Raw genomic sequence first — 162,726 nt, 5'->3', positions numbered from 1 at the left:
GCCTCACCCGCACATCCCGATCTTGCCTCTCCAGGCTCAGCAGCGCGCTCAGCCCCTGGCGTAACGGGAGTGCCTACTCAGAAAGGTAGGGCGGCGTGAACAGGTGGGGCAGCGCGCTCGTCCGGTTCGGCGACTTCACCAGGCCGCAGGACCTGCTCGGGGCGATGGCGCTGGAAGCCGTCTACACCCCGGCGGAACGGGTCAGGTCGGGCGCCGGCCGGACGCTGCAGCACTGGGCAGGGCGGCTCGCGGGCAAGTACGCGGTCCTGCGGCTGCTGGACCTGCCGCCGACCGCCGAGCTCCTGGGCTCGGTCGAGGTACTGCCCCGGCCCACGCCCGTGTGCGAGCAGTCGGCGGCCTGCCTGGACGGGCATCCGCCGGCCGTACAGCTGAGCGGGGAGTTGACCGCGCGGGCGAGGTCGGGGGAGCGGATCCGCATCTCGCTCAGCCACACCGACGGCCACGCGCTCGCAGTCGCGGTCGCGGCCGCGCGGCTTCCGGAGGACGACTGAGATGGACGCGAGGAAGATCGCCGAGGAGCACCTGGACGCGTGGCGGCGCGAGGACGCGGCCATGGTGGCCGGTTGCGTCACCCGCTACGAGGACCCCGATTCCGGCGGACCGCTGAGCGGCGAGGAACTGGCCGCGCACGCCGCCGCCCTGATGGAGAGCTTCAAGGGACTGCGCTTCGAGGTCGGTCGGGTGACCGGCGACGAGGACGGCGTGACCGTCTCCTGGACGCTCACCGCCGACCACCGCGCCGCCTACCTGGGCATGCCAGCGACCGGCGGCGCCGCCCGCGTGTCCGGCACCGACCTGGTGACGGCCGACGGGGAGGTGCGGCGGATCTTCGACCGGCTGGCGCTGGCCGAGGCGCTCGGCTACTCGGCGCGGTTCGTGCCGGAGGCCGATGACGTGCGCGAGTTCGGGGTGAGCGCACGGGCGTCGAGCGGGCGTACCGACCGGCCCGGCGCCTTCTCCCTGACCTGGCTGGAGATCCGCGACGCCGCGGAGGCGGCCGACGTGGACCTGCTCAGCGTCGAGATCGTCAAGTCGCTGCGCGCCTCACGCGGGTTCCTCGGCGTGACCACCGTCGACGTCGGCAACCGCAAGTACACGCTGAGCGCCTTCGACCGGCCGGAATCGGTACGCGCCGTGCACGCCAGGCCGCACCAGCGGGCCATGCGCCGCTTCTTCAAGAGCGGTCTGTGCACCCGCGTCCACACGAGCATCTGGGTCCCCGCCAAGTCGCGGGAGTACGCACGCTGCCCGAGCTGCGAGTCGGTCGTACCGGTCGGCACCGGTACGGCCTGCGGCTGCGGATGGATCCCCGACGACGCCTCCCTGCTGTGAACCCCCCTCTGTGAACCCTTTCTGTGAACGGAGCCCCGATGACCGACTTCACGACCGAGCACCGGTTGGACGGCGGGTCCAGGCCGGCCGTCGTCTTCATGTCCGCGTTGTTCGCCGGCGGCTGGATCTGGGAGCACCCCTACCGCCGCCTGGAAGAGCAGGGCTGGCCGGTGCTCCGTACCCACGAGGCCATCTGCGCGCTGGACCGCCGGGTGGCGGGCTCGATCGAGCGGCTCGGCGACTCCTTCCTGGCGGCCTGTGACGAGGCGGGCGCCGGCGAGGTGATCGTCTGCGCCAACTCGCTCGGCGGGCTGGTCGCCATCGACCTGGCCGGACGCCACCCCGAGCGGGTACGCGGCATCGTGGTCAGCGGCGCCCCCGGCCTGACCCCCGACCCGGACGTCGGCCTCAGCTTCGACCGGCGCGGCAGCGTGCAGCCCTTCGGCCAGGAGTTCGGCGACCGTATGCTGGCAGCGCTCTTCCACGACCGCTCGCGGGCCTTCTCCGACGAGCGCAAGGACGAGGTCGGCGAGATGCTGCGCCGGCCCGAGTCGATGGTCAGCATGGCCCGCAGTCTCAAGGCCACCCGTACCTACCAGGTCAAGCCCGCCCTCGACCGGGTGGCCTGCCCGTCGATCTACATCTGGGGCCGCCACGACCGCATGACGCCGGTCGACCCGTGGCTGGACGTGCTGGCGGACTACCCGGTCGAGATCGTGGTCGTCGAGGACAGCGGCCACATCCCGATGATCGAGCGCGGCGACGAGTACACCGCGGCTCTGGAAGGCTTCGCCGGGCGCTGCGCGGGGGCGCTGGCATGAGCATGCCCGCCGTCCTCCTTGGGGTCGACATCGTCGCCGCCGACCGGCTCGCCACGGCCGCCCGGCGCGGCGGCGAGACGTTCGACCGCGTCATGGGCGGCGGCGGGCCGACCTTCTCGGTCAAGGAGAGCTTCATCAAGGCCGTGGGCGGGCGTCCGCCCGGTTTCAGCTGGCACGACTTCCAGGAGACCGGCGAGCGGCCGTCCGGCTGGGCCGGCCGCCTGCTCGACGAGGCCGCCGCGGAGCTGATCGCCTCCACCGGTCTCGACCTGCCCGGACGCGCGGTCTTCACCGTCGGCGGCGCCAGCGAGAAGGCCGCCCTCGTACGGCTCCCGCCCCACGCGGGCCGCGTCACCGGCGCCGCCCGCTGGGGCCACGGCTCCGGCCTGTTCGTCTCCCTCGCGATCGTTTACGTCCGTCGGAAGGGAACCCACTGATGCACGTGGTCAAGCCGGGCGAGTCCATCCAGCGCGCGCTCGACGAGTCGGGCCCCGGCGCCGAGATCCTCCTGGAGGAAGGCGTCTACGAGGAGACCGTCTGGATCAGGCACGACGACGTCACGCTGCGCGGCGCCGGTATGGGCAGGACGGTCCTGGTCCCGGGCGGCGACGTGCTGCCCGACATCCCCAAGCTGCACGACGCCGACGCGAGCGTGCTGAGCGGCATCAGCGCCAACGGCGTCGCCCGCGTGAAGATCTCCGGCCTGACCGTGCGCGGCTTCACCGGCGCGGGCGTCTACGCCCACACGGTCGCCGGCGTCGCGGTGCGCGAGGTGGAGGCCGCCGACAACGCCGTGTGGGGCGTCTACCTGCGCGAGTCGAGCGGGTGCGAGGTCGTGGCGTGCCGCGCCTACGGCACCCAGTACGGCGGCATCGCGCTGAGCTTCTGCCCGGACGCCGGCGGCGAGGTCACCGGCAACGAGGTCGTCCGCAACGCGTTCGGCATCTTCGTCGACAACTCCTCGCGCACGCGGGTGCTGCGCAACTCCTGCCACGAGAACGCGATCGGCATCATGCTCCTCAACCAGATCTACGAGGGCGAGCCCGAGGGCGGCGTCCGCGACTGCCTGGTGGCGGGCAACGAGCTGTTCGGCAACAACCTGGCGGCCGGCATCCAGCCCGACGGGCTCGGTGCGGCCGGGCCGCCGATCTCCGGCGTGGGCCTGGCGCTGATCGGCACCCACCGGGTGAGCGTGGTGGACAACCGCGTCCACGGCAACCACCCGAGCGGGGAGTCGGTCATGGGCGCCGCCTTCACCGTCGGCTCCTCCAAGGACTGGGGCGGCGACGACGCCCTGGACAACCACATCCTGTGGAACCGCGTCAGCGGCAACAGCCCGCTCGACTACCAGCTCGGCTGCGATCTCGACCGGCAGACCATCTGGGGCAACCGCGCCGACAAGGGCGAGCCCGTGGACGCTAAGGGGTGGAACCCGTGAGCGCGACCCTGTCCTGCCACGGCCTGAGCAAGCGATACGGCGACGTCGTCGCCGTACGGGACGTCGGCTTCTCCATCGCGCCCGGCCAGGCGTACGGGCTGCTCGGCCCCAACGGCGCGGGCAAGACCACGACCATCTCCATGCTGGTCGGCCTGCTGCGCCCCGACTCCGGGAGCGTCACGGTCGGCGGCGTCGACCTGGGCGCGGAGCCGCTGCGGGCCAAGGCCAAGATCGGCTACGTGCCACAGGAGATCGCCCTCTACCCCGAGCTGACCGGCCGGGAGAACCTGCGCTTCTTCGGCCGCCTGTTCGGCCTGCCGCGCAAGCGGCTGGCCGGGCGCGTGAACGAGGTGCTGGAACTGGTCGGCCTCACCGACCGCGCCGACGGCAAGCTCGACACCTACTCCGGCGGGATGAAGCGGCGCATCAACATCGGCGCCGCCCTCCTGCACCGCCCCGAGATCCTCATACTCGACGAGCCCACCGTCGGCGTCGACCCGCAGAGCCGCAAGGCCATCCTGGACGGCGTCGAGCACCTGGTCGCCGAGGGCATGGCGCTGCTCTACACCTCCCACTACATGGAGGAGGTCGAGCGGGTCTGCGACCGCGTGGCCATCATCGACCACGGCCAGATCGTCGCCGAAGGCACCCGGCAGGAGCTCGTGGCCATGGTCGGCAGCGCCGACAAGATCGAGCTGGTGCTCGACGGCGACGTGGACGCCGCGTTCGCGAAGCTCCGCACCGTCGAGGGCGTGCAGGAGGCGGCCAGGACCGGCGACAGCTCGGTGCGGCTGCTGGCCGAGGGCGGCAGGTACCTGCTTCCCGCGCTCATCACCGCGGTGGAGGGCTACGCCACCGTCACCGCCACCGAGGTCATCGAACCCGACCTGGAGGCGACCTTCCTCCACCTGACCGGCAGCACGCTCAGGGACTGAGGATGATGCGACCCCTGCTGACAGTGAGCGCCCTGGAGCTGCGTACGCGGCTGCGGGACGGCACCGCGCTGATCATCGCGGTCATCGTGCCGGTGGCGCTGGCCACGTTGTTCGGACTGGCGCTCGGCGGCGACGACCCGCCGCTGCGCGCGACCGTCGGCGTCGTGGACCTCGACGGCGGCCGGCTGCCCGCCGACGTGCGGCGCGAGATCGCGGCGGCGGAGCAGTTCAAGGGCGTGCTCACGCTGCGCGACCTGCCGAGCGAGCAGGCGGCGCGGCGGGCCGTGGATGACGGCGGCGTCGGCGCGGCGATCGTGTTCGGCCGCGACTTCAGCCGCACGGTCGGCGCGGGCGGCTCGGGACAGGTCTCCGTGCTCACCACGCCCGAGTCGCCGCTGGCCGGAGTGGTGGCAAGGTCGCTGGTGGAGCGGATCGCGGTGATGGTGGAGTCCCGGGCGCTGACGGAGCGGTTCGCCGCGGGCCCGGCGGAACCGCTCAGCGTGGTGAGCGACCCCCTCGCCGGCGGCAAGGTGGACCTTTCCGTCTACTACGGCGCCGGCATGGCCGCGCTGTTCGCCTTCTTCGTGGTGGGCGCCTCCTTCCGCAGCCTGCTCACCGAGCGCAAGCTGGGCACGCTCAACCGGATGCGCGCCGGGCCGCTGGCCCCCTGGGTGCCGGTCGCCGGCAAGGCGATCGTGGGCTTCGGGCTCGCTCTCTTCGGCGTCTGCGTGACCTGGGCCTCCTCGACACTGATCTTCGGCACCACCTGGGGCGACCCGGTGGCCGTCTTCGCGGTCCTGTGCGCGCACGTGCTGGCCGCCGCCGCGATCACCATGCTGGTCGCCAGCCGGGTCAAGACCGACGCGCAGGCCGACGGTGTGATCATGGCGGTCTCGTTCGTGGCCGCGTTCTTCGGCGGCAGCCTGGTGCCGATCCCCAACCTGCCCGACGCCCTGCGGGTCGTCGCCCTGTTCACGCCCAACGGCTGGACCTCGCACGCGCTGGTCGGCCTGGCCGGCTCCGGTGACGGGCTGGCCAGTGTGGCGCTGCCGATCGGCGTCCTGTGCGCGATCGCGCTGACCGCGGGCGGCCTGGCCGCCGTGGGACTCAAGAAGGGACTACTGGGATGAGGCCCCGTCCCGTGCTGGCGCTCGTGCTGGCCAACCTGCGCCGACACACCCGCGACAGGACCGGCCTGTTCTTCATGGCGGTCATGCCGTTCGTCTCGATCATCTTCGTCGGCATGGCGCTGGGCGGCGGCACCGTGGGCGAGCGGCTGCCCGTCGGCGTCGTCGCGCCCGGCGGCGACGCCGTAACCGCCGCGGTGCTGGCCGAGCTGCGCCGCCACCCCGACCTGGAGATCACGCCCGTGGCCGCCAAGTCCGAGCTGGAGTCGGGCGTGCGCGAGGGCTCGCTGGCCGCCGGTCTGGTGGTCACCCCCGGTTCGTCCCGCCTCGACCTCGTCGCGACCGAGAACAACGGCAGCGGCGTGGCCGCGCGCGCCGCCGTCGAGGTCGCCGTCGGCCGCGTCTCGGGTGTCCTCGCCGCCTCGGCCGCCGCCGAGCGCGCGGGCGCCACACCCCAAGAAGCCGCCCTCCTGGTACGGCAGGCGCAGTCGCAGACCGGCCGCGTCACCGTCGTCGACACCGAGTCGCCCGGCGGCGAACCCCGCGGCTTCGCCTACACCGCCCCCGCCAACCTGCTCCTGTTCACGTTCATCAACTCCATGGCCGTGGCCGCCGCCATGGTCGAGAGCCGCCGCCTCGGCATGCTCCAGCGGGCGCTGACCGCCCCGGTGCGGCGCGGAGCCGTACTCATGGGCGAGGCGCTGAGCCGCTTCGCGGTCGCGATCGCGCAGGCCGTGCTCATCGTGGTGGTCAGCTCGCTGGCCTTCGGCGTGCGGTGGGGCGACCCGCTGGGCGTGGCCGCGGTCGTGGGCGTGTTCGCGCTGGTGGCGACGGCGGCGGCGATCCTGGTCGGCACACTGCTGAACAACCCCGACCAGGCCCCGGCCATCGGCCCGTCGCTCGGTGTCGTGCTCGGCATGCTGGGCGGCTGCCTGTGGCCGCGCGAGGCGGCGGGCGAGACGCTCAACACGATCGGCCACGTCTTCCCGCACGCGTGGGGCATGGACGCGCTGCTCGCGCTGTCGCGGCCGGGCACCGGCCTGCTCGCGGTGCTCCCCGAACTGGCGGTGCTGGCCGCGATGGCCGCGCTGCTGCTGGGCGCCGCGCTCATTCTCTTCAGCCGGCGGACGAGAGCGGGGACCTGATCGCCATGCGCATCCTCGTCACCGGCGCGGCCGGCTTCATCGGATCCGCGTACGTCAGGCACCTGCTCGGCCGTCCGGCCGGGCGGGTCACCGTGCTGGACAAGCTCACCTACGCCGGTGACCCGGCCAACGTGCCGGCCGGCCCGAGGGTGCGCTTCGTCAAGGGCGACGTGTGCGACACCGGGCTGCTGGCCGAGCTGGTCCCGGGCCACGACATGGTGGTGAACTTCGCCGCCGAGACCCACGTGGACCGCTCGATCGCGGGCGCGGCGGAGTTCGTCAGGACCAACGTGGCAGGCACCGACGCGTTGCTGCGGGCCGCACTGGACGCCGGGGTAGGCCGATTTATCCAGATATCTACGGACGAGGTGTACGGCTCCATCGACACCGGCTCCTGGGACGAGACCTGCCCCCTGAAGCCCAACTCGCCCTACGCCGCCGCCAAGGCCGCCGCCGACCTCATAGCCCTGGCCTACCACCGCACCCACGGCCTGGACGTACGCATCACCCGCTGCGGCAACAACTACGGCCCACGCCAGTACCCCGAAAAGCTCATCCCGCTCTTCGTCACCAACCTCCTGGCCGGCAAGAAGGTCCCCCTGTACGGCGACGGCCGCAACGTACGCGACTGGGTCCACGTGGACGACCACTGCAGAGGCATCCTCCTCGTCGCAGAGAACGGCGCGCCCGGCGAGGTCTACAACATCGGCGGCGGCACCGAGCTGACCAACCGCGAGCTCACCCACCTGCTCCTGCGGGCCTGCGGCGCGGGCCCCGACATGATCGACCACGTCGCCGACCGGCCCGGCCACGACCGGCGCTACTCGCTCGACGACTCCAAGATCCGCGGTCTGGGCTACCGGCCCGAGGTGCCCTTCGCCGAAGGGCTGGCCGCGACCGTCCAGTGGTACCGAGCGAAAGGCGGACCACGATGAAGGGGATTCTCCTCGCCGGCGGGCGCGGCACGAGGCTGCTGCCGACCACGCTGGCCGTCTCCAAACAACTCCTGCCGGTCAACGACAAGCCGCTCGTCTACTTCCCGCTGTCGGTGCTCATGCTGGCCGGCATCCGGGAGATCCTGGTCATCTCCACTCCGGAGGACCTGCCGCAGATCCGCCGGCTGCTGGGCGACGGCTCCCAGTTCGGCCTGCGGCTCGACTACACCGAACAGCCCGAGCCCAACGGCATCGCCGAGGCGTTCGTGCTCGGCGCCGAGCACATCGGCGACGACAGCGTGGCCCTGATCCTGGGCGACAACGTCTTCCACGGCTACGACTTCCAGGGCGTGCTGCGCCAGGAGTGCCGCGACGTGGACGGCTGCGTGCTGTTCGGCTACCCGGTCAGCGACCCCCAGCGGTACGGCATCGCCGAGACCGCCCCCGACGGCCGCCTGCTCTCCCTGGAGGAGAAGCCGGCCGTACCCAAGTCCAATCGCGCGGTCGTGGGCCTGTACCTCTACGACAACGACGTCGTCGACATCGCCAAGAACCTCGCCCCGTCCGCGCGCGGCGAGCTGGAGATCACCGACGTCAACCGCGACTACCTGCGGCGCGGCAAGGCCACGCTGGTCGACCTCGGCCGCGGCTTCGCCTGGCTGGACGCCGGGACACCCGAGTCCCTGCTCCAGGCCGGGCAGTACGTGCAGCTTCTGGAACAGCGCCAGGGCGTGCGGATCGCCTGTCTCGAGGAGATCGCCCTGCGCATGGGATACATCGACGCCGAGGCCTGCCACCGGCTCGGCGTCGCACTGGAGAAGTCCGCGTACGGCCAGTACGTGATCTCGGTGGCCGAGCAGTTCGCAGAACAGGGGAGGTAGATCATGACGACGAGTGCGTTCTTCACGGGACGGGCGCCGGTCGAGGGGGACCACGTGTCGGCGGTATACCGATATGCGGCGCGAAAGGGGGCGATAGAGGCCGTCGAGGTGGCCGCGGCTGACCTGGGCATCGGCATCCATGAGATGCGGGAGGCGGTGGACCAGCTCGTCGGCAGCCGCCTGCTGCGACCCGGCGACGGGCGCGGGCAGCGGTTCCTGCCCGTCGACCCCGAGGTGGCCGCCGCCTCTCTCGTGTCCTACGTGGAGCGGGAGATCTACCAGCGGCGGGAGCTGATCGACCAGATCAGGGAGCGGATCGACGTCTTCCGCCAGGACTACGCCGGCGACGGCGCCACGCCCGGCGGCTCGATCGACTACCTGGTGGGCAGCATGGAGGTGCGCGGCTTCCTGAAGATGGCCGGTGACGCCTGCCGCGACGAGGTCCTGGTGCTGCAGTCCAGCGGGATCGACGGGGACGAGCTCGCCCAGACGTACCTGACGCTGCTCGGGCGCGGCATCTCCGTCCGGATCATCTGCCAGCACCGCAACCGGGCCGACCTCGCCACCCGGATGAAGATGAAGCGGCTGACCGAGGCGGGGGCCACGGTCTACACCGTCAGCCACATCCCGCGCTCGGCGATCGTCTTCGACCGTTCGCTCGTCGTGCTCTTCGGCGTGGCCGACGGCGAGGCGAACGTGGCGCGGGTGCACAACCAGGGGGTGGCCCAGTTCTTCCTGGACCTGTTCAACCACCTCTGGGAGACGGCCACGCCGCTGGAGGGCATCGAGGCCGGGTACGCCGACGTCGCCGACGACCTGCAGCAGTCCATCGCCGCCCTGATGGCCAAGGGGTACACCGATGAGGTGGTGGCCCGCAAGCTCGGCATGTCCGTGCGCAGTTGCCGCCGGCACATCGCCACGCTCATGCGGGACCTGGACGCCACCAGCCGCTTCCAGGCCGGCGTCCAGGCCGCCCGCAAGTTCCTCCCCAACGGCCACTGACCCACCTCCTTTCCGGCCCGACGACCCTCACCGGCCGTCGGGCCCTTCCCATTCCGGCACCCCTGGCACCTCCGGGCCGTCCCTTCCGGGTCGCAACCCCAAGACCCGCATTTGCCGCGCGTGCCGCCCCGCCGGGTTGCCCTCGCCGGGTGCTCCCCGTTGGGTTGTCCCTTGGGGGTGCAACCCCCAAGCCCGCACTCCTGCGCGTGCCGCACTCCCGGGGTGCCGCCCTCCGGGTCGTCCCTTCGGGGTGCCGTCCCTTCGGGGTGCCGTCCCTTCGGATCGTCCCTTCGGGACGTAGCCCCGAGGCCTGCGCCTCTGCTTGTGCCGCCCTCCGGAGGGTTGCCCCTTTTAGGGGGTGTTGTCCTCCGGGGGTGTTGCCTTTCGGGTGTTTCCTGGTGGGGGTCAGCGGTAGTGGGTGGAGGCGCCGGTGACGACCTCGGCGAGGCCTCTGGCGCGTTCGCAGACGAGTTCCAACCCCGTGACCAGGTCCTCCTCGGAAAGCTGGGGAGAAAGGCAGATACGGACAGAGCTGTTGGCGTCGTCGGCCGTGACGCCGATCGCGGTGAGGACGTAGGACGGCTCCTGCGAGTCGGAGTTGCACGCCGACCCGGTCGACAACGCCACCCGGTGCAACCCGGCCACCAGGCTCTCGCCCCGCACCCCCGGCAGCACCACGTTCAGCACGTGGGGCACCGAGATGTTGGGGTCGCCGTTGAAGCGGAATCCCGGCACCCGGTCCGACAGCACCTTCAGCGCCACCTCACGAAGACGCGTGATGGCCGACCAGTTGTCGTTCAGGCGCCGCTGGGCCAGCCGGCAGGCCGCGCCCAGGCCGACGACCAGATGGGTGGGGATGGTGCCGCTGCGGAGTTCGTGCTGGCCGCCGCCGTACATGACGGGGCGCAGTCTGCGGCGGACCTCGCGGCGCGCGTACAGCGCGCCCACACCCTTCGGGCCATGCACCTTGTGGGCGGACAGCGACAGGGTGTCGATGCCCTCCGCGTTCACGTCGATCGGGATACGGCCGGCCGCCTGCGCGCCGTCCACGTGCAGCAGCGCGCCGGCCTCGTGGCAGAGTGCGGCCATCTGGGCGATCGGCTGGATGGTGCCGATCTCGCTGTTGACCCAGGCCGCGGTGGCCACCCGGGTGTGGGCGTCGAGCTTGGCGCGCAGGTCGGCCAGGTCGGCCTGGCCGTCCTCGCGCACCGCCATCGTCCTGGTCTCCACGCCGCGGGCGGCCAGTGCGCCGCCGATCGACAGCGAGGACTTGTGGTCGGTCGGGCAGAAGACCGCGTTGACCGGCGCCCGGTCGTCGTGCTCGAACAGGCCGAGCAGGGCGACGTTGTTGCTCTCCGTCGCGCCCGAGGTGAAGACGATCGTGCTCGGGTCGGCGCCGAGCAGCTCGCCCACCGACGCGGCGGCCAGGTCGACCGCGCGGCGGGCGCGCTTGCCCAGGACGTGCGGGGAAGACGGGTTGCCGAAGTCCTCGCGCAGGTAGGGCAGCATCGCGTCGAGGACTTCCTCGTCCACGCGCGTGGTGGCGCAGTTGTCCAGGTAGATGATGTTCACGGAATCAGCTCCTGATGGTGCACACCGTGACGAGTCCACCGAAGATCTCGTCGGCCGACATTTCCCCGCTGCCGCCCGGGTCGGTGATGATGACGGTCATGCCGGGCAGGCCGTACAGGCTGAGGGCGATGTCGACGCCGGTCTCGACCGGGTTCAGGCACTCGCCGGGGGCGTAGACGAGCAGCGTGCGGTAGCCGGCGTTGTAGACCTCGGCCACCATCTCGGTCATCTCGCCGGCGCAGCCGGTGATGCCGCAGCTCATCAGCGTGCGGTAGTTGCCGTTGTCGTCGAGGAAGGAGACCTCGGGCTTGCTCTCGCCCGACTCCAGGTAGCGCTTCTCCAGGCGGCCCTGCTTGACGAGCTTGGCGGCGGTCTTCTGGAAGCGGTACTTCAGCCAGGTCTCGGGGAAGGCCAGCGGGTGCTTCCTGCTGGGCAGCATGCTGTCGGGGGACAGGCCGGCACTGCGCAGCTCCTTCTCGTAGGAGGAGGGGAGCTGGTTGAATCCCTCGTAGTACTCGGCGCGCAACTCACTGGCCGGCCGGCCGTTCTGGGGGACGTACTGCCAGTCGTTGATGAGCAGCAACAGGCGGGCCTCGGGGTGGTCGCGCAACAGGTCCACCGACATCCGCCAGGTGTAGCCGGGGAAGATGCCGACACGGCCGGCGATGCGGCGCCTCATCACCTCGGAGTCCTGCTCCTCGATGATGCCCGAGACCAGGTTGCCCTCCTCGTTCTCGAAGAGCATGAAGTGGCCACCCATGATGACCAGGTCGGAGCCGGTGCCGGTGCCGGCCAGCTCGCGGTTGACGACGTCGCGGAGCTCCTGCTCGGACGCCACCAGCTCGTGGTGCTTGGAAACGCTCATGATGTGACCACTCCGAGTCTGTTCCGATCTTGCGTGGAAAGGGGGACGAGCCGTCGGGCCAGCGCCCGGAGCGGCGTGGGGCCGGCGAGCCGGCAGACGTCGAGTCCGGTCCAGCCCTGGGCGTCCAGTTCTGCCAGCACGCGCGGGATCCGCAGGGCGCGGCCGCCGGCGAGCGTGTAGCTGCGCGTGAGGTCCGTCTTCGGCAGGCCGTTCACCTGCCGGACGATCTCCGCGAGATCCTGCTCGGCCGCCGGGTCGGCGTCCGAGGTCGCGAGGTACGGCCGCGCGCCCCCACACGCCGGCGTTTCACTTTCCGGAGGGGTGAAGCCCGTGAGCCGGGCCGCTTCCGAGAGCCGGAGGCCGTCGTCGCGGGCGGCCAGCAGCACGGCCTCGAAGCCGCGCAGGAACCGCTCCACCGCGTCGCCGTCCATGACCGTGGAGGCCGCGTGCAGCGAGACCGCCACCGCGTCCTTCCACTCGTCCACCCGCACGTAGGTGTCGGTGCCGGTGTGCGCCCACGCCTCGGGCACCGGGTTCGAGGTGAACGCGGTCCGCGTGCCCTTGTACTCGCGGGAGGCCTGCTTGATGAAGTTGAACTCCGAGGCCAGCCGTACCGGATGGGCGCGGCGCGAGCTCTCGCGGGACAGCAGCTCGACCACCTCGTCATAGGGCAGGTACGCGTGCTCGCGGGCGAGCGTGAACGCGGCGGAGACGCGCGCCAGCAGCTCGCCGAACGTGGGGTCGCCCGAGCAGTCCACCCGCACGAGCGTCGGCGAGAACATGCAGGTGAGCACGTCGCCGAAGGGGTGGGAGTCGCGGTTGCCGACGAACGACAGGTGCCCGACGGTGTCGCTGCCGGTGTAGGCGGCCATGGTCGCGGTGTAGGCGGTCAGGTGGATGAGGGACGGCCACACCCGGTGCGCGGCGGCCAGTTCGCGGGAGGCGGGCAGGAGGGCGGGGGAGATGAGCGTCGCGTGGCGGGCCGGCGGGCCCTCCGGGCGGGTGCGCCGGGCGGCGAACAGGTCGTAGGGAAGCTGGGCGATCTCGTTCTCCCAGTGGGCGACCGCGCCGGCGGCGGTGACGGCCGCCTCCGCCGAAGCCTCGTAGCGCGCCAGGTCGACCGGCTGGTGCCGGACCGGCTGGATCGCGGCGGGGCGGCGGGTGGCGAAGCCGGCGCGCTGCATGCGCAGCTCGCGCTTGAGCTCGCCGATCGTCCAGACGTCGACGGCCAGGTGGTTGAGCACCACGACCATCTGCTTGGGCACGCCGCCGCTGGTGATCACGCAGGCGCGGATCGGCCACTCCGACTCCAGGTCGAAGGGGCGGCTCGACAGGTCCTCGACCACCTCGGCGGGCGACGGGGTGCCGTCCCGTTCGGTGCTCACCTCGACCGCCCGGACCGGTCCAGGGGGGTTGACCTTCTGATAGGGGTCGCCGTCGCCGTCGAGGTGGAAGGTCGTGCGCAGCGCCTCGTGCCGGCGGGCCAGGTACGTGAGCGTGGCCCGGCAGTTGGCCAGCGTGATGCCCTCGTGCACGCCCAGCCTGAGCACGACGTGCGTCTCGTGGCGGTGAGCAGGGGGTAGCTGGTGGAATCGCAGCCACATGTAGCGCTGACCCCAGCACAGCTTCGCAGTCTTCACGCTTTCAGAATTAGGTTTCTCTGGGGTTACCACAATGGGTGCGCGGTGGCCGCTAGGGGATAGCGAGAAGCTGCCACTAGCGGTCCCCCTTATGAATAGGGGACGGTTAGTGGTAGGCAGATTTATTGCGAGGTGGCATATGTTGGAAATACCTGCTGACTTTCAGCGTCTCCTGCGTCCGCACCTGCCGTACGCCGATTCTGGCGCGTTCTCGGCCCGCGACGAGCTGGCCGGGCTCGGGCTCGACTCGATGGGCGTGGTGCAGCTGCTCGTCGACATCGAGAACGGCTACGCGGTCGCGCTGCCGGACGACATCCTGGACGAGGAGACGTTCGCCACGGTCGGCTCGCTATGGGAGGCGCTGGCCGTACATATCGGCTAGGGCGCGCCGGTCGACCTTCCCGTTGCCGTTCAGCGGCAGCTCGTCGAGCACGGTCACCGCGCGCGGCACCATGTAGCGCGGCAGGACCTGCGCGACGCCCCTGAGCAGGGTGGCGGTGTCGACGCCCGCGCCCGTGCAGGCGGCCTCCAGGACCAGCTCGCCGTCGGCGCCGGGCAGGGCCAGCACGACGGCCTCGCTCACGCCCGGCTGCCGGCGCAGCGCCGCCTCGATCTCGCCGAGCTCCACGCGGTGTCCCGCGATCTTGACCTGCTGGTCCAGCCGCCCGTGGTGCACCAGCAGCCCGTCCTCCCAGGCCACCCGGTCGCCCGTGCGGTACCACTCGCCGGCGAAGCGGCCTTCGTCGTCGGCCGGGTCGAGGTAGCCGGGGAAGCGCTGCACGCCCTTCAGGCACAGCTCGCCGTCCACGACCGTGTGCTCCACGTGCGGGTACGGCACGCCGATCGGCACCGTCCCGTTGGCCGGCTCCGGCCAGTCGGCCCGCTCGGCGGGCAGGCGGTACTGGGTGCAGCTGATGGTCAGCTCGGTGGGCCCGTACAGGTTCTCCAGGACGCTGAACGGCGCGGCCGCCCGCCACGCGTCGGCCTGCTGCAGCGTCAGCGGCTCCCCGCAGAACAGGCTCCAGCGCAGCGACGGCATCGCGTCGGTCCCCAGCCGGCGCAGCCGCGCCGCCACCGAGACCACCGACGGCACCGAGAACCAGTGCGTCAGTTCGTGCCTGGTCACGAACGTCACCGGCTTGAGCAGGTCGTACTTGAGCGGCACGACCAGCGTCGCCCCGCTGCCCCACGTGGCGAACATGTCGAAGACCGACAGGTCGAAGGTCAGGTCGAAGGTCTGCGACACGCGGCAGCCGGGCCCCAGCTCGTAGCGCGGGATCACGTACGACAGGTAGGCGTCCAGGCTGCTGTGGCGCAGCGGCACGCCCTTGGGCACGCCGGTGGAGCCTGAGGTGAACAGGATGTAGGCGAGGCCGTCCGGATCCTGGGCGCCCGCGGGCGCGGCCCGTTCGGCGGGCGCGGGCGTGGCGAGCACGAGGCCGGCGGAGCGCGCGATGGTCTCGTTGCGTGCCCGCGGCGCGGCCGGGTTCAGCGGCACGACCGTGCGCCCGAGCCGCTGGATCGCCAGGTAACCGGCATAGGCGAGCACCGTGCGGTCGGCGCGCAGCCCGACCCGGGGGGCGTCGCCGCGGATGCCGGCGGCGATCCGCCCGGCCAGCTCGTCGAGCTCGGCGTAGGTGAGCCGGTCGCCGGCCACCTCCAGCGCCACGGCGTCACCGTGGCGGGCGACGCTGTCGGCGAACCACTGGTACAGGGTCCGTGCCACGGCATAACTCCCGGAAGTGGCTTAGCGCGGCGGGCCGTCGGCCTCGCGCGGGAACAGGGACGGGTCGAGCTCCTTGCCGCTCCACAGCTCCTTGAGCCCGGTCTCCGGCTCGCTCGCGGCCAGCCGGACCCCGTGGCCCACGCCGCGCAGGATGTCGAGCATGCCGTCGGCGGGGACGACGTCCGGGTCGGCGAGCATGAGCAGCGAAGTTCTGCCGCGCTGCACCTGTACGCGGACGCGGAACGGCTGGCCGTACTGCTGGGCCAGCGGCGTCCACACCAGCTCGGCGGGGCTGTCGTCGGCCGGGTCGGCGATCCTGTCGTCGATCTGCAGGTAGTTGAACCAGCAGCGCAGCAGGTGGTTGAACCAGCAGCCGTGCTCGGGCCGGCCGTACTCGGCGGCCACCTCGGCCATGCGGTCGATGTCGTAGCTGCCGTGCCGGTAGGCCTTGGTTGCGGCCCAGTGCAGGCCGCGTACGTGCTCGGCGAGGGTGGCGCCCTGGTCGACGGGCAGGACGACCGGGACGAGCTGGTTGAGCGTGCCGACCGCGCGCTGGTTGCCGGCGGAGAACCGGTTGGACGCCATCAGGCTCATCGTGACCCGGTCGGCGCCGGTCTGCCGGGCGACGCCCGCCGCGACCAGCGCCATCACGACGGCGGGCGCGGTGACGCCGAGGCGCTTGGCGGCCGCGTGGGCCAGCCCGCCGATGCGCCGCGAGTGGAGCGTCGCCTCCAGGCGGTTGCGGTAGGCCCGCGAGGGCAGCGTGGGCAGCTCGTCCATGAGCCCGTCCTCCAGCACGCCGCGCCAGTGGCGCTCTGCGCCCGTCCGGCGGGCCGCCCATTCCTGCCCGCGCTGGCTCAGCGCCAGCGTGCGCGGGATCGGGCCCGGCTCGGCGGTGGCGCCCGGGTCCTCGATCAGCGCGCGGAACTGCGTCCGCAGGTGCTGCACCGACCAGGCGTCGAGGATCAGGTGGGAGATCGACAGCGCGAGGAACTTCGGCTCGCCCTTCACGCTGACCAGCAGGCCGCGCCAGTTGAGGTTCCCCTCCATGGGGAAGGGCCGCCCGATCAGCTCGGCCGCGGTGCGCTCCGCCTCCTGCTGGTCGCCGCCGTCGCGCTCGACGAACTCGATCGGCAGCGCCACCGTCTCGTGCACTCTCTGGTACGGCACGCCGTCGCGCACGTGGTAGGTGGTGCGCAGCGCCTCGTGCCGTTGGACCAGGGCGCGCAGCGCGCACGTCACCCGGTCGAGTGTCAGCCCGCGCAGGTCCCACATCGCCGGCAGGTTCGCCTCGTGGATCCAGTCGTGCGGGTGCCGCTCGATATCGCGCCAGCTGAACAACTGGCCGAAACTGAGTGCAGCTTCTACGGGCATGTTGCCATTCATTGCCCAGCCGTGCCCACACCGTCAACTGTGGCTGGGCGGCCAACAGTTGCGGTAACTACGTGCCACCGTCGCTCCATGTGCCTCAGCAAAGTCCGCGATTAGGGTCTTAATTACTGGCCAATAGTCGCGAATATTCAATACCCCGGCTTGAGGTGGCGCATTGATGGTTGGTGAGTCGAATCAGCTGGCTGGGATCGCCGTCGTCGGCATGTCCTGCAGGCTCCCTCAGGCTGCCGACCCGGCCCGGTTCTGGCACCTGCTGCGTGACGGAGTGGACGCGGTCACCCCGGCCCCCGAGGACCGGTGGCCGAACGCCGCCGGTTACCGCTTCGGCGGATTCCTGGAGGACGTCGAGGGTTTCGACGCCGCGTTCTTCGGGATCTCCCCGAACGAGGCCGCGGCCATGGACCCGCACCAGCGCCTTGTGCTGGAGCTGGCCTGGGAGGCCCTGGAGAACGCGCGGGTGCTGCCCGCGGAGCTGCGCGGCAGCGCGGCGGGCGTGTTCCTGGGCGCGATCTCCAACGACTTCGCGTCCCTGGGGGCCGGTGGCCGGCACGGCTACACCGGCGCCAACCGGGCGATGATCGCCAACCGGGTCTCCTACCTGCTCGGCCTGCGCGGCCCGAGCCTCACCCTGGACGCCGGCCAGTCCTCCTCGCTCGTGGCCGTCCAGATGGCGTGCGAGAGCCTGCGCCGCGGCGAGATCGGCCTGGCCGTCGCCGGCGGCGTCAACCTCAACCTCCTGGGCGAGACCACCAACGCCATCGGCGAGTTCGGCGCGCTGTCACCCGACGGCCGCTGCCACACCTTCGACGCGCGGGCCAACGGCTACGTACGCGGCGAGGGCGGCGGGCTCGTCGTGCTCAAGCCCCTCGCCGCGGCCATAACCGACCGGGACGTCATCCACGCGGTGATCCTGGGCGGCGCGGTCAACAACGACGGCGGCGGCGAGGGTTTGACCGTCCCCAGCAGCCGGGCGCAGGCCGAGGTCATCGAGTCGGCCTGCGCTCAGGCGGGGGTCGCGCCCGGTGCCGTGCAGTACGTGGAGCTCCACGGCACCGGGACCAAGGTCGGCGACCCGATCGAGGCCACCGCCCTCGGTTCCGTGTACGGCAAGGCCCGCCCGGCCACCGAGCCCCTGCTCGTCGGCTCGGTGAAGACCAACATCGGCCACCTGGAGGGCGCGGCGGGCATCGCCGGGCTGCTCAAGGTCGTGCTGAGCCTGAAGCACCGCGAGCTGCCCGCCAGCCTCCACTGCGAGACGCCCAACCCGGAGATCCCCTTCGACTCGCTGCGCCTGCGCGTCGTCCCCGAGACCCTCCCGTGGTCCGCGCGCCGCCTGGTCGCCGGCGTGAGCTCGTTCGGCATGGGCGGCACCAACTGCCACCTGCTCGTCACCGAGCCGCCGCGCCTCAGCATCGGCGGCTCCCGGCGCCCGCCCGTCCGCAAGGAGCCCGACGGCGGCGCCCCCTGGGTGTTGTCCGCCCGGTCCCCGGGCGCGCTGAAGAAGCTGGCCGAGCAGCTCGCCGAGGTCGAGGCCGACCCGGCGGACGTGGCGTGGAGCCTGGTGCGCAGCCGCGCCGCCTTCGAGCACCGCGCGGTGGTGCTCGGCACCGCCAAGCGGGAAGCGCTGCGGGCGCTGGCCGGCGGCCTGCCGCACGACGCGGCCGTCACCGGCTCCGGCGCCGGGCGCACCGCCTTCGTCTTCCCCGGCCAGGGCGCCCAGTGGCCGAGCATGGCCCGCGAGCTGCTGTCCAGCTCGCCCGCCTTCGCCGAGCGGGTCGCCGAGTGCGCGCTCGCGCTCGCCCCCTTCACCGACTACGACCTCATGGACGTGCTGCGCGAGAAGCCCGGCGCGCCCGGCCTCGACCGGGTGGACGTGGTCCAGCCCGCGCTGTGGGCCGTCATGACCGGCCTGGCCGCGCTCTGGCAGTCGTACGGCCTGCGTCCCGACCTGGTCATCGGACACTCCCAGGGCGAGATCGCCGCCGCCACCGCCGTCGGCGCCCTGTCCGCCCAGGACGGCGCCCGCGTCGTCGGGCTGCGCAGCAAGGCCATCGCCGGGATCGCCGGCAAGGGCGGCATGATGTCGCTGGCCGCGCCGCTCGGCGTGATCGAGAGCACGATGGCGCGCATCTCCCGCCACCTGGCCGTCGCCGCCGTCAACGGGCCCACGTCCTTCGTCGTCTCCGGCCCGCACGAGGCGCTCGCCGAGCTGAAGTCCCGGCTGCCCGAGTACCGCAGCCGGATCATCCCGGTCAACTACGCCTCCCACTCCGCCGAGGTCGAGCAGGTCCGCGACGAGGTCCTCGCCGCCCTCTCCCCGGTACGGCCCGCGTCCACGTGCACCACCTTCGTCTCCACGCTCACCGGCCGCCCCATCGACACCGCCGAGCTGGACGCCTCCTACTGGTACGCCAGCCTGCGACGGCCCGTCCGCTTCGGGCAGGCGGTCAGGGTCGCGCTGGAGCACGACGCCGGGGTGTTCGTGGAGTGCAGCCCGCACCCGGTGCTGGTGTCGGGGGTGAGCGAGACCGCCGAGGCCGCCGGGCGCGAGGTGGCCGCCGTCGGCACCCTGCGCCGCGACGACGGCGGGGCTGAGCGGGTCATGCGCTCGCTGGCCGAGGCCTACGCCGGGGGAGCCGAGGTCGACTGGGCCGGTCCCTGCGGGGGCGGGCGGCTGGTGGACCTGCCGACCTACCCGTTCCAGCGGCGTCGTCACCGGCTGGCCGTACCGGCGGGAGGAGCCACGGCCGGACGGGCGGCGCTCAACGGCGGGACGTCTCCGCACACATCGGGCGACGCGAACGGCGCTCACCACGCGAACGGCGCTCACTCCGCGGACGGTGCTCCTCACGCAGACGGTGCTCCTCACGCAGACGGCGCTTTCCACGCGGACGGTGCCGGGGCTGCGGGCTTTACCGGGGATGTCCGGGAGCTGGTGCTGACCACGCTGGCCGGGCTGCTCGGGCACGAGGACGCCGCCGGGATCGAGCCCGCCAGGACGTTCAAGAACCTCGGCGTCGAGTCCGCCACCGCGCTGGACCTGCGCAACCGGCTGCGCGCGGCCACCGGGCTGCGGCTGCCGACAAGCCTGCTGTTCGACCACCCGACCCCGCAGAAGCTGATCGACCACCTGCGCGCGCTGCTGGCGCGGGAGGCGCCGCGGGCGGCCGTTCAGGAGCGGGCGCGCCTCAACGACGACCCGGTCGTGGTGGTCGGGATGGGCTGCCGGTATCCCGGTGGCGTGGCCTCGCCCGCCGACCTGTGGAAGCTGGTCAGCGACGGGACCGACGCGATCACCGAGTTCCCGGCGAACCGGGGCTGGGACATGGCGGCGCTGTTCGCCACCGGCCAGGACCGTTCGGGCACCAGCGACACCGGCCACGGCGGCTTCCTGCACGACGCCGACCGCTTCGACGCCGCCTTCTTCGGCATCAGCCCGCGCGAGGCCGCCGCCATGGACCCGCAGCAGCGGCTCCTGCTGGAGATCAGCTGGGAGGCGGTCGAGCGGGCCGGGATCGACCCGGCCGAGTTGCGTGACACGGCGACCGGGGTGTTCGTGGGCGCGATGGCGCCCGACTACGGTCCCCGGCTGCACCTGTCCGGCGGCGTCGCCGACGGCCACCTGCTCACCGGCACCGCGCTCAGCGTGGTCTCGGGGCGGATCGCGTACACGCTCGGCCTGCGCGGCCCGGCGCTCACCACGGACACGGCCTGCTCGTCGTCGCTGGTCTCGATCGTGCTCGCCACGCAGGCGCTGCGCCGCGGCGAGTGCACGATGGCGCTGGCCGGCGGGGTGACCGTGATGTCCACGCCCGGCATGTTCGTGGAGTTCAGCCGCCAGGGCGGGCTGGCCCGCGACGGCCGCTGCAAGGCCTTCTCCGCCGCCGCCGACGGTACCGGCTGGGCGGAGGGCGCCGGGATGCTCCTGCTGGAGCGCCTGTCCGACGCCCGCCGCAACGGCCACCCCGTGCTCGCCGTCATCAGAGGCGGCGCGGTCAACCAGGACGGCGCCAGCAACGGCCTCACCGCGCCCAGCGGGCTGGCCCAGCAGGCGGTCATGCGCCAGGCGCTGGCCGACGCCCGCCTCACCTCCGCCGACGTGGACGTCGTGGAGGCCCACGGCACCGGCACCACGCTCGGCGACCCGATCGAGGCCGAGTCCGTCATGTCGGTCTACGACGACGTGTGGCTCGGCTCGCTCAAGTCGAACCTCGGCCACACGCAGGCCGCCGCGGGAGTCGGCGGCGTCATCAAGATGGTGCAGGCGCTGGAGCACCGCGTGCTGCCGCGCACCCTGCACGCCGACGAGCCCAGCCCGCACGTGGACTGGTCGGCCGGGAACGTCAGGCTGCTGACCTCGCCCGTGGACCTGCCCGAGGGCCGCACGCTGCGGGCCGCGGTCTCCAGCTTCGGCATCAGCGGCACCAACGCCCACCTGATCATCGAACAGGCCCCACCCACCGCCCCAGAGCACGCGGCCATCGCCCCAGAGCCCGCGTCGGAACACGCTCAGGAGCAGCACGCTCCGGAGGTCGCGTCGCCGTCCGGGCAGGAGTTTCTGGCCTGGGTGGTGTCGGCCAGGTCCGAGAGCGCGCTGCGTGCCCAGGCGCTCCGGCTGCGCGAGGTCGCCGCCGAGGCGTCCGACCTGGCCGCCGCCGGACGGGCGCTGGCCAGGAAGTCCGGGTTCGCCTACCGCGCCGTCGTGGTCGCCCGCGAGCGCGGCGAACTGCTCGCCGCCCTGGACGCGCTGGCGGAAGGCGCCCCGCACGCCGCGCTCGTGACCGGTGTCGCGGACAGGGACGTCCAGCCGGTCTTCGTCTTCCCCGGCCAGGGCTCGCAGTGGGCCGGAATGGCCGTCGAACTGCTGGACTCCGACGAGGTCTTCCGCACCGAGCTGCGCCGCTGCGACGCGGCGCTCAGGGCGCACACCGGCTGGTCCGTCGAGGACGCGCTGCGCGCCGAGGGCAAGCTGGAGGGCTCCGACGTCATCCAGCCGGTGCTGTTCGCGGTGATGGTGGCGCTGGCGAAGGTCTGGCGTTCGCTGGGCGTCGAGCCGTCGGCGGTCGTCGGGCACTCGCAGGGCGAGATCATCGCCGCCTGTGTGGCCGGCGCCCTGTCGCTGGAGGACGCGGCCAAGGTCGTGGTCCTGCGCAGCCGGGCACTGATGCGGCTCGGGGACCGTGGCGGCATGATCGCCCTGCCGGTCCCGGCCGAGCGGGGGCGCGAGCTGATCGAGCCGTGGGCGGGTCGGCTTTGGCCGGCCGTACACAGTGGGCCGGAGAGTTGTGTGATCGGCGGGGACGCCGACGCGCTGGAGGAGTTCACCGCCGCGCACGGCGAGAGCCTGAACGCCCGGCGGGTCGCGATCGGCTACGCCGCCCACACCCCGCACATCGAGGCGCTGCGCGAGGAGATCCTCTCCGCGCTCGACGGCATCAGGCCGCGCGTCGGCGAGGTCGCCTTCTGCTCCTCCTACGCGGGCGGCCTGATGGATCACGCCGAGCTGACCGCCGAGTACTGGTACACGAGCCTGCGCAACCCCGTCCGTTTCCAGGAGGCGGTGGAGTCGTTCGCGGGGACGCCGCTGTTCGTCGAGACCAGCCCGCACCCGGTGCTGACCGGCCACGTCCAGGACACGCTGACCGCCGCGGGCCGCCCCGGCGGCGCCACCGGCACGCTGCGGCGCGGCGACGGCGGGCGCGCCCGCCTGCTCACCGCGCTGGCCCAGGCCCACGTCCTCGGCGCCTCCGTCGACTGGCCCGCCGCCCTGGGCGCCGGCCCCCTCGCCGAGCTGCCCACCTATCCCTTCGAGCGGCAGCGCTACTGGCTCGACGGTACGGCCGGCGGCACCGACGTCTCCGCCACCGGCCTGGACGCCGCCCGCCACCCGCTGCTCGGCGCGGCCGTCCCGCTGGCCGCCGGCGACGGGCACCTGCTGACCGGCAGGCTCTCGCTCGCCGCCACCCCGTGGCTGGCCGACCACGCCGTGGACGGCACGGTCCTGCTGCCCGGCACCGCGTTCGTGGAGCTGGCCCTGGAGGCCGCCACCACCGTGGGCGCCGTGACCGTCGAGGACCTGACGCTGGAGGCTCCGCTGCGCCTGGCCGCCACGGAGGCGGTCCAGATCCAGCTGACCGTCGGTGCCTCCGACGAGGGCGGCCACCGCGACCTGTCCGTCCACGCCCGCCCGGCGGGCGACCCCGACGCCCCGTGGACCCGCCACGCGACCGGCACACTCTCGGGCAGCGCACCCGCCACAGCCGCCACGCCCCTCGCGGGCGAGCCGCTGACCGTCTGGCCGCCGGCCGACGCCACGGGCGTGGACCTGGGCGACGCCTACGAGCGCCTGGCCGAGCGCGGCTACGGCTACGGCCCCGCCTTCCAGGGCCTTCGCGCCGCCTGGCGCGCGGGCGCGGACGCCTACGTCGAGGTGGACCTGCCCGAGCACGCCGGCGAGGGCGCCGACCGGTTCACCCTGCACCCCGCTCTGCTCGACGCCGCGCTCCACCTGCTGGTGCTCGACGCCGCGGGCGAGCCGGGCACGCTGCTGCTGCCGTTCGCGTGGAGCGGCGTGCACGCGAGCACCGGCGGCACGCGCACCCTCCGCGTACGGCTGGCACCCCAAGGCCAGGACCGCCACGCCCTGACCGTGTACGACGTGTCCGGCGCCCCGATCGCCACAGCAGAGCTGACTCTGCGCGCGGTCCCGCGCACCGGCGCCGCCCCGTCCGCCGAGACCTACGGCGTCGACTGGGCAGAACTGCCCGAGCCCGAGCGCGGCGACGCCACCTGGGCCACGGTCGGCTACGACGCCTTCGCCGACGAGGCCGGCGGGCAGCGTTACTACGACCTGGCCTCGCTGGCCGACATGAGCGTGGACGCGCCGCGGGTGGTGCTGGTCCCGTTCGAGCCGGACGCCGATGACCTGCCCTACTCCGTGCACGACGCCCTCTACCAGGCCCTCGACCTCGTGCAGGGCTGGGTGGGCGACGAGCGGTTCTGGCAGTCCCGGATGGTCTTCGTGACCAGGGGACCCGCGGTCGTCACCGGCCCCCTGTGGGGACTGGTGCGCTCCGCCCAGGCCGAGCACCCCGGCCGCTTCGCGCTGGCCGACGTGGACGCGGGCTTCACCGACTGGGAACTGCTGGCCGCCACCGACGAGCCCCAGTTGCGGGCCCGCGGCGGCAGCCTTCAGATTCCCCGCCTGACCCGACGGACCGGGGGTCCGGCGGGCGCGACGCCGGCGAGCCCGAGCACGGCGGACCCGGGCTCGCCGGCCCCCGCTCCCGATCTGGTTCTCGCGAGCACCCTGGCCGGAGGGACCGTGCTGGTCACCGGCGGTACCGGGGCGCTGGGCGGGCTGGTGGCCGAGCGGCTGGCCGCGCGGCACGGCGTGCGTGACCTGGTGCTCGTCTCCAGGAGCGGCGCGAGCGCGCCCGGCGCGGCCGAGCTGACCGGGCGGCTGGAGTCGCTGGGCGCCCGCGTCACGATCGCCGCGTGCGACGTCTCCGACCGGGACGCCCTGGGCAGGCTGGTCGCCGGGATTCCCGAGCTGGCCGGGGTCGTGCACACGGCCGCGGTCCTGGACGACGCGACGGTCACCGGACTGTCGGCCACGCAGCTCGACACCGTGCTGGCGCCCAAGGCGGACGCCGCGTGGCGGCTGCATGAGCTGGCCGGGGACCGTCCGCTGGTCCTGTTCTCCTCGGTGGCCGGTGTGATCGGCACCGCGGGGCAGGCCGGCTACGCCGCCGCCAACGCCTTCCTCGACGCCCTCGCCGAGCACCGCCACGCCCTGGGACTGCCCGCGGTGTCGGTGGCCTGGGGCGCGTGGGAGACCGGGATGGCCGGTGAGCTGTCCGGCGCCGACGTCGCGCGGATGTCGCGCACCGGTGTCGCCACCCTCACCGCCGAGCAGGGCCTCGACCTCTTCGACGCCGTCCTGACCGCGCCGGCCGCCGAGGCCGTGGTCGTGGCGGCCCGGTGGGACGCCGCGGCGCTGCGGCAGCGGGCCGAGGCGGGGGAGCTCGCCTCGATCCTGCGCGGGCTGGTGCGCGCGCCCCGCCGTACCGCGGAGAAGGGAAGTTCCGCGAGGAACGGCACGGCGCCCGCGGCCGGGCCGGTGGCGCTGGTCGAACGGCTGGCCGTCATGGCCGAGCCGGACGCGCGCAACCACCTGACCGGCCTGGTCCGCTCGCACGTGGCGGCGGTGCTCGGGCACGGCGGCGCCGACCGCGTCGGCGTGGACAAGTCGTTCAACGAACTGGGCTTCGACTCGCTCACCGCGGTCGAGCTGCGCAACCGGCTCAACGCCGACACCGGGCTGCGGCTGCCGGCGACGCTCGTCTTCGATCACCCGACGGTCAGCGCGCTGGCCGAGCACCTGTTCCAGTCCCTGGCTCCGCAGACGCCCTCGCCCGAGGACACGCTGCGCGGCGCGGTGGAGAAGGTCGAGTCGATGCTGCTGGCGGCCAACGGGGAGGGCGAGGGGATCAAGGGACGGCTGGTGGCCATCCTGCGGAGCGCCCTCACCCGGTTCGGCAGCAGTGGCACCGCGGCGAACGGCGCCGCCGAGAAGATCGTTTCGGCCTCCGACGAGGAGATCTTCGCCTTGATCGACAACCGGAGCATGGCGGAAGGACCCGATCATGGCAACTGAGGAAAAGCTCCGCGATTACCTTAAGCGGGCCACGGTCGAACTCGCCGAGACCAGGCAGCGCCTGGCGGACGCGCAGGCGCGCAGCCACGAGCCGATAGCGATCGTGGGCATGGCCTGCCGCTATCCGGGCGGGGTGTCCAGCCCGGAGGAACTGTGGGAGCTGGTCAGGTCCGGTGTGGACGCGATCAGCGAGTTCCCCGCCGACCGGGGCTGGGACGAGGACGTCTACGACCCGGACCCGGAGGCTCCCGGCAAGTCGTACACCAGGCACGGCGGCTTCGTGCACGACGTGGCGAGCTTCGACGCCGGCTTCTTCGGGATCAGCCCGCGCAACGCGCTGGCCACGGACCCGCAGCAGCGGTTGTTCCTGGAGGCGTCGTGGGAGGCGTTCGAGCGGGCCGGGATCGACCCGGCGACGCTGCGCGGCAGCCGTACCGGGGTTTACGCGGGGTGCATGTACAACGACTACTCGGTCAGGTTCACCCACGGCGCGATCCCGCAGTCGGTCGAGGGCCTGCTGCTGACCTCCAGCACGCCGAGCGTGCTGTCGGGGCGGGTGTCCTACACGTTCGGGCTTGAGGGCCCGTCGATCTCGGTGGACACCGCCTGCTCCTCCTCGCTGGTGGCCGTCCACCTCGCGGTACGCGCGCTGCGCGACGGCGAGTGCGGGTTGGCGCTGGCCGGTGGCGTGACGGTGCTGGTGCCGCCGGACACGTTCGTGGAGTTCTCGAAGCAGCGGGGGCTGTCGCCCGACGGGCGGTGCAAGTCGTTCTCCTCGACCGCCGACGGGGTGGCGTGGGGCGAGGGTGCCGGGGTGCTGCTGCTGGAGCGCCTGTCGGACGCGCGCCGCAACGGCCGGCCGATCCTCGCGGTCATCCGCGGCACGGCGGTCAACCAGGACGGCGCCAGCAACGGCATGACCGCCCCGAGCGGGCCCGCCCAGGAACGCGTGATCGCGCAGGCGTTGTCCGACGCCAGGCTGACGACGGCGGACGTGGACGTGGTCGAGGCGCACGGGACCGGCACCAAGCTGGGCGACCCGATCGAAGCACAGGCCATTTTGTCCACATATGGACGTAATCGTGCGGCGGATCAGCCTCTGTGGCTCGGCTCCGTGAAGTCGAACATCGGACACGCCCAGGCCGCCGCCGGAGTCGCCGGCGTGATCAAGGCCGTGATGGCGCTGCGCAACCGCGTCATGCCGCCCACCCTGCACGTGGCCGAGCCGACCCCGCACGTGGACTGGTCGGCGGGCGCGGTCAACCTGCTCACCGAGGCCCGCGAGTGGGCGCCGCACGACAAGCGGCCCCGCCGCGCGGGCGTCTCGGCCTTCGGCATCAGCGGCACGAACGCCCACGCCGTCCTGGAGGAGTACGACCAGGAGCCCGTCCCCGCCACCGGCCAGACCGGTCAGGGCCCGATGGTCTGGGCGCTCAGCGCGCAGACGGCCACGTCGCTGCGCGGGCAGGCCGCCCGGCTGCGTGACTTCGTGCTCGACCGGCCGGAGACCGGCGCCCGGGACGTGGCCCACTCGCTGGTCACGCGCCGCGCCGCCTTCACGCACCGCGTCGCCGTACTCGGGAATGACCGTGAGGCGCTGCTGGCCGGGCTCGGCGGGCACCTGCGCGGCGAGGCCCCGGCCGAGGTCGTGGAGGGGCAGGCCAAGGAGCACCTCAAGCTGGCCTACCTGTTCACCGGCCAGGGCGGCCAGCGGCACGGGATGGGCCGCGAGCTGTACGCCGCCTTCCCCGCCTTCGCCAAGGCGCTCGACGAGGTCTGCGCCGAGCTGGACCGCCACCTCGACCGCCCGCTGCGCGAGGTGATGTGGGCCGAGCCCGGCACCCCCGAGGCCAAGCTGCTCAACGAGACCTCCTACACGCAGCCCGCGCTGTTCGCCTTCGAGGTGGCCGCCTTCCGGCTGCTGGAGTCGCTCGGCGTGCACCCCGGCATCGTCGCCGGTCACTCGGTGGGCGAGTTCGCCGCCGCCTACGCAGCGGGCGTCTGGTCGCTGCCCGACGCCGCCCGCCTGATCACCGCCCGTGGCCGCCTCATGCAGGCACTCGACGCCCCGGGCGCGATGGTCGCGATCGAGGCCACCGCCAAGGAGATCGCCTCGTCGCTGGCCGGGCAGGAGCACCTGATCGGCGTCGCCGCCGTCAACGGGCCCAAGAGCGTGGTCGTCTCCGGCGAGGTCGCGGCCTGCCTCGCGGTCGCCGAGCACTGGGCGGACCTGGGCCGGCGCATCCACCGCCTCGCCGTCAGCCACGCCTTCCACTCGCCGCTCATGGAGCCGATGCTGGGCCCCTTCGCCGCCGTGCTGGAGGACGTCGAGTTCGCCGAGCCGAAGCTGGAGTTCGCCACCAACCTCAACGGCGGCTCGTGGGCCGACCGCGAGTACTGGCTGGCCCAGATCCGCCGCGCGGTCCAGTTCCAGGCCATGATCGAGCGGCTGGACTCGCTCGGCGCCGACGCCTACCTGGAGATCGGCCCGCAGGCCGTGCTCGCCGGGATGGCCCACGACTGCCTGGACGGCCGCGAGGCCGCCGTCCTGACGTTCAGCCGCCGCAAGCGCCCGGAGGCCGACGCCCTCGTCACCTGCCTCGCGCAGGCCTGGGTGATCGGCGCCCGCGTCGAGTGGCCCGCGCTGACCGGCTCCGGCGTCCCGGTCGACCTGCCCACCTACGCCTTCGACCGCGAGCGCTTCTGGCTCGACCCGCCCGCCCGCGTCGCCGACCTGTCCGCGACCGGCCTGCGCGAGGTCACCCACCCGCTGCTGAGCGCCGCGCTCGACGTGGCCGGCGACGGCGTGAGCGTGCTCACCGGCCGCCTCTCGCTGTCCGGCTCGCCCTGGCTGGCCGACCACGCCGTCAACGGCGCCGCCGTACTGCCCGGCGCGGCCTTCGCCGACCTGCTGCTGGAAGCCGGCGGCCAGATCGAGGAGCTGGTCTTCGAGGCGCCGCTCGTGCTCACCGAGCGCGGCGGCGTGACCGTCCAGGTCGTCGCCGACGCCCCAGACGACCAGGGTGTACGGCAGGCCCGCGTCCACTCCCGCCCCGCGGCCGACCCCGATGCCACCTGGACCCGCCACGTCCGCGCCACCCTGTCACCGGAGCCCGCGGCACCCGCCGCCTGCGACTGGGCGGCGACCTGGCCCCCACCGGGCGCCGAGCCGGTCGAGGTGGCCTACGGCCCGCTGGCCGACGCCGGTTACGAGTACGGGCCCGCCTTCCAGGGCGTGCGCGCGCTGTGGCGCTCGGGCGAGGAACTGTTCGCCGACGTGGCCGTGGGCGAACTCGACGTGACCGGCCACTGGATTCACCCGGCGCTGTTCGACGCGATGTTCCACGTGCTGCTGATCGGCGCGCCCTCGGCGGAGCTGCGGCTGCCGTTCGAGTTCCGCGGCGTACGGCTGGTGAGCCCGGGAGCGACGGCGCTGCGGGTGCGGCTGCTGCGCGACGGCCAGGACGGCTGCTCGATCGAGGCGGCCGACGCCGCCGGCCGGCGGGTGTTCGTGCTGGAGTCCGCGCGCGTCCGCGCGGTGGCCGCGGGCGCGCTCGGCGGCCACTCGGCCGGTCCCGCGCCCTACGGCCTGGACTGGGTGGAGGTCGCGCCGGCGGGCGAGCCGGTCGGCGCGTTCACGGTGGTGCCGCTGGCCGAGGGCACGCCGCGCGAGCTGACCACCCGGGCGCTGGCCGCGATGGCCGGGGAAGAGCGCCTGGTGGTCTTCGCGCCGCGCGGCCTGGACGCCGCGGTGGTCCGGGGCCTGGTGCGGACGGCGCAGACCGAGCAACTGGGCCGGTTCGTCCTGGCCGACGTGCCGGACGGCTTCACGGACTGGGAGCGGGTGCTGGCGACCGGCGAGCCGCAGGTGCGGGTGTCGGACGGCAAGGTGCTGGCCCCCCGCCTGGCGCGCAGGACCGTCGAAGGGCCGGTCACGCTCGCCTCCGGCACGGTCCTGGTCACCGGCGGGACCGGTGACCTGGGCGGGCTGATCTCCCGTCATCTGGTCGAGCGGTACGGGGTGCGCGACCTGGTGCTCCTGTCGCGGCGCGGTCCCGCCGCACCGGGGGCGGCGGAACTGCGGACGGCGCTCGAAGAGCTGGGCGCCAAGGTCGAGGTGCTCGCCTGCGACGTGGCCGACCGGCGGGCGCTGGCCGCGGTGGTGGACGGGATCGCGGATCTGACCGGTGTCGTGCACACGGCCGGGGTTCTCGACGACGCCACGATCGAGGGGCTGACGCCGGAGCGGATCGACCGGGTCTTCGCCCCCAAGCTGGACGCGGCCTGGCACCTGCACGAGCTGACCAAGGACCGCGACCTCAAGGCCTTCGTGCTCTTCTCCTCCCTGGCCGGCATCCTCGGCAACGCCGGACAGGGCAACTACGCCGCCGCCAACACCTACCTCGACGCGCTGGCCGAGCAGCGCACCGCCGAAGGACTGCGCGCCGTCTCCATCGCCTGGGGGCTCTGGGACGGCGGCATGGGCGGCGAGCTCACCGACCTGGAGATCGCCAGGCTCGCCCGCGCCGGTGTCGCCCCGCTCGGGGTCGAGCACGGGCTGGCCCTGTTCGACGCCGCACTGGCCGGGGACGAGCCGGTGGTCGTGGCGGCCCGCTGGGACATGGTCGGGCTGCGCGCCAGGGCCGAGGACGGCAGCCTGCCGCCCCTGTTCAGGGGGATGGTGCGGGCGCCGCGCCGTACCTCGTCGCAGAAGAAGGGGACCGGGCGGCTCACCGAGCGGCTCGCGGCGCTGACGGAGTCCGAGGCCATGCGGCTGCTCACCACGACGGTCCGCGGCCACGTGGCCGCGGTGCTCGCCCACGCCAGCGCCGACCACATCGACGTGGACAGCGCCTTCAACCAGCTCGGGTTCGACTCGCTCACCGCGGTCGAGCTGCAGAACCGGCTCAACGCCGAGACCGGCCTGCGGCTGCCCGCGACGCTCGTCTTCGACCACCCGACGGTCTCGGCGCTGGCCAAGTACCTGCACGAGAGCCTGGCACCCGCCACGCCGTCGCCCGAGGACCTGCTGCGCGGGGTCCTGGAACGGGTCGGCTCCATGATCACCACCGCCAAGGACAACGGCGAGGACATCCGCGGCCGCCTGGTCGCCGTGCTGCAGAGCGGCCTGACCAGGTTCGGGGGCACCGCGAGCAATGACGACGAGGGCGTCGACATCGACACCGCCTCCGATGAGGAGATCTTCGCACTCATCGACAAGGAACTGTGAACCATGACAGGAAAGGCCCGAGCGATGGGTACCGAGGACAAGCTCCGCGACTATCTCAAGCGCGCCACCGTCGAACTGGCGGAGACCCGCAGGCGCCTGACCGAGGACGAGAGCCGTCGCCACGAGCCCATCGCCATCGTGGGCATGGCCTGCCACTTCCCCGGCGGCGTCAGCAGCCCCGAGGAACTGTGGGAGCTCGTGCGCTCCGGCCGCGACGCCATCGGGGACTTCCCCGACGACCGCGGCTGGAACCTCGATGACCTGTACGACCCCGACCCCGACGCGATCGGCAAGAGCTACACGCGCAACGGCGGCTTCATCCCCGACGCGTTCGACTTCGACGCCGCGTTCTTCGGCATCAGCCCGCGCCACGCGCTCGGCACCGACCCGCAGCACCGGCTGTTCCTCCAGGCCACCTGGGAGGCGTTCGAGGCGGCCGGGATCGACCCGGGGACGCTGCGCGGCAGCCGTACCGGCGTGTACGCGGGCGTGATGTACGAGCACTACTCCAACCGCTTCCTCGACGGCTCGCCCGAGGCGATCGAGGGCACGCTGTTCACCTCGTCCGTGGCCAGCGTGCTGTCCGGCCGCGTCTCCTACGTCTACGGCCTGGAGGGCCCGTCGATCTCGATCGACACCGCCTGCTCCTCCTCGCTGGTCGCCATCCACCTCGCCACCCAGGCGCTGCGCCGGGGCGAGTGCACGCTGGCCCTGGCCGGCGGCGTGACGTTGATGCCGTCGCCGGTGCCGTTCGTGGAGTTCTCCCGCCAGCGGGCACTGTCGCCCGACGGGCGCTGCAAGGCGTTCTCCTCCACGGCCGACGGGGTGGCCTGGGCGGAGGGCGCCGGAGTGCTGCTGCTTGAGCGCCTGTCGGACGCGCGCCGCAACGGCCGCCGCATCCTCGCCGTCGTCCGCGGCAGCGCGGTCAACCAGGACGGCGCCAGCAACGGCATGACCGCTCCCAGCGGGCCCGCCCAGGAGCGCGTGATCGAGCAGGCGCTCGCCGACGCCCGCCTCGACCTCCACGACGTCGACGCCGTGGAGGCGCACGGCACCGGCACCACCCTCGGCGACCCGATCGAGGCGCACGCCCTGCTGGCCACCTACGGACGCAGGCGGCCCGCCGACCGGCCGCTCTGGCTGGGCTCGCTCAAGTCGAACCTCGGGCACGCCCAGGCGGCGGCCGGGGTCGGCGGCGTGATCAAGATGGTGAAGGCGCTGGAGCACCGGGTGCTGCCGCGCACGCTGCACGTGGCCGAGCCGACCCCGCACGTGGACTGGTCGCTGGGCGGCGTACGGGTGCTGACCGGCGAGGTCGAGCTGCCCGAAGGCGAGCGCCCGCCGCGCGCCGGCGTCTCCAGCTTCGGCGTGAGCGGCACCAACGCGCACCTGATCCTGGAGCGCGGCCCCGACGAGGAGCCCGCCCCCGAGACCGCCGCGCCGCTGGTGTGGGTCGTGTCGGCCAAGACCGGGAGCGCGCTGCGCGCCCAGGCCGCCAGGCTGCGCGGGCGGGCCGCGACCGCGTCGCTCACCGACCTGGCCGCCGCGGGCCCGGTGCTCGCGCGCCGGGCCAGGTTCGCCCACCGCGCCGTCGTGATCGCCGCCGACCGCCTCGAACTGCTGGCCGGCCTCGACGCGCTCGCGGACGGCGCCCCGCACCCCGCCCTCCTGGAGGGCGTCGCCGCCGCGGCCCGCACCATCTTCCTGTTCCCCGGCCAGGGCTCGCAGTGGCCGGGAATGGCCGTCGAGCTTCTCGAGGCCAGCGAGGTCTTCCGCGAGCGGCTGCGCGCGTGCGACGAGGCGCTCAAGCCGCACACCGGCTGGTCGGTGGAGGACGTGCTGCGCTCGGGCGAGAAGCTGACCGGCTCCGACGTCATCCAGCCCGTGCTGTTCGCGGTGATGGTCGCGCTGGCCGAGCTCTGGCGCTCGCTCGGCGTCGAGCCCGCCGCGGTCGTCGGCCACTCGCAGGGCGAGATCGCCGCGGCCTGCGTCGCCGGAGTCCTCTCGGTGGAGGACGCCGCCCGGATCGTCGCGCTGCGCAGCCGGGTCATCGGCGAGCGGCTCGGCGGCACCGGCGGCATGCTCTCCGCCGCGCTGCCGTCCGAGCGGGTGCGCGAGCTGCTCGCGCCGTACGAGGGGCGGCTGTGGATCGCCGTGGACAGCGGGCCGGGCGGGTGCGTCGTCGCCGGTGACGTGGACGCGCTCGACGAGGTGGCCGCCGCCTGGGAGGAGCCCTACCGGGCGCGCAGGATCGCGGTGGACTACGCCTCGCACACGCCGCACATCGAGGTCCTGCGCGACGAGCTGCCCGCGCTTCTGGGCGAGGTACGGCCGGGCCGTACCGACATCGAGTTCTGCTCCTCGATGGCCGGGGACTTCATCGACACCGACCGGCTGACGGCCGGCTACTGGTTCGACAACGTGCGCAACCCGGTCCTGTTCCGGCAGGCGATCGGCTCGGTCACCGGAGCGCCGCTGTTCGTCGAGGTGAGCCCGCACCCGGTGCTCCAGGCGGACGTGGCCGAGATGAACGAGTCCGCGGGCATCTGCGGCACCCTGCGCAGGGGCTCGGGCGACTGGCGGCGCTTCCTGACCGCGCTCGCCCAGGCGTTCGTGCTGGGCGCCGAGGTCGACTGGGCCGCCGCGCTCGCCGCCATCCCCTTCCGGCACGTGGACCTGCCTACCTACGCCTTCGACCGGCAGCGCTACTGGCTGGACGCCGGCGCGCGGGCAGGGCGCGTCCCCGGCGTGGACGGCTCCGAGCACCCGCTGCTGAACGCGGTCGTGCCGGTGGCCGACGGCGGGCTCGTGCTCAGCGGCCAGCTGTCCACCAAGATCGCGCCCTGGCTGGCCGACCACGCGGTCGAGGGCGGCGTCCTGCTGCCCGGCGCCGCCTTCGCCGAACTGGCGCTCGAAGCGGCCGCCGCCGCCGGCTGCGAGCTGGTCGAGGAACTCATCATCGAGGCGCCGCTGATCCTCACCGGAACCGCACGCCTCCAGGTCGTCGTCTCCGCCGAGACCGACGGGCGGCGCGGCATCACGATCTTCTCCGAGACCGGCGACGCCTGGGTCCGTCACGCCTCCGGCGCCCTGGCCGTCACCGGAACCGCCTCTCCCGGCTGGGCGGCCACCTGGCCTCCCGACGGCGCCCAGCCGGTGGAGGTGGCCTACGAGCAACTGGCCGCCCAGGGCTACGAGTACGGGCCCGCCTTCCAAGGCGTGAGCGCGATGTGGCGCGCGGGCGAGGAACTGTTCGCCGAGGTCAGCGCCCCCGACGGGGTGGACGTGACCGGGTTCGGCATCCACCCCGCGCTGCTGGACGCCTCCTTCCACCCGCTCGTGCTGGCGGCCGAGGGGGGCGCGCTGCGGCTGCCGTTCGCCTTCCGTGGCGTGCGTCTGTCGGCCGCGCAGGCCTCCCTCCTGCGCGTACGGCTGACGCCGCGCGGCGCCGACGACGCCGGGATCGAGGCGGTCGACGCCGCCGGTCACCCGGTCTTCTCGATCGACTCCCTCCGCGTACGGCAGGCCGCCCCCCGACCGGCCGCCGCCCAGGTGGCCCCGCACGGCCTGGACTGGGTGGAGATCGCGCCCACGGCCGATCCGGCGGGCTCGTTCACGGTGGTACCGCTGGCCGAGGGCACGCCGCGCGAGCTGGCCGCCCGCGTCCTGGCGGCGGTGGCAGGCGAGGACCACCAGGTGGTGTTCGCGCCCAGCGGCCTGGACGCCGCAGTGGTCCGGGGCCTGGTGCGGACGGCGCAGACCGAGCAGCCGGGCCGGTTCGTCCTGGCCGACGTGCCGGACGGCTTCGCCGACTGGGAGCGGGTGCTGGCGACCGGCGAGCCGGAGGTGCGGGTGCGCGACGGCAAGCTGTTCGCCCCGCGCGTGGCCCGCAGAACCGCCGGGGAACCCGAGCCCATCGGCTCCGGCACGGTCCTGGTGACCGGCGGGACCGGCGGTCTGGGCGGGCTGATCTCTCGTCATCTGGTCGAGCGGTACGGGGTGCGCGACCTGGTGCTCCTGTCGCGGCGCGGTGCCGGCGCACCGGGAGCGGGAGAGCTGCGCGCGGAGCTCGAAGAGCTGGGCGCGCGAGTCGAGGTGCTCGCGTGTGATGTGGCCGACCGGCGGGCGCTGGCCGCGGTGGTGGACGGGATCGCGGATCTGACCGGTGTCGTGCACACGGCCGGGGTTCTCGACGACGCCACGATCGAGGGGCTGACGCCGGAGCGGATCGACCGGGTCTTCGCCCCCAAGCTGGACGCGGCCTGGCACCTGCACGAGCTGACCAAGGACCGCGACCTCAAGGCCTTCGTGCTCTTCTCCTCCCTGGCCGGCATCCTCGGCAACGCCGGACAGGGCAACTACGCCGCCGCCAACACCTACCTCGACGCGCTGGCCGAACTGCGCAGGGACGAGGGGCTGCCGGCCGTCTCCATCGCCTGGGGGCTCTGGGACACCTCCACCGACCTGACCGGCGGGCTCAGCGCCGCCGACCGGGGCAGGCTGGCCCGCTCCGGCGTCGCCCCGCTCGACTCCGCTCAGGGGCTGGAGTTGCTGGACGCGGCGCTGGCCACCGACGAGGCCGTGGTCGTGGCGGTGCGCTGGGACACCGCCGGGCTGCGGGCCAGGGCGGAGAACGACGACCTTCCCGCCATGCTGCGCGGGCTGGTGCGCGGGCCCCGCCGTACCGCGTCGAACGTGACGGTCGCGGGCGGGCTGGCCGAGCGGCTGGCGGCGCTCCCGCACACCGAGAGCCTGCGCCTGCTGACCGCCACCGTCCGCGCGCACGTCGCGGCCGTGCTCGCCCACGCCAGCCCCGACCAGATCGACGTCGGCACCGCCTTCAGCCAGCTCGGGTTCGACTCGCTCACCGCGGTCGAGCTGCGCAACCGGCTCAACGCCGAGACCGGCCTGCGGCTGCCCGCGACGCTCGTCTTCGACCACCCGACCGTGACCTCCCTGGCCGACTACCTGTTCCGCACGCTCGCGCCCAAGACGCCCTCGCCCGAGGACGTGCTGGAAAGCGCCCTGGAGCGCGTCGAGGCCATGCTCACCAGCGCCAACGGGGAGGGCGAGGCCATCCGCGGCCGGCTCGTCCCGATCCTGCAGACCGCCCTCGCCCGGTACGGCGCGGGCCAGAACGACGCCGACGGCATGGTCGAGAAGATCGACGCCGCCTCCGATGAGGAGATCTTCGCGCTCATCGACAACGAACTGTGAACCCATGACTCCCGTTACCGGAAAGGTTCGCCCGATGGGGACCGAGGAAAAGCTGCGCGCCTACCTCAAGCGTGTGACCGTCGAACTGGCCCAAGCGCGCCGGAACCTCACCGAGGCCGAGGACCGCCGCCACGAGCCCATCGCCGTCGTCGGCATGGCCTGCCGCTACCCCGGCGGCGGCGACACGATCGAGGGCCTGTGGGAACTGCTGCGCGAAGGCAGGAGCGCCGTCGGCGAGGTGCCGCCCGCGCGCTGGGACATCGACGACTACTACGACCCCGACCCGCAGAAGCCGGGCGGCATGTACACGCGCTACGGCTGCTTCCTCGACGACGTGACCGGCTGGGACGCGGAGTTCTTCGGCATCTCGCCGCGCGAGGCGCTGCGCATGGACCCGCAGCAGCGGTTGCTGCTGGAGCTGGCGTGGGAAGGCTTGGAGAACGCGGGCCTGGCCCCCGACCGGATGGCCGGCAGCAGGACCGGCGTGATGGTCGGCTACATGGACACCCTCCAGTACGGCCGGCTCCAGATGGAGCTCCAGGGCCGGGACGCGGTCGCCGACCCGTACCTGGGCCAGGGCGCCATCTCCAGCGTGGCGGCCGGCCGTATCGCCTATCAGCTCGACCTGACCGGCCCCACGATGAGCGTGGACACCGCCTGCTCCTCCTCGCTGATCGCCGTGCACCTGGCCGTCGAGAGCCTGCGCAGGGGCGAGTGCGACCTGGCTTTGGCCGCGGGATGTTCGCTCACGCTGCACCCGTCGATGTTCATCCAGGCGTGCGCGGGCATGATGATGTGCTCCGACGGCCGGTGCAAGACCTTCGACGAGGGCGCCGACGGCTACGTCATGGGCGAGGGCGGCGGCCTGGTGGTGCTGGAGCCGCTGTCGAAGGCGCTGGCCAACGGGCGGCGTATCCGGGCGGTCATCAAGGGTTCGGCGGTCAACCAGGACGGGCGCAGCAACGGGCTCACCGCGCCCAGCAGGAGCGCCCAGGTTGACGTGATCACCCGCGCGCACGCCGCCGCCCGCGTCCGGGCCGACGAGGTCGATTACGTGGAGGCGCACGGCTCGGGCACCCAGCTCGGCGACGCGATCGAGCTGTCGGCCCTGCACGACGTGTTCGGCGAGCGCCCGGCCGAGCGGCCGCTGCGGGTGGGCGCCATCAAGACCAACATCGGCCACACGCAGGCCGCCGCCGGGGTCGCCGGGCTGATCAAGACCGTGCTCGTGCTGGAGAACGGCCTGGTGCCGCCCAACCTCAACCTGGACCGTCCCGCGACGGCCATCCCCGGGGACGGCACCGTGCAGCCGGTCAACGAGGTGCTGGAGCTGGCGCCGAGGCTGGCGGGCGTCAGCTCGTTCGGACTGTCGGGCTCGAACGCCCACGTGGTCCTGGAAGCGGCCCCTGAGGTCGCGGCGTCGCCGGTCGTCGCCCCCGTCCACGCCCTCCCCGTCTCGGCGGGCAGCGAGACGGCGCTGCGCGAGCAGGCGGGACGGCTGGCGCTCCGCCTGGCCGGGCAGCCGGATCTGCGCGCCGCCGACGTGGCCCGCACGCTGCAGAGCGGCCGGGCCCACCTGGACCACCGCCGCCTGCTGGTCGTGGCGGACCTGCGCGAGGCCGTCACCCGCCTGCGTTCCCTGGCGGAGGCCCCCGCGATCTCCCGGGCCAAGGACAACCCGAGGATCGCCTTCCTGCTCCCCGGCGTCGGCGACCAGTACGCCGGTCTGGGCAAGGAGCTGTACGCGAGCGAGCCCGTCTACGCACAGGCTGTGGACGAGTGCGTCGCACAGGTGCTGGCGCACGCCGACCTGGACCTGCGCCCCTTCTTCGAGGCCGAGGCCGCCCCGAGGCAGGACGACCTGGCCGCGCTGCTCGGCCGCGACACCGGAGAGCGCGCCGACGACCCGCTCGACCACGCCCCGATCGCCCACCCCTTCCAGTTCACCGTCGAGTACGCGCTGGCCAAGCTGCTCGCGCACTGGGGCGTCACCCCCGACATGCTCATCGGTTACAGCCTCGGCGAGTACGTGGCCGCGTGCCTGGCCGGCGTCTTCACCCTTGAGGACGCCCTGCACGTGGTGATCGAGCGGGCCCACCTGATCAACGCGGTCCCCGCGGGCCGCATGGTCGCCGTGGCCGCCTCGGAGGAGAGCATCCGCGAGGCGCTGCCCGACCTGGAGGTCGACGTGGCCGCGCTCAACGGCCCGTCGATGACGGTCCTGAGCGGCCTGCCCGCCCAGATCGAACAGGCCACCGCCGTCCTGATGGCCGCCGGGCTGGCCTGCCGGCCGATGCGCTCGGCGCACGCCTTCCACAGCTCGCTGCTGCAGCCGGCCCGCGACAAGCTGCTGGCCCTGCTGGAGACCGTGCCGCGAAAGCCGCCGGCCACCACGATCGTCGCGAACCTCACCGGCGCCGCCCTCACCCCCGAACAGGCCGTCAGCGCCACCTACTGGGCCGACCAGCTCGTCAGCCCGGTCCGCTTCGCCGACGGGGTACGCCACTGCGTGGACCACGACATCGACGTCTTCATCGAGCTGGGCGCCGGGCAGACACTCGGCGGGCTGGTCCGCCAGAACCTCGCCGGCGCGGGGCCCGCCGCCGTCCTCGGCACGCTGCCCGCGCTGTGGACGACCGGCGAGCGCCGCGACGCCAGGACCGAGCTGCTGGAGAGCGCGGGCCGGCTGTGGGAGCTGGGCGCCACGATCCGCTGGGACCTGACCGGCCCGTCCGGCGCGGGCGTGACCACCCTGCCGGGCTACCCGTTCCAGCGCACCCGCTTCTGGCCCGAGCCGGGCCAGGACGTCGCCCCCGCCACCGTCATCAGGGCCGCCGCCCCCGCCGGTTCGAGCGACCCGGCCGACTTCCGGTTCGTGCCCGCGTGGCAGCGGGCCGCCGCACGCCCCGCCCTCCCGGCCTTCCTCTCCCTGCCCGGCCCGCTCGTGATCTTCTCCGACGGCCTCGCCGGTACGGCTCTCGCCGACCTGGCCGAAGCCGGCGGCACCACGGTCATCGAAGTCCTCCCCGGCATCGGCCCTCACCGCGAGGGGCGCCGCCTGACCATCGACCCCGCTGACCCGGCCCAGTATGGCGAGGTGTTCGGCGACCTGCCCGGCGGTCCCGTGCACGTGGCGCACCTGTGGAGCCTGCTGTCCGACCGTACCGACCTGGTGGCGGCCATCGGCCACGGCTTCGACAGCCTGCTGCTGGCCACCCAGGCCATGAACGTCGTCCCCGGCTCCCGGCTGCTCACCGTCACCCGGGGCGCCACCGAGGTCCTCGGCGGGGACGCGCTCGCGCCCCAGCAGGCCATGGCACACGGGTTCGGGCGGGCGGTACAGCACGAGTTCAAGGACCTGAGCTGGACCGGCGTCGACCTCGACCCCGACGCCCCGGCCGACGCCCCGGCCGACGCTCCGGAGGCCGGGCAACTGGCGGCCGGGCAACTGGCCGCAGAACTGATCGCCGAGGTCGGCGGCAGCGACGCCCTGGCCGCCTGGCGCCGCACCCACCGCTGGCTCCGCGCCTGGTCAGAAGTGCCGTCCGCGCCCCCCGGCGAGGGCTCTCCTTGGCGGGCCGACGGGGTCTACCTGATCACGGGTGGCACCCGGGGGCTGGGGATGGGGCTGGCCAGGCATCTGGTGCGGAGCGGGGTCAGGAAGCTGGCGCTGCTGAGCCGTACCCCACTCGACAGGGAGGCGACGCCGGAGCCCGGCAGCCGGGCGGAGCGCACGCTCCAGGACGTCGCGGCGCTGGAGGCGGCAGGTGCGCAGGTGCTGCTGGTGGCCGCGGACACCGGGAACGCGGAGCGGTTCGGGCGGGCCATCGAGGACGTGCGCGGCCACTACGGCGCCCTGCACGGCGTGATCCACTCGGCCGGTCTGCCCGCCGGCGGGCTGATGCAGCGCAGGACCGTCACCGAGGCCCGCGCGGTGCTCGCGCCCAAGGTCCTGGCCATGGGCCCGCTGGCCGAACTGGTCGGCGCGCGGACCCCGGAACACCAGCGGCCGGAGCTGCTCGTCCTGTACTCCTCGGCGGTCACCGCGTTCGGCGGTATCGGCGAGGGCGACTACTGCGCGGCCAACAGCGTCCTCGACGCCTACGGCGAGGCGCTGGCCGCCACCGCCCCTTCCACCAGGGTCGTCTCCATCTCCTGGGGCCCCTGGCTGCACGACGACTGGCAGGCCGAGAACTTCAAGGGCACCGGCGGCCTGGCCGAGCGGGTGCGCGCCTACCGCGAGAGGTACGGCTTCGCCGAGGAGGCCGGCAACGAGCTCCTCGACACGATCATCCAGGGCGGCCACGGCTACGTCCTGGCAGCCAGGCAGCCGCTCGGGGAGGTGGTCAGGGAGTGGACGGCGATGCTCGACATCGACAACCTCATCGGCGCCGCCTCCGCGGTCCCGCGCGGCGAGCGCTTCCCCCGCCCGCAACTGCGCACCGACTACGCGCGGCCGCGTAACGAGCGGGAGACGCTGATCGCCGAGATGTGGGGCGCCTACCTCGGCATCGACCAGGTGGGCGTGCACGACCCGTTCTTCGACCTCGGCGGCAACTCCCTGGTCGGGATGGCCATGGTGCTCGCCATCGAGAAGGAGCTCGGCGTCCCGATCGCCCCGGCCGTGCTGTTCGAGCACCCGACCGTGGCCGCGTTCGCCGCGGCCGTCGACGGCGGCGAGTCGGCCACGCAGGAAGTACTGACCAGCAGCTCGGCGAGGGGTCAGCGGCGGCGCCGCGCCCGGTCCGCAAGCGGAAGGCCCAGCACCGGAAGGGACAAGAACCGTGAGTGACGAGAGCGCCGGCACCGACATCGCGATCGTCGGGATGTCCGGGAGGTTCCCGGGCGCGCCCGGCGTCGCCGAGTTGTGGTCCGCCATCAGGGCGGGCAGATCGGGGATCACCCGCTTCACCGACGAGGAACTGCGCGCCGAGGGTGTCACCGAGGAGCAGCTCCAGGACCCGAGCTACGTGAAGGCCAACCCGGTCATCGAGGGCATCGACCTGTTCGACGCCTCGTTCTTCGGGCTGGGCGCCAAGGAGGCGCAGATCCTCGACCCGCAGCACCGGTTGTTCATGGAGCACAGCTGGGCGGCGCTGGAGGACGCGGGCTGCGACCCGACCCGCTTCGACGGCTCCATCGGTGTCTTCGGCGGCTGCGCCCACAGCTCCTACATGCAGAACAACCTGCTGCCCGGCGGCATCGGCGAGGTCATGGGCCATCTGGCGCTCGGCCTGGCCAACGACAAGGACTCGCTGACCACCCGCGTCGCGCACACGCTGGGCCTGACCGGACCCAGCTACGGCGTGCAGAGCTACTGTTCGACCTCGCTGGTCGCGATCTGCGCGGCGGCCACGAGCCTGGCCGGGTTCGAATGCGACATGGCGCTGGCCGGCGGCGTCGCCGTCAACGTCCCCCACCGGGTCGGCTACATCTACCAGCCCGGCGGGATCGCCCCGCCCGACGGCGAGTGCCGCGCCTTCGACGCGGCGGGACTCGGCAGCCCGCTCGGCAGCGGCGTCGGCGTGATCGTGCTGCGCCGCCTTGAGGACGCGCTCGACGCCGGCGACCAGATCTACGCGGTCATCCGCGGCTGGGCGGTCAACAACGACGGCGGCAAGAAGGTCGGCTTCACCGCGCCCGGCGTGCAGGGACAGGCCTCGGTCATGGCCGAGGCGCTGGCCGCCGCCGACCTGGCGCCCTCCGACATCGACTACGTGGAGGCGCACGGCACCGGCACCGCACTCGGCGACGCCGCCGAGCTCGCCGCGATCCAGCAGGTCTTCCGCGGCGAGTCGCTGCTCGTCGGCTCCGTGAAGACGAACCTGGGCCACCTCGACCGGGCGGCAGGGGTGACCAGCCTCATCAAGGCGGCGCTGGCGCTGCGCAACGACGAGATCCCGCCCACGCTCAACCTGGTCACGCCCAACCAGCAGCTCAGCAGCGGCGACGCCGAGATCGAGGTCGTCACCGAGCTGCGCTCCTGGCCGCGGGCGGCGGGCCGTACCAGGAGGGCGGGGGTCAGCGCCTTCGGCATCGGCGGCACGAACGCCCACGTGGTCCTGGAGGAGGCGCCGCCGGTCCCGAGGCCGGAGACGGAGCCGAGGGCCGAGCTGCTGGTCTGGTCGGCGCGCACCGCCGAGGCGGCGGACGCGATGACGGACCGGCTGGCCGCCTGCTTGGAGGCCGAGGACGGCGTACGGCTGGCCGACGTGGCGCACACGCTGCAGTCGGGCCGCCAGTTGTTCGGGCACCGCAGGATCCTGGTCGCGGGCGACGCGGCCGAGGCCGTGGCCGGGCTGCGCGAGCCGGCCGTGCTCACCCGCTCCGACACCCGTGACGACCGGCCCGTGGCCTTCCTGCTGGCCGGCACCGGCGAGCAGTACGCGGGCATGGCCGCCGACCTCTACGAGACCGAGCCGGTCTTCGCCCAGACGCTCGACCGGTGCCGTACGGCGCTGCGCGGGCTCATGGACGGCGCCGACCCGCTGGCCGCCATGCTCCGCCCCCGCGTGACGGGCGAGGCGGGCGCGCTGGCCAGGATGCTGGGCCGCGCCGAGGCCTCGGACGCCACCTCGACCGACCTGCACCAGCCCGCGTTGTTCGCGGTGGAGTACGCCTTGGCGCGGCTGGTGCGCTCCTGGGGCGTCGAGCCGTCGATCCTGGCCGGCTACAGCCTCGGCGAGTACGTGGCCGCGACCCTGGCCGGGGTCCTCTCGCTGGACGACGCGCTCGCGCTGGTCGCCCACCGGGCCAAGCTGATCAACCAGCTGCCCGCCGGCGGCATGAGCGCCGTCCCGCTGGCCGAGGCCGAGGTGCGGGCGCGCATCGCCGCCGTCCCCGGCGTGGACGTGGCCGCCGTCAGCGGTCCCGAGCTGACCGTGATCTCCGGCGAGCCGGAGGGCCTGGCGGCCGTGCGGGCGCTGCTGGAGGCCGAGTCGATCCCGTGCCGCCCGCTGGCCACCACCCACGCCTTCCACTCGCGCATGATGGAGCCGATCCGCGGCGAACTCACCGCGTGGATCGCCGCCACCATCACGCTCAACCCGCCCCGCGTCCCCTACGTCTCCAACGTGACCGGCGCCCTCGCCACCGCCGAACAGGTGACCGACCCCGGCTACTGGGCCGAGCACATGTGCGCGCCCGTGCAGTTCGACAAGGTCATCGGCACGCTGCTCGGGCACGACGACTCCGCGCTGCTGGAGATCGGCCCCGGGCCGTCGCTTGGCGCGATGGTCCGCGGGCACCGCGACTGCCCGCGCGACCGGTGGCCGCTCATCGTGCAGGCGCTGCCCGCCGAGAGCGACCAGCGGCCCGCCGGGAAGGTGCTCGCCGAGGCGGTCGGCAGGCTGTGGCTGGCCGGGGTGCCGGTGGACTGGGCCGGCTACCAGCAGGACCGGCCTGTGGCCAAGGTGTCGCTGCCGCCGTACCCGTTCCAGCGCACCCGCTACTGGGTGGACGCGCCCGCCGCCACGGCGACGGCCGTCGCGCCGATCGACATCCCGGCACCGGCCGCCGCGCCGGAACCGCACGTGCGGGTGATGGCCGCGAAGTGGACCGCCGCGGAGACCGCCGGGGCGTCCGCGCCGGTCGGCCGGGCAGTGCTGGTCGCCGACCGCGGCGGCGTGGCCGAGGCCCTGGCCGGGGTACTGCGCGCCACGGGCACCGACGTCGAGATCGTCGCCGGTCCCGGATCCGTCGGCGGTCCCGGATCCGTCGGCGGAGGGATCGACGCCGGCCCCGGATCGGCCGACGTGGTGGTCGACCTGCGCATGCTCGACCACACCGACGACGGCGGCGACGGCCGGGAGGCCCTGCTGCCCGTGTCCGCGCTCCTGGACGCCTGGGCCGAGAGCGGCGACAACACCCGGATCATCGTGGTCACCTCCGGCGGCCAGGCCGTGCTTCCCGGCGAGAGCCCGTCGCCCGCCCAGGCGGCCGTGGCGACGCTGCCGCTGGTGGCCAACCAGGAGTACCTGAACCTCGACTGCCGCGCCGTCGACCTGCCGCCCGGCCTGGCCGCCGGGGAGGCCGCCGCGCTGCTGGCCGCCGAACTCGCCGCGCCGCAGGGCGAGGTCCTGGCCGCCTACCGCGACGGCCGCCGCCTCCTGCGCGACTTCGAGCCGGTACGCCCCGCCGACACCCGAGTGAGCAACAGGCCCGGCGACACCCAACAGGGCACCGGCGCGCGCGAGGGCGTCAAGAAAGGTGGTGCCTATCTGGTCACCGGCGGCCTGGGCCCGGTGGGTCTCCTGCTGGCCGATCACCTGGCCGGCGCCGGAGCCGGCCGTCTCGTCCTGACCAGCCGCAACGGCCTGCGCAGCCCCAACGGGCAGGCCGCCGACCCGCGCCACGCGGCGGTGGAGCGGCTCAGGGCGCGCGGCGTCGAGGTGCTGACCCCCGCCGTGGACGTCACCGACCCGGACGCCATGCGCGCCGCCCTCGACGGCGTGGACGGCGTGATCCACCTGGCCGCCGAGAGCAACCCCGACACCTTCGTCTCCCTGCGCGACCTGGACGAGACCGCCGTGGACAGGCACTTCTCCGCCAAGGTGGCCGGCGCCAAGGTCCTGGAGCGGGTCTTCGACGAGATGGAGCGGCCGCCGGCGTTCTGCGTGCTGTTCTCCTCCACCTCCTCGATCCTCGGCGGCATCACGTTCGGCAGCTACGCCGCCGCCAACGCCGCCCTGACCGCGCTGGCCCACCGCGTCCACGCCCGCCGTACCCCGACCACGTGGGTGGCGGCGGGCTGGGACACCTGGGCGGTCTCGCTGGAGCGCCTGGGCGGCGGGCTCGGCGCCGCGATGGTGGCGCACTCGATGAGCACCGAAGAGGGCATGGCCGCCTTCGACCGGCTGCTGGCCGCGCCCGCGCCGGGCCTGGTGGTGGCGGCGGGCGGGCTGGACGACCGGCTGCCGCGCGCCGCCGCGAGCACGCCGGTGACGGCCAAGGGGGACCGGTTTCCCCGGCCTGAGCTGCCGCAGCCGTACAGCCCGCCGCTCACGGACGCCGAGCGCGGCCTGGCCGAGCTCTGGTCCGAGGTGCTGGGCGTCGAGCCGGTCGGCACCCGGGACAACTTCTTCGACCTGGGCGGCAACTCGCTGGTCGCGCTGCAGATGCTCCGGCTGGTGAAGGAGCGGTTCGGCGTGGCCGTACCGACGGTGATGCTGTTCGAGGCGCCGACGGTGAACCGGCTGGCGGCGATCCTCGACGAGCGCGGCGCGGCCCTGCCCGCCGCGCCCGCGAACGCGAGGGTCGTCGAGCGGGCGAAGCCCAGCGAGGACGACGACGACCGGCGGATCGCCATCGTCGGCATGGCCGGGCGCTTCCCCGGCGCCTCCGACGTCGGCGCCTTCTGGCGCAACCTGCGCGACGGCGTCGAGTCCATCACGTTCTTCTCCGAGGAGGAGCTGGTGGCCGCGGGCGTGGACCCCGAGCTGGTGCGCGACCCGGCCTACGTGCCGGCGCGCCCGGTGCTGGACGAGGTGGCCGAGTTCGACGCGGCCTTCTTCGGGATGAGCCCGCGCATGGCCGCGATCACCGACCCGCAGCAGCGGGCCTTCCTGGAGGTCTGCTGGGAGGCCCTGGAGCAGGGCGGGTACGCCGCCCCCGAGAACCGGGGCCGGGTCGGCGTGTTCGGCGGCGCCAACATCAGCACCTACCTGCTGCGCATGAGCGACCACCTGCTCGGCGCCGACAGCGACGACTTCAGCGACTTCGAAGTCATCATGGGCAACGACAAGGACGCCCTGACCACGGTCGTGTCCTACCTGTTCGACCTGTACGGGCCGAGCGTGGCGGTGCAGACGTTCTGCTCCACCTCGCTGGTGGCCGCGCACATGGCGGTGCAGAGCCTGCGGGCGGGCGAGTGCGAGCTGGCGCTGGCCGGCGGCGTCTCGATCCGGGTGCCGGACCGGGTGGGACACAAGTTCGGGCCGGGCGGGCAGGAGTCGCCCGACGGGCACGTGCGCACGTTCGACGCGCAGGCGCGGGGCAGCATGTTCGGCGACGGGGCCGCGGCCGTACTGCTGAAGCGACTGCCGGACGCGATCCGCGACGGCGACCACGTCTGGGCGGTCATCCGCGGCGCGGCCATGAACAACGACGGCGCGCTCAAGGTCGGCTACACCGCGCCCAGCGTGGTCGGCCAGGCCAGGGTCATCTCCGACGCGATGGCCGACGCCGGCGTGAGCGGCGACGACATCAGCTACATCGAGGCCCACGGCACCGCGACCGAGCTCGGCGACCCGATCGAGGTGGCCGCGCTGACCCGGGCCTTCGGCCGGACCAGCGACAAGAAGTACTGCCCCATCGGCTCGGTGAAGACCAACGTCGGCCACCTCGACCGCGCGGCCGGCGCCAGCGGCCTGATCAAGACGGCGCTCGCGCTGGACAGCGGCCTGATCCCGCCGAGCCTGCACTACACCAGCCCCAACCCCGAGATCGACTTCGACGACAGCCCGTTCTACGTCAACACCGAGCTGGCCGAGTGGCGCACCCGCGACGGCCGCCCGCGCATCGCCGGCCTCAACTCGCTCGGCATGGGCGGCACGAACGTGCACCTCGTCGTCGAACAGGCGCCTGCCAGGGACACCGCCCCCGAGTCCCCGCGCAGGTACCAGGTGCTCCCGCTGTCCGCGCGCAATGCCACGGCGGCGGACCAGGCGTGCCAACGCCTCGGCGAGCACCTGAGAGAGGCGACCGGGGCCCGGCTCGCCGACGTCGCGTACACCCTTCAGGTGGGACGCAAGACGTTCGAGCACCGCCGGGCCCTGGTCGCCGCCACCGTCGGGGAAGCCGCGGAGGAACTGACCGGCACCGGGGTCCTGAACCGGGTCGACACCGTGCAGGGACGACAGGTCGCGTTCCTGCTGGGCGGCGTCGGCGAGCAGTACCCGGGCCTGGCCGCCGGGCTCTACGCGCACGAGCCGGTCTTCAAGGCCCACCTCGACACCTGCCTTGAGCGGCTGCGGGAGCCGGACCTGACGGACCTGGCGGACCTGCTGACCGGCGAGCGCGGCGGCGCCCCCGGCCTGGCCGCGCTGCTCGGCCGCGGCGGCGACGCCGACGAGCGCGCCGCCCGGCTGGAGCGCACGGAGGTGGTCCAGCCCGCGCTGTTCGCCGTCGAGTACGCGCTGGCCCGCACGCTCATGGACTGGGGCCTCCAGCCGCGGATCATGCTCGGCTACAGCCTCGGCGAGTACGTGGCCGCCACCCTGGCCGGAGTCCTGTCCCTGGAGGACGCGCTCAAGCTGGTCGCTCACCGGGCCCGGCTCATCGCCGGACTGCCCGGCGGCTCCATGCTCGCGATCTCCATGCCCGAGGACGGCCTGCGCCGCCGCTTCCCGCTCGACGGGCTGGACGTGGCCGCCGTCAACGGGCCGCAGGTGACGGTCGTCGCCGGGCCGGGCGAGGCGGTGGACGCCCTGGCCGAGCGGCTGCGGGCGGCCGAGGTGCCGTGCCGGCCGCTGCAGACCACGCACGCCTTCCACTCCAGGATGCTGGAGCCGATCGCGGCCGAGCTCACCGACTGGGTGAAGAAGAACGTCCGGCTCAACGCCCCGGCGCTGCCGTACGTGTCGAACCTGACCGGCGAGGTGGCCGGCGACGAGGTGCGCGACCCCGGCTACTGGGCCAGGCACATGTGCGAGACCGTGCGCTTCGCCGCCGGGCTCGAAAGCCTGCTGGCCGACCCGGAGCTGGCGATCGTGGAGATCGGGCCGGGCCAGTCGCTCGGCGCGCTGGTGCGCGGCGCGGGCTGCCCGCCGCAGCGCTGGCCGCTCATCTCCCACGTACTGCCGGCCGCCGGGGACAACCGGCCCGACGACGAGGTGTTCGCCGGTTGCCTGGCCCGCCTCTGGCTGGGCGGCGCCACCCTCGACTGGGACGCCTACCACGGCCGCGTCGAGGGCGCCGACCCCGCGGGGCTGCCCGGCCGCGTGCCGCTGCCCACCTACCCGTTCCAGCGGCTGCGCTACTGGATCGACCCGCCCGCGAGCAAGGGCAGGAAGAGGACGGTCGAGGACGCGATCGCCGAGGGCTCGCTGTTCGACGCGATCACGAGCCTGGGCAAACTGCCCGAGGACCAGTGGCTCTACCAGCCCGTCTGGCGTCAGGTCACCGCCTCGCCGAGGGCCGAGCCCGCCACCTGGCTGGTCTACTCCCGCGACGGGCTGGCCGAGCGCGTGCTGGCCGAGCTCCGCCGTACCACGGACAAGCCCATCTCCGTCGTACGGCCCGGCGACGCCTACACCACCTCCCCGGACGGCTACACGATCAGGCCCGGCAACGTGGCCGACACCGCGGCCCTGCTCAGAGACCTGCGTGGCGCGGGCCGTCCCCTCGACCGGGTCGTCCACCTCTGGGGGCTGGACGCGACGGCGCAGGGCCCCCACACGCTGGTCGCGCTGGCCAGGGCGGCGGGCGAGTCGGGCGTGGACGGCTGGTCGCTGGACGTGGCGGTCACCGGCACCCAGCAGGTACTCGGCGAGGACGTCACGAACCCGGACAGCGCGCAGCTGATCGGCCCGAGCCTGGTGATCCCGCTGGAGTACCCGAACGTCCGCACCCGCTTCATCGACGCCGAGCAGGACGGCCCCGCCGACCTGGTGGCCGAGCTGCTGCGCGAGCAGTCCGCCAGGACGGTGGCACTGCGGCGCGGCAGACGCTGGGTGCCCGGCTACGACCGCATGCCGCTGCCGGAGGCCGAGCCGCTGCGCGACGGCGGCGTCTACCTGATCACCGGCGGCCTGGGCGGCATCGCGCTCGGCCTGGCCGAGCAGCTGGCCAAGGAGTCGCAGGCCAAGCTGGTGCTGCTGGCCAGGAACGGCCTGCCGGAGCGCTCCCGCTGGGCCGCGATTCTGGGCGGCGCCGAGCAGGCCGGCGAGACGATCCGCCACCGCGTCGAGCGGGTGCTGGCGATCGAGGCGGCCGGCGGCGAGGTCGAGGTGGTCGTCGGCGACGTGGCGAGCGCGGACGACGTCGCCCGCGCGGTCGGGCGGGCCCGCGAGCGGTTCGGCACGCTGCACGGCGTGCTGCACGCGGCGGGCGTGCCCGGCATGGGGCTCATGCAGTTCAAGCGGCCGGAAGAGCTCGACGAGGTCATGGCCCCCAAGATCGCCGGGATGCGGGCGCTGGCCGAGGCGCTGCGCCTGGGCGAGCCGGACGAGGCCGAGCTGGACTTCCTCGTCCTGTTCTCCTCGATCACCTCCGCCACCGGCGGCGGCCCCGGCCAGGTGGACTACTGCGCCGCCAACGCCTACCTCGACGCCTGCGCCCACCGGCCGGCCGCCTCCCGCACCCGCGTGGTGTCGGTCGACTGGGGCGAGTGGACCTGGAACGCCTGGGAGGCCGGCCTGGCCGGCTACGACGAGGGGCTCCAGGACTTCTTCCGCAAGAACCGGGTGCGCATCGGCATCGGGTTCGAGGACGGCTGGCGCTCGCTGCTGCGGGTGCTGGCCAGCGGCGAGCCCCGCGTCGTGGTCTCCACCCAGGACTTCCCGACGCTGGTCGAGGGCAGCTCGATGTTCACCCTGGAGGCGGTCACCGCCGCCGAGGCGAGCGGCGAGCGTCACCCCCGTCCCGAACTGGTCACCTCCTACCAGGAGCCCACCGGCCCCGCGGAGGAGAAGATCGCCGGGATCTGGTGCGACCTGCTCAAGCTGGAGCGGGTCGGCGTCCTGGACAACTTCTTCGAACTCGGCGGCAACTCGCTGCTCGGCGTCACCATCGTGGCCGCGGTCCGCCGCGCGTTCGAGCTGGCCGAACTGCCGCCGCACATCCTCTACGAGGCGCCCACGGTGGCCGCGCTGGCCCAGACCGTGGAGGCGATGGCCTCGGGAGAGGCGCAGACCGACGGCGGCACCGAAGGCGGCAGCCAGGTGCGCGCCCAGCTCCGCAGATCAGGACTCGAAGCCTCGGCCGCCCGCAGGCGTGGCCGGTAACGAAGGGAATGTCATGGCTTTGATCGGCGTAATCGGCGCAGGCGTCATGGGCGTCGGCGTCGCCCAGAACCTCGCGCAGACCGGGCACGACGTGGTCCTGGTCGACAAGGACGAGCAGATTCTCAAGGAGGCGCTCGAAACCATCTCGCGCAACGCGCGGATGAGCCGGCTCATGGGCGGACCGGCGCTGGACGCCGACGAGATCCTGTCCAGGATCACCACGTCGGTGGGTGTCGGCGGCGCGGCCAAGGCCGAGGTCGTCATCGAGAACGTCACCGAGAACTGGGAGGTCAAGCGGGCCGTCCACGAGGAGCTCGACGAGGTCTGCGGGCCCGACACGGTCTTCGTGGTCAACACCTCGGCGATCCCGATCACCAAGATGGCCTCGATCACCCGGCGTCCCGACAAGGTCGTCGGGGTCCACTTCATGAACCCGGTGCCGGCCAAGCCCGCGTGCGAGCTGATCCCCGGCTTCCACACCTCCACCGAGACCGTCGAGCGTACGCGCGACCTGCTCAAGGCCATGGGCAAGAAGGCCATCGACGTCAAGGACGCCTGCGGGTTCGTCTCCAACCGGGTGCTCATGCTCACCGTCAACGAGGCGGCGTACCTGGTCCACGAGGGCGTCGCCACCGCCGAGTCCGTCGACGAGGTCTTCCGCAGCTGCTTCGGCCACCCGATGGGCCCGCTGGAGACCGCCGACCTGATCGGCGTCGACACCATCCTCTACTCCGTCGAGGTGCTCTACGAGCACTACGCGGACAGCAAGTACCGGCCGTGCCCCCTGCTCAAGCAGATGACGGACGCCGGGCTGCACGGCCGCAAGTCCGGCCGCGGTTTCTACACCTACAACTGAGAAGGGTTCACCACCATGTCCAACACCGCTCAGGGCCAGATTCTCGACTTCGTCCGTGGCCGCTTCCCGCAGGCCGAGCTCGACGCCGCGCAGGACATCTTCGCCCTCGGCTTCGTCAACTCGCTGTTCGCGATGGAGCTGGTGATGTTCGTCGAGAAGACCTTCACCGTCACCATCCCCAACGACGAGCTGCGCATCGACAACTTCCGCACCGCCGACTCGATGGCCGAGCTGGTCGACAGGCTGGCGAGAGTGGCGGCGTGACCACGAGCAGGGTCACCGACCGGCGCTCGGCCCGCGAGTTCGTCGACGCGCACATCGTCCCCCACGCCGACGCCTGGGACCTCGACGGCCGCGTGCCCGAGGACCTGATCCGCAAGGCGAGCGAAGCGGGCCTGTGGGCCCCCTTCCTGCCCGAGCGGTACGGCGGCGCCGGCATGGACATGGTGACGCTGGGCGAGGTGCACGAGGAAGTGGGCCGGGGCTGCTCCTCGGTCCGCAGCCTGCTCACCGTGCACACGATGCTGTCGTGGACCGTGCAGCGCTGGGCCACCCCGGCCCAGCGCGAGCAGTGGGGCCCGGCACTGGCGAGCGGAGCGGCGCTGGGCGCCTTCTGCCTGTCGGAGCCGGGCGCCGGCAGCGACACCTCCGGCATCACCACCACCGCCACGGAGACCGACCGCGGCTGGGTGATCAACGGCACCAAGAAGTGGACGACCGGCGGCCAGCGGGCGGACGTGTTCCTCGTCTTCGCCCGCACCGCCTCCAGCATCGGCGCCTTCCTGGTGCCGAAGGACACCCCGGGCGTCCGGGTACGCCCGATCGAGGAGATCCTGGGCACCCGGGCGTCCATGCTGGCCGAGATCACCTTCGCGGACGTGGAGGTCGAGCGCGAGGCGTTGCTCGGCCCGAGCGGCTTCACCGCGGGGATGGTCCTCACCGGCACCCTCGACCTGGGCCGCTACAGCGTGGCGGCCGGGTCGGTCGGCATCGTCCAGGGCTGCCTGGAGGCGAGCGCGGCGTACGCCGCCAAGCGTGAGGTCGGCGGCAAGCCGCTGCGCGACCTCCCGCTCATCCAGGCGAAGCTCTCCGACATGGTCACCGACGCGCGGGCGGCCCGCCTGCTGCTGGCCGAGGCCGGCCGGCTGAAGGACGCGGGCGACTCGGCCACGCTCATGGCCACCTGGATCGCCAAGTACTTCGCCTCCACCGCGGCGGCGAAGCACGCCTCCGAGGCGGTCCAGATCCACGGCGCCAACGGGTTCACCCCCGACTACCCGGTGGCGCGCTTCTACAGGGACGCCAAGGTGATGGAGATCATCGAAGGCAGCAACGAGATCCAGCGCATGACCATCGCTGGTCAGGCAGATCGGGAGAAGCCATGACCGTGCAAGAGTCCGTCGCCCTCCTGCCCGAGAAACCCGTACAGGGGCGGATCAAGTGCATCGTCTGGGACCTCGACCACACGCTGTGGGACGGGGTCCTGCTGGAGGACGAGGAGGTGCACGTCCGCGAGAGCGTGGTGGAGGCGATACTCGAACTCGACCGCAAGGGCGTGCTCCACTCGGTCGCCAGCAAGAACGACCGGGACACCGCGCTGGAGAAGCTGCGCGTGCTCGGCCTGGACAAGATGTTCCTGTTCCCGCAGATCGGCTGGAACGCCAAGTCGGAGTCCATCCGCCGGATCGCCAAGGCGCTCAACCTGGGCCTGGACGCCTTCGCGTTCGTCGACGACCAGCCGTTCGAGCTGGGCGAGGTGGCCCACGCGGTGCCCGAGGTGACCTGCGTGGACATCCTGGAGCTGCACGACGCGCTGGAGCGGCCGGAGTTCCAGCCCCGCTTCGTCACCGACGAGTCGGCGCTGCGCCGCGAGATGTACCAGGGCCAGATCGCCCGCGACGAGCTGGAGAGCGAGTTCGTCGGCACCAACGAGGAGTTCCTCGCCAGCCTGGAGATGTCGTTCACGATCGCGCCCGCGCTCCGCGACGACCTGCAGCGGGCCGAGGAGCTCACGGTCCGCACCAACCAGCTCAACTCCACCGGCCGCACCTACTCCTACGAGGAGCTCGACACGCTGCGCGAGTCGCCCGACCACCTGGTCCTGGTCGCCTCGCTCACCGACAAGTTCGGCAGCTACGGCAAGATCGGGCTGGCCCTGGTGGAGAAGCAGGAGGAGGTCTGGCGGCTCAACATGATGCTCATGTCGTGCCGGGTGATGTCACGCGGCGTCGGCATGGTCCTGCTGAACCACATCATGCGCCTGGCCGCCGAGGCCGGGGCCGCGGTCCGCGCCGACTTCGTCGAGACGGGCCGCAACCGCATGATGCAGGTCACCTACGCGTTCGCCGGGTTCCGGGAGGTGAGCAGGGACGGAGCGCACGTGGTTCTGGAGGCCGACCTGAGCGTGGTCCAGCCGCCGCCGTCGTACGTACAGCTTGAGATCGTGGAATGAGGCGCCCCCCATGACCGTCAACGACGTGATGAGCACGGACGCGCTCAACCGTTGGCTGCCCTTCCGCACGCAGACCGGCGCCGAACCCGGCGCGCTCCCGCTGTACTGCCTGCCCCACGCGGGCGGCGCGGCCTCGGCCTTCCGCCTCTGGCAGCGCAAGCTGCCGGGGGTGGCGGTCCAGCCGGTGCAGCCGCCCGGCCGGGAGGCCAGGCACAAGGAGCCGGCCTACGAGCGGATGGGGGCCCTGGTCTCCGATCTGGCGGACGTCGTCCTGGCCGACGTGGAGCTGAACGCCGCCGGGCGGCGCTATGCGCTCTACGGGCACAGCCTCGGCGCGCTCGTGGCGTTCGAGCTGGTCAGGGAGATCCGGCGGCGCGGCGGGCCGGAGCCGGTGCACCTGTTCGTCTCCGGCTGCGACGCGCCGCAGGTCACCTACGAGGACGGCCAGCCGGTACGCACGATGACCAGGCCGCAGCTGGTGTCGTTCCTTCGCGGGCTCGGCGGCACGCCGGAGTGGCTGCTCGGCGACGAGGGCGCCATGGCGATGATCCTGCCGGCCATCCAGGCCGACTTCACGATCAAGGAGACCTACACGTACGCGCAGGAGCCGCCCCTGGACCTGCCGATCACCGCGCTGCCGAGCACCAGGGACCCGCGCATCGCCGAGTCCAAGGTGATCGGCTGGCGGGACCAGACCGCGGCGGCGTTCGTGCTGCGGCCCTTCGACGGCGGCCACTTCGCCGTCTTCGAGCAGGCCATGCTCACGCACCGCATCCTCGCGGAGGCGCTGCGGCCGTGGGTGTGAAGGTGTGGAAGGTGCACCTCGACCGGCCGGGCATGCCCGGCTGGTCGGCCCTTTCCGAGGCCGAGTGCGAGCGGGCGCTGCGCTTCGCCGACCCGCTGGAGCGCCGCCGCTGGGTGGTGGCGCGCTCGACGCTCAAGCGGATTCTGGGCGAGCTGTGCGGCATCCCCGCCGCCCGGCTCGCCTTCAGCACGGAAGCCGGCGGCCGCCCCCGCCTCGCCGTCCACACCGAAGCACTCCACACGCAAGGGCACGGAGGCCGCCTTGGTCTCGCCCCCGCCGTGGACGGGTCCGACCGCCCCGGCCCCGGCCCCGGCACCGGCGACGGGTCCGACCGTCCGCTGGATGGGTCCGGCCGTCTGCCGGATGGGTGCGACCGTTCCCAGGGTCTGGACTTCAACCTGTCGCATTCGGGGGAGTGGGCGCTGATCGCCGTAGCTCCCGAGGGCCGGCGGGTGGGTGTCGACGTCGAGCGCATCAGCTCCGACGTCGACATCCTGGAGCTGGCCGCGCGCATGTACCAACCGGAGGAAGTCGAGCGCGTCCGCGCCGCGGGCGCGCCCGAGTTCTTCCGGCTGTGGACCGCCAAGGAGGCCTACATCAAGGCCACCGGCGTCGGCCTGGCCGGACTGCGCGACACCCGGGTCACCCCGGCACACGAAGGGAGCGCGGCCCTGGTGGGCTCGCGCTCCCTTGACGGCGAGTGGCCGGTGCGCTGGCTGGACGTGGCGCCCGGCTACGCGGCGGCCGTCGTCACGACCGCTTCGACACCGGAACCACGTACCGGCTGAAGACCAGGTCGCGCAGGACGTCGTCGCCGCCCTCCACGATCGAGACGTAGCGCATGTCGCGCGTCAGCTTGCCGATGACCGACTCGTGCGTGTAGCCGAGCCCGCCGAACATCTCCGACGCCGCCGAGGCGATCTGCCAGCCGGTCTGGCCGCAGAACATCTTCGTGGTCAGCGCCTGCTTGAGCGTGCCGACGCGCAGGAACTCCTCGCCGGCGTCCGGCCTGGCCGCCACCTCGTCGTACGCCCGCGCCGCCGCCAGGCACTGGTTGGCCATGACCTCGATCTGCATCTCGAACTGGCCGAGCCGGGCGGCGAAGACCGCGTTGCCGGCCAGCGGGGCGCCCTTGACCTGCTTGGCCTTGCCGTACTCCATGCAGACGTCGCGGATGCGGCGGGCGATGCCCAGCGCCGTGGTGGCGATGAGGATACGGCTGGCGTTCAGGCCGATCTCCAGCAGGCGCAGGCCGTTGCCGCGCAGCACGTTGGCCGCGGGCACGCGCACGCCCGACAGGGAGACCTGGTAGGTGGCCGAGGAGCGCAGGCCGATGACGTCCCAGCGCTTGTCGATCTTGACGCCGGGGGTCTCGCGGGGGACCAGGACGGCGAGGTAGCCCGCCGGGTCGTCCTGGGCGCGCGCGACCACCACGAGGAAGTTCGCGAAGCCGGTGTTGGTGGAGAACGCCTTCTCGCCGTCGAGCACGATCTGGTCGCCTTCGCGGCGGGCCGTGGTGGTGATCCTGGCCAGCTCGCTGCCGGCGGCGTGCTCGCTGCCCAGGGTCGCCGCGTAGCCGCCGTTGACCAGCGGCTTCAGGTGACGCTCCTTGAGTTCGGCGCTGCCGTACCAGGAGACCATGCTTGTCGTCAGGACGGGGATGAAGAGCGTGAAGGCCACCCCCGCGTCGGCGTAGGCCAGCTCGGCGGTGATCCGCACGCTCTCTTCGAGGCCGAGGCCCAGCCCGCCGCTCTCCTCCGGCAGCCACCAGTTCGCCAGGCCGGTCTCCGCGAACCGCTCGTAGAGCGGCAGCGGAGCCTCGGCCAGCGAGTCGAGGTAGGCGTCCTTGCCCAGGAGTTCGCGGCGGGCGAAGGCCTGTACCGTGCGCAGGTACTCAGGCTGCTTCATCCTCGTCCCTCGCGTCGAGAAGAGCGGCGAGCTGGCGGACCGTCGGGCACTCCAGCAGTCCCGTCACCGGGATCGAGGCGCTCACGGCCCGGCGGATGCGGGTCGTCAGCTCGATCGCCAGCAGCGAGTGGCCGCCGAGCTCGAAGAAGTTGTCCAGCGCGCCGATCGGCTCGATGCCGAGCACCCGTGACCAGATGTCGGCCAGCGTGGTCTCGGTGCCGGGGGCGGGCTCGACGTAGGCGTTGTTCAGCTCGGGCCGTGGGTGGCGCTCCTGCTCGTCGAAGTCGCCGTCGGTGTCGTGGATGTCGCCGGTGACCCACTGCGCGATCCGCGTCTCCAGCCAGCCCGTCGAGATGACGAAGTGACCGGCGCGGTCGGCCGCGGACAGCGTGCGCTCGAAGACGTCCACGCCCTCGGCGGGCGCCATCGCGTAGCCGACCACGGCCTCGCTGTGGCCCTCGACCCGGTCGGGGTCGATCGCCCAGGTGTCCCAGTCGACGGTGACCCACCGGCCTTCGCCCGCGGTCCTGGCCTGCCTGACGTAGGCGTCCAGGGCGGCGTTGGCCGCCGCGTACGGCGCCAGCGTCATCCCGCCCAGCACCGAGGCGATGGACGACAGCGTGATCCGGCGCTCCGGGCAGCGGTCGCCCAGGACCTTCTGCAGCACGTGGAACCCGGTGACCTTGGCGGCCAGGTGGGCGTCGCACTGCTGACGGTCCATGAGGTGGGCGAAGTTGAAGTACGCCCCGTCCTGCACCCCGGCGCCGTGGACCACGACGTCGATGGTGCCGAACCGGCCGACCGCCGCCTTGACCACGGCCGCCATCTGTTCCTCGTTCGCCACGTCCGCCGACAGCGGGAGCACGGTGGCGCCCCTCGCCTCCAGGTCGCGGATGTTGCGGATGTGCCGAGAGGTACGGTCCCCGTCGTGCCCGTCCAGGTAGGCGTCCCATTCCTCGCGCGGCGGCAGCGGGGAGCGGGCGGTCAGCACGAGGCGGCAGCCGTACGTGCTGGCCAGGTGGCGGGAGAGCACCAGGCCCACGTCGCCGAGACCGCCGGTGATGAGCACGGTGTCGCCGTCGCGGATCGGCCGCGCCTCGCCCTCGGGCTCGGCGATGGGGTGCTGGTCGTAGGCGCGCACGAACGTCTCGCCGGCGCGTACCGCCATCGGCCCCTCGTATGGGGCGACGGAGGCGGCCAGGATCTGGGCGGCCAGCAGGTGCAGGGCGTCCTCGGCCACCTCGTCGGCGTCGATGTGCCGCGCGCGCAGCCGGGGGTTCTCCTGGGCCAGGCTCGGGGCGAGGGCAGCGAGCGTGGAGTGCTCGGGGTGGCGCAGGTCGGCGCCGGCCACGCCCACCGCCTGCGAGGTCAGCAGCACCAGCTCCGCGCGCGGGGCCGAGCCGGTGTTGTCCACCAGTTCCCTGGCCAGCGCGAGTACGGAGTAGAAGCCGCGGTTCTGCTCGGCGGTGAAGTGCTCGACCGGGTCGCCGGAAGCCTCCGGGCTGGCCAGGCTGAAGCCGTGCACGATGGCGCGGGGGCCGGCCACGAGCGAGTAGATCAGCTCGGCCACGTCGTCGGACTTGTCCGCCCGGATGGTGAAGTCGCCGGCGTCGTCCTGCTCGAAGCGTTCGCCGGGCCGTACCGCGGTCACCTCGGCGCCGGCCTGGTTCAGCCGCCCGACGAGCGCCTCGCCGCGCGCGTCGGCGGTGAACACCAGCCACGGTCCCGCCAGCCTGAGCTGCTCGTCCAGGTCGGTGGTGGACAGCGGACGCTGCTTCCACGTGGGCAGGTACGTCCACTGGGAGCGGTCGAAGTTCTTGCCCTCGGCGACCGGCGCCTGCGCCTGGCCGGGCAGCGGCTTGACCCAGAACCTGCGCTTCTGGAACGGGTAGGTCGGCAGCAGCACGCGCCGCCCCTCGCCCTTGTGCAGCGCGGGCCAGTCGACGGTGACGCCGCCCTGCCACAGCTTGGCCAGCGCGGCCAGCACCCACTCGGCCGCCGGCTGCTCGCCGTCGGGCTCGACCACGAGCTCCTCGACGCCGTTGGCCTGGTCCTTGCCGTCGCGCAGGGTGCGGATGCCGAGCGCCGTCAGGCTGTAGGCGAACGCGGTGAGCGCCGCCTCACGGCCGCTCGGGTCGTCCTCACCCGCCGTCTCATCCGGTACGGCCCGCAGCTTGGCGGCCGCCTCCCCGGTGGCCAGCTCGGCGGCGGCGGCCCGCAGGCCGGCCCACCAGCTGTCCGGGACCTCGCCGGCCGGCCGGATCAGCTTGACCTTGGCGTGGCGGCGCTGCGTCTTGCCGTCGATCCAGCGCGACGGGTCGGACAGCGCGGCGATGGCGTCGTCGCGGTCGCGGACCACGACCGCCCGGCGCTTGGCGAAGCCGCCGCGCGAGACCTGGAGCGTGTAGGCCACGTCGGCCAGGTCCACGCCGTCCTCGTCCTCCAGGTAGCGGCGCAGCTGGGTGGTCACGTCCGTGAGGGCCTGGTCGTCGCCGCCCGAGTACACCAGCAGGTGCGGGCCGGGACGCGCCGGCCGTTCCTCGCGGGGCGGCGCCTGCTCCAGGACGACGTGCGCGTTCGTGCCGCCGAGCCCGAACGAGCTGACGCCGGCCCGCCGCGGGTGCGGGCCCTCCGGCCACGCCTGGTGCTCGGTCAGGACGGTGAACCGGTCCTGCGCCGAGGCCAGCGCCGGGTTGGGCGTCTGGTAGTTGGGGGTGCCGGGCAGCAGCTCGTTCTTCAGGTTCATGGCCGCCCGCATCAGGCCGGTCACGCCCGACGCGCGGTCGAGGTGGCCCAGGCTCGGCTTGACCGAGCCCAGCACGCACGGCGTGTCACGGCCGGTGCGGAAGACGCGGTTCATGGCCGCCAGCTCGATCGAGTCGCCCAGCATGGTGCCGGTCGCGTGGCACTCGACGTAGCCGACCGTCTCGGGCTTGACCCCGGCCACGCCCAGCGCGGACTCGATCACCTCGGCCTGGCCCTCCACGCCCGGCGCGGTGTAGCCGGCCCGCATGCGGCCGTCGTTGTTGGCGGCAGAGCCCAGGATGACCGCGTGGATCACGTCGCCGTCGGCCAGCGCCTCTGACATGCGCTTGAGCGCGACCACGCCGGCGCCGCTGCCCATGACGGTGCCGCCGGCCTCGGCGTCGAAGCTGCGCACGATCCCGTCGGGCGACATGATGCCGCCCTGCTCGTACAGGTAGCCGGAGGGCTGGGGCAGCGGGGTGAAGGCGCCGCCGGCCAGCGCGATGTCGCACTCGTAGGTCAGCAGGCTCTGGCAGGCCAGGTGGACGGAGACCAGCGAGGTCGAGCAGAACGTCTGGACGGAGATCGCCGGGCCGCGCAGGCCCAGCTTGTAGGCGACCAGCGAGGCGAGGGAGTCGCGCTCGTTGCCGACCGCCATGAGCAGCGCGCCGCCGGGCTGGTAGATGAGGTGGTTGATGTTCTTGACGATGTAGTCGGGGAAGCCGCAGCCGCCGAACACGCCCACCTGTCCCGGCACGTCCGTCGGGCAGTAGCCGGCGCTCTCCAGCGCCTCCCACGAGCACTCCAGGAAGAGCCGGTGCTGCGGGTCCATGGACTCCGCCTCACGCGGGTTGATCCCGAAGACCGAGGCGTCGAACATCGCCAGGTTGTCCACCGGCCCGCCGACGCGGACGTAACGGGGGTCGGCCAGCGTGCCGGGCTCGGCGCCCGACTCCGTCAGCTCCTCCTCGGTGATCTTCCGCAGGCCCTTGACGCCGGCCAGCAGGTTGCTCCACAGCTCATCGACGTTGCTCGCCCCGGGGAACCGCCCGGACATCCCGATCAGCGCGATGGCTGAGTCATAGTCGGTGGTCTCCGTCATACGTTGTTCCTCCCACTCCTGAGCATGTTGCGGCGCTGCGCGATCCTGGAGCGCTGCTGGTCCCTGGCGTCGTCCTGCTCGTCGTCGTCGCCGCTGTCCTGCGCGGTGGCGGCCTCGGCCAGGGAGGCCACCGTGGGCGCCTGGTAGAGGATGTGCGGCGGCAGGTACGACAGCTCCAGGGCCTTCCTGACGTCGGCGATGATCTCCATGCCGAGCAGCGAGTTGCCGCCGAGCTCGAAGAAGTTGTCATGGATGCCGACCTGCTCCAGGCCGAGCGCTTCCTCCCAGACCTCGACGATCTTGGTCTCGGTCTCGCTCTGCGGCTCGACGTAGGCCGTCGACAGGTCCGGCCGCGGGTGCCTGCCGAACGCGTCGCGGATCTTCTTCACCGTCGCCTGGTGGCTCTCGATGGACGAGCGGCGGCTCATCGCCACCAGCGGGGCGAACTCCTGCGTGGAGGCCACCACGTGCCGCTGGCCGCTGGCCAGCACCCGCTGCAGCGTCTTCCAGCCGTCGTCGAACGACAGGCCGAACTCGCCGCGGTACCACTCGAAGTACTGCTTGGAGCCCTCGTCGTAGTTCTCCAGGCCGTCGGTCCAGCCGTTCCACTCCCACTCGCACCAGTCGATCGAGGCCAGCGCCACGCCGGGCAGCGCGTCGCTGAAGGCGAAGGAGTCCAGGAACGCGTTGGCCGCGCAGTAGTCCACCTGGCCGGCGCCGCCGCCGGTCGCCGAGGTGGTCGAGGAGAACAGCGCCAGGAAGTCCACCGGCACGTCCTTCAGCACCTCGGCCAGGGCCAGCGTCCCCGCCACCTTCGGGGCCAGCACGCGGTCCATGTCGGCGCCGGTCTTGAACTGCATCAGGCCCACCGCGGGCACACCGGCCGCGTGCAGCACGCCGTTCAGCTCGCCGAAGCGGTCCAGGGTCTCGCGTACGGCCCGCCGTACGTCATCCAGTTTGGAGACGTCGGCGGCGACCGTGAGCACCTCGATGCCCGCCGACTGCAGGCGGCGCAGGCCCTCGATGCGCCGGCGCACCTCGCTCGCGGTGCTGTCGGCGGCCAGGATCTGGTTCCACTGGTCCTGCGGCGGCACCGGGGTGCGGCCGAGCAGGACGAGGCGGGCCTGGTAGTCCTCGGCCAGGCGCTCGGCCATGGCCAGGCCGATGCCGCCGAGACCGCCGGTCACCATGTAGACGCCGCCCTTGCGGACCGTCGCCGCGGGCGGGGCCGCCTCGATGTAGGCGGCGTCGAGCGACTCGTAGTCGGGGATCCAGCGCCTGCCGCCGCGCAGTGCGACGACCTGGTCGGTCGGCTCGGTGAGCAACTCGGACACGACCTCGCGGGCGCTGACCTCGTCGATGTCGATGAGGCGGGTCTTCACCCTCGGGTACTCGACCGGGATGAGCCGGGCCGGGCCGAGCAGCGTGCCGCGCTCCGGCGTCATGCGGTCGCCGGGCAGCACGTGGTGGCTGCCGCTGGTGACGATGTCCAGCCACCAGCCCGGCAGGCCCAGGTCGCCGGCGGCGCGGGCGAAGGCCACGACGCTGTGCAGGCCGCGCTGCAGGCAGGTGTCGATCGGCTCGCTGCCGTGCTCGGCGTTCCACATGTGCACGATGCGCTCGGGCAGCCAGTCCCGGCCGTTGAGCTCGCGCAGCGCGGACACGGCGTCCTCGGGGGAGCCGGGCCGGACGGTCAGCACGTCGCCGTCGCTGGTGAAGCGGTCGCCTGGCCGTACCTGAACGATCTCGCGGCCCTCGGCGCGCAGCCGCGCGGCGAGCGAGTCGGCGAGGCCGTCGTCGGTGTAGACGAGCCAGCGGGTGGCCTCGTCGGCGCGGGCGGGGCGGTGCGCGGTCTGCTTCCACACCGGCGTGTGGATCCACTCCGTGTCCGGCAGGCGCGGGAAGGCCTTGGCGATGCTCGTCGGGTCGCTCTCGTCGAAGAGCGCCGCGCCGCTGCCGCCGCCCATCATGGACGAGTTCAGGTCGATGTCGAGCCAGTAGTCCTGCCGCTCGAACGGGTAGGTCGGCAGCGGTACGCGGCCGGGCCGCCAGCCCTCGTCGTCGTGGAGCACCTCCCAGTCGACCGGCACGCCGGTCAGCCAGAGGCGGCCCAGCGCGGCGGCGACGGCGGCGTTGGCGTCCTGGCGGTCGCCGGCGGCGGGCAGCGTGGTGACGATCAGCGGCCACTGGTCGCGGTCACAGGCGGCGTGGCCGCGGGTCAGCGCGCCCAGCGACTGGCCGGGGCCGATCTCGGCGAGTGCCAGCTCGGGAACGCTCAGCACGTGCTCGAGACCGGCGCCGAACTCCACCGTCTCGCACATGTGGCGGGCCCAGTAGCCGGGGTCGGTGACGACCTCGGCGGTGGCGAGCTTGCCGGTGACGTTGCTGACGTAGGGGATCTCCGGGGCGTTGAGCGTGATGTTGTCGCTGATCCAGGTGGTGAGCTCGTCGGCGACGGGGGCCAGCATCCGGGAGTGGAAGGCGTGGGTGGTCTCCAGGCGCCGGTGGCCGATCTTGACCTCCAGCAGCTTCTCCATGGCCGACTCGACCGCCTCGACCGGTCCGGCCAGCACGACCTGCGAACCGGTCCTGACGGCCACGTCCAGCTCGTCGGAGAACAGTGAGCCGAGAACCGTCTTCAGCCGCCGCTCGTCGGCGGCGACGGCGAGCATCGCGCCGTCGGGCTGCGAGGTGATCAGCTTGGCCCGGTAGGCGACCAGCTTCAGCGCGTCCTCCAGCGACAGCACGCCCGACAGGCACGCGGCCACGTACTCGCCGAGGCTGTAGCCGACCATGACCTCGGGCCGCACGCCCCAGCGGATGAACTGGCGGGCCAGCGCGTACTCGGCGACGAAGACGGCCGGCTGGACCAGGTGCGCCTCGGTGGCGGAGGCGGGCGCCGGCGCGCTGCGGCCCAGCAGCCTGGCCAGGTCGCCGGCGGTGTCCTCGCTCTCGCCCGAGGGGGTCACGAAGATGTCCGAGAGCTGGCCGGGCTCGGTCAGGCCGAGCACCGTCAGGCACTCGTTGACGTCGGCGCGGTAGGCGGGCTCCTCGGCGTACAGCTCGGCGACCATGCCCGGGTACTGCTCGCCGACCCCGGCGATGAGGAACCCGGCCTTGCGGCCGACCGTCGCGTCGTTACGGCCCAGCGAACCGGCCGGGTCGGCCAGCCGGGAGGCGGCCTCGCCGGTCGAGTCGGCGATGACGATCTTGCGGTGGTTGAAGACGCGCCGGCCCAGTTGCAGCGTGTAGGCCACGTCGCCGAGGTCCACGTCGTTGTCGCGCAGCCGTTCCGCCAGCCTGGCGCAGGAGTTCTCCGCGGCGGCGGCCGACTTGGCCGAGACCGGCAGGATCTGCCAGCGGCGGGCGCGCTGCTTGCGCGGCGCGGGCACCGGCGCCTCGGTGAGGATGACGTGCGCGTTGGTCCCGCCCATGCCCAGTGAGCTGATGCCGGCGATGCGCGCGCGCTCGGCTTCCCGCGGCCAGGGGGTGTTCTCCGCCGTCACGCGGAACGGGCTGCTGTCGAAGTCGATCTCCGGGTTGGGGGAGGTGTAGTGCAGCGTCCCCGGGATGAGCTCGTGGCGCAGCGACTGGATCACCTTGATCAGGCCGGTGACGCCGGAGGCGCGGTCGAGGTGGCCGACGTTCGGCTTGATCGAGCCGAGCACGCAGTACTGCTTCTTCTTCGTCTGGCCGAAGGCCCGCGTGAGCGCGGCGGCCTCCATCGGGTCGCCGACCTCGGTGGCGGTGCCGTGCGCCTCGACGTAGGAGATGTCGTTGGGGTCCACGCCCGCCCGCTTCAGGGCGGCGGACACGCAGCGGCGCTGGCCGTCGATGCTCGGGGCCAGGTAGCTGAACTTGATCGCGCCGTCGTTGTTGATCGCCGAGCCGCGGATCACCGCGAGCACGGTGTCGCGGTCGCGCACGGCGTCGTCCAGCCGCTTCAGCGCGACCACCGCCGCGCCGTCGCCGAACATGCTGCCGCGGCCCTGCGCGTCGAAGGTGCGCACGTGCCCGTCGGGCGACTCCTGGCCGCCCTCCTCCCACAGGTAGCCCATGCGGTCGGGGATGCGCACCGAGACGCCGCCGGCGATGGCCATGTCGCACTCGCCGCGGCGCAGGCTCTCCCCGGCCAGGTGGACGGCCACCAGAGAGGTCGAGCAGAACGTCTGCACCGACAGGCTCGGGCCGTTCAGGTCCAGGCGGAAGGAGACGTTCGTGGCCAGGGAGTCCTTGTCGTTGCCGATCATCAGGGCGGAGGTGTCGATGCCCATGTTGAAGGCGCCGAGCCGGGTGAGGAGGTAGCCGCTGATGTTCATGCCGGCGAACACGCCGACGCTGCCGCGGCCGTCGGTGGGGGCGTACCCGGCCGACTCCAGCACTTCCCAGACGCACTCGAGGAAGATGCGCTGCTGCGGGTCGGCCAGCGTCGCCTCGCGCGGGTTGTAGCCGAAGAACGCGGCGTCGAAGCCCTTGATCCCCTCCAGGATCGGCCGGATGCGCACGTAGTTCGGCTGCTGGAAGGTCGCGGGGCTGACGCCGGACTCGATCAGTTCCTCGTCGGTGAACGTCGTGAACGACTCGGCGCCCGAGCTGATGTTGCGCCAGAACGTCCCCACGTCGGAGGCCCCTGGGAACCGGCCGGCCATGCCGATGATCGCGACATCGGATTCGCCCGGTGAGTGGTGCTGGTCCATCAACATGCCCCTCTTCACGGAATTGGCTTGTGCTTCTGGTCGGGCCCTTACATCAACTTGCCGCGGCTCCAGCCGCGGGCCAGCCGCCGGGCGGCGAAGGCGCCGGCCAGCAGGCCGATCGCGAGCAGGACGGAGGCGGGCAGCAGCATCGCCGACTCGTTGCCGGCGACCGCGGCCTGCAGCATCGTGAGCGCCCAGTACCCGGGCGAGGCGTGACCGGCGATCTGCGCCCATTCCGGCATGATGCTGAGCGGCACCAGCGCGCCGCCGAGCGAGCTGAGCGTCAGCGCGCCCACGTCGGAGATCACGCTGAGCTCGCCGTGGCTGCGCACCAGCGTGGCCAGCGCGGCCCCGATCGCCAGCAGCGCGAAGGCCCAGATGAGGATGGCCAGCGCCACCCACCAGGGTTCGGCGGGCAACGGCAGGCCGATGGCGATCACGCCGTAGATCACCAGGATGGTCTGCTGCAGGACCATGACCAGGAAGATCGGGAACGTCTTGCCGACGAGCAGTTCGACCGCCGGGGCCCGGCTGACCCGCAGCCGGTCCCAGGTACGCCAGGTGCGCTCCGACAGGATGGAGTTGCCGGCCAGCCCGATCGCGAAGACCGAGAACATCACCATCAGGCCGGTGGCCACCTGGGTGGAGCCGGCGTCCAGCGCCCTGACGTACAGGGGCTTGAGCACCAGCATGAGCACCATCGGCATGGCGATGTAGCTGATGATCTGGCCGGGGTCGCGCAGGCGGACGATCCAGTTGTGCCGCGCGATGGCGGCGATCCGGTAGAACATGCCCCCCGCCCGGGGAGCGGCGTCAAGAAGCATCGCGGGCCGCCAGCGAGTGGTAGAGGTCGTCCAGGGACGGGTTGCGCAGGTCGACCGCGCTGACCGGGCGCTCGGCCCGGTTGAGCAGGTCGATGAGCGTGGCCGTGGGCTCCGTGGTGGAGACGCTGATCTCCTCCTCGTTGTCCAGCGTGAGGCGTACCTCGCCGGGCAGGCCCTCGATCAGCTCGTCGTAGGTGCCCCGGGCGATCACGCGGCCGTCGCGGGCGACCGCGATCGTGGCCTGGAGCTCGGTGATCTCCGGGAGGTAGTGGGTGGTGTACACGACCGCGGCGCCCTCGCCGGCGCGCTGCTTGACGACGTCGAGGATCGCCTGCCTGGTCTCCAGGTCGGCGCCCGCCGTCGGCTCGTCCAGCAGCATCAGCCGCGGGCGGTGGATGAGCGCGGTCGCGGCCTGGATACGGCGCTGCTGCCCGCCGGAAAGCCGGCCGGTGCGCCGGTCCATCAGATCGGTGAGGCGGAGCAGTACGGCGAGGTCGTCGATGGCGGAGTCCAAGGCGGCGCGGCGCAGCCCGCCGAGCCGGCCGAACAACACCAGGTGTTCGCGGACCGTCACGGTGGGATAGAGCGCGATGTGCTGGGGCGCCACACCGACCTGGCCGCGCACGTCGGCCGGCGGCTTGCCGTCGATGGTCACGTGGCCGCTGTCCTGGCGCAGCAGGTTGGAGACGATCTCCACGAAGGTCGTCTTCCCCGCACCGTTGTGCCCGACGAGTCCGACGATCTCGCCGGACGCGACGCTCAGGGTGAAACCGTCCAATGCCGTGACCGGGCCATAACGCTTGACAAGATCGACTACTTCCAGCAACGCGCACCTCCTCAGGTGCCTTATTGAATGCAGCCCAATAATTCGATTTAAATCGGCTGTCGTCGCCACCATAGCCCCATATGCATTAGGCGGCTTATGGCAGGAAGTTCTCTGCGAATACCGGACATCAGGCCAGGTAGGCGATGTCACTGACCACTAGTTACCGCAATTTCTGGCCAGTGCGGCTTTTGTCGATCCGTGCTTAGGATTAATGGCATGCATGCGGGAAACCTGATCGCTTCCGGCCGTGACTGCCACATCCTGGCCTCCGGCTCCGGCAAGGTCATCCGGCGCGCCCGCGACGGCCGCAGCCTTGAGCGCGAGGCGTCGATCATGCGGCACGCGCGGCGGCACGGCTTCCCCGCTCCCGAGGTGTACGACGCCGACGGCCCCGACATCCTCATGGAGCACCTCGACGGGGTGAGCGTGGCCGACGACGCCCGCGCTCACCCGAACCACCTGCCCGGCCACGGCCGCCTGCTCGCCGGCCTGCTCACCAGGCTCGGCGCGATCCGCGCCCCCGGCTGGCTGCCGGCCGCCGACGGCTGCCCCGGCAACCGCCTGCTCCACCTGGACCTCCATCCGGCCAACGTGCTCCTGACCGCCGACGGCCCCATCGTCATCGACTGGGCCGACGCGGCCAGGGGCGCCGCCGCCGCGGACGTGGCCTCGACGTGGATCGTGCTGGCCTCGGCTCCGCTGGACCCGGCGCTGGAGGAACTGCGCCCCGACCTGCTGGCCGCCTTCCTCGACCACGTCGACACCGACGCGGCCCGCCGCTACCTCCCGGTTCTGGGAACGCGCCGCAGGGACCACGAACACACGGACGCGGCGGAAGGCGCCAGGATCACCGCCCTCCTCACCCTCTAGCCTGGGGTGCATGCGTACCTGGGTGACCGAGCGGTTCGGACGGGAGGTGCCCCTGGTCGGGGCACCGATGGCCGGTGCGGGCGGGGGACGGCTGGCGGCGGCCGTGTCCGGAGCCGGGGCTCTGGGGATGTTCGGGGTGGGCCCGTCGGACCCGCCGGAGTGGATCGCGGAGCAGGCGGCGCTCGCCGCCGGCCTGCCGTTCGGGATCGGGCTCATGGCGTGGACGCTCCCGCGGAACCCGGCGCAGGTGGAGGCGGTGATCGCGGCGCGGCCCAGCCTGGTATCGGTGAGTTTCGGGGACTACGCGCCGTACGTGGAGCCCTTGCGGTCGGCGGGCATCGTCGTGGTGACCCAGGCCGGGACCACGCGGGAGGCCGTTGAGGCCGAGCGCGCCGGGGTGGACGCCGTCGTGGCGCGTGGCGGCGAAGGCGGCGGGCACGGCAGGGACACGGTGGCCACGTTGCCGCTGCTGCAGAGCGTGCTGGACACGGTGAGCGTGCCCGTGCTGGCCGCCGGCGGCATCGCGGGCCCGCGGGGACTGGCCGCCGTCCTGGCCGCGGGCGCCGAGGGCGCCTGGGTGGGAACGGCGTTCCTGGCCTGTACGGAGGCGCGGGGGTCCGCCCCGGCCAAGCGGCGGATTCTCGAAGCGGGTGAGGAGGACACCGCCTACGGGCGGGTGTTCGACGTGGCCCAGCGGCTCGCCTGGCCCTGGGAGTACGGCGGCCGCGCCCTCCGCAACCGGTTCTTCGACACCTGGCACGGCCGCGAGGACGAACTGGCCGAAGACGAGCAGGCGGCGGCCGAGCTCAGGACGGCCCGCGCCGCCGGCGACTACGACACCGCCTGCGTCTACGCCGGCCAGGCGGCCGGCATGGTGCGCGAGGAGCGCCCGGCCGCCGCGGTCGTCGCCGGCTTCGCCGAGGCGGAGGCGCTCCTGCGCCGCTGGTCATGACCGGCAGACGGCCCCGGGCGGAGGCAGCTTCAGCCAGGTGAGATACCTGTTGACGTGCCCGATCGTGCAGGGCTCCGCACTGAGGTAGAGGCCGTGACCGTGGCCGTCGAAGCGAATCGTCGCCGAGCCCGGCACCTGCCGCACCAGATCGTCCACGTCGGGTTCCGTCCAGCTCGCGGCGCCGAGCAGGGGCGGCAGGCCGGTGGACGGCAGCGGCCGGGGCGGGTTCCCCGGCGGCTCGGGCCAGCCGGGGCAGGCGAGCCCGTGCCAGAGCTCGTGCCGCGGGTAGCTGGGCGCCAGCCGTTCGTTGCGGCTCCTGGCCTCGGTGAAGTCGGCGTACTCGCGGAAGCCGACGCCGTCGAGGCAGTGGGTCATGTTCATGCCGACCGGCGACGGCGGTTTCAGGCTGCCGGTGCCCGCCTTGACGTAGTCGGCGAAGCCGGACGCGTCGCCGGACCTGGCCAGCACGATCGCCTTGGCCAGCTCCTTCCAGCGGAAGTGGTCGGTACCGGGGGAGATGAAGTGCGGCCCGGCGGCGATCTGGACGTCGAAGCCGTCGTAGGAGACCTCCCGGCCCTTGACCGGGATGCGCTCGGCCGAGGCCACCTCCCGCCAGGCCTTGGCCACGTCCTGGCCGTTCAGCACGCACTCGGTGGTGCCCGCGCACCACGCGGCGAACTTGACGAGTTGCCCTTCCATCACCTGGTGGCGCAGGCGCCGCTCGTTCAGCAGGTTGACCGCGCCGTCGAGGACCATGGCGCGGACCCTTGAGGGGAAGAGGCGGGCGTAGTTCGTGGCGGTGACGCCGCCGTAGGAGGTGCCGAGGAGGCTGAGCCGTTCCTCGCCCAGCGCGATCCTGATCGCCTCGACGTCCCTGGCCACGGAGGCCGAACTGAGGTTGCCGAAAAGCTCGGGGTCCTGGGCGCGGCACTTCTCGGCCGCCGCCCGGTTGACCGCGGCCTGGCGATCGAACTCCGCCTCGTTGGACGGCAGCCGGATCCAGGGGCCGCCCAGCAGGCAGTCCTTGGACAGGACGCCCAGGTCGAGGCCGTTGCGCGGGGTGAAGCTGACCACGTCGAACCGCTGGCGGAGCTGGGCGAAGACCGCGCCCTTCTTCTCCAGGTCCTCGATGCCGGAACCGCCGGGGCCGCCGGGCAGGGCGAAGAGGGTGCCGATCCGGCGGTGGGATCCGGTGGCGGGCAGCCGTACCAGGGGGAGGGTGATCTTTCGCCCTTGCGGTTTGTTCCAGTCCACGGGCACCTGTACGGCCCCGCACTCCATGTCCTTCTTGCAGGGCTTCCAGGCGAAGTCCGAGGCCTGCGCCGGCCGTACCACGACGACCATGGCCAGCAGGACGCCGGTGGCGGCGAGCCCGGCGATCATCGGGTGCGTCCTTCTGCCCCGGAGCGCGATCGCGACCGCACCCGCGCTCAGCGCCGCGACCGGGTAGGCCAGCAGCAGCGCCAGCGCCGCGACCGGCGGCAGCAGCCCGTCGCCCACGAGACGGTCGAGCATGACCGAGCCGGCCCGCGCCTGCCACGGCTGCGGCAGCGTGGCCGCGGCGGTCGGCAGCACGAGCACGATCATGATCAGGACCACCAGCGTCGCGGCCGTGGAGCGCACCACGGCCCCGATGCCCAGTCCGACCAGCGTCACCAGCCCGATGGCCACGCCCGACAGCAGCACGCCGCCCAGCACGCCGGGCTCCGACAGCGGCGTGCCCAGCGTGCGCCCGTCCATGAGCACCTGCCCGGCGTGCCCGCCCAGCACCGCCATCGCGCCGTAGTGCATGGAGAACGCCAGCACCTGCCCGGCCACCAGCCCCACCCCGAGCAGCACCGGAACCTTGGCCAGCAACAGCACCTGCCGCTTCGGCACCGCCGTCAGGCTCGTCCGGATCTGCCCGGTGGAGTATTCGGCGGTCACCGCCAGCGCGCCCAGCACGCCCATGACGAAGAGCGCCACCTGCAACCCCGGCCCGAGCCCGTCGCCGATGCTGGTGAACCGCATCCGATCCGCCGCATCCTGCCCGGCGAAGCCGCGTACCACCATGGCCGCCAGCCCGACGCTGATCAGCACCGACAGCAGCGAGGCCGCCAGCAGCCAGTGGTTCGAGCGCAGCGTGCGGAACTTCATCCATTCCGCCGCGATCGCGTCCCCGATCATGCCCGTCCCCCCGCCGCGAACTCCACGCTCGCCTCCGTCAGCTCCATGTACGCGTCCTCCAGCGACCCGAACCGCCCGACCAGCGCGGCCATCGAGGTGTCCTCGATCAGCCGCCCCCGCCCGATGAGCACCACGTGCGCGGCCGTCTTCTCCATCTCGCCCATCAGATGGCTGGACACCAGCACCGTGCGGCCCTCCCCGGCCAGCGTGCGCAGCAGCCCGCGGATCCACCGGATCCCCTCCGGATCAAGCCCGTTGACCGGCTCGTCGAACATCAGCACCCCCGGATCGCCCAGCAGCGCCACCGCGATGCCGAGCCGCTGCCGCATGCCGAGCGAGAACCCGCCCACCCGCCGCCCCGCGACCCCGGCCAGGCCCACCAGCTCCAGCACCTCGTCCACCCGCCGGGCGCCGATGCCGTTGCTGCGCGCCACACACGCCACGTGCGCGCGCGCCGTGCGCCCGCCGTGCGCGGCGGACGCGTCCAGCAACGCGCCGACCTGCTCGAGCGGCCTGCCGATCATCCCGTACGGCCGGCCGTCCACCAGCGCGACGCCCGCGTGCGGCGCCTCCAGGCCGACCACCGCGCGCATCGTGGACGACTTCCCCGCGCCGTTGGGTCCCAGGAAGCCGGTGACCTGGCCGGGTTTCACGGCGAAGGTCAGGTCGTCCACGGCGACGGCGGCGCCGTACTTGATGGTGAGCCCGTGTATCTCGATCACCGCTCCAGGCTCGCGCGCCGCGTACGCGCAGGCCATGGGCGCACTCCCACTCCGGGGGTAGGCCTAGGCCTACCGACGCACCGCCGGGGAGAGGGCAGACTGCAGGAGTGGAGAGGATCGGACGGGGCTGGGCGGTGCGCGCCGCGCGCAACGTGCTCACGGGGGTGGCGGCGCTGGCGCTGCTGCTCGCGCTGCCGTTCGCGCCGCGCCCGATCCTGCGCGCCGCCCGCACCCTGGGCCGGGTACGCGAGCCGGACCCCGGCGACCTGCGCGTCATCGCCTGGCTGGCGGCTCACGGGGTGCTCGGGCCCGGCACCGCCCTGGCGATCGGCAGCATGCTCTCGATGATCGGGGTCATCTGGAGGGTCTACACCCCTTACCCGTCGAAGAACCTGACGATCGCGTTCACGCTGTCGATCATCGCGATCACCCTGCTCAGCGCGCTGACCGCCTACACCTCCCTGCGCGTCCAGGACTACCTGGCGCTGGTGCTGCTCGGCGAGACGCCCGAGGCGCGGCGCATCAGGGAGCTGACCGCCTCCCGCGCCGCCGCCGTCGACGCGCAGGCCGCGGAACTGCGCAGGATCGAACGCGACCTGCACGACGGCGCCCAGGCCAGGCTCATCGCCATGCGCATGAACCTCGGCCTGGCCAGGAAGAGCACCGACCCGGCCCAGACCCGCGAACTCGTCGAGGAGGCCTGGCGCTCGGCCGCCCAAGCGCTGGACGACCTGCGCGGCCTCGTGCGCGGCATCCACCCGCCGGTGCTCGCCGACCGCGGCCTCACCGGCGCCATCCGGGCCGCCGCGATGCTCTGCCCGGTGCCGGTCGAACTCGACCTCGACCTGCCCGGCCGTCCCGAGGCGCCGGTGGAGTCCGCGCTGTACTTCGCCGCCGCCGAGGCCCTCTCCAACGTGGCCGCCCACAGCCAGGCCACCCGCGCCTGGGTACGGCTGCGCTACCCCGGCGACCGGATCAGGCTCACCGTCCGCGACGACGGCCGGGGCGGCGCGCGACCCTCCGCCGGGACGGGCCTGCTCGGCATCGAACGCCGCCTGTCCGCCTTCGACGGCACCCTCACCGTGGCCAGCCCCGCCGGCGGGCCGACCGAACTGACCATGGAGTTGCCGTGCGTGTTGTCATCGCGGAAGATCTCGCACTCCTCCGGGACGGCCTGATCCGCCTGCTGTCCACGCACGGCTTCGACGTGGTCGAGGCGGTCGACAACGGCCCGATGCTGCTCGCCGCCCTGCTCAAGCACCGCCCCGACGTGGCCGTCGTCGACGTACGGCTCCCGCCCACCCAGACCGACGAGGGCCTGCGCATCGCCCTGGAGGCCCGCCGCCGGGTGCCGGGGCTGCCGGTGCTGATCCTGTCGCAGTACGTGGAGCAGCTCTACGCCCACGAGCTTCTGTCCGACCGATCCGGTGGCGTGGGCTACCTGCTGAAGGACCGGGTCGGGGACGTCGAGCAGTTCGTCGACTCGGTCCGTACGGTCGCCGCCGGCGGCACCGCCATGGACGCCGAGGTCATCGCCCAGCTCCTCACCCGGCGCGGGCGGGACGAGCCGCTGGCCGCCCTGACGCCGCGGGAGCGGGAGGTGCTGGGGCTGATGGCAGAAGGGTTGTCCAACCACGCCATCGCCGCCCGGCTGGTGGTCACCGAGAAGGCGATCGGCAAGCACACGTCCAGCATCTTCGCCAAGCTCGGGCTGCCGCCCAGCGACGACCAGAACCGCCGGGTGCTGGCGGTTCTGGCCTACCTGGAGTCCTGACGTACTCAGACCAGGGCCCTGCGGTTGAGTGCGGTCAGTCCCGCGGCGGTGAGCGCGGCCGTGAGCGCGGTCATGATCAGAAGAGGAACGGCGCTGAACGCCTCGCCCGACAGGACCATCGGCAGGTTGGGGAAGGGGACGAAGTACTTGGCGATCCAGTAGTCGATCCCGATGATCGGGCCGAGCACCTCGCCGAAGAGGTTGACGAACAGGAACGCCGTCCAGCTGATCGCGGCGGCCGCCCTGGGCAGCGCCCCGAAGGCCAGCACGCCCACCCCGGCCAGCACCCAGACGGCCGGAACCTGCACCAGCGTGCCGGGCAGCACCGACAGCGGATCGCCGACGGCCACGCCCATCGCCAGGCCCGCGAGGACCAGGATGACGACCGGCCCGGCCAGCGCGAACACCAGGTGGCTCCACGCCCAGCGCAGGCGGCCGACGGGGTGGGCCAGCAGGAGTTCGGCGCGGCCGGTGGCCTCCTCGGCGCGCAGCCGTAGCAGGGTGAGCAGGGGGTAGAGGGCGGCGACGTAGCCGAGCGAGAGGCTGATCAGCCACAGGTACGCGTCGGTCATGCCGGCCTCGGGGGAGCCGGTGTAGCGGCGCAGGAACTCCTCGACAGCGGCGCCCTGCCGGGAGACTTCGGGGATGGACAGGGCCAGGGCGCCGAGCACCAGGCCGGCGACGGCGTAGCCGATGCTCCAGCCGGTCAGCAGGCCCTTGTGCAGGCGCCAGGCCAGGGACAGTGCGGAGGACAGGTGGCGCGCGTGCGCCGGGCCGGGACGCTGGGCGAGGATGCCGTGGCCGAGGTCGCGGCGGGCGTTGAGCCGGTAGGCGGCGGCCATCGTGGCCAGCGTGAGGGCCAGGCTGGGCAGGAGCGCGGCCAGGTTGTTGGCGGCGTACGGCTGGACCAGGTGCGACCAGCCCTGCGGTGAGGCCCACTTCATCGCGGTCCCCGCGCCGCCGTCGGCGACGAAGCGCAGCAGGTACGACAGGCCGAGGCCCATGGCCGCCAGGCCGATCGCGGTCCTGGCGCCCTCGGTGAGCTGGGCGGCCAGCGCGCCTACGCCGGTGAAGACGAGTCCGACGCCGGTGATGGCGGCGCCGAAGGCGAGCGAGCCGGTGACGTCGAAGCCGAGCATGATCATGGAGAACGCGGTGACGAACCCCGCCAGCAGCATGGAGGTGGCGGCCACGGCGAGCGCCGCGGTCAGCGGGGCCAGGCGGCCGATCACACCGGCGCCGACCAGTTCGGCGCGGCCGGACTCCTCCTCGCCCCTGGTGTGTCTGATCACGGTGAGGATCGCGATCAGGGCGAGGATCGTGTAGATGGGGTCGGCGTTCTTCCAGACGGCCATGCCGGCGATCGTGGGGGAGTAGACCTCGCCGGCGAAGGCGGTCAGCGCCTTGTTGACGGTCATCTCGCGGGCGAAGTCGGCTATGGACTGGGGGGTGGAGAAGGTCTGGGCGTACCTGTTGGCCTGGCCGGCGGCGACGATCGCCAGCAGGAGGATCCAGGCGGGGGTGATGAGGCGTTCGCGGCGGATGACGAGCTTGATGAGGGTCCAGGTGCCGTGCATGATCAGTTGCCCTTCCCGGCCGCGGAGTGGCTGCTTCTCTCGGTCACGGAGTGGCTGGGCTTCTCGGCCGCGTAGTGGCGCATGAAGAGGTCTTCGAGGGAGGGCGGGGTGCTGGTCAGGCTGACGATGCCGGACTGGGCGAGGGTCAGCATGGTCGTGTCGAGGTCCTGGTCGTCGACCTGGAAGCTGATCTTCCGGCCGTTGGTGGTGAGGTTGCGGGCGGTGGGGAGCGCCGGGATTTTCCCCGAAATTTCGGCGGAAATCTGGGTCATGGTGAGATGGCGAAGTTCGGACAGAGTGCCCGATTCGACCGTGTGGCCCGCGCGGATGATGCTCACCCGGTCGCACAGCGCCTCCACCTCCGACAGGATGTGCGACGACAGCAGCACCGTGCGGCCCAGCGCCTTCTGCTCGGCCACGCACTGCTGGAAGACCGCCTCCATCAGCGGGTCCAGGCCCGAGGTGGGCTCGTCCAGGATGAGCAGCTCGGCGTCGGAGGCGAACGCGGCCACCAGGGCCACCTTCTGCCGGTTGCCCTTGGAGTACGTCCTGGCCTTCTTGCGCGGGTCGAGCTCGAAGCGTTCCAGCAGCTCCGCGCGCCGCGTCCGGTCCTGGCCGCCCCGGATCCGGCCCAGCAGGTCGATCACCTCGCCGCCGGTCAGCGACGGCCACAGGCTCACGTCGCCCGGCACGTACGCCAGCCGCCGGTGCAGCTCGGCCGCGTCCTTCCAGGGGTCGCCGCCCAGCAGGCGTACGGAGCCGGAGTCGGCCCGCATCAGCCCGAGCAGGATCCGGATCGTCGTCGACTTTCCCGAGCCGTTCGGGCCAAGGAAGCCGTGCACCTCGCCGGTGTGGACGGTCAGGTCGAGCGCGTTCAGCGCGGGCGCCTTGCCGAAGCTCTTGTGAAGCCCTTGGACGGCTATCGCGGTGTTCATGTCGCTCCTCGAAGCGGGAATTCTTGCAGGTCAAAACGCTAGATTTCCCGGGCTTCCGGCGGTATCGGGCATCCGCCCTAACTGTCAGCGGCCTGCAAGTCCGGAGCAATGGGACGGGCGCACAGTCCGACCATGAGACCAGCCAGCACGTTAGCCATGGCCGCCACAGCGGCCCTCCTAGTAGCGCTCGGCGCCACGCCCGCGTACGCCGTAGACGCCTTCGCCCGAGTAATGTCCGGCGAACTCGAGTACAAGGCCGCGCCCGGCCAGGTCAACCACGTGACCTTCACCGCACCGGACGCCGACACCTACCTCGTGGACGACATCGTCCCCATCACTCCGCTGAACGGCTGCGCCCACCCCGACCCGGCCGACCTGACACTCGTCGAATGCACGGCCGCCGCCACGTTCAGCGGCCAGCTCATCATCGACGTCGGCGACCTGGACGACATCGTCAACCCGACCGGCCCCAACCACGCCCTGATCGGCCTCGGAGCCGGAAACGACATAGCGTACGGCTACCCGGGAAGCATCGGCTCCCTGGTGAGCGGCGGCACCGGCAACGACGTCATCCATTCCGGGCCAGGCCGTCACACCATCGACGGCGGCACCGGCACCGACACCGTCAGCTACGCCTCCCGTACGGCCGCCGTGACGGTGAAGCTGACAGCGTGCCCATGCGGCGAACCAGGAGAGAACGACGGCCTGCCCGGCATCGAGAACGTCACAGGCGGCTCCGGCAACGATCACCTGGAGGGTACGGCCGCCGCCAACGTCTTGAGCGGTGGCGCAGGCGAAGACACCATCATGGGCTGGGACGGCAACGACAGCGTCTACGGCGGTGTAGGCAACGACTTCGTCAGCGGCGTCAAGGGCAACGACACAGTCTCCGGAGGCTCCGGCGACGACGAGGTGTTCGGCGACTGGGACAACGACATCCTGTACGGCGACGCCGGCCAGGACACGGTCTACGGCGGCCCAGGAGCGAACACGCTGACCGGCGGCAGCGGCAACGACACCCTGTACGGCGGCCCACTGACAGACACCCTCAACGGCGGAACAGGCAACGACACCATGGAAGCCGGAGCAGGCAACGACACGCTACGCGGCAGCTACGGCACCGACCACCTGGACGGCGGCACCGGAACAGCCGACGACTGCGACGGCGGCCCCGACCCAGACACCGAAACCAACTGCGAAATCTGAAAAGGAGCTCCGCTCCGCCCGTTCTGATCACGCTGTCGCCCAGCTCGATGGCCAGGGCCGTGAGGCTCCGCACCAGTACACACAGCAGAACCGGACCAGGCGGCCGCCCTCACCGTGGCCGCCTGGTCCGGCGTCATCGGTCAGTCGAGCGCCATGAAGCTGCCGACGTTGTCCACCCGGACTTCGCCGGGCTCGACCGGGTTGAAGATCCTGGTCCGGCACGCGGAGTCAGGGAAGATCAGGATGGTGCCCTCGGTGGCATTGCGTACGAGAGAGCCGGGCCCGGTGCCCACGTGGCACTCTTGAGGCTGAGGGTTCTCGACGGTCTTCTGCACGCCGCTCGGCGAGTGGAGGAACACGACGCCTGGTGCGGCGAAGGCGGGGCCGGTGCCGACGAACGCGAGCGTCGCGGCGGCGGCTGCCAGCATGAGGGGGATCGGGCGCATGAGGTTTCCCTTCTGTCGTTGGGATGGACTTCACCAGCCTTCACCCCTCGCATTCAATTCGCTACTTTCCGTAGTGCCATGCTGAGCTGGCCAAACGGTGCGTATGCCGCTACTGGTCGAGGTCCGCGAGGGTTAGGTCGCAGGCGAGGCCGTAGTGGTCGGAGGGCCAGATGTTGTCTTTCGGAGTGGTGAAGGTCAGCCAGGTTCGGGCCGGGTGGGCGCTGGTGAAGATGTAGTCCAGGCGTCTCGTGGGTTCGTCGTCGTACTGGCTGACGAAGGCGTTGTCGCGGGAGAACGTGTCACCGGGGGTGCCGTCGCCGGTGCTGGTCCAGGCGTCGGTGAAATGGCTGCTCAGGTATTGGATTTCGGGGGAGTCCGGGGTGGCGTTGAAGTCGCCCAGCAGGACCGCGGGGGAACCGGTCATGTGGGCGGTGATGAAGCGGGCCTGTTCCTGGCGGATGGCGCTGTGGTCGGGTTGCCAGTTCAGGTGGGTGACGTAGACGGGGAGGTCGCCGGCCTGGACGTAGAGGAGGGCTCTTGGCTCGTGGCCTCCTACGGGGAGGGGGACGTGGTGCTGGTCGCGGATGGGGAGGCGGGTCAGGATGGCGTTGCCCTGGATGCGGCCGTCATCGGCGGTGAAGGCGGGGGCGTAGGCGATTTCGTAGCCCAGGTCGCCGGCTATTTCCTCCGCCTGGCAGCGGCCCTTGTGGCGCCAGACCTCTTGGAGGCCAATGACGTCCGGGCTGAGGTCGGTGAGTTCCTGGCGGATCAGGGCCAGGCGGGACGGCCAGGGGCCCTGCCTGCCCCAGACGTTCAGGGTGGCGACGCGGATCATGGCTTTGACCTCTCGATCCGGGGTGGGAATTCACGGTCTATTCAAGCGGTCTTGCTCTTGTTGTGGGTGAACGCGAGACTTCTTCCGTGGCGACCATCGGGGTCCGCAACGCCCCGGCCGGTTCGCCGCGGAAGGGAACCCGTTGTGGAAGCGGTGTTCGAGACCGCGTATCGCGGACTGCCGCCCGACGCGGCGCGCCTTTACCGGCTGCTGGGGCTGCTGCCTGGGAGCGATTTCACCGCTGCTCTGGCCGGCGCGCTCGCGGGTGGTGAGGTGCGGCCGTTGATCGGGGCGCTTCTGGAGACGTACCTGGTGGTGGAGGCGCTGCCCGAGCGGTACCGGCTGCATGAGCTGGTCCGGGGGCACGCGGCGCACGCCGCCGAAGGGGAGCCCGCGGCCGAGCGGGACCAGGCTTTGCGGCGGGCGGTGGCCTGGTATTCGCGCATGGTCACCGCCGCTCACTGCCTGGTCCTGGATCGTCCTGGGGAGCCGGGGGTGTTCGACGGTCCTGGCGAGGCGCTGGACTGGCTGGAGAGTGAGCGGGGGAATCTGCTGGCGTTGCTGCGGCAGGCCTCCACCGCGGGGTGGGATGAGCTGGTACGGCGGAGCGCCGAGGCCATGTGGGCGCTCTATGCCAACCGCAAACACTACGCCGACTGGCTGGAGACCAGCAGGCTCGGGACCCTGTCCGCGCACCGGCTGGGTGACTGGGCGGCTGAGGCGCGGATGCGTGATCAGACGGCCAGGGCGTTGATCGAGCTGTCGGACTTCTCGGCGGCCGCGACCGAACTGGACAAGGCCGCCGCCGAGGTGGACCGGGCAGCCGACCTGGCCAAGGCACCAGAGCCCACGGGCACCGAAAGCTCCGGGAACAAAAACCCAGAAAACGCCACAACCACCGGGAGCACCGGGAGCACCGGGAGCACCGGGAGCACCGGGAGCACCGGGAGCGCTGGGAGCGCTGAGGGCGCCGGGGGCGCTGGGAGCGCCGGGGCCGCAGGGGGCGCCGGGGGCGCGGGGAGTGCTGAGGGCGCCGGGAGTGCTGAGGGCGCTGGGGGCACCGGGAGCGCCAGTGGCGCGGGGGTCGTGGGGAGTGGGGGTGCTGAGGGTGGGGCTGTTGCGCGGAAGGTGGCTGAGGTGCGGGCGGTGATGGTCGAGACGCGGGGGCTGCTCGAACTGGCCCGGGGCAATCCCGACGCCGCGGCTGAACGTTTTGACGAGGGCGTTCGGGCCTATGAGGTGCTGGGGGACGCCCAGGGCAAAGCTCTGCTGACCTACCAGCGAGGACGGGCGCTGGCCGCCGCCGGGCGGAACCAGGAGGCGGCCCACGTGCTGGAGGCGGCCGCCGGCCTGGCGCACGATGACGAGCTCACCCGGGGCAGGATCGCCATCGTGCTCGGGCAGGTCTATCGGCGGCTGGGCCGTACCGAAGAAGGGGAGGGGTGGCGGAGAGAGGGCGCGGAGATCATGCGGGTGCGGCGGATTCCGGTCAAGGAGTGAGTCCCGCCATGCCGGGCCGGTCGGTGATGATGCCGTCGACGCCTTGGGAGGCCAGGCGGCGCCACTCGGCGCGGTCGTTGACGGTCCAGGTGAAGACCTTCATGCCCAGCCTGTGGATGCGGTTGACGTACGCCCGGGTGACGTACTGGTAGGGCGGGTTGATCTGGGTGGCGTAGCGGGACAGGGTGCGGAGCTGGCTCACCGCGGGGGTGCCGAGGAGGCCTACCGGGATGCGCGGCATCCTGTGGTGGAAGGTACGCATCGAGCGCCAGTCGAAGGACTGGACGACCAGGCGGCCGGGCTGCAGCCACCAGGAGTTCCTGCGGAGTTCGGCGGCTACGCGACGCTCGATGCCGGGGTACTGGTCCGGGTCCTTGATCTCCAGGAGCAGGCCCATGCCGCGGCCCTTCATGGTGCGCAGGGTCTCGCCGAGGGTCGGGACACGTTCGCCGGAGTGACCGGAACCGAACCATGAGCCCGCGTCGAGCCTGCGGATCTCATCCAGGGTGAAGGCGCTCAGCGGCCACGGCGCGCGGTCGGGGAAGACGTTCTCGACGTTGGTGGTCCTGGTCAGCGTGGGGTCGTGCAGGAGGATGAGCTGATGGTCCTTGGTCTCGCGGACGTCGAGCTCGAACATGTCGGCGCCCTGCCGGCCGGCGAGCCTGAAGGCGGCGAGGGTGTTTTCCGGGGCGTCGGCCGAGGCGCCCCGATGGGCGACGTTGGTGGGGTCGGCGGCGGCGGAGACCGCCGGCGTGAGGGTCGTCAGGGTCGTCAACGCGGTCACGATGATGAAGCCCAGTCGTCGCATGCGACCGAGCTTGACAGGCTAACGTGACTCCGAGTTAAGCGCAGAGTGACGCGTCGCTTACAAATCAGGTCAAGCGTCCCACATGTGCTAGTGCCTGCTTGAGCAGGACGCCCTGCCCGCCGGCCATCTCCTGCTGCACCATCGGGGACGACGCCTCCTCGGGAGTGAACCAGACGAGGTCGAGCGCGTCCTGCCGCGGGCGGCAGTCACCGGACACCGGGACGATGTAGGCCAGCGAGACCGCGTGCTGTCTCGGGTCGTGGTACGGCGTGACGCCCGGCGTCGGGAAGTACTCCGCGACCGTGAACGGCTGTGGCGAGATCGGGATGTTCGGCAGCGCCACCGGCCCGAGATCCTTTTCCAGGTGCCGCATCAGCGCGTCGCGGACCCGTTCGTGGTGCCGGACCCGGCCGGAGACCAGCGCCCGGCTGACCTCGCCGTCGGAGCTGATGCGCAGCAGGAGGCCGACGTGGGTCACGACACCGGTCTCGTCGACTCGCACGGGGACGGCGTCGATGTAGAGGATCGGCATGCGTCCGCGAATCGACTCCAGCTCTTCGGGAGCGAGCCAGCCAGGTACGGTTTCGGTCTTTTCGGTCACCCGCTGATCGTACGTCCTCCCCGGCCGCGAGGCTGGCAGCCGGGGTCAACGTCGGTCCTGGTCGCGGGGCAGCGAGGGCAAGGAGGCGAGGCGGCGCAGGCGCTCAGGACTGGCGAGGATGTCCATGGCCACGATCTTTCCGCCGGAGACGGTGACCGCGGCGACGATCTTGGGCTTGCCGTTCGGTGCGGACATCATGCCCACGGCCCCGTTGACCAGCACCGGCACGTAGCGGTCCGCCATCGCGCGGAACGACATCGCCTGGCCGGCCACCTCGGCGGCCCCGCGGATCACCCGCAGCGTGCCGATCGGCACGTCGGCGCCCTCGACGCGCAGCACCACGTCCGGGTCGAGTACGGAGACCAGCGCCCCGAAGTCGCCGTCCCGGGCGGCGGACAGGAACGCGGCGACGACCTCGCGCTGCCGGGCCAGGTCGGGGTCGGGAGCGACGCGGGCGCCCTGGATCCGGCGGCGGGCCCGGCTGGCGAGTTGCCTGGTGGTGGCGGGGGAGCGTTCGACGATTGTCGCGACCTCCTCGAACGGCACGCTGAACATGTCGTGCAGCACGAACGCCAGCCGCTCGGCGGGCGCCAGCGTGTCGAGCACCACGAGCAGCGCCAGCCCGACCGAATCGGCCAGCAGGGCCTCGTGCTCCGGGTCGACGTGGTCGCCAACGCTCACGATCGGGTCGGGCAGCCGTTCACCGATGGGGTCCTCGCGCCGGGACTCGCGTGAGCGCAGCATGTCGAGGCAGACCCGCCCGGTGACGGTGGTGAGCCAGCCGGCGAGGTTCTCGACGTCGCTCACGTCGGTCCTGCTGAGCCGGAACCACGCCTCCTGGACGGCGTCCTCGGCCTCGCTGAGCGAGCCCAGCATGCGGTAGGCCACGGCCCGCAGGTGCCCGCGATGCGACTCGAACCGGGCCGCGAGCAGGTCGTTGTCGTTCATCGGTCACTCTTTCGCGGTCCGTCGTCAAGGGCGACGTCCAATGTACGGGGCAAAAAACGCCATCAGGGCTAAGGGGTGGGCCGGCCGGCGATCGCGTCCTGAACCGTGTGTTTGAACCGTTCGATCGGCTCGCGGATCCTGTGCTCGCGCCACTCGGCCCGCCGCAGCTTGCGCGACCCCTCCCGGTACCGCCAGCGCGCCCACGGCGAGCCCGGCCTGGCCAGCCGGATGGCGCCGACCAGCGCGAGCGGGGTGAGGTAGACCCCGATCAGCCCGGTCCAGATCTTCCCCTTGCTCAGACTGAGCACCGCGAACAGGATGTTCGCCGTGACGACGAGCCCGCCGTTGATCAGGTCCTGGCCGGTGAACAACTCGTCGACCTCCAGCGGGCTGATCCCGAGCAGTCCGAGCCCGCACAACGCCAGCGCCATGAACACCGTGTCCACCGACAGCCGCCCCCGCTCGGTCCAGTAGACGTCCTGCAGATGCAGGACCAGCGCGAACTCGTCGAGCACGAGCGCCGCCCCCACGCCGAACACCGCCGCGGTCACCCCCGCGGGCGGAGAGCTTCCATCCTGTACGGCCAGCCCGCCGATCCCGCCCAGGCACATGAACACCAGCCCGAACACCACGTGGTGGATGTGCATCCCGCCCGGGGTGACATTCCCCGGCCACCACCGCACCCGCTTCCTGATCATCCGGACGCTGAACCTGATGAACAGGAACGTGAGCAGGAACAGCACGAAGAAGCAGAACAGCCGGAGCTTCCCCGCGTCGACGATCTCCCGGGCGAACCAGTGCCCCATCTACCCCCCAACGACCGGCCGGGGGGTAGTGCTAGGTGTACCCGGAATACTCGCCTCTGTGCCAATGTGCCCGCTGACCTGCGCCGATTGAATGATCGGCATGACGCGGACACACTCTCTCCCCGGCCCGTGGGTCGAGGCGGCCGGGCTGCTGCTCGGCCCGCTCCTGCTCCTCGCCGGGGTACTGACCCGGATCGGCCAGGACGACTTCTTCCCCGGCCAGCTCGCCGCCTATGCCCGGCAGCCCGGCACGATGACCCTGTCCTACAGCCTGTTCGCCGCCGGGCTCGTGCTTCTGTGGCCGGCCGCGGTCGCGCTGGCCCGGCGGATCTCCGCCACGCACCCCGGCTGGGCGCGGTGGGGCGTGACGCTGGTGGTGCTCGGGTTGTTCGGCCGGGTCTTCCACGCCGGGGCCGGCCACCTGGCGTTCCAGATGGTCGACGCGCTCGGGCTTGAGGCCGCGCAGAGGGCCGTGGCCGGCACCTACGGCGCCTTCCACGTCTTCAAGGCGGTCAACGTCGTCATCATGGCGGGCTGGATCGTGCTGGCGGTCGGCGCCTTCCGCGCGAAGGCGTTCGGTCCCGGCGCGGCCGGGGTGGCCCGTTGCGTCGCGCTCGCGCTGGCCACCGGGCTGCCGCTCGGCGTGCTCAAGGGCAGCACCGACCTGCCGTCCCTGCTCGCCGTCGCCGGTCTGGTCGTGGCCATGGCGCCGCTCGGGGTGAGCGTGCTGAGGCAGGCGGGGCCGGCGCCGCGGTGGTGGGTGGTGGCGCTCACCGTCGCGGCCGTCCCGGCGGCGTTCCTACTCGGGCTCAGCGGGTGAGCCCCAGACCTTGGGGTTCTCGTCCGGCTCGGGGAGCTTGGACAGGAGGTCGGCGATGCTGTCCCAGTTGGCGACCCGGACGAGGTCGCCCATGAGGCGCAGGCGCTCGGCGAGCTGCTCGTGGGCCTCGTCCAGATGGACCAGGCCCTTGGCGATCTGGTCGGTGTGGGCCTCGTAGCCGCGGGCGCCGCCGTCGCCCTTGAAGAACGTGACGCCCTCCTGGGTGCCGCCCCAGAAGGCGCCGATGGCGGTCAGTTCCGCGGCGGCCCGCCGTACGTGGTCGGCCAGGTCGCGGCGCTCGGTGTCGTAAGCCTCGGCGACGGCGCGCAGCCGGGCGCGGTCGATTTCCATCCTGCTCACCCCGCGGGTTTGTGGGCCATCGTGAAGTAGAGGAGCATCCGGCCCAGCGTTTCCTTCCAGGTCGGGATCAGGTCCTCGCCGCCCTGGCCGTTCATGGCGTCGTAGCTGGGGCCGTAGCCGACGGAGCCGCCGGCCATGCGGCCGACGAAGTACTGCAGGTCGAGGTTCTTGGTCATCGCCCTGGCCGCGGGCATGGCCGCGTCGAAGGCGCCGTAGAAGGCCACCGAGGCGGCGAACTCCTTGAGCGCCTGCCGGGCGTTGTCGCCCAGAGAGCCCGGGTCCTCGCCGCGCGCCGCCTTGACCCCGGCGACCACGCCCACGTCGCCGATGGCGAAGAAGGCGCTGCCGATCGAGTACTCGGTCAGCTTGGCCAGCACGACCCGCGCGACCGCGTGCTCCAGGAGCTTCGACAGCAGTTTCGCCTGCGCCCTGCGCATGAGGAACTGCGTGATCTGGTACGCCGCCCCCGCCTGCCACGGGAACGTGGTGATGAAGATGAAGCTGGCGAGGTTGGCCAGTGCCATGGTCCAGTAGGCGTGCCGTACGGTCTCGACGATCTCCGCGAAGTCGTCGCAGGCCTCGGCGTTCGCGCGGCAGGCGGCGGCCAGCTTGCCGGGGTAGCCGAGGGCCGGCGGCATCGGGTACAGGCCCTCGGTGACGGTCCGCTTGAACGCGTCCACCCCTTCGCCGCTGTTGCGCCGCCAGACCGACTCGGCGGCGGGGTAGGTGTTGCCCGAGCTCTTCTCCACGCGTTCGGCCAGCCGTAGCCAGGTGTCGCGGGCCTGGCGGGCGCGGTCGGGGTCGCCTTCCGGGTAGTCGACCGCGAGCATCTGGAAGACGAAGGCGGTGATGCCGAGGGCACCGAAGCCGTAGATGGAGGCGCGGGTGGGGTTGATCTTCATCGCAGCACGTCGGGGGTGAACGGCTCGGCCAGCGCCCTGGCCTGGTCACCGGCATCGCGGGCGGCAGCGGCGGCGGCCTGGAGGACGGCGGCGGCCAGCTCGTCGGAGCCGAGCCGCATGGCGCGGGGGTCGATGGTGAGCCCGGCCAGGGCGCCGGTCATGGTGGCCTCGGCGACGACCCGGCCCTCGGCGGCCTCACCGCGGCCGCGTACCCGCTCGATCTCTTGCTGGAGTCCCTGGAGTCGGGCGATCTCCCCGTGGAACTCGGCGAACATCCGGTCCAGCTCGTCTGTCATTCGGCCCAACGTAGATCGTGACACCGGCAATGGCAACTGAACTAGTAGGTAAAGCGCTTCACCTCACATTCAACAGAATCCGGCCTCCGTGCGTCTGGGATGTGATGGACCGAGGAAGGGTGAGGCCAGGGTGGACGACTTCGCGGCGTTCGTCGCCGAGCGCGCCGACGCGCTCCTGCGCTATGGATACGTGCTCAGCGGCAACCCGCACGACGCGGCCGACCTGACCCAGGAGGCGCTGATCAGGTTGCATCGGGCCTGGTCGCGGGTGCGCGGCAAACGCGCGCGGGCGAGATCTGGGTGCGGTGCGGCGTACTCACCTGCGTCGGCCACAGGCCGGACCGGACCGTTTTCATGCGCCTGCGCGACGGCACACAGGAGCGGGACCTGCCCGAGGCCCCTGTGATCGGACTCGCCGCGGACCGGTTCATGACGGTGCGGCTCGACTCGGCCGGCGGCGGTCAGGCGCTGCTCGACCTGGCCACGGGCCGCTCCGGAGACCTCGGCACCCGGCCCGGTGACGATGGCGGGATGCAGATCGTTCAACCGGGCGTCGGCGACGGCCGGCTCGTTCACTATCCGCTCGGGGGCAAAACCGTGATCATCGACCTTTCGAAGATCACGTGACTGTTGACGAGAACCGGAGGAAAGGATACGTTCCGGTAGATTTCACGGCTGTCAGGGGAAATCCGGTGAGATGCCGGTGCGGACGCGCCACTGTATCCGGGACGTAGATCCCGGGAGCCAGGTCACCTAACGGCCGTGACCTCACCTGTTGGGACGCGTCATCCCTGAGGAGGCCTTGATGAGTGGTGGGACCACTTCGACGTCCGTGCCCTTTCCCCGTTTGCGGCCCTGGTTGCTGAGCGTGCCGTTGTTCCTGTTGATCGCGTACCTGGTTCTGATGGACAACGGCGCGGTCTCGCAGACCGGTACCTTCCTGCACGAGCTGATGCACGACGGGCGTCACCTGCTCGGCGTGCCCTGCCACTAGGGGCCGGGCACGATGGTGCGCACCCTTGTGGTCAGAGGTCTGCTCCTGGGCCTGCTGGCCGGACTGTTCGCGGGCGCCTTCGCCTTCCTGGCGGGGGAGCCCCACGTGGACAGCGCGATCGCCTTGGAAGAAGCCGCGGCGGCGGCCGCGCCGGCCGCGCCGGCCGACGATCATCATGGTGAGGAGGCCGAGGTCAGCCGGCCGGTGCAGAAGGCCGGGCTGTTCCTCGCGACGGGCCTTTACGGCCTCGCCGTCGGCGGCATCTTCGGCCTGGTCGTGGCCGGGCTGCGCGGCCGGGTCGGCCCCAGGTCGGACCCCGCGCTCGCGTTCGCCGCGGCGGGCACGGCCTTTCTGGCGATCGTCCTGCTGCCGTTCCTGAAATATCCCGCCAATCCGCCCGCCGTCGGCGACCCCCACACGATCGGCAGCCGGACCCTGCTCTACGTGGTCATGGTGCTGGTGGGCCTGGCCGCCGTCGCCATCGCGGTCGCGAGCGGGCGCCGGGTCACCGGCGGTCCGTGGGCGCGCTGGAGCGTCACCGTGGTGACCTTCCTCGTGCCGGTGGTCGCCGCGCTGGCGCTGCTGCCGCGGGTCGACGAGGTGCCCGCGGGCTTTCCCGCCACGTTGCTGTGGGAGTTCCGGCTCGCGTCGCTGGGGACGCAGCTGGTGTTCTGGGCGGCGTTCGGGGCGCTGTTCGCCTGGGCGGGCGAGCGCGCCGCCCGCCGGACCACCGCCGCCGTCCCGGCCGCCGCACCGAGCTGAGCGGAGTGCTTTTCGTACGGCATGCCAGCACACCAGGCATGCGCACAGCCTGCTTCCCCGCACCGGAGCAGGCCGATCGCGCCAGCCTGGCGAAGGCCGCCCTTCTGGCCGGGACCGCCGACCTGGCCAGGACGGCGTCATACGCGGGACCCGGCACCCGGCCCGACCGGGACGAGCCCCGTGAAGCGGAGCTTGGGGAGATGCTGACGGCCGGGCAGGCGGGGGCGGCGTTCGTCGCGCCGTCGGTGGCCGCGTTGCAGACCGCCTCGGCCATGGGGCTCGCGCCCATCGTGGTCGACGCCCTGGCCGAGGCCGATCACGGCCGGTGGGGCGGCCTGCCGTACACGAGGGTCGCCCAGGACGAGCCGGACGCGCTCGCGAGCTGGCTCGCCGACCCCGGCGCGGCGCCCCACGGCGGCGAGAGCCTCGACCAGATGACGGCGCGCGTCACGGGGTGGCTCGACGAGACGCGGGCCAGGTTCGACGGCCGGCGCGGGCGGCCGTTCCTGGTCATCTGCGACTCGGGAGCCATCCGCGCCGCGCTCGGGCACGCGCTCGGCCTGCCCCCGCTGCACGCCGCCCGTTTCGACCTCGCGCCACTGTCCACCACCGAACTGGCCGTCACCCGCGGCGGCTGGCGGGTCGCCCACGTCAACCGGGACGCCCTCGAACACCGGAAGGTCACCTCTTGATCGCCACCTACCCGTTCAGCGCGGTCGTCGGGCTCGACGACCTGAAGCTGGCGCTGGTGCTCAACGCCGTCTCGCCCCGGGTGGGCGGCGTGCTCGTCCGCGGGGAGAAGGGCACCGCCAAGTCGACGATCGTCCGCGCGCTGGCCGCCCAGCTACCGTCGGTGGACGTGGTGGCCGGTTGCCGGTTCGCCTGCGACCCGGCCGCGCCGGACCCGGACTGCCCCGACGGGCCGCACGACCCCGGCGAACAACGCCACCGGAGGCCCGCCTCCCTGGTCGAACTGCCGGTCGGCGCCTCCGAGGACCGGCTCGTCGGCTCGCTCGACGTCGAACGCGCGCTGACCGAAGGCGTGAAGGCGTTCGAGCCGGGACTGCTGGCGGGCGCGCACCGCGGCGTGCTGTACGTCGACGAGGTCAACCTCCTGCACGACCACCTCGTGGACCTCCTGCTCGACGCCGCCGCGCTCGGCACCTGCTACGTCGAGCGCGAAGGCGTGTCGGTACGGCACGCCGCCCGCTTCCTCCTGGTCGGCACCATGAACCCGGAGGAAGGCGAGCTGCGCCCCCAGCTCCTCGACCGGTTCGGACTGACCGTCGAGGTGAAGGCGTCGCGGGACCCGGACGAACGGGCCGAGGTGGTACGGCGGCGCATGGCCTACGACGCTTCACCCGAGGCGTTCGTGGCGCGATGGACCGCCCAGGAGTCCGCGCTCGGCGAGCGGATCCTGCGGGCCAGGGCGCTGCTGAGCGGCGGGGTCGTCCTTCCCGACGCCCGGCTGCTGCAGATCGCGGCGGTGTGCGCGGGGTTCGAGGTGGACGGCCTGCGCGCCGACCTGGTCACGGCGAACGCGGCCATGGCGCACGCGGCCTGGCAGGGGCGGGACCGGGTGACGGAGGAGGACGTGCGGGTGGCGGCCCGGCTGTCCCTGCCGCACCGGCGGCGCCGGGACCCGTTCGACGCGCCGGGGCTGGACGAGGACCTGCTGGAGGAACTCCTGGACCGCCACCGGGGCGACGACGACCCGGACGGCGGCGACACCCCGGACACCCCGCCCGACCCCGACGGCCCCGGCCACCAGGGCGACCCCGACCCCGGGCACAACTCCCAGCCTGACCAGGGGGAGGCGCCGGGCCGGGGGGAGGCCGGGCACAACTCCCAGCCTGACCAGGGGGAGGCCGGGCACAACTCCCAGGCCGGCCAGAGGGACGAGCCAGGAGCCGAGCCGGGGCCCGACGCGCGGGATGAGGCTGGGGCCGGGGTTGTGGCGGTGGCTGGGGTGGGGGCGCCCTATCGGGTGCCGGTGTTGAAGGTGCCAGGGCTCGGGGCGGGTGCTTCGGGGCGGAGGTCGCGGGCGCGTACGCCGCGTGGCAGGGCGACCGGGGCGCGGGTGCCGCACGGCAAGGTGAAGGATCTGCACCTGCCGGCGACGCTGCTGGCGGCGGCGCCGTACCAGAAGGAGCGGGGCCGGACCGGAGCCGGGCTGCTGCTGCGCGGCGGCGATCTGCGCGAGGTCGTGCGGGAGGGCAGGGAGAGCAACCTCGTGCTGTTCGTGGTCGACGCGAGCGGCTCGATGGCCGCGCGCAGGCGGATGACCGCGGTGAAGACGGCGGTGCTCAGCCTGCTGCTCGACGCCTACCAGCGCAGGGACAAGGTGGGGCTGGTGACGTTCCGGGGGAGGGGCGCGGAGGTGGCGTTGCCGCCGACGTCGTCGGTGGAGGCGGGGGCGGCGCGGTTGCGGTCGTTGCCGACCGGCGGGCGTACGCCGCTGGCCGAGGGGCTGGCCAGGGCGGCGGAGGTGCTGCGGGTCGAGCGGATGCGCGATCCCGACCGGCGTCCGCTGGTCGTGGTGGTGACCGACGGGCGGGCGACGGCGGGCGGTGACGTGGACGCGGCGGCCGGGCTGCTCAGGGGCGTGGCGTGCGTGGTCGTCGACTGCGAGAGCGGTCCGGTCCGGCTGGGCCTCGCCGTACGGCTGGCGGCCCGGCTGGCCGCCGAGGTGGTCACGCTGGACGATCTGGGAACGGTGGTCCGCGAGCACAGGAAGGCGAGCTGAGATGCCGCAGGGCAAGCCGGACGTCGTGCCGGATGACGGGCTGACCACGCGCCAGCGGCGTACCCGGCCGTTGCTGATGGTGCACACGGGCCCGGGGAAGGGCAAGTCCACGGCGGCGTTCGGGATGGCGTTGCGGGCGTGGAACCAGGGCTGGCCGATCGGGGTGTTCCAGTTCGTGAAGTCGGCGAAGTGGCGCATCGGCGAGGAGCGGGCGCTGCTGGTGCTGGGCGAGTCGGGCGAGGGCGGCTCGGTGAGCTGGCACAAGATGGGCGAGGGCTGGTCGTGGATCCAGCGTCCCGGTACCGAGGAGGATCACGCGGCCGACGCCCGCGAGGGCTGGGAGCAGATCAAGCGCGACCTGGCCGCCGAGACCTACCGTTTCTACGTGCTGGACGAGTTCACGTACCCGCTGAAGTGGGGCTGGCTGGATCTGGACGACGTGCTCGCCACGCTGGCGGGGCGGCCGGGCAACCAGCACGTGGTGATCACCGGCAGGGACGCGCCGGAGCGGCTGCTGGAGGTGTCCGACCTGGTCACGGAGATGGGCAAGGTACGCCATCCCATGGACGCCGGGCAGAAGGGGCAGAAAGGCATCGAGTGGTGATCCCGCGGCTGGTCGTCGCGGCGCCGTCGTCGGGCAGCGGGAAGACGACGGTGGCCACGGGGCTCATGGCGGCGCTGCGGGCGCGCGGGCTCCGGGTCTCGCCGCACAAGGTCGGCCCCGACTACATCGACCCCGGCTACCACGCCCTGGCCACCGGCCGCCCCGGGCGCAACCTCGACCCGTGGCTGGCCGGGGAGGAGCGGGTGGCGCCGCTGTTCCTGCACGGCGCGGCGGGGTGCGACGTGGCGGTGGTCGAGGGCGTGATGGGGCTGTTCGACGGCAAGGGGGAGACGGACTTCGCCTCCACCGCGCACGTCGCCAGGCTGCTGGACGCGCCGGTCGTGCTGGTGGTGGACGCGGCCAGGCAGAGCCGTTCCGTGGCCGCGGTGGTGCACGGCTTCGCCACGTTCGACCCGCGCGTACGCGTCGGCGGCGTGGTGCTCAACCGCGTCGGTTCCGACCGGCACGAGGAGCTGTGCCGCGCCGCCCTGGACGCGGCCGGCGTCCCGGTCCTGGGCGCCATCCGCCGCGACGACGCCGTGGCCACCCCCTCCCGCCACCTGGGCCTGATCCCGGCCGCCGAACGCGAGGCGGAAGCGGTCTCCTCGGTGGCGCGCCTGGGCGAGCTCGTGTCCCGCTCCTGCGACCTCGACGCTCTGGTACGGCTCGCCGCCACCGCCCCCGCCCTCCCCGGCACCCCCTGGAACCCGGCGGCCGCCGGCACCGCGCGGCCGGATCCGAAGATCGTGGCGGTCGCGGGCGGAGCGGCGTTCACCTTCGGCTACACCGAGCACGTCGAGCTGCTGCGCGCGGCCGGAGCCGAGATCGCCGTCTTCGACCCTTTGCACGACGAGAAGCTCCCGGAAGGCACCGGCGCGGTGATCATCGGGGGCGGCTTCCCCGAGGTCTACGCCGCCGAGCTGGCCGCCAACGAGCCGTTGCGCGCCCAGGTCGCCGCGTTCGACGGGCCGATCGCCGCCGAGTGCGCCGGGCTCCTGTACCTGTGCGAGGAACTCGACGGCCGGCGCATGTGCGGCAGGGTCCCCGGCAAGGCCCGGATGACGGGCAGGCTGACGCTCGGCTACCGGGAGGCCACGGCGGTCAGCCGGTCGCTGCTCACCCGGCCGGGCGAGCGGTTCAGGGGCCACGAGTTCCACCGGACCACCGCCGACCTGGGCGGCTGGGCGCTGTACCGGTGGGAGGGCGGCGCCGACGGCTACGGCGACGCCCTGCTCACCGCCTCCTACCTGCACCTGCACTGGGCGGGCAGCCCGGTGCTCGCTCAGCGGCTGGTGTCGTCCTCCAGGTCGCCCTCCGTCTTGAGGTAGACCTCCTGCACACCCCGCAGGATCTCCGGGTCCGGGTGCTCCCACATGTCCCGCTCGGCCGCCTCCAGCAGCCGTTCGGCGATGCCGTGCAGCGCCCACGGGTTGGACTTGGCCATGAACGCCTGGTTCTCGGGATCCAGCACGTACGCGGCGGCGAGCTTGTCGTACATCCAGTCGGCCATGACGCCGGTGGTGGCGTCGTAGCCGAACAGGTAGTCGACGGTCGCGGCCAGTTCGAACGCGCCCTTGTAGCCGTGCCTGCGCATCGCGGCCAGCCAGTTCGGGTTGACGACGCGGGCGCGGAAGATCCGGGACGTCTCCTCTGACAGGGTGCGGGTGCGGACGGCGTCCGGGCGGGTGCTGTCGCCGACGTAGGCGGCCGGGGCCTTGCCGGTCAGCGCGCGGACGGTGGCGACCATGCCGCCGTGGTACTGGAAGTAGTCGTCGGAGTCGGCGATGTCGTGCTCGCGGGTGTCGACGTTCTTGGCGGCGACGGCGATCCGGCGGTAGGCGCTCTCCATGTCGGCGCGCGCGGGCACGCCCTCCAGGTCGCGGCCGTAGGCGTAGCCGCCCCACACCGCGTACACCTCGGCCAGGTCGGCGTCGTCGCGCCAGTTGCGGCTGTCGATGAGCGGCAGGATGCCCGCCCCGTAGGCGCCGGGGGCCGAGCCGAAGATGCGCATCGTGGCCCGGCGCTCGTCGCCGTGCGTTTCCTCCTTGACGTGGGCGCGGACGTAGTTGTCCTCGTCGTCCTCGTCCAGGCCGGCGGCGAGCCGTACCGCGTCGTCGAGCATCGCCACGACGTGCGGGAAGGCGTCGCGGAAGAAGCCGCTGATGCGGACGGTCACGTCGATGCGGGGGCGGCCGAGCTCCTCCAGCGGGATCGGCGCGAGGCCCGCCACACGGCGGGAGGCCTCATCCCATTCCGGGCGGATGCCCAGCAGCGCCAGGACCTCGGCCACGTCGTCGCCCGCGGTCCGCATCGCGCTGGTGCCCCAGACCGACAGGCCCACCGAGCGCGGCCAGTCGCCGGTGTCGGTGCGGTAGCGCTCCAGGAGCGAGTCGGCCATGGCCTGCCCGGTCTCCCACGCCAGCCGGCTCGGGACCGCCCTGGGGTCGACCGAGTAGAAGTTGCGGCCGGTCGGCAGCACGTTGACCAGGCCGCGCAGCGGCGAACCGCTGGGGCCGGCGGGGACGTAGCCGCCGTTCAGGGCGTGCAGGACGTGGTCGATCTCGTCGGTGGTACGCGCCAGCCTGGGCACGACCTCGGTGGCGGCGAAGCGGAGGACGCTCTCCACCTCGGGGCCGGGCGCCACGGCCGCGGCGGCCTCCACCGTCCAGCCGCGTTCCTCCATCGCCTCCACCAGCGCGCGGGCGGTGGCCTCGACCCGGTCCACGTCCTTCAGCGACGCGGTGCCGTCCTCGGTCAGCCCGAGCGCCTGGCGCAGGCCCGGCAGTGCTTCCTTGCCCGCCCACATCTGCCTGGCCTGCAGGATCGCCAGCACCAGCCCCACCCGGGCCGGCCCCTCCGGCGCCTGGCCGAGCACGTGCAGGCCGTCGCGGATCTGCGCGTCCTTCACCTCGCACAGCCAGCCGTCCACGTGCAGGATGAAGTCGTCGAACTCGGTGTCGTGCGGCCGGTCGGCCATCCCCAGGTCGTGGTCGAGCCGGGCGGCCTGGATCAGCGTCCAGATCTGCGCCCTGATCGCGGGCAGCTTGGCCGGGTCCATGGCGGCGATGGAGGCGTGCTCGTCCAGGAGTTGTTCCAGGCGGGCGATGTCGCCGTAGGACTCGGCCCTGGCCATCGGCGGCACCATGTGGTCCACCAGCACCGCGTGCGCCCGCCGCTTGGCCTGCGTACCCTCGCCCGGGTCGTTGACCAGGAACGGGTAGATGAGCGGCAGGTCGCCGATCGCGGCGTCGGTGCCGCAGGAGGCCGACATCCCGGCCGACTTGCCGGGCAGCCACTCCAGGTTGCCGTGCTTGCCCACGTGCACCATCGCGTGCGCGCCGAAGTCCGCCGAGAGCCAGCGGTAGGCGGCCAGGTAGTGGTGGCTGGGCGGCAGGTCGGGGTCGTGGTAGATGGCGATCGGGTTCTCGCCGAAGCCGCGCGGCGGCTGGACCATGACCACCACGTTGCCCGCGCGCAGGGCCGCCAGCACGATGTCGCCCTCGTGGACGAACAGCTCGCCGGGCGGCGTACCCCAGTGCCGCTCCATGCCGGCGCGCAGGTCCGCGGGCAGCGTGCGGTACCAGCGCTCGTAGTCGGCGGCGGGGATGCGCACCGGGTTCCCCGCCAGGTGCTCCTCGGTCAGCCAGTCCTGGTCTTGACCGCCGGCGGCGATCAGCGCGTGGATGAGCGCGTCGCCGTCCTGCTCGGCGACCCCGGGGAAGCCTTCGCCGAGGTCGTAGCCGGCCTCGGCCAGCCTGGCCAGCAGCCGGACCGTGCTCGCGGGGGTGTCCAGGCCGACCGCGTTGCCGACCCGGGAGTGCTTGGTCGGGTACGCCGACAGCATGACCACGAGCCGCCGCTCGGCCGGCGGCGTGTGCCTGAGCAGGCCGTGGCGCACCGCGATCCCGGCCACGCGGCGGGCCCGCTCCGGGTCGGCCGTGTAGACGGTCAGGCCGTCCTCGTCGATCTCCTTGAACGAGAACGGCACCGTGATGATCCGGCCGTCGAACTCGGGGATGGCCACCTGCGAGGCGGCGTCGAGCGGGGACAGGCCGTCGTCGTTGTCCTCCCACTCCTTCTTGCCGCTGGTCAGGCAGAGTCCTTGTAGGATCGGGACGTCCAGGGTGGCCAGCGCGCCGACGTCCCACGCCTCGTCGTCGCCGCCCGCGCCCGCGGTGGCCGGACGGGAGCCGCCCGCCGCCAGGACGGTCACGACCAGGGCGTCGGCGGTGCGCAGGACATCCAGAAGCGCGGGCTCCGCTGTTCTGAGCGAGGAGCAGTACACCGGCAGCGGCCGGCCGCCGGTCTCCTCGATCGCCTGGCACAGGGACTCCACGAACGCGGTGTTGCCGGCCACGTGGTGGGCCCGGTAGTACAGGACGCCGATCACGGGGCCCTCGGTGGCCTTGGAGTCGCGCTCCAGCGGGCCCCAGGAGGGCATGGGGGCCGGCGGGGCGAAGCCGTACCCGGTCAGGAGGACCGTGTCGGACAGGAAGCCGTGCAGCTCGGCGAGGTTGGCGGGGCCGCCGTGCGCGAGGTAGGCGTGCGCTTCGGCGACGACGCCCGCGCTCACCGTGGACAGCTCCATCAGCTCGGCGTCGGGGGCCTGCTCGCCGCCGAGCACGACGACCGGGCGTGGACCGGCGAGCAGCGCGTCGAGGCCTTCCTCCCACGCGCGGCGGCCGCCGAGCAGCCGGACCACGATCAGGTCGACGCCGTCCACGAGCGCGGGCAGGTCGTCGGTGAGCAACCTGGCGGGGTTGCCCAGGCGGTAGTCCGCGCCGCTGGCGCGCGCGCTCAGCAGGTCGGTGTCGGATGTAGAGAGCAGCAGAACGCCAGGCACGCCGCAGTCCTCCCTCGGGGTCCTCGCCCCGTTCGCAGGTGTCGCGACGGCAGGAGTCTCCTGGCTCCCGGATCGATGCTCACCCCGGCCTTCCCGCCCATCGCTGGACAGTGGCCTGTGGTGGGGTTCGCTTCCCGGTCACAGTGGCGGGACCGCGCCGGTTTCTCACCGGCTTCCTCCCATTGCCGTCGCCTAAGGGTGAGCCTACTGGCGTTACCATCCTCATCGTGTCCATAGCCGACTTTTCCGGACGTCTCCGCCCAGATGCCTGTCCGGGAGCGCTACAGACGCACGCCGCCGCGGACGGCCCGCTGGCCAGGATCCGCCTGCCCGGCGGTGCCATCACCCCAGCTCAGCTCCGTGAACTGGCCGCCTTCTGCACGAGCGGGATCGAGCTGACCTCGCGCGCCAACGTCCAGGTGCGCGCAGTGGAATCTCCGGCGATCTTCGCCGATCGGATGGCCGCGGTGGGCCTGCTGCCCTCGCCGACGCACGAGCGGGTGCGCAACATCGTCGCCTCGCCGCTCGGCGGGCGGCTGACCGGCTTCGCCACCCACCCCCTCGTCGAGGCCCTGGACCGCGCCCTGTGCGCCGACCCCGCCCTGGCCGAGCTGCCGGGCCGCTTCCTGTTCGCCCTGGACGACGGCGGCGGTGACGTCACCTCGCTGGGCGCCGACGTCACCCTGGTCGAGGACGGCATCCTGCTGGCCGGTACGCCCTTCGCGATCCCCGGCGCCGGGGTGGACACCCTCCTGGCCGCCGCGCGAGCCTTCCTGGCCGAGCGCGCGGACAGCGGCGCCTGGCGCATCGCCGAACTCCCCGACGGGCCCGCCCGCATCGCCACCCACCTCACCGCCACCCACCTCACCGCAGCGCGCCTCACCGCCACGCGCCTCACCGCCACGCGCGTCCAGGCCGGCACCGCCGCGAGCGCGTCCCCGGTGCGGGCGCGCGGGGCCGGGGTGATCGCGCTGCCGGACGGCCGGGTGGCGGTCGAGGCCGTGGTCCCGCTCGGGCGGCTCACCGCGGCCCAGGCGCGCCTGCTCGCCACCCTCGATGTCCCGGTACGGCTCACGCCGTGGCGTACCGTCGTGCTCCTCGACCTCGCCGAAGCGCCCGACCTGACCGGATCCGGCCTGGTCACCGACCCGGACTCGCCCTGGACAGGGGTGAGCGCGTGCACCGGCAGCCCCGGCTGCGCCAAGTCCCTGGCCGACGTCCAGCACGACGCCGCCCAGTGGGTGGCCGCCCGTGAGCGCCGCCCGGAACTGCCCGTCCACTGGGCGGGCTGCGAGCGCCGCTGCGGCCTGCCCAAGGGCCGGGTCATCGAGATGGTCGCGACCGGCGACGGATACCAAGAAAGGCAGAAGTGAGCGACTACATACGCGACGGCGCCGAGATCTACCGGCGGTCGTTCGCCACCATCCGCGCCGAGACGGACCTGTCCGGGCTCCCGGCCGACGTGGCCCAGGTGGCGGTGCGGATGATCCACTCGTGCGGGATGACCGACCTGGTCGGCGACCTCGGCTGGTCGCCGAACGTGGTCGGGGACGCGCGTACGGCGCTCGGGGCCGGGGCGCCGATCCTGTGCGACGCCATGATGGTGGCCTCCGGCGTGACCAGGAGCAGGCTGCCCGCCGGCAACGAGGTGATCTGCACCCTCGGCGCGCCCGGCGTGGCCGAGCTGGCCGAGAAGCTGGGCACCACGCGCAGCGCGGCGGCGCTGGAGTACTGGCTCGACCGGCTGGACGGTGCCGTCGTGGCGATCGGCAACGCGCCCACGGCACTGTTCCGGCTGCTGGAGATCGTCGCGGAGGGCGGGCCGAGACCGGCGGCGGTGCTGGGGATTCCCGTGGGGTTCATCGGCGCGGCCGAGTCCAAGCAGGCGCTGGCCGAGAGCGGGCTCGAGCACCTCGTGGTGCGCGGCAGGCGCGGCGGCAGCGCGATGACGGCGGCGGCGGTCAACGCCATCGCGAGCGAGGTGGAGTGATGGAACACAACGAGCGCGCGGCGGGCAGGGATCTGGCCGGGGACGGCGAGCGGGTGGCGGGTGCCGGGCGGCTTTTCGGGGTGGGGCTCGGACCCGGGGATCCGGAGCTGATCACGGTGAAGGCGGCCAGGCTGATCGGCGAGGCCGACGTCATCGCCTACCACGCCGCCCGGCACGGACGCAGCATCGCCCGCTCGATCGCCCTGCCGTACCTGCGGGAAGGGCAGATCGAAGAGCTGCTGCTCTACCCGCTGACCACGGAGACCACCGACCATCCGGGCGGCTACCAGGGCGCGCTGGACGACTTCTACGTCGAGTGCGCCGCCAGGCTCGCCGCACATCTCGACGCGGGGCGTACGGTCGTGGTGCTGAGCGAGGGCGACCCGCTCTTCTACGGCTCCTACATGCACATGCACAAGCGCCTGGCCCACCGCTACCCGACCGAGGTGGTGCCGGGCGTCACCTCGATCAGCGGGGCGTCGGCGGTGCTCGGCCGTCCGCTGGTCGAGCGGGACGAGACGCTGACCGTGCTGCCCGGCACCCTGCCCGGCGAGGTGCTGGCCGAGAAGCTGCGCGCCACCGACTCGGCGGCGGTGCTGAAGCTGGGCCGTACCTTCGAGAAGGTACGCGACGCGCTGGCCGAGGCAGGACGGCTGGACGACGCCTGGTACGTGGAACGCGCCACCATGGACGCCCAGCGGGTCGCGCCGCTGAAGGACGTGGATCCCGAGGGCGTGCCGTACTTCTCGCTGGCGCTGCTGCCGAGCCCGGCCGAGTACACGTTCGTGCCGGAGAAGCCGGCCGGGCAGGGGCCGGGCGAGGTCGTCGTGGTCGGGCTCGGGCCCGCCGGGCGGCCGTGGCTCACGCCGGAGGCGCAGGAGGCGCTGGCCGCCGCCACCGACCTGGTCGGCTACGGCCCCTACGTGGACCGCGTCCAGCCGAACCCGCGCCAGCGCCGCCACCGCACCGACAACCGGGTCGAGGCCGAGCGGGCCAGGCACGCGCTGGAGATGGCGCGCGACGGCGCCCGGGTGGCGGTCGTCTCCTCCGGCGACCCTGGCGTGTTCGCGATGGCCAGCGCGGTGCTGGAGGCGGCCTCCGACTTCCCGGACGTGCCGGTGCGGGTGGTGCCGGGACTGACCGCAGCGCAGGCCGTGGCCGGGCGGGTGGGGGCGCCGCTGGGGCACGACTACTGCGTACTGTCCCTGTCGGACCTGCTCAAGCCGTGGGAGGTCGTGGCCGACCGGCTGCGCGCCGCGGCGCGGGCCGATCTGGTGCTGGCGTTGTACAACCCGGCCTCGCGCAGCCGTACCTGGCAGGTGGGCGCCGCGCGTGACCTGCTGCTGGAGCACCGCGCGCCCGGCACTCCGGTGGTGATCGGCCGTGACGTCGGCGGGCCGCGGGAGTCGATCACCGTCACCACGCTGGCCGCCCTCGACCCGGCCGACGTGGACATGCGCTGTCTGCTGATCATCGGCTCCTCGACCACCCGGGTGAGCGAGAGCGGCGCCGTCTACACCCCGCGCCGCTACCCGGTCTGAACCCAGGCCGCCGCCGCGCCCGCACTCTCCACCAGCCGCACCCCCGCGGGCGGCGGCGGCCGATCCACCATGATCACCGGGAGTCCGGTCTCCCGGGCCGCGACCAGCTTCGCGCTCGTCATGGCGCCGCCGCTGTCCTTGGTGACCAGCACGTCGAGACGGTACCCGCCGATGAGCGCGCGCTCACCCTCCACGGTGTACGGCCCGCGATCCAGCACCACGTGCGCGTTCGCGGGCACCGGCGGCTCGGGCGGATCCACCGACCTGGCCAGGAACCACATCGAGGTGAGCCCCGCGAACACCGGCAGACTCCGCCGCCCCGTCGTCAGGAACACCCGCCCGCCGGGAAACGCACGGCCCAGCTCCTCGGCCGCCGCGGCCAGGGAGGGCACCCGGCGCCACCGGTCGCCCGGCCCCTCGCGCCAGCCGGGACGGCGCAACACCAGCAACGGCACCCCGGCCAGGGCGGCGGCCTCGGCGGCCGAGGCGCTCATCCGCTCGGCGAACGGGTGAGTGGCATCAACGAGCCTCTCGATCTTCTCGGCCACGATCCACCGAGCCAGCCCCTCAGCCCCTCCGAACCCGCCCTCGCGCACCTCACCCACCGGCAATCGCGGATTGGTGACCCGCCCGGCCAGCGACGACACCACCCGCATGCCGGAGGGCACCAGCTCGGCGGCCAACGCCCTGGCCTCGGCCGTACCCCCGAGGATCAGCACCCCACCCCCGCGCGAACCCGCGACGGGACGCGAAGGCAGACCCATGGACAGACCCGCAGACGGGTCCACGGACGGGTCCACGGACGGACCCGTGGACGGACCCGCGGGTGGTTCCGTGGACGGATCCGCAGGCGGACGCTCGGGCGGACTTGTGGGCGGGCGCTCGGCCAGACCTGCGGGCGGTTCCACGGGCGGATCTGTGGGCGGGGTCATGGGCGGGCTCGGGTGGCGCTGTACAGGTGACTGTCGGGGAACTCCGAGGCCGACAGCACGCGGCCCACCACGATCACCGCCGTGCGCTTCACCCCGGCCTCGTGCACCCGGGCGGCGATGTCGGACAGGGTTCCGCGCAGGATCAGCTCGTCGTCCCTGCTGGCCCGCGCCACCACGGCCACCGGGCACCCGGCGCCGTAGGACGGCAGCAGTTCCTCGACCACCTGGTCGATGCGCTGCACGGCCAGGTGCAGCACCATCGTGGCGCCGCTCGCCCCCAGCGTGGCCAGGTCCTCGCCCGGCGGCATCGGCGTGGCGCGCCCGGACACGCGGGTCAGCACCACGGTCTGCCCGACGCCCGGCACGGTCAGCTCCCTGCCCAGCGACGCCGCGGCGGCGGCGAACGCGGGCACCCCCGGCACCACCTCGTACGGCACGCCGATCGCGTCGAGCCGCCTCATCTGCTCGGCCACGGCGCTGAACACCGACGGGTCACCCGAGTGCAGCCTGGCCACGTCGTGCCCGGCGGCGTGCGCGGCCGCGAACTCGGCGACGATCTGGTCGAGCGTCAGGTTCGCGGTGTCCACCAGCCGGGCCCCGGCCGGGCAGGACTCCAGCAGTTCCCGCGGCACCAGCGACCCGGCGTAGAGGCACACCGGCGCCCGCTCGAGCACCCGCAGCCCGCGAACGGTGACCAGATCGGCCGCCCCCGGCCCGGCTCCGATGAAATACACGGTCACGACGCATCCTCCTCGGGTTTCACGACCGACCACACGGTCACCGGCATCATCGGCCGCCACGCGGTGAACCCGCCCACGGGTCCGGCCCGTTGCACCGACAGCCGCACCAGGTCGCCGCCGCGTTCCGCCTGCCAGCGGACGGCGAGGGCCTCCGACTCCAGCGTGACCGCGTTCGCCACCAGCCGTCCGCCGGGGCGCAGCGCGGACCAGCACGTCTCCAGCATCCCGGGCGCCGTGAGCCCGCCGCCGACGAAGATCGCGTCCGGCTCGGGCAGCCCGGACAACCCGTCGGGCGCGCGGGCCTCGACGATCTCCAGGCCGGGTACGCCCAGAATCTCGGCGTTCCTGCGGATGGCGGCGGCTCTGGCGGGGTGGCTTTCGACGGCGCTGGCCGTACAGGAGGGGTGGGCGCGCATCCATTCGATGGCGATGCTGCCCGCTCCGGCGCCGACGTCCCAGAGGTGCTCGCCCGGCAGCGGGGCCAGCCGCGACAGGGTGACCGCGCGGACCTCGCGCTTGGTGAGCTGCCCGTCGTGCTCGAACGCGGTGTCGGGCAGGCCGGGTACGCGGGCCAGCGGCTCCAGGCCGGGATCGGGGCGGCAGGTGACGGCGATGACGTTCAGGGCGGAGCCGGGTTCGCCGGCCCAGGTGGCGGCGGTGCCGTTCAGGCGGGTCTCGGTGGTGGAGCCGAGGTCGGACAGGACCGTGAGCGTGCTGCGGCCGTAGCCGCGCGCGGTGAGCAGGGCGGCGACGTCGGTGGGGGAGGTGCGTCCCGACCCGAGCACGGCCAGGCGCCGCCCCGGCGCGAACGCGGCGTTGAGCGCGGCCACGGGCCGGCCCACCAGGCTGATCACCTCGACGCCCTCGACCGGCCAGCCGAGCCGCGCGCACGCCAGCGACAACGAGGAGACGTGGGGGAGCACCGTGAGGCGTCCGGCGCCGAGCAGCCTGACCAGGGTCGAGCCGATCCCGAAGAACATCGGATCGCCGCTGGCCAGCACGCAGACCACGCGGTCGCGGTACGACTCGACGAGGCCGCCGAGCGCGGGCAGCAGCGGCGAGGGCCAGGTGACGCGCTCGGCCCCGGACGGCGGCAGGGTGCCGAGCTGCCGGGCGCTTCCCATGATCACTTCGGCTCGTTCGAGTGCGGCCCGCGAGCCGGGCGCCAGCCCCGCCCAGCCGTCCGCGCCGATGCCGACGACGGTGATCACACGTTGCCCAGGACGCGGGTGACGTGGATCTCGATGACCACGCGGGCCGGGTTGGCGCGCGGCGGCTTGTAGCGGGCGGTGTAGCGCCGCTCGGCTTCGGCGACCTGCTCGGGTTCGTCCCTGAGTACGGCCCGGCCTTCGAGCGTCGACCAGCGCCGCCCGTCCACCTGGCAGACGGCGACCCGGGCTCCCCGGGCGGCGTACCTGGCCTTCTGCGACGTCCCGGAGGTGATCACCCGGGCTATGCCTTCGGCGAGGTCGAGCGTGACCCCGACCGGGACCACGTGCGGGGTGTCGTCGGGCCGGACCGTGGTGAGCGTACAGAGGTGACGTTCTTCCCAGAATGCTGCAAAGCCGTCACCTTGCTCGAACAGGTTCACACGTCTCCTTCTGGCCGACCGGGGATATCGTAATCGCGCCCGACATCTCCTCCGAAGGCAGACTCTCTCCGGTGAAACGCATCCTCATCATCGGCATCGGCGCCGGTGACCCCGACCACCTCACGCTCCAGGGCGTCAAGGCCATCGCCGCGGCGCAGGTCTTCTTCGTCCTGGACAAGGGCGCGGCCAAGCACGACCTGGTCGATCTCCGGCAGCGGATGATCGAGGAGCATGGGCGGCAGCCGTACCGGATCGTGGAGGCGGAGGATCCGGAGCGGGACCGCACCACGCCCGCCTACACCGGCGCGGTCGAGGACTGGCGCTCGCGCCGGGCGGCCATCTACGAGCGGCTGATCGCCGAGGAACTGTCCGACGGGCAGACCGGGGCCTTCCTGGTGTGGGGCGATCCTGGCCTGTACGACAGCACGCTGGCCATCGTCGAGGAGATCCTCGCGGCGGGCCGGGTGGCCTTCGAGTACGCGGTGGTGCCCGGCATCACCAGCGTCTCCGCGCTGACCGCCACCCACCGCGCCAGCCTCACCCGCGTGGGACGTCCGGTCCAGATCACCACCGGCCGCCGCCTGGCGGCGGAGGGGCCGCCGGCCGACGACGTCCTGGTCATGCTCGACGCGCACTGCTCCTTCGGCGATCTGGGGGCGGACTGGCACATCTACTGGGGCGCCTACCTGGGCACGCCGGACGAGATCCGGGTCGAGGGGCCGGTGCCCGAGGTCGCCGGCGAGATCCGGCGGCTGCGCGCGGAGGCTCGCGAGAGCAAGGGCTGGATCATGGACACCTACCTGCTCCGCAGGTTGTAGCGCAGGACCGGCACGGCCGCGATCGCGAGCAGGAGGCCGCGCGGGGGAGGCGCCGCGCGGGCTGGCCTGGCGGGAGTTCGAGGGGTTTCACCGCTCGGCCCGTACGGCGCCCCCGAGCCCGCGGAGAGGTCGGAGCCCGCGCTGGCGGTGGCCGCGGTGATCCTGGCCTTCTTCGAGGCGGACGCGTCAACCATTGGGAGCGCTCCCGAAATCGCCTATGGTGGCGGCTGACCGATCTTTGTCGAGAAGGTGAGGCCTTCCGTGTTAAGGATCTGCGTGACCGTCGCCCTCGCGCTGGCGAGCGCCGGCTTCGGAGCAAGTTCCGCCTCGGCGTCCGCCGCCCCCGTCTACTACCTCGACAGCGCCGCGGTCGACGACTCCGGCGCCGGCACCTCGCCCGCCACGGCCTGGAAGACCCTGGCCAAGGCCTCCGCGGCCGACCTGCCCGCGGGCGCCAGGCTGCTGCTGCGCCGCGGCGGCTCCTGGACGGGCCAGCTGGCCGTCACCGAGTCGGGCACCGCCGCCGCCCCCATCGTGATCGACGCCTACGGCACCGGCGCCAGGCCCGTCGTGAAGGGCGACGGCGAGGCCTGCGTGGATCTCGCCGGCAACCACCTGGAGGTCTACAACCTCCAGGTGGGCGTGGACGGCGACGAAGGCCGCTGCGCCTGGGCGGGCGTCAAGGTGCGCGGCGATGACAACGTGGTCGAGCGCAACTACATCACCGGCGCCGCCGCGGGCGTCTTCATCGAAGAGGGTACGAAGTACGCGGCGGTGACCGCCAACGAGTTCGTCAACAACAACCACATGAGCAAGAACACACCGGTGCCGGACAACGACGACTCCGGCGCGTTCGCGATCCTCGTGCACGGCGACGACTCCAACATCGGCTGGAACACGATGAAGGGCTCGATCGCCCCCAGCCACGACTACGTGTGGGACGGCGCCGCGGTCGAGATCTTCTACGGCTCCCGCAACCGCGTCCACCACAACATCTCGGTCGACAACGACACCTTCACCGAACTCGGCACCTACAGCGACGACAAGGACGGCGTCTCCACCGGCAACGTCTTCGAGTACAACGCCATCTACGGCGCCAAGGGCCGCGGCGGCCTGGTCACCCGCGGACCCGTCCACGAGGACGGCCGCCCCGAGCCCAACGGCCCGGTCTTCGCCACCGCCTTCGACAACAACTCCATCCACCTGACCAACCCGGCGGCCGAGGGCGTGGTCTGCGACGCCGGCTGCACCAACCGGCACCTGTCGATGTCGCAGAACATCGTTCACGCGGCCAAGAAGAGCGCGTACTCCGAGTCCGGCTTCACCGACAACCACCGCAACGTCTTCTTCGGCGGCCAGTACCAGATGCCGCACAGCCCGGACAGCAAGTACGCCGACCCGCGCTTCGACCCCGCCCATCCGCTGCGCCTGCGCGCCGGCAGCCCGGCCATCGGCCTGGGCGCCACCAAGTTCGACGACCTCGACCTGGCCGGAGCCGCCGTGGGCAAGGACGGCGCCATCGAGGCCGGCGCCTACGAGTACTGAGCCACGGGATCACCCGAACGCGGTCTCGCCGGCCGGCTCGCGAGCCACCCCAGCGAGACCGCGCCGCCCGCCAGCACGACGGCGGCCACCACCAGGTAGGCGGCGCCGGTGCCGCTCGCCGCTGCGACCGTTCCCATGACCGCCACGCCGACGGCGCTGCCCAGCTCGCGGGCGGCGCTGTTGAGCCCCGAGCCGAGCCCGGCCCGCTCGGACGGCAGCGCCGCCATGATCTCGTGGGAGAGCACGGGCAGGCACAACCCCATGGCCGCGCCCATCACCACGAGCCCCGCCGCATAGACCGGGTACGGCATCGCCGCGTCGGCGAACGACAGCAGGACCAGCCCGGCCACGTTCCCGGCCAGCCCGGCGGCCACCGCGGGCAGCCGGGGCAGGCGGCCCGACATCCGCGAGAGCACGATCATCGGGACCGTCATCGGCAGGATCGCCAGCCCGGTCAGCAAGGGGGAGAAACCCTTGATCTCCTGGAGATAGCGGGCGTTGACGAAGAACAGGGCGAACATCCCGAAGAACGTCACCGCCACGCCCAGGGTGCCCGCGCGCAGCCCGGCCGCGCGAAACAGCCTCGGGTCGAGGAGCGGCTGGGCCGTACGGGTCTGGTGGATGGTGAACCAGGCGAGCAGCAGCAGCGCGCCGGCGAGGGCGGCGAGCACCCCCGGGCTGGTCCAGCCCGCCTCGGGGCCCTCGATGATGCCGCCGATGAGCGCGACGGAGGCGGCGGTCAGCAGCGCCGCGCCCAGCAGGTCGAGTGCGGCTTCGTGCCGGGTCACGCGGGGCGCCAGACGGGCGGCGAGCACCGCGAGGACCGCGGCGACCGGCACCATCACCGCGAAGAGCGCCTGCCAGGGCAGAAACTGCATGATCAGCCCGCCGCCGACGTTGCCGGCCACTCCGGCGACGCCGGTGGCGGCGGTCCAGACGGCGACGGCGTGACCGCGTCGTTCCGGCGGGTAGGCGTGGACGGACAGGGCGAGCGAGGCGGGCATGATCATCGCGGCGCCCGCACCGCTGAGCGCGCGGGCGGCGATCAGGACGGCCACGTTCGGGGCGAGCGCGGCGGCCAGGCAACCGGCCGCGAACACGCCGAGCCCGGTCAGCAGCACGCCCTTGCGGCCGAAGCGGTCTCCCGCCGCGCCTGCGGGGATGAGCAGGCAGGCGAAGACCAGGACGTAGGAGTCGACGATCCAGACGAGCTGTGCCGGCGACGGGTGCAGGCCGCTCGCGGCGAGCGTGGGCAGGGCGAGGTTGACGGCGGCGACCAGGGCGATCGCCGCGACCACGGCGGCCGACATGACGGCGAGAACCGGGCCGGGCCTGGTGACGGGCATGGATGTCCCCTTGGCATGAGGTGGATGGATTCCGCGGACTCACCGTAGGGTGGAGTCCGGCTTAACCTCAAATGCAACTTTGGCAGGTGATATATGCGTCAAACGCAACCGAGTCTCGACCTGCTGATCGCGCTCGACGTGCTGCTCGACGAGGGCAGCGTCTCCGGGGCCGCGCGGCGGCTGCACCTGTCCGAGCCGGCGATGAGCAGGACGCTCGGCCGGATCCGGGTGGCGATGGGCGATCCGATCCTGGTCAGGTCGGGTCAGCGGATGGTGCCGACGCCGCGGGCGCTGGCCGTGCGGGCGGAGGTGCGCGCGGTCGTGGAGGCGGCGCGGCGGGTGTTCACGCCGCCGGGCGAGCCGGATCCGGCGACGCTGGTACGCGACTTCGTGGTGCGGGCCTCCGACGCGGTGATCCAGGCCGCGGCCGCGCCCCTGCTGACCGAACTGGCCGTCACGGCGCCGGGGGTACGGCTGCGCTTCATCCCCGAGGGGCCGGGCGACCAGCGTGTGCTGCGCGAGGGCCTGGCCGACCTGGAGGTCACCGTCATCACCGACCCGGAGCCGGAGACCCTGGTCGAGCCGCTGGTCCGCGACCGTCCCGTGGGGGTGGTGCGGGCCGGGCACCCGCTGCTGGACGGCCCGGTCACACCGGAGCGCTACGCCGCCGCCGAGCACGTCATCGCCTCGCGCAGGGGGCGTACCCGCGGCCCGATCGACGACGCGCTGGCCGCCGTGGGTCTCTCCCGCCGGGTGCGGGGGACGGTCCCGACGTTCATCGCCTCCCTTCTCCTGACGCGGGAGACCGACCTGGTCGGCATGGCGGGCGAGTGGCAGGTCAGGTCGGCGGTGGAACTCCTGGGCCTGGTGACCTTCCCGATCCCGGTGGACCTGCCCCCGATCGAGCTCTCGCAGGCCTGGCATCCCCGCCACGACGCCGACCCGGCGCACGCCTGGCTGCGCGCCCGCATGCGGGCCGTCTTCAGCCCTCCTGGCTGATCCACGCGGGGTCGGCGGCGAGCTTCTCCGCGATGCGGTCGTGGAAGCTCCGGCGCTCCAGCGCCCGCTCGATGTCCAGGACCACCTGCCCGAGCGGGTAGGGGATCTCGGACTCGAGCTCGGCCAGGGCGCTCTCGGTGGCGCGCCACTCGGCCATCAGCCGGTCGATCATGCCGGTGGCGCGTTCGGTCAGCATGACCTGCTTGCTGCGGGCGTCGGCGCCGGTGACGGTCTCGACCAGCCCCGCCCGCCGCATGGCGGCGACCTTCTGGCTGAGCGCCGAGTGCGTGCGCCGCACGGCCTCGGCCAGTTCCTTGATGGTCATCGGCCCCCGCAGATGCAGCTTGATCAGCTCCATCACGTAGCTGGGCTTGAGCCCGTCGATGCGCGCCTCGGTGTAGAGGCGGGCGATGTCCTCGTCCATGCGGGCCTGGAGGAGACGGAGGGCCCGCCAATGGCTGATCTCGGTGGGGTCCTGGGTCACGGGGCCACATTATTGGCCAGCGTCTCGGCCACCCGGAGAAAAGCCTCGCGGTCGCCGGGGGACAGGGCCGCGAGCAGGTGTTCCTCGCCCTCCTGGATGTCGGCCCGCGCCGCCCGCCGCCGGCGCCGGCCCTCGTCGGTGATCGCCAGGAGCCGGGCCCTGCGGTCGCCGGGATCCGGCTCACGGGTGATCAGCCCGGCCTCCTGGAGCCGGTCGAGGGTCCCGATGATGCGCGTCTTGTCCGCGCCGACCGCCTCCGCGAGCGCGGCCTGGGTACGCACCGGCCCGTCGTCCAGCGCGCTGAGCACCACATAGGCCCACATGGAGATCCCATGCGGCTCCAGCACCCGGATCTCCGCGGCGATCAGGGCCTTCACCAGCGGATGGAGCATCGCGGCGAGGTCGCGGCGTTCGGTCACCCCGCCACGATATCGATTGACTTACGATAAGCCCATGCAGATGATAGGCACATGCTTATCGAAATGGACGCCCGCGCCGTCCGGACGGGCGTCGCGCTCGTGGACCAGGTACGCGCGGCCGACCTCGCCAGGCCGACCCCGTGCGCCGGATGGACCCTGCGAGACCTGCTCACGCACATGACCGCCCAGCACTACGGCTTCGCCGCCGCCTCCAGAGGCGAGGAAGGGCTCGACGGGTGGCGGCTCCGCGACCTGGGCGAGGACCCGGCCGGCGCCTACCGCGCGGCGGCGGGACACGTGCTGGCCGCCTTCGCCGGCGACGTCGTGGCCGAGTTCCCGCTGCCGGAGCTGGGCGTGGTCGTGCCCGCGGAGCGGGCGATCGGCTTCCACTTCATCGACTACGTCGTCCACGCCTGGGACGTGGCCAGGGCGCTGGGCGTGGCCGTGGAGTTCGAGACCGATCTGCTCGACGCCGCGCTCCCCGTGGCCGCGGCCGTACCCGGAGGTCAGGCCCGTACGGCTCCCGGCGCCGCCTTCGCCCCGGAGGTAGCGTGGCCCGGGGGTACACGGCTGGACCGGATCGTCGCGATGCTGGGCCGTTCCCCTGTCTGGCCGGACTAAGGAGAGATCATGAGTGTTCGTCTTGAGTACAGCGACCGCCTGGCGCGGGTCGAGTACGCCTACGCCTCGGTGGCCGACGCCCCGGTGCGCAACATCTGGGTGGCCGGCGCCTGCCCTCTCGACCGCGACGGCGCGACGGTGGCGGTGGGCGACGTGGCCGGGCAGGCCGACCAGGTGATGCGCAACCTGGTGATCTCCCTGGAGGAGGTGGGCGCCAAGCTGACCGACATCACCAAGACCACCGTGTACGTCGCTTCCACCAGGCAGGCCGACCTGGTCGCCGCGTGGAAGGTCTACCGTGAGTACATGGGCGGCCACGAGGCCCCCAGCACCCTGCTCGGCGTGGCCGCGCTCGGCTACGCCGACCAGCTCGTCGAGGTGGAGGCGGTGGCCGTCCTCCCGCTCTAGTCCAGCAGCCGGTCCAGGTAGCGGTCCACGATCGTCTCCACCGCCCGTGGGCTGTAGTGGCCGATCAGAGCCGGGTGCACCAGCCCCTGGGCCATGGCGAACAACGCGCTCGCCTCCTGCTCCGCGTCCAGGTCGGGGCGCAGGGCTCTGATCACGCTCGCGTAGAACCCCAGCACGAACGGCAGGCCGTTGCGCAGCACCTCGGCCAGGTCGTCCACAACGACCGACCTGGCCAGGTACGCCATCCCGATCCGCGCCTCGGTCCGCCGGGCGTCGTCCAGCGGCAGGAGCTCCAGAATTCCGGCCCGCAGGATCTCCCTGGGCGATCCGCTCACCTCGCCGATCCGCTCGGTGATGCGCAGGTGCAGATGGTCCATGGCCAGCAGCAGCATCTCGTCCTTGGTCGTGAAGTAGTGCTGCACCAGGCCCATGCTGACCCCGGCCTCGGCGGCGACCTCGCGCAGGCTGACGCCGTCGATGCCGTGGGCGTCGATGAGCCGGTGCACCGCTTCGGCGATCTGGCGGCGCCGTAGCTCGTGGTCGACGACTTTGGGCATCTTGACTCCTTTACCATGCGACTGCATTGTAAAAAGCATGCGCGTTGTGATCATAGGAGTGGGCACGAGGGGTGACGTAGCCCCCTACACAGGGCTGGGGGCGCGGATCCGCGCGGCGGGCCACGAGGTGGCGATCGCCGCCCACGCACCCTATTCAAGCCTGGTCACCGACGCGGGGCTGGACTTCCGCGCGATACCGGGCGACCCGTCGGCGCTGCTCGGCACCAGGAACTGGGCCGCCTTCGCCGCATACGCCAGGCAGGTGACCGACGGCATCGTGGACGTCGCCACGGCCGGCGCGGACCTGCTGCTCCTCGGCGTCTCCGCGTCCGCCGGGTACCACGTGGCCGAGGCCATGGGCATCCCGAGCATGGGCGTACACCTGCAGCCGGTGGAGCCGACCGGCGACTTCCCGCCGGTCATGGGCGCCTCCCGCCGTTCGCTGGGCAGGTGGGGCAACCGCGCGGCGGCCCGCCTCATGTTCGCCGGGCCCTCACCGGCGCACTCCGGTTCGGCCAAGGAGCTGCGCGCCCGGCTGGGGCTGGCGCCGATGAGCTCGCGGGCGGTCTACCGGCGGCGCGAGTCGAGCCGCTGGCCGGTCTTCCACGGCTACAGCCCGAGCGTCCTGCCCCGCCCGGCGGACTGGCGCCCCGGGCTGGAGGTGCCGGGCTACTGGTGGCCGGCGCCCCGGCCCGCGTGGACGCCGCCGGGCGACCTGGCCGGCTTTCTCGACGCCGGGCCGCCGCCGGTGTTCGTCGGCTCGGGCAGTCATGGCGGCGCCGCGGCCGAGCGCTTCACCGAACTGGCCCTGGCCGCGCTGCGCCTGGCCGGGCTGCGCGGAGTCGTGCAGACCGGCGTGACGGGGCCGCTCGGCGACGACGTGCTCGGTGTGGGAGAAGTGCCGCACGAGTGGCTGTTCCCGCGCATGGCGGCGGTGGTGCACCACGCGGGCGCCGGGACCACCGCGGCCGGGCTGCGGGCGGGGGTTCCCGCGGTGACGATGCCGGTCTGGGGCGACCAGCCGCTCTGGGCGGGGCGGCTGTGGCGGCTGGGGGTGGCCCCGGCTCCGCTCACTGGGCGGATCACCGCCGGACGGCTGGCTTCTGCGGTGGCCGAGGCGGTGCCCGGCCGTACCCGGGCGGAGGAAATCGCGGGCCGGATCGCGGCCGAGGACGGTGCCGCGCCCGTGGTAGAGGCCGTGGAACGCGCTTGCATAACGTCCTTATAAGGACCCCTTTGGGATGGAAAGGCCGGTACAGCAAACGTTAATTTGACAGCACCCCCCGAAAAGGAGTGCATATGTCGAGTCAACGCTCCGCACTCGTCACCGCCACGATCGTGGCTCTCTGCTTAGCGGGCCCGGTTACCGCCGCCCACGCAGATCCCCCGTCCGCCGCCCCCGAGCAGGCACCCCCGGCCATGGTCGACGCCATGGAGCGAGACCTCGGTCTCACCGAACAGCAGGTGCACACCCGCCTCGCCAACGAGCAGCGCGCCGCCGCCGCGGAAGCGAAGCTCTCCACCCAGCTCGGCGCCTCCTACGCCGGCTCCTGGCTGAACGCCGACGCCTCCAAGCTCAACGTCGCCACGACCGACAAGGCCGCCACCGCGTCGATCGAAGCGCAGGGCGCTCAGCCCGTCGTCGTCTCACGTACGCTTGCCCAGCTCACCGCCGTCAAGGACCAGCTTGACGCGGCCGCCGACAAGGGCTCGGGCGCGCTGTGGTACGTCGACGTGACCACCAACACCGTCGCCGTCCAGGCCGCCACGCAGGAAGCCGGGGAGGCCCTCGTGGCCGCCGCGGGCGTGGACAGGACCGCCGTGCAGATCTCGGTCACGACCGAGAACCCCCAGCCGTTCATCGACATCATCGGCGGCGCCCCCTACTACATCGGCTCCAGCCGGTGCAGCGTGGGCTTCTCCGTCACCCAGGGCACGACCCCCGGCTTCGTGACCGCCGGTCACTGCGGCCGCGTCGGTTCGCGCACCACCAACCCGACGGGCACGTTCCGCGGCTCGTCCTTCCCCGGCAACGACTACGCGTGGGTCGCGGCTCCCGGCAACACGGTCCGTCCGTGGGTGCGCGGCTCCGGTGGCCAGAACGTCATCGTCCGCGGCTCGACCCAGGCCTCCGTCGGAGCCTCGATCTGCCGCTCCGGTTCCACCACCGGTTGGCGCTGCGGCACCATCCAGCAGCACAACGCCACGGTGCGCTACCCACAGGGCACCGTCAACGGCCTGACCCGCACCAGCGCGTGCGCGCAGCCCGGTGACTCCGGTGGCTCGTTCATCTCCGGCAGCCAGGCCCAGGGCGTCACCTCCGGCGGTTCTGGCAACTGCTCCAGCGGAGGAACGACCTATCACCAGCCGGTCAACGAGATCCTCGGGGCCTACAGCTTGAGGCTCGTAGTCGGCTGAACCCAGACCCGGGTGGATTCCCCCGCCTGACCCGGGTCCCACGGCGTGCCCGGCGCGATTCGCGCCGGGCACGCTCATGTCCGGGCCGCGTGCCTCGCGAACTCCCACGGGTCGTGCGCGGAGATCACCTCCACGCCGTGCTGGTGCCGCAGTACGCGCAGCCGTTCCCGGTTGGCCAGGCGCAGGTCGGCGTCCACCTGCGAGGAGTTCTGCAGGATGTCCATGAGCGGGTGGACCTCGGGCTCCTTCTCATCCAGCTCGCGGTGGTAGAAGTAGGCGTCGCCGGCGTGCAGCAGCCAGCCGGTGCCGTTCCGCACCGCGACCCCCGCGTGCCCGCGCGTGTGCCCGCCCAGCGGGACCAGCAGAAACTCGGGCGGCAGCCCGGTCAGGGGCACGGCCCCCGCCATGCCGTACCAGCTCTCTCCGGAGGGGTGGTAGGTCTCCCAGAGCGGGCCGTGCGCCCAGTGGCCGGGCCGGTAGCGGCGGCTGGGCGCCTCGGCAAGCGCCGCCTCCAGTTCGGCCGCCATCACGTGGACCCGTGCCCGCGGGAAGTCGGGCAGGCCGCCGCTGTGGTCCACGTCCAGGTGGGTGAGCACGATGTGCCGCACGTCGGCCGGGTCGTACCCCAGCGCGGCGACCTGCCGCACGGCCGTCTCCGCCGGTCGAAGGGCGGGCTCGACGGCCTGGGTCCATTCGGGGTCGAGCAGTTCGCCGGGACTGGCCACGTCGTCCTGCCCGAGCCCGGCCTCGACCAGCACGAGCCCGGAGACAGGGGTCTCCACCAGCAGGGCGTGGCAGACGGCCGCGGCGGCCGGCAGGGAGTCGTCGGTGGCGTCGATGGTCCGCATGGAAGCGAGATTGAGGTGATGAACTCTCATGCCGGATAGGCTCCTACTTGAACCGCGCTTCAAGTCAAGGAGTCAGATGGAACTCGACATCGGCGAAGTGGCGCGCCGCTCCGGGCTGGCCCCGTCGGCACTGCGCTTCTACGAGCGCAAGGGCCTCATCTCCGCCGACGGCCGCAACGGCCTGCGCCGCGCCTACCACCCCGGCATCCTCGACCGGCTCGCGCTCATCACCTGCGCCCGCGACGCCGGATTCACGCTCGCCGAGATCGCCCGCTTCCTGAGCGCCCGCCCCGGCGACGAGGCCCTGCGCGCCCACCTCGCCGCCAAGGAGCGCGAGGTGGACGAGCGCGTCGAGCAGCTCACCCGCCTGCGCGACAGCCTGCGCCACGCCGCCGTCTGCGACCACGACCCGCTCGTGGAGTGCCCGGAATTCAAGCAGGCGGTACGGCGCGCCCGCAGGTGAAGATGGGGACATGGACGACACCACGGCCGAAGAGCTCCTGGCCGCCGCGCGCGCCGGTGACGACGACGCCTTCGGCAAGCTGGTCGGCCCGCTGCGCGACGAGCTGCGCGCCCACTGCTACCGCATGCTGGGCTCGCTCCACGACGCCGAGGACGCGGTGCAGGAGGCGCTCGACCGGGCCTGGCGGGCCCTGCCCCGCTTCGAGGACCGGGGCGGCGTCCGGCCCTGGCTGTACAAGATCGCCACGAACCGGTCGCTCACGCTGATCGAGCGCCGCGGGCGCCGCGAGCTGCCGACCGATCTGAGCCCGGACGGCGCGCCGCTGGCGGAGAAGGCGTGGCTGGAGCCGTACCCCGACCGGCTGATGACCTGGACCGCCGAGCTCGGGCCCGAGGCCAGGGCGCTGGCCCGCGAGAGCGTGGAACTGGCGTTCGTGGCGGCCCTGCAGCACCTGTCGCCCCTGCAGCGGGCGGTGCTCCTGCTGCGCGACGTGCTCGGCTACGCCGCGCGCGAGGCCGCCGACCAGCTCGGCACCACGGTCGCGGCGGTCAACAGCGCCCTGCAGCGGGCCAGGAAGGTCCTGGCCGGGCTCCTGCCCGAGACCAGCCAGCGCCAGACGCTCGACACGCTGGGCGAGGCCGCGCAGCGGGAGCTGGCCCAGCGCTACATGGCCGCCTGGGAGGCCCGCGACGTCGCCTCGATCGTGGCCATGCTCACCGACGACGCCAAGTACTCCATGCCGCCGCTGACCGTCTGGTACCAGGGTCACGCCGGCATCCGCGGCTTCCTGGAGGACGGCCCGCTGACCTACCGCTGGCGCATCCTGCCCGCCCACGCCAACGGCCAGATCACCTTCGCCACCTACATGTGGGACACCGGACGCGACGCCTACGTCCCCACCGGCCTCGACCTGCTCCGCCTGCGCGGCGCGCGGATCGCCGAGGTCGTCTCCTTCCTTAAGGCCGACTTCTCCGAGTACGGCCTGCCGACCTCGCTGCCCCGCGATGAGTTCTCGCCACCACCCGGGTTGTAGTCCCGAAGGCACCAACCGAAGGGACCGACCATGAAGACCGACGAGCGGCGGATCCGCACCCTGATCGAGAACTGGGCCGAGGCGGTGCACCGCGGCGACCTGGAAGGCGTGCTCGCCGACCACGCCAAGGACATCGTGATGTACGACGTGCCGCCGCCCCACCAGGGCGTACGCGGAATCGACGCCTACCGCGAGACCTGGCCGCCCTTCTTCGAGTGGCAGGCGTCGGGGGCGGTGTTCGAGATCGAGTCGCTGGAGGTCACGGCGGGCGACGACGTGGCCTTCGCCCACGCGCTGCTGCGCTGCGGCACCGAGCGGGAGTTCGCCGCGGACCCGGACAACCGGCTGCGGCTCACGATCGGCCTGCGCAAGGAGGACGGCCGCTGGGTCGTCACCCACGAGCACCACTCCTTCCCGCTCACCGTGCCCGCCGACGCCGAGCGGGAGATCCGCGAACTGCACGAGACCTGGTCGCGCCAGACCGCCGCCGGCGACCTCGACGGCATGATGGCGACCATCGCCGGCGACGTGGTCTCCTACGAGCACGAGACGCCGCTGGAGTACCGAGGCGTCGAGGCCGTGCGGGAGGTCTGCGCCCGCGGCCTGGAGACCCCGGGCGTCACCCTGGACAACCCCGGCCTGACGGTGCTGACCGGGGACGACCTCGCGGTGGCCTGGTGCGTCAACGTCGTACGCGGCGCGGGCTTCGAGACCTGGTCACGCGCGACGCGGATCTTCCGGCGCAGGGACGGCCGCTGGCTGATGGTCCACCAGCACCTGTCCTACCCGCAGGATCTGGAGACCGGCCAGGCCCGCACCGACCTGCGGCCCCAGGTCTAGCCGAGGTTCTTGGCGTCCACCCGGTGCCCGGCCCGCTCCAGGACGTCCACGGCCTCCCGGACGCGGTGCTCGGGCACCAGGACCAGGTCCGCGTGGAAGGTCGAGGCCACGAACACCGGGATCGACGCCTCGGCCAGCGGGCTCACGACCGCCGCCAGCATGCCGGGGGTGTCCAGGCCGTGGGCGGTGGCGCCGCCGTACAGGCCGATCCAGCGCTCGCCGGAACCGGTCGGCCAGGTTTCGCGCACCACGGTCAGGCCCTCGGGAGCGCGCACCAGCGCGATCCACTCGTCGTCCTCGGGGAAGGTCGCGTGGGGCAGGTGCTCCACCGCGAACACGGACGGCACGACGCCCAGGCGCTGGGCAGTGGGTGAGCTCATGAGGATCACCCTAGGGCTCCTGGGCGGGAGGCGGCTTTCCGAAATAGCCTGGTAACTGACACAATCGACGTGCTCATGCCGACCATGGACGGGCTGACGATGTTTCAGAAGATCCGCAGCCGCTCGGCCCCGCCCGAGCCGGCGGCCGCTCCCCAGCCGCCGCAGCCCCAGCCCCCGGTACGGCCCCGCCCCGCCACCCAGGTCATCCGGGCCGGCAAGCTCGTCCTCGACATGGGCGAGCACGCCGCCTACGTCACCGGACACCGCCTCGACCTGCCGTTCGTCGAGTTCAAGCTCCTCGCCCAGCTCGCCGCCCACCAGGGCGTGCCCCAGTCGATGGGACGGCTGCTGATGGCCGGATGGGGCACCGGCGACGTGCCCGGCGGCCGGGACATGGTGAAGTCGGCCGTCTACCGCCTGCGCTCCCGGCTGAGCCAGGCCGACCTGAACACCACCTACATCCGCACGCTGCGCGGCGTCGGCTACGTGATGCCGGTCCAGCCCAGATACCTATACCGCGACTGATTCCCGCCCGGGTCGCCGTCCGTAGGGTCGAAGGCATGGGTTTCAAGTCTTCTGTCTTCATCGGCGTCAGCGTCGACGGCTTCATCGCCCGGCTCGACGGCGACCTCCAATGGCTGCTCAGCAGGGGTGAGGCGACCGGCGAGTACGGCTACGACGACTTCATCGCCGACATCGACACGATCGTGATGGGCCGTGGCACCTACGAGGCGGGTCTCGGGTTCGGCGAGGAGAACTGGCCGTACACCGGGCTGAACGTCGCGGTGCTCAGCACCGGTCTGCAGAGCGACGATCCGCGGATCACGATCTACCGGAGCCTGGACGAGGTGGTCGAGGGTCTCAACGCGCGGGGCGTCAAGTCCGCGTACATCGACGGCGGCCAGGTCATCCAGTCGTTCCTGCGCGCGGGGCTCATCGACGAGCTGACGATCAGCACGGTGCCGGTGCTGATCGGCACCGGCATCCCGCTGTTCGGGCCGCTGGAGGCCGACATCTCGCTGCGGCACCTGTCGACGAGGACGTGGAACGCGGGGATGGTCCAGACGACCTACGCGGTCGAGCGGACGGCCTTGAACACGCCGTAGAGGACCTCGAGGCCGCCGACCACCATGAGGACGACGCCGACCTTCGACGGGGTGAAGACCACGATCTCGACGTCCAGCCCCCACAACCACAGCGCCAGTCCGGCGGCGAACGTGACCAGGCCGGTGATGAGGGTCTTGCGGGCGGATGTCATGTCAACCTCTTCTGTTCCCAGCAAACGACTGTCTGGACAGAACGGTAGTGACCAGGACACCGTGCATCTTCCTGCGGGCTGACGATTCCGGACTACATCTTTCTGCTCATGCCGGACAGGGCCATGGTGATCGTCCTGGTTACGAAGTCGTGGTCCAGGGGGCCGGTGCGCTGCAGCCATCGGCTGAGCAGCGGCCCCCACAGCAGGTCGACGGCGGCGTCGAGGTCGAGATCGCGGTCGAGCCGGCCGGCGTCCTGGGCCGCGCGCAGGCGGCGGCGCTTGAGCTCGCGCACCGGCCCGTCGACGCGCTCGGCGTAGATCGCGGCGAGACCGGCGTCGTGCGCGATCTCGCCGATGAGCGCCCGCATGACGCCGTCGAGCCGGGGGTCGCGGAACTCCTCGACGGTCGCGAACAGGATCGTGCGCAGGTCGGCTTCCAGGTCGCCGGTGTCGGGCAGGTCGCCGGCCGGCCCGCCCATGGTCATCAGCAAAGCGTCGAGGAGCACCGCTCCCTTGGACGGCCACCAGCGGTAGATGGTCTGCTTGCCCACCCCGGCCCGGGAAGCGATGCCCTCGACGCTCAGCTTGCTATAGCCGATCTCGCCCACGAGGTCGAAGGCAGCCGTGAGAATGGCCTGCCTGGAGGCCTCGTTGCGGCGGGTCACGAGATCGACGTTATCAGAGACGAGACGGTCCGTCTCTGTTGATTATCTCCCTTGCAAGGCCTTGACGTTGTCGCCGAACGTCCAGTTCTTGGAGCCGTCCCAGTTGATGGACCAGGTCATCAGGCCCTTGAGCTGACCGCTGAAGCTGTTCCAGCTCTGGGAGACGAGCGAGGGCGACATGTAGCCGCCACCGGCGCCGGGCTGCGCGGGCAGTCCCGGAACCTGCTTGTCGTACGGCACGCGGATCGTCGTCCCCTGGATGACCAGGCCGTTGTTCAGGCACGTCGTCTGGGCGACGAAGCCCTGGACGGTCCCGGCCGAGTAGGAGTCGCCGGCGCAGCCGTACATGCTGCCGTTGTAGTACTGCATGTTCAGCCACCACAGGCGGCCGTTGTCGGCGTACTTCTTGATGATCGGCAGGTAGGCGCCCCAGATCGAGCCGTAGGTGACGCTGCCGCCGGTCACGTACGCGGTCTCCGGCGCCATGGTCAGGCCGAAGTTCGACGGCATCTGGGCGAGCACGCCGTCGATGATGCGGATGAGGTTCGACTGCGAGGCCGACAGCGTGTTGATGTTGCCGCTGCCGGTCAGGCCGGTCTCGATGTCGATGTCGATGCCGTCGAAGTTGTAGCGCTTGAGGATCGGCACGACGGTCGCGACGAACCGGTCGGCGACGGTGCTGGAGCTGAGGTCGATGCCGGCGGCGGCGCCGCCGATGGACATCAGGATGGTCGCGCCCGCCGCCTTGGCCTGGCACATCTCGGCCGGGGTGGAGACCTTGACGGTCACGTCCATGCCGTCCTCCCACAGCACGGTGCCGTCGGAGCGGATGACCGGGAAGGCGGCGTTGATCACGTTGTAGCCGTGCGCCTTCATGCGCGGGTCGGTGATCGGGGTCCAGCCGAAGGGCGGGTGCACGCCGTTGATCGCGCCGTCCCAGTTCTCCCAGTAGCCCTGCAGGACCTTGCCGGTGGGCCGCGACTTCACCGGGCAGGTGGTGTCAGTCGGCGTCGGCGTGGGCGTCACGGTGGGGGAGATGGTCGGGGTCGGGGAAACGGTCGGGGTGGGGCTGATCGTGGGCGTCGGGGTGATGGTCGGGGTCGGGGTCGGGCCGCCGGGGCCGTCGAAGCTGACGTCGTCGGCGTAGTAGGTGCCCTGGCCGTACCAGCCGTGCAGGTAGACCTCGGCCGTGTTCTGGTTCGCGCCGGTCGTGAAGGAGACCGACAACTGCGTGTAGGTGGTGGAGGAGGCCCAGCGGGCGCTGCCTCCGGTCACGCCGAGGTAGACGTAGCTGCCGCGCACCCAGGCGGTCAGCGTGTACGCGGTGCTCGGCCGTACGCTCACCGACTGGGTGCACTTGGCGTTGTCGGATCCGCTCGCGGCGCCCGCCAGCGCCTGCGAGCCGGAGTGCACGGGGGTCGTGACCGCCGACCCGAGGCCGCCGGTACACGACCAGGGGGACACGGCTCCTGACTCGAAGCCCGGGTTCACGAGGAGGTTGGCTGCTTGGGCCGAGGTCTGGACGACCAGGACGCCGGCCAGCGCCAGGACTAAGGATGCGGCCAGCACGAGGAGGCGCGACGATGCTCGCCTCATTGACGTTCGCTTCATTGGCGGACAACCCTTCTGCCGCTTCTGTGCGCGGCAGGTCACAGGACATGACGGAAAAACAGGGTTGCGAGGCTGGGGGCTCGCGCCGGGTTAACCCGAATTATCGAGATAAATCACCGCGATGTCTACGACGAGGATCATCCGGAACCTCGACGACTTTCCTCACAGGAAAGTAGATGGTACTTTCCTGTCAGGAAAATAGTCCGACGAACGGGGATGCCATGAACGAGTACGACGCCCGATCCGCCCTCGACGACATCCGGCGCGGCGAGGACTCCACGCGCCGGGAGATCGCCCGCCAGGCCACCGCCCGGCCCTACGTGCTCCTCGCCGCGCTCGGCCTCTTCGCCGCCCTGGCCGGCACCGACCTCCCCGGGCCCTGGCACCTCGTCGCCCTCGCCCTCGGCCTGGGGCTCTACGCGGCGACGGGCATCGTGCGGGAGCACCGGGCCACCGCGCGCAGGAAGCCGACCGGCCTCGACTACCTGCTGCACGCCGGGTGGATCGCCGCCCTCTTCGTGCTCTTCGCCATCGGGCGCATCGCCGCGTTCTTCCTGTTCGGGATCCCGGCCGAAGGGCTGTTGTCGCAGGCCACCGTGGGCGCCGCCGTCGTCGCCGTGGTCTACCTGGCCACCACGCCCCTGCTCCGCCGTGCCATCCTTGCGATCATGAGGAGGAACGGCTGATGGACCCGGAGTTCGACGACTTCCTGCACGTGCCCGCGAGGCTCTCGGTCCTGGCGCTGCTCGCCCCGGCCGAATGGGTGGACTTCGCCTTCCTCCGCGACACGGTCGGCACCAGCGACTCGGCCCTGTCCAAGCAGGTGTCCGCGCTGGCCGGAGCCGGATACGTCGAGGTCCGCAAGGGCCAGGAGAGCCGAGCCAGGCGCACCCACGTACGGCTCACGCCACAGGGCCGTCAGGCCTTCCAGCGCCACGCCGCCGCCCTCCAGCGCATCGTGGCCGCCGCGCAGACGCAGGCAGGGGCGTGACCCGTGCTGCACGGACGCTCCTCTGAACTGGCCGCCGTCGACCGGCTCGTCCGGGCCGCGCGAGCCGGCGGCAGCGGCGTCCTGGTCCTGCGCGGCGAGCCGGGCATCGGCAAGTCCGCGCTGCTCGACAGCGCCGCCGCCACCGCTTCGGGCATGCGGGTGCTGCGCGGCTGCGGGATCGAGTTCGAGGCCGAACTGCCCTTCGCCGGGCTCCACCTGCTGCTCCGGCCGGTGCTCGACGGGGTGGCGGGCCTGCCGGCGCCGCAGCGGCGGGCACTGGAGAGCGCGTTCGGGCTGGGGCCTGCCGTACCCGCCGACCGGATGCTCGTCGGGCTGGCCGTCCTGTCGCTGCTGTCGGAGCTGGCCGCCGAGGTGCCGCTGCTCTGCCTGGTCGACGACGCGCATCGGCTCGACCGGCCCTCCGCGGAGGCGCTGCTGTTCGCGGCCAGGCGGCTGGGCGCCGAGTCCACCGCCATCATCTTCGCGGCCCGCGACGGGAAGCCCGCCTTCGCCGCGCCCGGCCTGCCCTCGCTCTCCCTGACCGGGCTCGCGCCGCAGGACGCCGCCGCCCTGGTCGACGAGCGCGACGCCACGCTGGCGCCGGACGTGCGCGCCCGCGTACTGGCCGAGGCCGCCGGCAACCCGCTCGCCCTCATCGAACTGCCCCTCGTGCTCGACGCGGGCGCCTGCGGCCCCCTGCCCCTGACCGACCGGCTCCAGGCCGCCTTCCACGGTCAGGTCGCCCGCCTGCCCGCGCCGACGCGCGCACTGCTCCTGCTCGCCGCCGCCGACGACAGCGGCGAACTCGCCGTGATCCTGCGCGCCGCGCCCCATGATGTACGGCACCTGCCGCCCGCGATCGAGGCCGGCCTGATCCGCCTCGACGAGGCCGACCGGCGGCTCGCCTTCCGTCACCCCCTGGTCCGCGCCGCCGTCTACCAGGGCGCCACCCTCGACCAGCGCCTCGCCGCCCACCGCGCCCTGGCCGACGCGCTGGCCGGGACCGAACGCGCCGACCTGCGCGCCTGGCACCTGGCCGCCGCCGCCACCGGCACGGACGAGCGGGCCGCGGCAGAACTGGAGCGCGCCGCCGCCCAGGCCGCCGAGCGCAACGGCCACGCCGCCGCGGCCGCCGCCTACGAGCGCGCCGCCGAACTCAGCCCGCCCGCCCGCGGCCGGCTGTTCGTCCAGGCGGCCGAGGCGGCGCTGGCCGCCGGCGAACTGGACCGGGCACGCACTCTGGCCGAACGCGCCCGCCCCGAACTCCACGACACCCCGCCGAGCCCTGAGGCGCGCGAGACGCCGTTGAGCCGGAGGCTCGCCCGCGCGCTCGCCGCCGCCCTGTCCGGGCAGGGCGCCTTCCGGCAGGCCAACCTCGTGCTCATCGAACAGGTCGCGGCGGGCAGGGACGACGACCCCGACGCCGCGCTCGGCACGCTCATGGACGCGGTCGGCAACGCCTGGTTCGCCGGGGACCGGGACATGGTCGCGCGCACCGCCGACCAGCTCGACGCCATCGGCGGGGGAGCGGGGCCGCTCCGGCTGGTCCAGGACTGGATCGTCTCGCTGGCCATGGAGCGCTCCACGGAGGGACTGCCGCCCATGGGCGAGGTCGTGGCCGCCGCCCGCCGCGGGCACGCCCGGCCGCTCCACCTCATGCACATCGCCGGGCTCGGCCTCATCGCGGGCCTCGACTACCAGGCGTACGACCTGATGGCCGAGGTCACCGCCGAGAGCAGGGCGGCGGGGACGATCGGCCTGCTGCCACCGGCCCTGTACCACCTGGCGGTCGCGGAGAGCACGCTCGGCCGGCACCGCGACGCCGCGGGCAGCGCCACCGAGGCGCTCACGATCGCGGAGGACACCGGCCAGTGGCAGTGGAGCAGCCTGTCCGCCGGCGTGCTCGCCTATCTCGCGGCCATCGAGGGGAACGAGGAGCGCTGCCGCGCCCTGGCCGCGCGGACCAGGTCGTCCTCCGACGGGAAGATCTTCTCGCCGGGCGCGCCACGGGCCGGCTGGGCGCTCGGGCTGCTCGACCTCGCCCACGGACGGGCCGAACGGGCGCTGGAGCACCTGGAACGGGTGGCCGAAGGCCCCGCCCGTCACCAGCTACCCGGTCAGCGGTGCGCTCCCGACCTGGTGGAGGCGGCGGTGCGGCTGGGCAGCCCGGAGCGGGCGGCGGAGCCGTACCGGCGATTCGCGGAGCTCGCGCGGCGGCTGCGGCGGGCCGCGGTCGGCGCGCTCGCCGAGCGGTGCGCCGCGCTGCTGGAGCCCGGCGCCGAGGAGCACTATCGCGCCGCGCTTCACCTGCACGAGCAGGACAGCAGGACGTTCGAGCACGCGCGCACCGAACTGCTCTACGGCGAGTGGCTGCGGCGCGCCCGACGCAAGGCGGAGGCGCGCACGCACCTGACCGCGGCGCTGGAGCGCTTCGACCGCGTCGGCGCCCGGCCGTGGGCCGAACGCGCCGACGCCGAACTGCACGCCACCGGTCTCACCATCCGCCGCGCGGCCCCCGGCGTGCTCGCCGGGCTGACCCCGCAAGAGCTACAGATCGTACGGCTGGCCGCGCAGGGAATGTCCAACCGGGACATCGCCGCGCAGCTGTTCATCAGCCCGCGCACGGTGGGTCACCACCTCTACAAGGCCTTCCCCAAGCTGGGTGTCGCCTCGCGCGCCGAGCTGGCCGGCCTGCCCCTCCACGACTGAACGACGAGCCGCCGCACCGCCGGGGCCGCCCCGATGACGTACCCGCCGATCCCGGCCGCCACCAGCACGCCGAGCCTGCCCAGGTCCCCTTCGGCGAACGTCAGCACTCCCAGGCCGTTGACCAGGAACCCGGTCACGAACAACCAGGCCATTCCGGCGGCGGCCAGCGCCACGAGCAGGCTCCGCCCCCACAGGGAGTAGGCGCCGACCAGCAACGCCACCACCGCCGTCCGGGCCGCGGCCTCCGGGAACAGCGGCGCGGCCACCGCGCAGGACAACACGGCCGTGACGAAAGCGCCGACGACCAACCCACCGAGCGGCAAGGTACGCATACATCCAGGTAACACCGCAGGTCAGCCGATGTCCGCTATCTATACGCCTTCCCCTCGCAACGCATACGCGTTATTGACACCGTTACTTCCATGCGATGTCGGCGAAGTCCGTCGGCGGGCGGCCGAGCGCCCGCTGGACGCCGTCGGACAGGTAGGCGTCCATTCCCAGGCGGGCAGGGGCGATCGCGGCGGCGTACCCCTCGGCGTCGGCCACCGGCCAGCCCTCCTTCACCAGTTCGGCCACGAACGCCTCCGGGTCCACGTCCACGTAGCTCAGCGGCAGGCCGTTCGCCGCGGAGTAGGCGGCGGCCGCCTCGGCCATGGTCAGCGCGCGTGGCCCCGACAGCTCGTACACCTGCCCGGCATGTCCCTCACCGGTCAGCGCGGCGGCCACGACCGCGGCGATGTCGGCGGCGTCCACGAAGGAGACCGCGCCGTCACCGGCCGGGAGCCTGAGCTCGCCGGTGGCCACCGCCTCGTGGAAGAAGCCCTCGCTGAAGTTCTGCGCGAACCAGCCGGGGCGCACGATCGTCCACTCGGCGCCGGACGCGCGCACCGCCTTCTCGCCTTCGGCGTGCGTGGCCCCTACGCCGCTGGTCACGTCGCCGTACCCGGGAACGTCGATGCCGCGCCCCGACAGCAGCACGATCCGCGGCACGCCCAGCTCCACCGCGCGCTCCACGAACGGCCGGGTGAGAAGCTCCCCGTCCAGCGGAACGACGTACACGGCCCGCACGCCCGCCAGCGCCGCGTCCCACGTCGCCCGGTCGCTCCAGTCGAAACGTGTCTCCCCTGAGCGGGAGCCCGCCCGCACCGCGATCCCGCGCTCGCGCAGGAGTGACACCACCCGGCGGCCGGTCGTACCCGTGCCGCCCACTACCAGGATCGGATTCTGTTCGTTCATGCCGACCAGTCAATCCGGCCGTTGTCAGACGCTCCATGGCCGTGACACTCATCTGAATGTCTCAGCGTCTAGAGTCAAGGGCATGGACGCGCTTGCTGATCTGCTGGAAGGGGTTCGGGCGCGCGGCGCCACGTTCGGCCGGTCGGTCATGGACACGCCGTGGGCCGTGGGCTTCGCCTCCGGCGCACCGCTGACGCTGACCACGATGATCCGCGGGCAGGCGTGGGTCGTACCGGAGGAGGGCGAACCGCTGCGCCTCGGCCAGGGCGACGTGGCTGTCGTCCGCGGCACCCACACGATCGCCGACCCGCCGGGCACCGCGCCGCGGTTCATGGTGACACCCGGCTCCTACTGCCTGCTCGCGGACGGCACCGAACTCGGCGACGCGCTCACCCTGGGCCCGCGCACCTGCGGCCCGCGCCTCGACGCCGACGCCCTGATGCTCAGCGGCGCCTACGAGGGCCCGATCGGCGAGCGCCTGCTGCGCGCGCTGCCGCCCGCCCTGGTGCTGCCCGCCGGCCGCCACCCGGCCCTCGACCTCCTCTCCGAGGAGATCGCCGCGGTACGGCCCGGCCAGCAGGCCGTCCTCGACCGCCTCCTCGACCTGGCCCTCGTGGCGGCGCTGCGCGCGTGGTTCGACCGCCCCGGCGCGGCCGTGGAGCCGGACCCGGTGGTGGACCGGGCCCTGCGCCTGCTGCACGACAAGCTCGACCGCCCGTGGACGGTGGCGGACCTGGCCGCCGAGACCGGCGTCTCCCGCGCCGCCCTGGCCCGCCGCTTCGCAGCCAGGGTCGGCAGCCCGCCGATGGCCTACCTCGCCGACCGCCGCGTCGAGGTGGCCGCCGACCTGCTGCGCGGCTCCGACGCCACGCTCACCTCCATCGCCAGGAGGGTCGGCTACTCCGACGCCTTCACGCTCAGCGTCGCCTTCAAACGCCTGCGCGGCGTCACCCCGAGCGAACACCGCGCCGCCGCATACCCGGCATAGTCTGAGATCCCTACCGCGGAGGGGCAACCGTGATCAACAAAGTGTTCGATCAGGAGTATCTGCGCGACCCGCACGGCGTCTACGCCAAGCTCAGGCGAGAGCAGCCCGTGGCCCACACCGTCACCTCCCAGGGCGTCCGGGTATGGCTGGTGACCAGGTACGAGGACGTCAGGGCCGCGCTCAACGACCCGCGCCTGAGCAAGGACTTCCCCCGCAATCCCCACATCATGAAGGCCAACGAGATCGAGGGCGGCGACAGCAGCGGCGCCGCCGCCGTGGTCCCCGACAACATGCTCTTCTCCGACCCGCCCGACCACGAACGCCTGCGCCGCCTGGTCGTCAAGGCCTTCACCGCCGGTCGCGTCCGTGCGATGCGCCCCAGGATCGAGGAGCTCAGCTCCGGCCTCCTCGACGGGCTGGGCGGCGAGTTCGACCTGATCAAGGAGTACGCGGTCCAGCTGCCCGCCATGGTCGTCGGCGAACTGCTCGGCATCCCCGAGCCCGACTGGCCCCAGGTGATCCGCTGGTCCAACACCACGATCGAGGGTTCCGCGCTCGACCCCGGCGAGGTGGTGGCCGCCGCCCAGGCCACCATCGCCTACCTGGGCGAGCTGTGCGCCGCCAAGCGCGACAACCCGGGCGACGACCTGATCAGCGCCATGGTCCAGACCCGGATGACCGAGTCCGAGCTGGTCAGCACGTCGTGGCTGCTGCTCGTCGCCGGGCACGAGACGACCGTGCACCTGATCGCCAACGGCATGCTCGCGCTGCTGAGCCGTCCCGACCAGTTCGCCGCCCTGCGCGCCGACCCGGCCCTGGTGCCGCAGGCAGTCGAGGAGTTCTTACGCTTCGACGGCCCCCTCAGCACCTCCACCTACCGCTTCACCACCGAACCGGTGACGATCGGCGGCACCGACATCCCGGCCGGAGCGCTCGTCCTGGTCTCCCTGCTGTCGGCCAACCGCGACGCCGGGCAGTACGAGCGGGCCGACGAACTCGACGTCACCCGCGATCCCGGCCAGCACCTGGCCTTCGGCCACGGCATCCACTACTGCCTGGGCGCGCCGCTGGCCCGCGTCGAGGGCGAGATCGCCTTCAGGCATCTGCTGGAGCGCTTCCCCGACCTGGAACTCGCCTCGGCCGAGGTCACGTGGCGCCCCGGCATGCTCATGCACGGACTGGAACGCCTGCCGGTGCGGACCGGATCGCCCTCCACCCGAACGTGACGCTCCCGGCCAGCAGTACCGCCCCCGACAGCACCCCGCTGACGAACGGCACCCAGGCCAGGCCCGCCGTGGCGGCCATGACCAGCCCGGCCACGCCGAGCACGGTCAGCACCGCGCCGGGCACCGCGATGGCCCAGTCCTTCCAGATCGGCGCCAGCGCGACGAAGTGCACACCGACGACGAACGCCACCCAGGCCACGTTGGCCTGGGCCGGCACTCCCCACGCGGCCAGCACCCGCAGGCCGCCGAAGAGCAGCACCGCCTCCGCCGCCACGACGACGAGGTAACCCTTCCCGAACATGCCCGGCCCCTGCTCCCGTACGGGCCGCTCCCTCCTGACCGCCACGAACCACATCGCCACGACGCTCGCGGCGGCGAGGCCGGCGAGAACCCGCAGAACGGCCGCCACCGCCCCGCCGAGCGGCTCCTGCGCGTTGACGACGACGAACACCGCGCCGAAGACGGCGCCCACCAGCAATCCAGACATACGCTGCATGCCCTTCATTGAAGGCTTCGCCGCGAGGTCCGCGCGCGGGGGCTGGGCCGAGGGTGAGGTAGTGCTCGCCCTACCTCACCGCTCCCCGGACAAAGGCGAGCACCGCCAGTACGCGCCGGTTGACGTCGTCGGTGGCGGGCAGGCCGAGCTTGGCGAACACCCCGGCCACGTGCTTGCCGACGGCCGCCTCGGAGATCGACAGCGCACGGGCCACGGCACTGTTGGAGCGGCCCTCCGCGATCAGCGCGAGCACCTCGCGCTCACGCGGGCTCAGCTTGGGCACCGGATCGGTGACCTCCCTGGCCCTGGCCCAGGTCTGCTCGAACAGCGCGATCAGAATGCTGATCATGCTCTGCTGCCTGATCAGCAGCGCGCCGGGCGATCCGTCGACCGGCGTGATCCTTACGAAAGCCACCGCACGATCAAACACGAGCATCTGCTGGATCGGCTCGTCGATGACACGGTGCTGGTCCCCGGCCGCGTGCAGTTCCCGGAGCCGGGCCGCCTTGCGCGGATCGTCCAGGACACTGGCGTGCACGACCGTCCGCATCGTCATGCCGCGCTCCAGCGAGTCGAGCACCTCGCGCCGGTTGCGCTGCTCGGCGCGCCCGGTGTCCGTGGCGCCGATGGGCTGCATGGCCCGCAGCTCACGCGAGGTCCGCGCCAGCTCCGTGATGCGCAGCCTGACCTGCTCGCTGTCCTCAAGCCGCTCGACCTCGACGGGCAGGCCGCGCAGCTCACCGACGATCTCTTCGAGCTGCCGGGCGAGCCGCCCGAGTGACGCCCGCTCCTCCACGTGCCCCCCTTGTCCCCCGACCCTCTCACAGGGCGTTTCACTGTACGGCGGGCCACCGTTCCCCGAGATCAGCGACCCTGCACGCGGCCGCTATTCCCTGGACCTCCGCGTGCACGCGGCCGCTTTACCCGAGATCAGCTTTTGCCGCCGCCTTCGACGCCGCAGAGGGCGGTGTCGAAGGCGGCGATGAGGCGGGCACGCGGCTTGCCGTTGGCCGTCCCCGTCACGTACACGGTCGCCGTGCGCCCCGAGCGGTCCCGCCCGCTGAAGGTGGAGGTGCCCGGGAGGTCACCGGCGTGCCCCCACATCGGGCCGCAGCTGAGCGGGATCTCCATCACGCCGTGGCCGTAGCGCGAACCCTTGGGCCAGCCCGGATCCGCCACCGGCACGAACCGGTCCGCCTTCACCGACCTGGCCCGCCAGAACCGGTCGAGGTCGCGCGGCGTGGACACCAGCCCGCCGCTCGGACCGAACTCATAGCCGGGCAACCGGGTCACATCGACAACCCCGTCCTTGGGCCGGAGCGGATGCACGCCGTAAGCGTGCGCGTGCGGCCCCCGGATCTTGGTCTCGCCCTTGGCGGGCCAGTAGGTGTCGCGCATGCCGAGCGGCTCGAACACCAGCTCCCGGCTGACCGCCCGGAAGTCCCGCCCGGTGGCCGCCTGGATGACCATCCCGAGAACCAGGTAGTTGGTGTTGGAGTAGGCGAACCTCCCCCGAGGCGTGGGATCGAGGGTCAGCGCCAGCTTGAGCAGATCCTGCTTCCCGATCTTCGACCAGTCGGCGGCGGCGGAGAAGTCGGCCAGCCCGCTGGTTTGCCGCAGAAGCATCCGGACGGTGATCTCCCGCCCGTCGATCCCCTTGCCATGAACCACACCGGGCAGATAACGCTCGACCGGTTCGTCCAGCTCCACTTTCCCCTGATCGGCCAGCTTCAGCACCGTGGCCGCGATGATCGGCTTGCTGACACTGGCGACCCTGAACCGCCCGTCCGCACCGGGCATCGGCTTGCGGGTGCCACGCTCCGCCGTACCTGCCTTGACGGTACGAGCCTTGCCATCCCGATCCCGCACGTACGCCACCGCGCCAGCGAACTCCGGCGCGGCGGTCAGCTGATCCAGCCGGGTCTGCAAAGAGGGCGCGGCAACGGCGAACGCGGGCGCCACGGGCGCCAGGGCGACGGGAACGGCGATCACAAGGGCCAGCAGGCGGCGAGGCATTCGGTGCTCCTTGGGGGTCGAAGAGGTACCTCGACCTTCCCGCGGCACCCACCCGCGCCACAGTCACGGCACCACCCGAGCTCCCAGTAGGGCTGTCCCTACACCCCCGCCGGGCCCCGGGGCTCACATGTCGGCGATGAGCTTGTCCACCCGCTCGTCCACGCTGCGGAACGGGTCCTTGCACAGCACCGTGCGCTGGGCCTGGTCGTTCAGCTTGAGGTGCACCCAGTCGACGGTGTAGTCGCGGCGCTTCTCCTGCGCCCTGCGGATGAACTCGCCGCGCAGCCGCGCCCTGGTCGTCTGCGGCGGCACCGACTTGGCCTCGAAGATCTTCAGGTCGGAGGTCACCCGCTCCACCGCGCCGCGCTTCTGCAGCAGGTAGTACAGGCCGCGTTTGCGGTGCACGTCGTGGTAGGCCAGGTCGAGCTGGGCCACGCGCGGCGAGGACAGCGGCAGGTCGTACTTCTTGCGGTACCGCTCGATCAGCTGATATTTCGTGACCCAGTCGATCTCCCGGGCCACCAGGTCGAGGTTGCCCGTCTCGACCGCGCGCAGCGTGCGCTCCCACAACTCCAGCACCCGGTGGGCGATCGGGTCGCCACCCCGCCGGTCGACGAAGTCCTTGGCCTTGGACAGGTACTCCTGCTGGATCTCCAGAGCGGACGCCTCGCGCCCGTTGGCCAGCCGTACCCGCCGCCGCCCGGTGAAGTCGTGGGAGATCTCGCGGATGGCTCTGATCGGGTTCTCCAGCGACAGGTCGCGCAGCACCGTGCCCGCCTCGATCATGCGCAGCACCAGGCCGGTCGCGCCGACCTTGAGCAGCGTCGTGGTCTCGCCCATGTTGGAGTCGCCGACGATGATGTGCAGGCGGCGGTACCGCTCGGCGTCGGCGAGCGGCTCGTCGCGCGTGTTGATGATCGGCCTGGAACGCGTGGTCGCCGACGAGATGCTCTCCCAGATGTGCTCGGCCCGCTGCGAGACGCAGTAGACCGCCCCGCGCGGCGTCTGCAGCACCTTGCCCGCGCCGCAGATGAGCTGCCGGGTGACCAGGAACGGGATCAGCACGTCGGTCAGCCGGCCGAACTCGCCGTCCCGTTCCACCGAATAGTTCTCGTGGCAGCCGTAGGAGTTCCCGGCCGAGTCGGTGTTGTTCTTGAAGAGATAGATGTCGCCGGCGATGCCCTCCTCGCGCAGCCGCCTCTCGGCGTCGACGAGCAGGCCCTCCAGGATCCGCTCGCCCGCCTTGTCGTGCGTGACCAGTTCGACGACGTTGTCACACTCGGGGGTGGCGTACTCGGGATGGCTGCCCACGTCCAGGTACAGACGCGCGCCGTTGCGGAGGAACACGTTGCTTGACCGGCCCCAGGACACGACTCGCCGGAACAGGTATCTGGCCACCTCGTCGGGGGATAGCCGGCGCTGCCCCCGGAATGTGAACGTGGTGCCGTACTCGTTCTCCAGGCCGAGGATGCGACGATCCATTAGCTCAGACTATTCTCCCGGCGCCCGCAGTGGGGGAGGGCGGGCATCCAACGTTGGGCGATCAACAAAAAACACCCCGTAGCGATCTTCGCTTCGGGGTGTTCTGGTTGTTCAATAAAGGTGGTCAGGGGCAGGGTCGAACTGCCGACCTTCCGCTTTTCAGGCGGACGCTCGTACCAACTGAGCTACCTGACCCAGAGCGGTCCTGACGGGACTTGAACCCGCGACCTCCACCTTGACAGGGTGGCGAGCACTCCAAACTGCTCTACAGGACCTTGTTCGCTCGGCCTCGCGGCCTCGCTTAGCTTACCAGTGTTTCGGTGGTCTTCGACCAGCCGGTTTCCGGTGAAGCCGTGCCCCCAACGGGATTCGAACCCGTGCCGCCGCCTTGAAAGGGCGGTGTCCTAGGCCGCTAGACGATGGGGGCTCAGGATTCGCATCCTGTTCCTGACGTCTTCCGTCGGAGACCTCTGAAGCATAGGGGACGATTGCCCCTCATGCCAAAGTGGCGGACCGGCGGCCGGCGTCGTCGTGCCTGTGACCGATCCCGCTGGCGACGGGGCGTTCGTTGGCTCTGGAGAAATCATACGTCGAGGGTTCTGCTCCACGTGACGCTGGATGTGCACCGACTGCTCCCCGAGGCCGCCGAGCGTGACATCGTCCCAGGCCTGGAGGCGTCTGGTCTTCTTGTCGAAGTACAGAACAGAGGCTTGGACGGGGGTCGGTTCGGCGTGTTCGAGGGCGCGCAGGCCGGCTCCGCCGGTGGAGCCCTGGACCAGGACGCGACTGCCGGAGGGCAGGACGGTGGTCGATCTCTGGTGGGAGTGGCCGGTCAGGATCATCGGCGCGTATCCGGAGAATCCCTTGGCGATGGTCGGGTCGTGGACCGCGACGAGGTCGGGTGGGGCGGCGGCCTGCCGTACCGCGTGGGAGCGGCCGAACTGCTCCAGGCGGGACAGGTCCGGGTCGACGGGTACGGATTTGTCGGGCGTGAAGCGGGGGTCGCCGAGGCCGTAGATGCGCAGGCCGTTCACCTCGGCGGTCTTGTCGTCGAGGACGATGGCGTTCTTCTGCTGGGCGACGGCCTTCTGCGTGATGGCCGAGTCGTGATTGCCGCGCACGAAGACGTACGGCACGCCGAGCTTGCCGATCTCCTCCACGAACTTGTTCTCCGGCTTGCTGCCATGGTCGGAGATGTCCCCGGTGTCCACGATGAGGTCCACCTTGAACTGGTCGGTCATGGAGCGGATGACGTTCCAGGCGATGGGGTTGAGGTGGATGTCGGAGACGTGCAGGACCCGGATCGAGGTGGGGTCGGCGTCGTAGACGGGCAGGTCGCGCACGGTGTCGTACAACTTGGAGACGTTGGTGACCAGCTTGGTGAGCTGGGCGCGGTACGACTCGAACTTGGTCACGATCGACTCGGCGCTGCCCACCAGCGAGGGCGCGGCGGCGATGATCCCGGAGTAGCGGGGTTCGAGGACGGAGTTGGGCTTGAACGTGGCGGCCGCGAGCGTGCCGGTGCCCGCCAAAGCCACGGAGGCCACCAGAAGCCCCATCAGGGCCACTCTGGGGCGCCGGAAGACCAGAACGGTGGTCACCAGGGCGCCCGCACCCGCGCACAGCAGTGAGCGGATGATCAGCAGGGTCACGCCCTCGCGCAGGTCGCGTTCGAGGATGCCGGGCAGCCGGTCGGCCAGGCGCGGGTCCTCGATGAGCGCTCTGGCCTGCTCCTGGTCGATGTTCTCGAGCGTGATGCGCAGGCGCAGCGGCGCGTCGTGGGTGCGGAAGGTGAGCGTGCCGAGCGGGCTCGCGTCGACGATCGTCTCGCCCTTCCAGGCAGGTCGAAGGGACATTCCTGTTTCTACCGGGCCGATCTGGGCGGGGACCGTACCGCTGAGGACGATGCCCAGCCACGCGCCCACCGCCGCGACGAACAGGACCGCGACGGAGGTGACCCATCTGGACTTCAGGTACTTCATACGCTTTCTTGCTTACCTGACGGACAGGGCAGAATGGAAACTGTGATCGAGGTTCCGCGGGAGAAGTTCGAGGAACTCGTGGCCGAGGCATTGGACACGATTCCGTCGGAGCTGACCAGGCTCATGGACAACGTCGTGGTTGTGGTGGTCGATGACCCGCCGGAGCCCGACCTCCTCGGGCTGTACACCGGTATCCCCCTGACCGAGCGTGGCGACTGGTACGCAGGAGTCTTGCCCGACCGCATCGAGATCTACCGCAATCCGATCTGCCAGATGTGCGACACCGAAGACGACGTGGTGGAAGAAGTCCAGATCACCGTTGTGCACGAGATCGCTCATCATTTCGGGATTGATGACGCCAGACTTCACGAGCTCGGCTGGTAAGCCCTCCTCGGCGATTACAGTTTGCAAGTGCTTGGAAGCTTTCGGTTGCGGCGTGCCAGGTGATCGGGCACCTTAGGTGACATACCGAACACACTGAGTCAGGCGCAGCGGAGTCCGATGGGGGCCAGGCTTCCGGGGCGGCACAGACGTGCCGCCGAGCGACAGGCGACGTATGGCGAGGTCATCGCCATACGCGAATTCCGCGCGCTCTGGTACGCGCAAGGTCTGTCCCTGCTCGGGGACCAGCTTGCCCAGGTGGCGCTGGCCGTACTGGTATATGACCGGACGAAGTCCGCGGCCGCCACCGCGGCCGTCTACGCGCTCACCTACCTGCCGTCGATCCTCGGCGGGCCGCTGCTCGCCGGACTCGCCGACCGGTTCGCCAGGCGCGGCGTCATGATCACGTGTGACGTCCTGCGGGCGCTGCTGGTCGCTGGTATGGCCGTGCCGGGCATGCCGTTCCCGGTCCTGTGCGGGCTGGTGTTCTTCGTCGTGCTGCTCAGCGCGCCGTTCTCGGCCGCGCGGGCGGCGCTGCTGCCCGAGATCCTGGTCGGTGACCGCTATGTCGCCGGCTCGGCGCTGCAGAACATGACCAACCAGGCTGTCCAGATGCTCGGGTTCGCCGCGGGTGGCGCGCTGATCGCGACGCTCGGGCCGTACCGCGCGCTCGCTCTCGACGCGGCGACCTTCCTCGCCTCCGCGCTGATCCTCGTCTCCGGGGTACGGCGGCGCGCGGCCGCGACCCGCGAAGGTGCGAAACCATCCATGTGGACCATGACCCGGGCTGGAGCCGGGCTCGTGTTCGGCGACAAGAAGTTGCGGACGCTGGTGCTGTTCGCGTGGCTCTGCGGCTTCTACGTGCTTCCTGAGGGCATCGCCGTACCGTATGCGGCGACTTTGAACTCGGAGCTGCCTGTCGCCGTCGTCACCGGCCTGCTGATGGCGGCGATGCCGACGGGCACGGTGCTGGGCGGGTTCCTTTTCAGCAGGTTCGTCACGCCATCGGGGCGCCTGCGCATGATGGGGTGGATGGCGATGCTGAGCTGCGCCCCGCTCATCCTGTCGGCGATGCGGCCGCCGCTGGCCGTCGTGCTGGCGCTGTGGATCCTGTCCGGCATCGGAGGCGCCTATCAGCTCGCGGCCAATGCCGCGTTCGTACAGTGTGTCCCGGCCGAACGCCGGGGTCAGGCGTTCGGCCTGGTGCAGTCGGGGCTGATGGCCGTGCAGGGCATCGGCATCCTGATCGGCGGATTCGCCGCGGAGAGACTCGGTCCGGAGCCGGTGGTCGCGCTGGCCGGGGTCATGGGAGTGACCTCCGCGGCCGTGCTCGCCATGGTCTGGACCGAGTCCCGCGGTGACATCGCCGCCCGGGTGCGCGCCCGGGCCACCGCCTGATCACTGCTGCCAGACGTCGTCGTTCTTCTTGGCCTGCTGCTTGCCGATCAGGTCCTGGACGATCGACTCGTTCCTGCCCTCTTCGGGGATGAGGAGCCAGCCGATGGCGTAGAGGCCGACGCCCAGGCCGCCGAACAGGGTCGCGACCGCGAGGCCGATCCGGATGAGGTTGGCGTCGATCCCCACGTACTCGCCGACACCGGCGCAAACACCACCGGCGATCTTGCCCTTGTTGGTCCGACGCAGCTGCTTGATGTTCGATTCGCTCATGCCTCCAAGACTGCCCTGGGACCCGGCGTTCGCACATCGGGATTCCCCCTGGTAGAACCCTGGTAGCCCCCTACGCGAGGAGAGGACCGTCATGGAAGACCTGCTGCGCATAGACGATCGGCTCAACCCTGACCAGCGCCTGATCCGTGACACCGTCACGTCTTTCGTCACCGACCGCATCCTCCCCGACGTGGCCGACTGGTTCGAACAGGGCACCTTCCCCGCCCGCGAGCTCGCCCCCGTTCTGGGCGAACTGGGCCTGCTCGGCATGCATCTGGAGGGGTACGGCTGCGCCGGCACCGACGCCACCTCCTACGGCGTGGCCTGCCGTGAGCTGGAGGCGGGCGACTCCGGATTGCGGTCGTTCGTCTCGGTTCAGGGTTCCCTGGCGATGTTCCCCATCTGGAAGTACGGCTCCGCCGAGCAGAAGGAGGAATGGCTCCCGCGCATGGCGGCCGGCGAGGCGATCGGCTGCTTCGGCCTGACCGAGCCCGACCACGGCTCCGACCCCTCCAACATGCGCACCTTCGCCAAGCGCGACGGCTCCGACTGGATACTCAACGGCGCCAAGATGTGGATCACCAACGGGTCGATCGCGGACGTGGCGGTGGTGTGGGCGCAGACCGACGAGGGCATCAGGGGTTTCGTCGTCCCGACCGACACGCCCGGCTTCTCCGCCCCTGAGATCCACAAGAAACTGTCCCTGAGGGCATCGGTGACCTCGTCCCTCTACTTCGACGACGTCCGCCTGCCGTCGAGCGCCGTCCTCCCCGAAGTCTCCGGCCTGAAGGGCCCCCTGTCCTGCCTGTCCGAAGCCCGCTTCGGCATCCTCTGGGGCGTCGTGGGCGCCGCCCGCGCCTGCCTGGAATCCGCCGTCGACTACTCCAAGACCCGAGTCCAGTTCGGCAAGCCGATCGGCGCGTTCCAGCTGACCCAGGAAAAGCTCGCCTGGATGTACGTCGGCACCGCCCAGGCCTCCCTGACCGCCTTCCACCTGGGAGCCCTGAAAGACGCCGGCAACCTGAACCCCCGCCAGGTCAGCTTCGGCAAACTGGCCAACGTCCGCGCCGCCCTGGACATCGCCCGCCAGGCCCGCTCGATCCTGGGCGGCAACGGCATCACCCTCGAATACCCGGTGATCCGCCACATGAACAACCTCGAAAGCGTCCTGACGTACGAGGGGACGCAGGAAATCCACACCCTGGTCCTGGGCGAAGCCCTGACCGGCCTGTCCGCCTACCGCTGACCCGCCTGCCCCGCACCGGACGTTCGTGGGCCGGTGCGGGCCGCGTACGTTATCGTGACCGGCGGGAAGCCGGTCGCGTACTGACGGGTAACCTCGGTACGCTGCATGTTGCAAGGGGCGTTAGCTCAATTGGCAGAGCTGCGGACTTTTAATCCGTAGGTTCCGGGTTCGAGCCCCGGGCGCCCTACCCTCAAAAACCGCATCTGACCTGGGGTTTCTCGATTCTGGATCTTCTTCTGGCGGCCGAAAATGGCCGAGTCAGTGCTCGCACAGTGCTCTTCGGCACGGGTCCGGCACGCGGGCGAACCCACGGTAGGCGTGCGTGCGTCCCCCGGACCCCCTCAGGTCAAGCCAGACCCGCCGGAAGCGCAAGAGAAGGTCATGACAGACGGGGTCGGGGGCGACATATGTCCAACTTGATCCCAGGCCCGCCCAACCGCGTGTAAAACCGCCTCCGGTCAGGCGGAGCATCGTCGTCGCAGTTGCCCCGTTCTGCACCCATCTGTTCCCTTGGGTGGCAGCGGGCGCGCGGAACGAGGCGCGGTGGGCCGGTCGCGCTGACTGGCCTTGCGAGCCGCCTCGAAACCTGGCAGGTCAAGCCCGACCCGCCAGAAGGGCAAAGGAAGGGCGTCGCGGAAGGGGTGGCGGGCAGCTTGTGCCCGGCTTGACCGCAGGCCCGTCCAAGGAACGGCAAAGCCGCTTGGGGTCGGGCAGGGCGGCTTTCATAGTGGCTGCCGTTCTGACCTCCTCTGCGGAACGGGATCTGCGCATGATCGTTCGCTTTACTCTTGTGGGATGTACGGTCTTGGCCCTGTTCGCCGCCCCGGCGGCGGCTGCCGCCCCTGGCTCTGGCTGGAGTAGCCGGACCTCCGAGGGCAGCGTCCGCGTTTCGGCCGATCGCAACCACATCACCGTGTGCGACCTGGCGGACGACAGCTACAAGGTTGAGGCCGAGTACGCTACTTCGATGCTCGGCATCTACACCGTGGCCGACGACAATGGGGCCCGGTTCGGGTGCGGCAGCGACCGCACATTCATCTCCCGCATCGATGTCTTCAAGCTCTGCGTCACCCGCAACGGGTTCCGGCAGTGTGAGGGCTCCGTCTGGATCAAGCGGCGGTAGGTGGGTTAGCTGGCCAGTTCGGTGCGCAGGTAGTCGGTGAAGTCCTGCACGTGGCGGTTGTCGCCGTAGGGCTGCAGGCGGGTGGCGAAGTCGTGCAGGTGGGCGGTGGCGCGGGTGGAGGTGAGGTCTTTGGCGGAGGTGACGGCGGCGCGGGCGTGTTCCAGGGCTGCCTCGATTTCGCTCATGCCGAGGTAGCCTTCGGCGACGCTGATCTGCGTGAGCAGGATGGAGCGTGGGTATCGGGTGCCGAAGGCGGCGATGGCTTCCTGCTGGCGGGTCACACCACGCTGGAATTCATCTGCGCCGCGCCAGCAGCGTCCCCCTTCTCCGGCTAGTTCCGCTTCGCCGAAGTGGGCGACCCAGACGGGGTCGCGGTCGGTGGTGCCCTTGCTGAAGTGATGCTCGGCCTGGCTGAGGTGTGCGGCAACCAGTCGTTTGGCGTCTGAAGTGGCTGCGGTTGTTTCGGCGGGGCGGGCGGAGTGGGCAAAGGCCAGTCGCAGGTTCAGCCGGGCTTGGGCTCGGGCTGGCGCGTCGGCTCGTACCCCGGCGTCGACGGCGGCGCTGGCCAGCCTGATCGCCCATCGGCCGTGGCCCAGTTCGCATGCCTGCTGGGCCATGGTGGCCAGGATCCAGGCGGCGGTGAGGTTGTCGCCGGCCTGTTTGGCCAGGTTCAAGGCTTGCCCGAAGTGGGCTTGGGCTTGGCCTTGGTGGCCGAGGTCGAAGGCCATCCATCCGGCCGTCTGGGTGATGACCGCCGCTGCGCTCAGCAGTTCGGCACGTACCTGTTCTGAAGCTGAGCCCTGCAGCAGCGGGGCCAAGGTGGTGTTCATGAAGTCGGTGACGGCGGGACGTACGAGCCCGGCCCCGAATTGGTGATCCATGCGTACGAAGGCGTGGTGTGCTTCGCGCACGCGTTGCACGTCGGCCATGCCGACCGTGATGCTCTTTCCTGTTGCGTGTTGGGCGGTGGCTGGGGCTTGGTCGAATTGCCAGGCCAGTAGCCATTCTCCCAGCGCTGCCGGGACGAAGGGCAGCGCGACGAGCAGGTGTCTGCGTGATGGGTCCATTTCAAACCTCCACAACTGCCTGGCTGTCTCCACGCTGGGTGCGTGAAGCATGGGCTCGGCCAATCCCGCCTGGGCCATGGCCATGTCGGCGCATGGCGTGAGGGAGGGACATGCGGTGACCTGGAACCAGGCATCGACCTCACCCTGCTCGGCGCCCCACTGTTCGGCCACCACCGTGCGGTAGTACGGCCGGACGTTCTGGGTGCCGCGTTCCCAGCGGGCCCAGGTGCTGAGGGAGACGCCGATCTGTTCGGCGGCCCGTTCCTGGGTCAGGCCGCGCTGCAGCCGTGCCCGGATCAGGCCGGGGCGGGACGGCTTGACTGGCCCGCCCTCGGGGGAAGGGTTTTGCTGTTCTGGTTGGTGGGTCACCACGCCACGCTCCCTCAGCATTTAGGGGACCACACAGCATGCGCCGCCTCCAACCCCCGTCTCCAGCCTGACCGGGAAACGCCCTGCAAACGCCCTACCCGCCTACCGGGCGTCACCTGGGCGCGGTCAACGCCCAGGTGACGCTCTTCCGCAGGACGTCCGGCAGCGGGTTCCATTGGTGACCGTCACCCGGCGTGACCAAGACGCGGTGGGTGGCCGGAATCCGGTCCGGGAGTCAGGACATCTCCTGGATTCTTCGGGCCAGCGGTTCGGGGCCGTGTCGCCTCGTGCGGAACTGGGAGCTAGCCGAGCCTCCGTCATCCGCGGCGCGACATCTGGTACGGCTCGGCCAGCTCGGGGTGCTGGCCGATCAACCGAGGAGGACACAGCTGATGTTCGAGAGTTAGCGAGGCGATGATGGCGATCTACTCCTTTCCACCCACCCAACTACTTCAGCCGGTCGGCATCCTGCACCTGGCGCGCAGCGACCGGGCCCCGTATCTGGCCCGGGAAGCTGTCAGCGCATGGCTGGGGCGCGCGCATCCCGTCACGGAGATCACGGTGCTGGCCGCCTCGGAACTGGTCACCAACGCTGTCCGGTACGCCGACACCAGCCGCACCGGGAACAGCAGCGGGAACGGCGAGGGTGACGGCAGTCAAGGCTCGATCACGCTCAAGCTGTGTCAAGGTGCCGACTGCCTGCGGCTGGGCGTCACCGATCCCGGCTCGTCCTGCTCCAAGCCATCGGCCATCCCGCTGCAGGTGCCGAGCCTGAACGCCGAGCGCGGTCGGGGGTTGGCGATTGTGCAGGCGCTGTCGCGTAACCGGTGGGGCAGCTTCCGGCTGCCGGTCACCGGTGGGCGCGTGGTGTGGTGCCATCTCGACCTCAACCCGACCCCGGCCCAGATCGAGGAGTTGTTTCTCGCCCCGGTGTAGCCGGCCAGACCTCACATCACCTTCAGACTCGTGCTGGCCGATCGAGAAAGGGCGGAGAACCGTCGTGCGCCGTCATCACCTGCTCATGCTCATCCCGGTACTGGTCACGGCCGCGTTCCTCGGCTGGATCACCGCCGCGCCCGGCAGCATCCCCATGCCGGTAACGGTGGTGGTGCTCATCGGCGGGCCGAGCCTGTTCGCGGGGGTCGTGCTCGGGCGCCGCTGGCGGCTGCGCCGCAAGGCGCTCAACGGCCGTTCGCTGTTCGGCCCCTGACCCCGCCCTTCTTCCCTTCCGCGTCTTCCCTCATTCGTTTCGTGAACGGAATTGTCATGCACCGACGCCATCTGATCAATGGGCTGCTGCTGGCCTTCACCGCCGCTTTCGCGATCTTCTCCGTGATAGCTCCCGCCGGGGTAGTCCGGCCGGTGGCGCTGGCGGTGCTCGTCCTCATCGTGGCCTGGGTCGTCGGGGTGGTGGTGTGGGCTGGCTACGTCGTGTGGCGGCGTCGCAGGCAGAACCAGCCGTCCGCCTGAAGCCGTCATCCCCGCGCCCCGCTACAGCCGCCGTACGCGCCTGCCAACCCCTTCCCCCTCGACCGTCTTCGGAGTCGACCATGTCCGATCCCGTTCCTTCGGCGACTGCTGCCCAGGCCGCCGTCTATCTGACCGATCTGCAGCGGGTGTTGCAGGCGCGGGGTTTACTCGCGCGGGTGCTGACCGATGCGGGGCGGTTGCCGCGTCTGCGGGTGATCAACCCGGAGGCCACCACGCTGGCCGAGGTCGTGTCGGCTGTGCCGCGGGAGGGTGAGTGGTTGTTCTGGTGGTCGTGGGCGAAGCCGATCGTTGAGGTGGCCTACCCGGACCGGGCGGCCGATCGTGTGGGTCGGGTGCTGGCGGTGGCGGCCCCGGACACCGTCTGACCGGCACGGGACCACGCCGACCGGGGCCGGGTGCTGTGGGCCCCGTGTCGCGGCCCTGTCGTGGCTGTCAGCGGCCGGGGGGTCGGCGGCGATCGGCCCTGTCACCACGATCACCGCCCGTTCGGCGGGGCCGTGGATGGCAGCGCCCTCACTCGCACCGCTCCGATCGGGGTGTCTCTGGCGGTGACATCCCGGCCGGGGCCGGGGCGGGTGACGGCAACCCGTAGTGGCTTCTCGGATGGGTGCCGGGTGGTGGGCGACCGTGACCGGCGTCCTGTCCGAGTCCGAGGTGACCGTGTGATGTGCAGCGCGTGGTCACCTGTGGTGGCTGACTGCGTCCGGCAGTCTGCCACCCACTTGTGCGGCGATCACACGCGGGTCCCCCGCTCGCGTCGATCGTCGCCTGAGGGGCGGTCCCTTGTCTGCTGAGGGAACCATCGCGAACGCCGACGCCGCGATGGGAGGGGCCGCCCCTCGTCAACCGAAAGTGAACCAGCGAGATTTCCGAAGGCTTCTCGGGACAGCAGCCAGCGGGCGGATGCGTAGGCCCGCCTGGCCGTATTCCCGAGAATCGGGTGACCGCGAGCGCCTCAGGCAACCGCGGACGCGGTCACCCCTTGGGGTGGCTGGCCGGATAGCCGAGGAGGTCCGGTCAGCCACCCTCCGGGATAGGCCGGGTGGTTCCCTCCGCCCGGCCAACCGGTGGGCGGCCCCTGTTTTGCGCTGGTGCGGAGCGCGGCTGCACAGGCCGTGAGGCGTAGAAGGGGGCCGCCCACCCCCGAGATCTTCATGATCGTCCGGTAGTGGCACGCTCCCAGTCATCGCGGGTGCCGCTACCGGACCCAGGCCCCCTCTGGCGGGAACGGTTGCGCGCAGGCGACCGTGCCCGTCAAGGGGGAGGGGAGGTGGCTGCTCGGGCCTCCGCTGTGCGGAGAGCAGCCACACCCCTTGGCTGACCGTCCTTGAAGCCCGGTCGGCCAACGCTGATGGTCTGGTGCAGCCGCTGACTCACCAGACCATCGCGGGCGGCTCCAGCAGCGTCACACGTGCGTGGCATCCGGGGTCCACGACACGGCACTGGAGCCGCCACCCCCTCAAACCCTTGAACGTCCGGCAGCGGTGGCGCTACCTCCCTCGCGCCCTGCTGCCGGACCCTCCCGGGGCCTTCGGGACGTAGCGCAAGGCGGGGAGTCACCCTCCCCCTATCGGCCGCTCATCCCGTCCCGAAGCCCTCTCCGTTCCCGCTGCGGGGGAAAGGAGAGAACGGGAAAGGGGAGGTAGGTCAGCGTGCGGCTGACCTACCTCCCCCTTCTGCCACCTGATCGCGGCTCTCTAGCTGGTGGGCAGGTGGATCACCGTCCCACCGGCTTCACCGGATACCGTACCCTTCGCTCCGGCACGGGTGCCCCGGCGAATGGGTGGTAGTGGCCGGGGTGCGGGTGCGGGTGTTCCGGTCAAGAACGCGGCCGTCGCCTCGGCCGCTGCAGCAGCGGCTTCGGGGTAGACGCTGATGTAGGTGTCGCGGGTGAACGACGCCGTGCGGTGCCCGAGCGCCTTTTGCACCAGGACGGCATCCGCCCCGGCCGCGAGCATCGCTGTGGCCGCCAGATGGCGCAGGTCATGCAACCTGATCGGTGGCAGTCCGGCCTGGTAACAGATCGCGTAGAAGCGATCCGTCACATACTGCGGATGCAGAGGCCGGCCGATCTCGTCGGTGAAGACGAACCCGGACTCCACCCACTCCGCCCCCGCGGCCAGCCGCTCCCGCGCCTGCCGCCGTTGATGCTCCTTCAACCAGGTCATCGACTCGGCGTCGACGGCGATCTCCCGATCGCTGGCATCGGTCTTCGGGGTGCCCTGGATCGCGTCCCAGCCGAGCTGAGTGATCTGCCAGTGAATCCCGATCCGCGACGCCTTGTAATCGACATCCGGCTTGCGGATACCTACGCCTTCACCCCGGCGCAGGCCGTTGATCGCATACAGCCGGTACAGGGCGAACAGGCGATCCCTGCGGGCGTGGGCGAGGAACTGCTGGGTCTGCTGCGGGGTCCACACCATCACCGGCGAGGGACGCGGCGCACCGATGTAGGCGACTACCGGGTCGACCCGCTTACCCTCCTTGCCTCCCTTGGCTTCGCGGGCCCGCTTGAGCAGGCCCAGGTGGGTGGCGTGGTCGAGGCGCCACTGGGCGACCCGCTCCTCAGTCCAGACCAGCGGCTTGGGCCGGGAGGCGGTAGCGAGTTCGACGACGGCGGCGGGGTTGAAGTCCAGCAACCGGTCCTGCCGAATGGCGATGTTCAACGCGTGCCGGAGCGTCGCCCGGATGCGGTGCATCGTGCTCGGGCCCACCGGACGCCGATACCGCACCGCCCGCACACGGGCCGGGTCTCCGCTGGTGCGTTCGGTGGCGATGATGTCGTTGAACTCCTCGATCGCGTCGAACATGCCCGCGACGTCCGACACGCGGAGCCGGTCCAGCCGGATGTCACCCAGGTACGGGATCAGATACAGCCGGATGTGCGACTCATACGAGCGCCGGGTGGTGGGCTCGATGGCTCGCTTGCGCTTGAGGAACTCCTCCAGCCATTCGCCGACGGTGATGTGCCGGTTCAGATCTTGATGGGTGCGGACCTTGCGCCGTACTTCTTCGGTGTCGGGAAGCTGCATGGTGGTCTTGAGCACCGACAGCATCAGTGCGGTGACCTGCCTGCGTACGGCCGGGTCGGGGTCCAGGGCGAGCAGGCCGCGGGCGTGATCCAGCTCCGCCTCCGCGTCCTCCAAGGTGAGGAAGCCGCGCCGCCGCAGCGGGGTGCGGCGCTTGCCGTCGGCGTGCGCGGGGAGTTCGAGCTGGTAGGCCCAGGTGCCGTGCGTCGAGCTCCACCGTTTCCCGCCGTTGGCGTGCGTGGTGCGCAGCTTCGGACATGTCTTGCCGATGTTCTTGCCGGTGTCGGGATCGATGCAGGCGCAGATCTTGTGCGTGGTGCCCTTGGCGACGGACACCTCCCTACCTACCGCCTTCGTCGTGCACGGGTCATTCGCCATCGTGATCATCCTTCCTCTCGTGTCTGGCGGCCATCGCCGCCGTGTTCTTCTGGCTGGTCGAGGAGCGCCCGCAGCCCGCGCACCGGTACGGCGTATCGGCCGCCGATGCGCAGCACCCGGCACGGGAACGCGCCTGCCTTGGCTAGGCGGTATGTCTTGGTGCGGCCCATGCCGAGCAGCCGCCCGGCCGCCAGCAGGCTCACCACTTCCGGGCGTCCGGCTGTCTCGGCGTCGAGGGGCTGGTTCGGGGTTGTGCCGGTCATGCATCACCTCCATGCGCGTGGATGAATAGGGGCAGGTCGGGCCGCGCGGGATGCGCGGCCCGGTGCGGCCGGGCGGGCTGTGGTGGGCGCTACGTCACCAACCCACCCCCGCCCCGTCACCGGGCCGGGGTGTGGCCGTCCCGTTGGCGACGGGCCGGTCACAGCCCCCGGCGTGCCGGGGTTCGGTGCGGGGTCGGGGTTGGTGGCGGCGGTATCGACGCCCACCTTGTTGGCCCGTGTCAAGCGAAGTCCGCAGGTCAGGGCTCGAATCCCTGTTCGCGGCCCGCATCCGGGCCGGGAACAGGGGCCCATGGGGCGCTACTCCAGCTCGTGGCCCTCTGGGAGGTGGGGGTCGGGCGCGGCCAGCCCCGGATGAGGCGTTGCTCTCGTGCGGTAGATGAGCAGGTCCTCGTGCGCGACTGCGTGGATCGGTATGCCGCGCGCCCATGCTTTGCGGGCCTCGTGGAGCTGAAAGAAGCTCGCTCGGTTCAGCAGGACGCCGTCGCCGAGCCCGCACAGCAGGCAGGCGATCCGGTCGGCGAACTCCAGCCCCGCTTCCTCGGCGAGCTGGTGGACGTGGCCGGGCAGGTCGACCAGCTCACCCCGCACCCGGTACGGCCGCACGGTGACCGCCACCACCCCGCCGGGCCGCAGCAGACTCGCGCACCCGGCCAGAATGCGGCCGAACCCATGCAGCAGCGCCGGGAGTTGCTGGTGGGCGAGGTTGCCGCGATCGGCCGAGTAGTGCTGGTTCCACTTGCGCACGCCCGGTTGGCCGGTGTCGCGGGTGGAGCGGATGTGGCCGTGGGTGTAGGTGCCGTATGGCGGCGAGGTCAGCACCAAGGCTGCCTGCCTGGCCAGGTCGGGCAGCAGGTGGGCGATGTTGCGGGCGTCTCCGGCCACCACCCGCCCGAACCCTTCCGCGCCCTGTTTGCGGGCGTGGGCGAGGTTGGCGACCGCCAGGCGCGCCCATTTCTCCTCATACTCCACACCCGCGGCGTGCCTGCCGAGGTGTGCGGCTTCGACCAGGGTGGTGCCGATCCCGCACATGGGATCGACCACCAGGTCCCCCGGAGCGGTATAGGTGCCGATCACGCGGGCCGCGATGGACGGCAGCATCTTGCCCGGATGCCGCATCGACTCCGGCAGATACCGGCCCCGCCGCTGCACCCGCGAGGGCTGCTGACCGGTCGCCCACACGGACTCCGTCATCGTGGCGTGCGTCTGCTCGGTCATCAGTGAGCACCTCCGGCCTTCGCCACGGAGGTCGCTGCGTGCGCACGTGAGCTCGAAGGCATGGTCAGTTTGCGGAAGAGCAGCACGTCGCTGTGCGCGGGTGCGCTCGCCGTCGACCCGGAGCGCTCCGGCCGTTCCTGCCAGGTGTCCAACTTGCCGCGTTCGCAGAAGCGACGGCTGCTGGAGGCGGGCCGGCGCAGGGCGATGATGTGCTGCAGATACACCAGCCCAGCCGCGTGTGCCTGGGTGATGATCTGCGGCAGCGGGTCGGGCGCGCCGTCGGCGCGGTGGTGGCCGGTGATCACGGCCAGGTGCCCGCCCGGCTTGACCAGCCCGGCAGCCGTGGAGATGTCGTAGAGCAGGGCGTCTTCGGCCGAACATGGGTACTCGGGGCTGGGCTGGTTGCACAGTTGCTCCGACACCACCAGCCCGGCGCTGCCGGTCAGGTCGGCCAGCAGCGGTGGGGTGTCCGCGCCCGGCGCGTTGGTGATGCGTGCGTCGACCCTGTGCAGGTCGTAGTCCGGGTGCAGGCGGGCCAGCCGCGTCCAGGTGACGCCCGCCTGGCGCGCGTAGGTGTAGATGGCGACCGGCAGGCGGCCAGCCGTCAGCGCGGCCGAGGCCACCTGGTGGTCGCTGGCGGTCAGGTGGATGACTCTCTCGCCTATGCGGGTGCAGGCAGCGATGAGGTGGCGGGCCAGCGGGCCGCTGACCGGGTGGCAGCAGCCCGCCTGGCAGGCGGCGTCCGTTTCGCAGTCGGCGGCGGCCAGCCACACCGTCAGCGGCAGATGCCCCCGCGCCGGGTCCGACACCTCACGGTTCACCGTGAGGTGTCCGCGCGGATCAGCGGTCAGTACGGCGGGTGCGCCGTACTCGTTGTGGAAGTCGTAGTCGAGGGTGATGCGGTGGTTGATGGGCTTGGTCATGTGGGTGTGGCCCGAGCACCGGGTCACTGATCCCTGTCACTTATCCAAATACCTGCCGCCAGGGTCGAGTTGGGACGGGCCGTCAAGCAAAGATCGCGTCATGCCGGTCCGTGTCACGCTCACCATGCTCCCCGCAGGAAGGCTCCTTCCTCGGTAATGCACAGGCTGTGGACAGCCTGTCGGGAGGCGGTGGTATCTGCCAGATCATCGAGGCCATCCCGGCATCCGGTCGGGCGCATTACCGCACCTCACCTACGCTATTCACCCAACGTGTCCGCTCGACTACGCCCATACTGGTGCGGCAAACGGGTCGGACGCTGGAGGGGGTCCGGCCCGTTCGGGGGCGTCCTGCCCCCGGCCGCCGTTCGCGCCGGGCCAGCGCCTCACCTCATCGCGGCCCGGCAGCCAGCCCCACCCCACTGCTGACACTGTTTTCGCAGGTCACAGCGTTTTCGTACAAGTTCCGGGCAACGCCTGGCGGGGGCGGCAGACGCTGAGAATGTTCCGTTGCAGCGAATGTTGGGCGTTGTCACCAAAGGCAGGTGGGCGGCGGTCTTCTCATCGAAGTGTGATGGGACCGGTCAGTGCAGGTTCAGCCGGTGCTGTGTGTGACACGAGGACCGAAGTTGACTTGAGACTGAGGCTTTGAGGGTATTTCCGCGCGTTCGCGTTACTGGCCCGAAAAGTCACGCGTTAGCGATCCCGGCTGGGTGGCAACGTCGTGCTTTGCGACCAGAGCCACACGGGCATGGGGCGTTCTTCGCCACCTCCCGTCCAGGGCCAGCCGCACCATCGTTTCCGGTGGCGATCCCATTCGATCGTGCCTTGCGTCGCCCCAGCATTCGCCATCTCTCCAGGAGGGGAGGCAGATGCGGCTGCTCCAGCAGCCAACGACTGACGGCGTTAAGGGAGCCTCCACTCACCCATTTACCAGGGTCAATGGAGCTAAGATCCATGCACTGGAGGGCCGTCCTGCGATAGCCGGTGAGTCGGCTCATCCCCTGCACGCGGGCTACATTGGGCAGAAATGCCGCGCCCGCCACCAACGCGGCGAGGGCCACACTTCCGCCCTTGTCATCGACCTGGTTGAACATGGCAATCAGCTCGGCCTCCGCGCCATGAACCGGGGGAACGTTTTCGACGGCGAGCAGCTTCTCATAGCGGTCGGTGAGCTCGTCCGGCGTCTCGTACGAGAACTCTGCTCCATAGCCGCTCTGGACGAAGTGGAGGACGAAGGCGCTGTTCTGCAACCCTGATCTGGCGGCCACGAGACCCTCGGTCTTGCGGAAGCCCGCCATTCTGATGACCTGCTGTCGCCGCGTACCACGACGCCATTCGTCACCGAGCCGATGACGAGGAGAACTCAGATGCGGGCAGACTTGCGCCGAATAGACGGCGCAGATCTCGTGCACAGGTGCCTCACCGCACACAACACCATCATCTAGATCTCCGCCGCCGGCTTCCGCAAAGGAGATGACCTGCCAGCGCAGTTCCTCGCCGAACGGCAGGCCGCACACTGCACACCAGTCGAACGTAGCAAGGGCCAGCTTGCGTTTCTCATTGACACTGCCGAAGTGCACTGCTTCATCGGCATCACGTTCCACTGTCGCGATCACGGGATAGCCCCTGGAATCAGTGGCCAGGTGAGCCAGTCGCCGGGGCACTAAGACAGAGGTAGGCCTCATGCCTCCAAGATGCCATCAAATGACCTTCACTACTGCCTCAATTGCCATTCGTCCTCCACTGCGTGCGATGCGAGGGCCGCCATGCGGCTTCACCCATCGTGCTTGCGCGGCTGTGCCCTCAACCTTCGGTGGGAACGCTCAACCTTCACTGCGACAGGTCAGAGAACAAGCCTCTGCACGGATGAGGCTGTGGAAGGTGGACGGGTTGCCGAGCCGTATGGATGAGCTGGCCGAGCGCCGTTTGGTCAAGCTGGTCGTTCAGGTGAAGGCGATGATGGCCGCCAATCTGAAGCCGGAGTACGGCGGCTTCTACGGCCAGCTTCTGCTCGCCCCGGACGCGGTCGCGGAGCTGGGTGAGCTGGCCGAGGTCCCTAAAGCCGCCCGTGCACCAGCCGGCCTCACCTTCCCCGGCCGGCCGGATGACGAGCCCGGCCAGGGCCTCTGAACGCCTGTCCGACGGCCGTCGAGCGCGATGACGGTGCCGCAGGTGATCGTCGACCGCGCGTGAAGCGAGCCGCCCCCAGTTCAGGGCGTCTACCCCTTTGATGCAAGCTTGACCCGAGAATCTCGGACGAGCCTTGTTCTCGCAGGTCAGCACAGGTTTCCGCGCCCAGTTCCACGGCAGGCCGCAACCCGCCGCCCGATGGGCCCACACGGCCAGATTCTACGTTTTCGCAGGTCATACATGGTTCCGGAGCATCAGTGAATGCTGGTGTGGTCTTTGCCGTGCCCGATGTCTGATCATTTTCTGTGGGTTTCTTGTACGGGCGCTCTGACCGGATGGCGACGTCTCAACCGCCTCTCCGCATCGGGAGCGTCGCCCATGTTCCACACCTCGGTCCGCCTCTCCACGGACACCACCCCGGCCACCACCACCACCGCCGCGACCTTGACGGCCTCGGCCACCACACCCGCATCCCTCGCGAGTTCGCTGCCGCTGGATGTGGCCGGGCACGCCTTCGACCTGCTCATGCGCGGCCCCGAGCCGCTGTCGGTTGACGGGGCCGCCCTCGGTGAGGGGCTTCCGGCTCGGCTGATCCCGCTGGATGAGCTGCGGCAGCTTCTGCTGCGCCGGTCCTGCACGCGCACCACCCGCGACCACGTCTGGCGCCACCTCATCACCCAGGCCCGCGCCCACCGGGGTGCGTGGATGGTGGCCGCCGTCGCGCTGGCCCGCCCGATGCTGGGCCGCCTGGTCACCGCCCTCACCACCAAGCTCCCTACCGAGCACACCGACCATCCGGACCGGCTCGCCCGCATGGACCAGGAAGACCTCGAAGCCGAGATCCTGACCGCCTTCATGGAAGCCCTCATCCGGGTCAACCTGGCCTGGTCGCACCCGCTGCTGCGGCTGTCCCGGCTGACCCAGTACGCCGTCCTGCGGGCATCCGCGGTCGAGCCGCCGCGCCTGCTGGACGACCCCGACCTGCTCGACCATGCCGAGAACGGGCAGCAGGCGCTCTCCTACCCGGCCGGCCACCCCGACCTGCTGCTCGCCCAGGCAGCCGCCGAAGGGGTTATCACCCAGGCGTCGGCGGAGCTGATCGGGCTTACCCGGCTGGAGGGCATCCCGCTCTCCGCATATTGCCGTCGCCGCGGCCTGCTCTACTGCACCGTCCTCAAGCGCCGTCAGCGGGCCGAGAACGCCCTCTACCAGGCGATTCTCGCCCGCCGCCTGTAGCGATCGGACCGCGCGCCAGCGGGGACCCGCCAGCAAAGAGCGCGCAAAGTCCGCTGGCCGCCCTGTCCGATCTCGGCTCTTCGACCAGGTCTTTGGACAAGTGAAGGCAGCGCGGATTTAAGGGGCGCCGAGCCCGGCAGCGGGACCTACCTGGTCGCCGGTCCCTGTCACCCGGCCCAGCCCACCACTCCACGCCCTCGAAGGAGGACGCCCACCCGGCCCCGCCGCCGGGCCCGGCCCCCTCCGCGCCGCCTCCGCCATCGCACCACCCGCCAGCTCGACCAGCACCAGAACTTCCGGGGGACAGCCCATGACCCGCCCACGCCGCACCACCACCTCACAAGCCCACAGCCTCAAGATCGCCCTGGCCGCTTTGTTTGTCCTCGTCACGATCGCCCTGGGGGCATTGCTCAGCTACGCCCTCGCCCACGCCACCACGACCGCTACCGCCGCCACCGTCTACGCGCCCGGCCGGGTGCTGGCCGCGCCGCCGGACTCGCTGAACACGGTGATCGACAACCTGCGCAACGTCATCGTCGGTCTCCTCGTCGCCCTCGCCACCCTGTTCCTGACCGTGGCCGGAGTTCGCTACATCCTGGCCGGTGGCGACCCCGGCGAGGTCGAGTCCGCCAAGAAGGGCCTGCGTTACGCCGGGCTCGGGTATGGGATCGCCGCCCTGGCCCCGCTCCTGGTGACCATTCTCAAAGGCATCGTGGGCGCGGAGTGAACCGCCTCCATCAGAGGCGACGACCGCGCATCCGGGCAAGCTGGCTGCACCGCGCGTTTCTCGTCTGGGCGCTGCTCACGATGACGGCCATTGCAAGCTCCATAGCGACGCCTGCACCGGCCAGCGCCGACCCCACACCCACGCCATCACCCACAACGAGCGCCAGCCCGAAGCCGTCGCAGGTGACCTGGATTCCACCCGCCCCACCATCCACCACCTCGCCGTCGGCACCGGGCGGGGTGGCCGAGTGCGGGTGGATGGATGCCGGGTGCAAGCTCAACCAGGCGATGAACGGCTGGTTCACCAGCCTGGTCACCGACGCCATCAAACCTGCCTTCGTCCTGGCCGGCAGCGCCCTGCTGGCCGCGCCGCCGCCGCTGATGCTGGAGCGGGTCCGGGAGCTGAACGGCCACGTCCGGTTGATCGCGAACGCGTTGCTGGTGTTGATGGTGCTGGCGGCCGGGGTGATCGTGATGGCCTACGGCAGCTCGGGCCTGTCCACCACACCCGGCGAGGTCATCCCGCGCCTGGTGATCGCCGTCATCACCGTGAACGCCTCGCTGACGATCTGCCAGCACGCCATCGAGCTGGCCAACGCGATGGTCGCCGCGCTGCTCGGTGACGGTGTGGACCCCGCGCGGGCGGGGAACTTCATCGCGGCCAAGGTCGACGGCCTGATCAAAGACCCGAAAGGCATCGTGCTGTTTCTGGTGCTGCTGATCGCGGTCGCGGTGGTGATGGGGTTCGTGCTGGCCTTCATCGGCATCATCCGCATCACCCTGCTGCTGTTCCTCATCATCGCCGCACCTTTGGCGTTGCTGTGTCATGCGCTGCCGCAGACCGAGGGCGTCGCGAAGCTGTGGTGGCGGTGCGTCGGCGGGCTGCTGGCCATCCAGATCCTGCAAGCCATCGGCCTGATCCTCGCGTTCAAACTGCTGCTCACAGATTCAGCTGCCGCTTATCCGCTCGCCCCCGCGAACCCGAGTACCGGGGATGCGATCGGGGCGATGCTGCGGCCCACCGCGAACCGGGCCCTGGACATTCTGATCTTGATCGGTGTCTTGTTCGTGCTGATCAAGATCCCCGGTTGGGTGGCTCGCACCATCTGGCAGCAGGCCCAGCCTCAGCTGCTGAAACGGCTGATCAAGGCCGTGATCATCTACAAGACCCTCGGAGCCGCCCGCGCCCTCGGCCAAGGCCGTCGCGCAGCCGCCGCCGGCAAAGGGGCCAAGACAGCCACGCACCGGCACGGCGGACCAGGCCGAGGCAAGGGCCGTGGCGGCGCTGGCCCCAAGCCGGGCGGCCCGAACAAGCCCAAGCGACCCGGACCCAACTCATCGACGGGAGCCGCCATGTCCAACCGCAAGGCTGCCTGGCAGCAGCTTGAACTCCCGCTCAACCTGCCAGCCCATAGCCCAGCCCCGCCGACACCGGAAGCCGCCGCCGCATTGGCCCGGAGAGCCCGGCAGGGCACCCAGCTTGCGCTGCCGTTCCCCGTCACCCGTGTCCCGCGCCCACCGACACCGCCCGGCACCGCGCCGCCGCGTACGCCACCGGCAGGCCCGTGGATTCGGCCCCGGCCGCCGTGGGTGCAAGACCGGCTGCCCGGCATGCCCACCCGCGCGCCTCGTCCCGGCCAGCTGCGTCTGCGGCTTGATCCGCCGCCCCGCCGCATCCCGCGCACCCAACGCCAGCCACGAGGAGGGAAGTCATGAAGCCCGAGGTTGAGCCGCCGCCGCTGCTGGCTCGTATCCCGGCCGACATCAACCAACCCGACAAGATCGCCTACGGACTCACCATCCGCCAACTCCTCATCGTCGCCCTGACCGGTGGGATCGCCGCCGCCGTCTACTACCTGCTCCATGAGCTTCTGCCCGTGGTCATCCTGGCGGCGATCCTGCTTCCGCTCGTCGCTCTCGGCATCGCCATCGCCCTCGGACGGCGGGACGGGCTGAGCCTCGATCGGTTCGCGCTGGCCGCACTGCTGCACGGCCAGGCCAGCAAGAAGCTGGTGGCCGCGCCGGACGGAGTGACCCAACCGCCGAGGTGGTGCCGCCTGCGCGGCAAGCTGCCCGCCCCGCTCCGGCTCCCGGTGCGGGCGATCCGTACGGACGGGGCGCTCGAACTGGCAGATGGCGGTGTAGCCGTGCTGGTGGAGACCGGCACCCTGTCCTTCCACCTGCGCACCACCGGCGAGCAAGCCGCGCTCGTCGGCGGGTTCGGCCGATGGCTGAACTCGCTGGAAGCCCCCGTGCAGCTGCTGGCTCGAGCCCGGCCAGCGGATCTGACCGACCTGGCCGAGACCATCGACGCCCGAGCCGAGGCCCTGCCGCACCCGGCGCTGGCCCAGGCCGCCCGTGAGCACGCCGCCTACCTGGCCGACCTGAACACCTCGCGTGAACTGCTGCAGAGGCAGGTGCTCGTCGTGCTTCGTGACCACTCCGCCAGCAGCCGGGGGCGGCGCTCGGTACGGCGCGACGCCTCGGCCGCGGTCGTCTTGCGGCGAGCCGCTGAAGCCGAACGCGCGCTGGCCTCGCTCGGTGTGACCACCCGCGTGCTGGACGCCGACGAGGCCGCCCAGGCGCTCACCGAGTGCCTCGACCCCGGCGCCCGCCATGCCGCCGGCCAGGCACTGCCAGACGAGCTCATCACCTCCGCCTCGGTCAGGAGCACCATATGAAGCTGCGCCGCCGTACCCACGCCCCGGAGCCGAGCGCCTTGACCCACCCCGCCGCTGTCGGTGTGGGCGTGCGGACCCTCACTCTGCCTAGCGCCGTCTGCGCGTCGTTCGCGGTGACCGGCTACCCGCGCGAGGTCGGCGCAGGGTGGCTGGAACCGCTGCTCACCTACCCCGGCCATCTCGATGTGTCCCTGCACATCGAACCGATTCCGCAGCAGGTCGCCGCGATGCGGCTGCGCCGCCAGCTCGCCCGCCTGGAATCAGCCAGCCGCACCGACGCCCAGCACGGCCGCCTCCAGGATTTTGCTGCCGAGGCCGCCGCCGATGACGCCACCGACCTGGCCGACAGCCTCGCCCGAGGCCACGGCCGCCTGTTCAAGGTCGGCCTCTACCTCACCGTCCACGCCCCCAACGAGCCGGAACTATCCGCCGAGGTCGACCGCGTCCGCGCGCTCACCTCCTCACTCCTGCTGGATGCGCAACCGGCAACGTTCCGCGCCTTGCAGGGATGGACCACCACGCTGCCGCTCGGCGTCGACTCCCTGGGCATGACGCGCACTTTCGATACGACAGCGCTCGCGGCGAGCTTCCCGTTCACCTCGCCCGACCTCGCCACCGAGATCGGCCAGACGAGCGTGCTGTATGGGTTGAGCGCGACCGGCTCCGGCGTCGTGCTGTGGGATCGCTACGGCCAGGACAACCACAACTCCGTCGTCCTCGCCAGAAGCGGCGCTGGCAAGAGCTACTTCACCAAACTCGAAACCCTGCGCCTGCTCTACCAAGGTGTCGAGGTCGCGGTCGTCGACCCCGAAGACGAGTACGCCCGCCTCGCGCGAGCGGTCGGCGGCACCTGCCTGCACCTCGGCGCGGCCGGAGTTCGATGGAACCCGTTCGACCTGCCCGCCAGCCACGGCCCCCGCGATGACGTGCTGTCGCGGCGGGCGATGTTCCTGCAGACCCTGATCGCCACCATGCTCGGCAGCCAGCCCACCGCCCAGACGCGGGCAACGCTGGACTCAGCGATCCTGGCCACCTACCAAGCCGCCGGAATCACCCGCGACCCGGCCACCTGGACCCGGCCCGCACCCCTGCTCGCCGATCTGGTCACCACCCTGACCGAAACTCAAAGCGGGGAAGGCGGCGGGTCAGCGGGAGCCGAGCTGGCCGCGCAGCTCGCCCCCTACGTCTCCGGCTCCTACCGCGCCCTCTTCGACGGACCCACCACCACCCAACCCGCCGGGCACCTGACCGTCTTCTCCCTGCGTGATCTGCCGGAAGAGATGAAAGCGGTCGGCACCCTGCTCGCGCTGGATGCCATCTGGCGGCGGGTGGCCAATCCGCGCGACCGGCGCAAACGCCTGGTCGTGGTGGATGAGGCGTGGCTGCTGATGAAGGAGCCCGAAGGGGCGAAGTTTCTGTTTCGGATGGCGAAGGCGGCCCGTAAGCACTGGGCCGGGCTCGCGGTCATCACTCAGGACGCCGCCGACCTGCTCGGTAGCGAGTTGGGGCAGGCGATCGTCGCCAACGCGGCCAATCAGATTCTCCTTCGCCAGGCGCCGCAAGCTATCGGTGCGGTCGGGGACGCCTTCGACCTGACCGACGGCGAGCGCCAGTTCCTGCTCACCGCGGAGCGAGGCGAGGCGCTCCTGGTGGCCGGGCCGGCGAGCCGAGCCGCCTTCCACATCATCGCCTCACCCGCCGAGGCGGCCCTGGTCACCACCGACCCCGCCCACCTGGCCGAACTCGACCAGCACGCCGAGGTCAACCAACCACCTGCGCCACCGCCTATGCCGACCACCTTCACCGCAAAGACCAACACCAACACCAACAACCACGACGATGAGGAAGGCGACCCGCTTTGAACCACTCGATCAGCACCGACCCCGAGAACCCGTGTCTGCTGTGCGGGATCGATGAGCACGACGTCCGGAAGGCTCTCGACTTCCTGGCCGAGCTACCCGCCCGGCTTCCGGAGTTCGCCCTCGCCTACGGCCCCTACCTGGCCGCCGCCTGGGCCGTCACCTGGACGGCGGTCCGTGCGGTGCGCTGCCTGCTCGGCTGGGCCCACCACGCCGACATGACCCCCCAGGCCCGGCTGATCGAGATCTCCTCCCCGCCGCGCAGCGACCCCGAAGGCGCCCTCGTCTTGTGGCGGCAACTCGTCGGGCTGCTGCGGCCCGCGTGGGCGCGGTTCTTCACCGGGCAGCCGCACCTGGTGTGGGAGTACCACGGCAGCGACGCCGGAGTCCGCATCCGCCTCTGGGTACCCGGCACCATCCCGCCCGGCATCGTGGAGAAAACCATCCAAGCCGCCTGGCCCGGCGCAACCACCACCACCTCGCCCGCCACCTCACCCCTGCCCGAAGGCGCGCAGGTCGCGGGCGGACGCCTGGTGCTGGCCGGGCCCGAGCACTTCCCGCTCACCACCGACCACGACCACGACCCCGCCCGCTCCCTGCTCGAAGCCATGAGCGGCCTGCGCGAAGGCGAACACGCGGTCGTGCAGATCCTCGCCCGCCCCACCACCGGCCGCCGTCTCCGCCACGCTTACCGCGCCGCCGCCCACCTACGCGGCGGCGGCAGCCGCAACCACATCGGCCGCCTCTTCGACGCCATCCTCCCCATGCCTGCCGACTCGCATGACCACCACCGGACCGGCGAGCTGGCCCGTGACTTCCCCGAACGCGCGGAACAGGTGCGGGTGATCCTCGCGAAGGCCGGTCAGCCGCGCTATGAGGTGGCCATCCGCTACGCCGTCTCCACCAGCCGCCAGCCCACCTCCACCCCACCGGCCGTGAGTCTCCGGCCAGACCACGCGGAGTCGGACTCGGGTTCGGGCTCTGGTGATCTGGTTCGTGGGTGGCTGCGAGGTCAAGCCCACACTCTGGCCGGCGTCTTCGCCTTGTTCACCGGCAGCCACCAGTACCTGCGCCGAGCCCGCCTCTTCCGGCCCGCCCGCGTGATCAGCTCGCGGCGTCTCGACCGCGGCTACCTGCTGTCCGTCGCCGAGCTGGCCGCGCTCGCGCACCTGCCGTGGGACATCGATGCCCCCGGCGTCACTCGCGCCGGGGCCCGCCCCGTCGCCCCGTCACCGGCCGTACCGCGCAACGCGACGGGCGGCACGGCCCGCGTCCTGGGCGACGCCGACAGCGGCCCCCAACGGCCCATAGCGCTCCCGGTGCGGGACGGGCGGCATCACACCCACGTGCTCGGCGGCACCGGCGTCGGCAAATCCACCCTGCTCGCGAACATGGTCCTGGCCGACGCAGCCGCAGGGCGAGGCGCCCTGGTCATCGACCCGAAGGGCGACCTGATCACCGACATTCTCAACCGGCTCCCAGCGCGGGCCGTCGGCAGGACGGTGGTGTTCGATCCGCAGGACCCGGCTCCGCCACCGTCGATCAACATCCTCGCGGGGCACGACCCGGCCTTCGCGGTCGACTCCGTGGTGACCATCTTCCACCGGTGCTTCTCCACAGCCTGGGGACCACGCGTGGACGATCTGCTGCGTTCCACCTGTCTCACGCTCACCTCGGTCCTGGGTCGTAAGGCGACCTTGGCGGATGTGCCGAGGTTGCTGACCGACTCGGCGTTCCGTACCCGGACCACGGCCGAGCTACGTGATGAGCTGCTGGCCGGGTTCTGGGACTCCTACGAAGCCCTCACCCCGGCCGGGCAGGCCACCGTCATCGGCCCGGTCATGAACAAGCTGCGCGCCGTGCTGCTGCGGCCGTTCGTGCGGCAGGCGCTGGCCAGCCCGGACACCACCGTCCCCATCGGCCAGCTACTCGACCGGGGCGGCTTGGTGCTCGCGCGCTTGCCGAAGGGCATCCTCGGCGATGACGCGGCCCGGCTGTTCGGCTCCATCCTGCTGGCCCACACCTGGCAGGCCACCACCCGCCGCTCGAACCTTGCCGAGGTCGACCGGCCGGACGCCTCCCTGGTGATCGATGAGTGTCATAACTTCTTGAACCTGCCTGGTCACATCAACGATGTGCTGGCCGAGGCGCGTGGTTACCGGCTCTCTCTGGTGCTGGCCCACCAGCACCTCGACCAGCTCCCCGCCGACCTGCGCGAAGCACTCTCCGCGGACGCCCGCAACAAGGTGTACTTCAACGCCTCACCCAAAGACGCCGGCGAGCTCAAACACCACACCGCCCCGCTGCTCACCCCGCACGACCTCACCCACCTGGGCGCCTACCAAGCCGCCGCCCGCCTGATCGTGGACGGCCAGCAAACGACAGCATTCACCCTGCGCACCCGGCCCCTGCCCGCCGCCGTCGAAGGGCGTGAGGCGGAGATCCGGCACGCCTCCCGCCAGCGCTTCACCCACCAGGCAGCGGCCAGGAGATCAGGCCACACAGCGGAAAGAACCGCCCTCGACGCGTCCGGCCAAACCTCCTCCGATACCGGCCCGGCCGCCACCTCAGACCCCAGCCCTTCCTGAACCCGGCCATCCCCGAACGCGGCCATTCCCGAACGCGGCCGTTCTCGAATCCGGCCCTTCCTGATCGACCGTTGTCCTCGCCCTGCCCGCACACGGAGGTTCGCCATGCCCAACAAGCCCTGCGGCTGCTCATGCTCTTGCACGCCGACCCATCCGCCCACCGCCCGCAAGGCGGCCCGCAAGCTGGCCCGGCTCACCATCCAGCCCCTCCCGGCGTCCCAGCCCCGCCTCGACCCTGCCGCCCTGCCCGCGCTCGCCGCCCGCCTGACCGAACGCGACTTCCAGATTCTCGACCACCTGCACCGGCACCAGGTCCTGACCACGCACCAGATCCAGCGCATGTTCTTCGGCATCGTGCAAGCCACCCGGGCCCGCATGTCCACCCTGCTCGCGCTCAACGCCGTCGTCCGCTTTCGGCCCTGGGCCGGATACGGTGCAGGCTCGGCCCCGATCCACTGGGCGCTGGGCAAGGCCGGAGCGCACGTTCTGGCCGCCCGCCGCGAGGTCACCGTGAAAGAGCTCGGCTACGACCCCGACACCAAGGTCTCCGCCTCCTCTCGGCTCCATCATCAAGTCGGCGTCAACGACTTCTTCTCCCGCCTGCACGCCCACGCCCGCCACACCCCCACCGCCGCATTGAAGGCATGGTTGTCAGAAATGGAGTGCGGCAGACGGTGGGGCGACTTGGCTCGCCCCGACGCCTACGGCTGCTGGACCGAGAGCAGCCGCCAGATTGACTTCTTCCTCGAGCACGACACCGGCACCGAACCCCTCAAACGCGTCGCCGCCAAAGTCGACCACTACCGCGACCTCGCCGACGCCACCCGCTTCTCCACGCCCGTGCTGTTCTGGCTGCCCAACCGCACCCGCGAAACCAACCTGCGCAAACTCCTCGCCACCCACCTCAACGACGATGAGATCCCGGTCGCCACCGCCGTCCACACCCACAACGGCGACAGCCCGGCCGGACCCATCTGGCTGCCCGCCTTCGCCGAGGCCGGGCAGCCGCGCATGCGGCTGGCCAACCTCGACCAGGGATGGCCCCACCTGACCCTCGGCACCATCCCCGACCCGCCTGACACCAGCCAGGACGAGAACGCCTTCCTCGACCGCATCTTCGGCCAAGAGGGGAGTGAGAGGTGAAGACCGCCGCGGCCGGCGCCGCCCTCCTGCTGCTCATCGTCTTGGCGTTTCTCGCAGCCGCTACGAGCATCCTGACCGGCTCGGGCACGCCCGGCGGTGTGGCCTGCGCGATCACACCCGATGCACCGATGACCAGCAGGGAGGGTGGACCGGTCGCGGCATCCCCGGCACCCACCGGCGTCGCCGCCGCCACGCTGACCTTGGACGGTGAGCAGCAGGCCCATGCGGCGCTGATTGTCCAGGTCGCGATGGAGCGCGGTCTGCCCGCGCGGGCGGCGGTGATCGCCGTTGCGACCGCTTTGCAGGAGTCCAAGCTGCGGAACCTGGCCTACGGGCACCTCGACAGCCTCGGGCTGTTCCAGCAGCGTCCTTCCCAGGGCTGGGGAACGCGCGAGCAGATCCTCGATCCGCGTTACGCCACGGGCACCTTCTATGACCATCTGGTCAAGGTGAAGCGGTGGGAGCGGCTCCCGCTCACCCAGGCCGCGCAAGCCGTTCAGCGTTCCGGATATCCCAACGCCTACGCCCAGTGGGAGCCGCTCGCCCAGCGCGTGGTCGACGCGCTGGCGGGAACGTGTGTGACCGTCATCCCGGGCGAGCAGGTCGCCGCCGTCATCGCCTACGCCCACGCTCAGCTCGGCAAACCGTATGTGTGGGGAGCCGAAGGACCGAACGCCTTCGACTGCTCCGGACTCACCATGCGCGCCTTCCAAGCCGCCGGAATCTCCATCCCGCGCGTCGCCGCCGACCAATGGCGGCACGGCCCGCCCATCTCACGGGGGCAGGAGCAGCCCGGCGACCTCGCCTTCTTCCGCATGGAACCCGACGGGCCCGGACACGTCGGCCTCGTCATCGGAGGCGGCCAGATGATCCACGCCCCCAACAAGCGAACCGTCGTCAAAATCGACACCTACCAACGCCATGACTTGATCGGCTTCTCACGCCCGGCCGCCCACGCACCCACCGGCCGGACCGACCCGCGCTAACCCGCCCACAGCCCCCGTGGCGGCAGGACGGCAACCGTGGCCGGGGGCGGGGCCATGGGGGCGGGGGACGCCGTACCGGGCCCCCGTAGGGCCGCACCGGGCCCACAGCCGCCCGGCCCATGATGCCTACCCGCCCGACACCGTCACGGCGGCGGGTGACGCCATGAGCCCGGTGCCGCATCGACGAAAGTCCGTAGGTGCAGACATAAATCCGCAGGTGAAGGGCCTTTTCCTGTTTCTCGAAACTTGTGGTCACGCAGAGCGATGTGACCGATACTGGCCGGGACATCTCCAGTAGATCCAAGTGAAGGAGCTCCCCATGCCCCCCGTGTCCGCTGTACGGCTTGCCGCGTTCCCGCTCGTCGTCACCCTCTCCGAGTACCCCGATGAGCCGATCAAGATTCGGGCCAAGCACAAGGTGGCCGGCATGCTTCTGCTCTATCGCCACCAGGTCAAGAGCCTGGACCCAAGCTGGAACGTGCCCGGTGCCTACATCCTGCTCGACCGCCCCGATGCCGAGGGCCGGTGGGGAGCCTACGTCGGCAAAGCCACCAACCCCGGACTCCGAAACCGCGTCCTGCAGCAGCTCAAAGTACGTGACCACTGGTATCGGGTGCTGGTCATCCGTTATGAGTCCAACGATGACGAGAAGCTGAACAGTGCCGAGGCCGGATGGTTGGAAGGCGAGATCTACTACTGCCTCGACAGTGCCGAAAACGTCGACCTGCACAACCGCAACCGGCCCCAAGACGCCACCCTGTCCATTGAGGACGAGGCCAGCTTGCGCGACTACATGATCCCCATCGAGTCCACGTTCCACCTCATCGGTCACGCCGTTCACCACCGCGACCCTCATGCTCCAGACGGCGGCGGCCCTGTCGTTAAGAGGATCAAGCCTGCACCTGCGCCGGAACCGCCTCGCTCATTCGTCAGCGTGCTCGGTCTCGGAACAAACCCATCTATTGAGGCCATCATGGAGAAGGGCGCCATGGTCAGGGCGGGTAGGCGTCAAACCCGGGCGACGCCCAAGCCGCCGGGCTCGCCTGTGTGAGCCGGTGGTGCAGGAGGTATGCCCCGGCCAGCGCACTGTTACTGTGCTGGGCGGGGCATACCCCTTGCGCTACCGGCTCAGGCGCTACCTCAGGTAGCCCTGGCCCTTGTCGCCTCCGTGCATCCGGCAGGCGAGTTCTTCCTCGGCCGTCAGCACGATGGCCGACAGCTCGGGTGCTTCGGTGGTCAGCGCCTTGTACAGGCGGTGCCAGCCGTCGATGATCAGCATGCCGCCGTTCGGCACGGTGGCCACGATCAGCGGCTCGGACAGATCCGTCTGGGCGGCGTGCTCGTGGTTGATGGAGATCAGTTGGAGCATGCCTGCCCATTCCCGGGGTTCGATCCGGCCCTGCGGCGCGCGGCCCTGGGTGAGCTTCTTGGCTTTGGTGATGTCCCATCGCCAGGCCATCATCTGGAAGAACTCCACCCCGTCGGCGCGTCCAGATGCGGAGGCCGTCATGCCCGGCTGGTGCGAGGCGGCGGTGGCAAGCTCACCGCTGGCGATGTTGCCGCTCATGCCATCCCCTCTTCACCGGATGAAGCAGCAGGACTTTGCTCCGCGGAGGCCGGCGCGAGTGCCTCGGCTTGAGCGATGAAGGTCCGGGCCGCGTCTCGCCGGATCAGGGCCATGGCCCGGTTGAGGTGAATGATGGAGAATTCGTGCTCGACCTCCGGTCCGAGGACGCCTACGACCATGGCGACATCCGGTGTGGGGTCGTCGTGGTCGAGGTAGGAGCTGATCCAGGCCGCGAATTTGGCCAGTGTCTGCTTCTGGGTCAGGCCCTGGCTGCGTCCCGCGTGCCGGATGTGCCGGTCGACCAGCAGCCACCAGGTGGCGAGGGTCTGGGCGCGCAGGGTGTCGTGGAACTGCTCGGCGGAAAGGTGTTCCCCCCGGCCGAGCCTGCGGGCGATGTCCTCGCTGCTGCGCCGCCGCGTGGTGCGGGCCTGCTCGATGATGGCCTCCATCGACAGCGTCTCGCCCGGCGCGGGCGCGGTGGTGAGGATGGCGGCGGCGGCTTCGCTGTCGGGTGGGGGTTTCGGGGTGTCGGGGTGCTGCGGGTGGTCGCTCACAGGGGTGTCCTTTCGTGGGGTGGTGACGTCAGCGCCGGGCGACGTTGACGGGGTCGGTTGGGCGTTCACGGCGTGTCCGGCGTGGAGTGCTGCGCCGGAACGGGTCCGGGGTGCGCGTGCGGGTCGCTGGGGTGGCGGGGGTCCACCGGCATGTCCGGCCCGGGATGGTCGGTTGCGTCGCCGGACTCGGCGAGGTGGTGGGTGAGGAGTTCGCCGCTGTCGTTGAGGAAGTCGCGGGCGGCCATGCGGGCGGCGTGGGCGAGGGCGTGGTCGAAGAGGGTTCCCGGTCGTCTGGCGGGGGCTTCGTTGGTCAGGAAGTGGCGGGCCATGGTGCGCACGCGTCGCAACGCGTGGTCGCAGGCCAGCCGCTTGAGGGTGATCTGTCCGTCGACGACGTCCCACCAGGCGCGGGTGGTCTGGGCGTAGGCGGCGGCGAATACCTGCTCGGCGGAGAGGAACTCGCCGTTCTGCAGGGCGGCGACGGCTTCGGCCGCTGCCGTGTAGTAGGCGTGCCGGGCTTCGGTGATCTTCTCAGTGGTGAGCTCATCGATCGAGCACCCCGCCTCCTCGACCGGTTCGGCGTTGGTGAGGTTCGAGCCGGTCGCGGCGCTGGCGGTTGTGCCGTACGGGGGAAGGGGGCCGGGCCCGTAGAGGTCGTTCATGGAGGTGGTCCTTTCGTTGGTGACATGGACGGTTGGTGACATGGACGAGCGAGGGGTGAGGGGTATGTGGGTGGGGCTGTCCGGGCGGCGGCGCGGGGCGGTCCCCGCGCTGCCGGGCGGACGGGATGTGAGGTCATGGCCGTATCCCGGCTGGGGTTAGAAGACGGGGGGCGTGGTCCATGGGTCGGGCAGGGGCCCGGCGTGTCCGCCGTAGGTGTCATCGGGGTGGGCGGCCGGTGTGGCCGGTGCGGGTGGTGCGGGTGGTGGGGTGAGGGCGTCGGCGATTCTCTGGGTTGCGGCGAGGAAGCCTTGGGCGGCGTTGCGGCGGGATTCGGCCATGGCCTGGGCGAACAGGCCGCCGCGAGATGGGCGGGCGCTGATCAGGAACTCCCGGGCGTGTTGCCGCACGGTCAGAATCGCGGTCCCGCCGTCCACGGTGTCCTCGATGCCGTGGGTGAGGTCGGTGACCTGCTGCCACCAGCTCATCCGGTGGTAGAGGTGGGCGATGCGGGCCAGGGTGGCGTCGTCCAGGTTCCCCTCGTCATCGAGGGAGCAGACACGGTCGAGAGCTTCGCCCAGCGCGTGGCGGGCGTCGTGGACGTGCTGACTGGCGCGCTCTTCGAGTCGACCCATGATGATGATCTCCTTCACTGTCAGGTGGTGGGGCGTGGTGGGCGGGGCGTCCGGCCCCGGCATGGGCCGGGGCGCTGGCGCGGTATCCGGGGGTGGGGCCGTGCCGGGGGTGGGGCCCGTGCCGTGCCCGCGCCGCTACGGCGGGGGCACCGGGCCGGGGTAGGTGCCGGGGTCCGGTAGGGCCGGGCCGGGGCGTGTGGCGGGCCGTACGCCCGCGTGACGCTGTGCCGCCCGGCGGCGGTGTCCGGTACGGCCTCCATCGGGGCCGTACCGGACAGCGGGGCGCGTTAGGCGGTGGCGAGTAGCCGGAAGGCTCTGGCTTTGAGTTTGGCGTTGTCGTGGTCATCCAGCAGGGCGCGCTCGGCGCGGACGGTGGCGACATCGCGGCTGCCGAACACCGGGGACTTGTGGTCCAGCCGTTCGGTCACCGCGTTGTAGGCCGCCCACCGCGTGTTACGAATCGGCTCCTGGGTGGGCGCGTCGTTGAACAGGTACTCCAGCTCCCGCATGGTCAGGTCGTGGTTGCGCTTGGTCAGGTCCTTGGCGTCCGCCGGTAGCGGGTGCAGGCGGGTCGCGAACTGGCGGAATTCGTTGCGGTCCATCGGGACGGCGAGCAGCTTCTCGGCCTCAGCCGCGAACGCCTGACCGTGCTTCCACGTGAGTTTCAGCGCCTCACGCGCTTCGGCGATGCGCCCGGCGACGTTGCCGGTATGCCGGACGGTGAACCTGGAGGCGTGGTTGGCCAGCGCCGCGCGTTCGGTGTTCGCGCACACCACGCGTACCGGGGTGGCGACCGTGGTGAACGAACCCCATCCGTCGTGCCGGGAGAACGCGGCGAGGTAGAGGTCGATCTGGTCGAACCCGCCGACCATGAGGGGTTCGGGAAGGCGCATGGTGATGAATACGCGCCGTCCGTTGTTCAGGGAGCCGCCGGTGTCGAAGATCGCTCCCGACTCGTCGACGAGGGTCTGGAGGAATCCGGTGACGTCTTCGTTTTGGAGGACCTGGTAGTCGCGTCCGACCCGGCCGAGGCGTTCGGGCTGGCGGGTGACCGGGTTGGTGCGCACGACCAGGAAGTCCTCGTCGGTGGTGACGGTGTGGCCGGTGACGGGGTCGGTCACCTGACCGACCGGCAGCTTGCGGACGTTCCACCCGGCGAGCTGGGCGTGGGACAGCAGTTCCTCGGCGGTCATCGGGCCGGGCGCGGTGTAGCCGAGCCCGTGCCAGCCGGGCTTTCCGGCGGCGGCGAATCCGGCCGAACCGTTGGCGAAGACTTCGATTTCGTGAGCCATGACAGATTCCCTTTCAGATGTGTGCCTATGTGCGGTGTTGTGGTGTGCGGGCATGCGGAACAGACGCGATGCCGCGAGCGGGTGTGGGGTGGTGGATTGGACCCCGGCGCGGTGCGGGCCGGTGATCTGTGCGGGCTAGGGGTGCCCGTCCGGCGCGGGGCCGGGTGCCCTGACGGTGGGGCCGCGCGGGCCGGGTTGGTTGCGGCGGGGTGGCGGGCGGGGGGGGTGGGGTGTGCCGCCCCCCCCAGGGCCCGGGGGGGGGGGGGGCGGGCGGGGGGGGCCCCCCCCCCCCC

134 protein-coding genes, 4 tRNA genes and 2 riboswitches are annotated in these 162,726 nt (G+C 71.8%); of the genes, 77 read left to right on the top strand and 61 right to left on the bottom strand.

The features are described 5' to 3' along the window. Positions 1–95 precede the first annotated feature (95 nt). The 11 genes from ACFWY5_RS33920 to ACFWY5_RS33870 are packed head-to-tail and all read left to right on the top strand — an operon-like array spanning position 96 to position 9,637. Positions 96–512, top strand: a complete 417-nt coding sequence (locus tag ACFWY5_RS33920) for a phosphopantetheinyl transferase (protein ID WP_379611848.1) — start codon at positions 96–98, stop codon at positions 510–512. 1 nt (position 513) lies between these two features. After that, entirely contained in the window at positions 514–1,353 is an 840-nt protein-coding gene (locus ACFWY5_RS33915; RefSeq protein ID WP_379636735.1) for a nuclear transport factor 2 family protein, read from the top strand. A gap of 38 nt (positions 1,354–1,391) precedes the next feature. Beyond that, complete coding sequence (locus ACFWY5_RS33910) at positions 1,392–2,174, top strand: alpha/beta fold hydrolase (RefSeq protein WP_379611846.1); 783 nt, start codon at positions 1,392–1,394, stop codon at positions 2,172–2,174. Continuing rightward, entirely contained in the window at positions 2,171–2,611 is a 441-nt protein-coding gene (locus ACFWY5_RS33905; RefSeq protein ID WP_379636733.1) for a hypothetical protein, read from the top strand. The genes ACFWY5_RS33910 and ACFWY5_RS33905 overlap by 4 nt, the downstream gene beginning before the upstream one ends. Then, positions 2,611–3,612 (top strand): nitrous oxide reductase family maturation protein NosD, encoded by a 1,002-nt coding sequence (locus tag ACFWY5_RS33900; RefSeq protein WP_379636731.1) that lies wholly within the window; start codon positions 2,611–2,613, stop codon positions 3,610–3,612. The genes ACFWY5_RS33905 and ACFWY5_RS33900 overlap by 1 nt, the downstream gene beginning before the upstream one ends. Next, entirely contained in the window at positions 3,609–4,547 is a 939-nt protein-coding gene (locus ACFWY5_RS33895; RefSeq protein ID WP_379636729.1) for an ABC transporter ATP-binding protein, read from the top strand. Before ACFWY5_RS33900 ends, ACFWY5_RS33895 begins: the two co-directional genes overlap by 4 nt. A gap of 2 nt (positions 4,548–4,549) precedes the next feature. Next, positions 4,550–5,677 carry an ABC transporter permease gene (locus ACFWY5_RS33890; protein WP_379636727.1) on the top strand — a complete coding sequence of 376 codons (1,128 nt, stop codon included), beginning with the start codon at positions 4,550–4,552 and terminating at the stop codon, positions 5,675–5,677. Next, on the top strand, positions 5,674–6,819 hold the full coding sequence (locus ACFWY5_RS33885; protein ID WP_379636725.1) for an ABC transporter permease: 1,146 nt from the start codon (positions 5,674–5,676) through the stop codon (positions 6,817–6,819). Before ACFWY5_RS33890 ends, ACFWY5_RS33885 begins: the two co-directional genes overlap by 4 nt. Positions 6,820–6,824: 5 nt before the next feature. Then, positions 6,825–7,754, top strand: a complete 930-nt coding sequence (rfbB, locus tag ACFWY5_RS33880) for a dTDP-glucose 4,6-dehydratase (protein WP_379636723.1) — start codon at positions 6,825–6,827, stop codon at positions 7,752–7,754. Then, positions 7,751–8,635, top strand: a complete 885-nt coding sequence (rfbA, locus tag ACFWY5_RS33875) for a glucose-1-phosphate thymidylyltransferase RfbA (protein ID WP_379636721.1) — start codon at positions 7,751–7,753, stop codon at positions 8,633–8,635. The genes rfbB and rfbA overlap by 4 nt, the downstream gene beginning before the upstream one ends. Positions 8,636–8,638: 3 nt before the next feature. Continuing rightward, positions 8,639–9,637, top strand: a complete 999-nt coding sequence (locus ACFWY5_RS33870; RefSeq protein ID WP_379611835.1) for a hypothetical protein — start codon at positions 8,639–8,641, stop codon at positions 9,635–9,637. Positions 9,638–10,042: 405 nt separating this feature from the next. Here ACFWY5_RS33870 and ACFWY5_RS33865 read toward each other — a convergent pair whose 3' ends face one another. Genes ACFWY5_RS33865 through ACFWY5_RS33855 form a run of 3 tightly spaced genes read right to left on the bottom strand, consistent with a single transcriptional unit; the run spans position 10,043 to position 13,714 of the window. Beyond that, positions 10,043–11,209, bottom strand: coding sequence for a cysteine desulfurase family protein (locus ACFWY5_RS33865; RefSeq protein ID WP_379611834.1), 1,167 nt, complete (start codon positions 11,207–11,209; stop codon positions 10,043–10,045). Positions 11,210–11,213: 4 nt separating this feature from the next. Further along, entirely contained in the window at positions 11,214–12,074 is an 861-nt protein-coding gene (locus ACFWY5_RS33860; protein ID WP_379611833.1) for an LPD16 domain-containing protein, read from the bottom strand. Then, complete coding sequence (locus tag ACFWY5_RS33855; protein ID WP_379636719.1) at positions 12,071–13,714, bottom strand: condensation domain-containing protein; 1,644 nt, start codon at positions 13,712–13,714, stop codon at positions 12,071–12,073. The genes ACFWY5_RS33860 and ACFWY5_RS33855 overlap by 4 nt, the downstream gene beginning before the upstream one ends. A 139-nt stretch (positions 13,715–13,853) precedes the next feature. Here ACFWY5_RS33855 and ACFWY5_RS33850 point away from each other — a divergent pair, with 139 nt between their 5' ends. Beyond that, a complete protein-coding gene (locus tag ACFWY5_RS33850; RefSeq protein ID WP_184971190.1) occupies positions 13,854–14,096 on the top strand; it encodes a phosphopantetheine-binding protein in 243 nt (80 codons plus the stop codon). Here ACFWY5_RS33850 and ACFWY5_RS33845 read toward each other — a convergent pair. Both ACFWY5_RS33845 and ACFWY5_RS33840 read right to left on the bottom strand, forming a co-directional pair. Next, positions 14,064–15,440, bottom strand: coding sequence for an AMP-binding protein (locus ACFWY5_RS33845; RefSeq protein WP_379636717.1), 1,377 nt, complete (start codon positions 15,438–15,440; stop codon positions 14,064–14,066). The genes ACFWY5_RS33850 and ACFWY5_RS33845 overlap by 33 nt on opposite strands. A gap of 21 nt (positions 15,441–15,461) precedes the next feature. Continuing rightward, positions 15,462–16,814, bottom strand: a complete 1,353-nt coding sequence (locus tag ACFWY5_RS33840) for a condensation domain-containing protein (RefSeq protein ID WP_379636715.1) — start codon at positions 16,812–16,814, stop codon at positions 15,462–15,464. A 175-nt stretch (positions 16,815–16,989) separates the two neighbouring features. On the opposite strand from ACFWY5_RS33840, the gene ACFWY5_RS33835 reads away from it, so the two are divergent. Genes ACFWY5_RS33835 through ACFWY5_RS33785 form a run of 11 tightly spaced genes read left to right on the top strand, consistent with a single transcriptional unit; the run spans position 16,990 to position 54,782 of the window. Further along, complete coding sequence (locus ACFWY5_RS33835) at positions 16,990–25,491, top strand: SDR family NAD(P)-dependent oxidoreductase (RefSeq protein WP_379636713.1); 8,502 nt, start codon at positions 16,990–16,992, stop codon at positions 25,489–25,491. Further along, positions 25,481–30,721 (top strand): type I polyketide synthase, encoded by a 5,241-nt coding sequence (locus tag ACFWY5_RS33830; RefSeq protein ID WP_379636710.1) that lies wholly within the window; start codon positions 25,481–25,483, stop codon positions 30,719–30,721. The genes ACFWY5_RS33835 and ACFWY5_RS33830 overlap by 11 nt, the downstream gene beginning before the upstream one ends. A 3-nt stretch (positions 30,722–30,724) precedes the next feature. Then, positions 30,725–35,938: an SDR family NAD(P)-dependent oxidoreductase gene (locus ACFWY5_RS33825; RefSeq protein ID WP_379636708.1), complete on the top strand. Its 5,214-nt coding sequence runs from the start codon at positions 30,725–30,727 to the stop codon at positions 35,936–35,938. A 34-nt stretch (positions 35,939–35,972) separates the two neighbouring features. After that, on the top strand, positions 35,973–40,730 hold the full coding sequence (locus tag ACFWY5_RS33820; RefSeq protein ID WP_379636706.1) for an SDR family NAD(P)-dependent oxidoreductase: 4,758 nt from the start codon (positions 35,973–35,975) through the stop codon (positions 40,728–40,730). Then, complete coding sequence (locus ACFWY5_RS33815) at positions 40,723–49,881, top strand: SDR family NAD(P)-dependent oxidoreductase (protein WP_379636704.1); 9,159 nt, start codon at positions 40,723–40,725, stop codon at positions 49,879–49,881. Before ACFWY5_RS33820 ends, ACFWY5_RS33815 begins: the two co-directional genes overlap by 8 nt. A 13-nt stretch (positions 49,882–49,894) precedes the next feature. Next, positions 49,895–50,737 (top strand): 3-hydroxyacyl-CoA dehydrogenase family protein, encoded by an 843-nt coding sequence (locus ACFWY5_RS33810; protein WP_379611824.1) that lies wholly within the window; start codon positions 49,895–49,897, stop codon positions 50,735–50,737. Between the two features lie 15 nt (positions 50,738–50,752). Next, the gene (locus tag ACFWY5_RS33805; RefSeq protein ID WP_379611823.1) at positions 50,753–51,001 is read left to right on the top strand and encodes an acyl carrier protein; all 249 of its coding nucleotides are present in this window, start codon (positions 50,753–50,755) and stop codon (positions 50,999–51,001) included. Next, positions 50,998–52,122 (top strand): acyl-CoA dehydrogenase family protein, encoded by a 1,125-nt coding sequence (locus ACFWY5_RS33800; protein WP_379611822.1) that lies wholly within the window; start codon positions 50,998–51,000, stop codon positions 52,120–52,122. Before ACFWY5_RS33805 ends, ACFWY5_RS33800 begins: the two co-directional genes overlap by 4 nt. Further along, complete coding sequence (locus tag ACFWY5_RS33795; RefSeq protein WP_379611821.1) at positions 52,119–53,189, top strand: HAD-IIIC family phosphatase; 1,071 nt, start codon at positions 52,119–52,121, stop codon at positions 53,187–53,189. The genes ACFWY5_RS33800 and ACFWY5_RS33795 overlap by 4 nt, the downstream gene beginning before the upstream one ends. 10 nt (positions 53,190–53,199) lie before the next feature. Further along, positions 53,200–53,994 carry a thioesterase II family protein gene (locus tag ACFWY5_RS33790; protein ID WP_379611820.1) on the top strand — a complete coding sequence of 265 codons (795 nt, stop codon included), beginning with the start codon at positions 53,200–53,202 and terminating at the stop codon, positions 53,992–53,994. Continuing rightward, positions 53,985–54,782 (top strand): 4'-phosphopantetheinyl transferase family protein, encoded by a 798-nt coding sequence (locus tag ACFWY5_RS33785; RefSeq protein WP_379636702.1) that lies wholly within the window; start codon positions 53,985–53,987, stop codon positions 54,780–54,782. Before ACFWY5_RS33790 ends, ACFWY5_RS33785 begins: the two co-directional genes overlap by 10 nt. Here ACFWY5_RS33785 and ACFWY5_RS33780 read toward each other — a convergent pair. The 5 genes from ACFWY5_RS33780 to ACFWY5_RS33760 are packed head-to-tail and all read right to left on the bottom strand — an operon-like array spanning position 54,745 to position 66,096. Continuing rightward, entirely contained in the window at positions 54,745–55,902 is a 1,158-nt protein-coding gene (locus ACFWY5_RS33780) for an acyl-CoA dehydrogenase family protein (protein WP_379611818.1), read from the bottom strand. The two genes, ACFWY5_RS33785 and ACFWY5_RS33780, sit on opposite strands and share 38 nt — an antisense overlap. After that, a complete protein-coding gene (locus tag ACFWY5_RS33775; protein ID WP_379611817.1) occupies positions 55,889–59,749 on the bottom strand; it encodes an SDR family NAD(P)-dependent oxidoreductase in 3,861 nt (1,286 codons plus the stop codon). The genes ACFWY5_RS33780 and ACFWY5_RS33775 overlap by 14 nt, the downstream gene beginning before the upstream one ends. Beyond that, positions 59,746–64,452 (bottom strand): SDR family NAD(P)-dependent oxidoreductase, encoded by a 4,707-nt coding sequence (locus tag ACFWY5_RS33770; RefSeq protein ID WP_379636700.1) that lies wholly within the window; start codon positions 64,450–64,452, stop codon positions 59,746–59,748. Before ACFWY5_RS33770 ends, ACFWY5_RS33775 begins: the two co-directional genes overlap by 4 nt. A gap of 41 nt (positions 64,453–64,493) precedes the next feature. Next, the gene (locus ACFWY5_RS33765; RefSeq protein WP_379611815.1) at positions 64,494–65,237 is read right to left on the bottom strand and encodes an ABC transporter permease; all 744 of its coding nucleotides are present in this window, start codon (positions 65,235–65,237) and stop codon (positions 64,494–64,496) included. A 22-nt stretch (positions 65,238–65,259) separates the two neighbouring features. After that, on the bottom strand, positions 65,260–66,096 hold the full coding sequence (locus tag ACFWY5_RS33760; RefSeq protein WP_379611814.1) for an ABC transporter ATP-binding protein: 837 nt from the start codon (positions 66,094–66,096) through the stop codon (positions 65,260–65,262). Between the two features lie 216 nt (positions 66,097–66,312). On the opposite strand from ACFWY5_RS33760, the gene ACFWY5_RS33755 reads away from it, so the two are divergent. Together ACFWY5_RS33755 and ACFWY5_RS33750 are read left to right on the top strand one after the other, a co-directional pair. Continuing rightward, positions 66,313–66,966 carry a phosphotransferase gene (locus tag ACFWY5_RS33755; RefSeq protein ID WP_379636698.1) on the top strand — a complete coding sequence of 218 codons (654 nt, stop codon included), beginning with the start codon at positions 66,313–66,315 and terminating at the stop codon, positions 66,964–66,966. Positions 66,967–66,976: 10 nt separating this feature from the next. Beyond that, positions 66,977–67,918 carry an NAD(P)H-dependent flavin oxidoreductase gene (locus ACFWY5_RS33750; RefSeq protein WP_379636696.1) on the top strand — a complete coding sequence of 314 codons (942 nt, stop codon included), beginning with the start codon at positions 66,977–66,979 and terminating at the stop codon, positions 67,916–67,918. Here ACFWY5_RS33750 and ACFWY5_RS33745 read toward each other — a convergent pair. Next, positions 67,913–70,084, bottom strand: a complete 2,172-nt coding sequence (locus ACFWY5_RS33745; protein ID WP_379636694.1) for an alpha/beta fold hydrolase — start codon at positions 70,082–70,084, stop codon at positions 67,913–67,915. The genes ACFWY5_RS33750 and ACFWY5_RS33745 overlap by 6 nt on opposite strands. Then, a complete protein-coding gene (locus ACFWY5_RS33740; protein ID WP_379636692.1) occupies positions 70,081–70,806 on the bottom strand; it encodes an ABC transporter ATP-binding protein in 726 nt (241 codons plus the stop codon). The genes ACFWY5_RS33745 and ACFWY5_RS33740 overlap by 4 nt, the downstream gene beginning before the upstream one ends. Positions 70,807–70,913: 107 nt before the next feature. Between ACFWY5_RS33740 and ACFWY5_RS33735 the strand changes: the two genes are divergently transcribed. Both ACFWY5_RS33735 and ACFWY5_RS33730 read left to right on the top strand, forming a co-directional pair. Further along, positions 70,914–71,984 (top strand): sensor histidine kinase, encoded by a 1,071-nt coding sequence (locus tag ACFWY5_RS33735; protein WP_379611809.1) that lies wholly within the window; start codon positions 70,914–70,916, stop codon positions 71,982–71,984. Beyond that, on the top strand, positions 71,936–72,580 hold the full coding sequence (locus tag ACFWY5_RS33730) for a response regulator (protein ID WP_379611808.1): 645 nt from the start codon (positions 71,936–71,938) through the stop codon (positions 72,578–72,580). Before ACFWY5_RS33735 ends, ACFWY5_RS33730 begins: the two co-directional genes overlap by 49 nt. Before the next feature lie 5 nt (positions 72,581–72,585). On the opposite strand, the gene ACFWY5_RS33725 is transcribed toward ACFWY5_RS33730, so the two are convergent. Both ACFWY5_RS33725 and ACFWY5_RS33720 read right to left on the bottom strand, forming a co-directional pair. After that, positions 72,586–74,157, bottom strand: a complete 1,572-nt coding sequence (locus ACFWY5_RS33725; protein ID WP_379636690.1) for an ABC transporter permease — start codon at positions 74,155–74,157, stop codon at positions 72,586–72,588. A gap of 2 nt (positions 74,158–74,159) precedes the next feature. Further along, positions 74,160–75,092, bottom strand: a complete 933-nt coding sequence (locus tag ACFWY5_RS33720; RefSeq protein ID WP_379636688.1) for an ATP-binding cassette domain-containing protein — start codon at positions 75,090–75,092, stop codon at positions 74,160–74,162. A gap of 132 nt (positions 75,093–75,224) precedes the next feature. On the opposite strand from ACFWY5_RS33720, the gene ACFWY5_RS33715 reads away from it, so the two are divergent. Beyond that, positions 75,225–76,298 (top strand): calcium-binding protein, encoded by a 1,074-nt coding sequence (locus tag ACFWY5_RS33715; protein ID WP_379636686.1) that lies wholly within the window; start codon positions 75,225–75,227, stop codon positions 76,296–76,298. Between the two features lie 140 nt (positions 76,299–76,438). On the opposite strand, the gene ACFWY5_RS33710 is transcribed toward ACFWY5_RS33715, so the two are convergent. Both ACFWY5_RS33710 and ACFWY5_RS33705 read right to left on the bottom strand, forming a co-directional pair. Next, positions 76,439–76,744: a hypothetical protein gene (locus tag ACFWY5_RS33710; protein WP_379636684.1), complete on the bottom strand. Its 306-nt coding sequence runs from the start codon at positions 76,742–76,744 to the stop codon at positions 76,439–76,441. Between the two features lie 109 nt (positions 76,745–76,853). Further along, entirely contained in the window at positions 76,854–77,579 is a 726-nt protein-coding gene (locus ACFWY5_RS33705) for an endonuclease/exonuclease/phosphatase family protein (RefSeq protein ID WP_379636682.1), read from the bottom strand. Between the two features lie 144 nt (positions 77,580–77,723). Here ACFWY5_RS33705 and ACFWY5_RS33700 point away from each other — a divergent pair, with 144 nt between their 5' ends. Beyond that, a complete protein-coding gene (locus ACFWY5_RS33700) occupies positions 77,724–79,079 on the top strand; it encodes a hypothetical protein (RefSeq protein ID WP_379636680.1) in 1,356 nt (451 codons plus the stop codon). On the opposite strand, the gene ACFWY5_RS33695 is transcribed toward ACFWY5_RS33700, so the two are convergent. The 4 genes from ACFWY5_RS33695 to ACFWY5_RS33680 form a co-directional block, all read right to left on the bottom strand. Next, positions 79,069–79,887: a glycerophosphodiester phosphodiesterase gene (locus ACFWY5_RS33695; RefSeq protein ID WP_379611795.1), complete on the bottom strand. Its 819-nt coding sequence runs from the start codon at positions 79,885–79,887 to the stop codon at positions 79,069–79,071. The two genes, ACFWY5_RS33700 and ACFWY5_RS33695, sit on opposite strands and share 11 nt — an antisense overlap. 64 nt (positions 79,888–79,951) lie before the next feature. After that, positions 79,952–80,488: an NUDIX hydrolase family protein gene (locus ACFWY5_RS33690; RefSeq protein WP_184971135.1), complete on the bottom strand. Its 537-nt coding sequence runs from the start codon at positions 80,486–80,488 to the stop codon at positions 79,952–79,954. 45 nt (positions 80,489–80,533) lie between these two features. Then, complete coding sequence (locus tag ACFWY5_RS33685) at positions 80,534–81,436, bottom strand: sigma-70 family RNA polymerase sigma factor (protein ID WP_379611794.1); 903 nt, start codon at positions 81,434–81,436, stop codon at positions 80,534–80,536. 68 nt (positions 81,437–81,504) lie between these two features. After that, positions 81,505–82,242: a hypothetical protein gene (locus ACFWY5_RS33680; RefSeq protein WP_379636678.1), complete on the bottom strand. Its 738-nt coding sequence runs from the start codon at positions 82,240–82,242 to the stop codon at positions 81,505–81,507. Between the two features lie 100 nt (positions 82,243–82,342). On the opposite strand from ACFWY5_RS33680, the gene ACFWY5_RS33675 reads away from it, so the two are divergent. Continuing rightward, on the top strand, positions 82,343–83,062 hold the full coding sequence (locus tag ACFWY5_RS33675) for a hypothetical protein (protein WP_379636676.1): 720 nt from the start codon (positions 82,343–82,345) through the stop codon (positions 83,060–83,062). On the opposite strand, the gene ACFWY5_RS33670 is transcribed toward ACFWY5_RS33675, so the two are convergent. From ACFWY5_RS33670 to ACFWY5_RS33660, 3 genes are read right to left on the bottom strand one after another with little or no spacing between them, the layout of a single operon-like run. Beyond that, entirely contained in the window at positions 83,042–83,413 is a 372-nt protein-coding gene (locus tag ACFWY5_RS33670; protein WP_379611789.1) for a hypothetical protein, read from the bottom strand. The two genes, ACFWY5_RS33675 and ACFWY5_RS33670, sit on opposite strands and share 21 nt — an antisense overlap. Positions 83,414–83,418: 5 nt before the next feature. Continuing rightward, entirely contained in the window at positions 83,419–84,324 is a 906-nt protein-coding gene (locus tag ACFWY5_RS33665; protein WP_379636674.1) for a hypothetical protein, read from the bottom strand. Beyond that, positions 84,321–84,620, bottom strand: a complete 300-nt coding sequence (locus ACFWY5_RS33660; protein ID WP_379611786.1) for a YbaB/EbfC family nucleoid-associated protein — start codon at positions 84,618–84,620, stop codon at positions 84,321–84,323. The genes ACFWY5_RS33665 and ACFWY5_RS33660 overlap by 4 nt, the downstream gene beginning before the upstream one ends. Positions 84,621–84,708: 88 nt before the next feature. Here ACFWY5_RS33660 and ACFWY5_RS33655 point away from each other — a divergent pair, with 88 nt between their 5' ends. The 8 genes from ACFWY5_RS33655 to ACFWY5_RS33620 all read left to right on the top strand — a co-directional run bounded on the left by ACFWY5_RS33655 (position 84,709) and on the right by ACFWY5_RS33620 (position 91,054). Continuing rightward, on the top strand, positions 84,709–85,026 hold the full coding sequence (locus ACFWY5_RS33655) for a sigma factor (protein WP_379636672.1): 318 nt from the start codon (positions 84,709–84,711) through the stop codon (positions 85,024–85,026). Continuing rightward, positions 84,975–85,247: a hypothetical protein gene (locus ACFWY5_RS33650; RefSeq protein WP_379636737.1), complete on the top strand. Its 273-nt coding sequence runs from the start codon at positions 84,975–84,977 to the stop codon at positions 85,245–85,247. Before ACFWY5_RS33655 ends, ACFWY5_RS33650 begins: the two co-directional genes overlap by 52 nt. 11 nt (positions 85,248–85,258) lie before the next feature. Then, a riboswitch (cobalamin riboswitch) is annotated at positions 85,259–85,396 on the top strand. 56 nt (positions 85,397–85,452) lie between these two features. After that, positions 85,453–85,614 (top strand): CbtB-domain containing protein, encoded by a 162-nt coding sequence (locus ACFWY5_RS33645; RefSeq protein ID WP_379611784.1) that lies wholly within the window; start codon positions 85,453–85,455, stop codon positions 85,612–85,614. Between the two features lie 12 nt (positions 85,615–85,626). Beyond that, on the top strand, positions 85,627–86,376 hold the full coding sequence (locus tag ACFWY5_RS33640; protein WP_379636670.1) for a CbtA family protein: 750 nt from the start codon (positions 85,627–85,629) through the stop codon (positions 86,374–86,376). A gap of 38 nt (positions 86,377–86,414) precedes the next feature. Beyond that, the gene (locus ACFWY5_RS33635; RefSeq protein ID WP_379636668.1) at positions 86,415–87,068 is read left to right on the top strand and encodes a histidine phosphatase family protein; all 654 of its coding nucleotides are present in this window, start codon (positions 86,415–86,417) and stop codon (positions 87,066–87,068) included. Beyond that, positions 87,065–89,122, top strand: a complete 2,058-nt coding sequence (locus tag ACFWY5_RS33630; protein WP_379636666.1) for a putative cobaltochelatase — start codon at positions 87,065–87,067, stop codon at positions 89,120–89,122. Before ACFWY5_RS33635 ends, ACFWY5_RS33630 begins: the two co-directional genes overlap by 4 nt. A 1-nt stretch (position 89,123) precedes the next feature. Further along, on the top strand, positions 89,124–89,726 hold the full coding sequence (gene cobO, locus ACFWY5_RS33625) for a cob(I)yrinic acid a,c-diamide adenosyltransferase (RefSeq protein ID WP_379636664.1): 603 nt from the start codon (positions 89,124–89,126) through the stop codon (positions 89,724–89,726). Then, positions 89,723–91,054, top strand: coding sequence for a cobyrinate a,c-diamide synthase (locus ACFWY5_RS33620; protein WP_379636662.1), 1,332 nt, complete (start codon positions 89,723–89,725; stop codon positions 91,052–91,054). Before cobO ends, ACFWY5_RS33620 begins: the two co-directional genes overlap by 4 nt. Here the strand turns inward: ACFWY5_RS33620 and cobN are convergent. After that, the gene (cobN, locus tag ACFWY5_RS33615) at positions 91,009–94,569 is read right to left on the bottom strand and encodes a cobaltochelatase subunit CobN (RefSeq protein WP_379611778.1); all 3,561 of its coding nucleotides are present in this window, start codon (positions 94,567–94,569) and stop codon (positions 91,009–91,011) included. The two genes, ACFWY5_RS33620 and cobN, sit on opposite strands and share 46 nt — an antisense overlap. Positions 94,570–94,599: 30 nt before the next feature. Further along, positions 94,600–94,805: riboswitch (cobalamin riboswitch) on the bottom strand. On the opposite strand from cobN, the gene ACFWY5_RS33610 reads away from it, so the two are divergent. The 3 genes from ACFWY5_RS33610 (at position 94,797) to ACFWY5_RS33600 (ending at position 98,100) form a co-directional block, all read left to right on the top strand. Beyond that, complete coding sequence (locus ACFWY5_RS33610; protein ID WP_379636660.1) at positions 94,797–95,942, top strand: precorrin-3B synthase; 1,146 nt, start codon at positions 94,797–94,799, stop codon at positions 95,940–95,942. Its footprint overlaps the riboswitch before it by 9 nt. Beyond that, positions 95,939–96,559, top strand: a complete 621-nt coding sequence (locus ACFWY5_RS33605) for a precorrin-8X methylmutase (protein ID WP_379611775.1) — start codon at positions 95,939–95,941, stop codon at positions 96,557–96,559. Before ACFWY5_RS33610 ends, ACFWY5_RS33605 begins: the two co-directional genes overlap by 4 nt. Beyond that, positions 96,559–98,100: a precorrin-2 C(20)-methyltransferase gene (locus tag ACFWY5_RS33600; RefSeq protein WP_379636658.1), complete on the top strand. Its 1,542-nt coding sequence runs from the start codon at positions 96,559–96,561 to the stop codon at positions 98,098–98,100. Before ACFWY5_RS33605 ends, ACFWY5_RS33600 begins: the two co-directional genes overlap by 1 nt. On the opposite strand, the gene ACFWY5_RS33595 is transcribed toward ACFWY5_RS33600, so the two are convergent. The 4 genes from ACFWY5_RS33595 to ACFWY5_RS33580 all read right to left on the bottom strand — a co-directional run bounded on the left by ACFWY5_RS33595 (position 98,088) and on the right by ACFWY5_RS33580 (position 101,363). Next, complete coding sequence (locus tag ACFWY5_RS33595) at positions 98,088–98,864, bottom strand: cobalt-precorrin-6A reductase (RefSeq protein ID WP_379636656.1); 777 nt, start codon at positions 98,862–98,864, stop codon at positions 98,088–98,090. The genes ACFWY5_RS33600 and ACFWY5_RS33595 overlap by 13 nt on opposite strands. A 164-nt stretch (positions 98,865–99,028) precedes the next feature. Then, positions 99,029–99,772: a precorrin-4 C(11)-methyltransferase gene (gene cobM / locus ACFWY5_RS33590; RefSeq protein ID WP_379611772.1), complete on the bottom strand. Its 744-nt coding sequence runs from the start codon at positions 99,770–99,772 to the stop codon at positions 99,029–99,031. Continuing rightward, positions 99,769–100,983, bottom strand: coding sequence for a precorrin-6y C5,15-methyltransferase (decarboxylating) subunit CbiE (gene cbiE / locus ACFWY5_RS33585; RefSeq protein WP_379636654.1), 1,215 nt, complete (start codon positions 100,981–100,983; stop codon positions 99,769–99,771). Before cbiE ends, cobM begins: the two co-directional genes overlap by 4 nt. Next, positions 100,980–101,363, bottom strand: coding sequence for a PPOX class F420-dependent oxidoreductase (locus ACFWY5_RS33580; RefSeq protein ID WP_379636651.1), 384 nt, complete (start codon positions 101,361–101,363; stop codon positions 100,980–100,982). The genes cbiE and ACFWY5_RS33580 overlap by 4 nt, the downstream gene beginning before the upstream one ends. A 71-nt stretch (positions 101,364–101,434) precedes the next feature. Here ACFWY5_RS33580 and cobF point away from each other — a divergent pair, with 71 nt between their 5' ends. Beyond that, a complete protein-coding gene (gene cobF, locus ACFWY5_RS33575) occupies positions 101,435–102,181 on the top strand; it encodes a precorrin-6A synthase (deacetylating) (RefSeq protein ID WP_379611769.1) in 747 nt (248 codons plus the stop codon). On the opposite strand, the gene ACFWY5_RS33570 is transcribed toward cobF, so the two are convergent. Then, entirely contained in the window at positions 102,160–102,375 is a 216-nt protein-coding gene (locus tag ACFWY5_RS33570; protein WP_379636649.1) for a hypothetical protein, read from the bottom strand. The two genes, cobF and ACFWY5_RS33570, sit on opposite strands and share 22 nt — an antisense overlap. Before the next feature lie 82 nt (positions 102,376–102,457). On the opposite strand from ACFWY5_RS33570, the gene ACFWY5_RS33565 reads away from it, so the two are divergent. Continuing rightward, a complete protein-coding gene (locus ACFWY5_RS33565) occupies positions 102,458–103,726 on the top strand; it encodes a right-handed parallel beta-helix repeat-containing protein (protein WP_379636647.1) in 1,269 nt (422 codons plus the stop codon). Here the strand turns inward: ACFWY5_RS33565 and ACFWY5_RS33560 are convergent. Then, a complete protein-coding gene (locus ACFWY5_RS33560; protein WP_379636645.1) occupies positions 103,714–105,072 on the bottom strand; it encodes an MFS transporter in 1,359 nt (452 codons plus the stop codon). The genes ACFWY5_RS33565 and ACFWY5_RS33560 overlap by 13 nt on opposite strands. 93 nt (positions 105,073–105,165) lie before the next feature. On the opposite strand from ACFWY5_RS33560, the gene ACFWY5_RS33555 reads away from it, so the two are divergent. Beyond that, positions 105,166–106,071: a LysR family transcriptional regulator gene (locus tag ACFWY5_RS33555; RefSeq protein ID WP_379611766.1), complete on the top strand. Its 906-nt coding sequence runs from the start codon at positions 105,166–105,168 to the stop codon at positions 106,069–106,071. Here the strand turns inward: ACFWY5_RS33555 and ACFWY5_RS33550 are convergent. After that, positions 106,055–106,555, bottom strand: a complete 501-nt coding sequence (locus ACFWY5_RS33550) for a MarR family winged helix-turn-helix transcriptional regulator (protein ID WP_379611764.1) — start codon at positions 106,553–106,555, stop codon at positions 106,055–106,057. The genes ACFWY5_RS33555 and ACFWY5_RS33550 overlap by 17 nt on opposite strands. After that, the gene (locus ACFWY5_RS33545; RefSeq protein WP_379611763.1) at positions 106,552–106,974 is read right to left on the bottom strand and encodes a MarR family winged helix-turn-helix transcriptional regulator; all 423 of its coding nucleotides are present in this window, start codon (positions 106,972–106,974) and stop codon (positions 106,552–106,554) included. The genes ACFWY5_RS33550 and ACFWY5_RS33545 overlap by 4 nt, the downstream gene beginning before the upstream one ends. Before the next feature lie 51 nt (positions 106,975–107,025). Between ACFWY5_RS33545 and ACFWY5_RS33540 the strand changes: the two genes are divergently transcribed. Further along, positions 107,026–107,595, top strand: coding sequence for a TIGR03086 family metal-binding protein (locus tag ACFWY5_RS33540; protein WP_379636643.1), 570 nt, complete (start codon positions 107,026–107,028; stop codon positions 107,593–107,595). A gap of 9 nt (positions 107,596–107,604) precedes the next feature. Beyond that, positions 107,605–108,003 (top strand): RidA family protein, encoded by a 399-nt coding sequence (locus ACFWY5_RS33535; RefSeq protein ID WP_379636641.1) that lies wholly within the window; start codon positions 107,605–107,607, stop codon positions 108,001–108,003. Here ACFWY5_RS33535 and ACFWY5_RS33530 read toward each other — a convergent pair. Continuing rightward, positions 108,000–108,560 carry a TetR/AcrR family transcriptional regulator gene (locus ACFWY5_RS33530; protein ID WP_379636639.1) on the bottom strand — a complete coding sequence of 187 codons (561 nt, stop codon included), beginning with the start codon at positions 108,558–108,560 and terminating at the stop codon, positions 108,000–108,002. The genes ACFWY5_RS33535 and ACFWY5_RS33530 overlap by 4 nt on opposite strands. A gap of 37 nt (positions 108,561–108,597) precedes the next feature. Between ACFWY5_RS33530 and ACFWY5_RS33525 the strand changes: the two genes are divergently transcribed. Together ACFWY5_RS33525 and ACFWY5_RS33520 are read left to right on the top strand one after the other, a co-directional pair. Next, a complete protein-coding gene (locus tag ACFWY5_RS33525; protein ID WP_379636637.1) occupies positions 108,598–109,788 on the top strand; it encodes a glycosyltransferase in 1,191 nt (396 codons plus the stop codon). 71 nt (positions 109,789–109,859) lie between these two features. Then, on the top strand, positions 109,860–110,978 hold the full coding sequence (locus tag ACFWY5_RS33520; RefSeq protein WP_379611757.1) for a S1 family peptidase: 1,119 nt from the start codon (positions 109,860–109,862) through the stop codon (positions 110,976–110,978). A gap of 74 nt (positions 110,979–111,052) precedes the next feature. Here the strand turns inward: ACFWY5_RS33520 and ACFWY5_RS33515 are convergent, their stop codons facing one another. Beyond that, positions 111,053–111,826 carry an MBL fold metallo-hydrolase gene (locus tag ACFWY5_RS33515; RefSeq protein ID WP_379636635.1) on the bottom strand — a complete coding sequence of 258 codons (774 nt, stop codon included), beginning with the start codon at positions 111,824–111,826 and terminating at the stop codon, positions 111,053–111,055. 76 nt (positions 111,827–111,902) lie between these two features. Between ACFWY5_RS33515 and ACFWY5_RS33510 the strand changes: the two genes are divergently transcribed. The 3 genes from ACFWY5_RS33510 to ACFWY5_RS33500 are packed head-to-tail and all read left to right on the top strand — an operon-like array spanning position 111,903 to position 114,162. Then, complete coding sequence (locus tag ACFWY5_RS33510; protein WP_379636633.1) at positions 111,903–112,289, top strand: MerR family transcriptional regulator; 387 nt, start codon at positions 111,903–111,905, stop codon at positions 112,287–112,289. A gap of 10 nt (positions 112,290–112,299) precedes the next feature. Continuing rightward, on the top strand, positions 112,300–113,322 hold the full coding sequence (locus ACFWY5_RS33505) for a sigma-70 family RNA polymerase sigma factor (protein WP_379636631.1): 1,023 nt from the start codon (positions 112,300–112,302) through the stop codon (positions 113,320–113,322). Positions 113,323–113,352: 30 nt separating this feature from the next. Continuing rightward, the gene (locus tag ACFWY5_RS33500) at positions 113,353–114,162 is read left to right on the top strand and encodes a YybH family protein (protein ID WP_379636629.1); all 810 of its coding nucleotides are present in this window, start codon (positions 113,353–113,355) and stop codon (positions 114,160–114,162) included. Here ACFWY5_RS33500 and ACFWY5_RS33495 read toward each other — a convergent pair. Then, positions 114,159–114,542 carry an ACT domain-containing protein gene (locus ACFWY5_RS33495; protein WP_379611751.1) on the bottom strand — a complete coding sequence of 128 codons (384 nt, stop codon included), beginning with the start codon at positions 114,540–114,542 and terminating at the stop codon, positions 114,159–114,161. The genes ACFWY5_RS33500 and ACFWY5_RS33495 overlap by 4 nt on opposite strands. A 75-nt stretch (positions 114,543–114,617) precedes the next feature. Between ACFWY5_RS33495 and ACFWY5_RS33490 the strand changes: the two genes are divergently transcribed. Continuing rightward, entirely contained in the window at positions 114,618–115,067 is a 450-nt protein-coding gene (locus ACFWY5_RS33490; RefSeq protein WP_379636627.1) for a winged helix-turn-helix domain-containing protein, read from the top strand. Between the two features lie 35 nt (positions 115,068–115,102). Beyond that, positions 115,103–115,648, top strand: coding sequence for a dihydrofolate reductase family protein (locus ACFWY5_RS33485; RefSeq protein ID WP_379611748.1), 546 nt, complete (start codon positions 115,103–115,105; stop codon positions 115,646–115,648). Here ACFWY5_RS33485 and ACFWY5_RS33480 read toward each other — a convergent pair. The 3 genes from ACFWY5_RS33480 to ACFWY5_RS33470 form a co-directional block, all read right to left on the bottom strand. Continuing rightward, entirely contained in the window at positions 115,612–115,800 is a 189-nt protein-coding gene (locus ACFWY5_RS33480; RefSeq protein ID WP_379611747.1) for a DUF5708 family protein, read from the bottom strand. The two genes, ACFWY5_RS33485 and ACFWY5_RS33480, sit on opposite strands and share 37 nt — an antisense overlap. Positions 115,801–115,892: 92 nt before the next feature. Next, entirely contained in the window at positions 115,893–116,465 is a 573-nt protein-coding gene (locus tag ACFWY5_RS33475; protein ID WP_379636625.1) for a TetR/AcrR family transcriptional regulator, read from the bottom strand. A gap of 42 nt (positions 116,466–116,507) precedes the next feature. After that, the gene (locus ACFWY5_RS33470; protein ID WP_379636623.1) at positions 116,508–118,061 is read right to left on the bottom strand and encodes a glycosyl hydrolase family 18 protein; all 1,554 of its coding nucleotides are present in this window, start codon (positions 118,059–118,061) and stop codon (positions 116,508–116,510) included. A 236-nt stretch (positions 118,062–118,297) separates the two neighbouring features. Here ACFWY5_RS33470 and ACFWY5_RS33465 point away from each other — a divergent pair, with 236 nt between their 5' ends. From ACFWY5_RS33465 to ACFWY5_RS33455, 3 genes are read left to right on the top strand one after another with little or no spacing between them, the layout of a single operon-like run. Then, a complete protein-coding gene (locus tag ACFWY5_RS33465; protein ID WP_379636621.1) occupies positions 118,298–118,762 on the top strand; it encodes a hypothetical protein in 465 nt (154 codons plus the stop codon). After that, positions 118,762–119,067: a winged helix-turn-helix domain-containing protein gene (locus ACFWY5_RS33460; RefSeq protein WP_379636619.1), complete on the top strand. Its 306-nt coding sequence runs from the start codon at positions 118,762–118,764 to the stop codon at positions 119,065–119,067. The genes ACFWY5_RS33465 and ACFWY5_RS33460 overlap by 1 nt, the downstream gene beginning before the upstream one ends. Positions 119,068–119,070: 3 nt before the next feature. Further along, complete coding sequence (locus ACFWY5_RS33455; protein WP_379636617.1) at positions 119,071–121,776, top strand: LuxR C-terminal-related transcriptional regulator; 2,706 nt, start codon at positions 119,071–119,073, stop codon at positions 121,774–121,776. Here ACFWY5_RS33455 and ACFWY5_RS33450 read toward each other — a convergent pair. Both ACFWY5_RS33450 and ACFWY5_RS33445 read right to left on the bottom strand, forming a co-directional pair. Then, entirely contained in the window at positions 121,707–122,108 is a 402-nt protein-coding gene (locus ACFWY5_RS33450; RefSeq protein WP_379636615.1) for a hypothetical protein, read from the bottom strand. The two genes, ACFWY5_RS33455 and ACFWY5_RS33450, sit on opposite strands and share 70 nt — an antisense overlap. 82 nt (positions 122,109–122,190) lie before the next feature. Further along, a complete protein-coding gene (locus ACFWY5_RS33445) occupies positions 122,191–123,012 on the bottom strand; it encodes an NAD(P)H-binding protein (protein ID WP_379636613.1) in 822 nt (273 codons plus the stop codon). 82 nt (positions 123,013–123,094) lie between these two features. Between ACFWY5_RS33445 and ACFWY5_RS33440 the strand changes: the two genes are divergently transcribed. After that, on the top strand, positions 123,095–124,000 hold the full coding sequence (locus tag ACFWY5_RS33440) for an AraC family transcriptional regulator (protein ID WP_379636611.1): 906 nt from the start codon (positions 123,095–123,097) through the stop codon (positions 123,998–124,000). Positions 124,001–124,029: 29 nt separating this feature from the next. Beyond that, on the top strand, positions 124,030–125,226 hold the full coding sequence (locus tag ACFWY5_RS33435) for a cytochrome P450 (protein WP_379611737.1): 1,197 nt from the start codon (positions 124,030–124,032) through the stop codon (positions 125,224–125,226). On the opposite strand, the gene ACFWY5_RS33430 is transcribed toward ACFWY5_RS33435, so the two are convergent. The 8 genes from ACFWY5_RS33430 to ACFWY5_RS33395 form a co-directional block, all read right to left on the bottom strand. Next, positions 125,168–125,722: a hypothetical protein gene (locus ACFWY5_RS33430; protein ID WP_379636609.1), complete on the bottom strand. Its 555-nt coding sequence runs from the start codon at positions 125,720–125,722 to the stop codon at positions 125,168–125,170. The genes ACFWY5_RS33435 and ACFWY5_RS33430 overlap by 59 nt on opposite strands. Before the next feature lie 70 nt (positions 125,723–125,792). Continuing rightward, positions 125,793–126,518 (bottom strand): LuxR C-terminal-related transcriptional regulator, encoded by a 726-nt coding sequence (locus tag ACFWY5_RS33425; protein WP_379611735.1) that lies wholly within the window; start codon positions 126,516–126,518, stop codon positions 125,793–125,795. A gap of 134 nt (positions 126,519–126,652) precedes the next feature. Next, positions 126,653–127,738 (bottom strand): serine hydrolase domain-containing protein, encoded by a 1,086-nt coding sequence (locus tag ACFWY5_RS33420; RefSeq protein ID WP_379636607.1) that lies wholly within the window; start codon positions 127,736–127,738, stop codon positions 126,653–126,655. Between the two features lie 123 nt (positions 127,739–127,861). Continuing rightward, positions 127,862–129,220, bottom strand: a complete 1,359-nt coding sequence (gene pafA, locus ACFWY5_RS33415; protein ID WP_379636605.1) for a Pup--protein ligase — start codon at positions 129,218–129,220, stop codon at positions 127,862–127,864. Positions 129,221–129,341: 121 nt separating this feature from the next. Next, positions 129,342–129,415 (bottom strand) — tRNA-Phe (locus ACFWY5_RS33410). A gap of 5 nt (positions 129,416–129,420) precedes the next feature. Beyond that, positions 129,421–129,495: transfer RNA gene (locus tag ACFWY5_RS33405), tRNA-Asp, on the bottom strand. A gap of 79 nt (positions 129,496–129,574) precedes the next feature. Next, positions 129,575–129,647: transfer RNA gene (locus ACFWY5_RS33400), tRNA-Glu, on the bottom strand. Then, entirely contained in the window at positions 129,625–131,202 is a 1,578-nt protein-coding gene (locus tag ACFWY5_RS33395; RefSeq protein ID WP_379609302.1) for a metallophosphoesterase, read from the bottom strand. The genes ACFWY5_RS33400 and ACFWY5_RS33395 overlap by 23 nt, the downstream gene beginning before the upstream one ends. 33 nt (positions 131,203–131,235) lie before the next feature. On the opposite strand from ACFWY5_RS33395, the gene ACFWY5_RS33390 reads away from it, so the two are divergent. After that, the gene (locus ACFWY5_RS33390) at positions 131,236–131,586 is read left to right on the top strand and encodes a metallopeptidase family protein (protein ID WP_379609304.1); all 351 of its coding nucleotides are present in this window, start codon (positions 131,236–131,238) and stop codon (positions 131,584–131,586) included. A 117-nt stretch (positions 131,587–131,703) separates the two neighbouring features. Beyond that, the gene (locus tag ACFWY5_RS33385) at positions 131,704–132,981 is read left to right on the top strand and encodes an MFS transporter (RefSeq protein ID WP_379609305.1); all 1,278 of its coding nucleotides are present in this window, start codon (positions 131,704–131,706) and stop codon (positions 132,979–132,981) included. Here the strand turns inward: ACFWY5_RS33385 and ACFWY5_RS33380 are convergent, their stop codons facing one another. Beyond that, positions 132,982–133,251: a PspC domain-containing protein gene (locus ACFWY5_RS33380; RefSeq protein ID WP_379609306.1), complete on the bottom strand. Its 270-nt coding sequence runs from the start codon at positions 133,249–133,251 to the stop codon at positions 132,982–132,984. Positions 133,252–133,342: 91 nt separating this feature from the next. Between ACFWY5_RS33380 and ACFWY5_RS33375 the strand changes: the two genes are divergently transcribed. The 3 genes from ACFWY5_RS33375 (at position 133,343) to ACFWY5_RS33365 (ending at position 135,620) form a co-directional block, all read left to right on the top strand. Then, positions 133,343–134,497 carry an acyl-CoA dehydrogenase family protein gene (locus tag ACFWY5_RS33375; RefSeq protein ID WP_379609307.1) on the top strand — a complete coding sequence of 385 codons (1,155 nt, stop codon included), beginning with the start codon at positions 133,343–133,345 and terminating at the stop codon, positions 134,495–134,497. 114 nt (positions 134,498–134,611) lie between these two features. Next, positions 134,612–134,684: transfer RNA gene (locus ACFWY5_RS33370), tRNA-Lys, on the top strand. A gap of 582 nt (positions 134,685–135,266) precedes the next feature. Further along, positions 135,267–135,620 carry a hypothetical protein gene (locus ACFWY5_RS33365; protein ID WP_379609308.1) on the top strand — a complete coding sequence of 118 codons (354 nt, stop codon included), beginning with the start codon at positions 135,267–135,269 and terminating at the stop codon, positions 135,618–135,620. A 5-nt stretch (positions 135,621–135,625) separates the two neighbouring features. Here ACFWY5_RS33365 and ACFWY5_RS33360 read toward each other — a convergent pair whose 3' ends face one another. Beyond that, the gene (locus ACFWY5_RS33360; RefSeq protein WP_379609309.1) at positions 135,626–137,059 is read right to left on the bottom strand and encodes a helix-turn-helix domain-containing protein; all 1,434 of its coding nucleotides are present in this window, start codon (positions 137,057–137,059) and stop codon (positions 135,626–135,628) included. A gap of 411 nt (positions 137,060–137,470) precedes the next feature. Between ACFWY5_RS33360 and ACFWY5_RS33355 the strand changes: the two genes are divergently transcribed. From ACFWY5_RS33355 to ACFWY5_RS33340, 4 genes are all read left to right on the top strand, one after another. After that, positions 137,471–137,992, top strand: coding sequence for an ATP-binding protein (locus ACFWY5_RS33355; RefSeq protein ID WP_379609310.1), 522 nt, complete (start codon positions 137,471–137,473; stop codon positions 137,990–137,992). 64 nt (positions 137,993–138,056) lie between these two features. Continuing rightward, on the top strand, positions 138,057–138,266 hold the full coding sequence (locus ACFWY5_RS33350; RefSeq protein ID WP_379609311.1) for a hypothetical protein: 210 nt from the start codon (positions 138,057–138,059) through the stop codon (positions 138,264–138,266). 56 nt (positions 138,267–138,322) lie between these two features. After that, complete coding sequence (locus tag ACFWY5_RS33345; protein WP_379609312.1) at positions 138,323–138,526, top strand: hypothetical protein; 204 nt, start codon at positions 138,323–138,325, stop codon at positions 138,524–138,526. Positions 138,527–138,606: 80 nt separating this feature from the next. Next, the gene (locus ACFWY5_RS33340; protein WP_379609314.1) at positions 138,607–138,912 is read left to right on the top strand and encodes a hypothetical protein; all 306 of its coding nucleotides are present in this window, start codon (positions 138,607–138,609) and stop codon (positions 138,910–138,912) included. Positions 138,913–140,244: 1,332 nt separating this feature from the next. Here ACFWY5_RS33340 and xerC read toward each other — a convergent pair. From xerC to ACFWY5_RS33315, 5 genes are all read right to left on the bottom strand, one after another. Continuing rightward, on the bottom strand, positions 140,245–141,954 hold the full coding sequence (gene xerC / locus ACFWY5_RS33335) for a tyrosine recombinase XerC (RefSeq protein WP_379609316.1): 1,710 nt from the start codon (positions 141,952–141,954) through the stop codon (positions 140,245–140,247). Between the two features lie 5 nt (positions 141,955–141,959). Continuing rightward, on the bottom strand, positions 141,960–142,217 hold the full coding sequence (locus ACFWY5_RS33330; RefSeq protein WP_379609318.1) for a helix-turn-helix domain-containing protein: 258 nt from the start codon (positions 142,215–142,217) through the stop codon (positions 141,960–141,962). 318 nt (positions 142,218–142,535) lie between these two features. Beyond that, a complete protein-coding gene (locus tag ACFWY5_RS33325; protein ID WP_379609320.1) occupies positions 142,536–143,453 on the bottom strand; it encodes a TRM11 family SAM-dependent methyltransferase in 918 nt (305 codons plus the stop codon). Continuing rightward, positions 143,453–144,376 (bottom strand): hypothetical protein, encoded by a 924-nt coding sequence (locus ACFWY5_RS33320; RefSeq protein ID WP_379609321.1) that lies wholly within the window; start codon positions 144,374–144,376, stop codon positions 143,453–143,455. The genes ACFWY5_RS33325 and ACFWY5_RS33320 overlap by 1 nt, the downstream gene beginning before the upstream one ends. Positions 144,377–145,062: 686 nt before the next feature. Next, positions 145,063–145,992: an SEC-C metal-binding domain-containing protein gene (locus ACFWY5_RS33315; RefSeq protein WP_379609322.1), complete on the bottom strand. Its 930-nt coding sequence runs from the start codon at positions 145,990–145,992 to the stop codon at positions 145,063–145,065. A 250-nt stretch (positions 145,993–146,242) separates the two neighbouring features. Between ACFWY5_RS33315 and ACFWY5_RS33310 the strand changes: the two genes are divergently transcribed. The 3 genes from ACFWY5_RS33310 (at position 146,243) to ACFWY5_RS33300 (ending at position 148,469) form a co-directional block, all read left to right on the top strand. Beyond that, positions 146,243–146,506 carry a hypothetical protein gene (locus ACFWY5_RS33310; protein WP_379609324.1) on the top strand — a complete coding sequence of 88 codons (264 nt, stop codon included), beginning with the start codon at positions 146,243–146,245 and terminating at the stop codon, positions 146,504–146,506. A 378-nt stretch (positions 146,507–146,884) separates the two neighbouring features. Then, the gene (locus ACFWY5_RS33305) at positions 146,885–147,742 is read left to right on the top strand and encodes a hypothetical protein (RefSeq protein ID WP_379609326.1); all 858 of its coding nucleotides are present in this window, start codon (positions 146,885–146,887) and stop codon (positions 147,740–147,742) included. Positions 147,743–148,052: 310 nt separating this feature from the next. Further along, on the top strand, positions 148,053–148,469 hold the full coding sequence (locus tag ACFWY5_RS33300) for a pilin (protein ID WP_379609327.1): 417 nt from the start codon (positions 148,053–148,055) through the stop codon (positions 148,467–148,469). Positions 148,470–148,479: 10 nt separating this feature from the next. Here the strand turns inward: ACFWY5_RS33300 and ACFWY5_RS33295 are convergent, their stop codons facing one another. Continuing rightward, the gene (locus ACFWY5_RS33295) at positions 148,480–148,785 is read right to left on the bottom strand and encodes a hypothetical protein (RefSeq protein WP_379609329.1); all 306 of its coding nucleotides are present in this window, start codon (positions 148,783–148,785) and stop codon (positions 148,480–148,482) included. On the opposite strand from ACFWY5_RS33295, the gene ACFWY5_RS33290 reads away from it, so the two are divergent. The 7 genes from ACFWY5_RS33290 to ACFWY5_RS33260 all read left to right on the top strand — a co-directional run bounded on the left by ACFWY5_RS33290 (position 148,757) and on the right by ACFWY5_RS33260 (position 158,776). After that, a complete protein-coding gene (locus tag ACFWY5_RS33290; protein WP_379609330.1) occupies positions 148,757–150,184 on the top strand; it encodes a hypothetical protein in 1,428 nt (475 codons plus the stop codon). The genes ACFWY5_RS33295 and ACFWY5_RS33290 overlap by 29 nt on opposite strands. Beyond that, positions 150,181–151,149: a PrgI family protein gene (locus tag ACFWY5_RS33285; RefSeq protein ID WP_379609331.1), complete on the top strand. Its 969-nt coding sequence runs from the start codon at positions 150,181–150,183 to the stop codon at positions 151,147–151,149. The genes ACFWY5_RS33290 and ACFWY5_RS33285 overlap by 4 nt, the downstream gene beginning before the upstream one ends. Continuing rightward, positions 151,146–153,011, top strand: coding sequence for a VirB4 family type IV secretion system protein (locus tag ACFWY5_RS33280; RefSeq protein ID WP_379609332.1), 1,866 nt, complete (start codon positions 151,146–151,148; stop codon positions 153,009–153,011). The genes ACFWY5_RS33285 and ACFWY5_RS33280 overlap by 4 nt, the downstream gene beginning before the upstream one ends. After that, entirely contained in the window at positions 153,008–155,596 is a 2,589-nt protein-coding gene (locus tag ACFWY5_RS33275) for a type IV secretory system conjugative DNA transfer family protein (protein ID WP_379609334.1), read from the top strand. The genes ACFWY5_RS33280 and ACFWY5_RS33275 overlap by 4 nt, the downstream gene beginning before the upstream one ends. Positions 155,597–155,701: 105 nt before the next feature. Then, positions 155,702–156,739, top strand: a complete 1,038-nt coding sequence (locus ACFWY5_RS33270; protein ID WP_379609335.1) for a replication-relaxation family protein — start codon at positions 155,702–155,704, stop codon at positions 156,737–156,739. Further along, a complete protein-coding gene (locus ACFWY5_RS33265) occupies positions 156,736–157,725 on the top strand; it encodes a C40 family peptidase (RefSeq protein WP_379609336.1) in 990 nt (329 codons plus the stop codon). Before ACFWY5_RS33270 ends, ACFWY5_RS33265 begins: the two co-directional genes overlap by 4 nt. 319 nt (positions 157,726–158,044) lie before the next feature. Continuing rightward, complete coding sequence (locus ACFWY5_RS33260) at positions 158,045–158,776, top strand: hypothetical protein (protein ID WP_379609337.1); 732 nt, start codon at positions 158,045–158,047, stop codon at positions 158,774–158,776. Positions 158,777–158,860: 84 nt separating this feature from the next. On the opposite strand, the gene ACFWY5_RS33255 is transcribed toward ACFWY5_RS33260, so the two are convergent. The 5 genes from ACFWY5_RS33255 to ACFWY5_RS33235 form a co-directional block, all read right to left on the bottom strand. After that, positions 158,861–159,292, bottom strand: coding sequence for a hypothetical protein (locus tag ACFWY5_RS33255; RefSeq protein WP_379609339.1), 432 nt, complete (start codon positions 159,290–159,292; stop codon positions 158,861–158,863). Then, positions 159,289–159,846, bottom strand: a complete 558-nt coding sequence (locus ACFWY5_RS33250) for a hypothetical protein (RefSeq protein WP_379609340.1) — start codon at positions 159,844–159,846, stop codon at positions 159,289–159,291. The genes ACFWY5_RS33255 and ACFWY5_RS33250 overlap by 4 nt, the downstream gene beginning before the upstream one ends. A 65-nt stretch (positions 159,847–159,911) precedes the next feature. After that, entirely contained in the window at positions 159,912–160,508 is a 597-nt protein-coding gene (locus ACFWY5_RS33245) for a hypothetical protein (RefSeq protein WP_379609342.1), read from the bottom strand. A gap of 156 nt (positions 160,509–160,664) precedes the next feature. Beyond that, positions 160,665–161,141: a hypothetical protein gene (locus tag ACFWY5_RS33240; protein WP_379609343.1), complete on the bottom strand. Its 477-nt coding sequence runs from the start codon at positions 161,139–161,141 to the stop codon at positions 160,665–160,667. Between the two features lie 287 nt (positions 161,142–161,428). Beyond that, positions 161,429–162,433, bottom strand: coding sequence for a DUF932 domain-containing protein (locus ACFWY5_RS33235; RefSeq protein WP_379609344.1), 1,005 nt, complete (start codon positions 162,431–162,433; stop codon positions 161,429–161,431). Positions 162,434–162,726 lie beyond the last annotated feature (293 nt).

It is taken from the genome of Nonomuraea sp. NPDC059007, assembly GCF_042740555.1.
Lineage (GTDB): Bacteria > Actinomycetota > Actinomycetes > Streptosporangiales > Streptosporangiaceae > Nonomuraea.
Note: the sequence above shows the minus strand (reverse complement) of the source record. Positions and strands in the feature narration are given on the sequence as shown.

Bases quoted from the DNA above. Each gene is read 5' to 3' on its own strand.
- ACFWY5_RS33915 (WP_379636735.1), top strand. From the start codon at position 514: ATGGACGCGAGGAAGATCGCCGAGGAGCACCTGGACGCGTGGCGGCGC.
- ACFWY5_RS33910 (WP_379611846.1), top strand. From the start codon at position 1,392: ATGACCGACTTCACGACCGAGCACCGGTTGGACGGCGGGTCCAGGCCG.
- ACFWY5_RS33905 (WP_379636733.1), top strand. From the start codon at position 2,171: ATGAGCATGCCCGCCGTCCTCCTTGGGGTCGACATCGTCGCCGCCGAC.
- ACFWY5_RS33900 (WP_379636731.1), top strand. From the start codon at position 2,611: ATGCACGTGGTCAAGCCGGGCGAGTCCATCCAGCGCGCGCTCGACGAG.
- ACFWY5_RS33890 (WP_379636727.1), top strand. From the start codon at position 4,550: ATGATGCGACCCCTGCTGACAGTGAGCGCCCTGGAGCTGCGTACGCGG.
- ACFWY5_RS33885 (WP_379636725.1), top strand. From the start codon at position 5,674: ATGAGGCCCCGTCCCGTGCTGGCGCTCGTGCTGGCCAACCTGCGCCGA.
- rfbB (WP_379636723.1), top strand. From the start codon at position 6,825: ATGCGCATCCTCGTCACCGGCGCGGCCGGCTTCATCGGATCCGCGTAC.
- rfbA (WP_379636721.1), top strand. From the start codon at position 7,751: ATGAAGGGGATTCTCCTCGCCGGCGGGCGCGGCACGAGGCTGCTGCCG.
- ACFWY5_RS33870 (WP_379611835.1), top strand. From the start codon at position 8,639: ATGACGACGAGTGCGTTCTTCACGGGACGGGCGCCGGTCGAGGGGGAC.
- ACFWY5_RS33860 (WP_379611833.1), bottom strand. From the start codon at position 12,074: ATGAGCGTTTCCAAGCACCACGAGCTGGTGGCGTCCGAGCAGGAGCTC.
- ACFWY5_RS33850 (WP_184971190.1), top strand. From the start codon at position 13,854: ATGTTGGAAATACCTGCTGACTTTCAGCGTCTCCTGCGTCCGCACCTG.
- ACFWY5_RS33840 (WP_379636715.1), bottom strand. From the start codon at position 16,814: ATGCCCGTAGAAGCTGCACTCAGTTTCGGCCAGTTGTTCAGCTGGCGC.
- ACFWY5_RS33835 (WP_379636713.1), top strand. From the start codon at position 16,990: ATGGTTGGTGAGTCGAATCAGCTGGCTGGGATCGCCGTCGTCGGCATG.
- ACFWY5_RS33830 (WP_379636710.1), top strand. From the start codon at position 25,481: ATGGCAACTGAGGAAAAGCTCCGCGATTACCTTAAGCGGGCCACGGTC.
- ACFWY5_RS33825 (WP_379636708.1), top strand. From the start codon at position 30,725: ATGACAGGAAAGGCCCGAGCGATGGGTACCGAGGACAAGCTCCGCGAC.
- ACFWY5_RS33820 (WP_379636706.1), top strand. From the start codon at position 35,973: ATGGGGACCGAGGAAAAGCTGCGCGCCTACCTCAAGCGTGTGACCGTC.
- ACFWY5_RS33810 (WP_379611824.1), top strand. From the start codon at position 49,895: ATGGCTTTGATCGGCGTAATCGGCGCAGGCGTCATGGGCGTCGGCGTC.
- ACFWY5_RS33805 (WP_379611823.1), top strand. From the start codon at position 50,753: ATGTCCAACACCGCTCAGGGCCAGATTCTCGACTTCGTCCGTGGCCGC.
- ACFWY5_RS33795 (WP_379611821.1), top strand. From the start codon at position 52,119: ATGACCGTGCAAGAGTCCGTCGCCCTCCTGCCCGAGAAACCCGTACAG.
- ACFWY5_RS33790 (WP_379611820.1), top strand. From the start codon at position 53,200: ATGACCGTCAACGACGTGATGAGCACGGACGCGCTCAACCGTTGGCTG.
- ACFWY5_RS33780 (WP_379611818.1), bottom strand. From the start codon at position 55,902: ATGAAGCAGCCTGAGTACCTGCGCACGGTACAGGCCTTCGCCCGCCGC.
- ACFWY5_RS33775 (WP_379611817.1), bottom strand. From the start codon at position 59,749: ATGACGGAGACCACCGACTATGACTCAGCCATCGCGCTGATCGGGATG.
- ACFWY5_RS33770 (WP_379636700.1), bottom strand. From the start codon at position 64,452: ATGTTGATGGACCAGCACCACTCACCGGGCGAATCCGATGTCGCGATC.
- ACFWY5_RS33765 (WP_379611815.1), bottom strand. From the start codon at position 65,237: ATGTTCTACCGGATCGCCGCCATCGCGCGGCACAACTGGATCGTCCGC.
- ACFWY5_RS33755 (WP_379636698.1), top strand. From the start codon at position 66,313: ATGCATGCGGGAAACCTGATCGCTTCCGGCCGTGACTGCCACATCCTG.
- ACFWY5_RS33750 (WP_379636696.1), top strand. From the start codon at position 66,977: ATGCGTACCTGGGTGACCGAGCGGTTCGGACGGGAGGTGCCCCTGGTC.
- ACFWY5_RS33745 (WP_379636694.1), bottom strand. From the start codon at position 70,084: ATGATCGGGGACGCGATCGCGGCGGAATGGATGAAGTTCCGCACGCTG.
- ACFWY5_RS33725 (WP_379636690.1), bottom strand. From the start codon at position 74,157: ATGCACGGCACCTGGACCCTCATCAAGCTCGTCATCCGCCGCGAACGC.
- ACFWY5_RS33720 (WP_379636688.1), bottom strand. From the start codon at position 75,092: ATGAACACCGCGATAGCCGTCCAAGGGCTTCACAAGAGCTTCGGCAAG.
- ACFWY5_RS33715 (WP_379636686.1), top strand. From the start codon at position 75,225: ATGAGACCAGCCAGCACGTTAGCCATGGCCGCCACAGCGGCCCTCCTA.
- ACFWY5_RS33710 (WP_379636684.1), bottom strand. From the start codon at position 76,744: ATGCGCCCGATCCCCCTCATGCTGGCAGCCGCCGCCGCGACGCTCGCG.
- ACFWY5_RS33705 (WP_379636682.1), bottom strand. From the start codon at position 77,579: ATGATCCGCGTCGCCACCCTGAACGTCTGGGGCAGGCAGGGCCCCTGG.
- ACFWY5_RS33695 (WP_379611795.1), bottom strand. From the start codon at position 79,887: ATGCGACGACTGGGCTTCATCATCGTGACCGCGTTGACGACCCTGACG.
- ACFWY5_RS33685 (WP_379611794.1), bottom strand. From the start codon at position 81,436: ATGAACGACAACGACCTGCTCGCGGCCCGGTTCGAGTCGCATCGCGGG.
- ACFWY5_RS33680 (WP_379636678.1), bottom strand. From the start codon at position 82,242: ATGGGGCACTGGTTCGCCCGGGAGATCGTCGACGCGGGGAAGCTCCGG.
- ACFWY5_RS33675 (WP_379636676.1), top strand. From the start codon at position 82,343: ATGACGCGGACACACTCTCTCCCCGGCCCGTGGGTCGAGGCGGCCGGG.
- ACFWY5_RS33670 (WP_379611789.1), bottom strand. From the start codon at position 83,413: ATGGAAATCGACCGCGCCCGGCTGCGCGCCGTCGCCGAGGCTTACGAC.
- ACFWY5_RS33665 (WP_379636674.1), bottom strand. From the start codon at position 84,324: ATGAAGATCAACCCCACCCGCGCCTCCATCTACGGCTTCGGTGCCCTC.
- ACFWY5_RS33660 (WP_379611786.1), bottom strand. From the start codon at position 84,620: ATGACAGACGAGCTGGACCGGATGTTCGCCGAGTTCCACGGGGAGATC.
- ACFWY5_RS33650 (WP_379636737.1), top strand. From the start codon at position 84,975: ATGCGCCTGCGCGACGGCACACAGGAGCGGGACCTGCCCGAGGCCCCT.
- ACFWY5_RS33640 (WP_379636670.1), top strand. From the start codon at position 85,627: ATGGTGCGCACCCTTGTGGTCAGAGGTCTGCTCCTGGGCCTGCTGGCC.
- ACFWY5_RS33635 (WP_379636668.1), top strand. From the start codon at position 86,415: ATGCGCACAGCCTGCTTCCCCGCACCGGAGCAGGCCGATCGCGCCAGC.
- cobO (WP_379636664.1), top strand. From the start codon at position 89,124: ATGCCGCAGGGCAAGCCGGACGTCGTGCCGGATGACGGGCTGACCACG.
- ACFWY5_RS33600 (WP_379636658.1), top strand. From the start codon at position 96,559: ATGGAACACAACGAGCGCGCGGCGGGCAGGGATCTGGCCGGGGACGGC.
- ACFWY5_RS33595 (WP_379636656.1), bottom strand. From the start codon at position 98,864: ATGGGTCTGCCTTCGCGTCCCGTCGCGGGTTCGCGCGGGGGTGGGGTG.
- ACFWY5_RS33570 (WP_379636649.1), bottom strand. From the start codon at position 102,375: ATGGTTGACGCGTCCGCCTCGAAGAAGGCCAGGATCACCGCGGCCACC.
- ACFWY5_RS33560 (WP_379636645.1), bottom strand. From the start codon at position 105,072: ATGCCCGTCACCAGGCCCGGCCCGGTTCTCGCCGTCATGTCGGCCGCC.
- ACFWY5_RS33555 (WP_379611766.1), top strand. From the start codon at position 105,166: ATGCGTCAAACGCAACCGAGTCTCGACCTGCTGATCGCGCTCGACGTG.
- ACFWY5_RS33540 (WP_379636643.1), top strand. From the start codon at position 107,026: ATGCTTATCGAAATGGACGCCCGCGCCGTCCGGACGGGCGTCGCGCTC.
- ACFWY5_RS33535 (WP_379636641.1), top strand. From the start codon at position 107,605: ATGAGTGTTCGTCTTGAGTACAGCGACCGCCTGGCGCGGGTCGAGTAC.
- ACFWY5_RS33530 (WP_379636639.1), bottom strand. From the start codon at position 108,560: ATGCCCAAAGTCGTCGACCACGAGCTACGGCGCCGCCAGATCGCCGAA.
- ACFWY5_RS33525 (WP_379636637.1), top strand. From the start codon at position 108,598: ATGCGCGTTGTGATCATAGGAGTGGGCACGAGGGGTGACGTAGCCCCC.
- ACFWY5_RS33520 (WP_379611757.1), top strand. From the start codon at position 109,860: ATGTCGAGTCAACGCTCCGCACTCGTCACCGCCACGATCGTGGCTCTC.
- ACFWY5_RS33515 (WP_379636635.1), bottom strand. From the start codon at position 111,826: ATGCGGACCATCGACGCCACCGACGACTCCCTGCCGGCCGCCGCGGCC.
- ACFWY5_RS33510 (WP_379636633.1), top strand. From the start codon at position 111,903: ATGGAACTCGACATCGGCGAAGTGGCGCGCCGCTCCGGGCTGGCCCCG.
- ACFWY5_RS33505 (WP_379636631.1), top strand. From the start codon at position 112,300: ATGGACGACACCACGGCCGAAGAGCTCCTGGCCGCCGCGCGCGCCGGT.
- ACFWY5_RS33500 (WP_379636629.1), top strand. From the start codon at position 113,353: ATGAAGACCGACGAGCGGCGGATCCGCACCCTGATCGAGAACTGGGCC.
- ACFWY5_RS33495 (WP_379611751.1), bottom strand. From the start codon at position 114,542: ATGAGCTCACCCACTGCCCAGCGCCTGGGCGTCGTGCCGTCCGTGTTC.
- ACFWY5_RS33490 (WP_379636627.1), top strand. From the start codon at position 114,618: ATGCCGACCATGGACGGGCTGACGATGTTTCAGAAGATCCGCAGCCGC.
- ACFWY5_RS33485 (WP_379611748.1), top strand. From the start codon at position 115,103: ATGGGTTTCAAGTCTTCTGTCTTCATCGGCGTCAGCGTCGACGGCTTC.
- ACFWY5_RS33480 (WP_379611747.1), bottom strand. From the start codon at position 115,800: ATGACATCCGCCCGCAAGACCCTCATCACCGGCCTGGTCACGTTCGCC.
- ACFWY5_RS33470 (WP_379636623.1), bottom strand. From the start codon at position 118,061: ATGAGGCGAGCATCGTCGCGCCTCCTCGTGCTGGCCGCATCCTTAGTC.
- ACFWY5_RS33465 (WP_379636621.1), top strand. From the start codon at position 118,298: ATGAACGAGTACGACGCCCGATCCGCCCTCGACGACATCCGGCGCGGC.
- ACFWY5_RS33460 (WP_379636619.1), top strand. From the start codon at position 118,762: ATGGACCCGGAGTTCGACGACTTCCTGCACGTGCCCGCGAGGCTCTCG.
- ACFWY5_RS33450 (WP_379636615.1), bottom strand. From the start codon at position 122,108: ATGCGTACCTTGCCGCTCGGTGGGTTGGTCGTCGGCGCTTTCGTCACG.
- ACFWY5_RS33445 (WP_379636613.1), bottom strand. From the start codon at position 123,012: ATGAACGAACAGAATCCGATCCTGGTAGTGGGCGGCACGGGTACGACC.
- ACFWY5_RS33440 (WP_379636611.1), top strand. From the start codon at position 123,095: ATGGACGCGCTTGCTGATCTGCTGGAAGGGGTTCGGGCGCGCGGCGCC.
- ACFWY5_RS33430 (WP_379636609.1), bottom strand. From the start codon at position 125,722: ATGCAGCGTATGTCTGGATTGCTGGTGGGCGCCGTCTTCGGCGCGGTG.
- ACFWY5_RS33420 (WP_379636607.1), bottom strand. From the start codon at position 127,738: ATGCCTCGCCGCCTGCTGGCCCTTGTGATCGCCGTTCCCGTCGCCCTG.
- pafA (WP_379636605.1), bottom strand. From the start codon at position 129,220: ATGGATCGTCGCATCCTCGGCCTGGAGAACGAGTACGGCACCACGTTC.
- ACFWY5_RS33395 (WP_379609302.1), bottom strand. From the start codon at position 131,202: ATGAAGTACCTGAAGTCCAGATGGGTCACCTCCGTCGCGGTCCTGTTC.
- ACFWY5_RS33390 (WP_379609304.1), top strand. From the start codon at position 131,236: ATGGAAACTGTGATCGAGGTTCCGCGGGAGAAGTTCGAGGAACTCGTG.
- ACFWY5_RS33385 (WP_379609305.1), top strand. From the start codon at position 131,704: ATGGGGGCCAGGCTTCCGGGGCGGCACAGACGTGCCGCCGAGCGACAG.
- ACFWY5_RS33380 (WP_379609306.1), bottom strand. From the start codon at position 133,251: ATGAGCGAATCGAACATCAAGCAGCTGCGTCGGACCAACAAGGGCAAG.
- ACFWY5_RS33375 (WP_379609307.1), top strand. From the start codon at position 133,343: ATGGAAGACCTGCTGCGCATAGACGATCGGCTCAACCCTGACCAGCGC.
- ACFWY5_RS33365 (WP_379609308.1), top strand. From the start codon at position 135,267: ATGATCGTTCGCTTTACTCTTGTGGGATGTACGGTCTTGGCCCTGTTC.
- ACFWY5_RS33355 (WP_379609310.1), top strand. From the start codon at position 137,471: ATGATGGCGATCTACTCCTTTCCACCCACCCAACTACTTCAGCCGGTC.
- ACFWY5_RS33345 (WP_379609312.1), top strand. From the start codon at position 138,323: ATGCACCGACGCCATCTGATCAATGGGCTGCTGCTGGCCTTCACCGCC.
- ACFWY5_RS33340 (WP_379609314.1), top strand. From the start codon at position 138,607: ATGTCCGATCCCGTTCCTTCGGCGACTGCTGCCCAGGCCGCCGTCTAT.
- xerC (WP_379609316.1), bottom strand. From the start codon at position 141,954: ATGGCGAATGACCCGTGCACGACGAAGGCGGTAGGTAGGGAGGTGTCC.
- ACFWY5_RS33330 (WP_379609318.1), bottom strand. From the start codon at position 142,217: ATGACCGGCACAACCCCGAACCAGCCCCTCGACGCCGAGACAGCCGGA.
- ACFWY5_RS33325 (WP_379609320.1), bottom strand. From the start codon at position 143,453: ATGACCGAGCAGACGCACGCCACGATGACGGAGTCCGTGTGGGCGACC.
- ACFWY5_RS33320 (WP_379609321.1), bottom strand. From the start codon at position 144,376: ATGACCAAGCCCATCAACCACCGCATCACCCTCGACTACGACTTCCAC.
- ACFWY5_RS33310 (WP_379609324.1), top strand. From the start codon at position 146,243: ATGAGGCTGTGGAAGGTGGACGGGTTGCCGAGCCGTATGGATGAGCTG.
- ACFWY5_RS33305 (WP_379609326.1), top strand. From the start codon at position 146,885: ATGTTCCACACCTCGGTCCGCCTCTCCACGGACACCACCCCGGCCACC.
- ACFWY5_RS33300 (WP_379609327.1), top strand. From the start codon at position 148,053: ATGACCCGCCCACGCCGCACCACCACCTCACAAGCCCACAGCCTCAAG.
- ACFWY5_RS33290 (WP_379609330.1), top strand. From the start codon at position 148,757: ATGAACGGCTGGTTCACCAGCCTGGTCACCGACGCCATCAAACCTGCC.
- ACFWY5_RS33285 (WP_379609331.1), top strand. From the start codon at position 150,181: ATGAAGCCCGAGGTTGAGCCGCCGCCGCTGCTGGCTCGTATCCCGGCC.
- ACFWY5_RS33280 (WP_379609332.1), top strand. From the start codon at position 151,146: ATGAAGCTGCGCCGCCGTACCCACGCCCCGGAGCCGAGCGCCTTGACC.
- ACFWY5_RS33270 (WP_379609335.1), top strand. From the start codon at position 155,702: ATGCCCAACAAGCCCTGCGGCTGCTCATGCTCTTGCACGCCGACCCAT.
- ACFWY5_RS33260 (WP_379609337.1), top strand. From the start codon at position 158,045: ATGCCCCCCGTGTCCGCTGTACGGCTTGCCGCGTTCCCGCTCGTCGTC.
- ACFWY5_RS33255 (WP_379609339.1), bottom strand. From the start codon at position 159,292: ATGAGCGGCAACATCGCCAGCGGTGAGCTTGCCACCGCCGCCTCGCAC.
- ACFWY5_RS33245 (WP_379609342.1), bottom strand. From the start codon at position 160,508: ATGAACGACCTCTACGGGCCCGGCCCCCTTCCCCCGTACGGCACAACC.
- ACFWY5_RS33240 (WP_379609343.1), bottom strand. From the start codon at position 161,141: ATGGGTCGACTCGAAGAGCGCGCCAGTCAGCACGTCCACGACGCCCGC.
- ACFWY5_RS33235 (WP_379609344.1), bottom strand. From the start codon at position 162,433: ATGGCTCACGAAATCGAAGTCTTCGCCAACGGTTCGGCCGGATTCGCC.